The following is a 230686-nucleotide window of genomic DNA, read 5'->3' on the forward strand; positions in this document are numbered from 1 at the left end:
AATCCCGCACGGATCATTTTTTAGATTTCCGGTGATGATGCGCTCAGGGGACACACCCGTTCCCATTCCGAACACGTCGGTTAAGACCTGAGCGGTCGATGATACTTGGTGGGTAGCTGCCTGGGAAAGTAGATGGTTGCCGGAATCTATTATTAAGCCGATGTGGCTCAATTGGCAGAGCAGCTGACTTGTAATCAGCAGGTTATCGGTTCGAGTCCGATCATCGGCTTGTTTTTTAACTGGGCACAAATTTTGGGTCTTTAGCTCAGTTGGTTAGAGCATCCGGCTCATAACCGGACGGTCCCGGGTTCGAGTCCCTGAAGACCCACTTACTTTAATTAAATATGGCTTAGTAGCTCAGTTGGTTAGAGCGCCGGCCTGTCACGCCGGAGGTCGAGGGTTCGAGTCCCTTCTGAGTCGTTTTGGGAGTTTAGCTCAGCTGGGAGAGCATCTGCCTTACAAGCAGAGGGTCACAGGTTCGAGCCCTGTAACTCCCATTTTTTCCGAAAAAAATAATTTAATATAGATATGGCGGAGTAGCTCAGTTGGCTAGAGCATGCGGTTCATACCCGCAGTGTCGGGGGTTCAAATCCCTCCTCCGCTATTTTTGTATTTAAAAACATCTTGTATAGATGTTTTTTTTATTTTTACGGATAACTAAATGAATTTATAAAAACTTCCAAAAATGAACTATGTTTTCGTTGTACTATCATAGTATTGGTTGTTCTACCAAGGGGGCGCGCTAGTAAACGCTTATCAACCATTAAGGTTCAAGGGAAGCATCATCATAACTATGTAGATTTATACTGACAAAAGAGAATATTGTTTAAACTTTAAATTAAAAATGGCATGAATGCAATTTTTCATAGAATACAACTTGTGCTTTAATCAATGGGAAAAGATATGATAACACTTGAAGGACATGAAATTTAAAGTGCAAATTTAGATTTAGTGATTTTTGCTAAAGGCAGTATTCTTTATACATACAGGCCAAAAGGATGGAATAGTGAAGGAAGTTTAACTACAAGAGAGGGCATGAAGTAAAACCTATATCTATAGATGGGTATATAAGTCCATATACAGATAATTAGAATAAATGGGATGACAACAGGAAGCCTCTTGTGGGGCTTCCTGAGAAGGTATTGCAGTTTGCTGAACACTCAAAGGGCGGGTCCATGCCAGTATAAGCCCTTCTAGGGCAAGCGGAAACCACAGGGTTAAGGTGTGGTTTTGATGTTGGGATGGGTGTGAAGGAAAACTTATATTTTAAATATATCCTCTAAGTACCGTGTTTGTGCTCGATACAGATAAGCTTTAATTTAATTCCACAATCACCAATTCTGGACGATTGAAGATTCTTGGAATTCGCGTGGTTTCACGGGCTAATCCCCGACTAACAACCATGTATGTATCACCAAAAGCATATTTACCACCAGCATAAGGAGGAAACCAGCCTTGGTTTGGGGCAAGAAGTCCATTCATAATTCCAGGGATGCGCCATTGCCCACCATGGGCATGGCCGCACATGATTAGGTCAAACCCATATTGACGATATCTGGCATTTAACTCTGGTCGGTGAGCCAGTAAAATAGTGTAAAGTTCATTATCGTTGGCTTTTTTGACGGCTTCTAGCTGCTGGGTAATTACAAAATCCCCTGAATATCTCTCTACCTCTGGGTCATCGATACCGCAAATGTTAATTTTTTCATTCTGGGCTTCGATGGTTTGGAAAGAGCCTTGAAGCACGGTGACGTGATACGTTCGAAACATATCTAGAATAGACTCTACATCATCACTCCAAAATTCATGGTTGCCCGTAACATAAAAACAAGGGTATTTGCTGGAAATACTTTTTAGAAGAGCCTCGGTGTTAACGTGGGGTATTTCATCATCACAAATGTCGCCGCCCAAAAGGATTATATCGGGATTTTTCTTTTCAATTGCCCTGATCAAATGTTTCTGACCTTCACCATAAGCGCAGGAATGGAGGTCTGTAATTAAGGCGATACGTACTTGATTTGATATTTTGTCAGATTCAATGGTATAGGTAACTGTTTTTAACCTTACATCAAATGCTGCAAGGAGGAGGACTAGGATGAGAAAAAGAGCAATGATATATTTTTTTTTACGTTTTTTCATAATAAATCCTCTCTAAAGTTGAGTTTGCTAGAAAAGTAGTAAATTTAAGGGCCTAACATATTTTATAAATTTGGTATTGATAATGATATGAGGTTTTCCTTTTAAAAAATGCGGTTAAGTTAATGATACCACAATAAAAAGTAGATAAAAGTAAGATTATATTGAGGCTATATTACAAAAACCTTAAGGTTGTGAAAAAAGGATAAGGAAAAAAAATTCGCATCTTTACTATATTTTTTTCCTTTGACTATACAAAATTAATTTTGAATTTTATAATGGAATAATACAAGGGTCTTTTATAATAAAAATAAAAGATGAGGTTTTTCATCTTTATTACAATGAAATTAATTAAGTGTGTTAAGGGGTGCAAATGTGTACCAGTAGATACCAGTATGTATTAGTGGGTATTATTAAATAAGAGTTTAGGAGGACATAAAGAATGAAAGTTCTTATGGTTAATGGAAGTGCGAATTTAAGTGGGTGCACCTTTACGGCGCTGACTGAGGTGGGAAAAAGTTTAGAAGCAAAAGGAGTCGAGTACGAAATTTTTCAATTGGGACCAAAACCAATTAGGGATTGCATTGGTTGCAATAAATGTACAAACGGAAAATGTATTTTTGATGATGACGATGTAAATAGGTTTGTGGAGAAGGCGAAAAATGCAGATGGATTTATATTTGGGTCCCCTGTTTACTACGCTCACCCCAGCGGACGGCTACTTTCTTTTCTAGATAGAGCTTTTTACTGTTCATCCAGCACAATTGACAAACATCCATTTCACTTTAAGCCAGCGGCGGCTGTGCTTTCTGCAAGGAGAGGTGGCACAACAGCATCCTTTGATGTGATAAACAAGTACTTTACCATAGCCCTAATGCCCATTGTTTCCTCTAGCTATTGGAACATGGTGCATGGCAATACACCAGATGAGGTAAAGCAAGACTTGGAGGGGTTACAAACTATGAGAAATATTGGTACCAACATGGCATGGATGTTAAAAAGCTTTGCTTGTGCCAAAGATAATGGCATCCAGCTTCCTAAAATTGAAAAAGGAATCAAAACAAATTTTATCCGTTAATGCGAGCGTCATTGTTGTTTTTCTTTTGTTGTTTGTGTAGTATGGGTTCTTTCCTGCTTCTTTCTGAAAGAATTTATTAGCTTGACATAAATTTAGGGTCAGGTTATAGTTGGTTCAAAGAAAATATTTGAAAAGATATGTTTCGGAGGAGAATTTTTGTTGTTGTTGCATATTTTGAAAGCGAGGTAGGAAATATGCGGATTGGTTCCGGATATGATGTTCATAAATTGGTGGAGGGACGCAAGCTCATCATGGGTGGGGTTGAGATACCTTTTGAAAAAGGACTTTTAGGTCATTCTGATGCTGATGTTTTGCTTCATGCAATTATGGATGCCCTGTTGGGAGCAGCAGCCTTGGGAGACATTGGAAAGCATTTTCCAGACACTGGCCAGGAGTATAAAGATGCTGATAGCTTAAAGCTGCTGTCGGAAGTTTTGTACTTGATTTTAGAAAAAGGTTATTGTATAATAAACCTTGACGCTACAATTATTGCTCAACGGCCTAAAGTGGCGCCATATATTCCAAAGATGCGCGAGAATATTGCTAGGGTTTTAGGGATAGAATTAGACCAAGTAAATGTCAAGGCCACAACGGAAGAAGGCTTGGGTTTTACTGGAGCAGGAGAGGGTATTGCTGCCACGGCAGTTTGCCTTATTAACCAAAAGTGAATAGGAAAAAGGTTATGATGGAAAAGAGTAATCCTTTTCTTACCTAACAGAGAATAGCGGCCTTGGTGCAAGGTGATGAGATTTGAGACCATGAAGTACATGGTTTTGACTGTCAATATCTTTATAGACATGGGTGGGAGTCGCTTATAGGTGGGGGAGGACGAAGTGCGTTCCTGAACTGAACAGGTGAAAGATTTGTTTTAGTAGCTTGTGTCCGGTGACAACGTTACAGTCCCAAAGAGAGATGGTGATGGCCATCTAATTAAAGTGGAACCGCGGAGATATTATAGCTTCGTCTTTATGTTGTATAAAGACGAGGCTTTTTTTGTTTCTGTTTAGGAACTTTTTATAGAGTCAAAAGATACTTGAGGGGAATGGATGTAGATAAAAGCAAGGTATAACTTTTATTTATTGGAATTTTTAAAACAGGAGGAATATTTATGTTAAAAGAATCAATTAGGGTAATTAAGGAAAAAGATCCGGCAATTAAAAGTAATATTGAGGTATTTTTGTATCCCAGCTTTTGGGCGGTAATCAATCATAGAATTGCCCACAGGCTATACAAAAAACATATGTTTTTTTTGGCAAGATTGATTTCCCAATTTTCACGCTTTATTACGGGCATTGAGATTCACCCAGGTGCAACCATTGGAAAGAATTTTTTCATTGATCATGGAATGGGGATTGTAATTGGTGAAACAGCGGAAATTGGTGATAATGTTATGCTGTATCATGGGGTGACACTGGGGGGAACAGGAAAAGATAAAAACAAGAGACACCCAACCCTGGAGGACAACGTAATGATCGGTGCAGGTACAATTGTGTTGGGACCTGTTACCATTGGCAAAAATTCAAAAATTGGTGCTGGATCCGTTGTAATTCAGGATATTCCAGAAAACGTAACAGCTGTTGGTTCACCTGTGATGGTAGTGAGAAAAGATGGCGTACGCATTTCACCTGTGGCACCAGAAGAATTGAGAGGTTCCAAAAGAAGAGCGGTATAAAAATTTTCGTTCCTTGGAAAAAATAAGTATTTTTTATAAAAGTATGATATAATTACTCAAGGCAGAGGGGATAATCTAAACTGAGATTATCTCCTCCCAATTAAATTTACAAACAACGAAATGATTGCGGTTTGGTATATGTAATATCTGTTTTTTGTTGTAAATGATTCTTTACTTTTTTAGCAGACTATGAACGCAGAAAGGATGAATTTGATGAAAGTTTATAATACATTGACTAGACAAAAAGAAGAGTTTGTACCCATTGAGGAAGGCAAAGTGAAGATGTACGTTTGCGGCCCTACGGTGTATGACTATATTCATATTGGAAATGCTCGCCCTTACGTTGTGTTTGACACTGTAAGGCGCTATTTGGAGTATAAGGGATATGAGGTGACTTATGTCCAGAACTTTACAGATGTGGATGATAAAATTATCAACCGTGCCAACAAAGAAAATAGCACAATGCAGGAAATTTCCAACAGATACATCCAGGAAGCTTTCCATGATGCGGATGGTTTGAATGTAAAGAGGGCTACCATTCACCCTCGTGTAACAGAGGAAATGGACCTGATTATTGAAATGGTAAAAGACTTGGTGGATAAAGGATTTGCTTATGAAGATAAGGGCACAGTTTATTATGATACTAAGAAATTTCCAGAATACGGAAAGTTATCAAGAAAAAATTTGGACGAATTGATTGCTGGGGGTAGCGAGCGTGTTTCTGTGGATGATGCAAAGAAAAACCCTACGGACTTTGTTCTTTGGAAACCCAAAAAAGAAGGTGAACCCAGTTGGACATCTCCTTGGGGCGAAGGCAGACCAGGATGGCACATTGAATGCTCTGTTATGGCAAAGCATCATTTGGGGGAAAAAATTGATATTCATGCCGGCGGCGAGGATTTGGTATTCCCTCACCATGAAAATGAAATTGCCCAAAGCGAGGCTTGCAATGGTTGCCAGTTTGCAAAATATTGGTTGCACAATGGATTTATTACCGTTGATAACGAAAAAATGTCTAAATCTTTAGGGAACTTCTTCACTGTTAGGGATATTGCGGCCCAATTCCCCTATGAAGTAATTCGTTTCTTCATTTTAAATGGTCATTACAGAAGCCCTATCAACTTTAGCCGTGATTTGATGCAGGCTTGCCAGAATGGCTTAGAGAGAATTAAGAATGCTAGAAAAGAATTAGATTTTTATATACAAAATGCAGTTGATAGCAAAATCACTGATGAGGAAAAGGCACAAACAGCTGACCTTATGAAATATAAAGATCAGTTTGAAGCAGCTATGGATGACGACTTTAACACTGCAGATGCCATTTCTGTAATATATGAATTGGTTCGTTTTAGCAACATTGCTGTGAAAGCTGGCGTTACCAAGGAATATGCTATAAAAATTCAGGATATGTTGGATCATCTGTGTGGTGTATTGGGTGTTGCTGAGGTTTCTGAAGAAAGTATTTCTGACGAAGAAACAGATAAAATAGAAACTTTGATTGCTAAGAGAACAGAAGCCAAAAAGGCAAAGGATTTTGCTGCGGCTGATGCAATCAGAGAAGAATTGTCAGCTATGGGAATCACAATTAAAGACACTCGTCAGGGTGTTCAATGGTTTAGAGGTTAAGTATGAATTTAAAAGAACTTGATTTGATTTTAGGTGGTGGGGGAGAAGTTGACCCTAGGGGTCTTTCTCCTTTGGGACTTGCTTATATAGGCGATGCTGTATACGAGATGTTTGTTAGGCTTACGGTGCTGACTGATGGGAATGCACCTGTGAATCGTCTACACAAAAAGGCAAAGGATTTGGTGAATGCCAAAGCTCAGGCCCAGATGTATTTTCGTATTGCACAAGAGCTGACAGAAGAAGAAGCTGCCGTTTTTCGTCGTGGACGCAACGCAAAATCTTTTACAACCCCGAAAAATGCAGATTTGATGGATTATCGCCATGCCACAGGTCTTGAAGCATTACTTGGATATTTATATCTAAAAGGGGAAAAAGAACGAGCAATTTCCTTGTTTTCTTTGGGAATGGCGGATATAATAAAGTAATAGGAATAAAAATAAAAAAAGCCGAAGGATTGAAAGAAACCTATTCCTTCGGCTTTCTATAACATTATTTTTGCGTTTTTAAGGAAGGTGAATGAGTTTATGCGTTGTTTCAAACACTACTGGTTTTTTGTAATTCGAAGCCAAAACTTTTGTTGAACCGTTGGGCAGGAGGGTGTTTGGAAGGGACAAAGGGGTAACACTTTCTAAGATTCGTAGGTGAAGCCTCTTTGGTTTGGACTTTATTGAAACCTTAAGAACGCAGAGTTTTATTTGAGAAAATTACAGGAGGTTTTTCTGTGGAAAGAAAACAGAGAGAATATAACGAAAAGCAAAGAGAAGTAAATGAGAATCAGGTTGAGGGTAGAAATGCTGTTTTGGAAGTGTTACGAAGCGGTAGGGATATGGAAAAGTTAATGGTTCTAAGGGGCAATTTAGAAGGAACCATTAAAAGAATCGTAGCCGTGGCATCAGAAAAGGGTGTGGTGATTCAGGAGGTTAGCCGTCAAAAATTGGACGAGTTATCTCAGACAAAAAATCACCAGGGCGTGATTGCTTTGGTTTCAGCCCACGAATACGTTGAGGTTGAGGATATTTTGGCCATTGCTAGAAAAAAGGAAGAAGAACCTTTTATCCTTTTATTGGATGGAATCACCGATCCCCACAATTTAGGGGCAATTTTGCGTACTGCTGAGTGTGCAGGCGTGCATGGGGTGATTATTCCCAAGCGTCGTTCAGTGGGGCTAAATGCTACGGTTGGAAAGACATCGGCAGGAGCTATGGAATATATGCCTGTGGCACGGGTTACAAATATTGTCAAGACCATGGAAAAATTGAAAAAAGAAGGCCTTTGGATTGCTTGTGCGGATATGAAGGGTTTAGACCATTTTGACACCGATATGAGGGGTCCTTTGGCATTGATCATAGGCAGTGAAGGGGAAGGTGTAAGCCGTTTGGTGAAAGAAAACTGCGACTTTACTGCATCTATCCCTATGTACGGCCAGATTTCTTCATTAAATGCATCGGTGGCAGCGGGGCTTTTAATGTATGAGGTGGTTAGACAAAGAAAATTCAACAAGGGTTGATTGGAATCTATTGTTTGGCCATGATGTTCAATGGATGCACGGTTATAGAATGTAAATAGTGGTTTTGCAAAATGTGACGAAATATGATACTCTATTGTGTATATCAAATACAGAATGGAGGGGAGCTTTTGCAAAAGGAATTTTTGTTAGTGGACGGATATAATATTATTCATGCCTGGGAAGATTTAAAAGAGTTGGCAATGGATGTAAGCTTGGAAAGCGCAAGGCAAAAGCTTATGGACATTCTCTCCAATTATAAGGGAGTTAAAAATACCACGATTATATTGGTTTTTGACGGATATTTGGTCAAAGGAAATGTTGGGACTGTTTATCCTTATCACAATATTTATGTTGTTTATACAAAAGAGGCAGAAACAGCAGATCATTATATCGAGAGGGTAGTCACTTCTATGCCCAAACATTACAGGGTAAGGGTTGCAACGGGGGATAGCCTGGAGCAGCTTATCATTTATGGCCAGGGTGCAACCAGAATGACGGCGAAAGAGCTACGATTGGAGATTCAAGCAGAATCAAATTATTTAAGGGAACGATTTATTGAGAACAAACCACCGAAGAATAATTTATTGGCAGATCATCTTGATCAGGAGGCGTTGGAATGGATAGAAGCATTGAGGAGAAAAAAATAGACATATGCCAAGGGGCGGTTAAGGCCGCAGAGCATAAAAGAGTAAGTTTTGCGGCATTGAAAGACGAGGAACTGGTATCCCTAGCACAGCAAGGGGACACACAAGCAGAAGAATATTTGATGGATAAATTTAAACCCCTTGTAAAGGCTAGGTCCAGAGCATATTTTTTAATTGGAGCAGATAGTGAAGATATTATCCAAGAGGGGATGATTGGGCTATATAAAGCTGTGCGTGATTATAACAGAGAAAAAAATGCATCCTTTGGGGGGTTTGCAGAGTTATGTGTAAATCGCCAGATGATAACTGCGATTAAAGCTGCAACAAGACACAAGCATCAGCCTCTGAATTCTTATATTTCTTTAAATAAACCTGTTTTTGATGATGATTCTGAGCAAACATATATCGATTTATTGCAGGATGGGGAACTATTAAACCCTGAGGCTTTATTTATTGGGCAGGAAAACAAGAACTTTATTCAAATGCAAATGGTAAAGAGCCTTAGTGGATTTGAAACCAGGGTTCTTTCATTATATTTGCAGGGCAGAAGTTATTTTGAAATCGCTAAGAGCTTGCAGAAAACGGAGAAATCCATTGATAACGCTTTGCAAAGAGTAAAGAAGAAGCTTGAGAGATTTCTGGAGGAAAAAAATCTTGACGAAACAAAAACAATATGATAAAATATACAGGCTGGCAAATTTATATAATTTTGCCACTTTGCTGATATGGCTCAGTAGGTAGAGCGTCACCTTGGTAAGGTGGAGGTCACGGGTTCGAATCCCGTTATCAGCTTTCCAAACTCCCGTTTTTAGGGAGTTATTTTTTTGATTGAAATAAGAGCTTTGGTGTAAAAGTGCAAGTAAGATAAAATGATTTGGTTGAACAAATGGTTAGCGTTTATAAATTTAAATTTGCTGGAGAATAATTGGGATAATCAACTCTTGCATGACTCTTTTAGGAGAAAATAATAAAAAGCCAACGGAGGGGAAAGTCCCTTTCATTGGCTAGAAATGACAGTATTATACTTTTGTATGTTATAGGTTATTCTTCATTTTGCTTACATAGTCAGTAAGGTGCGGTTTTGCATGGGCGCCGTATTGTTCAATGATTTTGACAATGGCACTACCAACAATAATACCATCGGCAAAGGCAGAAATTTCTTTGCCTTGCTGGGGTGTGGAAATGCCAAACCCAACACAAACAGGTATATTGGAATTGCATTTGATGCTTTGGGTCAACAATGATAAATTGGTGGTGATTTCATTTCTAACTCCCGTAACGCCCATGGAAGACACCAAATAAATAAAGCCTTTGCTGTGACTTGTAATCATAGAAATTCTATCTTCCGAAGTTGGTGAAATGAATGAGATGAGGTCTATATTTTGTTCATTGGCAAAAGGGAGAACTTCATTCTTTTCTTCAAAGGGCAAATCAGGGATGATGATACCGTCTATGCCAACAGAGTTGCACTTTTTGAAGAAATTCTCATAAACATAACAAAATACGGGGTTAAGATAGGTGAGGAAAACCAAAGGGATTTTGGTTTTTTGGCGAACCCTCTGCACCATATCAAACACCCTATCTGTGGTAGTTCCAGCATTTAAAGCCCTAATATTGGCACGCTCGATGACTTTGCCCTCAGCAATGGGGTCTGAAAAGGGGATACCAATTTCGATTAGGTCTGCCCCTGCTTCCTCCATTGCTAGGATGAACTGTTCTGTTTTTTCAAGGCTTGGGTCACCTGCTGTTAAAAATCCAATAAAAGCCTTCCCACTTTTGAATGCTTTATCAATATTACTCATGAATATCTACCCCCTTATGTCTGGCTATTGCCGCTACATCTTTATCCCCTCTACCTGAAACACAAAGAATGATAATGCTATTCTTCTCCATGGTTGGCGCAACATTTTTTACATAAGCAATGGCATGGGCGGATTCGATGGCAGGAATAATGCCCTCTGTTTTAGAAAGATATTCAAAGGCATCGATAGCTTCCCCATCGGTGATGGGGATATAGGTTGCCCGTCCTGTGTCATGAAGATTTGCGTGCTCTGGGCCAATTCCTGGATAGTCCAGGCCGGCGGAAATGGAATAGACGGGAGCAATTTGCCCACACTTGTCTTGACAGAAGTAGGATTTCATGCCATGGAAAACACCAAGGCTACCGTTGGCAATGGTTGCCGCATTTTTATCTGTATCTACTCCGTAGCCCGCAGCCTCACAACCCACTAGTTTTACGGTAGAATCGGGGATAAAGTGATAAAACATACCCATTGCATTACTGCCTCCTCCCACACAGGCAACTACCATATCTGGTAGTTTTCCTTCTACATCTAAAATCTGGGTTCTAGCCTCTTGGCTGATGACACTTTGGAAATCTCGAACCATGGTGGGAAAGGGATGGGGACCCATAACAGAGCCTAAAACATAATGGGTATCATGAACCCGAGATGTCCATTCTCGCATGGTCTCGTTGACCGCATCTTTTAAGGTTTGGGTTCCGCTAGTAACAGCATGAACCTTTGCACCTAGAAGCTCCATGCGAAACACATTCAATGCTTGCCTCTCCATATCTTCTTTACCCATAAATACTTCACATTCCAAACCAAGCAAGGCTGCCGCTGTGGCAGTTGCAACTCCATGTTGGCCTGCGCCTGTTTCAGCAATGACTCTGGTTTTGCCCATTTTTTTCGCCAGGAGAACTTGCCCCAATACATTATTGATTTTATGAGATCCCGTATGATTTAAATCTTCTCTTTTCAAATAAATTCTTGCTCCCCCTAAGTCTTTTGTCATTTTTTCGGCAAAATAAAGGTGGGATGGTCGACCTGCATAATTGTTTAAAAGGTATTGCAGTTCTTGCTGAAATGCTTTGTCGTTTTTATAAAATTCGTATTGCTGCTCTAAGTGAATGATTTCATTCATTAGTGTTTCGGGAATATATTGTCCACCGTGAATTCCGAATCTACCTTTTGACATTTCTAACACTCCTAACCATTTCTTTTATTTTAATTTTATCTTTGATCCCATCTGTTTCTACACCACTGGAGATATCAATACCAAAGGGATGTAAAAGTTTTACCTGCTCAACGTTGTAAATATCAATGCCACCAGCGATAAAAAACGGTTTTGCTGTCTTGGGAATTCGTGTCCAATCGAAAGTTTGGCCACTGCCTGCAGTGGCAGAATCGAACAAAAGAAAATCTGCCTGTTCTGAAATCTTATCTCCCACCCGAATAGCCTTTATGACTGGTGCATTGATTTTTTCTATGTAATCATCGGTTTCTTTTCCGTGAAGTTGAACCATGTCTATTATTTTTTCATCCACCGCTTTTTGCACCACAGTCAAATCCTCATCGACAAACACACCAACAGCTTGAATTTGACGATTGAGCTTTGCTTTTAATGCTTTTGCCTGAAGGAGAGATACCTGACGTTTGCTTTTAGCAAAGACAAAGCCGATGTAATCGGGTAAGGATTCATTCACATAAGCAATGTCCTCCTGGCGAGACAGTCCACAAATTTTGATTTTCATAGTAGGCTCCTTAATTTTGACATTATTGCTATTTTATCCCTTGCCCTCATAAAGGTTTCCCCAATCAACACTCCATCCACGCCAGCGTCAGAGAGAAGCTTAATATGATCCGGGGTTTGAATGCCACTTTCGGCAACAAAAAGAACATTTGGCGGAACATACTCCCGAAGGCATAGGGCGGTTTTGATATCCACCTCAAATGTTTCTAAGTTACGATTATTCACCCCGACGATTTTTGCACCACAGCGCAGGGATTTTTTCAATTGAGAAAGACTATGGCTTTCCACTAGGGCTGACATTCCCAGGTTTTCTGATAGCTGGAGAAAGGTTTTTAATGTTTCTTCCTCTAGAATTTCTGCGATCAGCAACACAGCGGATGCACCACAGGCTTTGGCTTCATAGATTTGATAGGGATCAATGATAAAATCTTTACGCAAAGTTGGCACAGTTGTGGATGCACTAATTTCTTTGAGATATTGGATGCAGCCTTTGAAAAATTGGGGCTCGGTGAGGACGGATATCCCAGCGGCCCCTGCTTGTTCATATTCCCTTGCAATGCAGAGATATGGGAATTCTTGGGCAATCAGCCCTTTTGAGGGGGAGGCTTTTTTGATTTCGCAGATAAAGGACATTTCTTTTTTTTCTAGGGCTTTTTGGAAGGGAAAATCAAACTGTGACTTTATGGTAGCTACCCTTTTTTGTGTGGATTCCACTATTTTTTCAAGAATCATGATTTCACCTCATTTGATAATCGAATAAATTTTTCAAGCTGTTCCATGGCTTTGCCACTATCGATCAGATTCTCTACCTGTTGGATGGCATCCTCAAAGGAGATATCCTTTGCCACATATAAGGCTGCGGCGGAATTTAGGACAACGGCATCACGCTTTGCACCTTTTTTCCCTTGGAGAATTTCTTGGATGATTTGGGCATTTTGAGTGGCATTTCCCCCTACTAATTCTGACGTATTGCAGCGGGTGAAGCCAAACTGTTCAGGTGTAATTTGGTAGGATTTTACCCAACCGTTTTTTACTTCACAAATTAAAGTGGGCGAGGAAAGGGAGATCTCATCTAGTCCATCCAGGCCGTAGACTACCATTGCATTTTTAACTCCCAACTGGCAAAGAACTTTTGCAATAGGCTCCACCAATGCCTCATCGTAAACCCCTAAAAGCTGCATGGTGGCTCCTGCTGGGTTACAGAGGGGGCCTAAAATATTGAAGACCGTTCGTATGCTCAATTCTTTGCGGATGGGTGCTACGTATTTCATGGCAATATGATAATTTTGGGCAAACATAAAGCATAGACCAATGTCCTTTAACAGCCGTGCACTTTCCTCGGCAGATATGAAAATATTTACGCCCAAAGCCTCCAAAACATCTGCCGAACCACATTGGCTGGAAGCAGAGCGATTACCGTGCTTTGCTACGGGGATACCTGCTGACGAAACAATGATGGCTGAGGTTGTGGAAATATTGAAGCTGTTTGAATGGTCTCCACCGGTACCCACGATTTCTAGGGCATCTTCCTCATGGAGCAATTTAACACAGTGATTTCTCATGCCTGCGGCGGAGGCGGTGATTTCCTCTATGGTTTCCCCTTTTAGTGACAAGGCCGTTAGGTAGGATGAAATTTGAATATTGCTGGCTTTGCCTAACATAATTTCATCCATGACGGTGATTGCTTCCGTATAGTTTAAATTTTGTTTTTTGGACAATTTGATTATTGCTGCTTCAATCATTGGTGGCTACCTCCAAAAAATTTTTTATAATTGTTTTTCCGTGTTGGGTGAGGATGGATTCGGGGTGAAATTGCACCCCATAAATGGGGTATTCCTTGTGAGATACAGCCATAATTTCTCCATCAATGGTATTGGCAGTGATAGTGAGAGAAGGGGGTAGAGTCTCTTTTTTTCCCGCAAGGGAATGATATCTTGCCACTTGAATGATGCCAGGCATATTTTTGAACAGGGTGCAATTGATATTAAGGAGTGCCTTAGATTGTTTTCCGTGCATGAGCTGTTCTGCATGGGAAACGGTACCACCAAAGGCCTGGAAAATTGCTTGGTGGCCTAAGCAGACACCAAGAATGGGAATTTGGCTTCCCAGTTCTTTTACCACCTGTATACAGATACCTGCATCCGTTGGGGTTCCTGGGCCGGGGGGAAGAACGATGTGCGTGGGTGCCAAAGCTTTGATTTGTGCCACAGTCATTTCATCGTTTCGGATTACTTTGACTTTGGGGGCGATGCTCCCAATGAGCTGATAGAGATTGTAGGTAAAGCTATCATAATTATCGATGAGTAAAGTCATTTAGAATCCTCCTTGTGATTGTTTAAGGGCCACAACAACTGCCGCCGCTTTGTTGATACATTCTTCATATTCTGTTTCTGCCACGCTATCGGCCACAATACCTGCACCAGAGCGCACATATATTTTTCCATTTTTTTGAAAGCACAGGCGAATGGCAATGCAGGTATCCATGTTCCCTTTAAAATCCAAATAACCAACGGCGCCACCATAAATACCTCTTTTGTTATTTTCTAAATCATTGATGATTTGACAAGCACGAATTTTTGGTGCACCGGAAAGGGTGCCTGCCGGTAGTACGGCCTCAATGGCATCTACAGCGCCTAAACCATCTTTGAGTTGGCCTTTTATGGTTGAACCAATATGCATGACGTGGGAAAAGCGTAGCACTGATTGATAATTTTCCACGGTGACACTGCCAAAGTTACTGATTTTACCTAAATCGTTTCGCCCTAGATCTACCAGCATATTGTGTTCAGCCAGTTCTTTTTCATCGGAAAGCAATTCTTTTTCTTGGGCTATGTCCTCCTGGAGGGTGTTCCCTCTTTTTCTTGTGCCAGCCAGGGGGAAAGTATGAAGAATGCCCTGTTCCAGCTTTACTAAGGTTTCGGGGGAGGAACCCGCCATTTCTATTTTATCGCTGCCGAAGTAGAACATATAGGGCGAGGGGTTTGTGGAACGCAGGCTACGATAGGTATTTAAAAGACTACCCTCGAATTCTGCCTCTAGGCGGTTGGAAAGAACTACTTGAAAAGTATCTCCTTCGAAGATATGTTTTTTAGCCTTTTCAACCATCTCACAATACTGCTGGCGATTAAAAAGGGGTTTTAGAGCTGATTTTAAAGTGCCTTCACATTTATCTAAGGTTGGCTTGGAGAGAAGGTAATTTCTGATTTTCTCTAGTTCTGAGATAGCATTTTTATAACCTTCCTCAAGATTTTCGCAGTCGATGTTGACAATTAAACATAGACGTTGCAGGAGGTTATCAAAAACGATAACTTTGTGAAACAGCATAAGATCCATATCGTTGAAATTTTCCTCGTCTTTGGCATCTAGGTTTAAGGATGGCTCGCTATACTTAATGTAATCGTAACTAAAATAACCAACCAAACCTCCAGTAAAAGGAGGCAAATGTTCCATTTGGGGTGATTTATATTGCTTCATAAAGGCTTTTAGGTAGGCATTTGGGTTCCCTTGAACAACCTCTTGTACAGAACCTTTTTTAATACAAATCTCCCCGTGGTTGCAGGTGATTTCCATGAGGGGGTCATAGCCAAGAAAGGTATAACGTCCCCACATTTTTGAGTTTTCTACGCTCTCCAGTAAAAAGCAGTGGGTAGATATGTTTTTTAATGCCTTCAACGCCCAAAGGGGGGAGAACATATCCGAGGGCATTTCATAAGTAATGGGGATGAAGTTGTAGTGGGGTGCTAATTTTGCTGCTTGTTCTAGGGTTGGCATAAACATTTTGCATTCCTCCTGTAAAATAAATAAAAAAATCCCCCACGGCTCACTTGCGTAAACCGAGGGGGATTTAAAGTTTCAATAGAAATCATATTGCGCTTTAAAACACCATGTTTTAAAACCATCTATATTGAAAACCATATTCCTGTAATCCTCTGCACGACAAAGTGACCCTGCTTGTAATAACAGAGTTCCACCAACGCCATGTAAAAGATTTTGTAGAAATATCGTTCATTGAGTATTCACCACCATAGATAAATTTTCCATAATATAACATCTATTTTAGCCCATGTCAAGAAAAAAAATGAAACAATGTCTATATTTTATTTGCAGAAGAATAAAGGAAAGGTATTATTATGGGCTTTGTTAAGAGAATAAATAAAATAAAAGGTTTGTTTTTACTGCTCAAAGAAAAAGACATCTGATGGATGTCTTTTTCTACACAGTAAAAGTAAGATAAAATTTTTAATAAATAAAAATGAGAGTGCGTCAAAACATATCACCATAAAAAAATCATTCATTTTAGATAGATATTATGGGTGTTTAATGCCCTTATTCATGGGTAGTGACTGTGGGTAAATTGGAAAGGTTATTATTTTCTGTGCCATCGGGAATTGATTTTAAATATTCGGTATCACCCCGATGGGCTATTCCGACGCCTAAAATGCCCCCTTGGCGAGCCAAAGCAATGGCTTCTTCTTTTTGTATCATGGTATGGTCAGAAAGTTGATAGCCTGTAACCTTTCCGCCTTGTTTGATTAAACCTGTAATTTTTTTGGCGTTTGAATTAGGCGAAGGAATATCGTCTAACGTATTTTTAGCCAAAGCTTGGGACAGTTCGTTTTTATCAGGGGAAAGCTCCATAACAATTCCTCCTTATTTTTTTATTAGTATACCCTGATGGTTCAAATTTATTGATTCGAATTTTGGAGATTATTGTTTTAACGGCACGGTGTGAAACAGAAACATGGGGAAATGGCTTTGCGAAAGCGGTATAAGATGCTTAAGCTGAGATCGGAAACTTACTTCAGCCCATTTGTTAGGTATTTGCGTATTGGGCAAGAATGAAATGGAACCAAGGTATAAAGATATGCTTCATAGGCAAGAGAGACATAAAAGCGTATGAAAGTGAAAATTCTTGGTTAATTTCATGAATGGTATTAAAATGACTTGTTGAATTTGCTAGCTGTTGCAATTTGTTTGAATTGTTACATTTTACCCAAAGGTACGATTGAAGGAATGATTGAATAAAAATTGTACGGAAGTAAAATCAGGGAAGAAATACAAAAGGTTTACAATAAAAACTATAATAGCACCAAATTAATAAAGAATATGACGATTATAATCATAAATTGTGATGTTTTGGGTGATCTAGAGAAAAACATAAGCATTATAAAAGAATATTTTGCATTTTATCTAAAGTATTTTCTTATGCTATTTTATTCGATCTTAAAACCAAAAAGGCTTTATTGTACAAACTTACTTAAGTTTTACAATGATTTTAAAATTTAGGGGTTTACAGACATATGTCTTTGTGGTAGTATGGTAAAAAATAACCAAATACCAAAATAAATGTGAAAGAGGTTGCGAATATGAATCAGATTAAATTTGCTGCAACTACATACTTTTACTTTTACCGTGTTTTCAGAGATTCAAAGTGAATTTTACTGTGAGAAAAGACGGTTTGTTTTGATGGTTTTTTCTTAAATGAAGGCTTATAGAGACTTCGCAGTGAAATTCGCTGCGGAGTCTTTCTTTTTTTATAGAAAAAGCAAAGATGTATGTATTGATTCAATTTTTTACAAAATATCTTTCAGATGAGAAAATATTTGGGCACAATAAGGAGGATAATAATATGATCGTAGTATTGAAGAACGGCACAAAAGAAGAACAAATTGAGAATTTAAAAGCGTGGTTGAAGAGTATGGGTATTGACACACATATGTCTGTCGGGGTGAACCATACCATCGTTGGTTTGGTTGGGGATACTTCGGGTGTTGACATGGACTTGGTTCGTTCCTTGGATATTGTTGAAAATGTTCAAAGAATTCAGGAGCCTTTCAAAAATGCAAATAGAAAATTCCATCATGAAAGATTAGTGGTCGATGTTAATGGTGTAAAAATTGGTGGTGGCGAATTCCAGATTATTGCTGGGCCTTGCTCAGTTGAGTCTAGGGAACAGGTTTGCTACGTCGCAGAATGCGTAAAGAAATCAGGGGCAGGTATGTTGCGTGGCGGTGCGTTCAAGCCTCGTACTTCTCCTTACGCTTTCCAGGGTTTACACGGTGAAGGCATCGACCTTTTATGTGAGGCAAAAAAAGAAACAGGATTGCCCATTGTTTCTGAAATTATGAATATTACCCACCTGCCATTGTTTGACCCTGTTGATGTCATTCAGGTTGGTGCAAGAAATATGCAGAATTTTGAACTGTTGAAAGAGTTGGGCAAAACAGATAAGGTAATTCTGTTAAAAAGAGGTTTGGCTAACACCATTGATGAGCTGTTGATGAGTGCAGAATACATCATGGCGGGTGGCAATGAAAACGTAATTCTTTGTGAAAGAGGTATTCGTACTTTCGAAACAAGAACAAGAAACACATTAGATCTTTCTATCATTCCTGTTTTGAAGAAGTTGACACATTTGCCCGTTGTAATAGATCCTAGCCATGCTTTGGGATACTCTTACATGGTAAAACCTATGGCAATGGCGGCAACTGCGGCAGGGGCAGATGGCTTGATGATTGAAGTTCACAACGACCCAGCCCACGCACTATGTGACGGAGCACAGTCATTGACACCTGAAGCATTTGATGATGTAGCAAAGGCTGTTTTCCAAATAAAGCCTTTCGCTTGCAAATTTGACAACGAATAAAGCTGAAGAATGAAAATGAAGTTGGGTATTTCCTCGGGAATGAAGGGGAAAACCAACTTTACATAAAATTTGTAGGGGAGAATGAGGTGAGCATATGAAGATTGGAGTTATTGGTTTGGGGCTGATTGGTGGTTCTATGGCCAAGGCAATCAAGCAAAAAACAGAGCATACGGTTTTTGGTTGGGATCAATCAGAAACAATTGGTTTTAGCGCAAAGTTAGCGGAAGCAGTACATGATATTTTGGAGGATGGCGACCCATCAGAGTGTGATATGGTGTTGATTGCATTGTATCCTGGGGCAACTGTGGACTATGTGAAAAAGTTTGCTTCTAAATTTAAAAAGGGAACTATGGTTGTGGATTGTGCGGGTATTAAGCGTGTTGTTTGTCAGCCATTGCAGGCATTGGCAAAGGAAAATGGATTTCTTTTCTGTGGTGCTCATCCCATGGCAGGCATTGAGCGAAGCGGGTTTACATATTCAACGCCCCATTTGTTTGAAGGGGCAACCATGATTTTGACCCCATATACGGGGACAGACATTGCACCAATGAACGAGCTAAGCTTTTTCTTTAAAAGCCTTGGATTTTCCAGAATGCAGGTTGCTACGGATGCAGAACATGACCAGATGATTGCCTACACTTCTCAGCTGGCTCACGTTGTTTCCAGTGCGTACATTAAGAGCGAATTATCCCCCAAATTTAAAGGCTTTTCCGCAGGGAGTTTCCATGACATGACCCGTGTGGCAAAGTTAAATGAGACCATGTGGACCGAACTGTTTTTGGACAATAGCGATTATCTTGCAGATGAAATTGACAGCTTGATTACACGCCTGCAAGGATACAGCCGGGTAATCAGAGAAAAGGATGAAGAAAAGCTAAAGGCAATGTTGAAGGAGGGCAAGGAAAAACGCCTTGCCATTGATGAAGTAAAAGAATTTGAATGAGGTTGCCTATGAGAACAGTAAAGGTCAATACATCAACAGAATATGACATTTTAATTGGCAAGGGATTGCTAAGCCAGGTTGGCAAAGAAGTTGCAAGAAGAGTAACTTGCTGCAAAGCAGCAATCATTACGGACAATAAGGTGGATACGTTATTTTCTGCAACAGTTGCCCATTCCTTGACGCAGGCAGGTTTTTCTATATGCAAATTCGCTTTTCCTCAAGGGGAGGGTTCCAAGCATATCGGCACATTAGGTGATATTTTGGAATTTCTTGCTCAGGAGGAAATGACAAGGCAGGATATTATTATTGCCTTGGGTGGTGGTGTTGTTGGAGATATGGCTGGTTTTGCGGCGGCGGTATACCAAAGGGGAATCAATTTTGTGCAGATCCCTACCACTTTTTTGGCTGCGGTGGACTCATCCGTAGGTGGGAAGACGGCCATCGACTTAAAAGCAGGAAAAAACATGGCAGGGGCATTTTACCAGCCAAAACTGGTGGTTTGCGATACCAATGCAATGTTGTCCCTTCCCAAGGGGACTTTTGCCGATGGCATTGCAGAGACATTAAAATATGGCATTATTGGCAATGAAGCATTATTTGAAAAGGTTGAATCCCTAGAGTTTATACAGGACTTGGAAGAAACGATTGAAATTTGTGTTTCTATGAAGCGGGACATTGTGATGCGTGACGAGTTTGATAATGGGGAGAGGCAATTGCTGAACCTAGGGCATACATTAGGACATTCCATTGAAAAGTTGAGTCAATTTTCCGTCTCCCATGGCCATGCTGTTTCCATTGGTTTATGCCTAATTGCCAATGCGGCAGAAGAAAAAGGCATTGCAGAAATGGGCATTGGCGAAAGAATTCGTAAGGCATTGGTGAAGAATGGGCTGCCCACAAAAACGGAGTATTCCATACAGGATATTGCCCAGGGAACATTGATGGACAAAAAACGTAGAGGGGGCACAATTAGCTTTGTGTTTCCCGAGAAAATTGGCAAATGCCGTATACAGAAGGTTCCCGTTGAGGAAGTAGAACAACTGGTGGCAGAGGCTATGAAAAGCAGGTGAGACGAATGAATATAAAAATAGGAAAAAGTACCCTTAAGGGAAATATAAAGGTGATTTCTTCCAAATCCGACGCCCATCGATTGCTGATTGCAGCGGCATTAGCCGATGTGCCAACGAAAATTTTGGTAGAAGGATGGTCCAACGACATAGAAGCGACCAAGAATTGCCTTGAGGCTTTGGGCTGCAACATCGTTAGGAGTGGCGACACGGTTGAGGTTTCCCCTCTTTGGGAATCCCAGACCAAAGATGTTGTTTTGGATTGTGTGGAGAGTGGTTCTACATTACGGTTTCTGTTACCCATTGTGGCGGCTTTGGGCAAACATGCCATTATAGAAGGGCGAGGCAGACTGCCTGAAAGACCCATTGACGTTTTATTAGATGAACTAAGAAAATATGGCTGTCAAGTGAAGGAAAATGCTGTACCCCTTGAAATGAGTGGTGGCATTACAGGTGGTATTTACACTTTGCCAGGAAATATCAGCTCCCAATATATCACAGGTCTTTTGTTTGCATTACCCCTTGTGCAGGGGAACAGCGAAATACGTCTTTCCACAAAAATTGAGTCCAGGGGTTATATTGATATGACATTGGAAACCTTGGCTACCTATGGCATTGAAATAGAAGAACGAGAGTGGGGATTCTCCATAAAAGGTGGGCAGGTATACCATTCTCCAAAAGAAATTTCATCAGAGGGTGACTGGTCTGGCGCTGCATTTTGGGTTGTTGCCGGTGGCGTTGGTGGAGATATTACTTGCACGGGTTTGCGCAAAGATTCCTGCCAAGGCGACAAGGAAATTGTGAGCCTAATGGAACAATTTGGCGCAAAAGTACATTGGGAAGATGATGGTGTTCATATTTGTGGAGGTGCATTAAAAGGAATTCGTATTGATGCCGCACAGATACCCGACTTGGTACCCATTCTTTGTACCGCTGGAGCATTGGCAAAGGGCGAAACCTTGATTTATAATGCAGGAAGATTGCGCATCAAGGAAAGCGACCGCCTAAAGGCAATGGCTGAGGGGCTGCAAAAATTAGGGGTGAAGGTAACGGAACAGGCAGAGGGCATTTTGATTGAAGGTGGCAATGTGCCACCCATGGGTGAGGTTGTTTTGGATTCCTATGACGACCACAGAATTGTTATGGCCCTTGCTGTTGCAGCGGCGGCTTTGGGGGTGGAGGCTACGATTGAACGAGCTGAGGCTGTTTCCAAATCCTATCCTACATTTTTTGCAGAGTTTATCAGACTGGGAGGTGTGGCGGATGTCTTCTAATTATGGTGATAAAGTGAAAATCAGCATATTTGGGCAATCCCATTCTGATGCAATTGGCGTTGTGATTGACGGGTTACCCGTTGGTGAAGAAATTGACCTGGAGGCTGCCCAGAGATTTTTGGATAGAAGAGCGCCTGGGAAGAATGCCTACTCCACCCCAAGAAAAGAAGAGGATGAGGTTCGGGTTGTTTCTGGATTATTTCAAGGCAGAACTTGTGGCGCACCCATTTGCGCAATGATTGAAAATACCAATACCCATTCCAAAGATTATGATCAGCTGAAGGATATGCCCAGACCTGGCCACGCAGATTTTACGGCTGAGGTTAAGTATGGTGGATTTCAGGATCACCGAGGCGGGGGGCATTTTTCCGGTCGGCTTACGGCACCCCTTTGTTTTGCAGGGGCAGTTTGTCTTCAAATTTTAGAGCGCAGAGGGATTTATATAGGGGCACATATTTTATCCATCCACAAGGAAAAAGATAAGAGCTTTGATGGCGCTGAAATTACAAAAGAAGCATTAGCAGAGGTCATTGCAAAAAATTTTCCTACCATGGATGAACAGGCAGGGGAGAAAATGATAGGCATCATTCAAAAGGCAAGAGAACAAGGGGATTCCGTTGGCGGTGTGATAGAGAGTGTTGCCATTGGGTTGCCTGTGGGCATTGGTGAGCCTATGTTTGATGGTTTGGAAAGCAAGCTTTCATCCATATTATTTGCCATTCCAGCAGTAAAGGGTGTGGAGTTTGGTGAGGGCTTTGGTGTTTGTGAGCTTTTTGGCTCTGAAAACAACGACAGCTTTTATATAGAAGAAACAGGACAAATTAAAACGAAAACAAACCATCATGGTGGTAGCTTGGGGGGGATTTCCAGCGGTATGCCTTTGGTGATCCGCACTGCCTTTAAACCTACCCCCTCTATTAGTAAAAATCAAGATACCGTTAGCCTGAAAAGGGGCGAAAATGCAACGCTAAGGGTGACGGGGCGCCACGATCCTTGCATTGTGCCAAGGGCTGTGCCTTGTGTGGAGGCGGCAGTGGCCATTGCTATTTTGGATTTATTAGAAATAAAGGGAAGATAGGGGTTATTTGACACCATAATGCAGAGGGCGAGGAAGGCTTTCTTTTGAAATAAAAGGAGTCAAAACCTATGGAAAATGATTTTAATAAGAGTATTTATTCATGAAATAATTGATAATGATACAATTAAGGGGAATAGGCAATGATTGAACATGAGGAGGAACGAAAGATGGAATTAGAAGCTTTGAGAAATAGAATTAATGAGGTTGATGACGAGATTGTAAAGCTGTTTGTGGAACGTATGCAGACTTCAGCCCAAATTGCAGGGGAAAAAGCAGAAAAAAATATGCCTGTGTTAGACCAGAAAAGAGAAACCGCAGTATTACAACGTGTGATGGAGCAGGCGGGAGAAGAATTTGAACTTTATGCAAATATCCTTTATCATACCATGTTTGAAGTAAGCAGAAGTTATCAAGCAGGACTGCTAACAAAAGAAACCCCGCTATCCCAGCAGATTCTTGCAAACATCAGTGAGCCAAAAATGGAATTCCCCAGAAAAGCCATTGTTGCTTGCCAGGGGGTTGAGGGCTCTTATGCACAAAGAGCTTGTGGCAAGCTTTTCGCAATGCCTAACGCCATGTTTTTCAACAGCTTTGAAAGTGTGTTCAATGCAGTAGAAATGGGCCTTTGCCAGTACGGCGTGCTGCCCATCGAAAACAGTTCCGCAGGGTCTGTGACAGAAGTTTATGATTTAATGGTTCGCCACAAATTTTATATTGTAAAGAGCTTAAAGTTGCATATCAATCATGCATTGGTGGCGAAGAAAGGTACAAAACTATCTGAGATTACAGAAATTATTTCCCATGATCAGGCATTACAGCAGTGCAGCGAATATTTGAAATCTTTGCCTAACGTGAAGATTACGGTATTTGAAAACACTGCTACAGCGGCAAAATATGTTGCTGAATGTGAACGTACTGACATTGCAGCTTTATCTTCCCCTGAATGTGCAAAGCTGTATGGTTTGGAAATCTTGCAGGAGGATGTACAGAACAATCAGAACAACTACACTCGCTTCATCTGCATCGCAAAAAACATGGAAATTTATGCAGGGGCAAACAAAATCAGCTTGATGCTTTCCTTGGAACACAGACCAGGATCTTTGCATGAGATGATTGGTAAGGTTGCTTGCCATGGTTTAAACCTTTGCAAGCTAGAAAGCCGCCCTATTCCTGGCAAGGATTTCGAATTCCGTTTCTATTTCGACCTAGATGGTTCTGTATTCTCGCCTCATGTATTAACCTTACTTAAAGATATGGAATTATCTGCTGAAAAATTATCCTTCTTGGGATGCTACTCCGAAATGTAAGGGGCGATAAAAAATGAAGATACTGGTTCTGAACGGACCGAATTTGAATATGCTTGGGATTCGGGAGAAAAATATTTACGGCAGTGAGACTTATGAGGATTTGCTGAATTTAATTAAGGAAACTGCAAAGGAAAACAGAATTGAATTAGAGGTTTTTCAATCCAACCACGAGGGGGGATTGGTAGACCGTATTCAACAGGCTTACTTTGATGGCACGGAAGGCATTGTAATTAATCCCGCTGCATATACCCACACAAGCGTGGCAATTTTGGATGCACTGAAAGCGGTAAGTTTACCTGCGGTGGAGGTACATCTTTCTGATGTTAGCAAAAGAGAGGATTTTCGCCAGATTTCCTATGCGGGAATGGCTTGTGTAAAGACCATTATGGGAAAAGGCCTTTTGGGCTACAAAGAAGCCATGGAATTTTTGGTGGAAAAATACCACAGAAAAGGGGAGTGAACCATGATTTCTAAAAACATGAAGGCTCTAGTGGAGCAAAGTGCCGCCATTAGTGCATTATTTACCGAGGGTAAACGGATGCGCCAAATTTTAGGGGATGAGAATGTTTTTGACTTTGGCATTGGAAACCCCAATGTGAAAGCACCCCTATCTGTAAACAAAACAGCAATTGAGATTTTGGAAAACATGGACTCGCTGGCGATACACAGTTATACGGATGGAGCTGGCATTCCATCTGTACGCAGTGCCATTGCAGAAAGCTTAAACCGCCGTTTTCAAGAGAAATACACCCAGGGAAACATTGTGATGACCACTGGAGCGGCAGGTGGGTTAAACGTGATTATGAAGGTTTTGCTGGATGAAGGAGACGAGGTTTTAACCTTTGCCCCTTATTTTGGTGAGTATGATGCCTATGTTGCCAATGCAGGAGGGAAGCTGATTGCCATTGAGCCAAACATCCCCACTTTTTTGCCCAACCCAAAAAAGCTGGAGGAGACAATTACCTCAAAGACAAAGGCCATAATCATTAACAACCCAAACAACCCTACGGGTGTGGTTTATGGAGAGGAAATTCTTCAGGAAGTTGCTGATGTTTTAAGGAAGAAGGAAAAGGAATTGGGTACCTCTATCTATCTAATTTCTGACGAACCCTACAGAGAGTTGGTATTTGATGGTGTGACCGTTCCTTACATACCTAAAATTTATGAAAACACCATAGTGGCGTATTCTTTTTCCAAATCCCTTTCTTTACCTGGGGATCGCATTGGCTACTTGACCATCCCCTCTACAGTTGCAGATTTTCAAGATGTGGTTTATGGGGCAGGGGTTGCCAATCGTGTGTTGGGATTTGTAAATGCGCCGGCATTGCAGCAGTTGGTGGTGGCAAAATGCTGTGATGAAAAATCTGACGTTGCCTTTTATGACAAAAACAGAGAAATTCTATACAACGCACTGACCAGTTATGGATATGAATGTGCCAAGCCTCAAGGTGCCTTTTACTTATTTATAAAGGCTTTGGAAGATGATGATGTTGCATTTGTAAATAAAGCCAAGGAATTTGGTATACTAATGACACCAAGCAGTGGCTTTCGTTGCAATGGATATGCAAGAATCGCCTATTGTGTAGCTAGGGATACCATTGAGGCTTCCTTACCATCTTTTGAAAAGCTTGCACAGGCATATCACAAATAAAAGAGGATGCAAGAATGGCTTTTTAAGGTTGTCAGGTTTGAACAGGATGGGAGATCATAGAAAAAAAGTGGTTACGCTTTACAAAAGGAAGGATATATCCTTTTTCATAATCGTTAGATGAAAGATAGGTTTTGCGAAAGCAAAGCCTATTTTTTTGTGGGGGAGAAAGGCGGGGCGTGTGTTATTTTTGAATAAAATTTCCATGAAGAAGGTATTTTTGGTGTTCCTGTGGAGAAATAAAACAAGTTTGTGGATAAAGCCAAGGAATATTTCAATGGTGGTGGAGAATGGGGGAAATCGTTATTTTTGTCGAATGTTGCTACAAATTGCAATATATAGTATAAAAGCCTTGAAATATCAAGGTTTCTTAATAAAAAAAACAGATATTTTTTGTTCTTTGGGGCTTGTCTTATTGGGTTAAATATATTACAATGTGGATAATAGTGGGGAAAAGTGGTAGGGAATGGTTATAAACGTCCATTTTCTTCTTTGATGGGCGAAAGGTGGTGACTACAAAATGTTTCTGGGAGAATTTCAACATTCCATTGATTCGAAAGGGCGCTTAATTGTTCCTGCGAAATTTCGTGAGGGATTAGGCGAACATTTTGTTGTGACCAAAGGACTGGATAACTGCTTATTTGCGTATCCCCAGAGTGAATGGGCCATTTTTGAGGAAAAACTGAAGCAACTGCCCCTAACCAGTAGTGGTGCAAGAAAATTTGTGCGTTTTTTCTTTGCCGGTGCCATTGAATGTGAACTGGATAATCAGGGAAGAATAAACCTGCCAGCTAACCTTAGAGAATATGCTGGGCTCAAAAAAGATGTTGTTTCCATTGGTGTGAATAATAGGGTGGAAATTTGGAACAAGGATAACTGGAACGAATATAACAATGAGGAAAACTTTATTAGCAATGAATTGGCTTTTGAGATGGAGAATTTGGGAATTTAACAAGGCAAAGGATTTGCCAAGGGCGAGAGAGGTTTACTTGTTTTCTAAACAATAGTAATGAAAAAAGGCAAAGCTCAAGGGCTTTCATCAGAGTAAATAAGAAAGGGAAAGGCGTCGTAAAAACATGGTTTTTATGGACTGCCCAGGGTAACCATTTTGGAGTTTCATCACGTTTCCGTACTTCTTTGGGAGTGCATTGAAAATTTAAATATTAAGCCAGACGGGATTTATGTGGATGGTACGATGGGTGGCGGTGGACATTCCCTTGAAATTACAAAGAAATTGACCACAGGCAGACTTATTGCAATTGACCAGGATTTGAATGCCCATAAGGCGGCGAAGGAAAGACTGAAAGACCATTTGGACAAAATCACCTTTGTGCATGACAATTTTGGGAATATCGGCAGTGTTTTGGATAGCCTGGGCATTGAAAAAATAGATGGTATGCTTCTTGACATTGGTGTTTCTTCCCATCAACTGGATGAGGCGGAGCGTGGATTTTCTTACCAAAATGATGCGCCTTTGGACATGCGTATGGATGCAACCAAGCCATTTTCTGCCTATGAGGTTGTGAATGAATATGATGAAGATGCGCTAAACCGCGTTATTTTTAGGTTTGGTGAGGAGCGTTGGGCGAGAAGAATTGCCCAATTTATTGTTAATGAACGGCAAAACAAACCCATTGAAACAACAGGGGAATTGGTGGAAGTCATTAAAAAAGCAGTGCCAAAAGGGGCAAGAAAAGATGGCCCTCACCCTGCAAAAAGAACTTTTCAAGCAATTCGTATTGAGGTAAATGGTGAGTTAGATGTATTGCAACGTGCCATTGATGACGTTGCCCAAAGATTAAATGAAGGTGGCAGGCTTTGTATTATTACGTTCCATTCCTTAGAGGATAGAATCGTAAAAGAGGCTTTCCGTAAGCAGGAAAATCCTTGTGTATGTCCGCCCCAGTTCCCTGTTTGTGTTTGCAATAAGCAACAAACAGGCAAAGTAATTACAAGAAAGCCAATTATACCAAGGGATGAAGAATTAGATGTGAATCCTCGTTCCAGAAGTGCCAAGTTGCGTGTTTTGGAAGGAGTCAAAAAATAAAGGGAAGGGGCATTGGTATGGCTGCAAAACGATACGACAGAAATGGAAATACGTACAGAGGTTCTTCCTACTATACCTATGGAAACGTAGCATATGACGTACAGCCGGAATATACCCCATATTATACAGAAGAAGATGAAAAAAGGGCGCGCATTGCCCAGGAAAAGGTACACAAAGCCGAAGTCAGAGAAAGTAGAATTACTGCCTTTAAGCTGATTGCCATTGTTGTGGTTCTTTTTGCGGGCAGCATTGCTTTTATGGGAATGCACGTGAGGGTTGCCAATGAAAACGTGGAGTTGAGAAGGGAAAAAAGTCAATTGGCTGATTTAAAATCCAACAATGCAATTCTAGCAGCAGAGTTAACAGAGCAAATTGATTTGGATTACATTAAAGAGCAAGCAACGAACAGACTGGGTATGGCGGAGCCCCAGTCCTATCAGGTGGTTTACATAGATGTACCAAAACATAGCTATACGATTCAATATGCCTCTGACGCCACAGAAGGAGAAAAAAATTCTGGAATTTTAGGCTTTTCAAATCGGTAAAAAGGATTGATGTATGATGAGAAAATCAACAGCAGGAATAAAAGCAAAAAGTAAGTTTGCTTTTATTCTTTTTGTGTTTATGGCAGTATTTGTAATATTTTTAGGGAGAGTTGTATACTTAAAGGTTGTCCATGGCGAGGAATATGAAGCGGCGGCAAAAAACCAGCAAATTAACCGCTATGATTCGGTAATTGCGGCAAACCGTGGTAGTATTCTAGATAGAAATGAGCAGGTTTTGGCTATTTCTACGGCAGTTTATAATGTGGTTTTGGATTCCTTGGTTTTGGCGGAAAACAAGGAGGAGGAGCAGGAAAAAACACTAACAACTTTATGCCAGTATTTTCCTGAGTTGGACTATGCAACTTTAAAAGGCTATATTACTGTGAACCCTGCCACGGGAAAAATAAACCTGCCTAACCATTGGAAATACTTGGTAAAGGGGGTTGACCGTTCTCTTAAGGAAGAGCTGGAGGCGTTGAAGCTAAAGGGGGTATATTACGAACAGACAAGTAAACGGGCGTACCCATTGAACACCTTGGGCTGTCATTTGCTGGGCTTTATCCGAGGGGATAGCCATTGGGGGATAGAAGGACAATATAATGATTATATGGTAGGAACACCAGGGCGATCCTTTATTTTATATGAAGGGGGAAAGGGTGTTACTTATCAAGACTACCCTGCCCAAGACGGTGACACGGTTATCACCACCATTGACTATACCATACAGCAGTATGCCGAGGAGGTTGTGGCGGAGACTGCCACAAAGTGGCCTTCTGAAAATGTTGCCGCAATTGTTATGGATCCCAACACGGGGGAAGTATTGGCTTTGGCGGAGTCTAACAGTTTTGACCTTAACGATCCGGGCACACCCTTGCAGGCTGAATCTAACGCTGAATTTAAAACAGCATGGGAGGCAAAAACCAGCCAAGAACAAATGGAATATTTGAATAATATGTGGAAGTCATTTTCCATTAGCAATACCTATGAACCGGGGTCTATTTACAAGCCTTTGGTGGCTGCGGCTGCGTTGGAAGAAGGGGTAATCACACCCTCAACCACCTTTTATTGCAGTGGCTCTATGGATGTGAGCGGAACCACCATTCGATGCCACTTAAGAAGTGGTCACGGCACCATTAATGTTGAAGAAATTTTAGCCCAATCATGCAATATGGGCATTATTCAAATTGCCCAGAAGCTGGGAGCAGAGAAGTTATATCGCTATCAGATGGAATTTGGTTTTGGACAAAAAACGGGCATTGATCTGCCTGGTGAGGTGGATGCGGCAAACTTATTGCACTCCTTATCTGCCATTGGGCCTACGGAATTAGCTACAATTTCCTTTGGTCAGACCTTTAACTGCACCACCATTCAGATTATTACTGCTTTTTCTGCCTTGATCAACGGGGGGAATGTGGTTCAGCCCCATGTGGTTTCTCAGGTGATTGACCAAAAGGGCGATGTTGTGTTTGAAAACAAACCTCAAGTGATTAGACAGGTTATCTCGACAAAAACGTCTGATTATATGCGTGTTGCGCTAAAAGCAACAGTAGAAAGAGGTACCGGTAAAAAAATTCAGATTCCTGGGTATTCCATCGGATGTAAAACGGGTACTGCGGAGCAGGGTGCCAGAAATAGAGATGACCTCTGGACATTGACCCATATGGCTTATTTTCCCGCCGAAAACCCCAAATATATTGTGTTGACGGTGATCAACTTGCCAGAGGGCTATGCTGATGGGGTACAAAGTACCGCACCAATGACAAAAACGTTGATTGAGAAAATCATCAAATATAAAAATTTGGAACCAACGGAAGGAGCGGAGGAAGTGGCCCCTTTGACTACGAATGAAACCGTAGAGATTCCTGATTATGTGGGCAGTTCAACTTACAATGTTGTGACAGACTTGGATTCAAAGGAACTGAATTATAAGGTGGTTGGAACAGGCAATGCCATTACAAACCAAGTGCCAAAAGGAAACACAAAGGTGGAAAAAGGCAGCGAGATTATTCTATATGTTGAAAAATCCTCAGAGGATTCGGGGAAAATTTCTGTGCCTAATGTGGTGGGCAAATCCTATCATGATGCAACAACGGCCTTGACAGAGGCTGGGTTTGAAGTGGTTTTTGAAGGGGAGACCCAAGGGATTGTTTCCTCACAAGAGCCAAAGTATGGTGTTTCTGTTGAAAAAGGCATCGAAGTGAAAATTATACTATCCCCGAAAACCGAAGAAACGCCAAACGGAGCACAAGGGGAATAAAATTTAGGCCTTTTTTGACATCGCAAAGCAAAAAAATAGCCTTAAGACAGGATGCCCATGAAAAATGAGCCTTCTAAAAAATCAATGGTTGGCTTTATGGGTTTGGTGCAAAAGTCAACTGAAACGAATTATTAAATCAAGAATTTTAGGGGCTTGGTAAGAAGCCGGAAAAAGGGTATTGCTGTTTTAATGCATATCCTACCTAAATGAACGCATACACGCCCTGTTTTTTCCATATATTTTGTTATAAATGGAAAAGACAGGGGTGTTTTTCATGGAACGACCGCCTATAGGGGTTAAAAAAAAGCTGTTGGTCTTTCTGTTGGGGGCCATGTTTGGCTTTACGTTATTGCTTGGCAGAATTATTTATATTGAGCTTTTCCGTTCCCAAGAATGGCAGGAAATGGCCTATGAACAGCAAACAAGGGATAGGTTGATTATGCCCAAAAGAGGAAGTATTTTGGACAGGAATGGTCAGGGGATTGCATTGACTGAAACCGTTAACGCTGTCAGCGTGATACCCGTACAGGTAAAAGACAAAGAGAAAACAGCATCTTATCTGGCGGAAAAGCTAGATCTGGACTATGAATCGGTTTTAAAGAAAGTGCAAGAAAATGTTGCTCTGGTTCGAATCAAAACAAAGGTTGACAGTGAGCTGGCGGCAGAGATTCGAAAGGATGAGGTTCCAGGGGTTATGGTGGATGAGGACGTTAAGCGTGTGTATCCATTTTCAGAGATGGCAGCACAAGTGGTGGGCTTTGTTGGGAAGGATAACCAAGGAATTTTAGGCCTGGAAGCCAAGTATGACGACCTATTGGAGGGCAAACAAGGCAAAATCTTAACCCTAACGGATTCAAGAGGAAATGAAGTTGATAGCAAACAAGATAGAATTCCCCCAGAAGATGGCAAGAACTTGGTAACCACCATTGACGTTGTGTTGCAGCAATATGCAGAGCAGACCATCGCCAAAGCTGTGGAAACCAAGGGGGCGGACCATGGTTTGATTATCGTTTTAAACCCACAAAATGGGGAGATTTATGCCATGGCCAATTATCCGTTTTTTGATTTAAACGACCCATTTACCATTAACGACGAAACCTTGGCTCAAACCTGGGATGCTTTTTCGGAAAAAGAAAAAAATGATTATTTGAATGCCATGTGGCGTAACACTGCCATTAACGATACATATGAACCAGGTAGTACATTTAAAATTGTAACATCGGCGGCAGGCTTGGAAGAAGGTGTAGTGACACCGGAAAGCAGTTTTTATTGCAATGGGTTTCACATTGCCGGTGACAGAAGAATTAAATGTTGGCGTTATCCTCGAACCCACGGGGCAGAAACTTTTGTGCAGGGGGTTCAAAACTCTTGCAACCCTGTATTTATGGAGGTTGGCGAGCGCCTAGGGGCAGAGCGTTTTTTGAACTATATGAAAAAATTCGGATTTGATCAAAAAACTGGAATTGACCTTGCTGGTGAGGCAGTGGGTATTATTCATAAGCTGGATAATGTTGGCCCTGTAGAATTAGCTACTATGAGCTTTGGTCAATCTTTTCAAATTACCCCATTACAGCTGTTGCGAGCCGCTTCCTCTATTGTCAATGGTGGCTATTTGGTAACACCTCACTTTGCAAAGGGGATTGCAGATGAGGAGGGAAATTTAGTTGAGGAGTTCCAGTATGAAAAAGGGGAGCAAGTTATTTCTGAAAAAACTTCGGAAACAATGAAAATGATTTTGGAAAGCGTTGTTTCTCAGGGTACCGGCAGCAAGGCTTATATCCCTGGGTACCGCATTGGGGGAAAAACTGCTACATCTGAAAAATTACCTAGAAGAAGCGGGAAATACATTGCTTCCTTTATGTCTTTTGCTCCCGCGGAGAATCCTCAGGTTTTGGCATTGGTGCTGATTGATGAGCCCAAGGGTGTCTATTATGGTGGCACGGTTGCAGGGCCTGTAATGCAAGAATTGCTGAAAAACACTTTGCCTTATTTAGGCATTGAGCCTGTTTATACGGAAAAGGAAGCAGAGGAAGCAGCAAAAGAGCAGGCAGTTATGCCAGAGGTGATTGGTATGACCTTCCAGGAGGCCAAAAATGTGCTGCAAAAAGAAGGGCTTGCAATGAGCGTGCGTGGTGAGGGGGAAAGGGTGCAAAGGCAATTGCCCCCCATCGGAGAAAAGATAAACAAAGGGACGGAAGTCATTGTTTATATGGAATAAGGAAAGAATGGGTGTTTGAAAAAAAATACAGGGAGATTTTCCTTAGAAAAACGGAAATAAACGCGAGATTTTCAATGTTGTGTTGAAAGAAAAGGCATGAAAGTGGTAAAAATATTTGGTAGTATAGCGTAAATGTGGTATACTTTTCCCATAATAATTCTGGGAAAAGATACTGCATTTGCCAGATGGGGGAGATCCTAAGGCAGAAAACATCAACGTTTCTAAAAACTTGGTTTTGTCTTTTGTCATTGTGAAATGTAGAAGATATACCTTTAACAGGCTAAGGCTTATTCTTTTGCAAAGACAATTTAAGAAAAGGGCTAAAACAGGTTTTTAGAAGCGTTTTATGTGCGATTGAAGGGGATAAACCTGAAGAACCGTGGACATTTTCATGGGGCACAAGGTGGCGGACAAAGCCCAATTTAAAACGGGGATACAAAAATTTGGATTTTCTGTGGTGAATCATGCAGATGTAAAGGAAAGTGTTGTAATTACCAATGAATATGAGTAAAATAGTGAAGTGATTTTTACCAATTTGTTTTACTGACGAGGAAAGGGTCTTCACTCATAGGTGAAGGGTTGTTCATCGTTTTTTAACCAAAGGAGGAAACAGCCATGGAATTGAAAAAGCTGTTAGACGGGATTTCTTATGAAGTTTTGCAAGGAGACCCTGCCATGGAAGTAATGAGTATTGCATATGACTCCCGAAAGGTAACCCCGGGAGCTGTTTTTGTGTGTGTCAGAGGGTTTCAGGCTGATGGACATAAATTTGCACCTATGGCTGAGAAGCAGGGTGCTGTAGCTGTGATTTGCGAGAGAATGCCCCAAGGAATTGGGTCGGAAATTACTGTGATTCAAGTGAAAAATAGCCGCGAGGCATTGGCCCTCATGGCGGTACAATATTATGATGACCCGTCAAAAAAAATGCAGGTGGTGGGTGTGACAGGAACAAACGGCAAAACCACGACCACATACTTGATGAAGTCTGTGCTGGACCGTATGGGTAAGAATGTTGGCGTTGTGGGTACCATTGAAAACCGAATTGGTGATAAGGTACTGCATACTGAAAGAACTACCCCAGAGTCAAAAGAATTACAAGAATTATTAAACACAATGGTGGAGGAGGATGTTACCCATGTGGTGATGGAGGTTTCCTCCCACTCCTTGGATTTGCATAGAGTGGATGGCATTCAATATGAAATTGGGATATTTACAAACTTAACCCAAGATCATTTGGATTATCACAAAACAATGGAAAACTATAAACTTGCCAAAGGAAAATTATTTGAAAGAGCCAAAAAAAGTGTCATCAATTTGGATGATGCTGCTGGCGAATTTATGAAAGACAGAGCAAAGGGGCAGGTTTTGACCTTTGCAGTTGAGAAAGAGGCGGACCTAAAAGCCAACGAAATTACCATAACTGCCCAGGGGACAGAATTTTTCTTGCCTTGGCAGGGGAAGGAATACCATGTGCATTTAACTACACCTGGCAGATTTAGCGTGTATAACGCTTTGGGTGCCATTGGCGCTTGTCTTTTATTAGGGATTCCTATGGAAGAAATCATTGCTGGCTTGGAGGAAAACCACGGCGTTGCCGGCCGTTTTCAAGCGGTTCGCAGCAAAAAAGGATATCAGGCAGTGGTGGATTATGCCCACACCCCTGATGGTTTGGACAATATATTAAAAACTGCCAGAGAATTTGCTACGGGTAGGATTATTACCATTTTTGGCTGTGGTGGCGACAGGGACAAAACCAAACGCCCTATTATGGGAGAAATTGCAGGCAAAGGTTCCGACTATTGCATCATTACCTCTGACAACCCAAGAACAGAAAATCCCCTGACGATTTTGAATGAGGTTGAAGCAGGCGTGGTGAAAACCCATTGTCTTTACGAAAAGATTGCAGATAGGCGTGAGGCAATTTTGCAAGGGGCAAAAATGGCAAAGGCAGGGGATGTGATCATTATCGCTGGGAAGGGCCATGAGAATTATCAGATTTTTAAGGATTGTACCATTCACTTTGACGATATGGAAGAAATACGAAAGGCTTTTGGTGAGGATTGCTTATGAAAAATATGACTATTGGAGAAATTATTCGGGCAACAGGGGCACAGGTAATTGCCGTCGACGGACTGGAAGAAGTTTTGGATCGAACCATTTCCCACATCACCCAAGATTCCAGAGAGGTAACAAGCAACAGCTTATTTTTGGCCATCCAAGGGGAACGATTGGACGGACATGAGTTTATTGGGGACTGCTTTGCAAAAGGCGTTGCCGCTTGTTTATCTTCCCAAGTGATCGTACCAAAAAACGGCAGTGTGCTACTTTTGGTGCCTGATGTAAAGAAAGCGTTGCTAAAGCTAGCGGCTCATTATAGAAATAAATTTAAAATTCCTTTTATTGGAATTACAGGCAGTGTTGGTAAAACAACAACAAAAGACATGGTAGCCTCTGTGTTGGGGCAAAAGTATGATGTACTTTGGACACAGGGCAACTACAACAATGACATTGGAGTACCTTTGACTTTATTTCGTTTGGAGGACCATCATCAGTTAGCCGTTATTGAAATGGGTATGAACCATTTTGGAGAAATCCATGCCTTGGCGGAGGTGGTTCGCCCTCAGCTGGGACTAATTTCTAACATAGGGGTTGCCCACATCGAATACTTAGGCAGCAGAGAAGGCATTATGCAGGCAAAATGCGAAATGTTTGACTTTATGCCAGAGGATGGTGTGGCAGTTTTAAATGCTGACAACGATATGTTGATTACATTGGAGGGGAGACTTCCCCAAAAGTTACGTTGGTTTGGTGTGGAAAATAAAAAGGACGTTTATGCAGATCACCTTGAGCTGTTGGGTATGGAGAAAACAAAATGCAGTGTGCATACACCCCTGGGTTCTTTCGACACAGTGATTCCAATACCGGGTGAGCATATGGTTTTGAATGCCCTTTCCGCAGTTGCTGTGGGCCTTGAAATGGGCTTGAGCCTTGAGGAGATGAAGGCAGGAATTGAAAATTTTGTACCAACAAAAAACAGAATGAATGTAATGAAGCTTGACAACGGAATGACAATTTTGAATGACGTTTATAACGCAAATCCTGTATCCATGAAGGCATCGCTAGATATCCTTTCAAATGCTCAGGGGAGAAAGGTTGCCATTTTAGGCTTTATGGGGGAACTGGGAGAGTTTGCACCCAAAATGCACGAAGAAGTGGGGGCTTATGCGGCTGAAAAAGATATTGATTTATTATTCTGCGTGGGTAAGCTCAGTGATAAAATGGTGCAAGGGGCAAAAGACGGGGGCTTAAAAGAGGTTTACCGTTTTGATAATCAAGAAGAATTTTGGAATGATGGGTTGGCAATGCTAAAAAAGGGAGATGCTATTTTGGTAAAGGCATCCAGAAGTATGGCCTTTGAGAAAACCGTAGAAAAAATACAGGGAGTGAACTAAAGTGGGGTCTTTGGAACAGGCAGTATACGCAATTATCATATCGTTTGTGGTGGGGGTTATCCTTTGTCCAGTTATGATTCCGATGCTGCACAGATTAAAATTTGGACAAAATGTAAGGGATGATGGGCCCCAGAGCCACTTATTAAAACAGGGCACGCCTACTATGGGTGGTATTGCCTTTTTAATCGCTTTTGCCGTTGCTGCCGCCTTTTTTATGAAAGGAAACGCCGATGGCACGGTAATTTTATTGGTTACCGTTTGCTATGGAATTATCGGGTTTTTGGACGATTATATTAAAGTTGTGAAAAAGCGTTCTTTAGGTCTTAGAGCAATGCAGAAAATTTTGCTTCAGCTGATTGTGACAGGTGGCTTTTGTTGGTACATTTACAAAAGCGGCATTGGTACAGCGGTGTATATTCCTTTTGCAAAGGGAGCAACCATAGACTTGGGTATTCTTTTTATTCCATTTTTATTTGTTGCAGTTTTAGGAACGGTAAATGGTGTTAACTTGACGGATGGGCTGGATGGTTTGGCTGGCGGAGTTACATTGATTATTGCTGCCTTTTTTGCCATTGTTGCATGGGCCTCTGGCAGTACGGTTGCCCCTGTTTGTGGTGCAATTATCGGCGGGCTATTGGCATTTTTGATTTTTAACTCCTATCCTGCCAAGGTCTTTATGGGGGATACGGGTTCTCTTGCCTTGGGCGGATTTGTGGCGGCAACAGCCTTTATTTTGAAAATGCCCATCTTTATTTTGATTGTTGGGTTTATTTATCTTTTAGAATCCATCAGCACCATGCTTCAGGTTGGGTATTTTAAACTGACAAAACGGAAATTTGGGGCAGGGAAAAGATTATTTAAAATGGCACCTTTTCACCACCATTTGGAGCAAAGCGGATGGAGAGAGACAAAGGTTGTAACTTTATTTTATGTAGCCACAGCCATGCTTTGTCTGATTGGATTTTTGGGATGCAAAAATATTTTCTAAGATACAGTTTGCTTCATGAAAAGGGAATGTAAAACCTGTTTTTCAAAGGAACATGAGGTTGATCTTCTTGAATGGTAACGCCAGAGTGAGGCTCATTTCCCCAAAATGGGTACACATGGACTTCAGGGTTTGAAATGTCATTTTTCTTCTTGATCAAACAGGGAGATGACTTTCAGAAAGGATGTTTGGTGAAGCGGCCACACATTATGTTTGCATACATTATTTTGTTAGGGTTTTTAGGCGATTTTTTGCCTAGAATCTGGGAGAAAGAGGGAATCTAAGTTGAAATACAGGGACAAAAGGGTTTTGGTTTGCGGTATGGCCAAAAGTGGCATTTCCGCTGCCAAGCTTTTAAATAGAATTGGAGCAAAGGTTACATTGCAGGATATGAAAAAGCGGGAGGAAATCCAAGAGCCTCAGCTATTGGAAAAAGAAGGGATATCCTTGTTTTTAGGGGCAAACCCCGATGAAATTATTTTAGATCAGGATTTGATTGTGTTAAGTCCTGGGATTCCTTGTGACCTTCCTTTTATTTTAAAGGCCGAGGCCCAAGGGGTGCCTGTTATCAGTGAGGTGGAGTTGGCCTATAGCTTAACCCCTTGCCCTGTAACAGCAATCACAGGAACCAATGGGAAAACCACCACAACAACCCTTGTTGGTCAGATCATGCATGCAGTGAAGCCAAACACAGCTGTGGTGGGCAACATTGGGGTTTCTTATAGCGGTGAAGTGGAGCGATTGACAAAAGATGACTGGGTGGTGGCGGAAATTAGCAGTTTCCAGATGGAAAAGGCAAAGAGTTTCAGCCCATATATCAGCGCAGTTTTGAATATCTCCCCTGACCATTTGAACCGACATAAAACCATGGAAAACTATATTGCCATGAAAGAGCGCATATTTGAAAAGCAGGTTGAAGGGGATTTTTGCATCCTAAATTATAGCGACCAGGTATGCCGAAAAATGGCGAATAAAACAAAGGCCAAAATATTTTTCTTTAGCAGTAAGGAACCTTTAGCAGAGGGGATTTTTTTGGATGGGGATATGATCCGAGTTCGTTGGAATGGCATTAATGAGGACTTGGTTTCTATTCATGGGTTACAAGTTTTAGGGGTTCATAATTACGAAAACGTGATGGCAGCGGCGGCTATGGCCATTGCAGCCAAGGTGCCCACGGAAGTGATTCGAGATGTTTTAAAAAAATTTAATGGTGTGGAACACAGAATTGAGTATGTTACTACCGTTGACGGCGTAGATTATTATAATGACTCTAAAGGTACCAACACTGATGCGTCTATTCGTGCTGTTCTAGCAATGAGAAAGCCCATTGTTTTAATTGGCGGGGGTTACGACAAAGGGGTATCTTTTGATGATTGGACGAAGCTTTTTTGCGGCAGGGTAAAGCACCTTGTGTTGATTGGTGTAACAGCCCAACAAATTAAGGAGTCGGCAGAGAAATTTGGCTTTTGGGACATATCGATTTGCCAGACTTTTGAAGAAGCGGTAAACCTTTGCAAAGAAAAGGCTGATGAAGGAGATTGTGTTTTGCTTTCGCCTGCTTGTGCAAGCTGGGGGATGTTTGATAATTATGAGCAGCGAGGAGATATGTTTAAAGAGCAGGTAAGAAGCTTTGAAAAGCAAAAGTGATTGCCCACTTTCTGGCCAATAAATAGCCAAAGTTTTGAGGTTTGTTGCTATTGCCAAAGGGAAAAAGAGATTAGGGGATAAAAAGATTACAGGATAAAAAGGGTTCAAGGATGAAATTCCTTTCGGTGTTTGAGGCAGAGCCTCAAGGTCTTTCAAGAACACAGCCTCAGGGCTTTTAGATTGAAATTAAATGAACGGAGTGAGGAAATGGGAAGAGGTAATAGCCAAAGAAAGGCGACAACTGCAAAAAGAAAACGAATCAAGCCCGATTCCTTCGACTTTACCATTCTGTTTGTGGTATTGACCCTAATGTTGTTTGGTGTGGTAATGATTTTTAGTGCCAGTTATTATACAACAATGACTAGTGCAAAATATAACTACGATATGTTCTATTTTTTAAAGCGCCAGAGCATTTGGGTGGTTTTAGGTACGGTGGCGATGGTGTTTTGCATGAATATTCCCTACAACTTTTGGAGACGATTTGCTTCATTGGCATATTGGCTCTCAAACTTTTTCTTGATTCTGTTGCCCTTTATTGGGATTGAGGCCGGTGGACAGAAACGCTGGCTGGGTATTGGTATGCTCCAGTTTCAGCCATCTGAGTTTACCAAGCTGGCACTGGTACTTTATTTATCTCACTACATTATTAACAATCGGCAGGAGCTGGCCAACTTAAAAGGGTTTTTAAAGGCATTAATGGTTTTAGCACTGCCCGTAGGACTCATTGCAATTTCCAACTTCTCATCGGCATTATTGATTTTGCTGATGGGGCTTACCATGCTTTTTATCGGTAGCCCGAAAATTTGGTATTTCGTTGTTGCTGCTGCGGGCATGATACCAGCGGCGATTCTGGCCATTGTTGTTTTTCCCTATCGACTTAGTCGTATTAAGGTTTGGCTTGACCCTTGGTCTGACCCAACAAATAAAGGGTTCCAAACCATACAGGGTCTTTATGCGGTGGCCTCAGGTGGCATTTTTGGCTTAGGGCTGGGGCAAAGCCGTCAGAAAACTTTCGTGCCTGAATCTCACAATGATATTATTTTTGCTATAATTTGTGAGGAGCTTGGGCTCATTGGTGCGGCACTGGTGATTATCCTTTTTGCAGTTTTGATTTGGCGGGGGGTAAAGGTGGCTATGAATGCCAAAGATACATATGGAACGCTCATGGCTACGGGAATTGTTTCGGTAATTGCCTTTCAAGCTATTATTAATATCGGCGTTGTTACCAACACCATACCCAATACGGGTCAACCGCTGCCCTTTATTAGCTATGGTGGTACGTCACTGCTGTTTTTGACAATTTTGATTGGGTTGCTTTTAAATATATCCAGGTATCAAAAAGAATAGAAAACTGAACGGCACAGAGCATTCTAAAATTAGGGCTTGTGCTGTTTTTTTTGCATCAAAAAAAGTCCCTTTTATGACAGGGACTTTTACTGTTAGATCGCTTTTCCTTTTATGGTTTACAGGCTAAAAATACCGTCCATATCCAACACAAGGAGGGTGGCATCGGAGCCTTGTTTCTCCCCGATATGGGAAAGAACCTGAGGCCCACTAGTATTCATACAGCTTGCAGGCAACTCTTTTAGGGAAAGGGGCTCTACTGACAGAACTTCATCCACAAGCAAGCCCAAAAGGACATTTTGCTTATCCTGCACAATGACACACATGGTTCTGGTGTTATCTCGGAAAACCATTTTGGCTTGATCCAAAAGGCCAACGACGATTTTCATATATGTATGGGCGTCTTCCTTTAGTTCCTCACGCAGACATTTTTCTCTCTCACAGTCATCACATTCCCGTGGGCATTCAAATGCCAAATGAGCGGTATGATGCAATTTTTTGTGGGGTTCATCAATTTTTCTTAGGTGAAAAGCAATGGTTTGATTGTCTGTTTCGTAGGTATCGTACCATTTGCCAAAGGCACATTTATGGGGATCTGTTGCAAGATGAAAGGGTTCTTCGTTTTCAAGGCACCGCTCCATTTCATGTACCCAATGGATATGATCATTCTTCCTTTGCTCTAACATCTCATCAAAGGCCATTTGTTCTGCTTCTAGGGTTTTTAACCCCAAAGCTGCCCGAAGGTTTATGAGTGGGATAACTCTGCCTCTAGAATGAATGATGCCAGGCTTTACCTCATTGCTTTCAGGTAACACGCTGATTTTTTCTTCTAAAACAGAAATAGATTCAACGAAGGTGCTTTCCATAGCATAGAGTTGTGATCCCAGTTTCATTGTGAGCCATAAATTGTTGTTGTCCTTCAAAGCATCTAATTGATTCATCATATGCTTAATTCCTTTCTGATACATACACAGGTCATTATATTAATTTAATACTACACCAAATTTCCAAAATATTCAACTGAAATGATTATTTGAAGCGGAATCAGCAGATTTTATGTATACTGTTTTTGAAAAATGGGATGAAAACGTGAAAATATTTCAAATTGGACAAAAGATAGCTTTTTTTTGGAGGTTTTGAAAAAAATACACTTGACAAAATTAGTAGAATTGACTAAAATCTTGTGATATAGAGACTGCGAAAGACAGTGAAAAAGAGGAGTATGCATCACATCATTGACAGAGAGAAAGGGTCATCGGCTGAAAGCCCTTTTCAAAATAAGATGCAGAAGGTAGCTTTTGAGTTGTTTTGCCGAAGGGATTTTTCTGGGTAGGCAAAAACGGTTAACCCCGTTATCGGTTATTGAGTGTCTGCAGATTTTAAGCAGAAATAAAGGTGGTACCGCGAGCTTTCGTCCTTTTTTGGATGGAAGCTTTTTTTTTGTTTTTGATTTGATTTTCATTTCGGGGGGATTAAAAACACACATTGTGGAGATAAATCCCGTGGGATGAAAAGATAAACGGCAGGTTTATAAGGGGTATTTCTTACCCAATGCCTTGGTGCTTGGCGGAGGGTATTGGGTAGGAAGTATACACCCTATGAAAAAAAATGACCATTGGTGAAAACGCCGCTGTAAGCCTAGAAAAAGGCATAAAGTCATATGGGCTGTGGTTTCAAAATAAAACGAAAGTTTAGGTTGCGTCACAAAATTAGGAAGGTTTGAACCAAGGAAAACCAGATAAAAATTTAGGAGGAGAAAGCTTATGAAAGAATTGGCTAAGAATTTTGATCCGGCTATCGTAGAAGAAAAGCTTTACGAAAGATGGATGGAGAAAAAATATTTTCACACAGAGGTAGACAAGAGCAAAAAGCCTTTCTGTATTGTTATGCCACCCCCCAACATTACAGGACAGTTGCATATGGGGCATGCTCTGGATAACACCATGCAGGATATTTTGATCCGTTGGAAAAGAATGGCGGGCTTTAACGCATTATGGGTTCCAGGTATTGACCATGCAAGTATTTCCACTGAATTAAAAGTAGTTCAGAAAATGGCTTCTGAAGGCCTGACAAAGGAAGATGTTGGTCGTGAGGGCTTCTTAGATCGTGCTTGGGCTTGGAAAGAAGAATACGGCGGTATTATTTTGAACCAGCTACGCAAATTAGGCTGTTCCTGCGACTGGGACAGAGTCCGTTTTACCATGGATGAGGGTTGTTCTGACGCTGTATTGGAAGTGTTTTGCCGTTTGTATGAAAAAGGCTACATCTACCGCGGCGAAAAGATCATCAACTGGTGCCCCCAGTGTCAAACTACAATTTCTGATGCAGAAGTAAACCATGTGGACACAGCAGGCCACTTCTATCATATAGATTACCCTGTTGTTGGTTCAGACGAAAAACTGCGTTTGGCAACCACTAGACCTGAAACAATGATTGGTGATACCGCTGTTGCCGTTCACCCTGAAGATGAAAGATATCAGCATTTAATCGGCAAGATGTGTATATTGCCTTTGATCAACAAAGAAATCCCCATTATTGCAGATGAATATGTTGACCGTGAGTTTGGTACAGGTGTTGTTAAAATTACACCAGCTCATGATCCCAACGACTTTGAAGTTGGTTTACGTCATGATTTGCCCCGCATTTGCGTTATGAATGACGATGGTACAATGAATGAATTGGCTGGGGAATACGCAGGAATGGATCGTTACGAGTGCAGAAAAGCAATTGTTGCCAAGCTGAAAGAAGAAGGCTATTTGGTGCGGATTGAGGACATTACCCATGCCGTTGGCTGCCACGAGCGCTGCAATGTTGCCATCGAACCTATGATTAAATTGCAGTGGTTTGTGAAGATGGAAGAAATGGCAAAGCCTGCTATGCAAGTGTATGAAAATCATAAGGTTCGATTTGTTCCTGATCGTTTTGGTAAAGTTTATATGCACTGGTTGGAAAATATCCGTGACTGGTGTATTTCCCGTCAGCTTTGGTGGGGTCACCGCATTCCTGCCTACTATTGCGCAGATTGCGGCCATATTACCGTAGACAAAAACACGCCTCATAAGTGCGAAAAGTGTGGTTCTGAAAACATCAAGCAGGATGAGGATACATTGGATACATGGTTCAGCTCTGCATTGTGGCCTTTCTCCACATTGGGCTGGCCTGAAAATACGGAAGAAATGCAGCATTTCTACCCTACAAGCACATTGGTAACAGGGTATGACATTATTTTCTTCTGGGTTATCAGAATGGTATTTAGCGGTTTGGAGCAGATTGGCGAAATTCCTTTCCATGACGTTTTGATCCACGGTTTGATTCGTGATGACCAGGGTCGTAAGTTCTCCAAATCATTGGGCAACGGCATTGATCCATTGGAAGTTATTGCAAACTACGGTGCTGACCCCTTACGTTTGATGTTGATTACAGGGAATGCACCTGGTAATGACATGCGTTTCTATTGGGAAAGATTGGACAATTGCAGAAACTTTAGCAATAAAATTTGGAATGCTACCCGCTTCGTAATGATGAACTTGGATGAGAAAGAAGAGACAAAGCTGTTAATGCTGACTTCCGCAGACAAGTGGATCCTTTCTAAGGTTAACACACTGGCCAAAGATGTTACCGAAAACATGGAACACTACGACTTGGGCTTGGCAGCACAGAAGGTTTATGACTTCCTTTGGGATGAATTCTGCGACTGGTATATTGAAATGGTAAAACCTCGTTTATACAACAAGGAAGACCAAACAAGAGAGGCTGCTCTTTGGACATTAAAAACAGTTTTGATTCATGCATTGAAGATGTTGCATCCATTCATGCCTTATATCACAGAGGAATTATTTATGCATATTCAGGATGCGGAAGAAAGCATTATGATTTCCGAATGGCCTGTGTATAAAGAAGAATGGAACTACAAAGAGAATGAAATGGAAATTGACGCAATCAAAGAGGCGGTACGCAATATCCGGAATATCCGTGCAGAGATGAATGTTGCACCTTCCAAGAAGGTTCAGGTTTTCGTTGTTTCTGAAAACGAGGAGGTTCGTCATATTTTTGAACACGCCAAGGTATTCTTTAGAACATTGGCTTATGCCAGCGAAGTAATGGTTCAGAGTGATTGTGATGGCATTGGTGAGGATGCGGTTTCCGTTGTTATTACGAATGCAACCATCTATATGCCTTTGGCTGAGCTGGTGGATATTTCCAAGGAAATTGAGCGTTTGGAAAAAGAACGTGAAAAAATGGTGAGTGAAATTCAGAGAGTTGAAAAGAAACTTGCAAATCAAGGCTTCGTTGCCAAAGCACCTCAATCTTTGATTGATGAAGAAAAGGCAAAGGGAGAAAAATACAAAGCAATTTTGGATCAGGTGGAAGAACGTTTGACACAGATGAAGAAATGATAAATTAAAACAAAGAAGGCGATAACCTTGAACGGGTTATTGCCTTTTTTGTTTGGAAAAGATTGAGGCGTTTGAAATATTAGATTATAAATTATGTAAATCTGTGTTTAAAATTTTCATTAGAAGTAGCAATGAGATACAAAGAGAAAAGTACAGTAAAAGGTATTAAAAGACATTTTTATTGAGAAAAAGTGGTTGATAAGACGTAAAAAATGATGATTGTGCGTGATTATTTCTTTTTTACCATTGTTTGATTTTTGGACAAAATAATGGGTATATAAAAATTATGGTTAAGTTAAAAATAATAAAAACCACGGTCTATGATTCCTAGGAATGGGGATAAAAGGATACAGCAGAAGGGCGGGGAAACCAATTGTTTTGGAAAAAAGAAAAATGAAACACCTTTGGTTTTGAGAAAAGACATAAATCAGAAACCAATGGTTTTTGGAAAAGCGGAATAACAGAAACCAATGGTTTTTGAAAAAGCGAGAGAACAGAAACCAATGGTTTTTGAAAAAACAAAAAGGAAAAACCTATGGTTCTAGAAAAGCAGAGAGAGAAAAAACCTAATGTAAATGTAAATGATAATGTAAATGAAAATGATAATGTAAATGAAAATATAAATGCTAATGGGAATGTAAAGGGGGAGAGAAAAAGAAAAAAAGAAAAAGAACCCCCCCACACATTCCCCTGAGCGTTTTGGGAGGAATAGGGAAGATTTGGACCAAAGGGACCAAGAAGTGTGATACAGTGATGGAGTGAAAGGGTGGAGGAGTGGAAACGGGGAAATGAAATTTTGAAATCAAAAAACACAGGGTTTGGACAAAGGGGACCAAGAGGTGTGATACAGTGATGGAGTGGAGGAGTGGAAACGGGGAAATGAAATTTTGAAAACAAAAAAACAAGGTTTGGACAAAGGGGACCAAGAAGTGTGATACAGTGATGGAGTGGAAACTGTTGGTAATGGAAAGGCTTTGGAAAAATTTTTCTCGTATAGCCAGGGGGATTTACGGAAAACTATTTTTGAGGTGAAAAAAATGGCTAAAGCTGGTATGAGACGGCCAAACCCTGAAGAACCTCATGGAACAGAAAGCAACCACAAAGCTAAGTTCAAAAAGAACGATGCGCCCCCTGTTCCTGAGATTCAGGGAAAGGCAAAGCACGGACACGAAAAAGCGGGAAGAATCAATTAACATTCTCAACGAATTTTTCATTGGCGTAGGAAATAAGACAAAAAAGTTCTGAGGTGATTCTTGTGGACAAAACCCGAAAAAGACAACAAGAACAGAGAAGTAAAAACAAGTTTAACAATGAGACAAACTCTCAAAAAGTACAAAATCAAAACGAAACCCATAATTCCATCAAGGAAGGTATGGGGCCAAACACCAAAAGATAAAGAAAAAGGCATCCACAGAGTGGGTGTCTTTTTTTATGGAATGGGCAGAGGGTTGAACTTTCGACCTTGTGATTTGAAATTTTGAATTCATACCAGTTTTTAGACATGGGATGAAAAGATACAAGGAGGAATAAATTGCAAAGGAAAGGTGGTGGTTTTGATGTCTAAAAGCAGCAGAACGGGTTTGCCCCACTTTGAAAGCAAAGAGCAAGTGGAAAAGCTAGTGCATTGTTATTTTGAGGGGTGCAAGGGCGAAATCCTTAGGGATGAATACGGCAGCGTGGTTTATCAAAAAAGTGGTGAGCCAACTTGGATTGGAGTGCGGCCGCCCACTGTTGCCAACCTTGCTGCAGCCCTTGGATTTTTATCTCGGCAAGACTTTTTAAACTATAACGGGAAGTATGTAGAGCCCATTGCAAAAGCCAGGTTGTTGTTGGAAGGATATGTGGAGCAACGCTTATATGACAAAGATGGATTACAAGGGGCAAAATTCACACTGATTAACAATTTTCAGGGATGGGCAGACAAAACAAAGGAGGATTTTGATTCACAGATTTATGAGAAGTTGGATGGAATTTTGGAGGGGATAAACAATGCAGCTAAGCAGTAAGCAAAAGGAGTACTGGAATAATGCCAACTGCCGCTGGAACATTAAGTCGGGGGCAACACGTTCGGGCAAAACTTTTTTGGATTATTACATGATACCCAGAAGAATTCGGGCGGCAAGGGGCAAGGATGGCCTTGTGGTGATCTTGGGGAACACAAAAGGAACCTTGCAGCGAAACATCATTGAGCCATTACAAAAAATTTTCACACCTGCCCTTGTTTCGGATATACGGACGGATAATACGGCTATGCTTTTTGGCGAGAAGTGTTACTGCTTGGGAGCGGACAAGGAAAATCAGGTGGACAGAATTCGTGGGGCTAGCATCAAATATTGCTATGGGGATGAGGTGGTGACGTGGCACGAGGGGGTTTTTCATATGTTGAAAAGTCGATTGGACAAGGCTTATAGCTGTTTTGATGGAACTTGCAACCCAGAGAGTCCTAACCATTGGTTTTATAAATTTTTGCAAAGTGATGCTGATATTTACTTACAAAACTACACCTTAGAGGATAACCCATTTTTGAGTATGACCTTTGTGGAAAACTTGAAAAAGGAATATAAGGGGACGGTTTTGTATGATCGTTACATCTTAGGGAAGTGGGCCTTGGCTGAAGGGCTTATTTACAGGGAGTTTGCTGATAATCCTGAAAAGTTTATGGTGGATAAAAAGGATTTGCCAAAGGGGTTTGATTATATTGGCATTGGCCATGACTTTGGTGGAAACAAGTCGAACCACGCTTTTGTGGCCACGGGGATTTCCTTTGACAATCATATGTACAAGCTTCGGGCAAAAAGCATTGTTGCCACAGGAATGGGGTTTCTGGCTTTGGAGAGGGAGTTTACAGATTTTGTGGAAGGCGTTATCCGGGATTATGGATACCCCAATGGCGTGTATTGTGACAGTGCAGAGCAAACCATGATCAACAGTTATCGCCAGCATACCCCATACCCCATTTACAACAGCATTAAGCGACCTATAAACGATAGGATCCGTTGCACGCTATTGCTAATGGGAGGGGAGAGATATCACATTGTGCGGGGGGAGTGCGATGACCTTGTGAAGGGTCTTGCGACGGCGGTTTGGGATAGTCAGGTTTTGGTGGACAAGCGATTGGACAACGGAACCAGTGACATAGACATTTTGGATGCCGATGAATATAGCTTTGAATATAACATTTACAGATTGGTGGGGAATTATGATGCTTAGAACGGTTTGGGAATATATTTTACAGATTTTTGGGGTGACAAAGACCAACACCACAGATGAACAACTACAGGAAAACATGGGTTTTACCCAGAAATATGAAGCAAATACAGAAATCAACTTTACAGCCATTTTTGCCAATAAGCTTTCCACCCTTGCCATTAGCCAAAGCACTGCTGATGTGGTGGGAAATAACTGCAGAGTGGTTTTTCTGGATGAATGCCTTGGGGATGTTTGGGGCAGGATGAAGGGGGTAATTTCTAGAATGCTGGGAACAGGGGGCTGTCTGATTGTACCATATGTACGCCACGGCAGAATTCAATTTGACATTCTATCTCAGGAGCGTATGGTTATTCACGAAAAACGGGGGAATTGCATTACTAGAGCTACGGTTTTGGCGGATAGCGTGAAGCATGGGCAAAGGCAGTATTACAGATGGACGGATTATCAGGTGGTGGGGGGCAACCTATACATAACAAACAAGGTCACCGATCAGTGGGGCAACCTTGCCTTTTTAGACCAGTGGGCAGATATTGAAGATAAAGCCATTAGCCAGGTGGATCGGGTGCTTTTTTCCTATTTTCAGTCGCCGGTGGATAATCGTAGGTTTCGTGATGAGTATGGTGTGCCCATTACGTATGGCTGTGATGGATTGATGGAAGAAATTTTTAACTGCTTTGAACAGATTCGAGATGAGTATAGGCTAAAAGAGGTAAAGATTTTTGCTGACGAGAGGATGTTTCAAAAGGATGGCAAAACGGGGAAATATCGTATGCCCAGCAAAGTATTTTTCGCCGCCCATGGCAAAGAAAATGGGGACATGATTGAAGTTTTCAGCCCTGAAATTCGCCACAGCAGTTATTATGAGAGGTTGCAACATTTATTTGGGCTTTTGGAAAAAAGCATTGGGACAAGCAAAGGGATTTTGACTGCACCAGAGACAAGAGGGGCAACGGCCACAGAAATTAAGGCAGGACTTTATGATACCTACGCTATGATTGGGGACATTCGCCTTAGGGTGGAGCAGGGGGTGAGGGATTACCTTTATGCTTGCAATGTGCTTGCCAATTATTATGAATTGGCACCCCTTGGAGCGTATGGTGTTAGCTTTGACTGGTCTTATGAGATGATTGAAAGCAGCAGTGAAAGCTGGGGGCAGCTGAAGGATGCCTTAGAGCTAGGCGTTAAAAGCAAGGTGGAGCTTAGACAATGGCTTAACCCAAACGAAACGGCGGATGAGGCAAAGAAGGTTTTAGAGGAGATTAAAATGTAAACCCTTTCAAAGGGAAGTCATCATGATACAAAGTCAGGGGCTATGGGTTTTTAAGGGGCTTTTTGGGGTGGCTTTTGGAGGAGGAATATCTTCGTCTTTGGGCAATAGACGTAAAACAGGCCTTTTTTTGATTCAAAACTACCCGTACCCAGGGATGAAATGGGTGGCTTGCAACCGGGACTGGCCGGAAAAAAAGGAAAGAGCTTACATCACTAATACAACAAAAGCAAATTTGAAAGGAGACAGGAAGATGGAGTGGTTGAAGGAAGTTTTAAAAGGTTTGCAAAATGCACAGGAATTGGAAAAGAAAATTACCGAGGGGATTGGCAAAAATTTTGTTGCCAGGTCAGATTTTAACGCATTAAACAGCACCCAAAAGAGCCTTGAAGGCCAGGTTTTGCAATTACAAGAGGAAAGTGCAAAAGAAGGGAATTTGAAACAAAGGTTGGAAGATCTGGAGAGAAAAATTGCGCTGGGAAAAGAGGATGCCATGAGAAAAGAAAGGGAGGCGGCACAAGATGCCTACCTAAAAAAGCGTTTTGATGAGGTGGTTGGCGAGAACCAGTGGAGGGATGCTTTGACAGAAAAAGGGGTTTTTGACCAGTTTAAAACGGCTATCTCCTTGGAGGTAAACAGGGGAAAAGAGGATGGGGTGATTTTTGAGGAATTAACCAAGGACAAAAATTACTTTTTGAACCCAAACAGACCCGTGGATATGCTGGGGATGGGACATGTGAGCATGACAAAAATGGAAGAAAACAAAATGAGAGGGTTAATGGGATTGTCTTTGAAGGACTGAGAGGAGAGAGGCATTATGGCAAATAGCATTGCATTGGCAAAAAACTATACAAACTTAATCGACGAAGTTTACAAAACAACTTCGGTTACAGCAGATTTAATCAGCGATAGCAACATGATGAAGGCTGGGGGCAACGGAAATGAAATTTTGTACCCCCAAATCAACGTATCGGGCTTAGGCAACTACGACAGAAACAGTGGTTATACCAACGGCTCCGTGGATGTAGTTTGGAAAACGGCTGTATTTAACTACGACAGGGGCACAAAGCTTTCCATTGATTCCATGGACGATGAGGAAACATTCCAGGTTGCCTTTCATATGGCAGGGGCCACATTACAAAGGGAAAAGGTTGCCCCAGAGGCCGATGCATTTACCTTTGCAACCTTAGCAGGAACCACAGGTATTTCTAAAGCAACGCCAGGTACTTATGGAACCGCCGAGGCTTTTTTGGAGGCGCTGATGGTGGCAAAAAGCAAAATGGATGAGGATGAAGTACCTGAGGAGGGCAGATTTTTGTATGCAACCCACGCTCTTTTAAACAGTGTTATGGCTTTAGATACAACAAAATCAAAGGAGGTTTTAACCAGCTTTGAGGTGGTTCGCAAAGTGCCCCAAAGCCGTTTTTATACTGCCATTGAACTTTTGGATGGCAAAACAAACGGCGAGGAATTGGGACATTACAAAAAAGCTGCCGAGGGCAAGGATATCAACTTTATGATTGTACATAAAGGTGCTGTGATTAAGTTTGATAAGCACGTTGTGGGCAATGTGATTGACCCCGCAGGCAACCCTGACGCCGACAGCTATATTGTAAAATACCGCAAGTATGGCATTGTTGATGTTTATAAAAATAAAGTGGCAGGAATTTACTTGTCTCACAAGGCATAAGGGGGTGTATGATGATGGCAAAAATAGTAGGCATGGGATCAAAGACTGAAAAAGAGGAAGGAGTTACGCTTTTTGAGAAAGAAAAGAAAAACGATAGGGCAGAGATCGATAAGCTGCGAAAAGAAAAGATAAAAATCCTTGAGGAAAACAAAAAGCTGAAAAAAGAATTGGCGATGTGGATAAAACCCCAGGAAGAGCAGAAAGAAACTTTGATACAGGCGGATACGCTTGAATAAGAAAGGGGGTATAGGCAATGGCTTATGCAACCTATGAATTTTACAGGGACAGCTATGGGGGAGATTCGATCTCCCTAGCTGAGTTTTCTCGTTTTGCTAGGAGGGCTTCCGAATATATCGATATGGTGACTTTTGGGCGGGCCGTACAGTATCCCGATGACAATGACGCATTGAAAAGGGCTTGTTGCGCTGTGGCTGAAGCTTACAAAATAAACGAAGAGGGTGGTGGCATTGTGGCAGAAAGTGTGGGAAAAATCACCAGAAACTATGCGGCCAGTGTGACCAATACGCCCACGCAGGAGGAACGTCTTGGCACAGCTGTTTCCATCCATTTGTTGGCCACTGGACTTTTGTATTTGGGGGTGTAGGAATGAAAGGCAATGACGTGTGCACGGTGTTTAACAAAATATACGACCCCATTTACCGCAAATATATTTTTCAGCCTACAGTGGTAGAGGGGGTTTTTTGGCAGGAGAAAGTGGAAGCAAGAAATACCCAGGAGGGGCTTCATGAGGCCAATGAGGTTCATATTTTTATTCCGTTTATGGCGAAGGCTCAGCGCAGCTTTGCAAAATTGGAGAAATTTGGAGAGAATCCAACGGCACACTTTACCCTGCTACCCGAGGATAAAATTATGAATGGGGTTTCTTCGGGGATAAGCCTTACCATTGTATCTGTTAGCACTTTTGATTATGGCAGCAAAGGCTTAAAACACTGGGAGGTGGTGGCAAAGTGAGTTTTTCGGTGGGATTTGACGATTTGAATAAGCTGAAAAAAAAGCATGGACTTGGTATGGATGGCAGAATACAGCGATACATTGACCAAGAGGTTGTACGCCACCTAGCTCCTTTTACCCCCATGGATACGGGGGCACTGGCAAATAGTGTTTACGCCTATCAGGGGGAGGTGGTTTATCGGGTGCCTTATGCCAAGTATTTATATTACGGCAAAGTAATGGTTAGCCCCAAAAATGGTTCACCTTGGGCAAAAAGGGGAGAGGAAAAGGTTTTAACCAAGAGGTCATTGCAATTTCAAGGGGCACCCATGCGTGGCGCATATTGGTTTTTACGGATGAAAGCCCAGTGCGCAGAGAAAATTTTGAAAGGGGCAGGGAAATCCAATGGAAAATAAAAGTTTGACCCAGCAAATACGAGAATATTTATTTTCTTGCCCATTTTTAAAGGATGGGGTAATTCATGTGGATTACCTTGGCATTCGCCCTAGCGAATACAGCATTGACGGTGTTCCCGGTAAGAAAGAGGTGAAGGCATACATTGACGGCAGTGCCTTATGCCAGTTTGTGTTCACCTTTGGTAGTGTGGAGGAGTATGGCTCTGATGTGGAAACCAATCTAGCCAACAGTGGGTTTTATGAAAATTTTGCCCTTTGGCTTCGTGAAAAAACTAGAAAAAAGGAGCTTCCCTGCTTGGGAGCAAAGCGGCAAGCTCTGGCCATAGAGGCGGAGGGCGAGGGCTATGTGATTGACACCAGGGAGAACATGGCAAGGTATCAGATACAATGCCGATTGATTTATTTTGAGAAAGGGGAAGAAGGAATATGATGAATGAAACAGTGATGAGACATCAAATTGCAGACTATTTGAATACAGGCCACAATGGCACCCCGAGCTTTGCTCTTATGGGGGTGGGGTTTAATACATTAGATGAAAATCCAAACGCACAAACCGATGGGAAAACCTATATCCATCAAAAGGCACAAACAAGCCAGATTAAAAACTATCAGGCACAGTTCCCGTTTGATACGGACTTGATCGCTTCCCAGGAGGCCGTGATGGCTCTATACAACATTGGCAGAAACCAAAAAACTGGCTCTGAGGCAGAAATGGAGTATGTGCGGGTGGAATTGTTTCAGCCCCACGAAACACTGGAAAATACCTTCTTGGCAAGAAAATTTAAAGTTGCTGTAGCAGTAACGGGGATTTCCGGGGTGGGCGGTGAAAGTGTAAAAGTGACGGGAACGCTACATGGTGTAGGTGATCCTGTTTATGGTTCATTTAACACCACAACAAAGGCATTTATCATAAACCCATAATGCAACTTCGGACAAAGGGGGATTTTTTTTATGAGCACGTTTCAAAAAAGGGAAACCATGAGAGAGCTAAGGATTTTGGGAAAATGGTATTCTGTGGATTTTGGCAAAGACAGCATCGCCCTTACTTTAAGAAGAGTGCAAGAGAAGCTGGAAGAAATTGAGAAAAAGGAAAGAGGATCTTTGGGGCAGGCACAGCTTTTTACACAGATGATGGAGGAAGAAAAGGCATTGCTGAAAGAAGCTATTGGGGAGATATTGGGTGATGGCCAAGATATTAGCCATATTTTTGAAACAGATGATACTGCCGTTATGCACAGAGATGTGTACACCTTCTTGGTGGAGGAATATATCCAGGTGATGCGAGGATACTCGCCTTACGACTTAGAAAGGATTGAAGGGCTATGAACCTTTTCATTGACCATTTGCCCCAAAAAATAACCATTGAGGATAGGGACTATCCCATTCGGTGGGACTTTCGGGTGGGGATTTTGTATGAATTGTTGATGCTGGATGAGGACGTGAAAGGGGCTGAAAAGCCCCTTCTTGCCTTGCGTCTATTTTATGTGGAGATTCCACAAAATTGGAAAATGGCATTAGAGGCAATTCAATGGTTTTACCGTGGGGGGGAGGATGAGAAATCTTGTTTCAATAAAAGAGGCATCACCAAAAAGCAAGAGCGAATTTATTCCTTTGAGCAGGATGCACCCTATATTTACAGTGCGTTTTTGGAGCAATATCATATGGATTTGACGGAGGTTTGGCAGCTGCATTGGTGGAAATTTCGGGCATTGTTTCAAGGGCTTCGGGACGATACGGTGTTTTCTAGAATTATGGGCTATCGTGCTATGGAAATTTCTGAAAGCATGGGAAAGGAACAAAAGGAATTTTACCGCAGGATGAAAGAGATTTACCGTTTGCCCATGGGAAAAGGGGAGGAAGAAAAACTTGCAGCCATTGAGCAAGCCCTTATGTCTGGAGGGGATTTGACAGGGCTATTATAAGGGTTCAAATGGAAAGGGGAGAAAAAATGGCATACAATTACGACGGATATTTAACATTTGGAACAAAGATTGACGAAAGTGGCTTCGAAAAAGGGATTGCCGACATGAAAAACTTGGCCGAGCTTAGTGCAAAAGCCATTTCCTCGGGAATATTGGGCTCGGGGGGGAGCCTCTATCAATTTACTGAAACCGTTGCCAAGGGATTGGAAAAGATTACAACCCAGGCACTAAGGCTTGGGGAGGGGGTAAAAAATGGTGCAGATAACAGCTTTCAGCAGGCAGAGCGAACCATGAGCCAGCTGGAAAAGGCGATCGTTTCCCTTTCTGAAGCGTCCCTTTTGAAAGCAAAGGGAAGGGCTGGTTCATATAGGGAACTGGGTTCCCTTTATCTGAAATACATGAAGCAGGGTATGGAGGAAGGAACAACGACGGCAATTACCAGTATGGAGTGGCAGGTTGATGCTAGTGTGGATTCCTTTGCCCTTGCAAATAAAAAGGCCGCTCCCCAATATCGTAAGGCAGCCAAGGAATTAATGGCGGTTTATAAGGATGCCTTAAAAAACGGTACTGATGAGGCATATCAACTGGTAGCAATAAGAATTGAGAATATTACAGATCAGGCCCAAAAGCAGTATGATGCCATTATAAAGGAAAAAGAACGTATGGAGAAAAAGCTGGCAGACTTTGGTGAGTTGTTTTCCAGAAACGAGGATGGCCAGGTTGAACTTGAAAAAGTGGATCAACAAATCAAAGGGCTTGAAAAGTATATTGAGACTTTGGAAAAGCTTCGGGAAAAAGGGATTTCTGGGGGATTATTTGATGAAATTTTAGGAATGGATGTGCAGGATGCCACAGATTTTGGTGAGGAGTTACTTGCCAAAAGTGATACATTTTTCAAAAAGTATTCGGAAACCTGGGAAGAAAAGCAAGAGCTAATTCAAGAGATTGCTTCAAGTTTTTATCAGGAAGAATTGGCGACCTTAGATAGTGAATTTACCTCAGAGATGGAAAAGGCCTTAGAGGAAATTCCCACCATCTGCCAGGGAGTAGGGGTGGATGCCATGGATGGGGTAATCAATGGCATGGAAAGCAGGAGAAGTGATGCCGTTGTCACTGCCAAAAGTATTGCTGATGCAATCATTGCAGAATTAAAGCGTGCCACAGAAACGGCCAGTCCATCCAAAAGAGCGGCGAGAGAGGTGGGAGCACCAATTACCCAAGGGGTGGTTAAGGGTATGAAGGATGCCTACGACCCAATGGAGATGGAGCGGTATGCCGAGCGAATGATGGTTGATGTGGGGCAAGCACAGAATAGGGCTGCCCAAGGGGTTTTGCACAAAAACACTTCAAACATTTGGAATAGCTCGGTATACAACGGCGGTGATTTTATTCTGAAAATTGAAAAGATGATAAACGATGGGAAAGGTTCTGTTTCTGGCTTACTGCAGGAGGCTGAATTTTACCGCAGGCAAAAAGTATCGGCCATGGGAGGTGCATAATTCTGGAGGCTTATTTTATTTTTAAAGGAAAAAACAGCAAAGATTATGGCATTCTCATTTCGGCTATGCCGGATATGGTGAAGCCAAAACGCCGTGGGGATGAAGTAACCATCCCTGGGCGAAACGGGGTGCTGACCACTGACGAGGGATGCTATGAGGGATACACCCTTTCTGTGGAGTGTGGCAAACGAGGAACGGAACAGCTGGGGGATATTGTGACTTGGCTGGACGGTAGCGGAGATTTGATTCTTTCCACTGAACCAGATAAGCTATATCGGGCAAGAATAAGCAACGCAATAGCCATTTCCGATGTGATTTATCTTTATAATTCCTTTTTGGTGCAGTTTCAGGTGTTCCCCTTCAAATATTCCGTCAATGCAATCCGTTCCCACGCCGATGACCTAACCCTAACCGCCCCTACTTCCATCAAAAACAAAGGGACTGTCTATGCACAGCCTACCATAACCGTTTACGGCTCAGGTAACATTACCCTAACTATAAATGATAGGAGTTTTGTACTTTTGAGCATTGACAAATCAATCACCATCGACAGCGAAAGGATGGAGGTTTACAAGGGGGCAGTCAACGCAAACAATAAGTATGCCGCTATGGATTTTCCTCGGTTTGAGGTGGGAATGAATACGATTCGTTGGATGGGGAGGGTGGAAAAAGTGGAAATAGTCCCTAATTGGCGATTTTTATAAAGGAGGTGTAACATGGCACAGGTGTTTAACAAAATTTATGTTGATGTGCGGACAAAGAATAACGACATCATTACGGCGGTGCAGAATGACAGTAATAGCCGTTTTCTGGATGTATCCTTATTGGACAACGGTTTGCCCATTAACCTAACAGGACACGAGGTACGTATTTACGGGAAAAAAGCCGATGGGAAAGAAATTTACAACAATGGCACAATCACTGAGGCAACAAATGGGCGTTGTCAGTTTGAATTGACAGACCAAGCCTTGGCCGTAGCCCAGGACTTAACGGTGCAGATTGTACTATATTATAATAACGTGCAGATATTGCAGAGTTTGCCTTTTACAATTCATGTGGTAGAAAGCCTTATTTCAAACGGTTCCATCCCTAGTAGCAATGAATACGGTGCCTTGGTGGTGCTGTATCAAAATTTGTATGAAGCCTATGATTTAATGACTACCATGACGCAGAATCAAGGTAATAAGGGTGAGATTTCAACTGAGAGGAATATCGAAACCTTTTGGCAGATGATAGAGTACATGGCGAAATATCTCGACACAGATATTGCTAATTTGCTGAGCACTGTATTATCAGAGGCAAATATACAGGGTGTTATTGATAGATTGGGTAATGCGGCTGATATAAGCGGAACAACTATTTTTGGGAAACTAAATAATGGAGTTGTAAAAAATATTCAGAGGGGAGTGGCGGCAACGCCACGAACCACAGATAAGGTTATAACAATCAACCTTTCTGCAGTTGATCCTACAAAGTGTTTGGTTATATTGGATAATAATATTGTTGGATACGGGATGAACGGCTCATCAGCTACTGACGTGCCGTTGTATGGTGCTACTATAATTAGTTTTACTACAACCGTTTTAAAGGTAAGTGGGAATTATGCCACTTATAATGACACATATGGAAGTATAGGTTGGCAAGTCATTGAGTTTTATTAAGGAGGGGAGAAAATGTTTTACTATGCACAGTTAGATGCAAACAATATTTGCGTCGGGATTTCTCAGCTTGCGGGGATAATTGATGCAGAAAATATGATTGCTATTGGTAGTATGGATGGGGATTTGATTGGTAAGCGATATTACAAAGGTGTTTGGGAGGATGTGTTACAGCCAGAACCCACACCATTACCCCTTTCTCCAACAGAACAGGCAATCTTGCAAACGGCAATCAATACAGAATACATGATGTCGCTGATGGAAGTGAAGGGGTGAGAATAAATGCTTTTTGATTTGATGAAAACAATGATTACCAGAGGTACATATGCCAAAGAGGATATGATGAAGAAGATGGACGTTTTTCTGTTAAACAATCGTATTACGGAGATAGAATACAATGATTTGGTAGCATTAATGGGGTGATTTGGTGGTTACCATACATGAAAAATACAGCACAGTATTTGACACTTTGGGCTTGGGGGCATTGCTCCCGAGCCTTTGTGTTGTAAAAGAAGAACTGAATGGAATGTATGAACTGGAGATGGAGCATCCCTATGATGCCGATGGCAAATGGAAGCGGATTGAAAAGGAAGGGATTATTTTGGCATCTACTCCTAGGGGGAGACAGCCTTTTCGCATTTATCATGTGAAGCCTGATATGGACGGCATTCGGGTAAACGCAAGGCATATCTTTTACGATTTGTTGAATAACCTCTGCATAAATGTAAACGTAACAGGTACAACCCAAACTGTTTTAAATGCCATCAAAGCAGGATTTGCATACAGCGTACCATTTGCATTTTCAACGGATATGCCAGGGACAGGAACAGCTAAGGCAAGTAAACAAAATCCCATAGCAGTGTTACTCAATACTGACGAAGATGCAACAAGCTTTATTAAGGCTTTTGGTGGGGAAATTTTACGGAATGGTTTTAATGTTTCTATGAAAACTTCTATCGGAATGGATAGAGGTGTTGCAATTCGGTACGGAAAGAACCTGATTGGACTAGAAATCAGCGAGGATATTTCGAGTGTAGCAACAAGAATATTACCCATTGGTAAAGATGGGCTACAAGGCGGTTATGTTGATAGCCAATATATAAACAACTATGTATATCCAAAAATATATGTGTTGGAAGATGGCCAGTTAACGACACAATCCGAACTGCAACAGGCGGCTTTAAACCTACTTAGCAGTGGCGTTGACTTGCCAAAGGTGAATATCAAGGCGGATTTTCAAGAACTCTCCAAGACAGAAGAATACAAAGATTATGCCATTTTGGAAGAAGTTCAGCTGGGGGATGTGGTGACGGTTTCCAATGTGAATATGGGCTTTCATAAAAAGGCGAAGGTAATTTCCTATGAGTGGGATTGCTTGCTGGAGAGATATAACAAAGTGGAATTAGGTGATTTTGTTGCCGATTTGACTACTTCCGTCACCAGTGGCGAAAAGAGTTTTGCAACGGCAGTTAGTGCATCTACTGAGGTAAAGCAAGTATTTGGCTTAATATCAGGCAAGAGCACAATAAACGGGAATGGGCTATATATTTGCGTGGATGGCACGGGTATTTCTGATGCAACCAAGCTATTTCATTTTGGGAACAATGGCCTGAGATACAGTAGCACAGGAGTAAACGGTACATACAAGACGATTATTAATGCAGAGGGGAACTTGGTGACGTAAGGGGTGAGAGGATGAATCAAGATGAAATTTCAGAAAAGCTGGTGGAGGTAGACCAACGAAGCAAGAGCAATAAGCACCGACTTGATTCTGTGGAGAAAAGACAAGGCAACCTTGAACAGCTGACCAACGCCTTCTCTGTCATGCAAAAAGAGCAGGAGTACATCAAGGAGGACGTTGGGGAGATTAAAGTAGATGTAAAGACCTTGGCGGAAAAGCCAGCTAAGAGGTGGGAGAGCATTGTGGAAAAAATAGTGACTGCTGTTGTTGGCGCTATCGTAGGGTACTTGCTTAGTGGGGGGAGGTTATCTTGAGAAGGAGAAAGAGAACATTCTCGAAAAAGGCGGTAAGATGGTTGGTTATCATTGCATTGTTTGATTTGCAGCTTTCTTACCTTCTTGCATTTATGGGGAGGGAACAGATTGCAGAAACCCTATCCATCACCGTGGTAACGGAGATTATTGCGGTCATGTTGGGATATTTTATAAAATCCTTTCAGGAAACAAAGGAGGAGGAAAATGTGCGCTTGATAGAGGAGCAAAGACGGGGAGAGGAAAATCAAGTCTTTATGGAAGTTACGAGAATGGGGGTAGAGGATGAAAACCAGTGAAGGGACAGGCGTGACAATTCAAAATCTTTTGACGGTGAAATCAGTGGTTACAATTTTGTTGACTGTGGTTTTTGCATACCTAGCAGTGGTGGGTAGAATTAGCGGGGAGCAGTTTTTGACCATTTTTAGTGTGGTGATTGCTTTTTATTTTGGTACCCAGTATGAGAAGGGGAAAGGCGGTGGTGAGGAATGACAGGACTGGAATTGGTGGCTTTTGCACGTTCTAAGCTAGGGACACCCTATGTTTATGGCATGAAGGGCAAAGTAATGACACAGGCTAATTTCAATTATCTGCAAGGTCTGTATGGAGCTAGGCTGGTATGGAACAGCGATGAAAAAAAAGTGGGAAGGGTTTGTGTGGATTGTTCGGGGTTGATTTCTTGGGCTACAGGTGTGGTTTTGGGTTCTGCTCAACTATTTGACAAAGCCATTAGAAAAGAGCCAATTGGCACCATTCGGGATGCACCTATTGGGGCTTTGGTTTGGATGCGTGGCCATGTTGGTATCTACACAGGAATAAGGGAGACGGTACCTTATTACATAGCGGCAGATGGCTCGGCTTATGGCGTAAGAGAGATTCCGCTAAGTAAAAATAATTTTACTCATTGGCTTTTAATGGACTATATTGTGTATGAGGAGGCTGGGGAAATGGTGGAGAAGGGAAAAATTCTAGTTGATGGTCAGGAGTTTTCAGTAGATCTGATTTTTCAGGATGGCACAAATTATATCAAAGTGAGAGATTTAGGGCAAGCCCTTGGTTGCAAGGTGAGCAGTAAAGGTAAAATACCTGTAATTGAAACAAGGCAGCCTAAAAATTAGCTATTCTTCATAGAAAAAAAGATAAAGATTTATAGTTTTTAAGGGAAGTCGGTTGGTATTTTCTTCTTACCATAGGGGGATTTTCTTTTCAGGTATCTTATGAAAAAATGTTTATTGGAAAACAAAAAGGAAAAGCTTAAAAATGTAAAAGGGTGGCAAGAGGCCACCCCTTTTTTTAGTTTGGAATTATTTCAATCCAGTAATTATCAGGATCACTGATGAAATAAATGCCCATTTCTGGGTTTTCAAAGCAGATACAACCCATTTCTTTATGTTTTTCGTGAGCCGCATCAAAATCTTCGGCTTCAAAGGCAAGGTGGAACTCATTTTCGCCAAGGCTATAAGGTTCGCAGCGATCCTTTAGCCATGTTAATTCTAAATTAAAATCCGTTACTCCATCTCCTAAGTAAACCAATTTCCAACTTCCATCGGGGGATTCTAATCTACGCACTTCTTTTAGGCCAAGGGCATCTTCGTAGAACTTCATGCTTTTTTCCAAATTTAAGACATTAAAATTATAGTGGTTAAATGTGAACATAAGCTGCCTCCTTTTTCTTCTGTGTTAAATTAGTGATGGTGATCGTGATCATGACCGCAGGTGCAGTCACCATGATGATGGTGATCATGGCCGCAGTTGCAACCATCATGATGATGGTGCTCGTCCTCTGTGTTTGCTATGGATTGGTATCCATTATCGGCAAAAACCATACCAATCTTATCAACGATTAAAACCTTTTGCTCATCTGTGGCTGCATGATCAATGGCTTCCATCAAGCGATCCATAACGTCTTGAACTGTGCAAACTGGGGGCAGAGCACCCATCAGGGTTTGCATTGCAATTTTCCTTGTTTGTACAGGCAAGGTATCAAAGCTATTACGTGTTTTTGAGATGAAGTCATCAAATAAGTTATTTTTTTGCTCCTGGGTTGCAGGAGGTAAATCCTGCTGCAAGTCAAAGCGGAACAATTCATCGTTCAAGCTTCCAAAGAAGCACTCACGAATAAATTCTTCGGTCATAAGAACTTTCTTGGTATCTTGGCTGAAGGCTTCAAAAGAACCAATGGTTTGCAAAAGTTCATATTCCTGACGGCCAATTTCATTTGCCTTATCAATCACAGGTTCCACTGCTTGCTCAAGCTGTTGGGTTAAAGTGTCTAGGTAAGCTGCTTTTTCTGTTAAATTCCATTCGCCACCAACAAAATCGCATACAGCATGATATAAATCCCCATGGGAAACATCTTTTTGCGTTAAGTCGGTGAAAGTATAGGTGAGATAAAGCATAAGAATCAAAGAATTGATGTCATGTAATATGCAGGAAAAATATTCTTCTATTTCTTCTAGACTTTCGAATATTTCATTCATTTCTTCATAAGCTTCGTTAAGGGTCTCATCCGTTAATTTATGGGGCAAAAGCATACGTTTTGTTCCCAAAGCCTCGGCGATTTCCCCAAAGTACTTACCATAAAGAGGATTTGTTTCAGGGCAGCAGAAGCCTTCAAAGGCCTGCAATGATCTTGCAATGAAATCATTGCTTTCCCCAGCAAAGGAAACATTTAAGCACTGTTTCACCTCAGCATAAAATTTATCCCTGGCAACCCAAAGGGGTACACACTTTAAGAGTTGACCCATATAGCTTTTCTGGTCCAACATGGTTTCTGCGCTTTCCAAAAAAGCATGGCAATCGGCGAAGAATAAAGACCACTCTACTTGCTTTTGGCCCACATGATCCTCCGCATATTTTCTCAATGCAATCTGGTCACTGATTAATGTGGAAATCATGTTCCACTGGGAAAAATAGCTATATACGGTTTCATATATAGATAAAAGGCGTTTTTTAAGCTGGACACATTCTTCTAAAGCCTGAATACGCCCTTGGGCATCACCCTCTAACAAATCTTCTAGCTTCAGTAGATAGCCACGGATTTCTTTTCTGATTTCGGCAATATCTGGGGGGATTTCAAAGGGAATTGCAGTAACGCCTTTTTCCTCTTCCTCCATTGCGCTCATGAGAAGCAGCAACAAGCTGCCAACGGCTTGTTGATAGATATAATCTGCCGAAAGGTTTTTAATTTGTTCCTCTGTTGCACGAATAGCCAAAAGAAGATCTCCTTTCTGAATTCAAAATCTCCAAAATAAGTTTCCCATCTATTATAAAAGATTATTAGAAAAAGTACAATGAAACTTTTCGTTAAGAAAAATAAAAAGTGTTACATTTTGTTGCAAAAAATATTATTTTCAATTATTTTTAGCAGCTAAAATTGCATTAAGACAAATAACTTTGAGGCCACGGTAAAAAAATGGTTGGACAATTGTTGTTTTTTTTTATTTACAAAGGCTTGTCTCTTTTTTTAGAATAAAATATGATATAATATAAAAGTTATCTAAATAGTTGATTGAAATTGTGTAGGGCTGAAAAAGGTCAAAAAAATCAAAAGCGGAAGTCTATGCCTTATGAAATCATGGAAGGGTGAGGTAGATTATGAGTTTCATGTTTGTATTTAGCATTTTTATGTTAATTTGTATTTTCGGGAGTTTTATTTTGGCAGGTGTAACGATTTGGGCTTTGGCCACCAAAAAAGATGTTTTGCCACGATGGGGGAAGGTTGTCCTTTGGTTAATGCTGGCATTGTCTGCTTTGATAATTGGTATTGGTGGTATTGGTGTGGCCTTGTTTATGAGCAACTTTGTGATTTGGTAAAGGCTTCCTGGGCAGAAAAAAATCTTGGGACGGGTATGTTCAAAAAGAGGTTTGGGAAAAGATTTACAATTTGTTATGTGAACAGTATTGTCAATGGATGCTTTTGCTTTTTCTGATGAAGGTAGTAGCCAACTTTACAAAAGTATTTTTAATACAATTCTTCCATCTTAGGTATTATTTTCTTGGTTTCGGGAAAACTGAGAGAGAAATATTACTAAGGAGGGGTTTATACATGGAGTTAAAAGGTAGCAAAACAGAGCAAAACTTGATTTCTGCTTTTGAAGGAGAATCAATGGCAACTAACCGTTATAAGTTTTATGCGGAAAAGGCCCATGAAGAGGGTTATGAACAGATTAAAGGTATTTTCTACGAAACTTCAGAAAATGAAGTACAGCATGCCAAGAGAATTTTGAATTTTCTAAATGGCGTGGGTACCACTGAGGAAAACCTAAAAGCAGGTGCTTATGGCGAACACGAAGAATGGTCAGATATTTATAAATCCATGGAAGCAACAGCAAGGGAAGAAGGATTTACCGAGATTGCTGCTTTCTTTAAAAATGTGGCATCTGTAGAAAAAGAACACGAAGAACGCTATCAAACCTTGCTTAAATTATTGCAGGACAAAAAGGTGTTTGAGGGAGATGAAACCACCGTTTGGATTTGTAAAAACTGCGGTTACGTTTCTGTTGGAAAAGAACCCCCTAAAAAATGCCCTGTTTGCTTGTATCCTCAGGCTTACTTTGAAAGAAAGGCTGAAAACTATTAAGCATCACAAAGAAAAAGGATATCTTTCTGACGATGGTTGAAAAAGCCAACTGTTATAGAATCGCCCGACTTTGCAGAGATTTGCCATGGCTATCTTTGTAATACGGGCTTTTCTTATTTATTAGGATGAGTCAGTTGTGAATAAACCGTATTATGAAAGATGAAGAAAAGTTCATACCCCAGAAAAATATGATGGGTGTAAAATGAATTACATAAGGGCTTGACGATTTTAAAAGGAAAGATGCAGGGACAGTTTTCCTTTGTTTTTGTTATTACAACGGGTGGGTAATTGAAAAAAAGGAAGTAGTTTGTGAGGTTGAAAAAATGGAATACGAAGATATGAAGGAAGCTATATTTTTACGTCGGACAAATCGCTTTTCTGCTTTTGTTTCCTTGGAGGGGGAAGAAATCCAGGTTCATGTGAAAAATACGGGACGCTGCAAAGAGCTGTTACAAGAAGGTGCGAAGGTTTTTTTGGAACCGGCCAAAAACCCTAAGCGAAAAACAAAATACTCCCTCATTTCTGTTTATAAAGGGGATGTTTTGGTCAATATGGACTCTCAGGCGCCAAATCAAGTCGTGGCAGAGGCTTTGGCAGAAGGCCGCATTTCGGAAATAGGTGATGTTACCTTTTTGCAACGAGAGGTGACCTTTGGTAATTCTCGCTTTGATCTGTATTTTGAAGGGGGCGGGCGCCGTGGGTTTATTGAGGTAAAGGGAGTAACCCTGGAGGAAAATGGAATTTGCCGATTTCCTGATGCTCCCACCACAAGGGGAACCAAGCACGTACTAGAGCTGATTCAAGCTGTTGAGGCTGGGTATGAAGCCTATGTTTTATTTGTGATCCAGATGGAAGGAACGAAGGCCTTTTGCCCCCATTGGGAAAGGGATGAGAAATTTGCAAAAGCACTGATGGAAGCGGAGGAAGCTGGGGTACACTTTTTGGCTTATGATTGCAAACTGGGGGTTAAGTCGTTACATCTTTCCAAAAAAGTTTTCTCAACCATAGAAAGGATAAGATAGGGTATATCCATACCCCTGAGGACATAGACTATAAAAGAATATAGTTTTTTGGGGAGGAACGTGCATGAAAAAGAGGATATTGGCGGCAGTGACAGCGTTTTTCTGTTTTCTGGCGCCCTTTTCTGTTTGCGGGGAAGAAGGCGATAGTAGCGGGTTGCAACTGCAGTCAAAAAGCGCTGTTTTGATGGATGAGGCTACGGGTACAGTGATCTTTGAAAAGAATAGCCATGAGGCAATGCCCCTTGCCAGTGTAACCAAAGTTATGACCTTATTGCTTATTTATGAGGCACAGGCAGATGGGAAGTTTGCTTGGACTGATTCCGTTCAGGTGAGCGATCATGCGGCAAGCATGGGAGGGTCTCAGGTATTTTTGGAGCCAGGGGAAACCCAGACAGTAGCAGATATGACAAAGTGTATCGCCATTGCATCGGCAAATGACGCGGCGGTTTCCATGGCGGAGTTTGTTGCCGGCAGCGAAGAAGCATTTGTGGAAAAAATGAATGCAAGGGCGAAAGAGTTGGGCATGAACGATTCTAATTTTGTAAATGCTTGTGGGTTGGACGTGGATGGTCATGTTTCCAGTGCCTATGATATTGCAATCATGAGCAAAGAATTGATGAGCCGATTCCCGGAAATTAAAGAGTACACAACAACTTGGATGGACACCATTACCCACAAAACCAGAAAAGGTGAGACAGAGTTTGGCTTAACCAATACCAATAAACTGATTAAATGGTATGAGGGGGCAACAGGGCTAAAAACGGGTTCAACGGGCAAGGCATTATATTGCCTATCCGGCACGGCGGAGCGTAATGGGTTAGGTTTAATTGGCGTTGTTATGGCCGCTCCCGATTTTAAAATTCGTTTCCAGGAGGTTATGAAATTATTAGACTATGGTTTTGCAAACTACACCGTAGAAAAGGGATACCCTGTTGGTCAAGATATGGGTGTGATTCCCGTGGAAAAAGGTATGAAAGAAGGCGTTAATGCCGTTGTAAAAGAGGAGATTTCAGTTTTAATGGGCAAGGGCAGTAATGGACAGTGGGAAACACAAACACAAATCCTTCCTTCTGTTAAGGCACCCATTGCTCAAGGGACAAAGGTGGGGGAAATGGTTTATACCCTAGATGGAAAAGAAGTTGGTAAGACAGATTTGGTGGCTGCCGAAGCTGTGGAAAAAGCAAGTATACATATGATGTTGCAAAGGATGATGAAACGCTGGTGTTAACCAAGAAAAAACCCCTCAAGTATTATTTTGTAATCTAACAAATTAGAATCAAAAAAACACACCCCGACATCGTAATTGGGGTGTTTTTTGATGGTAAACATATGATCAAAATATTCAATTCCCTTTGATGTAGGCTAACAAAGGGAATTTTTCTTTTCTTGCTTATCACAATACATTTTACGGTCTGCTGCCTGTACCAGGCCTTCCAGAGTTGTTGCATCGTCCTGGCCATAGATGGAATACCCTGCACTAAGAGAAAGATGGTAAGGGAGTGCTTTGGAAATATCAATCAAGGAAAGATCAATTTGTTTTAAATAGGATAAGACCTCTTGTTCTTCTTTGGAAAGAATGACGGCAAATTCATCCCCGCCATAACGGGAGAGAAAAGCCTTTGAATCTGAAAAGACTGCCTTTAGAACTTGAGCCACCATAATTAAGGCTTTATCCCCTTCCACATGGCCAAATTTATCATTGATTGTTTTAAAGTTATTAATGTCAAAAAAGATTAAAAATATATTGCCTTGACTTGAAAGTTTTGTATTTTGTGCTAAATGTAACTGAAATTGTCGCCGGTTATATAGCTTTGTAAGGGGGTCTAGAAAAAGTTCGTTTTTCATATTGCTTAGATAAAGCATTACAATGGAGATAACGACGGCAGGGACTGCAATTTGAAGCCTGGGAAAAACAACCTCTACGCATTTGCCAAAAAGAGGAATCATGGAATATATAAATAGATGGAGGCAAAGCTTTTGTTGTTCTAATATTGTTTCTGTATAATATCTTGTGAAAGCTAGAAGCCCGCTTGCAAAAATATAGCCATAAATAAAAATATCTTGCAGGTAAAAAAAGCTACCCGGGGAAAAGGCGTTTTGCACATCAACAACATAAATCCAATGGTTATAGGGGGAGCAAAAAGCAATCAAAATCCATACCAGTAAAGGTAAAGTATATGCCATTCGCACCGTAGGCTGACATTGCATTTCAGGCAGGGTTTCATTATGGGTAAAAATGAGCCAATAATACCCACTGGCAACAGTGGCAACTGCGTGGATAAATAACAAGGTATAATGACTCAATCTTGCCCCTTGTGAGGCTGTTGCTTTTATGAATAAAAGTGCGGTATCAGCTGTTAGGGCAATGATTGTAAAACATAGAACGGAATATAAAAATTTATGATTATTTTGTTTTGGTACTGCTGTTTTGCCATAAAAAAAAAGCAATAGAAACAAAATACTTGCTAAAAGATTCATTTCTGCAATTCCTGTGTTCATAGGTATCCCCCCAATGAGTACTTATTTAGCTTCTGCAATGAATGCAGAGCTTATTAGGATGGCGAATGAAGATTGCATTTTACGGAACAAGGGATAATGTAGTAAAAAGAAAAATTTAACCTTGACACCGTGTATTTCATTTAGTACAATATAAAGAATTTTAGAGTGAAAATCTATTTATCGGGAATAACATTAAAAATAGATTTTTATGTTGCAATTTTTGATGAGAGTTTGCATATTTAAGCCGTATACAAAAGATGAATTTTGGAGGTAGCCTTTGTGTTTCATTGGATGAATTTTTTGACCTATGCAGTAATTACTACAGCAACTCCTGGCCCCAATAATATTATGTCTATGTCTAATGCAGGACGAGTGGGCTTGAAAAAGTCTTACCCCTTCAACCTGGGAATTTGGGTTGGTTTTATGGCTGTTATGATTATATGTACTGTTTTAAGCAGTGTGTTACATGCAGTCATGCCTACTTTAAAAACGCCAATGCTCATTGCTGGGGCGGCGTATATGCTTTATTTAGCGTATAACACCTTTATAAGATCTGGGGATATACAGGAAAAGCAAGTGAAAAATGGATTTCTCTCGGGGTTGCTGTTGCAATTCATCAATCCCAAAATTTATATTTATGGGATGGTATCCATGGAGTCTTACATATTGCCTTATTTTCAAAACAATCCTGTAAAGCTATTTGCCTTTGCCATTTTGTTGGCCACCATTGGTTGCTTTTTCAATCTTTGTTGGGCTGCCTTTGGCTCTATTTTTCGAATCCTATTCTCTCGCTATGCTAGATTGACAAATACAATTATGTCATTCTTATTGGTTTATTGCGCTATTTCTTTATTTTTATAAAGAATTGAATTTGCCGGAGTTTTAATTTTTATAGAAGCGGTCAATTTCATGTACCATTGGTATATGGAATTGGCTGCTTTTTTTAAACTTTTTCTGAGGGAATGCAGGAAGTAAGGTTTTGGCTTTGGGCTTTGTCCATGAAGACCCACTGTCTTATGCTACTTTATTATATGCACAGGTAAAGGGGATGTGTTTGGGAAGGGGCGTAATTATGAAGCTTGGGAGATAGGGAGCTATTGGTAAAACATTTTATTTTAAAAAAAGTAAAAACAATTACATCCTGTTTGTTTGGTTTACAGAGTGATTTTTTTTCTGGGGTAAAAAGACTTTATGTAGTCCATTACGCCATCCGTGGGAAGCCTTTGCATAGAAAAAGAGCCTGAAGCATAACTGCTTCAGACTCTTTTCTGCCTCAAACAGGAGTCCTTAGAGGCAATGTCAAAGCTTATAGCCGAAGAAGGCTAGCTAGCTAAACTCGAGCGTATTGATTAGCCCTGAGTTTTGCCTGCCATTGCTTTTTCCTGAGCTTCGATCATTTTCTTAACCATATAGCCACCAACATAGCCGTTCTGAGCAGATGTTAAGTCGCCATTGTAGCCTTTCTTCAAAGGTACGCCGATTTCGTTAGCTACTTCATATTTGAACTGTTCCATAGCTGCTCTTGCTTCGGGTACGTTTACTTTATTACCTGTGCTGTTAGATGTTCCACTCATTTTAATTACCTCCTTGAAATAACTGTGTTTTTTGTGTTGCAATAATATTATTACACCATCGTTTATTATTATGTAGGAACATATTGGAACGAGTAGCGGTATATTTTAGCAACACTTTTTTTGAAACAAAAAACACCATTTTTTATTGACTAAAAGGCTCTTTTAAGTGGAACAGATTTTTCTCATAAGTTAAATAGTCTTCTTTTTGTAATTTGGATAGTTCTTGTGACATGGCACTGCGGTCAACGGCCAAATATTCGGCTAACTGTTGCCGATTAAATGGAATTTGAAAAGTTGGTGAGCCTGCCTTTACGGATTCTGCAGAAAGATAGGAGAGCAACTTTTCTCGTGTTGTCCTTTTTGTAATATGATCTATTTTTCCTGTTAAAATCAAATTTTTTTCTGCCAAAACAGAAAGCAAGTTTCTGATCAAACGGGTATGAAAAACACAAGCCGACGAGCAAGTATTTAAAATTCTTCTGATATCCAAAAACAAAACCGTTGTTGGTTCAACAGCCAAAACGCTAACAGTTAACTCTTGATTTTTGGCACAAGCGAAGGACTCGGCAAACATTTGTGCAGGTGTAACATCGCTAAGGATGGTTCGGTTGCCCCAGAAATCGTCTTTTACAATATGAACCCGCCCAGACACAACCAAACCCATAGCATCAACCAGTTCTCCTTGGTGAAGAATGAGTTCGTTTTTATCATATTTTTTTTCAACGGCAGCCAGACATCCTAACATAGACTGTATGTCTGTGGTTTCTATGCCTGAAAAAAGGGGAGATTTTTTTAAAATAGCAAAAGAAATCATAATAAAACTCCTTTTTTGTTGTAATTACAACGGAAATGTTAACCTTATTATAGTATTCTATACCCAGAAAGACAAGTAACTTAAAAAATAAATTCAAAATATCGGGGGTAAAGAAAATGATTAGAAGAATTATTGAAATAGATCAAGATAAATGTAACGGATGTGGGTTATGTGCATCAGCTTGCCATGAAGGCGCCATTGCCATGGTAGATGGAAAAGCGCAGCTGATTCGAGATGATTATTGCGACGGATTGGGCGATTGTTTGCCAACTTGTCCTACTGGAGCCATTCAATTTGTGGAGAGAGAAGCGTTACCCTATGATGAGGAAGCAGTTCAAAAAAATATGGCCGCTAAAGCGCATGCTTGCAGTTGCCCTGGAAGCCAATCTCGATCATTACAGCCAAAGGAGGCTCAGGCACAAGCAAGTGAACAGCCTGTAGCAGGGGTGGTGGCAAGCCAACTTCGCCAGTGGCCGGTGCAGATTCAGTTGGCACCTGTTCAGGCACCCTATTTTGACGGGGCGAACCTTTTGATTGCGGCGGACTGTGCTGCGTATGCATACGGTGATTTTCATAACAAATTTATCAAAAACAAGGTGACATTAATTGGTTGCCCTAAGCTGGACATGACTGATTATGCGCAGAAAATTCAGCAGATTATCATGCATAATGATATTAAGAGCGTAACGGTTGTCAGAATGCAGGTGCCTTGCTGTGGCGGCATAGAAATGGCGGTAAAGACAGCACTTCAAAATAGCGGAAAATTCTTGCCTTGGCAGGTTGTAACCATCTCCACTCAGGGCGAAATCATTGAATAACAAATTTAATTTGTTTGCATGATAATGAAGCAAGGGTTCTATGGTTGTATCATTAGATATTGCGATAACTTACGCCAACCCTTTTCAGTTTTCACGATATTCATCAAAAGCCCCATCTCTTTTTGCAAGGTTGCAAAGGGAGGGGTTTTTTTTATGTTGTAAAACAGAGTCTTTTTGTTTCATAAAAAATAGTTTTTGGTTTAAAAATGCGGATCACTACCTATCACTAATTTAATTAGAAAAGTTTTAGAAAGCAAAAATTACCTAAAATAAAAGGAATGGCAGAATAATGATAAAAAGGAAGGAAGTAATAAGATTGCTTATGATATAAACCCGTAAGAAAATAAAAGGAAAAAGCAAATAAAAATGGAAGACCTACATAAACTAAGGCCAATTTGACGATATTCTTTTCTATTTTGAATTTACCAGATGAATTGCCCATTTAAGGGGCCTTTTTCTTGGAAAGGGTGTTTTAGAAAAGGAAGGGAGAGAAAAATAGTTGGAATCATACGATTTTTTATTGGTTTTAGCCTTGATATTGTTATCCACTAAGATGTTTGGCTTGGCAACGGAAAAGGTACATTTACCTCAGGTTGTGGGTGCTTTGATCGCCGGAGTTATCCTTGGACCCAGTGGGTTTGGAATTCTAAGGGAAACGGAATTTTTATTAAAGACTTCGGAAATTGGTGTTATTCTCCTTTTGTTTATCGCCGGTTTGGAGACAGATTTAAACGAACTTAAAAAAACGGGTCTTATGTCCACCCTAATTGCCGTGTTTGGCGTATTGGTTCCCCTTATATTTTGCGGAGGATTATATTACTTTTTCTTTGCAGAAAGCTATACCTATGTAAACTTATTAAAAGCGACTTTTACAGGGGTCATTTTTTCTGCAACATCTGTTAGTATTACAGTAGAAACCTTAGGCGAAATGGGAAAAATCAAAACGAGGGTGGGTACCACTATAATTAGTGCAGCGATTATTGATGATATTATTGGCATTATTATGTTATCTGTTATCTCTGGGCTGGGCAAAGAGAACAGCGGTAGTCCACTTTCTGTATTGGCTAAAATTTTTGGATTCTTTGTTTTTGTTGCTGTTGCAGGCATCATTGTGCATTATCTGTTTAAAAAGTTAAATGTAAACCATGGCAAAAGTAAGCGTGCGGCTGTTTGGGCATTAGCATATTGCTTTTTGATGTCCTTTGGGGCAGAGGAATTTTTTGGCGTGGCGGATATTACGGGGGCATATTTTGCTGGGCTGATTCTTTGCAACATTGCTAAAACAAAGGCCTTTGTAGCGGAAAAAATAACCATAGCTTCGTACCTTATTTTTTCTCCCGTTTTCTTTGCAAGCATTGGCATTAAAACCAATATTACAGGCCTAAGCGCCCAAGCCCTTCTGTTTGCAGGAATTCTTTTTGTAGTTGCCATTGCCACAAAAATTCTGGGGTGCGGTGGTGCTGCAAAGGTGTGTAAAATGACGAATCGCCAAGCCCTCGGCATTGGAATTGGCATGGTATCCCGAGGGGAGGTGGCGTTGATGCTTGCTCAAAAGGGGATGATGTTAAAGCTAGTAGACGAAGGGATTTTTCCTGCTTTAGTCTTGGTTATCATTGCAACGGTTTTGATAACCCCAATTTTATTAAATTTAGCAATGAAAGATTATGTAGAATTGGATGGGGCATAAGAAACAATATGTTTGGTAAATGATATGAAAACGGTAAATTCAACGATTTGAAGTTACCGTTTTTTTGTGGAAAGCACTAAAATACGGAAATTACAATGTTTTTTATGCTGTGTACCAAACAGAACAGGGTGGGTTTGTTCTTGATTGAAGTAATAAAAGATGGGTTTTATTAAATAAAAACAAAAATGATTTGAGAAACATCATCTTAACGGTAATGTTTATACAATATGAACAATTAAAGAAAATATGGTTGGTTTTATCCTAAGGGAAACCTAGAGAAATTGAGATAAATTGTATGTAAAATAATACAGATAAAAAAACTGCTAAAAAAAATAAAAAAAATCTTAATTTTAAATACAAAAAAAGTAATTTATAACAAGTTTCACTTATTTGAAACTGACATTTTCTATATAGATATCTATGTTTTTTACTTGATAATTATAAAATCAAAGCATATAATTCTCTCCATCACCATTAAATTTGTTAAAAACTGTATATTAATTGTGGAAAAGAGATGGGAATATCATGGAATCTTACGAATTTTTGTTAGTGCTGGCTTTGATATTATTTTTCACCAAAATATGTGGGCTCATGACAGAGAAGGTAAATCTGCCCCAGGTTTTAGGTGCACTGGTTGCGGGTATGATCCTTGGCCCCAGTGGTTTTGGGCTTATTCAGGAAACTGACTTTTTGATGACAGCGTCAGAAATAGGCGTAATTATGTTAATGTTTAGTGCCGGCTTAGGGACGGACATTAGAGAATTAAAGACGGCAGGTGGCCCTGCTTGCTTGGTTGCGGCTATGGGTGTTATCTTCCCAATTATTTTCTGTGGGGGGTTATACTTTCTCTTTTTCGAAGATAGCTTTACATATATCAACTTCATAAAAGCAATTTTTGTTGGTGTTGTTTTTTCGGCAACCTCTGTGAGCATTACCGTAGAAACCTTAAGCGAAATGGGAAAAATCAAATCTAAGGTGGGTACGATTATTATCGGTGCAGCCATTATAGATGATGTTATCGGTATCATGGTGTTATCCATCATTTCGGGGTTAAGCGAAGGTGCTTGCGGTAATCCCTTTATGGTGTTGGTAAAAATAGCTGGATTTTTTGTATTTGTAGCAGTTGTGGGAATCATTGTAAATATGCTTTTTCGTAAATTGGATGATTACCATGGCAAAAGTAAGCGAGTTGCTGTTTGGGCTCTAGCCTATTGTTTCCTTATGTCTTATGTAGCAGAAAAATATTTTGGCATTGCGGATATCACAGGGGCATACTTTGCAGGGTTAACACTTTGCAACATTACAAAAACACGGGATTTTGTAGGAGAGAAGATTTCAATTGTTTCCTATCTTTTCTTTTCTCCTGTTTTTTTTGCCGGCATAGGTATTAACACCAACATCACTGGGTTAACCCCCCACTCCTTCTTATTCGCTTGGATACTATTTGGGGTAGCAGTACTGACAAAGGTTATAGGCTGTGGTGGTGGTGCAAAAATTTGTAAGATGTCTAATCAACAGGCTCTTGGCATAGGTATCGGTATGATCTCCCGTGGTGAAGTTGCGCTGATGGTTGCGCAAAAAGGATTGATGCTAAATATGGTGACCCCGGAAGTTTTCCCTGCATTGGTGCTTGCTGTTGTGGGAACGGTATTTATAACGCCGGTTCTTTTAAATAAGGTTATGAAAAATTATAATGATGAGAAACTTTTATGTTGACTTCAGTATTGAAACCCTTCATAAGCATTTGATAAGAATTAGAGTGGTATCCCCAAGCATTTGAGGATACTATTTTTTTGACAAACCCATGCCCCAACGGCGTGAGGAGATTTCATTTTTTACCTGGAAAAAAAGGCTGAAGTTTCTTCTTATTAGCAATTTTTGTTGCAAATTAAAATATGTAGAAAAAAAAAGGAAAAGGCCAATCATATATTTATTACAGTACACAAAAAATAGTAGCAAAAGAGTCTTGTGGTAACAATACAAGGAAAGGTTTCAAATACTTGGTGAAAAAAACAGAATTTACTTTCCCCAAAAATGCAAAATTCAGAACGAATGTTTGCATTTTTAGCTATACTTTTTCACAAAGGTGTGTTATAATTTGTAGGTGTTAAAGCTTTGGCGGTAACCTAAGCCATGGATTCATTTAGAAAAAACTTTTTTAAAAAGGCTTGTCTATTTGGCAAGAGAAGTATGGTTTCCTTGTTTTGCAAAATAGACGAACTTTTTTATTGTTTTTATGGAGGTGAAATTAAATTGAAATTTCAGGTTCATTCTCAATATAGGCCTACCGGCGATCAGCCAGAGGCAATCGAAAAGCTGGCAAAAGGCTTTCAAGAGGGGAAAAAATTTCAAACGCTGTTGGGAGTTACGGGTAGTGGTAAAACCTTTACTATGGCAAATATTATTGAAAAACTACAAAAACCAACCCTAGTTATTGCCCACAATAAAACCCTGGCGGCACAGCTTTACAACGAGCTGAAAGAGTTTTTTCCTGAAAATGCAGTTGAATATTTTGTTTCCTATTATGATTACTATCAGCCAGAAGCTTATGTGCCCAGCACCGATACTTACATCGAAAAAGATTCTTCAGTAAACGATGAAATAGATAAGTTGCGCCACTCGGCTACGGCAGCATTGGTGGAGCGAGAGGATGTTATCGTTGTTGCAAGTGTGTCTTGTATTTACGGCTTGGGTGACCCAGAAGAATATTACGGCATGATGCTCTCTTTGCGTCCTGGTATGGAAAAGGACCGAGATGAGGTACTGCGTAGCTTGATTGAAATGCAATATGACCGAAATGACATGAACTTTGAAAGGGGCTCTTTTCGGGTTCGTGGAGATGTGGTTGAGGTGTTTCCCATAGGATCTTCGGAGCATGCGGTGCGGATTGAATTTTTTGGTGATGAGATTGAAAGAATAACGGAAATTGACGTTTTGACCGGTGAAATTTTAGGAACCAGAGCCCATATTTCCATTTTCCCTGCATCTCACTACGTCACTGCCCCTGAAAAATTGCAAAAATCAATTATAAGGATTGAGGCGGAGTTGAAAGAACGCTTGGAGGAACTTCGTCGGGAGGATAAGCTATTGGAAGCACAACGGCTGGAGCAAAGAACCAATTATGACATCGAAATGATGCGAGAAATGGGCTTTTGCACTGGCATTGAAAACTACTCTCGTCATTTATCTTTGCGAGAAGGGGGAAGCACACCCTTTACCCTCATTGACTTCTTTCCCCAGGATTTTTTGATGATTGCCGATGAATCTCATGTGTCTATTCCTCAAATTCGTGGAATGTATGAAGGGGACAGGTCAAGGAAAACGACCTTGGTTGACTTCGGTTTTCGCTTGCCCTCAGCTTTGGATAACCGCCCATTAAAGTTTTCAGAATTTGAAAATAAAATTAATCAGCTCTTATTTGTTTCTGCCACGCCGTCTGTCTATGAAAAACAGCATTCGGAGCAAACAGCAGAACAGATTATTCGTCCCACAGGGCTTTTGGATCCTGAAATTTCTGTTCGTCCCATTGAAGGGCAGATTGACGATCTGTTGTCCGAAGTGAAGAAAACAACATCCCTTGGTCAAAAAGTTCTTGTGACCACTTTGACCAAAAAGATGGCAGAACGCTTGACAGACTATCTGCGGGAAGCAGGGGTTCGGGTTCGCTATCTTCACTCGGATATTGATACCTTGGAACGGTTGGAGATAATCCGAGATCTACGAATGGATGTTTTCGATGTTCTGGTAGGAATCAACCTTTTGCGTGAAGGGCTGGATATCCCTGAGGTAAGTTTGGTTGCCATTTTGGATGCAGACAAAGAAGGTTTTTTGCGTTCGGAGACGTCGCTGATACAGACGGTGGGCCGTGCTGCAAGAAATTCGGAAGGTCGTGTTATTATGTACGCCAATGTCATGACGGATAGTATGAACAAGGCAATTTCTGAAACAAACCGTCGTCGTGGCATCCAGGAGGCATACAATGATGCCCATGGGATCATACCCCAGACCATTCAAAAAAAAGTTCATGATATTATCCAAATCAGCAAAAATGCAACAGAGAAGCAGAAGTTTGGTTTGGAAAAAGACCCTGAATCCATGAGCCAGGAAGAGTTGAAAAAGCTGGTTGAAAAATTGGATAAAGAAATGAAGCAGGCAGCGGTGGAGTTGCAATTTGAGCGAGCCGCAGAACTTAGAGATAAGGTTTTAGAGTTGAAAAAGCTATTGGAAGAATGATGGACGGTTTTTCCGCCTTTAGGAGGAATTATGAAGGATAAAATTATAGTTCGGGGGGCAAGGGAGCATAATTTAAAAAATGTTGACCTCACAATCCCGAGAGATAAAATGGTTGTTTTTACAGGGGTTAGTGGCTCTGGTAAAAGCTCGTTGGCATTTGATACACTCTATGCTGAGGGTCAGCGACGTTATGTGGAGTCTTTGTCATCCTATGCTCGTCAGTTTTTAGGGCAAATGGAGAAACCTGATGTGGATTTGATTGAGGGTCTTTCTCCTGCCATCTCCATTGACCAAAAGACAACAAGCCATAACCCACGTTCTACTGTGGGAACGGTAACAGAAATTTATGATTATTTGCGTTTGCTCTATGCAAGAATCGGGATTCCTCATTGCCCCAAATGTGGCAAAGAGATTAAGAAACAAACCATAGACCAAATTGTAGACCGTATTTTGGAACTGCCGGAACGCACAAAGCTCCAGCTTCTTGCCCCCGTGGTGCGAGGCAGAAAAGGGGAACATATAAAGCTTTTGGAGGATGCCAAAAAAAGCGGCTACGTTCGGGTGCGAGTGGACGGCATTTTATATGAGCTTTCAGAGAAAATTGAATTAGAAAAAAATAAAAAACACACCATTGAAATTGTGGTGGATCGTTTGGTGGTAAAGGAAGGCATACAAAAGCGTTTGACAGAATCCATAGAAACGGTTTCGGCTTTAACCGGTGGCCTTCTGGTGGTGGACATTAACCAAGGGGAGGATGAACTAATATTCAGCCAAAATTTTTCTTGTCCTGATTGTGGCATCGATTTAATGGAAATTGAGCCTCGCCTGTTCTCTTTCAACAACCCCAGTGGTGCTTGCCCAACCTGCACGGGTTTGGGAATGCAGATGAAGTTCGATGAAAGCTTGATCGTTCCCAACGAAAGCCTAAGCATTTTGGGAGGAGCCATTGTTGCCCCCGGGTACAATTCTATTTCCTCGAAAGATAGCATGAGCCGTGTGCTGTTTGAGGCATTGGCAGAAAAATATGGCTTCGATTTGGATACCCCGTTTCAGGATTTACCAGAAAAAATCAGAAAAGTCATTTTTTATGGCACAGGCGGAGAAAAGCTGCGCATCACCTATTCCAATTATCGTGGAACGGGAACCTACGATTATGATTATGATGGCTTGATACCCAATTTGCAGCGAAGGTATAACGAAACATCAGAGAGTATGCGAGGAGAGTACGAAGAATATATGACAAATATTCAATGTCCCTCTTGCCATGGTCAGCGATTGCGCCCTGAGGTTCTGGCGATTACCGTAGGTGGCAAGAATATTTCAGAGGTAACAGAGCTTTCTATTGAAGAAATTCAAAAATTTTTCCTAAACCTTATTTTAAGTGGGCGGGATGAAATGATTGCCCAAAGAATTTTGAAGGAAATCAACGCTAGGATTGGCTTTTTGGTAGACGTTGGATTAGAATACCTCACACTTTCTCGAGGTGCAGGCACATTATCTGGTGGTGAAGCTCAAAGAATCCGCCTGGCAACCCAAATTGGCTCGGGCTTGGTGGGCGTTGTATATATTTTGGATGAACCAAGCATTGGCTTGCATCAAAGGGATAATGATAAGTTGCTCAAAACATTGCAGCACTTAAGGGATATTGGTAATTCTTTGATTGTGGTGGAGCATGATGAGGACACCATGTATGCCGCCGACTGCATTGTTGATATCGGTCCGGGTGCTGGTAAAGATGGTGGCGAGGTGCTTTGTGTTGGTAGTGTTGAGGAGGTTATGGCTTGCCAGCGTTCAGCCACGGGGGACTATTTGAGTGGTAGAAAGAAAATTGAAGTTCCTAAAGAGCGTAGAACCTTTGAAAAAGAAAATGTCATCAAAATCAAAGGTGCAGTGGAAAACAATCTGAAAAATATTGATGTAGAAATCCCCTTGGGGGTATTTACTTGTGTAACCGGAGTTAGTGGTTCAGGCAAAAGCTCATTGGTAAACGAAATTTTGTATAAGCGTTTAGCCAGGGACTTAAACCGGGCTAAGTGTCGCCCTGGTGGGCATGAGGATATGACTGGACATGAAAAACTGGACAAGGTAATCGATATTGACCAGTCGCCCATTGGGCGTACCCCAAGGAGTAACCCTGCCACATATACCGGGGTGTTTGATATGATTCGTGATGTGTTTACACAGACTACAGAGGCCAAAATGAGGGGCTATCAAAAAGGTCGGTTTAGCTTTAACGTAAAAGGTGGCCGTTGTGAGGCTTGTGCTGGAGATGGTATCATCAAAATTGAAATGCATTTCTTGCCGGACATTTATGTGCCTTGTGAGGTTTGTCAAGGCAAGCGGTATAATCGTGAAACCTTGGAAGTCAAATACAAAGGCAAAACCATTGCCGATGTGTTGGAAATGACCGTGGAGGAAGCCTTGGCTTTTTTTGAAAATATTCCGCGCATCAAGGCAAAACTGCAAACCCTTTATGATGTTGGTCTTTCCTATGTGCAATTGGGGCAATCTTCTACCACCCTTTCCGGTGGAGAAGCCCAGAGGGTAAAGCTGGCAACGGAACTGAGCAAAAAAAGCACGGGAAAAACCATGTATATTTTGGATGAGCCTACAACAGGCTTACACACAGCTGATGTGCACAAGTTGGTGCATATCATACAGCGTTTAGCCGAAGGTGGCAACACCATTGTGGTCATTGAGCATAACCTTGATGTAATCAAAACCGCAGATTATATTATAGATTTAGGACCCGAGGGTGGAAATAAAGGTGGAACCATTATTGCCCAAGGCACACCAGAAGAAATTTGTAATGTGAAAAAGTCCTATACAGGACAGTATCTAAAAGGGGTTATGGAAAAGAAGTAAAATAGCAAATACGGTAGGAAAATCAATTTTTTTGATTTTTCCTGCCTTTTTTGTTAGAATTGGTAAAGAAGGTTTTTGCACAAAAGAAATGTTTATATTGACAAGTCGTTTAGAAATCATTACCATAAGTATATAAGATTTTTATAAAGTGGAGGAAGGTATGGCCAAGGGAAAAGAACCAGTGCAGGATTTTGTACAGGCAGGTAAAAGGGTAGCCGATTTTTTTGGCTGTGAGGCAGATTTCTTTTTAAAGCCTCTGTTGGATTTGGAGTGGACAGTGCGTCAGGATGATGATTTTTACTTCCTCTGTTATTGGTTGGAAAACGGAAAAAAAGTTGAAGCAGTCATAGTGAAGAAAAATGGGGAGCCATTGATATACAAAACAAAAGATTACTCTATGGTCGTAGCGATTGATTGTGTGAAAATAGGGTTTATTTTCCGTAATGGTAAAAGCATTTCGGAACTCAACACAAAAAGCTAAGACAGCAGCGAACGCACCTGAGGAAGTTCTTGAAGAGTTTTTTCCATTCGGACTTCTAAAGGTTTGTTTTTTTGCGTAAACTGAAATACAGAAGGAAGCAATGTCGATGATGAAAATCGGCATAGAAAAGGGGAGAAAGCGATGCATATGGATGGATTGCCGGAAAACAACAATGTTGCCATTGCCGGTAAAATCGTGGAGGAATGCGTATTTAGCCACGAGGTTTATGGAGAAGGCTTCTATACGTTTAAGATAGCATCTGAACGCCTTAGCGATCAGGCTGACATCCTTCCGATCACCGTTTCGGAACGATTAATTGACAAAAATCAACTAAAAAACGGTACTTGTGTAGATGTTTTAGGACAGCTTCGAAGCTACAATAACTACAACAGCAAAAAAAATAGACTAGTACTTACTGTTTTTGCCAGGGAAATCCGCGTTTTAGCGGAGGATGAAAAAAAGAATGAAAATCAAATATTTTTGAATGGATTTATCTGTAAAGAGCCAATTTATAGAAAGACACCTTTTGGCCGTGAAATTTCAGATATTTTAGTTGCGGTAAATCGTGCATATAATAAATCCGATTACATCCCCTGTATTGCATGGGGGCGTAATGCAAGATATATGCTAAACCTTAAGGTAGGAGCAAACATCAAAGTGTGGGGTAGAGTGCAAAGCAGAACGTATCAGAAAAAAATGGGCGACGCCATTGAAGAAAGGGTAGCCTATGAGGTTTCTGTATCTAAAATTGAAATTCCCCATTCAGATGAAAAAACAGATGTTGTTGAAAACACTACCGAAGAATAACAGGAGTTGAATGAAAAGTGAGACAAGGACAGATTTCCATTTATTATGGCGCAGGAAAAGGAAAAACCTGTGTGGCTGTGGGCAGAGGCTTAAGGGCTATCGGGGATGACTTGCGCGTTGTGATGATACAATTTATGGACTATCACAATAATAAAGAAATCGAGCTGTTAAAAAAGCTAGAGCCTGATTTCCGTATTTTTCGATTTGAGAAAAATCGTATAGAGCAGGAGATTGATGATACTGTTCGCCGGGAAATTAGCGGAGAAATCAAAAATGCCTTTAACTTTGCCAGAAAAATCGTAGATACAGGAGAGTGTGAGATGCTTCTTTTGGATGGGGTTTTGGAGTGCATTGAAAAAGGGTTTTTATCGGCGGAACAATTAGATGAATTGTTGAATAAGCGTCCCGACTTTATGGATATTATCCTAACGGGAGATGCTCTGCCGCCAACCATTGCGGAACGCTCCCATTGCATTTATCAAATTAAAGCGGAAAAACAGTAGCCCGATACAGCCTTACTTTGGCCAGAGGTCATTTACCGTATGACCAAGCTAAGCTGATTTGCAGGGGAAACAAATTTCCATAAGGGCTTATTTTGAACCCAGCACCGGTGCAAGCTGCAAAATTGTAAGGTATATAGAACCATCGTAACAATGAATTATTTGTCTCACAAAAATTAGGCAGCCTTAAAGTATATTTTTCATTGGGAAGCCTTTGTTTAAATGGAAAGAGAGATAATTTTAATTCTTTTTTAGAAAGGGTTCAAAGAAGAAAAAGTTGCATTGATGATACTGAAAATCCATCCTTTTTTGGGTGGATTTTTTTATTTGATAAATATAGTATTGATTCAGCAGGTTCAACAAGGGGAGGAAAGCGTTAAGGTTAAAATAACGAATAAGGCAGATAGTGATGTGTTTTTTCTTGAGAAAGAAAATGCCAAAGGGACTTGTAAGAGAAACCATGCTTGGGTTGTGCATCTAACATATGCAAGGGTGGGAATGTTTTGGATTTGTTCATGCCCTGTATAAGGTGTATTTAAAAAATGTAGGGTTACCTAGTGTTTAGTAGGTTTTGGGGGTTTGCCGTGGGGCAAATGGAAGGTGTGAGTGGCAAATATAAATTTTCAATGAGGAAACTATCTTTTCATAAAAAAGCCGCAGGAAATTCCGTTTTCCTACGGCATATTTTTATTAAGATATTTTTTGGCCTAAAAAGAGGGGGAATTATGCCAAAACATCTTTCATGGTATAAAACCCAGCATCTTGTGATGCCAGATATTTTGCTGCTTTTACTGCCCCTACAGCAAAAACCTCACGAGAGGTTGCACGGTGGGTCAATTCAATTACCTCGTCTCTGCCGGCAAAAATAACGTCGTGATCACCAACAATATTTCCCCCCCGTACTGCATGGATACCGATTTCTTTACGCTCTCTTTTTTCTCTGGTTTGAGAACGATCATAAACATAATGAAATTGTTGATCAATAGCCTCATTTATTGCATCTGCCAAAGCCATTGCAGTGCCACTGGGAGCATCAATTTTTTGATTATGGTGCTTTTCCACAATTTCAATATCAAAGTTTGCATCATATAAAATTTCTGTTGCTTTCTGAACCAATTCTAACAGTAAATTAACACCGATTGACATATTTGCGGATTTTAAAACTGCCACACTATTTGATGCTTCATGGATCTTTGCCATGGTTTCATCGGTGAGGGCAGTGGTGCAAACAACAACGGGTATTTTTTTTGCCTTGGAAAACTCCAACAATGCAGGTACAGCCGTTGCTGTGGAAAAATCAATAATGACATCGGCATCAACGGTGCAATCAGCAGGGGTGGGGAATACGGGAAAATTAGCCTTGGGCATACCAGGATCAATGCCAGCCACGATTTGGCAAGCATCATCGCTTTCAACAATTTCAGCCACAACTCGTCCCATTTTACCGCCACAACCATGCATGATAATATTAATCATATTGTACACTCCTTTAAAAATTAAACCTTTTCACAGCTTTTTGCCTTTCGGGATAAACCTAACAGCCCCTTGTATTGGAAAAAGCCTGTTCTTTTCACAGGCACTATGGCGCCAGTTAATCTATTGTAGTCTAAATTTCATAATAAATCCTTACAGAGGCTCGTTTAGCCCTTAAGGAATGAAAACGTACCTAGGAAACATTAGGGCTATTCCTGCCCCGATTTGGCCCCTTAACCAGTATGTGCCAATGAATGGCTTGGGGCTACTGCTAAAATGCGGCAAAGAAAGTTCTTTGCCGCAAGTCAAAATCAAATCAAACCGTAGTGATGCATTGCTTTTTTCAGTGTTTCTAGGTTTTTGTCCTCCATTGCACAAAGGGGCATACGGCAAGGGCCAACTTCATAACCCATTAAATCCAATGCTGTTTTGACAGGGATAGGGTTTACTTCGCAGAACAATGCAGAGATCAATTCGATTGCACCCAACTGCAATGCAATGGCCCCCTTGATATTGCCATCCAAGAATTTAACAACCATATCATGGGTTTGTTTTGGTGCGATATTGGAAAGTACAGAAATAACACCTTTACCCCCCAAAGAAAGGATGGGCAAAATCTGATCATCATTACCACTATATATGTCGAAGTCAGGGCCAACCAACGAGGCGATTTCAGCAACCTGAGATAAGTTTCCGCTTGCTTCTTTCACAGCGACGATGTTTTTCACTTTAGATAGTTCCAATACTGTCTTTGGTGCAATATTGCATCCGGTACGGCCGGGAACATTATAAAGGATGATGGGAATAGAGATACTGTTTGCCACTGCTGTGTAGTGCAGAATCAAGCCTTTTTGTGTTGCTTTGTTATAGTAAGGGGTTACCAACAAAACAGCATCTGCACCAGCTTGTTCACATCCCTGGGCAAGGGCGATGCAATGGGCAGTGTCGTTACTTCCTGCACCGGCAATAACAGGGACACGTCCATTAGTAACCTCGGCGGCAAAACGTACGCATTCAATTTGGACTTCATCAGTTAAAGTGGATGCCTCGCCGGTAGTACCACAAATAATAAGGGCATCTGTGTCGTTGGCAAGCTGGAATTCAATCAATTCTTTCATTTTCTCAAAATTAACGGTACCATCGGGAAATGTAGGTGTAACCAATGCAACACCTGCGCCTGTAAAAATTGACATAATGCAAGCACCTCCAAAATTTTATTAGTTTTATATAGTTATGCGAGACTCTTTGTTATGCGTTCATGTTTTTAATAATTTCTTCTGCAATCTGCACGGCATTGGTAGCAGCACCCTTACGAATGTTGTCTGCAACAACCCAAAGGTTGATGCCGTTGTCCAAGCTTTCATCGCGACGAACACGGCCGATAAAAACTTCATCGTGATCTGTTGCACTAGTAGCCAAAGGATACTCGTTGTTTTCAGAATCATTCATTAGAACAACACCAGGGGCATTTTTCAATGTTTCGATTAATTCCTTTAAGTCGAAGGGATTTTCAAATTCGATGTTGATGGATTCACTGTGAGAGTTGAAAACAGGAACACGTACAGTGGTTGCTGTTACTTTCATGTTGTCATTATGCAGAATTTTTCTTGTTTCAAGGATCATCTTCATTTCTTCTTTGGTATATCCATTGTCCAAAAATACATCAATGTGGGGCAAGCAGTTATTTGCAATGGGGTGGGGAAACTTTTTGGGTTCTTCGCCCTTTAAGCCGTTTTCTAGGTCTTGCCAACCTGCAACACCTGCACCGCTCACTGCCTGATATGTAGAGTAAACGACTCTTTTAATCTTGTATTTTTCATCCAAAGGTTTTAAGGCAACCATAGCCTGGATGGTAGAGCAATTAGGGTTTGCAATGATGTTTTTGTGCCAAGAAATATCTTCGGGGTTGACTTCAGGAACAACCAAAGGAACTTCGGGATCCATACGCCACTGTGAACTGTTGTCGATAACAATGCAACCATGAGCCGCAGCAATGGGGGCAAACTTTTCACTTGTGCTGCCGCCTGCGGAAAACAAAGCAATGTCAATGGGCTTATCAAATGAATTTTCTGTTAATTCTTCAACAACATAATCCTTACCATTAAAGATGATTGTTTTGCCTGCAGAACGGCTAGAAGCCATTACATAGAAATTTTCAATGGGAAGCTGTCTTTCTTCTAAAACCTTTAAAAATGTTCTGCCAACCATACCTGTGGCGCCTACAACTGCAAGATTAATTTTTTTCATTTAAAAACGTCCTTCTTTCTTTATAAATTATATAATGTTTCAATATGTGCGAAGAACAAAAATTTTGATGCAAGTGACACTCACACCTAACAACAGATATATCTTTTTATAAAAATTTATGCCTGTTTCCTCGCAATCAGTGTAATATATGTGTTCCAAAGCTACGGTTTTGCCGGAAACAAAAAAGAGCCGGCAAGCGCCGACTTCCAAATTTTGCATACGACAAAAAGTAGTATTGCTAAAACTTAGTCTTGTAGCGCTCCATTGGGAATACCAATGACAGTTGGACGGCTATTAACCGGACAACCAGAGAAAAAAAGATAAGGCTCTTTCCTCTTCGGCATTTTCCCCTTTCGGCGGACGGCCTTTATCCCTTATGATATTCGCCCGTGTACTCTTGAAAAACGCACCTCTACTTTTAGAACTATTTACTTAATCCATAGTCTACCATCAGTTATCTCATATGTCAAATGATTTTCGTTCACAGACAATAATTTTTTTCACAGGGACAAAATTATGAAAAAAAACTTCACAAAAAGGTAATACTTCTTAAAAGAACAAACACGAAAGGGGATTTACATCATGGGACAAAAAAAAGAATTGACTGAGGCGCAAAAACTGGATTTGGCGATGAAATATGAAATCGCTGAAGAATTGGGATTGTTGGATAAGGTGGAGAAGGTTGGGTGGAAAGGCTTAACCGCAAAGGAAAGCGGCCGTATTGGCGGTATTATGGGGAAGAAGAAAAGAGCTGCAAGAGCAAAGGCAACAGAGAAAAGCCCTTGCAATACACCAGAGGAAAAGATATAATATATGAATGTTGAAGTTGGGAAATAAATGGTATAGGAGAAACGAAAATGGACGCATATGAAGGTTTTGCCTCCGTATATGATGTTTTTATGGATGAAGTAGACTATCCTGCGTGGGTGCAATATATTAAAGACACTTGGAAAAACCTTAACACGATGCCTCAAAGTGTGGTGGATTTGGGATGTGGAACGGGAAACATCACAATTCCTCTGGCAAAAGCCGGTTATGGCGTTGTTGGGGTGGATATTTCTGAGGAAATGCTGGCAGAGGCACAAAGAAAAGCAATGGCAGAAGGGCTTTCTATTCCCTTTTTTTGTCAGGATATGGTGGAGATGGAGCTGCCATATCAGGTGGATTGTGTTTTGAGCTTATGTGATAGTTTAAACTATTTGACGGAGGATGGTGAGCTGTCCGCCGCTTTTTCTGCTGTGAAAGAGCATTTGAACCCGAAGGGTCTGTTTCTGTTTGATATGAACACAAAGTATAAATTTCAAGAGGTTTTTGGGGATAAAACATACGCGGCTATGACTGAGGATGCTGCGTATTTTTGGGAGAACTCCTTTGACGAGGAGGACCAGATTAATGAATATTATGTGAGCTTTTTCATCCGCCAAAAAAATAAGGAAACCTATGAAAGGGTAGAAGAATATCACTATGAAAGGGCTTATAGCTTGGATGAGGTTAAAACCTGTCTCGATGAACATGGGTTTTCTTTATTAAATATCTATGACGGATACAGTTTTGAGCGAGCAAAAGAAGATAGCCATCGCTATTTCTTTGTGGCGCAACTAAAGGAGGAAAATTAAGATGAGTGACTATATTGTTAGAGCAACAGCAGGTGATGGAAGTATCCGCGCTTTTGCGGCTACTACTGGTGAAATGGTACAACACGCCAGAGAGGTACATCACACTTCCCCTGTAGCATCAGCGGCTTTAGGCCGAATGTTGACAGCTGCAGCCATGATGGGCAGTATGCTGAAGGGGGAGAAGGACTTGGTTACCCTGCAAATTCGTGGTATTGGCCCACTAAAGGGTGTTGTTGTTTCCGCTGATAGCCATTGCAGAGTAAAAGGTTATGTATTTAATCCAAATGTAGACATTCCGTCCAAATACCCTGGCAAATTGGATGTAAGTGGTGCCATTGGTCAAGGGTATATGAGTGTTATCAAAGACATTGGTTTAAAAGAGCCATATGCAGGAAGAATTCAGCTTGTTTCCGGGGAAATAGCAGAAGATTTAACATTTTACTATGCTCAGTCTGAACAGACACCCTCTGCGGTAGGTTTGGGTGTTTTGGTTGATACAGATACTTCCATTCGTCGTGCGGGGGGATTCATCATTCAGCTTATGCCTGATGCAACAGAAGAAGTAATTTCTAAGCTGGAACAAAGACTAAATGCAATTCCTTATGTAACAGATTTGTTGGATATGGGAGAAACACCTGAGGGGATTTTGGAAATGATTCTTGAGGGCTTGGACATGAAGATTCTAGATAAGGTACCCACACAGTTCTATTGCAACTGTACAAAGGAACGAGTGGAAAAGGCTTTAATCAGCATCGGAAAAGAAGAACTTGAAAAAATTGTGTTTGAAGATAAAAAGGCAAATTTGCACTGTCACTTCTGTGGCAAGGAATATGCTTTTGCAGAAGAAGAGCTTACAAAGCTGTTGGAAGAGGCAAAATAAGTATCAGACAAGCTGTAATTAAATAGGTAGAAACAGAGAAGGGAGGTGAGCCCGTGAAACGAGATTTTGCTGTTGCAGTAAAAGCTGTAATTGTAAAAAATAAAAAGGTTTTGGTTCTAACTAGATCCCAAGGGGAGATGGAGTGCAGTTACATGAACAGCCACCAAAAGTGGGATTTGCCCGGTGGTGGTCTGCATTTTTACGAACGAAGCAAAGAAGGGTTACAAAGAGAAATCAAAGAGGAAACCCGCCTAGACGTTTTTGTGGGTGAGCCTGTTTCTCTTTTTGATGTCATTAAAAACCATATACACTTATGTATTTTTACATACGCTTGCTGTTGGAAGGACGGTGAGGTGGTTTTAAGCCATGAGCATGAAGGCTATTATTGGATGACCAGGGAAGAAGTATGCACAAGTCAGCTTCCTAATTGGATGAAGAGAGACTTGTTGCGCGCATTGGATAGAGAATCATATATGGAATTTGAGGGGAAAGTGTAGGCTTAGATAGGGTATCTGGGTCTATTTTTTTTAGTGTTTACCCATGAAATGGGCGGCACTGTGGGAAAATCCCATTATTTTGTACTTGGGCTTTGTGAGAATGCTTTATGCACCAATAAATTTGGTGAAAAGAATGATTCATAGAAAAGAGAACAACCGTCCACAATAAGAAAGGGGTATGAAGACGGCAGTTGGTATATGTAATTTTATCACAGATAAATCTTTTCAAAAGGGTTATGATATCAAAAAACAGAAAAGAGGAGATAGCAATGCTTCATTTTGATGGTAAGGATAGTGCAAAAACAACGAAACAAACTGATAAAAACAAATTATTAGACAAAAATTTTTGTGTTCCGTGAATAGAATGAAATTTATTTCATTGACCAACGAAAAAAAGAAGAAAAAAAAAGAAATACACAGAGATAATTGCACAAAAAAAACTGATGTGTTTTGTGCAAAAAGCATAATGAGCAAAATTTGAAAGTGTTTATATTGCCAGTAAAAAGCTTTGGGTACTAATAAATCGCATGCAAACTACCGTTCGCAAAGCCTGTAAAATTCAATATAACTGTGAAATTAGAAAAATGATACTGATTTTAATTTAACAATTTTTAGAAGCGACGATAAAATAGTACTGTTTTACCTACAATGAATGGGTTATTGACAATACAAGGTAAATAACTTATTATTTAAACTGAGGTATGTTTTAGATTTAGTACATACTAGGCGGATTCAAAAAAAACCTATGGTTTTAATAATATTTTCGCCACAGGCAAGTCCTTATTTCCTACTATATATAGGAAGAAAGGCAAAAAAATTAGGTTGGACCTCTTCTTTTTTTAGAAAAAGCAGTGTTATAAGTTTAACAAAAAGAGGTTCGTATCCTAACAGAAATGCATACTATACAATTTGTTTAACAAATTGTAAACAAGAGAGGTGATGGTAATGGCTTATGAGATACTGAGAAGCATCGTAGAGGCTGAAGAACGAGCTGGTCAGATCGTAAAGCAGGCCACAGAAGACGCGGAAGCTTTAAAGAAGGATGCCCAAAAACAGAGAGAAACACAGCTGCAACAGGTACAACAGCAAGGTAAAGAGTTGATGCAACTTGTTGCCAAACAAGCAGACGAAGAGAGTCGCGTCGAAATCCAGAACATCCAAAAGGATACGGAAATTGCTTGTTCAAAGATCAGAGAGCAAGCAGCAAAAAAGAAAGAAGAGGCTGTTCAAGCAGTCATTGGAAGGGTTGTGGGAGCATATGGCAGTCGTTGAGATGCGTAAGCTTACTGTCATTGGTCTAAATAGTGGACGTACCCCTTTCCTTCATGAATTGATGCACCTTGGGGTGGTAGAAATCAACTCCCAAGAGGGCATGGTAAATGACGAAGAATGGATGCCTGATATTTTTAGAACCAGTAACAGTGCGGATGTTTTACGTCTGGAAGCAGACATTGCCCGTGTTAGTACTGCAATTGAGGCGATTAATCGCTATGACACAAAGAAAAAACCCTTATTTCAGGTTCGGGAAGAAATTGTTCGAGAAGATTTTGTTGATCATATGAATCGAACAAAAACCGAAACGGAAATGAATGTGGATACGGCGGTTATGTGCTACAAGCAAATTGCAGAAGGGCAAAACGAAATTAATCGCTTAAAAGGTATTATTGCAGGGTTAAAGCCTTGGGAAAACTTGGACTTACCTTTGCAAATGAAAGAAACAAAGTTTTCTGCAGTCATTCTTGGAACAGTTGCTGTTAAAACGAAGTTTGAGGATTTATTGCAGACAGTGTGGGAAAAAGTTCCTTCGGCGGTTGTACAACAGGTGAGTGCGGATGTACAACAAATGTACATATCCATTATCTGTCTGAAAGAGGAGCGGGATTTGGCCTACGAAGCTCTTAGGGAGTTTGCCTTTAACCCAATTTCTTTCGGCGAGCATAAAGGAACACCTAAGGAAGCAATACAGAACTATGAAATTGAAATTGAAGAACACCAGCAGGTGATTGTTGCTAAGGAAGCAATTTTGGCGGAATTGTCAGTGGCAAGAAAAAATATCGAATATCTTTATGATAGCTTAAATATGCGCCGAGACAGAGCAAAGATTGTTGGAGATATGCTTAGCACAGAGATGGTATTCTACTTTGATGGGTGGATGCCCAAACAAGCACAGCCGGAAGTAGAAGCTCTCTTAAAAAAATATGAATTCTATTACGATTTGAAAGAACCAGAGGCGGATGAAGAGATTCCTGTTTTCCTTCATAACGACGGATTTTCTACTCCTTTTGAGGCGGTAACAAATATGTACAGCTTGCCTTCAAGGCATGACGTTGATCCAACAAAGTTTTTGGCACCCTTTTATTTCATATTCTTTGGTATGATGCTCAGCGATGCCGCTTATGGTATCATTATGGCAGCGGGTTGCTGGTATATTTTGAAAAAATTTAAATTAGAAGGCATGACCTATCGAATGATAAAAATGTTCTTCTACTGTGGTATTTCAACATTTATTTGGGGTGCATTGTTTGGCGGATGGTTCGGTGACTTCTTCACAGTAGCGGCGAAAACCCTATTCGATGTTGACCTTGTGATCAAGCCGATTTGGTTTGACCCAATGGCAGAGCCAATGAAATTATTGATTTTCTCCCTTATTTTAGGTGGCATTCACCTATTTGTGGGAATGGGTATTCAGGCCTATATGTTTATTAGAGATGGCCATCCTCTGGATGCACTCTTTGATATCGGCCTTTGGTACGTATTATTAATCGGACTGGTTCTGTTTGGCATTGGTGGCAGTGTTGCACCGGTAATGGTTACAGTGGGCAAGGTGATGTCTATTGTAGGTGCGGTAGGTATTCTATTGACCGGTGGTAGAAAGAAAAAAGGTATTTTCGGCAAGATTACAGGTGGTCTTGGCAGCCTTTACGGTATTACCAGTTATTTATCGGATGTTCTTTCTTACTCCAGACTTCTTGCGTTAGGCTTAGCAACTGGTGTTGTTGCCAAGGTAATCAATACCTTGGGCTCTTTGGCAGGGGGCGGAGTGAAGGGCGCAATTGTTCTGCTTTTGGCATTTGTAATCGGTACAGTATTTAACATTGCAATCAATGCCCTGGGTGCTTTCGTTCACTCTTGCAGATTGCAATATGTAGAATTCTTCGGAAAATTCTATACCGGTGGAGGCAGACCTTTTGCACCTTTTGAAAGAAAAACGAAATATATCAAGATACTCAAGGAGGAGAAAAATAATGGTTGAGAGTTTATTTAGTGGCGAATTTTTAGCTTTATCTGGTGCAGCAATTGCTGCTCTTGCAGGTATAGGTAGTGCGATTGGTGTTGGTGTTGCCGGTGAGGCAGCGGCAGGGGTTGTTTCTGAAGACCCTAACAAGTTTGGGCAGGTGCTATTGTTGCAGGCTCTTCCAGGTACACAGGGCATTTATGGTTTGTTGATTGCCTTCCTGGTAATGGTTAAGGTAGGCCTTTTGGGCGGCGATGGCATGATCGAATTAACCATGATTCAGGGCGCAGGCATTTTTGCAGCAGCGTTGCCCATTGGTTTGGTTGGTATTTTCTCCGGTATTGCTCAGGGTAAGGCAGCAGCGGCAGGTATCATGTTGGTTGGTAAAAAACCCAGCGAGTTGGCAAAAGGTATGCTTTTCGCAGCGATGGTAGAAACATATGCGGTATTGGCTCTGCTCGTTTCCTTCCTGATGCTCAACAGCATCCAGGTATAATTCACTTGAAAGAAAAGGAGGCGCACTCCTATGAATGACGGTAAAATTATAATCGATAAAATCATAGAGAAGGCAGAAGCAGAAGCAAAGGCAATCATAGATAAAGCCAATTTGGATGTGGAAGCAATTTTAAAGGCAGCTGAAGAAAAGGCAAAGCGTGAAAGCGATGCGATGAAGAAAAAAGCAGAGGCGGAGGCAGAAAAGGTAAAAGCCAAAGCGATTTCAGGTGCCCAGTTGCAAGGCAAAATTGCAATTTTAAGAGAAAAGCAGAGCATATTGGAAGATATTATTGCAGAGGCGAAAAAACGCTTACAAACTTTGCCGGATGCCCAGTATGCACAAACAGTAGGCATTATGCTTACAAAAATAAATAAAGAAAACGGTACAGAGATTATTGTTTCTGAAGTAGATCGGGAGCGTTTGGCAACGGTTATTGAAAATAACGGCTTTACCCTCTCCAAAGAAAGCAGAGAACTTGATGGTGGTTTCATTGTGAAAAATGGGGATATAGAGTATAACTATACTTTCGAATCCATAATCACAGTGGAGCAAGAAGAGATTAGACAAATAGCTGCACAAATTTTGTTTTAAGGAGGGGGATTCTTGATGGCTAAAAATAAGATTTACCCTTTCGCAGTAGCCAGCGTTCGCTCTATGGAAAACTCCTTGATGACAAAGCAAAAGCTGATGCAGATGGCCGATGCAAAATCTCCGGAAGAGGCTTTGCGCATATTGTCTGACAGTGCTTACGGAAAAACCCAAATCAACGGGGTTTATGAATTTGAAAAGATGATTGGCAATCATTTGGAGGAGACTTATCAGGCTGTGGCGGGGTTAATTCCTCAAGAAACATTCATAGATATTTTCCTTTATAAAAATGATTACCATAACATCAAGGTTCTGTTGAAAGAGGAAGTTTCCAAAGTAAGCGGTAAAAAGTTTTTGATACAAGGTGGAACAATTCCCATAGAAACACTGCGCAAGAATTTGCGGGAAAGAAACTATGTTGAGCTACCCAATATCAATGGGGAGGCAGTGGAAGAAGCCGTTAGCATGTATGCAAAAACCCATAACGGAAGATATATCGATACCATATTGGATAAGGCTTGTTTTTCTACTATGGAGAAGGCGGCAAAGAAACTGGATAACCCTTATGTCTCAAAGTATATTCAGATGTTATCAGACATCACAAACCTTAAAACCCTTCTTCGTGTAAAGAAGATGGAAAGAGATTATCAGGTTTTAGAGGAAAGCTTTGTGCCAGGGGGGAGCATGGGACTTGATTTGCTTTCCAGGGCATTTCGCACCGACTCTCCCGTAACAGTCTTAAAGGAAACCCCTTATGGTGCCCTTTGCGAAGAGTATATGGACCAAGGATTTACAGCTTTTGAAAAAGCCTGTGATGATTACCTGATGGAGTATATCAAAGATGCGAAGTATAAAACTTTAACTTCTGAACCGGTTATGGCGTTTATATTGGCGAAAGAAACCGAAGCGAAATGTATTCGCATCATTATGACTTGTAAAATGCATAACATAGATGCAGCCATTATAAAAGAAAGGGTGAGAGAAGCATATGTCTAAAGTTGGCATTATAGGCGATAAAGACAGTATTTTGGGTTTCCTCGCTCTTGGAATTGATATTTTCCCTGCATACAATGCAGACGAGGTAAAAAAGACAATTCATAAACTGGCGGAAAAAGATTATGCGATAATTTATATCACAGAGCAGGCCAGTTTGATGGCAAAGGAAAGCATTGCAAAATACAAGGACTTTGAATTGCCGGCTATTATCGTGATTCCCGGTGTTGGCGGAAGCATGGGTCTGGGTATGAATGAAGTAAGAGAATCGGCAAAACGTGCCATTGGTGCGGATATATTGTTTAGTGAATAAATACGATTGTAGGTGAATGAGCATATGAAAACAGGCACGATAGTAAAGGTGTCGGGTCCGTTGGTAGTAGCGGAAGGCATGAGAGACGCCAATATGTTTGACGTGGTGCGTGTATCAGATAAACACCTTATTGGTGAAATTATCGAAATGCATGGAGATAAAGCATCCATTCAGGTTTATGAAGAAACATCAGGCCTTGGTCCTGGTGAAGAAGTAGTATCCACAGGGATGCCAATGAGCGTTGAGTTGGGACCTGGATTGATTTCAACAATTTATGACGGTATTCAGCGACCTCTGGAAAAGCTGTATGAAGCAAGTGGCACGAATATCCAAAAAGGTGTTGAAGTAACATCTTTGGATCGTGAGAAAAAATGGAAATTTGAACCCACAAAGCAAAATGGTGATGCCGTAGAAGCCGGGGATGTAATCGGTATCGTACAGGAAACAGCTGTTGTTGTATGTAAGATTATGGTTCCTTATGGCTTGAAGGGTACCATTAAAGAAATTTATGTTGGTGAGTTCACAGTTGAAGAAACTGTTTGCATAATTACAGACGAAAAGGGCAAAGACGTATCTGTTTCAATGCTGCAAAAATGGCCAGTACGTCGTGAAAGACCATATAAAATCAAAAAAACACCTGACTCCTTGTTGGTAACAGGTCAGCGTGTTATTGATACCTTCTTCCCTATTACAAAGGGTGGTGTTGCTGCCATTCCTGGGCCTTTCGGTAGCGGTAAAACAGTAACACAGCATCAGTTGGCAAAATGGGCAGATGCAGATATCGTTGTTTACATTGGTTGCGGCGAGCGTGGCAACGAAATGACCGACGTTTTGAATGAGTTCCCTGAATTAAAGGATCCTCGTACAGGTGAGTCTTTGATGCAAAGAACTGTATTGATTGCAAACACCTCTGATATGCCCGTTGCGGCTCGTGAGGCATCAATCTATACAGGTATTACCATTGCGGAATACTTCCGTGACATGGGTTATAGCGTTGCGTTAATGGCTGACTCCACGTCTCGTTGGGCAGAAGCACTTCGTGAAATGAGTGGTCGTTTGGAAGAAATGCCCGGCGAAGAAGGTTATCCTGCTTACTTGGGTTCTCGTTTGGCTCAGTTTTACGAAAGAGCAGGCCGTGTGGTTTGCTTGGGCAATGAAGAAAGATATGGCACACTGACAGCCATCGGTGCAGTATCCCCTCCTGGTGGTGATACATCTGAGCCTGTTTCCCAGGCAACATTGCGTATTGTAAAAGTATTCTGGGGCTTGGATGCATCATTGGCGTATAAACGTCATTTCCCTGCCATCAACTGGCTGACCAGCTACTCTTTGTATCAGGATAAGGTGGATGAATGGGCGGATATTAATGTACACCCTGATTTCTCCGAACACCGTACAGAGGCAATGCGCTTGCTTCAGACAGAGTCTGAATTACAAGAAATTGTACAGTTGGTTGGTGTTGACTCCTTGTCTCACAGTGATAGATTGATTCTGGAAACAGCACGTTCTATTCGTGAAGACTTCTTGCATCAGAACTCTTTCCATGAGGTAGATACTTATACTTCTTTGCACAAACAGTATAGAATGTTAAAATTGATTTTAACTTTCTACCATGTTGCACAGGCTGCCATCAAAGCAGGTGTTCCCATTCAGAAGATTACAAAACTAAATGTAATCGAACGTATTGGTCGTGCCAAGTATGTAGAAGAATCAAATGTAGATAAGAGCTACGATGGAATTGAAACCGATATTAATAAAGAAATCACCGAATTAATTAGTAAGGGGGCAGATGAATTATGATAAAGGAATATAGATCGATTCAGGAAGTTGCCGGCCCTCTTATGGTAGTGACAGGCGTTGACAATGTAAAATATGACGAGTTGGGCGAGATTGAGCTGGCTAGTGGGGAAGTAAGAAGATGTAAGGTATTGGAAGTGAACGGCGATACAGCCTTGGTACAGTTGTTCGAAAGTGCAACAGGTATCAACCTTTCAGACAGTAAAGTTCGTTTTTTAGGAAAAAGCTTGGATTTTGGTGTGTCTCCTGACATCTTAGGTCGTGTTTTTAGTGGTATGGGTAAGCCTATTGACGGCGGCCCTCAAATTATCCCTGAAAAAAGAATGGATATCAATGGTGCACCCATTAACCCTGCGGCTAGAGAATATCCCGCTGAATTCATTCAGACAGGTGTCTCTGCCATTGACGGCTTGAACACGTTGGTTCGTGGTCAGAAGTTACCTATTTTCTCTGGCTCTGGTTTGCCTCATGCAAACTTAGCAGTACAGATTGCTCGTCAGGCAAAGGTACGAGGTACAGATTCCAAGTTCGCCGTTGTTTTTGCGGCCATTGGTATTACTTTTGAAGATGCGGAATTCTTTATCAACGACTTTAAAGCAACAGGAGCCATTGACCGCTCTGTTGTATTCGTAAACCTTGCAAATGACCCTGCAGTAGAACGTGTTTGTACACCTCGTATGGCATTAACTGCAGCTGAATATTTGGCATTTGAACAGGGTATGCACGTTTTGGTTATTTTGACAGATATCACAAATTACGCAGAGGCTCTGCGTGAAGTATCTGCGGCGAAAAAGGAAGTTCCTGGTCGCCGCGGTTACCCTGGCTATCTATATACTGACCTTGCAACCATGTATGAACGTGCTGGGCGTATGAAGGGTAGAGAGGGTTCCATCACAATGATTCCTATATTAACCATGCCAGAAGATGATAAGACCCATCCTATCCCTGACTTAACAGGCTATATCACAGAGGGTCAGATTATTTTGAGTCGTGATCTTTATAAAAAAGGCATTCAGCCTCCCATCAACGTTTTGCCATCCCTTTCCCGTTTGAAAGACAAAGGTATTGGTAAGGGCAAGACAAGAGAGGATCATGCCGATACCATGAATCAGTTGTTTGCCGCCTATTCTCGTGGTAAGGATGCAAAAGAATTGATGGCAATTTTAGGTGAATCTGCATTGTCTGATATTGACTTGATTTATGCTAAGTTTGCAGACGAGTTTGAAAAAGAATATGTTTCCCAGGGTTTTAGAACTGATAGAACCATTGAGCAGACTTTGGAAACAGGCTGGAAGCTCCTTCGTATGTTGCCAAAGAGTGAACTGAAGCGTATTCGAGATGAATATCTGGAAAAATATTTAGCAGACGGGGAGTGATGAGTCGTGGCTAGATTGAATGTCAATCCTACCCGTATGGAAATGACCAGACTAAAACAACAGCTTAAGACAGCAACAAGGGGTCATAAGTTGCTGAAGGATAAGCTGGATGAGCTGATGAAGCAGTTCTTAAATATTGTACGGGAGAACAAACGCTTGCGTGAAGAAGCTGAGGCAGCTTTGGATAATGCGTATAAAGACTTTATCATTGCCAGAGCAGTTTTAAGTGAAAGTGTGTTAGGTGAATCTTTAATGATTCCCCAGCAATCCGTTGCTGTAAAGGTTAAGAAAAAGAACATCATGAGTGTGAATGTGCCTGTTTTTGACTTTCAGACAGAAGAAAGCAGTGGGGATATTTATCCCTATGGTCTTGCTTTCTCTTCCGGAGAGTTGGACAGTGCCATGCTTTCCTTTTCTAATGCCATGGAGCCCTTGCTACGTTTAGCAGAAAGCGAAAAAACCGCCCAGCTTTTGGCCCAAGAGATTGAGCGTACACGTCGCCGTGTAAATGCCTTGGAAAACGTTATGATTCCTAATTATCAGGAAACCATAAAATATATTACCATGAAGCTGGAAGAAAATGAGCGTGCAGGTACAACCAGAATGATGAAAGTCAAAGATTTGGTTTTAAAGAAAGCAATAGAAGAAAAGAAGAAACGTGATGTTGAAAGTGAGAAAGAAAGCGTTTCCTAAAAGTTACCCCATGCATTGCTGCATGGGGTTTTAAAAATTGATAAGAATTGATAAAAATTTTAGTAATACTGAATGGATTAACACATAATAAAGGCAGAAGGAAATACAAAAGTCAGGCGATATTTCTTTTGTGAAAAATTAATTGAAGTGTTTTCTTCATAATTTGTTAAAAAAGACGATAGAAGTGTCATTTTAAGTAAGAAAGCCCGTTAAAATGAAAAATAGTAATGAAAAAACAAAAATCACTATAATTTTATATGCAAAATGGTTTCCGATAATAAAAAATCCTTACTAAAAACAACCAAAAATTTCAAAAATTGTAGAAATTTTCACCATAACTATTGTTTTTATTACGGAAAGTGGTATACTGAAAGTGCAAATAGGTGGGGAAGAAGCAGTTATTGTGGGATTATTGAACAATAAATGAAATTTATTTCATTATTCGCGTTTCAATAAAATAATTGCAGATGAAATACCGCCGATTTTATCACGCATAAATATAACGATGAAAATGATGAAGGAGAAGTGAAGAACAATGAAATTATCTGACAGAGTACAAGCGATGCAGAATTCCCCTATCAGAAAATTTAACCCTATGGCTGCAGAAGCTAAGGCACAGGGGACTAAGATTTATCATCTGAATATCGGTCAGCCTGATATTGTAACACCTTCTGTATTTATGGAAGCAATCAAAGATTTTGATCAGAAGGTTCTTGCATATGCAGAATCTCCAGGTCTTCCTGAATTGCAGGATTCTATCATTGATTACTTTAAAACCTTTAAGATGGACTTAGAGAGAAAAGATATCTTAATTACCAGTGGCGGTTCCGAAGCTTTGACTTTGGTATTCTTGTCCTTGATCAACCCTGGCGACGAAGTAATCGTTGCTGAACCTTACTACACAAACTATTTGACATTCATTCAGGCTGCTGATGGCGTTATTAAGCCTGTTACAACATACGCTGAAGAAGGTTACAAATATGCTATCATGGAAAGATTGGAAGCAGCTGTAACTGACAAAACAAAAATGATCTCTATCGTTAATCCCGGTAACCCTACAGGTTGCATCCTTTCCAGAGAAGACATGAGAGTAATTTGCGATTTCGCTAAGAAACATGACCTTTGGATTTTGGCTGACGAAGTTTACAGAGAATTTGCATATGATGGCAGAGAAATGACATCTTTCGGTCAATACGAAGATGTAGCAGATAGAGTAATCATCATTGACTCCGTTTCTAAGAGATTCTCCGCTTGTGGTGCTCGTATTGGTTGTTTAATCTCCAAAAACCAAGACCTCATGGCAAATGTTATGAAGATTGCTATGGGTAGACTTTGCTGCCCTACATTGGAAATGGTTGGCGCAACTGCTCTTTACAAATTGGATCCTTCTTTCTTCGGCGACGTTAGAGCTGAATATGAAAAGAGAAGAAACGTTTCTTACGAAGCACTCAAAAAAATCCCTGGCGTTGTTTGCGAACAGCCTGGTGGTGCTTTCTACATCACTTGCAAAATGCCCGTTGAAAATACGGAAGACTTGTTAGTATTCTTGTTGAAAGAATTTAGAGAAAACAATGAAACAGTTATGTATGCTCCTGCTGAAGGTTTTTACGCAACACCTGGTTTAGGCAAGAACGAACTTCGTATTGCTTATATCCTGAACGCTGAGGACATGGCAAGAGGTATTGAATTATTAGGCAAAGGTATTGAAGCTTATAAGGCTGCAGGCCACAAATAAGATTTACCTTCATAAAAATGAGAAGACACCCCTAAATGGGGTGTTTTTCTTTGTTTTAAGAACGTAAAATTTTGTCCCTGCATATACTTAAAGGGCAGGGGGTGATGGGATTGAGTTCGATTGGTATATATTTAACGTTGCAAGATGAAAAGGCACTTTCCCAATGCTTGGCATTGATTAAGCCTTTGGCAGATGCAATGATACTCTTGGATCAAAGGGAAGAAGAAACGGAGCAGAGGGCGATGCGCTGTCGGCAACTCATGGGACGATTGCGTGGAGATGAGATAGATGAAGAAGGGTTTCAGTTGATTTTTTCATGTTTGGCAGATGAGTCGCCAACACTAGAGGTATGCACTAGCCTTGGGGAATATTTTTATAAAAAAGAGGCTTGGAAGCAGGCTATATTTTGGTTTGAAAATGCACTTAGGTTAGATGGTGGGGAGAGTAGTTTTGTGTGCTTGAGGTTAGGCGTTAGCTATGCGGAGATTGGTCATTTGGAAGCAGCAGCTACTTATATAAAGCTGGCAGAAATGCTAAAAGGCAGTAAAGGTAAGGGTGAAACTTAAGCTTGCCTGTGTTAACGGGTATATTCATTTTGTTGACATTATAAGTTGCTCCATATGTATTCATTCCTTAATATCATTTTAATTGTAATATCTTTACGAGGGTGAAAATGTACATTACTTCTCATACTTTTATAAAAAAGGCGGCTACCTAGTTCCTTAGGTTGCCACCTTTTTTGTTTTATTTGGTACTCAATTATAGAAGCACAATGCCTGCAGCACTACAAGCATCAATGGTTTCCTGGTCCCAAATGGAGGACTGAACTTCACCAATGTGTGCTTTTCCTAAAAGGAGCATGCATAAGCGAGACTGGCCAATGCCACCACCGATGGTACAAGGCAAGTTGCCCTCCAACAGCATTTTGTGGTAGGTAAGCTGACGTCGCTCATCACAACCAGCTTTACGTAATTGCTGATCCAACGCTGTTGCATCAACACGGATGCCCATAGAGGAAATTTCCAATGCGCTGTCCAAAACAGGGTTGTAGAATAAAAGGTCTCCGTTTAATTTCCAATCGTCATAATCGGGAGATCGGCCATCATGAGGCTTGCCGGATTCCAGTTTATCACCAATCTGCATGATGAATACGGTTTTATGCTCTTTTGTAAAAGCATTTTCCCTTTCTTTTGGTGTTAACTCTGGATATTTGTTTTCTAACTCCTGGGAAGTAATAAAAGTAACTTCTCTGCAAAGCTCAGTTGTGATGCGAGGGTATTTCTTCTTTAATACCTCCAATGTATCGCAAATGCTGATAACAATACCCTGAACTGTAAATTTAAGTTCTTGTAAATTTCTCTTTTCAGGTGTAATTACTTTTTCCCAATCCCACTGATCCACATAAATAGAGTGAAGGTTATCCAACACTTCGTCTCTGCGGATTGCATTCATGTCTGTATAGATACCCTTGCCAGGGCGAAAATCATAACGATATAATGCCATACGTTTCCATTTCGCTAAGGAGTGAACAACCTCAGCCACAACGCCAGTTGCAGGTACTTCAAAGCTAACGGGGCGTTCAACGCCGTTTAAGTTATCGTTCAAACCTGTTGCAGGGTCTACAAATAAGGGTGCAGACACTCTTTTTAAGTTTAAGGTTTGAGTCAAATTTTCCTCGAAAGTATTGTGAATCAAACCAATTGCATTTTGAGTTTCATATAAGGTTAGAGCGGACTGATAGCCCTCCGGGATAAATGTTTTGCCCATAAAATAATCCTCATTTCCTAATTTTTTTACTTAGTTAAGGATAACACAGAAACTATGTTTGTTCAAGTAAAATGATACTTGACAGGAATCTCCTACAATTGTATTATATTATAAAACATACATGTGTAGGAGTTGATAATATGAACCAATTTGGGGATATTCCTCGATTACCTGATACAGAGTTAGAAATTATGAAAGTTATTTGGAATGAAGAAAAAATCCTTTCCACCTCAGAGATTAAAGCAAAGCTGGAAGAAAGGCGGCCATGGAATACGTCCGCCCTTCAAACCCTTTTGAACCGTCTCATAGACCGTGGCTTTCTGGATTCTTACAAAGAAGGGAAAAGTCGTTTTTACCTAGTAAAAGTAGATGAAGGTTCTTATTTGGCTATGGAAAACCGGTTGTTTTTGGATAAGGTGAATAACAATTCCCTGACAAAGCTGATTGCGTCCCTTTATGAAAGCCGGGCAATTTGCCAAAATGATTTGGACGAACTGGCGGCATATATACGACAAAAAACAGGGGGCGAGGAATGATGGATCATTTGTTTCCCAATGTATTAGAAATATCTATCCTTACCTCAGTTGTAATTCTTGTTTTTGGTTTACTCTCCAGTGTATTGGGAAAGCGCTATGGTGTGAAGTGGAAATATATTGTTTGGATGATTTTAGCAATTCGGTTGGTTATGCCTGTACCTATTGTTTTGCAACAGCCAATTGTAAATATTCCTGTGTATCCAGTGAAAGTCCAGTCTGTTGCTTCCCAGCCAGACGTTCTACCAAAGGAAGCATTAGAACGTTTTACATCCTACCCTGCTGAAATGGCAAACCAAGGGCAAAAGGGGGAAACTCAACGAACCCAAAAGGCTGAGAACACCCATTTTTTAGTAATATTATTTGCAAGTATTTATAATCATTTTGAGATTTTATGGATACTGGGTATGTTTCTTTTTTTGGGTTATCAGGGGAAGAAGTATCAATTGTTTTTGAAGGATTTAAGCAGAAATAGTCGCCATATTCGGGATGCACAAATACTTGATATTTATTATAAAGTTTGTAAAGAGCTGAAAATAAAAAAACGTCCGGAAATATTGTTTTGCGGAGTACTACCCAGCCCCCTTTGTGTAGGCTTTTTTCGCCAAAGGATTTACCTTAACTTTGAGGATTATAAGGCAGAACAGCTGATCTATATCTTTAAACATGAGTTAATGCATTGCAAACGACGTGATATTTGGTACAAAGCGTTGCTGATGCTTGCAAGGGGAGTTCATTTTTTCAATCCATTTATCCATTGGATGGCACGGCTGGCTGAGAATGATATGGAGTATTCCTGTGATAGCTTGGTTTTGGAAAGTTGCAACTTATCCCAAAGGCAAGAGTATGGGTTGACTATTCTAAGTGGTATTCGAAAAGGTCAGAAAGTCAGCTTATTTTCTACGGCATTTCATGGTGGAAAGGAGGAGTTAAAAAATCGAATTGACCATATTCTTGATACCCGTAAGAAAAAAAGAGGTTTACCATCATTGTTGGCATTGGCATTGGTGGTTTGGTTAGGAACGGCTTTTGTAGGCTGCTCTCCCAAGGCGGAAATTTTGCCTTATGGCGAAGGTGAGTCAAATGTGGTAAGCACACTCTATGAATGCAAGTTAGACTATATTGGAAACCATGTTGGTGTTGGGAAAATTTTAGGCAATTTGGGTCTACCAAAGGGTATTGGTTATGATGATGAGGGTATGGAACTATTTACAACAGAAGAACCATATGGTGCAAGGCAATATTTAGTGGTGGAAAAAGGAATGGAACTTCCTGATAATGGATGGTTTGCAAAGAATGCTATGATTTTTCTTGCGCTTGTGGAGAATGCATCGTTTTTTGAGTACTTTATAACCGATGCATCCGGTGATGAGCAAATTCTTCATTTTACCCGAGAGGATGGAGCCCAATATTATGGAGACATAGATTTAAGAAGTATGTCTGCCAATGAGGAAACCTTTCATGATTTTATACAGGAATTGGATGCCCTGTTTCCCCAAACAAAGGAAGATTTCACCTTAAAGCAAATTCAAAGCAGCATACTACTGGATGAAATGACTAAGGAGATGGGAAATGCTTTTTCCTATGAAGCTTTGGTTGAAAATCCCAAGTACCAGGAACTCTTGAAGCTTGGTGATGCTGCCTTGTCAGAAATGCTGATTCATTTTGGCTGTGGGCAGACAGATGATACCAAAGGATATATTATGATGTCAGCATGCTTAGAAATACTGCAGGTGCCTGTACCTGTCAATGATGATTTGTTGCAGCAGATGACTCCAACCCAATGGTACAAATCCTATTTAGCCTTGGATTCCATGGTTGTAGAGCCTTTTGTGTATGATGAACAGCGATACACGCAAGATTTAGAAAAAGGCGGACTATTAACTATGAAAAAAACCACTCAACAAGGATTGATAACGAGGCAGAACCATGTGCAGCGGGCTGTGTATGAAGCTTTACATCAGCGTTTTTTCCTTGAAAAGGGGGATCGAGAATTGCAAATATATGCTCCTCTGATTTGCCATATCTCCCAAACAGCAGATAAACTCTCGGTTTATGCTGTTATTGGGAGAGTGAATTATTCTCTTGTGCGAACGCCAAAGGCTGGGTATCAATTGATTGAAGGGGGTGGAAGTCATGTGCCCACCCGCTTGGATTTTGAAAAGAAAAATGGTAATTGGGTGTTAAAAGATTGGGTGGAAGCAAAGGATGGCTCGGAGTACACACCTTCGATAAAAGAAATGTGTAAGGGTGCTTTCGATGTTGCCAATGACTTAATTTCTTATGACACAAGGGAAATGCAGAAGCTATTGATGCAAAACCTGATTTTTTATTTAAACGGAAGAAAAGACATTACTGTTTATGGGGTTACCCATATGGAGGAGGAAGACATCAAGGAAGTTAGCAGATTAATACCCTTTGTGCAGGCATAGGGTTTTGATTGGTATGTGATGCAACTCAGGGAAAGATTGCTCCAGGGTTTTGCAAAAATATTGCTTGAACCCATATAAAAAAGCAGTGACTAAGAAAATATTAGTTACTGCTTTTTATGTGTAATAGATTTATTATCGGCTAGGTTAATCCAAGATGTTTTTTATACAAAGGGCAATATGGAGTTTTGATCTGGTCTCAATGCGAGATAGATTACATCCAAGCATTTCTTCAATTTTTCTAATTTTATAATTCACCGTATTTCGATGTAAAAACAGAGTTTCGGCAGTTTCGTTAATGCTGCCGTTGTTTTCCAGGTATAGCCTCAACACTTCGATATAATTGGTGTTCTTCCTCAAATCATATTCTTCTAAAAGTCCAAGGCAGTCCTCATAATATTCCTCTAAGACTTTGGTGTTTTCCAATGCAAAAAAGAGTTTATATAATCCCAACTCTCTATAAAGACAGAACTCATTTTTTTTGCCTTGTTTTTTGTTAAAGTTCATCATTTTAAGTGCCTGCTTATAGCTTGTTGAAATATGGTCTAAGTTTTGCAAATTATCTCCAATGCCTAAATAAAATGTGTGCCAGTGGGTGCGGAGAGCTGTCATAATACGGTTTAGTATTTTTATGATGGCATCCTCACGATAATTGCAAAACAAGAGGATCAACTCACCCTCACTATTGGTTACGAAAGACTTATCTCCTGTGGACATTAATATACGCTCGATTACTTGGATCATCTGCTCTATGCTATCAGGCTTTGGCCGCAGTGCATTAAAATCTGGTTTGATTATGCCTAGGGTATAAAAACCATTTTCCAGAAAACCATATTGAAAGAGGGTGTGGGTATACAAATCCTTATGGCTGGGAAATGCAATAGCATTTCGAAGAGCAGAACCCAGCTCGCCCTCAGCTTTTTCCACGTTTAACAGTAGATTGCTAAAAAGTTTCATAATATCGGGAATGCGCACATTCCAGGGACAAACCATTAATGGATAGTCATTTTCGTTACAAAGGTCCATCACTTCTTGAGGAACCTGTGGAATATAAGGCCCTAAGTTTAATAGAGAACCGCTGGCTTTTTGTTTGATTTGGGTGTTGATTAGGGTATATAGGTCTAAATTTTCATCAAGAGCGATCCCTGAGGTAAAGACTAGGCTGCCTTCTTCAATAAATTCGGCAAAGGCCATATTTTCTACCATGTGAAACCAGTTCACTCCTCGGTTCAATCCTTTTTCTCCGGCGATAAGGCTGACATGATATACATTAGCTTTTTGTAACAGTTTTTCGACGATGATGGACATTCAATACCTCCAATTCTAATTTATGTTGAAGCGGTTTTTTTCTCTCGAGCTATATCCAATAGGGTAGGCCCAAGGGCACCGGCCACCACAATGCATGCACCGATGCCTTGTAGTACCATCATGTGTTCATGGAAAACCAAAATGCCTACAACAGCGCCAACTACCACTTCCAAGGCGGATAGAATGCTTGTGGTTGTTGAATCAATATATAAGGTGGATTTTACCACAGCAACATTGGCAACCATGGTGCAAAGCACACCAACAACGAAGATGTTGAACATGTTTAAGTGAATGTTTCCTTGGGTAAAGCTTGCTCCAATAACGGCAAAATCGGTGAAGAAAGCGAGGCCAACTGCGGCTCCTAAAAATCCGTAAAGTAGCATGGTGTCCCTTTGATAACGGTCTGAAAAGTATCTAGGAACTAAAATTTGCAGGGCGACACCAAACCCATTAAAGGTGCCGGCAAAGATACCCAAAAGGTCCAGGGATTCACCCTTTGCGCCAACAAGGTTAGATACCATTGCCCCTCCTAGAATACAGATGAAGATAGTAATAACTTTGTCTTTGCGTAACTTTTCTTTGAATATGATTTGCCCAAGGAGGGCAACCCAAATGGGACTCATAAACATAAGTACAGTTGCAACTGCTATGGGAATTCGTTGGACGGAAATGCTGTAGCTGGTAAAGCTTAATCCATAGGCCACCATACCATAAAGGCAACTGATGATAAGCCCTTTCAAATTAATCTTTAGAATGCTAGGGTTTTGAACGGCTTTAAGGATAAAAAAGACGACACCAGCACAAAGACATCGAATGAAGGATGTATCAAAGCTGGAATATCCGATTGCCGAAAGTTCACGCACAAAAATTCCCATGACACCCCATAGGGATGCCCCCAAAACAACCAATATTAGCCCTTTCAATTTATTGCTCATAGGATCCCTTCCTTTTTTTCTGAAAAAGTAGAAAGCTTAGCTTGATAGCATTTTTGTGCTAGTGGACTTGCAAGTAAATGCTTTTTAATTTTGTGTTATAACACATTTGTCTAAATGAACAAAGTTACAGTTTTTTCTTTTAGGGCATAGTAATAATGCTCAGTTTTTTAATTTGTACTTTTGAAAAAATATTTGAAGTATAAGGATTTTATATACAAAAATGCTTAGCATTTTTGTATATAAAATTATTTTCTTACTATTAAAAAATGATACCATATACAATAATTGGTTTCAATGTAATACATACTAATTATTTATGTGCTTCAACACAATAAAAACTTATGGGCACAACCATTAGACACAACAAATTGTTTTTTAATTTTTAGTTTTCGGATGGAGCTTTTTGATGGTATTGCCCAACTTTTCTAGCAACTGAAATAATGTCATGTTGTCTTTTATTTATTTCTTAAGAAGTAAAATCAAATGTAGTAGTACTCAAGTAGTAAAATAAATGTTTATTAGGCAAAGTTCAGGATTAAGTACAGATGGGTTTCCTTTAAGTATGAGAACCAATGATGAATTAAACCTACAACTATTCAATAAAAAGCACTATTCTTCCGTCATATACAAATAAGCTCTGGTTTAGATAATATTGCAAAAACCATAACGATAATTTTTTTGTATTTTAAAAAGGCTACTGACTGTATAGTCAGTAGCCTTTTTATGCGTGTTAGGGTTGGCTTATTTCTTGGTGTATAAGCTGTCTTTACAGCTTTTGTTATGAAACAGCGATGTTTCTGGTTATGTTTGTTTTGTGCTGTGAATCAAATTTGCTTGGTGGTCCACTCTTCGCAATTCCATATGTGGGTAGCAAGACCAGAATAGAATTCAGGTTCATGGCAAATCAAGAGAATACTACCTTTATATGCCTGCAATGCCCTTTTAAGTTCTTCCTTAGCCTCAACATCCAAGTGGTTCGTGGGCTCGTCCAATAGCAATACGTTGGTTTCAATATTAATGAGTTTACATAGGCGAACCTTTGCCTGCTCCCCACCGCTTAATACTTTCACTAAGCTCTCAATATGCTTTGTGGTAAGGCCGCATTTTGCCAAGGCACTTCTTACCTCATACTGGGTATATGAGAGGAACTCTTTCCAGATTTCATCAATACAGCTGATATTTTCTGAATATTGTTTTTCTTGTTCAAAATATCCCGTGTATAAATAATCCCCTAATTCGGTGGAACCACTAAAGGGGGGGATTTCCCCAATAATGCTTTTTAGTAGTGTGGTTTTACCAATACCGTTGGCACCGGTTAAGACAATTTTTTGTCCTCTTTCCATTTGTAGGTTCAAGGGCTTAGAAAGAGGGGTGTCGTAACCAATGACTAAGTCATGAGTTTGGAAAACATATCTGCCCGATGCTCTGGCTTCTTTGAAGTTAAACTCAGGTTTTGGTTTATCCTTTGCCAGCTCAATGACTTCCATTTTATCCAGCTTTTTTTGTCTGGACATAGCCATATTTCTGGTGGAAACCCTAGCCTTATTGCGGGCAACAAAGTCTTTTAGATCATCAATTTCCTGTTGTTGTTTTTTATATGCGGCTTCCATCTGGGCACGCTTCATGGCATAAACTTCTTGAAATTTTTCATAGTTTCCAACGTAGCGGTTTAATTCCCCATTTTCCACATGATAGATTAGGTTGATCACACTATTTAAAAATGGGATGTCGTGGGAAATGAGGATAAATGCATTTTCATAATCTAGTAAATAGCGCTTTAGCCACTCAATATGCACTTCATCCAGATAGTTTGTTGGTTCGTCTAATAGTAAAATGTCGGGTTTTTCTAATAATAGCTTACCCAGTAAAACCTTGGTGCGTTGACCACCACTTAACTCTGTAACATCTTTATCAAAGCCGATGTCTTCAAGACCCAGAGCACGGCCAACTTCATCCACCTTGGCATCAATGATATAAAAGTCATGTGAATCTAGGGTATCCTGAATTTCACCCAACTCCTCCATCATTTTTTCCAATTCTTCAGGGGTTGCTTCCCCCATAGAATCGCAGATGGTGTTCATTTTTTCTTCTAAACTAAAAAGAGGGGCAAAGGCACTTTTCAATACATCTCGAATGGTAATGCCTTTTTCCAAAACTGTGTGCTGATCTAAATATCCAACAACTACGTTTTTGCTCCATTCAATTTTACCCTCGTCAGGCATTAGTTTACCTGTAATAATATTCATAAAGGTTGATTTACCTTCGCCGTTCGCACCGATAAATCCAACGTGTTCTCCTTTTAATAGGCGAAAGGATACATTGTTAAAAATGGCTCTATCGCCAAAGCCATGATTTAAGTTTTGCACATTTAATATACTCATGCCGCTCTCCTATGTTCTTAAAATTTGCATATGGAACTATTTTATAATGGAATGTGGAAGATTTCAAGGAAAACTAATTCTCAAACTGCTTTTTACAGAAAAAAAGTTTTACTTCTAGAAAAAAGGGGATATTGATATATTTATGCTGTATTTATATTTAAAAGAGTTACGCTCAGATCAAAATAACCCACACCTGTGTTGGTATGGGTTAAATTAGTAATAGCATAGGATGCCAGCTGAACGGTACATTTTGCCCCAATCAAAGAAAATGGGGTCGTTTCACTTTTTTGGCAAACGATTTAAAATCCAGGTGGAAATGTCCTCATAAACCTCTTGGCGGTTGAGCTCATTAATAATTTCATGGCGTGCTTGGGGATAAAGTTTTAGTGTTACATCTTCAAAGCCTTCGGATAAGTACATATCATAGAGGCTTTTTGGGGCTTTTCCCCAGTTTCCAACAGGGTCCATATCGCCGGAGGTAAACAAGATTGGCAAGGAACGAGGGATGAGATCAAAGCGAATTTTTTTCGTATCATAGGAGATGATGGAAAATAGGTCTTTAAAGGCTGAAACTGTAAAGAGGAATGAGCAGTACTTATGGGAAACATAAGTTGAAACAATTTCTTCATCTCTGCTAATCCAGTCTTTGACGGTTTTGGGGTTTTCAATATGACGCAAATAACCATAAAAAGAAAGTTTATCCAAAATTCTGCTGCGATAGTGGCTGCCATGCTTTTTTTCTAGCAGGATTGCCAAGTCTTTTCCTATTCTTGTAAGGGAAATGGGAGGATCTCCGGTGCCCACTAAAATTGCTCCTTGAAGTTCATGGCCAAAAAAAGTCAAGTATTTTCTTGTGCAAAAGGAACCCATACTGTGGCCTAAAATAAAATTCGGTACATTGGGAAATCGCCTTTTCACTTCTTTTGTGACTTGATACATATCTTGGATCAGTAGGTTTCGGCCTTGGCTTTCATGGAAAAAGCCTAAGTCCTCATCCCAGGAGGTACTGAGCCCGTGACCAAGGTGATCATGCCCAATAACGGCAATATGATTTTGGCACAAAAAGGTGGCAAATTCGTGATAACGGTCCACAAACTCCACCATTCCATGGACAATCTGCAAGGAGGCAACGATAGGACCGTCACCCTGCCAAGAAATAACGTGAAGCTGGTGTTTCTTATCAGTGGAAGGTATAAAAAATTCCTCTTTTTTCATGATATCCTCCTTGTAAGTTGAATTAGCATTAGCATACCATAATTTGAAAATATTTGCATCATGGGTTTCCCGTTTATAATACTGAAAGAATGGGGACAATAGGGACATCTTAATACAATCTTAATGTAGTGGGTGATATTTTAATTCCATTTTAACTGCGTGTAGAGTATGCTAGGATAAATGTTTTCTCTAAAGGTAACGGGAGGTGTTTCCAATAAAAGATAAGTTAATGAAACATTTATTAGATATATCACCTATGAAGGTCATTTTATATGGATATTGTTTTATTATTTTGCTAGGTACGCTATTGCTTTGTATGCCTTTTGCAAGCCGAAATGGGTCAATGACGGATTTTTTAACTTCTTTTTTTACTGCGACTTCTGCTACGTGTGTAACGGGTTTGGTCGTTGTTAATACATACACCCATTGGTCTTTTCTGGGTCAGATTATCATTCTATCTTTGATCCAAATTGGCGGTATTGGGTTTATGACATTTTGTATTACTGCAATTAGCCTTACAAAGAAAAAAATTGGATATATGTCTCGCTCATTAATGCAAAACTCAATTGCCGCACCTCAGCTAGGCGGTATTGTACGAATGACAAAATTTGTGCTGTGTGGTACACTTGTGGTTGAGGGAACAGGGGCACTATTGCTTTGTTTATTTTATTGTCCCATTTATGGACTGGGAAAAGGTCTGTGGTATTCCGTATTCCATAGTATATCCGCTTTTTGTAATGCTGGGTTCGATATTATGGGAGTGCAGGAGGAATTTGTTTCTTTTACAGCTCAGGTTGGAAATTTTTATGTAAATCTAATTTTAATGTTTTTAATTATTCTTGGGGGGCTTGGCTTTTTTGTTTGGCAAGACTTGCTTGAGTCCAAATTACGATTTTCCCGTATGCATCTGCATACAAAGCTGGTAATCTTTTTAAGTTGCATATTGATCATCGGCGGGGCATTTTTATTATTTGTTTCTGAAACGGGAGGGGTTGAATATGCAAAACTGACAATGTCAGAGCAACTGATTGCGTCGCTTTTTCAGTCTGTCAGCTCAAGAACCGCTGGTTTTAACACTGTGGACATAGGCTCTTTGACCCAAACGGGCCAGTTTTTAATCATTTGTTTGATGATTATTGGTGGCTCGCCTGGATCAACAGCAGGTGGTATCAAAACAACAACCTTCGCTGTGTTGGGCTTAAGTGTCCTTACTACTTTTTGGCATAGAAAATCAATTGAAGTGTTTGGTCGTAGGATGGAAGAAGGCATCACTCGATTGGCTTCTTGTGTGTTTATGATTTATTTGGTTTTGGTATGCTTTGTTGCAATGATTATCTCCAGTGTGGAAGGCTTGCCATTGCTGGATACCCTATTTGAAAGTGTTTCTGCCATAGCTACCGTTGGGTTAACAACGGGAATCACAACGAGTTTGGGGAATGTATCTTTGGTTTTATTGGCTATTTTGATGATTATAGGTAGGGCAGGCTCTTTAACCATGCTTTTGGCATTTTCGTCAAGAAAAAATCCTGTGGTTTCTACCTTACCCTTGGAAAAAATTCAAATAGGCTAGTTTTTAAGGAGGAAGGTAGAAAAATGAAATCGATTTTAATTGTTGGGCTTGGACGTTTTGGTAGACATATGGCGCATAAACTGGTGGAACAGGGCAACTCTGTTTTAGCAGTGGAAAGAAGTGAAGAAAGAGCAGATAATGCCATCAACATTGTGCCAAACATTCAAATTGGCGATGCGGCCAACGAAGTGTTTGCCCAGTCTTTAGGGGTGAGCAACTTTGACCTTTGCGTGATTGCCATTGGTGATGATTTTCAAACTTCCTTGGAAATCACCGTGTTATTTAAAGATTTAGGTGCAAAGTTTATTCTAGCCCGTGCAAGCCGTGACGTTCATCGTAAGCTGTTGCTACGTAATGGCGCAGACCATGTGGTCTATGCAGAACGTGAAATGGCAGAACGCTTGGCTGTGAAATATGGGTCTAAAAATTTATTTGATTATATTGAATTAACACCGGAGGCAGCCATTTATGAAATGAAAGTGCCAGAAAGCTGGTACGGAAAAACAATCTTAGAAAAATCAGTTCGAACCAGATATCATATCAGTATTTTGGCAACAAAGAAAAAGGGCACTATTTCACCTTTGCCTCAGCCTGAACACATTTTTTCACCGGAAGAAACATTAATAGTTTTTGGAGGTAAGGATGCGGCAAGGGATTTGTTGAAATGATTTGCAGTTTAAGGGATAGTTTAGATATACCAAAAACAAAGGTTTTGAAATAGACATCAAAAAAACACAAAAAGTTAAAAAAGCCCATTCAAAGGGCTTTTTGTATACATAAAATTAGACTTATCTAAGCTTTTTAGACAAAGAAACTTGAAGATAAATTGACAAAAAGATTAAAACAAAAGTATTGATTCACCAAAGGAGAGGGGAAAGGTGAATGGGTAAAGCAGAAAAATTGAAATGCCAAAATATTTTATGGACAATAGTAGTGCTAATAGGGACTACTATTTTGGGTGAAGTCTTTCAAATCATGGGGTTTGAAGCATCCAATATTATTATGGTGTACATCCTATGTGTATTACTTACAGCGGTGTTAACGGCTAATAGGATGTACACGGTTATTTCCTCCATATTAAGTGTTTTGACGTTTAATTTTTTCTTCACAGAACCTTTGTTTACTTTTTCTGCCTATGATACGGGAGATACCATTACATTTTTAATTATGTTTGTAGTTGCAATTATTGCTGGCAGCCTTGCTGTAAAAATCAAAATGCAGGCGGAGCAGTCGGCGGCCATGGCCTATAGAACTAAAATTTTGCTGGAAACAAATCAGCTTTTGCAACAGGCGGAAAATGTTGATGGCATTTTGGATGAAACAGCAAAACAGTTGGTAAAGCTCTTGGAAAGAACAGTTGTATGTTATCATGAAAAGGGCTGTGGTCAGTTATCGAAAGGGGAGATCTTTCTAAAGAAGGAAGAAGAAAATGGGCTTTTATATCTTGGGGAGAAAGAGCAAAAGGCGGCTGAATGGGCATATGAAAATAACCAACAGTCGGGGGCGGGGACTGCCCACTTTAGTGATTGTGTTTGTAGATACTTGGCAGTAAGAAGTAAGGGAAGAGCCCTTTGTGTATATGGTATTTCTTTGAAAGGTGGTCCTTTAGAAGCCTTTGATAACAACCTACTACTTTCCATTTTGGGGGAGTGTGCATTGGCTTTGGAAAAAGAACTAATGAGCCGAAAAAGGGAAGAAGCCGCGTCTCAGGCAAAAAACGAACAGTTGCGGGCCAACCTTCTTCGAGGCATTTCCCACGACCTTAGAACCCCACTTACGTGTATTTCTGGCAATGCTGCAGTTCTTTTAAACAATGGGAATGCGCTGGATGAGCAACGCCGAAAAAATCTTTATCTGGATATTTATGACGATTCAATGTGGCTGATCAATTTAATAGAAAATTTGCTGTCGGTAACACGAATTGAAAATGGAACAATGCAATTATATATGCAAGCAGAGTTGATGGATGAAGTAATAACAGAGGCCATGCGCCACATAGATCGCAAAAAGTCGGAGCATATCATTACGGTGGAGGAGTGTGAAGAAATGCTCCTTGCAAAAATGGATGCCAGATTGATTATTCAAGTTATGATAAATTTGTTGAATAACGCAATTAAATATACCGACCCTGGCTCCAAAATCAAAATTGGCATGAAAAGGGTTGGCGATAGAATTCAGGTTTCTGTGGCTGATAATGGTAGAGGCATTCCCGATTCATTGAAAGAGAGTCTTTTTGAAATGTTTTATACTGCCAGTCGCACCATATCCGATTCACGCAGGGGGTTAGGTTTGGGATTACCTCTTTGCAGAAGTATTATTTCGTCCCATGGGGGAACGATTACCGTGACTGACAATGTTCCTCATGGTTCTGTTTTTACCTTTACATTACAAGCGGAGGAGGTACCATTTCATGAATAAGCCATTTATTTTAATTGTCGAAGACGATGGGGCAGTTAGAAACTTAATTTCTACTACGTTGGAAACCCAAGATTATAAATACCATACAGCAGCCACGGGGGCGGAGGCACTGTTAGAGGCCGTTTCTCAAAACCCAGATATTGTTTTGTTGGATTTGGGATTGCCAGATATCGACGGGGTTGAAATTATAAAAAAAATTCGGTCTTGGTCGAACATGCCTATTATCGTGATTAGCGCTAGAGCTGAAGATCGAGATAAAATAGAAGCATTGGATGCCGGGGCAGATGACTATTTAACAAAGCCTTTTTCCGTGGATGAACTTTTGGCTCGCTTGCGAGTAACCCTAAGAAGATTAAGCTATACCCAAGGAATCGGAAAAGAGCAGCTGGAGTTTATAAATGGGGAGTTGCGTGTGGACTATGCCTCAGGTTGTGCCTATTTTTCAGGGGCGGAGCTTCACTTGACACCGATTGAATATAAACTGCTGTGTTTGCTTTGTAAAAATGTAGGGAAAGTATTAACGCATACTTATATTACCAAAGAAATATGGGGTAGCACTTGGGATAATGATATAGCATCTTTGCGTGTATTTATGGCGACCCTTCGCAAAAAAATTGAAGAAAATCCAGCACAACCAAAATTCATTCAAACCCACGTTGGGGTAGGATATCGGATGTTACGTATAGAAGAGTGATTGCAACCTACGAAGAAAAAACTGGAGATATGAACCCTTAAACCACCTTTTGACTTTATATGGTTTTTCATTCAACTGGCCGTTTCTATAAAGACCTCCCTTTGTTTATAAATTCCTAAAAAAAGTGTAAGAAAATTGACAGAGTTTCCTAATAGTTTCAACATAAATTCGTTGTATACTGATTGAGTCAGGAATTGTAAAACGTATAAGGAGGATTTAGAATGAAAAGGAAAATGATGGCTCTTGCTTGTGTAGCTATGATGGGTGCCTCTGCCGTACCTGCTTTTGCAGCTGAGAATATTAAGGTGTTAGTAAACAATTATGAGGTTGTTTTTTCTGGTCAACAGCCTATAATTGTGGATGGATATACGTTGGTTCCTGTTAGGGGAGCTTTAGAAGCAATGGGCGTTCAGGTTGTTTGGAATGAAAAAGATCAGTCTGTGTTGCTGAGTAAAGATGGTAAAGAGGCAAAACTCGTAATTGGTGAGAAGAACTTTGTAGGAAGCAAAGAACAGCTGGAAACACCAGCACAAATGATTGGTGGTTCTACTATGATTCCCCTTAGAGCTGTTGTAGAATGTTTTGAAGGTAAAGTGGCTTGGAACGGTGAAAACAAAACAGTTTCTATTACCATGGATGAAAAAGAAGATGCCTATTCGGCTGTTACATATAAAAAGGATTTAAAAGATGAAAATGGTAAGGTATTGATTACTGGCACCGTAAAATACCCTCAGCTAAGCACCTCTGTTTTGGGGCAAAAGGCAGCTATGATTAATGAGAAGATTGCCGCTGATGCCAAGGGTAGCTTAGAAAATTATCTTAAAGATAATCAAGAAGCAGTAACAAAGAGTGCAAAGGAATTGGGCTCAGATTTCAAAACCTATGATTTTACAATTGGATTTGAAACGCCTTACTATGATGATAACACATTCTCTTTTTATAGCACCCAGTATATTTACACAGGGGGTGCCCATGGAAGCTCTTATGCAAAAGGCAATACCTTTGATTTAAAAACCGGTGGAGAAAAAAAATTAGCAGATTTTATTGCTTTTGAAAACGGCATGACAGAAGAAGTTTATATGAAGAATGCAATCAAAGATGACATAAAAAAAGACTCCTCTAAATATTTTGAGGAGGCAGATAAAATGCTAGATGATAGCAGTGTAACTTTAGGTTTTTTTGTGAAAGAAAAAGATAAATTAGTTGTATTTATTTCTGAAGCCGGTGTGGTTTCTCCTTATTCTTCTGGGATTATTCGTGTTGAAAAACCCATAAAGTAAGGAGAAATTATAAATTTTAATGGTTCACAACTTGCAAAAGAACCCTTTGGGTTGAACAGTAATATCTCACTGAAAAGACAAAGCATATCCCTTTTCTAGGATGTGAATTAGGTTGATTCAAGCTAAGGGAATATGGAAAAGTACCACCGCATGGGACCAGATCCTGTGCGGTTATTTTTTATATAATTCTCTTTTTCAACAGCATAGTCAGAGTTATTTTTGTTGCAAAAGCAGTATTGTTTTGGGTGTCTAGGTCTATGAACGGTCAAAATGAAGAAATGCGTATTTTGGTGGCAGAGAAAAATAGGAGCTTAGACTGGGACATAAATAAATGAAATCAATATATAGGTAGAGTAATAACAAAATACCAGTATCATAACAAAAACATAGGAGAATGGTTTTGTAGATTACAAATAGCCGCAAAATATATCATTGGGGCAATGAAGCACTCTGCTTTCTGCCTTGGGATAGAGGTACTCCTAAATCAACAGAAAAAACAGTAAAACAAAGAAGAATTTTGTAAAATTTGTGTAATATATGAATTAAAAAACTGTCAAAATGGTTCCATTTTTCCTCTTAAAGTGTTATCATCATAATGTAACATATTTCCATTATAAAAAGGAGGAGTACTATGAAATACGGGAAAAAGGTTTTATCTTCTCTGTTGTCTTTGACGATGGTACTGAGTATGTCAGTTCCTGCATTTGCGGGAGAGATGGATGGTAAAGTGGTTGTAATCCATACAAATGATATGCATGGTTATTACCAGACAACAGAAACAAGCATTGGTATTGCAGGCGTTAAGGGCTTAAAAGACTACTATACTGCCCAAGGTGCAGAAGTGATTCTGTTGGATGCAGGTGATTTTTCACAGGGAACAACCTTAGTTAACCATGAAAAGGGCTTAAAGGCGGCTGAGTACATCGTTTCGGCAGGCTATGATGCAGTTTCTTTGGGGAATCACGAATTTGACTTCGGTTTTGAGCCTCTTAAGGATATGTTTGCAGTATTGCAGGCAGGAAAAGTTCCTGTTGTAGATGCCAATATTCTGAAGAAAGGAACAGATGAACCTTATTTCGGCGAATGCGTTGTTTTAGAAAAAGGCGGCATGAAGATTGGTGTGTTTGGCTTAGACACAGCTGAAACACAAACAAAATCCAGCCCTAGCAGTGTAAAAGACTTGACTTTCTTGGATGGCGAAGAAATGATCAAAGCTGCTCAAGATGAGGTTAATGAATTGGAGGCAAAAGGCTGCGATTATATAATTGCTTTGACACACTTGGGTGTTGACGATGAAAGCGTTGGTAGACGCTCCACTGATGTTGCAAAGGCAGTAAAGGGCATTGACCTGATGGTAGATGGTCATAGCCATACAGTAATGGATGGTGGACAAAAGGTTAATGATACTTTAATCGTAAGCACAGGTTCTTACTTAGCAAATGTTGGCACTGTTGTGATTGATAAGGATACAAAGCAGGCAACTGCAAAACTCATTAGTGCGTCGGATTATGCAGCGAACATTGGCAAGTATGACGAAACATTAACTAAAATGGTAGCGGCTGATAAGACAGAGGTTGATGCTTATTATGCAGGCAACTTCGCAAAATCTGAAGTCAGCTTAAATGGTGAAAGAGACCCTGGTGTTCGTACAGAAGAAACAAACCTGGGAGATTTCTCATCGGATGCGTTGTTATACGTTGGCAAGAAGTATGCACAAGATCAGAGCTTAGGTGTTAGCGTAGATGTTGCTATCTCCAATGGAGGTGGTATCCGTGCAAGCATCCCGGCAGGGGATATATCTATGAATACCCTGTATACCGTATTCCCCTACGGAAATACCATAACTTTGGTTACGGTAACTGGCGCACAGCTTCTAGAAATTTTGGAAGCCTCCACATTCTGTACACCTACCGCTTTGGGTGGTTTCCCTCAGATTGCAGGGGCAGAATATACAGTAAACACAGCTGTGGAATATAAAAATGGTGCCCAGTATCCCAATTCAACATACTATGCACCTGCAGACCCAGGTAGCCGTGTAACAATTACAAGCATTGGGGGCAAAGCATTCGACCCTAAGGCGAACTACACAGTAGTTGTAAATAGCTTCCAGGCAGAGGGTGGCGACACATATTATGCATTGACACAGGGCTCCTTTAAACAAGATACAGGCATTGTTGATGCAGAAGCGTTGATTCAGTATGTTGATTCTTTAGGCGGTGTAGTTGGAAAAGAATATGCACAATCTCAGGGCAGAATCAAATTAATTTCTGAGCCTGTTGCTGTACCTGTAAAACCTGAGGTTCAACCTGAAGTTAAACCTGAAGTTAAGCCCGAAGTTAAACCTGAAGTTAAACCCGAACAAGAGCCAGTAAAAGAAGAACCCAAAACAGAGGCTGATCAAATTGTAGCTGATGTTTATAAGGTTGCTAAGGGCGATAGCTTATGGAAAATTGCAAAAAACCTTTTGGGCGATGGTACTCAGTGGAGAACAATTTATGAAAACAATAAAGACCAAATTAAGGACCCTGCAATGATTCAAATTGGTCAGGAATTGGTTATAAAAAGATAATCCAAATATCAACTGGCAAAGCCAAAATATTTTGGGCAAAAAAGGCAGCTGTCGTAATGATTTTACGGCAACTGCCTTGTCTTTTTAGGCCACCTATATGAGCGTTGCATGATGTCTGAAAAGTATTAAAAGATTGGCTACTTCTTTAAGAAAAGTCAGAAACCGTTGTGATGAAAATGAATAAAAATCCTAAAGGTGCAAAAGGGATCAAGCCTACCTAGTAGGTTCATCAACGGTATGTATGCCCTTATTATTTTCCTTTTAAATTAAAAACAACGATGCTGATAATGATGAGTGCGCCCCCAATAAAAGTCCCCATATTGGGTATTTCTTTTAAAATAATAAAGCCCATAATAGTGGAGAGAAGGGGGGTAATAAACATAAAATTGGTTACTTCACTGGTGCGTTGTGCCAAAGACATTGCTTTGCCCCAGAAAAAGTAAGCTGCTGCGCTGGGAAAGGCCCCTAGATAAATAAGGGCGGAAATATGCTTCAAGTCGGAGTGAGCCAATTGTTGAATTCCTTGAATTGACCAAAAACCAAGCAAGATTGCCCCACAAAGCATGCTGTAAGTTACGATTTCCAAAGAGGAATATCCTTTTTGTGACAACCTTCTGCTTAGGATGTTGTAACCGCAAAAAACAAAGGCGGCACAGATGGTCCAAACCAAACCAATATTTATGGAAAAAACGCCTTCCCAAAGCAGTAATATCAAGACTCCTACAAATGCCATTAAAATGGCAAGCCACCCTATGGGTTGGATGATTTCGTTATAAAGTTTTGTTGCCACAATTGCCGTTAAAATAGGCGTAATAGCAATAATAATGCTAGATGTGGCTGAGGTTAAGGTTTGAATACCTGTATTAAAGGTAATCATATAAAGGGTAAAGCCTAGCCCTCCAGAAAGAAAGAACCAAGGAATATCTTCTTTTTTTGGTTTATGTATGTGGCAGAGTTTCCCTATGACCAAAAGCAAAATTGCAGCAATTGAGCATCGCAAAAAGCCTAAAGGGTAAGATGTAAATTGTTCTTGTACAATTTTAGTGAGAGGAAAAGCAGATGCCCATAAAAAAACGGTCAAAAACCCTAGTCCCCATACTTTTTGTTTGTTTGTCATAGCGTATCCTCCTAAAATATTCTTTATCTACTATACCATTTTTTATTCAGAAAACAAGAGGATTTGGAATTATTTTTTATACACGTAGATGAGGATATTTCAATCAACCCACAGATGTAAGGAAAGAGTGAAATAGGGGTTTCTTGTTTTCTCTTTTAAAAATGAACTATTTTTTTTCTGCATATACCAATAATGAGTGGGTCAAAACAAGGTTTAAAGATAAGGGTATCCTCCAATTTCAAGGGATTACGTCTCATAAATTATGGATAGAAACAAGTTGAGATGTTGCATTTTTAAAAATGATATGATATAATGGTAAAGATGCTTTCTGCATCATTTTTCATTTTAGGTTTAATAAAATTTATAAATAAATTTGCTACTGTGGCTCAATGGTAGAGCATCTCACTCGTAATGAGAAGGTTGTGGGTTCGATTCCCACCAGTAGCTTTCTAGTACCCTGATATTTTATGTCAGGGTTTTTTTTGTCCAAAATTTCAGAAGAGTCTAAACAAAAAAGGAAAGGTACGCTATAAAAATGGAGTGAGAAACAATAGAGGAAAAAATGTGCAATGTGGTGGATTTTTCAAATAAGTTATTGACATATGACATTAATAGCCGTACAATTATGTATAAATGGCATATGACGGAAATGACTGCATAGACTTTTCGGGGGACATTTGTATATAGAAGGCTGAATTGCAAAGCAATCTAAAACTTTATATGCCAATTTCATTCCATTACGAATAAAAGCGAGATGAGAGGAGATTTGATTATGAAAATTGCCATCCCTATGAATGACATGAATATGGATGCAGAGGTTTGTGTTTCCTTTGGCAGAGCTCCGTATTTTCTAATTTATGATACGGAAAAAAAGGAAGCCTTATTTTCTGTCAATAAAGCTGCAACGGCTCAAGGTGGTGCGGGAATAAAGGCAGCTCAAGAAATTTTGGATCAAAATGCACAGGCTTTGCTCACTGTGCGCTGTGGGGAGAATGCAGCAGAGGTTTTCAAAGCAGCAGAAATTCAGGTTTACAAAACAACAAAGCTAACTGCAAAAGAGAATATTGAAGCTTTTGAGAAAGGAGAGCTTGCAGTCATGACACACTTTCATGCAGGCTTTCACGGAAGAGTATGAAGGTAGCGGTTTTAAGCGGAAAAGGAGGAACCGGAAAAACCTTCGTTTCGGTTAATCTTGCCGTTACAGCCAAAAAATCAACCTATATTGATTGTGATGTGGAGGAGCCTAATGGTAGGCTGTTTTTTAAGCCTGGGGATAAAAAAACAACAGAAGTATATACACTGTTACCCAAAATTAAAGAAGCTAACTGTGTTGGATGTCGTAAATGCGTAGATGCTTGTCGCTTTAATGCCCTGGGTTTTATAAAAATGAAACCCATTGTCTTTCAGGAGGTTTGCCATTCCTGTGGTGCGTGCAGCATTGTCTGCCCCAATGGGGCAATACAGGAAATGCGGCGGCCTATTGGTGTGATTGAGGAAGGATTTTACCATGAGGTTCAGGTTATAACGGGTGTTTTAAATGTTGGTGAGGCAAGCGGTGTTGCTGTTATCCGTAGTGCATTGGAGGCGGGGCAACGTGAAAAGCAACTAACTGTAATAGATTGCCCCCCGGGAAGTGCTTGCACTGTAATGGAGAGCGTGGAATCTGCGGATTACTGTATCCTTGTGGTGGAAGCCACAGCCTTTGGCCTTCATAATTTCCAGATGGTATTTGAACTGGTGTCTCTGTTGGGTAAACCTTGTGGCGTAGTGATAAATAAGGCGGATGATACTTACACCCAATTGGACAGCTTTTGCAAAGAGAACAAAATTCCCATTCTTTGTTCCATTCCCTTTAAAGAAAAGTTAGCCCAAATTGGGGCAAGAGCTGGTATTGCTGTTGATGAGGATGAAGAAGTGAAAGAGCAGTTTAGCAAGCTTTTAGAGACAATCAAACGGGAGGTGGAAAAATGAAAAAACTCCTGATTTTGAGTGGTAAGGGCGGTACTGGAAAAACCACAACTGCCGCCGCTTTTATTGATTTTGCAAAGGCAAAGGCGTTTGCTGATTGTGATGTGGACGCACCCAATCTGCACCTGGTTGCTGGCGTAACTGCTGAACCAAAAAGAAAGGATTATTATGGCTCGGAAAAAGCAAGAATAGATTTTTCAAAGTGTATAGGTTGCGGTACTTGCATTGATAACTGCCGTTTCCATGCAATTTTTCCCGAGGGAGATGTTTATTCTGTAAATCCTTATGCTTGCGAGGGCTGCGGTGTGTGTATGTATACCTGCCCTGTGGGAGCAGTAAACATGGAAGAGGATATTGCAGGAGAAATGATGCTTTATAAAAATAAAGGGGTATTTTCCACAGCCAAGTTGAAGATGGGGCGTGGAACCTCCGGCAAACTTGTGACAGAAGTAAAAAACGAACTGGATCATTATGGAAAGTCCAATGAATTTGCTATTATTGACGGTTCCCCTGGTATAGGTTGCCCGGTAATTGCCTCTATTAGTGGTGTTGATTTGGTGCTGATTGTGGCAGAGCCCTCCCTTTCAGGCATCAGTGATATGAAAAGAATCATAAAAACAGCTCAAATTTTTCAAACAAAAACTGCAGTATGTGTAAATAAATTTGACACTTGCCTTGAAAATACACAGGCAATAGAGGATTTATGTTCCCAGGGGGGAATTCCATTTGTGGGGCGCATCCCTTATGACAAGCAGGCTTCTATTGCAATTAATGCAGGACATAGTTTAGCAGAAATTGATTGCCCGGCTAGAGATGGATTGTTAGGAGTGTTTGAAAATACTTTTAAAATTTTTTAACTCAAGGATCTATAGAATCTTATTTTTGTGATTTAAAAGAGGTTCAGATCAGGCCGTATTGGCAGATAAGAATAAGAGCGTATAGAAAAATTTTTTTGAATCAAATTATTAGAATAAAAAGGAGAATGAATTATGAGGATTGCAGTAGCATGTATGGGTGAATTGGTAGCACAGCACTTTGGTCATTGCGAGAACTTTTGTATTTTTGAATCAGAAAACGGGAAGATTGGGGATGTGAAAAGCATTGCAAATCCTGGTCATAAGCCGGGCTTTTTGCCTAATTTTTTAGGGGATATGGGCGTGAACGTAATCATTTCCGGCGGAATGGGCGGTGGAGCCGTTGAAATTTTTAATGAAAGAGACATTGAAGTTATCGTAGGTGCATCTGGCGATGCTAAAAAAGCAGTAGAGGCCTATTTAAAGGGAGATTTGGTTTCCACGGGCTCTATTTGCCATGAACATGAACATGCCCACGAGTGTGGCGAACACTAAAAAATAGATAGTCTTAATGGCAAGGTTACTGTTTAATGGAATAGGAAGTAGTAGAAGGGTTTCTCCAAAATGGGAGGAACCCTTTTCCTTTCGAAGATATTGAAGGCCTACAAAGTTTTTTCCGCTGCAACTAAACTTCATAAAGTTTTGCTATCTGCTTTAAAGGAGGATTTTAAATCAAAACGCTTTGAAGGGCTGGTTGATTTTGCAGTGTTACTAAGATAGGAATGTTTTTTAGGGTGCCGTCTGGTTCAGGCGGCGCCCTAAGGCCATTTGTTAGTAATAAAAGTTCCGTGAGTTTGTTTTAGAAGGGCTTTGCAGACTTTACCCCACGGATAACAGCCTGTTCCGTTACCCTAGCCGCCATAATGCCTACCAAGTCTACCGGTGCAGTAGGGAGTTCGATTTCTTCCGTTGAAAGGCAGAATAGGGTGTCTCCATCCAAGGTAGTGTGAATGGGGCAGATGCATCGAGCAAGGCCATCGTGAGCCATTCCTGCTACTTTAGCTGCCTGGGCTTTGGTCAGCTTTACGTTTGTTGCAATAACACCGATGGTGGTGTTTTTGCCGCTGAAGGAAAGGGTTGAGCCTAGGTTGATAACGCCTTGAGCAGTATCCAAAAAATTTCCGTATTCATCCTTAGTGCCTGCAATAATGGTTCCTTTTTCTATCACATCTCCAAAGGCGTTGACAGCAATCAAAGCTGCCACAGTGATGCCGTTTTCTGTGGTTTCAGCCCAAGAACCGATGCCGCTATTGCACCAACCCTGGGTACCTCTCAGTTTTCCAACTGTTGCACCGCAGCCGGCGCCAACATCACCTTCAAGCAAGCCTTCGCTATTTGCATTTTCGCAGGCCTGTCTGCCCATTTCCTTGTCTGGGCGGCAAAAAACATCGCCATTTTCCAAATCATAAAGAACAGCGGCAGGAATAATGGGAACTTTGGTTACGCCAACATCAAATCCCATGCCCTTTTCTTCCATATAATCCATCACACCACAGGCAGACTCTAGTCCGAAGGCAGAGCCCCCAGCTAAAACCACGGCATTTACTCTTTCCATGGCATTTAAAGGGTTTAAAAGGTCGGTTTCTCTTGTTCCTGGGGCAGCACCACGAACATCCACACCACAAACGGCACCATTTTCAGCAATTACCACAGTTACCCCGGTTTTGGCCTCCAAGTTTTGTGCATGTCCAACTTTAATCCCCTTAATATCTAAAATGTTATGATTCATTTCATTGTCCTCCATGGTTTTTGTTACATCTTACAAGGTTTTTGTTTTTTTGTAAACACGATTGCAGGTGGATATGCACCAAAAAAAATGTCCATCTATACAATGTGGGTAAGATGCTTTTTGGAGGGATCAGCATGGGGTATTACTTGGTTGAGGGCGGAAAGCCCATAGGCGGAGAGTTTGCAGTGAGAGGAAGCAAAAACGCTGCCTTACCAATTTTAGCAGCAACACTTCTTGCAGAGGATGAAGTGGTGTTGGAGAACTGTCCGTTGATTCGAGACTTCTATCTAACGTTAGATATCCTTAAGACATTAGGTTGTAAGGTGGAACTTACAGGTAGAACAGCAGTGATCGATACAAGGGTAATTCATGATGTGGAAATTCGGGAGGAAACGGTTCAAAAGATGCGTTCCTCCATCCTTTTTTTAGGTGCTCTTTTGGGCCGAGAAAAAAGGGCGATTTTAGGTCACCCCGGAGGGTGTGCTATTGGGAAACGTCCCATTGATATTCACCTCAGTTCTTTTGAAAAGATGGGAGTGGAGATTCGGGAGGAAGAAGGGCTGTTTTATTGCGCTGCTCCACACATTTTGGGATATCATATATATTTAAACTACCCTAGTGTGGGCGCAACAGAAAACATTTTACTTCTGGCTACAAAGGCGGAAGGAGTAACCGTAATTCATAATGCAGCAAGAGAGCCAGAAATTGTTGCATTGGTTCGTTTTTTACGTGCTTGTGGAGCTGAGATTTATGGTGAGGGAACACCTTCGATTATGATTGAGGGTGTGAAGAAGCTCCATGGGGCATATTTTTCCATACCTTTTGACCGAATAGAGGCAGGTACATTCCTATGTGCATCTGCCATGACAGGTGGGGAACTTAGTTTATTGGGGGTTGAAAAGAATGATATTGAAACAACTGTGGTTGCTTTAGAAAAAACAGGCTGCAATTTTCACTTTACCTCTGATTCCTTGTGGATGAAGCCACCAAAAGAACTTAAGTCTGATTTTTCCTTGGTTACAGGGCCTTTTCCTGGATTTCCCACAGATATGCAACCCTTGGTCATGAGTCTATTGACATTGGCAAAGGGAACTTGTATGATTAGTGAAACGGTATTTGAGGCTCGTTTCCGCCATGCAGAAGAACTATGTCGGATGGGGGCAGATATTGTTGTAGAGGATAGAGTAGCGCGGATAAAAGGCTGTGCAGGGCTACATGGAGCGGAAGTTTTCGGTCACGATTTGCGAGGTGGCGCCGCTCTTTTGATTGCAGCGTTGGCAGCAGAAGGCAAAAGTGTAATTTATGGTTCCCAATATGTTGAACGTGGATACGAAAAAATTGAGGACGCCTTTTCATTATTGGGCGGCAATGTGCGGCTGATGGAGTGAAAAAAATGCCTAAGAAAAAAAAGAAACGCATAGATAATGTGGAATTATTAGAAGAACTAGAATTTTATGAAGGGCCCAAAAGAGGGCGAGGAATCAATTCCAAATATATTATTGGTTTTCTCCTGCTGGTGATCGTGATTGCAGGAATTTTATTTTCTCCACTTTTTGCGGTGAAAGAAATTCGCTCGGAGGGTGCAGAGCATTTTACCACCACGGAGTTAGCAGCAATGATATCCCTATCTCAAGGGGATAATTTAATTTTATTTGGAAAAAGTAAAGCAGAAAAAATTTTAGAACAGGATCCTTACATTGCTCAGGCAAAATTAAAAGCTGAGTTACCTGGTACCATGGTTGTCGAGGTAAAGGAGCGTAAGGTGAGAGGATATGTGCCTTATATGGGCGCATACCTTTACATAGATGAAGAAGGCCGTGTTCTGGAAACACAGAACGTATATCATGACGCTTTACCAGTGGTAAGAGGGCTTAACTTTGACAGCTTTCTTTTAGGGGAAGTATTACCAGTGGAGAATGCAGATGCTCTGCAGATTGTTTTACAAATGTCACAAATGATGAAAAAATATAACCTTCTGGATTTGGTGGTGGAAATTGATGTTACGGATCCAAAAGACATCTATGCATATGTTAATAAAGTTGAAATTCGCTTAGGCGATATGGCAGATTCTGATCAAAAGGTTCGTATTATGGGTGAAATAGTGAAAACAATTCCCAAGGAGGACAGAGGAACACTTGACCTTAGGGATTTGAGAAAACCTATTATCTTTCAATATCTCACATAATCCGTAAAGAAAAAAGGGGACAGGCTATGGGCAAGAATCAGCATTTTGTTGCATTAACATTAATCTGTGTGTTATTAGGTGTCATCATCGGTGTGCAGTATAATACAGTGAAAAAGCAGAATAGCCTTACAGAAAACCAGCGTCTTACAGAGCTGACTGCAACGCTAAAAAAGGTGCAGGAGGAAAACAAAGCACTGGAAAATCGTTTGGAAGAAAAAGAAAAAATCATGAAAGATTATGAAAATGGTCTAAACTATGGTGCCACTCTTACAAACTTGCAAAGCGAGATAGAGCAATTGCGGGCTTTTAGCGGGCTTACAGAAATGTTAGGCCCAGGGGTAATTGTAATTATGAATGATAGCAGCACTAAAAAGGGTGGTGACAGCAATGCTTACTTGGTGCATGCCGAAGATATTTTATCTGTAATCAATGAGTTAAATGTGGCAGGTGCTCAGGCTGTTTCCATTAACGGGCAGCGCATTGTTGCCACAAGCAGTGTTACCTGTGCAGGTTCTATCGTTATGGTCAATGGGGAACGGGTTGCCGCTCCTTTTGAAATAGCTGCAATTGGAGATGGTGATATTTTACAGTCTGCATTAAAATTTCCCGGTGGTGTTGTAGATAACTTAGCGCCCTGGGGCATTGAAATCACTATTCGAAAAGAAGCAAATGTGGTGGTTCCGCCATATACCCAAACTGTGCTTTTTAAAGCACCGGACTTAGAACAGGAGGTAGTCGGATGATTGCGCCTATCGTTGGAGTTTTTTTCGGCGTGTTGATCGGTGTGGCTAGCGGGATAGAAATTCCCTATGGTTATTCAGGTTACGTGGCTATGGCAATTTTGGCTTGTTTGGACTCCGTTTTGGGGGGAATTTATGCCATTTTGCAAAAGCAGTTTGATATTAAAGTTTTTGCCACAGGTTTCTTTTGCAACGGGGTGCTGGCTGTTGGCCTAGTTTGGCTAGGAAACCAGCTGAATATGGATTTATCCATTGCGGCAGTGGTAGTTTTTGGTTCTCGTATTTTCAATAATTTTAGCCAGATTCGTAGATTTTTATTGAATAAAACGGAAAAACAGATTATAGTAGTAACGGAAAAAGAAGAATAATGCGGTAAAAATACCAAATTTTTTCTGAATTGTTTCCTTTTACTATGGCAAGAAAGGTTATTTTCGTGTATAATCATATATTATTATGGATTTCTTGATAATTAGGAGGGGATTTTTTTGCTCGAGTTTGATATCCCAATGAGCAGTATGGCACAGATAAAAGTAATCGGCGTTGGTGGCGGTGGCAACAACGCTGTTGACAGAATGATTGAAGACGGTTTAGATGGCGTAGAGTTTATTTCTATTAATACAGATGGACAAGCTCTGACAAAGGCTAGATCAACAACAAAAATACAAATTGGTGAAAAATTAACCAAAGGTCTTGGTGCAGGGGGTAACCCAGAAATCGGTGAAAAATCTGTTGATGAAACACAGGATGAAATTGCACAGGCTTTACGTGGTTCTGATATGGTATTCATTACCGCTGGTATGGGTGGAGGCACAGGTACGGGTGCAGCCCCTAGAATTGCATCTATCTCAAAGGAGTTAGGTATCTTGACAGTAGGTGTTGTTACAAAGCCTTTCAATTTTGAAGGCAAGAAAAGAATGAGCAACGCTGAAAAAGGTATCCTTGAGCTAAAGAAAAATGTAGATACGTTGGTTATTATTCCCAACCAAAGATTATTAAGCATCATTGACAAAAAAACAACCCTAACAGAAGCTTTCAAAAAAGCTGATGAAATTTTACGTCAAGGTGTACAAGGTATTGCTGACTTAATTTCTAAGCCTGGTGTAATCAACTTGGACTTTGCCGATGTGCGCACAGTTATGGCAAATAAGGGTGTTGCCCATATGGGAATTGGTCATGCAAGTGGTGAAAACAAAGCTGAAATTGCAGCGAAAATGGCAATTCAGAGCCCTCTTTTGGAAACAACCATTGAAGGCGCAAAGAGTGTTTTGATTAACTTTAGTGGTGATATGAACCTTGGTTTGATGGAAACAGAGGAAGCTGCTGACTTGATTCGAGAAGCAATTGATCCTGATGCAGAAATTATCTTCGGTACAACCATAAACGATGAGTTGGACGATGAAGTTATCGTTACTGTTATTGCAACAGGTCTTGATGGTGAAATGCCAGTAACTGAGGCAAAAAAACCTGAACCCACAGTTGCCGCAAAAGAGGAAGAAAAAGGAGAAAGCCAGGAAGAAGAAGTAAGACCTAGAAGGTTTGCTGATTTAGATGATTTTGAATCTGAAATTAAGATTCCTGATTTCTTAACAAGAAAAAAATTCTGATACATACAATTTTAGGCAGATGGAAAAAATCCACCTGCCTTTTTGTATGCCTTTGGGATTAGGAACAATGCAAAGCTGTGAGAACGTAATCCACTTAAAACAATATCACTTCCACTCAAGTAAGAATGGCTAAAAGTTATTTTAAATAAAGCAAAGAACAAAAAGTAGAAGATGTTTTTAAGGGAATAACTGTGACTAGACTACCCTTTATAGCGATTTTTTGGATAGATATCCCTTTGTCTAGAACTCGAGTCCAATCCCTTAAGTTGTGTTTGAATGGGGAAATTTGGATGTTGGAGTTTTTTTGTTAAAAATATATATCTGACCCCCTGCCCATACAGAATTATAATTCCCTTTCATATTCCATCACTGCGCCAAAGAGTCTAGTCCCAGAGAAATCTCCATTTACCATAGGTGGGAAAAAAGCTACAAGCATTCAATAACTCAGAGGTCTTCCACATATGAATGACCCATTTTATTTTAAATGCAATGTTTTCTTCTAAAACCAAGGTATCAAATTGCTGTTTCAAAAAGGTGTTCTTATAAAAAATCTTAATGTGGTATTGAAGGCTGAAAATTGAGATATCACTTGATAATATTGTTTGAATCTATTTGAGAAACTTATAATTTTAAGAATATGGAAAAATGTTAACGCAATGAAATATTGATCGTCATTCATGAAACAATAAGAAAAGGTCGTTTGCTTGATGGTCATAATGAATTTAATAGGTTAACCTCTCATGGGGCATAATTAGCACTAAAAACAAAACTGTGTCTTTTTCTTCTTTTTACCTTTTTAGAGTAGGTTGAAGAAAACTGGGAAAATTATAATGTAACGTGGGTGTTGATGCTTTTAAAAAGTTACAAACAGGGTAAAAAAATTTGTCATAAAATCATATTTTACATAGATTTAACAAAGGAATGATTTTTCTTTTAACATTGTCTATATATACTTTGTTTGTATCCGATAATTGTGTATAAAAAGGAGAGGTAAATAATGAAGAAAAAAATAGGCTTAGGCTTGGTTATGTTAATGTTGACAAGTGCTTTGGTAGGTTGTGGCGGCTCATCTGATGGCGCAGATAATGGCAGTGCAGATGCAAACTCAGGTGCAAACAGAGCAGCAATTTCTGTTGTTTCCAGAGAAGATGGCTCCGGTACTAGAGGTGCATTTATCGAATTGTTTGGTATCGAAGAAAAAGATGCAGAAGGCAATAAAGTGGATCATACAGCTGACACAGCAGAAATTACAAACAGTACAGCAGTAATGATGCAGACAATCGCAGGTAACAAAGATGCAATTGGGTATATTTCCTTAGGCTCTTTGAATGACACAGTAAAAGCTTTAGAAATCGATGGAGCAGAAGCAACTGTTGAAAACATCAAGAGTGGTACTTATAAGATTTCCAGACCTTTTAACATTGCAACAAAGGATGAAGTTTCGGCTGCAGCACAGGATTTTATTAACTTTATCATGAGTGCAGAGGGTCAGGCAGTCGTTGAAAAAAGCGGTTACATCAGCCAAGGAAATGCAGGCGCTTATGCAGCAAGCGATGCAGAAGGTAAAGTAACAGTTGCCGGTTCTTCCTCCGTTTCACCTGTTATGGAAAAATTGAAAGAAGCATATGCACAGGCAAACCCTAACATTACAATTGAAGTACAGCAGAGTGATTCTACAACAGGTATGACATCTACAATCGAAGGTATTTGTGATATCGGTATGGCTTCCAGAGCTTTAAAAGACAGCGAACTTGAAAAAGGCCTTACCCCTTCTGTTATTGCCATGGATGGTATCGCAGTAATCGTAAATATTGATAATGCTGTAAATGGTTTGACTACATCTCTGGTAAAAGATATCTTCACCGGTGTTGCTACAGATTGGAGCATAGCCGAATAATAGGATATAGAGCGAAAGTTGAAAACTTGTAAAAACAAAAGAATAACTCGAAAAAATAGAAGTTATAAACCTGAATCTAAAAGCTTTTTATGAATGGAAGCACCTGGGAAAGCAAAACTCCTTATTCTTTTTCCCTTTATGCTTGAAAAGCCAAAAACAAAAAATTATTTCCTTGTTGCTCTATATCAAATAAAAGCTTTTAGATTTTGTTCCTTATACGACGGGCCTACAAGTAGGAACCGTCATTTTGCAAATATGAAAAACGCTTCAAGGGAGATCAAAAAAGTGATATGAAAAGCAAAAATGATTTCCAGGCGTTTACAAAAAGGTTCAATTCCTTTTATGGTCGAGGAGGACTTATATGAAAGAAAAAGCAATGCAATGGGTTTTCTTGGCAGCGGCCAGTATCTCCATTTTCGCTGTAGCATTAATCTGTATTTTTCTGTTTGCCAATGGTATACCAGCAATTCAGGAAATTGGTTTTTTTGATTTTTTAGCAGGAACAAAGTGGAAACCATCTAATGATTTATACGGCATTTTTCCCATGATTGTGGGCAGTATTTACGTAACTGCAGGTGCCATCATCATTGGTGTACCTTTGGGAATTTTATGTGCCGTTTTTTTGGCTCATTTTTGCCCAAAAAAGCTATACAAAATGATCAAACCAGCCATTGAGCTTTTGGCGGGTATCCCCTCCATCGTTTACGGGTTTTTTGGTTTAGTTGTACTTGTTCCCATCATGCAAAACTTATTTGGTGGCAATGGTAAAGGTGTACTCACAGCATCAATCCTATTAGGAATCATGATTTTACCTACTGTTATTGGTGTAGCTGAGGCTGCTATTCGTGCAGTTCCAAAAACATATTATGAAGGCGCACTGGCCTTAGGCATTACCCACGAAAGAAGTGTTTTTTTCACTGTCATTCCTGCGGCAAAACAGGGGATTTTTGCGGGCGTTGTTTTGGGTATTGGTCGTGCCATCGGTGAAACTATGGCGGTAATTATGGTTGCTGGTAACCAGGCAATTATTCCTTCGGGATTATTTAGTGGTGTTAGAACCCTAACAGCAAACATTGTTATGGAAATGGGTTATGCGGCAGATTTGCATAGAGAGGCACTTTTAGGTACAGCAGTTGTTCTGTTTGTATTCATTTTAATCATCAATCTTAGTTTCTCCTTCTTAAAAAGGAGGGAATCCAAGTGAAAGCAATGAATCATGTTTCATATAGAGAAAAGATAAAGGGATATAAAAAGGACCCATTCTCAGCCCTGCTTTTGGTTTTAGTTGTTTTGGCAGCACTGATCACTGTGGGCGTTTTGATTTCCTTGGTGGCTTATATTATTATAAAAGGAGTACCCAATATTACCCCAGCCCTTTTTGCTTGGGAGTATAACACCGAAAATGTATCTATGATGCCAGCCGTTATTAATACAGTAACGATTACTTTAATCTCTTTGGTTTTTGCAGTGCCTATCGGTATTTTTTCGGCAATTTATTTAGTTGAGTATGCAAAAAGAGGAAATCGGTTTATCCCAATGGTCAGGCTTACAACAGAAACGCTTGCGGGCATTCCTTCTATTGTTTATGGTTTATTTGGATATTTACTGTTTAATATTTACCTTGGATGGGGATATAGTATTTTAGGTGGTGCGTTAACTTTGGCAATTATGATTTTGCCTTTGATTATGCGTACAACAGAAGAAGCTCTGCTTTCTGTTTCTGATATGTACCGCGAGGGCAGCTTTGGGCTTGGCGCTGGGAAGCTACGCACGGTTTTTAAAATTGTATTGCCTTCTGCTGTACCTGGTATCTTATCAGGTGTTATTTTAGCGGTAGGCCGAATTGTTGGTGAAACTGCTGCGTTATTATACCCTGCAGGTACAGCACCCGTAGTACCCGATGGTGTGATGGAGTCAGGCAGAACTTTAGCAGTACACATGTATGCGCTGCTAAACGAAGGGTTGTATACGGAGCAGGCTTATGCAACAGCTGTAATTTTATTAATTTTGGTTATTGGTATTAATGCGCTTTCAGCGTTTATTGCAAAGAGAGTTGGGGTGAAGGGATGAGTAAAATATCCATTTCCAATTTGGAATTATATTATGGAAATTTTAAAGCATTAAAAAATGTAAACTTAGAGATTCCTGAAAATGAAATTACTGCATTTATTGGGCCTTCCGGATGTGGCAAATCTACATTATTAAAGTCCTTAAATCGCATGAATGATTTGATTGAAGGATGCACAATAACAGGAGATGTATTGTTGGATGGGGAAGATATTTATAATGGAATGGATATTAACCTTTTGCGTAAATGGGTAGGGATGGTGTTCCAAAAACCAAACCCCTTTCCCATGAGTATTTATGATAACGTAGCCTTTGGGCCTCGTACCCATGGCATTCGTTCCAAAGTAAAATTAGATGAAATTGTTGAAAAAGCCCTTCGAGATGCAGCAATTTGGGATGAGGTAAAAGATAGATTAAAGAAAAATGCCATGGGCATGAGTGGTGGTCAGCAGCAGAGACTTTGCATTGCTCGTGCTTTGGCAGTTCAACCAGAGGTTTTGCTTATGGATGAGCCTACCAGTGCCTTGGATCCCATTTCCACCTCTCGTATCGAAGACCTTGCCTTGGAACTGAAAAAGGAGTACACTATTGTTATGGTTACGCACAATATGCAGCAAGCGGCACGTATCTCTGATAACACAGCATTCTTCCTCTTGGGCGAAGTTGTTGAATTTGGCAAAACAGAAGAATTATTCTCTATGCCAAAGGATAAACGCACAGAGGATTATATAACAGGGAGGTTTGGCTGATATGGTTAGAAGTCGTTTTGATTCACAGTTAGATCAATTAAATGTGGAAATGATAAAAATGGGCGCTTTGTGCGAAGAAGCGATCACCGCTTCCATGAAAGCTTTTTTGGAAAATGATGATGTTGCCGCATTAATTGTTTTTGAAAAAGATAATGAAATAGACCGCAAAGAAAAGGACATTGAGGCATTATGTATGCGTCTTTTGCTTCAGCAACAGCCTGTTGCAAGGGATTTACGTTTGATTTCTTCTGCATTGAAAATGATTTCCGATATGGAGCGTATTGGTGATCAGGCGGCAGATATAGCGGAGATTACAGCATTTATTAAAGATAATGACACAAAGAGTAAGGTGCATATTCGGGATATGGCTTCCGCAGCGGTAAAAATGGTAACAGAAAGCGTGGATTCTTTTGTGAAGAAGGATTTGGAGTTAGCTAAAAGTGTTATGGCCTATGATGACGTTTTGGATAATCTGTTTACCGAGGTTAAGCAAGAGCTGATTGATTTAATCAGCAAGGACCAAGGGTATGGGGAACTCTGCATTGACCTGTTAATGATTGCAAAATACTTGGAGAGAATTGGCGATCATGCCACAAATATTGCTGAGTGGGTAGAGTATTCCATTACTGGATATCACGTAAAAATGGAATTGGAAGTGGGGAAATATGATAACTTACGAAGAAATTAAACAAAACGACGGGATTCGTACTTACATCAAAAAAGCAGACGAATCCTTGGCAGCCCTTGGATACACAGAGCATTCCTTTGCCCATGTTACCAAGGTTGCTGAGTCGGTAAAATATATTTTAGAAACTTTAGGCTATACGCCCCATGAAGTTGAATTGGGGCAGATAGCCGGATTCTTGCACGATATTGGTAATTTGGTGAACCGTGTGGATCACTCTCAGAGTGGAGCGGTTATGGCTTTTCGCATTCTGGATAATCTGAATATGGAGCCAGAGGATATTGCTACGGTTGTAACTGCAATCGGTAATCATGATGAAGGCACGGGAATCCCCGTAAATGCCATTGCCGCTGCTTTGATTCTGGCAGATAAATCCGATGTTCGCAGAAGTCGTGTGAGAAACCAGGATACAACTACTTTTGATATCCACGATAGAGTTAATTATTCTGTTAAAAAAGCAGTTTTGAAAATCAATGAGGAGCATAGTATCATCAAGCTGAAATTGACGGTTGATACCCACTATGGCTCTGTTATGGATTATTTTGAAATCTTCTTAGGGCGTATGATTTTATGTCGAAAGGCGGCGGAGAAACTGGGCTTGCGCTTCAAGCTAATGATAAACGAACAATCTTTGATTTGAAAGGATGTTATGCTTTGATATATTTGGTTGAGGATGACAACAGCATTCGAGAGTTAGTTGCGTATACATTACATAGTGCAGGTTTATTGGCAGAAGGATTTGAGAAGCCCTCTGCTTTTTGGGATGCTATGGAGAATGAAATTCCATCTCTCATATTGTTAGATGTTATGTTGCCGGAAGAAGATGGAATTAGTATTTTGAAAAAAATTAGAGCTTCCTCTAAAACAAAAAAAGTACCTGTCATATTGCTAACAGCGCGGGGTAGTGAATATGATAAGGTTATGGGGTTAGACAGCGGTGCCGATGATTATGTAGCAAAGCCATTTGGTATGATGGAGTTGCTTGCCAGGGTGAAAGCCCTTCTACGCCGAACGGAAGGGGAGCCAGAGGTGGCCGAGCATGTGCTTGGGGAGTTATGTGTCAGCCAATCTCGCCACGAAGTAACCGTTGGCGGTAATGAAGTAATACTGACTCTGAAGGAATTTGAACTTCTAAACTTGCTTTTGGAGAACAGAGGGAGGGTTATGACCAGAGATCAATTACTCAATAGTATTTGGGGTTATGGCTTTGATGGAGAAAATCGTACCATTGATGTGCATATCCGAACACTTCGCCAAAAACTGGGTTCCTGTGGACAATATATCGAAACTGTGCGAGGTATTGGATATAAGATAGGAGGAAATCAGTGACAAAGCGAATTTTCCGAGCTGTTTTTGGATTGGCTATGGTTATGATTCTTGCTGTTGTAGGGTTGGTCCTTGGGATGATGTACGATTATTTCTCTGCAGAGCAGCGAGATGAATTGCGTAGTCAGGCCATTTATGTGGGAACTGGAATTCAAACAAATGGTTTAGATTACCTTGTTCAAATGGATCACCCAGGAGATCGCATCACTTGGATTGACAAAGATGGGGTTGTGCTTTTTGATTCAAAGGCAGATCCCGCTAAGATGGATAACCACAAGAAACGAGAGGAAGTTATTGCTGCGTTTCAAAATGGAGAAGGCTTTAGTGAAAGATATTCGACTACCCTTTCGGAAAAAACGGTTAATTACGCGTTACGGTTGGAAAATGGAACCATCCTACGCATTTCCACCATAACCAATAGTCCTCTTACCCTGTTTTTTACACTTACACAACCTTTGGCAATTATTTTAGTTGCTGCAATTCTTCTCTCTGTTTTTCTTGCTTTCCAAACTGCAAAAAACATAACAAAACCAATTAATAGTATTGACTTAGAACACCCAGAAATGGCTGTTGTTTATGATGAATTAACGCCCCTTTTGCGTCGAATTGCCGTTCAAAATAAGCAGCTTTATCAGCAGATGCGGGAGTTGAAACGTCAAAAGCTGGAATTTGATACGATTACTTCAAATATGCAAGAAGGTATTTTAGTTTTGGATACTCAGGGCGATGTGCTTTCTTATAATTTAGGGGCCCTTCAGCTTATGGGGATTGAAGCGCCTAAAGACCAAGCCAATGTGTTTCGCTTGAACCGTAGCGAAGGATTTCGACGTTGTGTGGAGTCTGCTTTGGCAGGCACCCATCGGGAAGAAAATATCCAGGTTGGAGGTAAATTTTTTCAGCTTTTTGCTAACCCGGTTCATCAGGATGATACTTTGGCTGGGGCAATTTTGGTTTTGTTTGATGTAACGGAGCGGGAGGAACGGGAAAAACTAAGAAGGGAATTTACCGCAAATGTGTCTCATGAATTAAAAACGCCGTTAACATCAATTTCGGGTTTTGCGGAAATCATGAAAAATGGTATGGTTGGTGCAGATGACGTACCAAGGTTTGCAGGAAAAATATATGATGAGGCACAGCGGCTGATTCAAATGGTGCAAGATATCATTAAATTATCTAAGCTGGATGAAAAACAAACGGGTATGGATAGAGAGACGGTGGATTTGCAGCGATTGATTGAAGATGTGGTAAAACGTTTGGAGCCAATTGCCCAAGCTAAAGGAATTTCTATGACGGTGCGTGTAGAGCCTGCATATTTTATGGGGGTAAGCCAGGTATTACAGGAGATGGTTTACAATCTCTGCGATAATGCAATTCGTTATAACTATGAAAATGGTAAGGTTCACATTTCATTGGAAAACAAGGAGGAGGAAATTGTCATTTCCGTGTCTGATACGGGGATAGGCATTGCCAAGGCCGATCAGTCCCGGGTGTTTGAGCGCTTCTATCGTGTAAACCAAAGCCGCTCAAAGGAAACAGAAGGAACTGGCTTGGGACTTTCCATTGTAAAGCATGGAGCAATGCTGCATAATGCCAAAGTCATCCTGACTAGTGAATTGAATAAGGGAACAAAAATAACACTTTTGTTGCCTAAATGAAAAAAAGTATCGTAAAATACCTTTTGCTTGCATAAGCAAAAGGTATTTTTTGTGCTGTTTTTTTATAATACAGAAGAAAATACCAGTGCAAAAAAAAGGCCATATAATAAGTTATATTCTTGTAAAAAAATTGGCCATTAATGCTAGAACACCTATATTTTAGGTAGCATAAAGCATTAAAAAAAGGATGAATTTTTGTTCATTATTATACGATTTACCAATAACAAATAACTTGCATGCGAAACAAATCTGTGTTAGAATTAGCCCATAAGTAGGGAATTATTATAATAGGAAAAAAAATTTTGAAGCCAAAATTTTAAAAAAAAGTAACGTCGTATACTGTATTCAAGTGCTGCGTTACTTTTTCCGCGATATAAATAAGGGAAACCCGAAACCTTTGAGTTGTTCCGTATTGAGGGGTATGGTCAAAAATTTGATGAGGTTTTATTTTCCCCAAAAATGTGGTTTTTTCGATAGAGGAAACAACGATATTTTTTGATTTTTGACGTATGACACTCTTAAAGGGGGAGCAGGAAAATGAAAGAATTTGAAAGCAACGTACAATATATAAAATATTTAGTAAACAAAGAAGTCGCAAGCCGCTTTTTTTGTGGATCTTTGGACAAATCCATCGATTCCTATAGAGAAATTGCTGAGGCAATTATTCCTGGCCCGAAAGCTATGTTTCGTTGCTGTATTTATAAAGAAAGACACATCATTGAAGAACGGGTTCGCCTAGTTTTAGAACCATCTAAAGACAATCGTGTCATCAATGTTTTAGATTCTGCCTGTGACGAATGTCCTATTGACCGGTTTGTGGTAACGGAAGCTTGCCGTGGCTGCTTGGGGCATAAGTGTCAAGAGGTTTGTCCCAGAAATGCCATCACCATTGTGAATCATAGATCTTACATCAATCAGGCACTTTGCATCGAATGTGGACGCTGTAAGCAGGTGTGTCCTTTTAACGCAATCAGTGAAGTAAAAAGACCATGCATTCGTTCTTGCTCCGTTGGTGCAGTAAAAATAAATGAAGAAAAGAAAGCTTATATTGATCATGATAAATGTATTTCCTGTGGTGCTTGTGTGTATCAGTGCCCATTTGGTGCAATTGTGGATAAATCCTTTGTGCTGAATATCTTAAATCTTATCAAAAATTCATGGAACAATACCAGCTACCATGTGTATGCCATTGTAGCTCCTGCGATTGCAAGTCAGTTCCCAGAGGTAAAAATGGGGCAGGTTTTTGCAGCCATCAAAGAACTAGGGTTCCATGATGTTATAGAGGCTGCCATAGGTGGCGACATGGTTGCCATTGCAGAGGCCAAGGAATTTGAAGAAACCATAGATGAAAAGGGTTGGAAGACAACATCTTGTTGCCCTGCTTTTGTGGAATATATCCGCAGAAACTACCCTGAATATATGGATCACGTTTCAACAACGGTATCCCCTATGATTGCCCTTGCAAGAGCAATTCGAGAGAAGGATAAAAAAGCAAGAATTGTATTTATCGGGCCTTGTATAGCCAAAAAGGTTGAAATCAAACAGGATGATTTGGTGGGAATTGTTGATTATGTTTTAACTTTTGAGGAGCTTAAGGCAACATTTGATGCAAAAGGCCTTGTGTTGGAGGAGTTTGAAGAAAGAAGTGCAGGTGCACCTTCCTACTTTGGCCGAATTTTCGGTAGAACTGGTGGTGTTGCAGAGAGCGTTGTAAAAGTTTCTGAGCTGGAAGGAATAGAAAAAGAAATTAAGCCTATTCGCTGTAATGGTATCGACGAGTGCATTAAAAATATGAAATTGGCCTCTTTTGGCAAGCTAAATGCAAATCTTTTGGAAGGTATGGCTTGCAAAAATGGATGTACTGGTGGGGCCGCTTCTTTATCCCATGATCAAAAGGGAATTGAGCTTTTGAACCGATATGGTAAAGAGGCCACAACGGAAAATCCATTTGAGGGTTTGGCAGGATATAATTTGGATACAATTAATATGGAGAGAGAGTTTGGTTTAGAAGAAAAGTAAGAGGTTCTATCCTCACGGAGGCAATATGAAAACAAAGCAAATGGTTTTAACAGCGTTACTTTTATCAATGTGCATCGTTTTTCAGAGCATGAAGGGTATTTCGGTTTACCTTACTGGGTCTGCGGTAAATGCATTATTGGTTATGGCAACTTTATCAGTAGGAATGTCAAGCGGTATTTTTATTGCAGTTATTACCCCATTGATTGCTTATTTAATGGGGCACACACCGGTAATGCAAATGATACCCCTGATGGTAATTGTAGTTATGGTTGGTAACTTGGCTTTGGTTTTGCTGGCAGGCAAAGGAAGAAAAGGGAACCTCCCCCTATGGTTGGCAGCAGGGGCAGTACTTAAGGCAGTTGTTCTGTGGCTATTGGTTTGGTATGCTGTGCTTCCTTTCTTTGGCGGTGCGGTACCGGAAAAGATGGTTGCCGTTATTAAAACTACATTTTCCCTTACTCAGCTAATCACTGCGGCCATTGGTTGCGTTATCGCCTATGTGATTCATTCAAGAGTACAGCATATGTATTTTGCAGATCAAAAAAAGTAGATACAAAATAGAATAAAGAATTTTATCGTTTATAACAATGTTTATAGAAGTGGTAACCATATACCCAATGGTTGCCACTTTTTTTATATAAAATCATATTGGATTTCAAATAAGGGAATCAAAAAGGCGGTCCAAAATCGAACCGCCTTTTTTAAGAATGAAGATAGGGAGACAAATAGTATGATAAATCTAAAAAGATTATTTGCTTAAGTAACCGCCATCAACGGGAATTACTGCACCACTTAAGTAATCGGAAGCTTGAGATGCTAAGAAAATCGTGATACCTTTCATATCTTCTGCATTTCCCCAACGTTTAGCAGGAATACGACCTAAAATTTCTTTGTTTCTGCCCTCATCATTGATCAAAGCAGTGTTCATTTCTGTTGCCATGTAGCCAGGTGCAATGGCATTAACATTGATACCTTTGGAGGTCCATTCGTTGGACAGGGCTTTTGTAAGCTGAGCTACTGCACCCTTGGAAGCTGCATAGGCAGGCACGGTGAATCCACCAAAAAAGCTGAGCATAGAAGCAACGTTAATGATTTTACCGTAACCCTGAGGAATCATTTCCCTACCAGCCAACTGGCATAACATAAACACAGCATTTAAGTTAACGTCAATGACCGCATCCCAGTCATCCATAGGGAAGTCTTCGCAGAAATGACGTTTTTGAATACCTGCTGCATTTACAAAAATATCCAGGCTGCCACCTAGTTTTTCCATAGCTTCTTGAAAACCATTTACTAAGCTTTCTCTATCGCCTAAGTTTGCGGCAACACCGTGGCAAAGATAGCCTTTTTCTGTATATTCTGCGGCAACCTCCATCGCTTTTGCAGAAGTACCCATTATAACAACTTCTGCACCTGCTTCCATAAGCCCTTCTGCCATACCGCGTCCCAAACCTCTGGTTGAACCTGTTACAATTGCTTTTTTTCCTTTTAAATCAAATGATACCATGTTTAAAGCTCCTCTCTCAGTGTGTAAATACTACAAATAAGGAAATGCATAGGAAATCCAAAACTATGACCCTATTTGTATGTTATAACAAAGGCGAATTGCCGTTTGCTTACAAGGGTTTCCCTATGTAAGACACCCCTAGAGGGAACTTACAATGGGATATTAAATTATTTTATCGACCTTCAAAATTAAGCTAATAGCTGTTTTTGCATTTGTAATGTGAATTGTTAAGGCTTCCTTTAAAGCAGCCTCGTCCCCCGCAAGGATTGCCTGAAGGATGGCTTCATGCTCCTTTACTCCGCTAATATCTTTCACTTTTGACTGTCTGCGGAAAATGAAGTTTGAGTATAAAAAAGGATTGATATAATGAAATATTTCTACAATCTTGTGGTTACCACTACACTTTAAATAAAGCTCATGGAACTTATAGTCCAATTCGTAGTTACGAAGGTAATCTTCGATGGGGGAATCGGGAGTTAAATCGGTGACCAATTGTAAATGCTCATCGATGTTTTTGCGGAACTCTTGTTTTAAAGCATCATTAAAGCTTACAGTTAAAATAATTTGCTTTATATAATACATATCCAACATCAAACGGGTATCAAAAATCTCATCTACCTCTTCGGAGGTAACACTATGCACCTTCATGCCTTGTCTAGGAAAGTTTTCGATTATGTTTTCGGAAATTAGGCGATTCAAAGCAAATTTCACTGGTGTTTCACTAACGCCGTAACGCTTTGCCAGTTCTTTCACATTGATTTTTTCCCCAGGTAAAATGATATGCTGGGTGATGTCTTCTCTAATGTTTGTATATATGGTGTCTGCTAAAGTGAGTTTCGTTGTTTGCTTTCCCATGGCAATCCTCCGTAAAATTTTATTTGTTATTATAATTGCATTATAATTGTATTTTTTAACATTATAACAATAATAAATCCATTTTGGAATAACTAAAACGGAGAAAAATAAATTTTATAAATGTAATAAAAAATTTTTTGAATTAATTTATATATTTAATTTATGATTTAATCTGTTAACTGTCAATATAATTTATACCTAATGTTTTCACGGTATTTTTAGGTAAAAAGCTGTTGGTTATTGGAAATTCAACCAATTTTAATTTACTTTTAGAAGATTTGTACAAAAAGAAATAAGATTTATTGGTATATTAATAATATTGACGATTCCTAAATTAAAATATATACTGATATTAATAAAATATTTAAAACAACTAAAAAAATTTTTTAGGAACATAAAAATATTTTACTTTCGACAAAATAAAAGCAAAAGAACTTAGAAAGAAACCAAATGAAGGAGTGAAAACAAATGAAAGCTTTGGTTTATACTGGCCCGAAAGGTGCACAGGTTTTGGAGGTTGCAGAACCTATGCCAAAGGAAGGTGCAGTAAAAGTAAAGATGAAGTACTGTGGCATTTGCGGTTCGGATATGGGCATCTATTTAGGAACCCATCCTAGGGCAAAGGCACCTTTGATTTTTGGACATGAGTTTTTGGGTACTGTAGAAGAGGATGGCAAGAAGTTTAAAAACGGTGACCGTGTGGTTGCATATCCTTTATTATCCTGTGGGAACTGCTTACCTTGCAGAACTGGCAACCAGCATGTATGTAACACATTGGGTCTAATCGGTATTGATGTAGACGGTGGTGTTTGCCAGTATGCTTATGTAAATGAGGAAGTTATGTTCAAAGTTCCTGATGGTGTTTCCGACAAGGCAGCGGCGGTAATTGAACCTTTAGCGGTAATCGTTAGATCCATCCATCAAGCAAAATTACAGGCATTAGATACCTGTGTAGTAATCGGTGCTGGTCCTATTGGTATGATTACAGGCATGATGTTGGTACATATGGGTGCAGGCAAGGTTTTCATTTCTGATGTGGATGATAAGAAGCTGGAAAAAGCAAAATCCTTTGGCATGATTCCTGAAAATGTAAAAAATGAAAATTTGGAACAAGTTGTTAAAGCACAAACAGACGGGGAAGGTGCAGACGTATTATTCGAATGTTCTGGTGCAGAAATTGCAGCAATGCAAATGACAGATATCACTCGTGTTGGTGGTACTATCTGCATGACATCAGTACATAAGCATCCTCATTTGGTTAATTTAAGAGATTTGAACTTTAAAGAACAAACATTAATTGGTACTCGTGTTTATACAAAAGAAGAGTTTAGACAAGCTGTGGAGTATGCGGCAGTCATTAATGATGACTTAGAAAGCATCGTTTCCCATGTTGTTTCTTTAAAAGATAGCCCTAAGGTATTCGATATGATTGCTGACCCTTTGGCAGGCACTTGTAAAGTATTGGTGGATTGTCAAGATTTCTAAGGGGATGACAGGGTGAAAATTGTAGATTTAAAGCTATACCAAGTTCCTCCTAGATGGCTTTTTTTAAAAGTAGAAACGGATGAGGGGATTTATGGTTGGGGTGAACCAGTAATAGAAGGAAAAGCTGCTACAGTGGCTGCTTGTGTAAAAGAAATGTCTGATTATTTAATAGGAAGAAACCCTTTAGAAATCGAAGACATTTGGCAGACCCTTTACCGTGGCGCATTTTACCGCGGTGGTCCAATCATCACCAGTGCTATCTCCGGAATCGAACAAGCTCTTTGGGATATTAAAGGGAAATATTATAATGCACCAGTTTACGAATTGTTAGGCGGTGCTTGCCGAAAGAATATTGACGTTTATTGCTGGATTGGTGGCGACAGACCCGACGATGTGGGGGAAGCGGCATTACAGCAGAAGAACTTGGGCTTTCAAGCGGTCAAGATGAATGCAACAGAAGAAATGCATTATATTGACAGTTTTTCAAAAGTAGAAGGTGTTATCGAAAGAGTAGCAGCAATCAGGGAGACTTGTGGCAAAGATTTTGGGATTGCCACAGACTTTCATGGTAGAGTGCATAAAAGTATGGCTAAGGTGCTAGCCAAGGAATTAGAGCCATACCACTTGATGTTCATCGAGGAGCCTGTTTTAAGTGAGGACTATGAGGCATTGGCAGAGGTTGCTAAATACACCTCTACGCCCATTGCAACAGGCGAAAGATTGTTTACTCGTTGGGATTTTAAAAAGATTTTTGAACAAGGGGTTGTGGATATTATTCAGCCCGATCTATCTCACGCAGGTGGCATTTTGGAATGTAGAAAGATTTCAGCAATGGCAGAGGCTTATGACATGGCTGTTGCACCCCATTGTCCGTTAGGCCCCATCGCGTTGGCAGCTTGCCTACAAATGGATGCCTGCACGCCAAATGCCATCATTCAAGAACAGAGCTTGGGTATTCATTATAATCAAGGCAGTGACCTTTTGGATTACTTGGTTGATCCCACAGTCTTCGATTATGGCAACGGTGTTGTGAAAATTCCCAATAAGCCTGGTCTGGGTATAGAAATTAACGAAGCGTTTGTAAAGAAGCAGGCAGAGATTGGCCATAACTGGAAAAATCCTGTCTGGAGAAACAGTGACGGAACCGTTGCTGAATGGTAAGAAAATGTTGGGGGTAAGGAAAAATGAAGATTTTAGCATTAGAGTCCAGTACTACCTCTGCAAAAGCTATGGTATATGATACAGATACCGGCAATTTCCAAGTGGAATCGGTACCATACATTTCAAGCCATACCGATGTGACAATGCACGAGGCAAAGGAAGTGTTTGAGCAAACGGTATATTTAGGTAGAAAAATGTGTGAAGGTCAAACAATTGATATGGTTTCTTTAAGTGGCACTTGGCATAGCCTTATGCTCTGTGATAATAATATGGAGCCACAGACACCAATTTATTTGTGGTCCTATACGGGTGCCGCTGACATTTGTAAGGAATTAAGAAAAGACGAAGCGTATGTAAATCGTTTTTATCAGAAAACCGGTTGTATGGTAAATGCCATATACCCTGTGTTTAAAATCAAGCTTTTAAAGCAGTTGGGTTATAAGCTGGAAGATTATCGTTTTGTAGGTCAGGGCACATACAATACCTACCGATTGACAGGGCAGTGGGTTGTTACGGATAGTGTTGCCTCGGGTACAGGGTTATTAAATATTCATACCAAAGCCTATGATGAAGATATTCTAAATGAAAATGGGATTCGATTGGATCAAGTACCAAAAATTATTACATATAAAGACACATTAAAGCTGGATGAGCAAGGGGCAGAACTTTTAGGGCTTCCTGTGGGAACCCCTGTGATTGCCACGAACCCTGACGGTGGCTTGAACCAAGTTGGAGCGGGTGCAGTTGAAAGAGGTGTCATGAGCTTTTCAGTTGGCACTAGTGGTGCTTTAAGATTAAGTACCTCTGCCCCAGTTTTACCCGATAAACCTAGTACATGGTGCTACTTGTCACCAAAGTCTTGGTTAAGCGGAGCGGCAACCAGTGGTTGTTGCAACTGCATTGACTGGTTTAAAGGTAAGTATTTCCAAGGAGGAACTTCCTATAGCCAAATGGAAGCAGGATGTAAGAACATCGGGGATGTTCCTGTGTTTTTGCCCTTCCTCTTTGGTGAAAGATGTCCCGGATGGAATGACGAACGGGATGGCGGTTTCTATGGTTTAAAGCCAGGGCACACTGTCTACGATTCCTATCGTGCAATCCAAGAGGGAATTTTGTTTAACCTCTATCAGTGTTATGAAGAATTGGTAGTATTGAATGGAAAGCCAAAGAAAGTAATGCTTTCCGGAGGGATTATTCGTTCTAAGGTTTGGACACAGATGTGTGCAGATATATTCCAGATTGAAATGACCATTGACGAAGTAGAGCATAGCTCTCTTATAGGGTCTGTGGCGTTGGCAATGGAACTTTTGGGAATCATTCCCGATGCAAAGGATTTCAAAAGCAACTATTCACAGGTGATTACACCCAATCCGGAAATGAAAGATTTCTACCAGACAAAATACCAAAAATATTTGTATTGGTATAAGGTTACTAAAGATCAAAGTTAATTAGGAAAATTCCAATAAATTAATGAAACAAAAGGCTTAATTATTCCAAGGAGGGAAAAAACTATGTTAAAGATGAAAAAAGGTTTAGCAATGGCATTGGCTTCTGTAATGACAGTGGCAATGGTAACAGGTTGTGGGGGAGGTTCTTCCTCTAGCAGCAGTAGCGCAGGTAGCTCCGAAGGTGGCGAAGAAGTAGTTGAATTGGTATTCTCCAATGTTACTTCCGTTTCCGGTAAGGATGCTGGTGAAGTGTTCAAGAGAGTGGCAGAAGAAGAATCCGAGGGTTCTGTTGTAGTTAACTTGTTCCCTGACAATATGTTGGGCGATGACCGTGTAGTTATCGAAACAACAGCAATGGGCAACATTGATATCGGTGTTTCCTCTACTAGCCCATTGGCTACAATGTACGCAGATTTCTATCTGTTTGATGCGCCTTACCTGTTCTTAAGCCCAGAAGATGCATATGCAAAATTGGATGGCGAAGTAGGTCAGAAAATCCTTGATGGTATGGAAAGCATGGGCTTGAAAGGCTTAGCATTCTGGGAAAATGGTTTCCGTAACTTCACAAACAACAAAGTTGCTGTAAAGACTCCTGCTGACGTAAGAGGCTTTAAAGTTAGAACAATGGAAAACGAAGTACATATTGCAGCATGGACAGCATTTGGTGCGAACCCTACACCTATGGCATTTACAGAATTGTTCACAGCTTTACAGCAGGGTACAGTAGATGCTCAGGAAAATCCTTTGGGTATCATTGATGCAAACAAATTCGTTGAAGTTCAGAAGTATGTATCTTTGACACAGCACGTTTATACACCTTACATCGTTTGTATGAACTTGGATAAATTCAACTCTCTTTCCGAAAAACAGCAGAATGCAATCTTAAAAGCGGCGGAAGAATCCACATCTTACCAGAGAGAACGTTCTCAGGAATTGGAAAAAGAAATTCTTGAAGGCTTCGAAGCTGGCGGCACAACTGTAATCCAATTGACAGATGAAGAAAAAGCTGCATGGCAGCAGGTTGTAACAGATAACAACATCTTCGATTTGGTTAAGAAGAAAATGGAACATCCTGAATACTTGGATGAAATGATTGCTGAATAAGATAATTTTGAAAAACAAGTAGACACTTCATTTATTGGAATTCGAAGATATAGTAAACAAAAGAAAGGGCTTTGGTTAAGCAGTTTAGACTTATCAAAGCCCTATTTAACAACATACAAATTTTTAGAGAAAAAGTAGGTGGAACGATGAACTTTTTAAAGTGGCTGGATGAAAAATTTGAATTGACCGTTTGCTCAATTCTGATGGTTGCTATGACCGTATTGATTTTCGTTCAGGTAATTATGAGATACGTTTTTGGCAGCTCTTTGGTTTGGTCTGAAGAATTGGCGAGATATATTTTTATCTGGTTAATTTATCTTGGTATCAGCTATGGTGCCCGCATTATGAAGCACATTAAGATTGAAGCAGCTATGGGCCTATTCCCACAGAAGCTTAGACCTTTTGTTGTAATTTTAGGCGACGTATTATTCCTCGCATTTTCCGTTATCATTGTTTATTTAGCATACGGCGTTGTTATGTCCCAGGTTAGATTAGGTCAGAACTCTCCAGCAATGCAGATTCCTATGTGGTTTATGTATTCTGCACCAATGGTAGGTTTTGGGTTGACAGCAGTTCGCCAGATTCAGGTAATTATTTTCAGAATGAAAGACCTTAAGAAAGGAGGGGTTCAATAATGGTAATCGCAGCGTTATTTGGCGGTCTTGCCTTATTCCTAATTTTGAATGTTCCCGTTGGTATTTCCATTGGTTTGGCATCCCTTTTAGCCATCCCTTTTACAACAGGCCTCTCCGCAGGATATGTACCTCAGGCATTATTTACGGGTTGTGACTCCTTCCCTATTATGGCGATTCCTTTGTTCATCTTAGCAGGTGAATTAATGGGCGCTGGTGGTGTATCCAAGCGTATTTTGAACGTTTGTAACGTTTTCTTTGGCAAAGTCACAGGTGGTCTTGCCATTGTAACTGTAATTGTATGTATGTTCTTTGCAGCGGTATCCGGTTCTGGCCCTGCAACAGTAGCAGCGGTAGGTTCAATGGTTGTGCCTACAATGCTAGAAAAAGGCTATAGCAAGAAGTTTACTTTGGCGTTGATTGCTTGTGCCGGCTCCATCGGTGTTATCATTCCTCCTAGCATTCCAATGGTAATCTATGGCGTTTCCACCAGTACATCTATTTCCAACCTGTTCTTGGCAGGTTTCTTGCCCGGTATTTTGATCGGTTTAGCATTGATTTTCTTCTGTTATGTTTATGCAAAAAAGCAGGGATGGAAAGGGGATGAAAAAGTTTACACAACAAAAGAAAAATTGGCAGCTGTATGGGATGCTAAATGGGCGTTAATCAACCCTGTTATCATCTTGGGCGGTATCTACGCAGGTATCTTTACACCAACAGAAGCCGCTGCAGTAGCAGCAGTTTATGCTTTCATCTGTGGTGTGTTCATTCACAAAGAATTGGACTTCAAAAACCTGTTTGCAACAGTAGGTAATGCTTGCTCCACAACAGCTACAACAATGGTTATTCTGGGTTGTGCAACTGCATTTACCAAAATTCTCACAATTCAGCAGATTCCAAACATGATTACGAATGCAATCATCAGTGCAACAGATAATGCTTTCTTAATTCTGATGTTAATCAATATCTTGTTATTGGTAGTTGGTTGTTTCATGGATACCACACCTGCAATCATGGTACTTGCACCAATTTTGCTCCCTGTGGCAACATCCATTGGTATCGATCCTGTACACTTCGGTATCATCATGGTGGTAAACTTGGCAATTGGCTTCATCACACCTCCACTGGGTATCAACCTCTTTGTTGCTTCCCGTGTAGGTTCAGAGCCGCTGGAAACGGTGACGAAGGGCATTATTCCGTTCATATTAGTAATGATCGCGTGCCTCCTCCTGATTACATATATCGCACCAATTTCTATGATTCTTCCTAATCTTTTTTCATAATTAATTTGTGTGATGTATTCCGCAGTCCCTTTGACTGCGGAATACAAATTAAAAGGGGTGTGAGTAATGTATCATATTTATATAGACTCTGGCACGTCAAACTCCAAGCTTTACTTGGTAAAGCAAATGCAGTCTGTGGATACCATCATTGCAAATGTGGGTACCAAGGATTCTGCAATTTCTGGGAGCAATGACGTGCTTTTAAGCGGTTTAAAAGAAATTTACCATCAGGTTTTAGAAAAAAATGCGTTAAAAGATAGTGATATTAAAAGTATTTGGTTGTCTGGAATGGTAACAAACCCTTTTGGTATTGTTGAGGTAGAGCATATCAGCACACCGGTAGATGGAAAGAAACTGTTGGATCAGCGCTATATCCATTTAGAAGAAAAATATTTTCATAGAGAATTAAACCTCATTCGAGGGGTAAAGACTGCCCAGCCCGGACAGTTAGTAACAATGGAAAATATCGAGAAAATGAATAATGTGAGAGGGGAAGAAATTGAGGTTGTTGGCATGGTTGCCAGCGGCGTAATCCCCAAAGATCAAGACTGCGTTATGATTTCTCCCGGTTCCCATACCCATATGCTTTATGTAAAAAATGGCACAATTACCGATATTGTTTCCAATTTTACAGGTGAGTTGAACTATGCTATTCAAAAAGACACGATTCTTGGTGGTGAGTTAACCAACGAGGATATTATTTTGTCTAAAGAATATGTAATTCAAGGCTACGACATGGTAAAAACCTATGGTATAGCAAGAGCATTATATATCATTCATGCAACAAAGGTTTTTGATGTTTGTGAAAATGAAATTAGAAATTGCCTTCTTTCCGGGGTAGTTGCAGGCGGCGTAATCGATATGCTTAAGTTTAAGCTGGATAGAGATTGGAACGGCGTAAAAAAGGTTGTAATTATCGGCGGTAAGAATTATATAGAAGCATATAAAATGATCAGTCAATACCTGCTACCAGAAGTTGATGTGGAAGTTGTGTCAAGCAAAGCGGGAGAAAGTTATGGTTTATATGGTTACTTGGAGTTAGCCAGAATTTTAGAAGCCCAAGGCTAACCCATATGCAAAAGAGAAAAGGAGTTGGAGTTCATGGCAGATACATTGCAAAGAATTTTAGATGGTAAGGTGGTTGCAATTGTTAGGGGTATTTCTTCTAAATACATGATTCAAACAGTGCAGGCGTTAAAAGACGGTGGCATTACCTGTGTTGAAGTAACTTTCAGCTTGAAAAGCGAAGAAAAAAGCTTAGATACATTGAAGTCTATTCGTATGATTAAAGAACACTTTGGAGATTCTGTTGCAGTTGGAGCGGGTACAGTTTTGACTCCCGAAAATGTATATCGTGCAAAGGAAGCTGGTGCAGAATACATTATCTCCCCTAATGTGGATGAAGCCGTAATTAAAGCAACAAAAAGACTGGGTATGGTTTCCATTCCTGGCGCAGTAACCCCAACGGAAGTAATTGCTGCATATAACTGGGGTGCAGATATTGTAAAATTGTTTCCCGCAGCAACATTAGGTCTTTCCTATATTAAGGCGTTGATGGGCCCCATTGATGGAATTCCTTTGACTGCTGTTGGTGGTGTGGATGCTTCCAATTATCGTGATTTTATTGATGCTGGTTGTGTTGGTGTTGGCGTTGGTGGCAACTTGGTAAACAAGAAGCTCATCGAAGCCGGAGATTTTGAGGCTATCAAAAACTTGGCATTGGAGTATGGCTTAAAGTAAAACAGGGGGCGAAAAAATGAAGAAGGTATTAGTTACATCCAGATCTTTTGGAAAAACAAGCCCGAAGCCTTTTGAAGTTTTAGAAGCGGCGGGGATTGAATACACCCTTATGGGTGGGGATTTCGATGAGGAAAAATTTAAAGAAGTAATCCAAGAATATGATGGTTTGATCATTGGCGCCCATCCTTTTTATCCTGAGGATATGGAGAAATGTAAAAAGTTGAAAATCATCGCGAAGCATGGCGCAGGCTTGGATAATATCTACCTGGAAGATGCCAAAAGATTGGGAATTCGTGTGACCAATGTGCCTGCTATGAATGCAAATGCCGTTGCCGATTTGGCGTTTGCCCATATTTTAAATATTTCCCGAGGAATATCTATCACCAATCAAAGAGTACATAATGGTGAGTGGAAAACCTTTATTGGAAAAGATGTTTTTGAAAAAACATTGGGTCTGATTGGCTTTGGCGCAATTGCAAAAAATGTGGCCAGAAGATCAAAAGGCTTTTCCATGCAGGTGTTGGTTTATGATCCCTTCGTGACAGAGGTGCCCGAGGAGTTCAAAGACTTTGTAACACTGGCGGATTTGGACACTGTTACAGAAAAGAGTGACATTATTTCTATCCATGTGCCTTTGACAGATAGCACAAAATATCTGTTTAACAAAGAACGCATCATGAGAATGAAAAAAGAGGCTTATCTGGTGAATACAGGCAGAGGTGGTATCATCCATGAGCAAGATTTATACGAATGTATGAAAAATGGCCATTTGGGTGGCTGTGCTGTGGATGTAACAGAGCATGAGCCCATTGAAAAGGATAGCCCTTTGTTGGAATTGGAAAATTTCGTGGTAACTGCTCATATCGGTATGTACTCCATTGAAGCAATTAGTGCTGTTAGCGTTGTTTGTGCCGAAAACGTCGCAAAAGTACTAAATGGGGAAGAGCCACGTTTTATTATTGTTTAATGAACATTAGCAAGTCCATCCCTTTTTGGGACAGAGGATGTTAGCAAAGTAAAACCAGTGGAGCATCAAGCTCCGCAAATAAAAGGCTTCGGTAGAAGCCATTTGGTATAAATAGTCTTTGACAAGAGAGAGGTAATTAGATTATGGATATTAATCAGAGAATTGAAGAACTGAAAATAGTACCCGTTGTGAAAATTGATCATATAGAAGATGCAAAGCCCTTGGCAGAAGCGTTAATCGCAGGGGGCTTACCCATTGCTGAGGTAACTTTTCGTACAGAGGCTGCATTTGAAGCAATTAAGGCTATGGCTGGAATTCCTGAAATGTTGGTAGGTGCTGGCACTGTTATCAACGTTGCTCAGGCAAAGTTGGCGAAAGAAGCAGGTGCGAAATTCATCGTTTCTCCCGGCTTAAATGCAGAGGTTGTAAAGTTTGCGAAGGAAAATAATATTCCTGTTTTCCCTGGTGTTTGCACACCTACGGAAGTTATGGCAGCCATTGAGTTGGAATTGCCAGTTGTAAAATTTTTTCCGGCAGAAGCCTATGGCGGCTTGAACACCATTAAAGCTTTGGCAGGACCTTTTGGCAACATTCGTTTTATGCCAACAGGTGGTATCAGCGAGAAAAACATTAAAGAGTACTTGGCAAATCCTAAAATCATCGCTTGTGGTGGTAGCTGGATGGTAAAAGACTCTTTGATTCAAGAAAAGAAGTTTGATGAAATTCAGACCTTAACTGAATCCGCTGTAAAATTAGTGCGTGAATAATAATTGAAACAACCTAGTTGATTGAAAATGACAACGGTCGGTAGCGGGGAACCAGCCCGTGCCGACCGTTTTGATTTAGGATACTCCCTAATCCCAACGCCTATGGGGTGATAGCTCTTACGAAATGCAAGGCATTGTTAAATATCGTAAGTAATCATTATTTTGAAAAGTAAAAACATAAATGGCTTTGTTAAAACTAGGGTCAAGTCTTTTAAAAGTGCTTCCATAGTTTAAGGCAAAGCCTCAAGGATTTATCAAAAGGAGAGTATGGAATGAAAGATTTTGAAATTGCCGTTTATGGTCTTGGTGTAATGGGAAGTAGCTTGGCTAAAAATCTAATCTCTAAAGGCTTCCGTACAGCCCTTTTTGGAAAAACCCAAGGAGAGAGAGAGAGATTTCAGTCCCAGGGGGATTATGCAGTTTTTTCAACGGAGGAGGATCTGGTGAAAAGCCTGAAAAGCCCCAAAATTATTTTTATGATGGTAACGGCAGGAAATGCCGTTGATAGCGTTATTGATGGATTACTACCCCTTTTAGATGAGGGCGATATTCTAATTGAAGGGGGCAATTCTTACTTCAAAGATAGCCAAAGGAGATATCGTTTCCTTTCGGAAAAAGGCATTCATTTCTTGGGTGTAGGGGTTTCTGGTGGGGAAAAAGGTGCGCTAACAGGCCCCAGTATGATGGTGGGCGGTAGTAAAGAAGCATGGGACTCTTGCGGCCATATACTAAAAAGAATGGCAGCAAAAGTGGGTGATGAATACTGTTGTAGCTTTTTAGGCAAAGAGGGGGCTGGGCACTATGTGAAAATGGTGCATAACGGTATCGAATATGCCATGATTCAGGTGATTGCAGATGTGTATTCTGTCATGAGAGACGGCCTCCATTTAAGCCATCAGGAAATCACAGAAATTTTTCACCGTTGGAAAGATACGGAGCTAAGCTCCTATTTGATTGACATTACCGCAGCGGTTCTTGGGAAAAACGATGTGGATGGACAGCCCCTGGTAGAAAAAATACTGGATGTGGCAAAACAAAAAGGTACAGGTAGCTGGACTTTGGAGGAAGCCATTGCCCGTGGGGTATACATTCCCACTATTTGCGAGTCTGTCTTTGCCAGATATTTTTCCGCAGACCGACAGTTGCGTTTTGATGGTAGCCAAGCCTTGAAGGCAACCACAATTCCCATGACAATGGAAAACCATGAAGAAAAGCTAAAAGATGCCCTATATCTGGCTATGATTGTTAGCTATGCCCAGGGCATTGCATTAATCAAAAAGGCATCTGACGATTATGGGTGGGAGATCGATTTACCCTTGGCAGTTTCTCTTTGGAGAGAGGGCTGTATTATCCGAAGTGATCTTTTAAAGGATATTACAAAGGCATTGACGCAAAGCAATAAAAATATCCTACTTTCCCGAAATTTTGGTGACTTAGAAAAAAATCAGCAGGCGTTGCGTGAGATTTCTGCCAAAGTGGTTGAGACAGGGGTTGCAGTGCCTACTTTGATGTCGGTTATTTCATATTATGATAGATGTCGCACAGAAAAAATGAATGTAAACATTGTACAAGGCTTGAGGGACTGCTTTGGTGCCCATACCTATGAAAGAAGGGATATGGAAGGTAGTTTTCACACAGCTTGGTTGGAAGGAGAAGAATAAAATGAGTTATAAAGTATTGGTTACAGCAAGATCTTTCGGTAGTGCCGATGATAAAGCACAGAAGTTATTGGAGGCAAACGGCTTTGAATTGAAAAAGCTGGTGGCAGCGGATGGTCCTATTGCAAAGCAGTTGAAAACAGAGATTATAGATGCGGACGCCATTATTGCCGGCTTGGAAGATTACACAGCAGAATTGATTGAATCTGCAAAAAAATTGAAAGTAATTAGCCGTTATGGTGTTGGCTATGACAAGGTGGACTTGACAGCAGCAAAAGCAAAAGGAATTGCCGTTACTATCACCCCAGGTGCCAATGGTGATTCTGTGGCAGATATGGCAATGGCATTGATGCTCTCAGCAGCAAGAAATGTGAGCTATATGGATTGTTGCATCAAAGATGGAAACCAGCAAAGGCCAACAGGAGTTGAAATGTTTGAAAAAACTCTGGGTGTAATCGGTGCAGGCAGAATTGGCAAGGGCGTAGCAAGAAGATGTAAAGGTTTTTCTATGGATATTCTTTGCTACGATACATATCAAGATGAAGCATTTCAGCAGGAAACCGGCGCAAAGTATGTTGACTTTGAAACCATTATTAAACAAGCCGATTTTATAACAATTCATTCCCCTTTGAATGAGGAAACAAAAAATATGTTTAATGCTGAAACTTTCAAGATGATGAAAAATAAGGCGGTTATCGTAAACACTGCCCGTGGCGGTATCATTGATGAAGAAGCGCTATTTGAAGCTTTGAAGAATGGTGAAATCGGTGCTGCAGGCCTTGATGCAACAGTGGAGGAGCCTCCTTATCACAGCCCTTTGTTGGAACTGCCTAATTGTACAGTAACCCCTCACGCAGGTGCGGCAACTTATGAAGCAAGCAGCAAAATGGGCTTGATGGCAGCACAAAATATTGTGGATATTTTCAAATTGGGAAAATGTAGCTTTACAGTAAATTAATAGTAGTATAAAATTGAATACAAAATACGTGTTAGGGGAAGGTCGATGGCATGGAGGCTGTATTTACGGTACTAAATAAATTAATGATTATATTTTTTCTAATTTTGATTGGTTATGGCTGCCGAAAGAAGAAAATAGTGGATGATAGCTTTATGGAAGGCATTGCAGGATTTTTAACCCGAATTATTATTCCTTGCTTTGTCATTTCCTCCCTGCAAATCGACTATACCCCTGAGCTGTTTCGGGATGGGGCAACAGTATTCATTGTTTGCGTGATCATGCACATTTGGGGGCTCATTGTTGGCTGGCTGTCGTTTCGGTTTCTAAAGGTACCGCAAAGGGCTAAGGGAATTTGGATTTTTAGTTGCATGTTTGCAAATATCGGTTTTATGGGTGTGCCCGTTATCTCAATGATTTTTGGTGGGAGCAGTGTTTTTTACTGTGCATTCGCCAGCTTTGCTTTTAACATCACAGCCTATACCCTTGGTGTAATGGTGTTAGATAAGTGTACGGAGAATTCTGATAGCAGCAAGGTGAACATGAAGCAACTATTAAAGGCTCCCGTTAATGTGGCAACGGTAGTGGGTATTTTGTTATTTGTCATGAATGTTCGTTTGCCTGAGCCTATGAAGGATACGGTGGATATGGTAGGGGGGATGCTTTCTCCCCTTGCAATGATTTATATCGGTGGTATTTTAGGGAAGTTTGACTTTAAAGAAACAGTTACGGAAAAGTGGGCTTATGCAGTTTCCTTTTTTCGCCTGATTTTTATGCCCCTATCTTCTTATTTTATATTGAAGCCCTTTATTCATGATAAACTAATTCTAGGGGTTATCGTTGTGGGACTGTCCACGCCAATTGGAGCATTTTGTGCTATATTGGCGGCGGAATTTGGTGCTGATGAGGAGCTTGCCAGCAAATATATTTTTGTAACCACATTGCTTTGTATTTTTACAATGCCTGTGTTCTTTATGCTATTTCTATAAAAGAAAGGGCTTTGGGAATTCTTTTTGCAAGCTTGGCAAAAGTGTAGTCCTTCTTAAGGAATTTTCAAGCTACTTTGTTGAGGGATAAAGAGTTACTACATAATAACTGAATGATGAAATTCGCCCCTGTTTTGTTGGTGTTGAAATAGAATATAAGTAGAATGCTTTGGCACAACAAATTGAGTTAAGGGGATTAGGAGGTAAAAATGTTTATTAGAAGCAAGGATATTTTGAGCGGTCCTGAATGGGCAAATGTACGCGCTTTATATAAAAGTAGTGGTTTTACCGATGATGAAATGAAAAAGCCGATTATTGCAGTGGTCAATGCCTATAATTCTGTTTGTCCTGGTCATTTTTTGTTGCAGCAGGTTTCCCAGAGGGTAAAAGAAGGAGTTAGTGCCGCTGGTGGCATGGCAGTGGAGTTTGGCGTGATTGGTGCTTGTGATGGTGTTGCTATGGGTCATAAGGGTATGAAACACATCCTTCCTGGCAGAGAAATTCTTGCCAACGAAATTGAAACAATGATGGAGGCCCATCGTCTGGATGGTATGGTTTTGATTGGCTCTTGCGATAAAATCGTACCTGGTATGCTTATGGGGGCAGTTCGTGTAAACTTGCCCACGGTTTTCATCAATGGAGGCCCCACGTTACCGGGCAGAATGAAAGCAAACAATCCCTATGGTGGTGAATATATAGATCACTCTATTATTCAGCAGTCTGAAGGGGCATTAAAGGCCGGGCTGATTTCTCAGGAGCAGTTTGATTGGATCGAAAACAATGCGGTGCCTACCCCTGGCTCTTGCGCAATGTTGGGGACGGCAAACACCATGTGTTGCTTAGCCGAGGCATTGGGTATGGCTTTGCCTGGTGCAGCGGCGATTCCTGCTGTTTATAGCAAGCGTTTGGCCATGGCATACGATAGTGGTAGGGCGGTAATGGCATTGGTGGAAAAAGACATTAAGCCAAGGAATATTATCACCAAATCCTCCATCATCAACGCAGTGAAGGTTAACTCGGCCATTGGCGGCTCTACCAATGCAGTGTTGCATTTGCTTGCCATTGCATATGAGGCAGAAATTGACTTTAATATTTTTGAGTTTGGTGACGAAGCAAAGAATATTCCTCATTTGGTGCCCATGATTCCAGCGGGACAGTATACTTTATTGGATTTTTATGAGGCTGGGGGCGTTCAGGCAATCATGGCTGAACTTCAATCTGTACTTGATTTAAAGGGAATGACCTGTACCACAAAATCTTTAGAAGAAAATCTGAAAGATGCCAAGAATTATAATTTCGATGTTATAAGGTCTTTAGCAAACCCTGTACATAGGCGGGGCGGTATTGGCATTTTAACAGGAAACATTGCCCCCCATGGATCCGTTACAAAGCCATCGGCAATCCCAGAGGATGCATTATATTTCAAAGGGAAGGCAAAGATTTTTGAAAGTGAGCAGGACGCTTTAAGAGGTGTTCGTCATCATGAGGTTCAGGCAGGGCAGGTGGTAGTAATTCGCAATGAGGGTCCTAAGGGTGGCCCTGGTATGCCTGAGATGTATAAGGCCATGAAGCTTTTGGTAGGCATGGATCTAGGAAGTAGGGTTTGTGTCATTACTGATGGCAGATTTTCTGGTTCCAACAATGGTTGCTTTGTCGGGCATATTTGTCCAGAGGCGGCCGACGATGGAAATATTGCTTACTTGGAAGATGGAGATACCGTTGTTGTAGATGTGAAGAATGGGATCATCTCTGCCGAGGTGGATTTTGAAGCAAGACGTAGCCAAGGCAAACGAAGCAAGGCACCCCAAGCAACGGGGTATTTATATCAGTATTATAAAAATGTTAGGTCTGCATCTGAAGGGGCGATTATTCCTGTAAGAGATTAGAATAGGGTTTATTTGAACAAAATCAAAGGTTTTTTACAAAACCTGTTGTGGCTTTCGTAAAAGCTGGTTCCTTTTCCAAAATAAGAGCCGGCTTTTTTGATTGATTTAAAGGGGGATAAGGTGCCAATGTTTACTTGTATTTAAGTGAATTTTATCTATGTTGATTTGAGGATGTTGGGAGAGCCCTTTTGTATTCGATCATAGAATATTATGAATATGCCTTGGCGTGCCTTGGTAATGGAAATGATCTTTCCGTGGGTCAAAGCTAAGGCAGAAGCCTGGGCTAGAACTTATATTTTTTTCAGCAGCCACTTTTGGCTATCACAATTACAGGTTAATTCGTATATTTTTTCTGTGTTAGAAATCACACTGCTGCAAAGAAAAGAAAGGGTAGAGCTACCGCCAAATTTTGTTTTATCTGTCTGAATGATGCGCCCCACTTTCACAACAAGGGTTTCTCCGTTATCTTCAAAACGAAAGCGTACAGGGGTGACAGAACCATCTTTTGATGTCCAAGAAATCATGTCAATGTTTTTGTTTACCAGCTTCATGCTAGGCTCCTCCTCAATAGAACTTACTCTTACTATATCAGAACTTATGTTCTTTATCAAGAGTAAATTTATACTAAAATACGAATGTGCGTTTTTTAATTTTGCTAATATAAAAAAATGTATATATAAGAACGAAAAGGCATAAAAGATATTTGTATGATATAGAAGAAAAATAATCTAAACAGGGGTAGGATTTCTCCAAAGCACCAGGGGCAAAATCGTTGCAAAACCTTTCTTGCGTCTGTATAATAAAACGTATGGTAAAATTCAGTAGAAGGATGGAAGTTGACCCAGAAAGGACTAGTGTATGTACGAAAAAATTTCTATACCCGAAATTTTCGGCATGAATGTTTTCAATGACGCAATGATGCGGGAACATTTGCCAAAGCATGTGTACAAAGAGTTAAAGAACACCATTGAAAAAGGGGAAATGCTAAATTCCTCTATTGCAGATATTATTGCCAATGCTATGAAAGACTGGGCAGTGGAAAGAGGTGCAACCCACTATACCCACTGGTTTCAGCCCATGACAGGTATCACTGCTGAAAAGCATGATTCCTTTTTAGCACCACCCAGTAATGGTAAGGCAATTATGGAGTTTTCAGGCAAGGAGTTAATTAAGGGAGAGTCTGATGCGTCCTCTTTCCCTTCCGGCGGATTGCGTGCAACTTTTGAGGCAAGAGGCTATACTGCTTGGGATTGTACATCACCTGCATTTTTAAGAGAAGATGCGGCAGGTATCACTTTGTATATTCCTACGGCATTTTGCTCCTATACAGGGGAAGCTCTGGATAAAAAGACACCTTTGTTGCGTTCTGTAGAAGCCATTTCTAAGCAGTCCTTGCGTATTTTACACCTGTTTGGCAACACAACTGCCAAGAAAATTAACGTATATTCTGGGGCAGAGCAGGAGTATTTCCTCATTGACCGTAATTTATATAATCAGAGAAAAGACTTGATTTTTACTGGTAGAACTCTTTTTGGTGCGGCACCTCCAAAAGGCCAGGAGTTAGATGACCATTATTTTGGTAGCATCAAAGAAAGAGTTGCTTGCTTTATGCGTGAATTAAATATAGAGCTATGGAAGCTTGGCGTATCTGCCAAAACGCAGCATAACGAAGTAGCACCTGCCCAGCATGAACTGGCACCAATTTATGACGATTGTAACCGCGCAGCCGACCATAACCAGTTGGTGATGGAAGCCATGAAGCGTATTGCGGGACATCATAATTTAGCTTGCCTGCTTCATGAAAAACCCTTTGCTGGAGTAAATGGTAGTGGCAAGCACAACAACTGGTCTTTAGGGACCGACGATGGCCAGAATCTTTTGGATCCAGGTAAAACTCCCCATGAAAATGCACAGTTCTTGGTATTCCTTACAGCAATTATCAAGGGTGTGGATAAGTATGCTGAGTTATTGCGTTTGGCAGCTGCGAACCCAGGCAACGACCACCGTTTGGGCAAGCAAGAGGCACCACCTGCCATTATTTCAATTTTCCTTGGGGATCAGCTTTTGGATATTTTCGACCAGATTGAGCATGGTGGAGCAACAAGTTGTATTCAAGGTGGAAAAATGCGTGTAGGTGTAAATACACTGCCTTACTTGAAAAGAGATGCAACGGATAGAAACAGAACTTCTCCTTTTGCTTTTACGGGAAATAAGTTTGAGTTCCGTATGCCCCCTTCTTCGGGCTCTATTTCAGGCCCCAACTTTGTATTGAACACCATTGTTGCCGATGTTTTGGAGGAATTTGCGGATGAACTGGAAAAGGCAGATGACTTTAATACGGCTGTGCATGAATTAATTTGCAAAACTTATGCTGCCCATAAGCGTATTATTTTTGATGGTAATGGTTATTCCGATGATTGGGTAAAAGAAGCGGAGAGAAGAGGCCTTAGCAACATCACAAATATGGTGGATTCTATCCCTAGTTTGGTTGATGAAAAATCCGTTGCGCTCTTTGAACGGCACAAGGTATTAAATCGTGTGGAACTGCAATCTCGTTCTGAGATTTTGTACGAAACATATATTAAGCAGATTAACATTGAGGCAAGGGCAATGATTGATATTGCATCTAAGCAGATTCGACCGGCCATTGTAAAGTATGCAGGAGAGGTAGCAAATTCCTTGGCGGCAATGAAAGCGGTGGGCTTTGATGCATCCGTAGAAGAAGAGTTGCTACAAGAAATCAATGAAAATATTAAGGCTTTCCATGAAGCATTAAAACAATTGACAGAGGTGACGCAGGAAGCCCTTAAACTTAAGGGGAGTACTCGCGCGCAGGCAGTTTATTATCGTGATTCTGTTTTTGTAGCTATGGAACAATTGCGTAAACCTGCAGATAGATTAGAATTTTTGGTGGATGAAAAGGCATGGCCATTCCCTACCTATGGAGAATTATTGTACAATGTATAATTTTCTTGTAAGACAACAATAGCAAAAAGTTAAAAAGCCCTGTTTATCTCTCAAATTTTAAAAGAGATAGACAGGGCTTTTTTTGCATAGTAGCAAGTGTTAAAGGAATTGTAATTTTGGCTTACATCTTGTAGGACAAGTATAAATAACTCTAAAAAAATGGTGACATTACAAAGTGAAATATCTAAAATAGACAAATGTTTTGAAGATGAAAATTTTTTTTAAAGTGAAAATGAAGATATACAATGTTTTTTTTTACAAACTTGATAAAAAAATAACTGATAATATTGCAAAAGGAATGTGGATGCGCTATAATGTATACAAATAACAAAGCGTTGTTGTTTATTTATGAATTAAGATAAAAATATCTATGGGTTAATTTTTGTTTAATATAAACAAAAAAATACCCAATTTATACAGATTGCACATTTTTTAATACAAAAATCGGTGCGTATTTGAAAAATAGAGGTGAATGCGTTGATCACTGATGACAAAAGAGTTCGTATTATTACAGGTCACTACGGCAGTGGCAAAACGGAGTTTGCAGTAAATTATACGATGCAGCTCAGTCAGCAAGACCGAAAGGTTGCGATTGCCGATTTGGATATCGTAAATGTTTATTTCCGCTCTAGGGAAAGAAAGCAAGAAATGGAAAAGGCGGGTATTATGGTCATTTCATCCTCCATTGAGGGGGACGGGCTGGATGTACCTGCAGTTTCTGCGGCCATGACAATGCCAGTGCGCGAGCGTAGTTTTGACTATGTCGTGGATTTGGGGGGCAATGACGTTGGGACCATGGTGCTTGGTCGTCTAAAACCAATTTTGGACCCTGCGGAAGTGGATTTTTTTATGGTAGTCAATACATATCGTCCCAGTACGGCTACACCTGAGGGTGTAATTGAGCAGATGGAGAAGCTTGAGTGTTCGTCGGGACTGAAGGTGACTGGCTTCATTAACAACACAAACCTGATTCGGGAGACCAATGCGCAGTGCCTTTTGGATGGGGACGCCGTTTTGCAAGAAGTAACAAAGCGTACGGGCGTTCCTGTAAGGTATGTTTCTTATGTTGAGGAATTGATGACAGAGAAAGTGCCACTTGGGCTTGCCGGGGAGTTGTTCCCTATGAAGTTTTATATGAGGAAAACCTGGATGTAAATTTAAATATTTATGGAGGTGTATTTGAATGGCAAAAGGTAAAGTAACGATCAATGAATTGATCTGTAAGGGCTGCGAACTTTGTGTGTCTGTTTGTCCCAAGCATGTACTGAAGCTTTCTGAGACAAAAATCAATGCGGCGGGCTACAACCCTGCAGAACCAGTGAATGACGACTGTATCGCATGCACTGCTTGTGCGAAGATGTGTCCAGATTGTGCAATCACAGTAGAAAAGCTCGACTAAGAGAGGAGGAAAATTCAATGGCAAAGATTTTAATGAAAGGCAACGAAGCAGTTGGTAAAGCGGCGATTGAGGCAGGTTGCAGATATTTCTTCGGCTATCCTATTACTCCTCAGAGCGAAGTACCAGAATATTTATCAAGTGAATTACCTAAGGTTGGTGGCGTGTTTGTTCAGGCTGAGTCTGAAGTTGCCGCAATCAACATGGTTTATGGTGCAGCAGGTGCAGGTGCACGTGTATTAACAAGTTCTTCTTCCCCTGGTATTGCCTTGAAACAAGAAGGTATCGGCTATATTTCCAATGCAGGTTTGCCTGCTGTTATCATCAACATGATGCGTGGCGGCCCTGGCTTGGGTACAATTCAGCCCGGTCAGGCTGACTATAACATGACAGTAAAAGGTGGCTCCAACGGTGACTATCATGATATCGTTTTGGCTCCTGCATCCGTTCAGGAAGCCGTTGACATGGTAATGGAAGCTTTCGACTTAGCTGACTACTATGGCACACCTGTTATCATTTTAGCTGATGGTTTGATTGGTCAGATGATGGAACCTGTTGAATTCAACTATGTATGTAAAAAAGATTTGCCTCCTAAAACTTGGGCATTAACAGGTAAGGGTGAAGGCGAAAAGCATATGGTAGAAAACTTGGTTATCGAGGCTGCTGAATGTGAAGCTTGGAATAAGAGACATTTCGAAAAATATGCTAAAATCGAAGCAAACGAGCAGGCTTGGGAAGAATACTTAATGGACGATGCAGAATACGCTTTTGTTTCCTACGGTACATCCTCCAGAATTGTTAGAACAGCAATCGGCTATTTAAGAGAAGCTGGTTATAAAGTAGGTATGATTAGACCTAAAACATTATGGCCATTCCCTGTAAATGCTTTTGATAAATGGGATAAGAACATCAAAAAATACCTGGACGTAGAAATGAGTATGGGTCAGATGGTGCAGGATGTTGCTTATGCATGTAACGACAAAAACAAAATCGAATTCTATGGCAGAACAGGTGGTATCGTTCCTGCAGTAGATGAAATCGTTGAATTTGGTAAGAAAGTTATGGGAGGTGACAAATAATGGCAGTTGTATTTCAAAAAACAAAAGCTTTAACTGATGTAAAATTGCATTATTGTCCTGGTTGTGCACACGGTATTGTTCACAGACTTGTAGCAGAAGTTTTGGAAGAAATGGGCGACGACAAAAATGCAATCGCAGCTGTTCCAGTTGGTTGTGCAGTTTTCGCAAATAAATACTTTAACTTTGACGCTATTCAGTGTGCCCACGGTCGTGCTCCCGCCACTGCAACAGGTATCAAAAGAGTACACCCTGACAAATTAGTTCTTACGTATCAGGGTGATGGTGACCTTGCTTCCATCGGTACTGCAGAAATCGTTCATGCCGCTGCAAGAGGTGAAAAAATCACAACAGTTTTCATCAACAATGGTATTTATGGTATGACTGGTGGCCAGATGGCTCCTACAACATTGCCTGGCATGAAAGCGACAACAGCAAAAGCTGGTCGTGATCCTAAAATTAACGGTAATCCTATTCGTGTAAGCGAAATGTTGGCAACTTTAGATGGCCCTGCTTACATCGAAAGAGTAAGTGTTTCCACACCTGCTCAGGTGACTCAGGCAAAAAAAGCAATCAGAAAAGCTTTTGAAATCCAGAAACAGGGCCTTGGCTTCACATTTGTTGAAGTTGTTTCCACTTGCCCTACAAACTGGGGTCTGACACCCGTTAAAGCTATGGAATTTGTAAGAGAAAAAATGATCCCTTACTATCCTCTTGGCGTTTTTAAAGATATCACTGCAGAGGAGGGCAAATAATATGAATACACAGAGAATTTGTTGTGCAGGCTTTGGTGGCCAGGGTACTCTTTCTATGGGTAAAATTTTGGCTTATGCAGGTATGTTGGAAGGTCATGAAGTTTCATGGTGCCCATCCTACGGCCCTGAAATGCGTGGTGGTACAGCGAACTGCCATGTAATCGTATCTGACGAACCTATTGGCTCTCCTGTAATTACCAGTGATGCAAATTGTGTAATTGCGATGAACCAGCCCTCTTTAGATAAATTTATTGACATTCTTGCAAAAGGTGGCGCATTGGTTTTGAATTCTGATTTGGCAGCAGTGAAAGAGCCAAAGGAAGATATTCGTGTATTAAGCGTTCCTGCAAACACAATGGCAACACAGGAATTTGGCAGTGCAAAATTGGCTAACATTATCCTTTTGGGTGCTGTTATTCAGGCAACCGGCTCTGTCAAAGTAGAAAGTATTGATGATGCTTTTAACCATGTATTTGGTGGTGCTAAAGCAAAATTCATCCCCGATAACAAAAAAGCTTTTGAAATGGGCTATGAATTTGCAAAAAACAACAAATAATTTCATTATTTGCTAGAGATTGACGGCCTTTTGGTAGGGCAAACCTTGCCAAGAGGCTTTTTTTATTGTAAAAAAACATTTCTTACCGAGAGCAGATATGGTATAATCATGAAAGCTATATGTTCCCATAAATTAAGTGTTTTTTAATCTTGGTGTAAGCTTTTGTGAAGATAAAAATAAGAGGAAAGAAAATAGCATAAAAACTTACAGATAACAGATAGAGGTGAATTTTTGAAGGAGTTTACCTTCTGAATAGCATTTAGAAGAATGGTTCAATATGATCTGAACCTTCTAACAATAGGTAATTGTCTTTATTAAAGTAGACGTTATTTTTTTTGTAAGTTATATTTGAGTATCGTGTTTTTTCAGTCATATTTTGTAAAGGGCAGAGAGGAGTGCAAGTTCTTTGAAAAATAGAATAAAGATTTCCGTGGATGGAAAGTCCTTTACGTTAGTGGGAGAGGAATCAGAAGTACATATGAAAGCAGTGGCGGCATACATAGACGAGAAAATCCATCAAATTCGAAGAAGTGCTGTAGCAGTAAAAATGGACACAAGCCTAGCGTATGTGTTAACCGCTTTAAATGTAGCGGATGACTATTTTAAAGAAAAAGAAAAAAATGCAGAATTAGAAGGCCGAAATTTGGGCTTAAGCACAAGGCTTGAGCAACTAATTCCCCAGGTGGATCATACAAAGGCAGAGTTAGATGAGGCAAAACAGGAACTGACCCAATTAAGGGCAAAACTTGAGCAGATAGAAAAAGCAACTTCCCAAGGGAAGGATGCTGAGGAAATACCTCAAACGAATTCAAATCAGGGGCTATCCGTAGAGCATAACAAAGGAAACAATCCCATGGAACATAACCAGGAGATGCAACCTCAACATTATCCCATGGGTTTAAAGGGTGGACAGACTGAAAAAGAAATGATTCGGAAAGTCATTCGAGAAAAATATTGTAAAAAATAAAGAAATACCTTTCGTTTTCAAAGAAACGAAAGGTGATTTGCTTTTTTTTGGCAATAATAAAAATAAACAGTGAATGAAAGAATCTATCTTTGTTTATAGTTAGATTTTTAGTGGAAACAATCTCTATTTATACCAAGATATTTTATAAAAAGGATTGTTCAAAGAGAGAGGAGAATGAATATGTCTGCAAGGAATAAGCCTGAATTATTGGCTCCGGCAGGCTCCATGGAGAGTTTGAAGGCGGCGGTTAACAATGGTTGCGACGCCGTATACTTAGGTGGAAAGCTTTTTAGCGCAAGACAGTTTGCGGGAAATTTTTCGTTGGAGGAATTGGAAGAAGCTTGCAATTACTGCCATCTAAGGGGAGTGAAAGTATATGTAACGGTAAATACATTATACAAAGATGAAGAACTGAAGGCGTTTATTGCTTTTATTGGCAAGCTATACAAAATGGGAGTAGATGCCCTTATACTTCAAGATAGTGGTGCGGCCAAGCTAGTGAGGGAAACCTACCCTGATTTTCCTCTACATGCAAGCACACAGATGACAGCAAACTCCTTGGAGGATGTTCGCTATTGGGAAAGCTTAGGCTTTTCTAAGATTGTGTTAAGCAGAGAGCTTTCTTTGGATGAAATCGAAGAAATTACATCCCAAAGCCAATCAGAAATTGAAACCTTTGTTCATGGTGCTTTATGTGTATGCTATTCTGGCCAGTGTATTATGAGCAGTGTGTTGGGGGGAAGAAGTGGTAACCGTGGACGGTGTGCCCAAACTTGCCGCTTACCATATACGCTATACAAAGGGCAGGATAAGCTGCAAGAGGGATATTTGCTTTCCCCCAAAGATATTCAAACAGTAAGTATTTTACCTCAATTAATTGAAGCAGGAATTGCCTCCTTAAAGATTGAGGGTCGAATGAAAAACCCCGAATATGTGGCGGGTGTAACAGGGATTTATCGAAAATATATTGATTTATATTTTGATGACCCTGAGCATTATGAAGTTTCCTTAGAGGATATGAAAACGCTGACACAGCTTTTCAATCGTGGTGGTTTTAGCCAGGGCTACTATACCTCTGCCGGCGGAAAAGATATGATGAGCGTTGAACGTCCCAAAACTTGGGGGTTAAAGATAGGATTTGTAGATAGCTATATTCCTAAATATAACCGTGTTACCATTCGTACCCGTGAGCCATTGGTACCTGGCGATGGTATAGAGATTTGGACTTCCCAGGGCCCTCATGTGGGTACAAGCATTTCCAAGGCTTCTAAGGCTGGGGAAGTAATTTCCCTGACACTAGAAGGTGATATTGAGAAAAATGATGTTGTATATCGTACCTATGGAAAATCCTTAAATGATACCCTTCGGAAAACTTGGGAAAAAGATAATCGCAAAAAATCTATTTGGGGTCTACTAAAAGCCAAAAAAGATCAGCCTTTAGCCCTTCAACTTTGGGATATGGGTGGCAATAGTGTTTATGTTACTGGGGATGCTGTTGAAGGGGCAGAAAACCAACCAACTTCACCGGAAAAAATGAAGCAGCAAATAGAAAAAATGGGAACAACTTCTTTCGTTTTGGAAAGCTTGGATTTAGAGGCGGATGATGATGTTTATGTTAGCATCAGTGCCCTAAATCAGCTTAGAAGAAATGGTGTTGAGGCCTTGGAAGAAGGGATTTTGAAAAAATCAAAACGTCCTGATTTTGGCGATTCTGAAACAAGGGATGAGGAGAAAAAGCCCTATATACTGCATAAAAAACTCCACGCTTTGGTGGCAGATTTTATGCAGCTTGAAGCAATTGTTCGCACCAAAGACTTAAAGGTTATTTACTATGAAGCTTCGGCAGAAATGGAAAGGAACCTGGATACAGCCATAGGGCTTTGTCGTCGTTTTGGGATAAGCCTTTATGCTGCTTTACCTAAAGTGAGCAGACAATGGCGTAAGGATATTGATAATGCCATGATTGAACGTTTGAAAGAAAAAGATATTGATGGGTTCTTGGTGCGTTCAGCTGGGCAATTTGGTATGGTGAAGGATAGTGGGAAGAAAATTACTGTAGATTATACTTTAAATGTAATCAATGGTGAGGGTGTGGCCTTCTGGAAGCAACAAGGAGCAAATGAAGTATGCCTTTCTGTTGAAGCAAACCTAAAAGAAATTAACACCATGGGTGATTCTAGCTGTGAAATGGTTGTTTATGGATATTTGCCACTGATGAAAACGCAGCAGTGCCCCATTGGCAATTATGTAGGAGGCAAAGAGGGACACTTCTATTGTTCTGAAAGAGACAATACAGAGTTATACTTCTTAAGAGATAGAAAAGGATTGAAATTCCCTTTGATGACAGACTGCGAAAGCTGTGTATGTACTATTTTAAACAGCAAACCCCTGTTTACACTGAAATTCTATGATGAAATTTTAGAAAGTGTAACGGGGAGTGTTCGTTTAGATTTTACAAAAGAGGGACCGGGGCGTGCGGCAAGAATTACAAAGGCGTATGCGGAAATGACCCAAGACCCTAAAAAAATTAGTACAGAAACAAGGAACCTTTTGGAGGAAATGAAGGAAAAGGGTAATACGAAAGGGCATTTCTTCCGCGGAGTGGAGTGAGGTTATGTTTGATCTGTTGATAATTTTGAGCAGATACCTATTTATCTTTTATATTGGTTTTTTTTTATGGCAAGGCATTGTTTATATTGCGTACGAACAGGGGGGCTTCTTAGGTAGCCCCTACCGTGCGGTTTCAATTCAACGACGCCTTATTATTTTGATGCACATAACGGCTTTTCTCATTTTAGCCTACAATCGGGATACATTAATATATGATTGGAAAACTGTATTATTTGGAGGGGCAGGCTGTTTATTCTTGTTGGCAGCCATTCATTTTTTAGATCGTTTTTATTATGAAGGATGCCCCCTTATCTGGACGGGAATGCTATTTTTAATGGACTTAAGCTTGATTATGCTTCAAAGGCTCGCACCAGGTTTGGCCTATAAGCAATTGGTGTGGATGGTCATTGGTCTGATTGGTATGCTTATGCTTCCTCTTTTTTTTAGATTGATTCCCCGTTTTGAGGTTTTTGAATGGGCGTATATAATCATTTGTTACGGCTTATTGCTTTGCACAAAAATTTTCGGTGTAGAGAGAAATGGGTCTTTGAACTGGTTGAGCATTGGGGGCTTCACATTCCAGCCATCGGAATTAATTAAGTTTCTGTTTATTTTCTATCTGGCAAGCGTTTTTCGAAAGCGCATAGAATGGAAAGAATTTATAATCACTGGTGTTCTGAGTGCTGGGGTTGTGGCTCTTTTGGTGTTGCAAAAAGATCTGGGTAGTGCATTGCTTTTCTTCATGACCTATATGGTAATGCTGTATATTGCCACTGCTAACGAGTTTTTGTTTTTGCTGGGTATAGGTGCCGCAGGCTTTGCGGCTACCTTAGCCTACAAAATTTTCTCTCATGTTCGGGTGCGCGTTGCCGCTTGGCAAAACCCATGGGCAGATATTGATCGTGGTGGTTACCAAATAGTCAATTCTTTGTTTGCCATCACCACCTGGGGTCTTTTGGGTAGTGGTCTTACAAAAGGTATGCCAAAAAGCATCCCTGTTGTGGAAAGTGACTTTATTTTTGCCGCCATCTGCGAAGAATTTGGGACTCTATTTGGCGCAGGCGTTATTTGTATCTTTATTATGCTATTATACCGAGGGGTAAGAATTGCATTGGATTGTAGACGAAGATATTATAGTATATTAGCTATTGGCGTTACAACGATGATGTGTTTCCAGGCTTTTGTCATCATAGGTGGTGTTATTAAGCTCATTCCCTTAACGGGAGTAACCCTTCCTTTTGTTAGTTATGGTGGCACGTCTGTTTTGGTTAGTTTGATGATGATGGGGCTTTTGCAATGGGTTTGCGTTTATTGCGAACAGCATGGGATAGATGAAGAAGCACCTCCAATCATGGGAATGGAGGGCGGTCAAGACTATGAATAATATGAAACGAAGCATAAGACGAGTTTTTTGGCTTTTGGCGCTCTGTTTTTTCTTATTACTTGGCTATTTGGGCAAACTGGTATTGGTGGATAGACAAGGAATTTCCAGTAATGCCTATAACTCTCGCTTGCGCTATGTAGATAACACAATTCGCCGAGGCGACATTATGGATTTGGATGGTGAAGTCCTGGCCACCAGCGAGTTGCAAAGTGATGGAACTTATATTAGAAAATATCCTCGTGGGCGTATGGCAGCTCATATCACTGGGTATAGCAGTGTTGGCAAAACCGGCGTAGAAGCCGCCGAAAATTTTGAAATGATGGCGTTGCATAATGAATTTTTCCAGCGAGTTATAGGGATTGCAACTGGAAAGGAATTGATGGGAAACAGTGTTGTAGTAACAGTTGATATGGATATACAAAGTACAGCGGGTAACTTGTTGGGCAACGCAAAAGGTGCCATTGTGGTAATGGAGCCCTCAACAGGCAGAATTCTTGCATTACAGGCCTACCCCGATTTTGATCCGAATAAAGTTGCAGCCAATTGGGACTCGCTAAAAGATGATGAGGATAGCCCTTTGGTGAACCGAGGGACTCAGGGTGTATACCCACCTGGTTCTACTTTTAAGTTAGTAACGGCACTTTCCATTATGGAGAATGTAAAGGATTGGCAAACAAGAACGTATGAATGCAAAGGTGAAGCTTCTTTTGAAAATAAGGTGATTCACTGCTACAAGAATAAGGTTCATGGAACGGTAGATATGAAACAAGCGCTGACGGTTTCCTGCAATTGCTATTTTGCACAAATGGCAACAGAAATTGGCCGTGGGAAGCTACGCGAGGTGATGGCACGGGTTGGAATGGAAACACCGGCTAAGTTTGAGTTGGCTTATAGTCAAAGTAAAATTGGGCTGGAGTCGGAGGCAAGCCAGAGCGAGCTGGTTGAGACAGCCATTGGCCAGGGTAGAACGGCGGTAACGCCCTTATACATGGCAATGCTAGCATCCGCTATAGCCAATGAGGGGATTATGATGCAACCTTATATTATAGACCACATTCAGTATAACAATGGAAAAGCTGGTAAGCAGACGGTGCCAAAGAAGCTTACAGAAATCTGTACAACTGAAGAAGCTGCACTTCTGCGAGATATGATGGTTTCTGTTGTGGATAACGGAACAGGTACAGCTGCAGCAATCAATGGAGTTAAAGTAGCGGGAAAAACTGGTACCGCTGAGAATGCAACGGGCAATGATCATTCGTGGTTTGTAGGCTTTGCGCCAGCGGAGGATCCAAAGGTTGCGGTTGCTGTTGTCGTTGAAAATTCCAATGCTTATGGCAGTGCAACGCCAATCGCCGGGAAAGTAATCCGAGAGGCACTCAACCAATTCGAAGCCCAATAATGGTTTCATTTTAAAAGTTTCTACCAGAAACAGGTGGGTTAAAGTTTGATTTTTATGTAGACTTTTCCTACATGGATAGTCCATGAAATAACATTTTGTATTAACAGAGAAACAAAAGCCCTTTCCTGGGGGCGTTTCTCAGACAAAGCGGTCTCTCGGGAAGAAAGACCGCTAAATTTATGTATAATTTCATGTAAAACCGTGAAATATGAACACATGATATGCACACTTAACATGGCTTTTTTGCGTAATTTTTAACAAAAAAGTGGGAGAGATCAAAACCTACACGAAACTATGGGAGGGTTTATCCTGCTTTTAGCCTATATGCAAAATGGGGTGGGAGACAATTATTTTTAAGCAAAATTTCCTGTAAGAAAGACGAATTGCTATAATTCAAAAAATTTTTAGCTAGAAATAAGTTTTTTTAAACAAAAAATTAGGTTTTACTGCCGAGTTTTTTATAAAAATGAAGATTGATATTTATTTCAATTTTTTTTTGCAGTGAAAATACTCAAAAAAATTCAAATCATAATAAATTTTTAACAATATAGGTTGCAATAAAAATACAAAGGTGTTATAATCAAAACAGTAACAGGAAGATTCATGCAATACCTTCTATGTTACCTTTGATAAATGAAAAAGTGGCTTATATTCCTAAACTAACGTCGAATATAGGTTTTTTCTATTGTCATTGTACTTACCCTCTTATAATTAAGGTAAGTTCTCCAAGTTTTAAGGCGTAAACACGGGGTGCCTATAAACTTAAAAAATTGATATCCAACGAGTTTTTTCGCGTGGTTAATACAGAAGGTAATTTGGAGGAGGACAAAAGATGTATACAATGGGCATTGATGTCGGCTCCGCTTCTTCAAAAGTTGTTATTTTGAAGGACGGAAAAGATATTGTAGCTGCAGAGGTAGTTCAGGTGGGAACAGGCTCTACGGGTCCTCAAAGGGCTCTGGAACAGGCCTATAAGGCAAGCGGACTCACTAGAGAAGATATCTCTTATGTAGTTGCAACAGGTTATGGTAGATTTGCATTTACTGATGCTGACAAACAAATCAGCGAAATCAGCTGCCATGCAAAAGGTATTTATTATTTGGTACCCACTGCACGCACCATCATTGATATCGGTGGACAGGATGCAAAAGCAATCCGTCTGGATGACAAGGGTGGTATCAAGCAGTTTTTTATGAATGATAAATGTGCGGCAGGTACAGGGCGTTTCCTTGAAGTAATGTCAAGAGTATTGGAAACGACTCTGGATGAAATGGCCGAGTTGGATGCACAGGCTACGGATACTGCACCTATTAGCAGTACTTGTACAGTATTCGCTGAATCTGAGGTAATCTCTCAGTTATCCAACGGCGAAAGTAGAAATAACATCATTAAAGGTGTTCACCTTTCAGTTGCCAGCAGAGCTTGCGGCTTGGCTTATAGAGGCGGCGTCGAAAAAGACGTTGTCATGACAGGCGGCGTAGCACAAAACGCAGGTGTAGTTAGAGCGGTAGCTGGTGTATTGAAAACAGATGTAATTGTGGCACCAAATCCACAAACGACAGGCGCGCTGGGTGCGGCATTGTTCGCATATGAAGCGGCACAAAAAAAATAAGAAAGAGGGATTAGAATGAGTTTAACACAAGGCATGAAAGCAAAACAGTTGTTAGCCTACTACCAGAGCAAGGCTGATCAGGATGCAAGAGAAGCAAAAGCAAGAGGCGATCTTGTTTGTTGGTCCGCTTCCGTAGCTCCCCCTGAATTCTGCGTAACAATGGGCATTGCAATGATTTATCCTGAAACCCACTCCGCAGGTATTGGTGCTAGAAAAGGCGCTATGGATATGTTAGAAGTTGCAGACAGAAAAGGCTATAACATTGACTGCTGCTCTTACGGCAGAGTAAACATGGGTTACATGGAATGCCTGAAAGAAGCAGCAATCACAGGTGTAAAACCTGAGGTTTTGGTTAACTCCCCTGCAGCAGACGTTCCTCTGCCTGACTTAGTTATCACATGTAATAACATTTGTAATACATTGTTGAAATGGTATGAAAACCTTGCAGCGGAACTGGACATCCCTTGCATCGTTATCGACGTTCCTTTCAACCACACAATGCCTATTCCTGAATATGCAAAGGCTTACATTGCAGACCAGTTCAGAAATGCTATTTCTCAGTTGGAAGTAATCTGTGGTAGACCTTTCGATTGGAAGAAGTTTAAAGAAGTAAGAGATCAGACTCAGCGTTCCGTATACCATTGGAACAGAATCGCTGCTATGGCTCAGTACAAACCATCTCCTTTGAATGGTTTCGACCTGTTCAACTACATGGCTCTGATCGTTGCTTGCCGTTCCTTAGATTATGCAGAAATCACATTCAAAGCATTTGCTGATGAATTGGAAGAAAACCTCAAGGCTGGTATCTACGCATTCAAGGGCGCAGAAAAAACACGTTTCCAGTGGGAAGGTATTGCTGTATGGCCTCACTTAGGTCACACTTTCAAAGCAATGAAGGGTCTTGGCTCTATCATGACAGGTACAGCTTATCCTGCACTTTGGGATTTGCACTATGATGCAAACGACGAATCTTTGCACTCCATGGCAGAAGCTTACACAAGAATCTACATCAATACATGCTTGGATAACAAGGTTGAAGTATTGTTAAACATCATGGAAAAAGGTAAAGTAGACGGTACAGTTTACCACCTGAACAGAAGTTGCAAGCTTATGAGTTTCTTGAACGTAGAAACAGCTGAAATCATCAAAGAAAAGAACGGCTTGCCTTACGTAAGTTTCGACGGCGATCAGACAGATCCTCGCGTATTCTCTCCCGCTCAGTTCGATACACGTGTTCAGGCTCTGGTTGAAATGATGGAAGCCAACATGGCAGCAGCAGAATAAGAGGAGGAGAAAACGATGAGTAAAGTAGAAGCTATTTTATCCCAATTAAAAGACATTGCAGCAAATCCTAAAAAAGCAATGGATGATTATAAAGCTGAAACAGGTAAAGGCGCAGTAGGTATTATGCCTATTTATGCTCCCGAAGAATTGATTCATGCAACAGGTTATTTGCCTATGGGCATCTGGGGCGCACAGGGTAAAACAATCTCTAAAGCTCGTACATACCTTCCTGCATTTGCTTGTTCTATTATGCAGCAGGTTATGGAGTTACAGTGCGAAGGCGCTTACGACGATCTTTCTGCAGTATTGTTCTCCGTACCTTGTGACACATTGAAGTGCTTAAGCCAGAAATGGAAAGGCACATCTCCAGTAATCGTGTTTACACACCCTCAGAACAGAGGCTTGGAAGCTGCTAACCAGTTCTTAGTAACAGAATACGAATTGGTTAAAAAACAGTTGGAAGCTATCTTAGATGTTCAGATTACAAACGTTGCTTTGGAAAACTCCATTGCAATTTACAATGAAAATAGAGCAGTTATGCGTGAATTCGTAAAAGTTGCAGCTGATTACCCTCAGGTAATTGATGCTGTAAGCCGTCACGCAGTGTTTAAAGCAAGACAGTTCATGTTGAAAGAAAAACACACAGAACTTGTAAAAGAACTCATCGCTGAAGTTAAGGCTATGCCTGTTCAGCCTTGGGATGGCAAGAAAGTTGTTGTTACAGGTATCTTACTTGAGCCCAACGAATTGCTTGACATCTTCAATGAATTCAAAATTGCTATCGTTGATGACGACTTGGCTCAGGAATCCAGACAGATCCGTGTTGACGTGGTAAATGGCGAAGATGGCCCTCTTTATAGAATGGCAAGAGCTTGGCAGCAGATGTACGGTTGCTCCGTTGCAACTGATACAAAGAAAGGCCGCGGCAAGATGCTGATTAACAAAACAATTCAGACAGGTGCAGATGCTATCATCGTTGCAATGATGAAATTCTGTGATCCTGAAGAATGGGATTACCCTGTAATGTACAGAGAATTTGAAGAAAAGGGCATCAAGAACCTTTTGATTGAAGTTGACCAGGAAGTTTCTTCTTTCGAACAGGTTAAGACAAGATTGCAGTCCTTCGTAGAAATGCTGTAATTTAATTAAACATTGATACGATAACTCTACACTGGGGTGGGTGACTACCCCAGTGTATTGTAATAAGCAAAAGCAAAAGAATGGACTAAGATTTAGGAGGATTTTCGACGATGAGAAAAGTTCCCATTATTACCGCTGATGAAGCTGCAAAGCTGATTAAGAATGGTGATACCGTCACAACAAGTGGTTTCGTAGCAAGTGCAATTCCTGAAGCTCTTGATAAAGCAGTAGAAAAAAGATTCCTTGAAACAGGCGAACCCAACAACATTACATATGTTTATTGTGGTTCTCAGGGTAACAAAGACGGTCGTGGTGCTGAACATTTTGCACACGAAGGTCTGTTAAAAAGATTTATTGCAGGTCATTGGGCAACAGTTCCTGCTATGGCGAAAATGGCTTTGGAAAACAAAATGGAAGCTTACAACGTATCTCAGGGTGCATTGTGCCATTTGTTTAGAGACATTGCAGGTCACAAACCTGGTTGCTTTACAAAAGTAGGTTTGGGTACTTTCATTGACCCCAGAAATGGTGGCGGTAAGGTAAATGACATCACTACTGAAGATATTGTTGAATTGGTGAATATTAAAGGTCAGGACTACTTGTTCTACCCTGCATTCCCTATTGACATCGCTTTGATCAGAGGCACATATGCCGATGAATCCGGTAATATCACATTTGAAAAAGAAGTAGCTCCTTTGGAAGGCACTTCCGTGTGCCAGGCTGTTAAAAACAGTGGAGGTATCGTTGTTGTTCAGGTAGAAAGAGTAGTAAAAGCTGGTACATTAGACCCTAGACTTGTTAAAGTTCCTGGCATCTATGTTGACTATGTTGTTGTTGCTGATCCTGCTGATCATCAGCAGACATTGGATTGTGACTATGATCCTACATTGTCTGGTGAAAAACGTGCTCCTGACACATTGCCTGAACCTTTGCCTTTGAGTGCAAAGAAAATCATCGGCCGTCGTGGTGCTGTTGAATTGGAAAAAGACGTTGCTGTTAACTTGGGCGTAGGTGCACCTGAATATGTTGCATCTGTTGCTTGTGAAGAAGGCATTGGCGATTTCATGACTTTAACAGTAGAAGGTGGTCCTGTTGGTGGAGTACCTCAGGGTGGTATCAGATTTGGTTCTGCGCAGAATCCTGATGCAGTTATCGATCAAGGATATCAGTTTGACTTCTACGATGGTGGCGGTTTGGATCTTTGCTACCTTGGTCTTGCTGAATGTGATGAAAAAGGTAACATCAACGTTTCTAGATTTGGCCCTCGTATCGCTGGTTGTGGCGGCTTTATCAACATTACTCAGAACACACCTAAGGTGTTCTTCTGTGGTACTTTCACAGCTGGTGGCTTGAAGGTTAAAGTGGAAGATGGTAAAGTAAACATCATCCAGGAAGGTAAACAGAAAAAGTTTATCAAGGCTGTTGAACAAATTACTTTTAACGGTGACGTTTCCCTTGCTAATAAGCAGCAGGTAATGTACCTTACAGAAAGATGTGTATTCGTTCTCAAAGAAGACGGTATGCACTTAACTGAGATTGCACCTGGTATCGACCTTCAGACACAGATTCTTGATATGATGGAATTCGAACCTATCATTGATAGAGATGCCAATGGCGAAATCAAGTTGATGGATGCTGCATTGTTCGGCGAAGGGTTGATGGGTCTGAAAGAAATGAAGGCTTGATTCTTCTGTTTGTTGGATTGTAATTATGCTTTAAAACCCCCTGTTTTTCGAAAGAATACAGGGGGTTTTTTGCATCAATTAATTGACATCCTGGTTTATAGTAAAAGAAGTTTTTTTATGTTATACTGATTTTACAATCATTGGAACAAAAATCTATTGCATACTCATCATAAAAAAATGGATACTTTTCAAAGAAACGGAGGAGTTTTATGCTGTATTCTTCATTTAAAATAGGAAGTTTGGAATTGAAAAATCGTTGGATTATGCTGGCCATGCATACGGGTTATGCAGTTGATAGTGCCATTGGGAAAAGAGAGATTGCCTTTTATGAAGAGCGGGCAAAAGGCGGAGCTGCTGCCGTAACCATGGTGCTAGCTGTGAATGAGGCAGGAAGCCTAAAGGGCATGCACCAAGCACCAACCTTAGAAAATGAAAGTTTAAAAGCGTTGGCAGACAGAATGCATCAGCATGATTGCAAACTTATTGTGCAACTTTTTCACTGTGGGCGAAACGAAAATGAAAAAAACCATGGGATGAAACGGCTTTTTGCGCCTTCGGTTGTGGCATCGCCTATTTTTAAGGCAGAACCCCTAGAAATGGACGAGGCTGAGTTAATCAAAACAAAGGCAGACTTTGCGTTAGCAGGCGCTTTGTGTAAAAGGGCAGGGGTTGATGCGGTGGAAATTAGTGCTTCAGCAGGATATTTATTGTCAGAGTTTCTTTCTCCCATTACAAATTTGCGGCAAGATGATTATGGATATTCCACAAATAGAGGAATGAACTATCCCCTTGAGGTAATCCAAGCTGTGCGTGAACAGGTTGGGGATTATCCCATATTGTTAAAGGTTTCCGGTGCCCAGATGGTAGACGGTGGTTATGGTTTGGAGGATACCATATCTCTTTGTCGTTTGGCATCAGAGCATATTAATGGAGTTACAGTAACAGGTGGGTGGCATGAATCTCCCGTTGAACAGATTTCCTACCATGTGGCAAAAGGAGCATATGCACCCCTTGCAGGTGTTTTAAAGAAATATATACCACTGCCAGTCATAGCTTGTAATCGAATCCATGATGGAGAAACTGCAAAGAAGCTGCTTGCTGAAGGTATGTGTGATTTTGTTGGCACCGCAAGGGCATTTTTAGCTGACCCTTCCTTTGCAAATCGTGTAGAAAAAAAAGAACCTTTTTTACCCTGCCAAGGTTGCAACCGATGTATTAGTGGTGTATTAAAAGGGAAGGAATTAAGCTGTGGCTTTAACCCGGAAGCAGGCCAAGAGTACTTTGAAAACCAGCGTAGAAAGGTGGCAACGCGCAAGGAGGTTATCGTAATTGGTAGTGGCCCAGGGGGGCTTGAAGCAGCGAAAAAATCAGCAGAGCGAGGGTTTATGACAACGGTGATTTCAGAAGATACTTCTATTGGTGGGCAACTGAACTTAGCAGCAAAGCCCCCAAAAAAAGAAGCTCTTAGTGCTTATATTTCTTATATGGAGGAAACTTTAATAAATTTAGGGGTTAAGTTTATTTTAGGAGAAAAGTGCAGTGAAAAATTTTTACTAGACAAGAAACCGTACTTTACAGTGATTGCAACGGGAAGTAGACCCCAAAGCCCCCAAATTGAAGGAGCCGAAAAAGGTATATTTGCCAATGATGTGCTTTCTGGCCAGGTTGCTTTGCCAGACCAATCGGAGGAAGGGCAAATTGTAATTATTGGTGGTGGCTCTGTTGGCCTTGAAACAGCCGCCTATATAAAAGAATTGGACGCAGAGAGAAAAATAAAAATAATAGAAAGCCTGTCTTCCTTTGGAAAGGATCTAGATCAATTAGTCAGGCCTCTTATTTCTAATTTGCAGGCAAAAGGGGTTCAGTTTATGGCAGATACCAATGCAGATGCTTTGGAAGATCATAAAGTGTTTATTTCCATTGGAGAAAAAAAATTCTTCTTACAGGCCGATACAATTATACTAGCCACTGGATCCCAGCCTAATGAGTATGGGTATTTAACCCTGCCATTGATGGATGAGAGATTGTCCTATGCATTGGTTGGCGACGCAGACAAAATAGGGGATGGTGCCGAAGCCATTCATTCGGCCTATGAATTGTTCACCAGGCTGTATCTGGCATAAATTTGGCAAAGTTAAACAAAAATAGTGGAAAATATTGAAAATTATCGTCACTTGTACTATAATATATAAGGTTGTGAAGATGCTACCAATTTAGGTATAAAAGGCAATTTTAATTATTAGGAGAAGTGCAAAGGGGGAAATGAGATGGATTTTATCAGAAGAACTTGGGCTGAAATTGATATGGATGCATTGGCATATAATATCAACAGTATTAAGTCGAAATTGGCAGAAGGCGAAAAAGTGATGGGCATTGTAAAGGCCGATGCTTATGGCCATGGTGATGGTTTTGTATCTCGTGCTTTACAGGAAGCTGGCTTCCATTGGTTCGGTGTTTCCAATATTGAAGAAGGTATGAGTTTACGCAATGAGGGCATTGATAAGCCAATCTTGATTTTAGGCTATACCCCTGTTGAGACTGCAAAATTAATGGATGAATATAAACTAACACAGGCTTTGGTTGGTATGGACTATGCAAAGGCCTTGCAGGCTGAGGCAAAAAAGGCAGGGGTAGTGATTGATGCCCATGTAAAACTGGATACGGGCATGACCCGTGTTGGCTTCCAGAGTGATGAAGAAAACTTCCAGGAATCTTTCAAAGAATTGATTGAAGTTAGTAAAATGCCTAATATTCACATTACTGGAATTTTTACCCATCATGCCGTTGCGGATGCTTATCAAGGTGACAACCCTAACTTCACTGAAATGCAGTTTGCACGTTTTAATAAGATGGTAAATGCATTGAAAGATGCAGGCGTAGACGTTGGCATTTGCCATTGTGCTAATAGTGCAACAACCATCGCATACCCCGAAAAACACCTCGGTATGTGTCGCTCCGGTATTATTACATATGGTATGCTTCCCTCGGGAGAATGTAGTGGTATGATTGATATAAAGCCTTTAATGACATTAAAAACAACCATCGGTTTGATTAAGCATGTAAAAGCGGGTTCCCAGCTTTCGTATGGCAGAACATATACAGCTGAAACAGACCGCGTGATAGCAACTATCCCCATTGGTTATGCAGATGGATATAGCCGTGCTTTATCCAATAAAGCTAGGATGCTTGTAAATGGCCACTATGCACCTGTGGTGGGTCGTGTTTGTATGGATCAAATTATGTTGGATGTAACTGGAATTCCTGATGTAAAAATGGGGGACGAGGTTGTTGTATTCGGTCGTCAAAAAGACCAGATTCTACCCATTGAGGAGTTGGCAGAAATTTTGGGAACCATTAACTATGAACTTACATGTGTTATTACAAAAAGAGTTCCTCGTGTTTTCATAAAAGATGGTAGAGCAATTGGTGTTGTTGATCACGTTTTACATCAATATAAATAAAACAAAAACAGCAGGTGTTTGCATCTGCTGTTTTTTTATTTTAATAGTAAAAAGTGAATAGAGGTGAATTTCAGATTTTTCTAACATGCTAATGTGAGGATAGCAGAAAATTAACAAATTCTATGGAAGCTGTTTTTTTCTTGTAAAAGCTTGCAAGAAACCAACATCTTTATGTTTAGCTAAAAAAGCGATAACCAAAAATCTTGATTACCGCTTAATAATTTTTTAAAACTAGATATGATATGCTTCATATTTCTTGGCAAAACAAACACCAATTGTTCCAGGACCAGTGTGGGAAGCCACCGTGGCACCAATTTGAAAAGATGGAATAAACTCCATGTCTGGCAGTGCTTTTTTTAAGTCATCCTCAAACTCGGGAACATCTTCCCAAACATTTGTCGTGCCAACAAGAGAAATATAATCCTTAGGGTTTTCACCCGTTGTTTTAAAGTGCTCTAGGGTGATTTCAACTAATTTTGCAAGGCCTTTTTTTCTGCTTCGTACGGCTCCACCCACGTTTATTTCACCCCCCTTAAGGATGATGAGAGGTTTGATTTTTAGGATACTACCAGATAAGGCAGCGATCTTTCCGATTCGTCCGCCAATTTCTAAATAACTCAAATCCCCAACCATAAAGTGGATTCGGGCATCTGATTTTGCCATTTCTACATACGCAAGAACTTCGTCAATGGTCTTGCCATCTTTTTTCATTCTAGCCATTTCCATGAGCAATAAAGTTTGAGAACCTGTGATGTTCCAAGAATTCACCACATAAATCTTTGCATTTGGAAATTCCTCTTCCAGCATCTGCTTTGCAGTGGTTGCAGATTGAATGGAGCTACTTAAAGAGGGAGTAATGGTAAGGCAAATAATGTCTTTCCCTTCTTGCAACACAGGACGAAAAGCATCTATAAAATCCTGGACAGAGGGCAGGGATGTTTTTGGATAGCCTTTCTGTTCTGTCATGTATTTATAATACTCATCTAAAGAAATTTCCTCAATTTCCTTATAATATTTTTCATGGTCTAAAGAAACATAAAAAGGAATTAGAGAAATACCAAGTTCTTGTTCTCGTTTTTTACCAATATCACAAGCGCCGTCGCTGAAAATTTCGTAATCTGTCATAGCGTCCTCCTTCGGTACAATATTTCGTTATACATAATATACCAAACAAACGAATGGATTGCAATATCAAAACGCAATACGTAGTTTAAATAACTATGTTTTACGTATTATGTGTATTTCTTATAAAAGCATAAATAAATAAAGGTTGTTAGTTCTGTGATGTAAAAATTAAAAATGCATTTTGCATTAAAACAAATTTTCTCAAATGCCTATTTTATTCTATACAGATTTCCCAAATTTAATAGTCCTTTTTTTATTTATCTTCTTTAAAGAATTCCTCAATTAGCGGCAAAGAATACATAAATCATTATGTGAAAATAATAGTATTGTCTAAAAATGTTTACAACTGGCAACAGTGAATAAAATTTAGACTCTAGCTGAAAAATGTAAAGAAATTGACAGAAAAACTTAAAGACTTTAGGCAAAAAATGATTTAATATAATAAAGTCTTAAAATTGGCATAAGAATCCCCTTTTTCGGAAAAAATTAGGGAAAAGGAGGGATTCATCATGTTTCAAACAGGGCAAAAAATCGTATATCCAATGCATGGGGCTGGCTATATCGAAGATATCGAAGGAACAGAAGAGGGTGAATACTATATTATTCGTATTCCCACAGGTAATGTAAGAATCCGAATTCCGAAAGATCGTGCTGCAGATACTGGCATTCGCGTTTTAGAAGAAAAGATAACTGTCGAGGAGACTATTGTGCGTGTTGGCAAAAGTAAGCCTGCATTGTCAGAAAATTGGAATCAAAGGTATAAGGAAAACTTTAGTCGACTGAAAACAGGGAAACTTGAGCAAGCAACAGAAGTTATAAAATTACTTTGTGAGCAAGAAAGAAAGAAAAAATTATCTTCAGTAGAATGCAGATTGTTAGGCATAGCAAGGCAAATTGTACTAAGTGAAATCATATCTGTATACGAAATTAACAGTGAAAAAGCTGAAGAACTTCTTGCAAATTGGCTAGAAAATTGATAATATTATTTTATGGTAAAGTATGGGTACTATACCCTTTTGCCAAAAACCTGGGGAAGGAGGTGGAAAGGTGAAAAGACTTGTTGAGATTCTTATGAGTTTAATCGTTATGGCGGTGACCTATGCAATAATGCATATTTTATTTGTAGCAAACTTGTTCCAATGGAATGTCGCTATTCCAATTTATGTTCCCGCAGGCTTAGCAGTATTTACCGGACTTATATTTTATCTTATCTTATCTTCGCACATAACGGAAATGATTTTAAAAAGGCTTTCTCAAACGGAAGACAAATTAACCAAAATGAATGTGAAAGAATTGGCGCTGACTGTATTGGGTTGTGTTATCGGTTTAGTAATTGCAAATCTAATAGGCGTTGCTTTTAACGGATTTGGTGCGATTGGTACTTTTATTGTGGTATTATTAAATGTCATGTTTGGTCTTTTAGGTATTCGTGTTGCGAGAAGAAAAAAGGACGAATTTGATGTTAAGAATTTTCAGAAAATTTTAATTCCAGCATTAACGCCACAAGAAAAAGTTTCTGTTTATGGGCAACCGAAGATTTTAGATACTAGTGTAATTATTGACGGTAGAATTCTGGACTTATTGCAAACAGGGTTCATAGAAGGTAAAATTATTATTCCTGATTTTGTTTTGGAAGAGTTACGCCATATTGCGGATTCAGCAGATGGTTTAAAACGAAACCGTGGTCGCAGGGGTTTAGACATCCTTAATGAAATCCAAAAGCAATTGGCTGTTCCAGTTGAAATCAAAGAGTTTACAACAAAGCAACCTATGGAAGTTGACTCTATGCTGTTAAAAATGGCAGAAAGCATGGATGCCTTTGTAGTTACAAATGATTATAACTTAAATAAAGTTGCTGAGTTTCAAGGCGTACGGGTATTAAACATTAATGAGTTGGCAAATGCAATCAAACCTGTGGTTCTTCCTGGGGAAGAAATGCAGGTAACCATTATTAAAGTGGGGAAAGAGGCAGGCCAGGGTATTGCTTATTTAAACGACGGTACGATGATCGTTGTGGATGGTGGCAATAAGTTTATTGGTGAAACCAAAAACGTAGTTGTAACTAGCGTATTGCAAACAGCAGCGGGCAGAATGATTTTTACAAAAATGGTAGCAGCTGCCTCATAGTTGAAATTTATAAAAGCCCTGAAGCAGAATTAGCCCTTTGTAAAGGATTGCAAAGGGCTTTTATTTTATAAAAGGGAGAGAAGTTGCATGAGCAGTGAAACAAATGCAGCTGCAATCATTGTGGCAGCGGGAAAAGGAAAGCGGATGGGTGCGCCAGTGAGCAAGCAGTTTTTAAAGCTAGGGGGGAAAGAAATCCTAGCCCATACCGTAGGGCGGTTTGAGCATTTCTCTATGATTCAAGAAATTATTTTAGTAACAGGCCAGGATTATGTTGAGGACGTAAAGGCCATGGTGAGGCACTATGGCTGGAAAAAGGTAATGGCTGTTGTAGTTGGAGGTAAAGAGCGACAAGATTCAGTAAGGAGTGGACTTGATGCTCTATCAAAGACGATGGACACAGTTTTAATTCACGATGGGGTACGTCCTTTTGTGACAGAAGATATGATAGAACGCTCCGTAGAGGCGGCGCAAAGGTATGGTGGTTGTGTCCTTGGGGTAGCTGCGAAGGATACAATGAAGGTATGTGATGAGAAGGGTATTGTTTTGCAAACACCAAATCGAAGCACCTTATGGCATATCCAAACACCTCAAACCTTTCGTAGGGAGATTATTCAACAGGCTTATGAAAAAGCTCAGCGTGAAGGATTTCTGGGCACAGATGATGCTTCTGTTGCAGAGTTTGCAGGCGTACAAATTAAAGTCATTCAAGGAAGCTATCAAAATATCAAGATTACCACAAAGGAAGATTTGTTGGTGGGAGCTTGTTTTTTGGAGGAGGAGAAGGAATGAAAACGGTAACGATTTATACCGATGGGGCTTGTTCTGGAAATCCGGGACCAGGGGGATATGGCGTAGTAATGCTTTATGGTTCTGCTCGAAAAGAGTTATCAGGAGGTTTTCGTAAAACCACAAATAACCGAATGGAGGCTTTGGCTGTAATCAAAGGCCTAGAGGCATTAAAAGAACCCTGCAACGTAAAGCTCTATAGTGACTCCAAATATGTGGTTGATGCCATAGAAAAAGGTTGGCTTAAAAAGTGGCGAAGCCAAGGTTGGATGCGTAACAATAAGGAAAAAGCATCTAACATAGATTTGTGGGAACGCATGCTTGAATTGTTACAAATTCACGAAGTTTCCTTTATTTGGGTAAAGGGACATGCTGATAATCCGGAAAATGAGCGATGTGACCAATTAGCTAGGGCTGCAATACAGCAAAATACGTTAGAAAATGACGAAAATTACGAATCTTTGTAAACGAGAACAGTGATTTAGTGGGAAATTTGCGTTGACACTTTATGAAATATATGGTAGTATTGACTTGTAACAGTTCTTATTTATCTATGTAGGAGGATTTATTCAATGAAAAAGGGTACAGTAAAATGGTTCAACGCAGAAAAAGGTTTCGGTTTCATCTCCGTTCCTGGTGAAGACGACGTATTTGTGCACTTCTCTGCTATTCAGGCTGACGGCTACAAAACACTTGAAGAAGGCCAGGAAGTAGAATTTGAAGTTGTTCAGGGAGCAAAAGGCCCTCAGGCTGCTAACGTATCACGTGCTTAATCGATTTTGATTCTGTATTGAAAATGCCTAGGCATTGATAATATAAATTATTTTTTGGTTATGCAAGAAACAGCTCTTCATATCGTTGGGCAATGAAGGAAGCTAGACTTCCTTATGAAAAGCGCAGGATTTTTCCTGTGCTTTTTTTTGTATAATTCTTCTGTATTTTCATTTACGGACTTAAGAATTTGTGGTAATATTTTACTGTAAGTGTAATCTCGGCGTGTTGTTTTCACCGGTTTCTAATCATATCAATCAAAGAAAGGGTGTTTATTATGTCGTACTCTCCAACGTTAACCTCCGGTTTTACATCGGGTAGAAATTCTAGCAAGTTTATTTCACCGCCTTCGGGGATGTGTTCCCTTTGCACGGAGGATTGTAATGGAACTTGCGAAATAGCACTGGCAGCGGTACTTGGTGCAAGAACAGTTTACCCAATTACAACTGGTACTAACCAGATCGCAAGTGAAAAAAATTACCCCTTGGATTTTTCCCATTTCAACATAAACGGACGGGCGTTTGGCGCTTTGGGAACGGAAAAAACTTTGGAAGAAATAACTGTTTTTGATGTAAATTTAAAAACAGAATATGGCATAAAAAATAGAATTAAAATGGATTTGCCCCTAATATTACCCGCCTTGATCAAATTGAATTGGCGGGATTATTTTGGCGGAGCGGCAATGGCGGGTGTCAGCTGCGTTGTTGGTGAGGATGCAAGAAATAATGATCCAAACCTAGTTATTGAAAATGGAAAGATAACCGGGTTCCCGTATTTAAAGGAAATTATGGATAGCTATGCACCCTATTATCGTGGGTACGGGCAGCTTATTTTACAGTGCAATGCCGATGATAACTTAATGGGGGTACCTGAAATTGCAATAGAGAAATACGGCTACAAGGCAATTGAAATAAAGTTTGGACAGGCGGCAAAGGGTGTTCAACCCTTAAAACGATTGAAAAACTACGAAATGGCTTTGGAGAAACAACGGATGGGCTGCATTGTGCATCCTGATCCTTTGGATCCAGGGGTAAGGGAAGCCAATGAGAGGGGCGAATGTCCAAGCTTTTATTCTTGTGGTAGATTCCCTGTGTGGACTGAGGAAAACATCAAAATACATATTGATCATTTGCGGGAGTTAGGCGCTGAGAATATTTACTTTAAAATGGCAGGTTTTGATGTAGCAGATTTGGAGCGGGTACTTAGGATGGCCTGTGTTAATGAAATAGACATGGTTACCTTTGATGGTGCCGGTGGTGGCTCGGGTTATAGCCCATCAAAAATGATGAATGAATGGTCATATCCCACTGTTGTACTTGAAAAGAAAATTGTTGAAATTTGTAAAAAAATAGAAATAGAGGGACTGCAATTGCCTGCTATTACTATAACGGGAGGCTTTGCCAGTGAAGACCAGGTCTTTAAAGCTTTGGCTTTGGGTGAGGGATATATCACTTCTGTTGGGTTGTGTAGGGCAGCTATGGCAGCTGCCATGACTGGGAAAAAAATCGGCGATCAGATAAAGGCTGGAAACATTCCCGAATTGTTTGAAGGGTTTGGATCAACGGTTGAGGAAATTTATAGCGACTTACCAGATTTATGTTCCATTTATGGAAAATGTGCAAAAGAGTTCTCCACGGGTGCCATTGGTGTGTTCTCTTATTTAAATAAAATTGGTTTTGGTATACAGCATTTTGCAGCATTGAATAGAAAATTTGATCTATCATTGTTAAATTGTGAAGATTTAATTCCCTTAACGCCAGAGGGAGAAAATTTGTTGCAACTTTGATTTTGGAAGCTAGATCCTTTTTTCTTAACCCCAGTAAAGGAATAAAAAAGAGGTTTGCATGACGCAAGCCTCTTTTTTGTATTCACACCTGTGTCAATATTCAAAATATAAATAATTGGAACCAATACATGCAAAAGCAATCCTCAATTCCATAGGAAAAAACGTTGCAAATGATATATGGTAAAAAGTTCGTTATTTGTCTTTGCACAGCAGGAAATATAAATCGTTTACATTGGTTCCTGTAGGGCCTGTGATTACCAATGCGTCCGCAGCGGCCAATGCCCGATTAGAATCATTTTCCCGTAGAATGTCATTGATAGACATACCTAAATTCAACAGTTTCTCTTTTGTTTTACCATCAACCAAACCACCAGCTGCATCTGTAGGCCCATCTGTGCCATCAGAGCCAACAGCTCCAATCATTATATTTTCCATTCCAGCTATAGATGCAGCGGCGGATAAAGCCAATTCTTGGTTTCTGCCACCCTTTCCTTTGCCTGTAATGCGTACAACAGTCTCTCCGCCACAAATAATGGCGCAAGGGGGCTTTAGTGGGAAGCCATCTTTTTGGATTGTTTTGGCAATAGATGCAAGGAAATGTCCTGCTTCTTTGGCTTCACAATCAACAAAAGTGGATAAAATTATGGGGGTATATCCTAGAGCTTTTGCTTCCTTTGCTGCTGCTAAGCAAAGTTCGTTTACACTGCCGGTAATTTGCATTGTGTTATTATGAATTACCTTTGGTGTTTCTATGGAAAGTTGTTTTTTCATCTCTTCGGACAAAGAAAGCTGATACTTTTCAGCTATGGCAAAAGCATCCTGACAGGTGGAAGAATCTGGGCAGGTAGGACCGGATGCAATAGAATCGGGTCTATCCCCCAAAATATCACTAAGCGCAATAGTGAATACATGGGCTGGAGCGCACATAGTTGCAAATTTTCCGCCCTTTACCGCTGATAGATGTTTCCGGATTGTATTGATCTCAACAATGTCAGCTCCGCATTTTAATAGCTGATCTGTAATTTCTAAAAAATCAGCTAAGTTCAAATTTCCTGCAGGTTTTTCAAATAAGGCCGATCCACCACCAGAAACCAAAAATATGACAGTGTCCTCAGGGGCAAGATTAGCGACAGCTTTGATAATTTCCTGTGTGCCCAAAATGGTATTTTCGTCAGGAAGGGGATGAGAAGCTTCTAATATAGTAAAATTTTTGATATCGCCTTGGCTGTGTTGATATTTGGTAAGGACAATACCTTTTTGTATGCGGTTGCCAAGAAATTCGCTGGCGGCATTTGCCATGTTCCATGCTGCTTTTCCAATGGCGACAACGATAACTTTCCCCCTAAAAGATAGGCCTTCTAAGGCTCGCTTAACGGCAATATCTGGCAATACACTTTCAATGGAACTATGGATTATTTTTTGCGCATCTTCTCTGATTGTTCTCATCATAACACCTCTTTGGTGGAAATTTTCTTCTTATTATACCATAATTAACTTGATACCAGTAAAAATTACAGATTACTTTTTGAAAAGTTTTTTAATTTTTAGAAAGCAAAAGAAAAAAAGAGCCGTTTGGGCTCTTTTAAAAAGGGGAGGGTATGTATTACTATGTTATTTGCTTTATCCTTGCTTCTCTTAAGGATGATTCTATGATAAGATAGGTTTATGAATTGGGTGTGTAGGGTTTATGAACATTTTGTAAACAATTTATTTTATTTCAAAGTGTTAATTTTTAACTTGGTATTTCAATGTAAATTAGTATAATACGTTTTAAAAATTGGGCTAGAATTCCTTAAATTTTTAGGTTTTGGGCTAAAATCAAGGTTAAATCAAATGAGTTGGTATGCAAAGTGAAGTACTCATTTTATTTCCTTTTTTGTCCAATTTAGGTTTTTATGATATAATGCCTACAGTTACAATAGAAAGAGGGAAAACAAATGTACAACAAAGAAGCGGTCAGAAAATTATTGGATGCAAAAGATATTGCCTATGAGTGGGTTGACCATGAAGCTGCATATACCATTGAGGATATGGTACGCTTAGGATTAGATACAGATAAGGATGTTGCCAAGAACCTTTTTTTGCGTGATGGAAAAGGAGAGAATCATTACCTAATTGTTGTTTGTGCAGATAAAAAAGTGGACTTAAAATCTTTTGGCAAAACATTTGGGTTAAGCAGACTTTCCTTTGCTTCCGAAGAACGATTGGAAAAATACTTAGGGCTTAAAAAGGGCGCAGTTACCCCTTTAGGAGTGCTAAATGATACAGAAAAAAAAGTAAAGGTTTTCTTTGACAAAGACTTTTTTGGAATGCAACGAATTGGTATTCATCCGAATGATAATACTGCCACAATTTTCCTATCGGTAAAAGATGTTTTCGATATGATCAAAGAGTATGGCAATGAATTGGAAATCGTGGAAATTCCTCGTTAGAGCAGAAAAAGCTGTAGGGACTCCCTTTGGTGAGTATCAATGTAAGTGGGGAAAGTTTTTGGATGGAGGGTGTTTTGTTAAGGTTTGATCAGGTTTAGCCTTTTAAAACTATCTTTGTTTTAAGAAAAAATTCGTTGAGCCCATGGCGTTTGTATGGTATACTGAAACATGGCAGTTTTGCCAAAAATAGCGATGAGAGGGTAGAGCTATGAGTGATACAAGAAAAGAAATGGCTGTGGATACATCTGAGTTAACAAGACAGCTGGAATATATGCACCATATTCGTCAATTGAATGATGAGTATACAATGAAAACAGGGAATAAGAAAAAGTATTATAGTTTAGCTATGGGATGCCAAATGAACGCCCATGATTCTGAAAAGCTGGAAGGTATGCTTGATGAGATGGGTTATGTAAAAACAGATGTAGAAACAGAAGCAGACTTTGTTATCTACAACACTTGCTGTGTGCGTGAAAACGCAGAGCAGAAGGTTTATGGTAAATTAGGCTGGTTAAAGCACTATAAGAAAGACAAACCCGATACTGTTATTGCCCTTTGTGGTTGTATGATGCAGCAAGATACTGTATTAAAGACTTTGCGGGAAAAGTATCGTCATGTAGATATTGTTTTTGGCACGTTTAATCTCTATAAATTGCCAGAACTGATGAAAACACGCATGGAAAGCGGAGAAACGGTTTATGATATTTGGCAGGAGCACGAAGAAATTGTGGAAGACTTGCCGAGCATCCGCCATTTTCCTTATAAGGCATCGGTTAATATTATGTTCGGTTGCAACAATTTCTGCTCTTACTGCATCGTGCCCTATGTGCGTGGCAGGGAAAGAAGCCGTACCCCTGAGGACATTTTGGCAGAAGTGAAAAAATTAGCAGCAGATGGCGTTAAAGAAATTATGTTGCTAGGTCAAAATGTAAATTCCTATGGAAAAAGCTTGGACGAGCCTGTAAGCTTTGCAAAACTTTTGCGCTTGCTTAACGAAATTGAAGGGATTGAAAGAATTCGCTTTATGACTTCTCATCCCAAGGATTTGTCCGATGAATTAATTGAGGCAATGAAAGATTGCCATAAAATTTGTAAACACCTGCATCTTCCTGTGCAAGCAGGTAGCAGTGAAATATTACGTCGAATGAACCGTCACTATACCAAGGAATCCTATTTGGAAACAGTGGAAAAAGTAAAAGAGGCAATGCCGGAGATCACATTAAGCACAGATATTATTGTAGGTTTCCCCGGTGAAACAGAAGAAGATTTTCAAGAAACTTTAGATGTAATTCGTAAAGTTGGCTATTCAACGGCATACACTTTTATCTATTCCAAAAGGACGGGTACCCCTGCTGCAACCATGGAAAATCAGGTCAGCGAAGATGTGATCAAAGATCGATTCGACCGTTTGCTGAATGTGTTGAATCCAATCATACATGAATTAAACGAAAAAATGGTGGGTAAGGTTGTGATGGTTTTGGCAGAAGAAACCAGTAAAAACAACGAAGCTGTGCTTACAGGCAGAGCCGATAATAATGCATTGGTGCATTTTGAAGGCAATAAAGATTTAATCGGGCAGTTGGTTCCCGTTAGGATCATTGAAAATAAAACATTCTATCTTATTGCAGAAAGGGTTTAAGGTGAAAAACATGGCTACAGTTTATGAATTAGCAAGAAACTTAGGCGAAGAATTAATGAAAACTCCTCAGGTTGAGGCTTTGTTGGAAGCAAAGAAGGCTTATGAAGAAAGCCCCGAAATTGCTACAGCAGTGGAGGAATATACAAGATTGCATCAGGAGTTTGAGGCAAAGATGCAAAGAGGTGGTATTTCTGCTGAAGAACAGAAATCATTTTCTGAAGATATGGCAAAAAGAGGCGAAGAAATCAGAAACAACAAAATTGCATCTGATTTGTTTGCAGCAGAAACCAATTTTAATAATTTTATGAACTCTATCTTTACTATTGTTACTTCTACATTAACAGGTGAAGAACCTGCTCAGGGTGGTTGTAGCTCAGGCTCTTGCTCATCTTGCGGCGGTGGCTGCCACTAATCTTTTGAACGGATAAAGCGTTGAATAAATGCCCGAGCTCCCTTGCGGGGTTCGGGTTTTTCATAATGAGAGCAAGTTTAATCATAAGAGATATGGTGTTTATTTATAGCTGAAAGAAGTTTTTTAGAAAAAAGATAGTAGCAATCTTTCAAACTGAATTTTCTTGGTATTCATAAGGGGAATCAGCTTATTTGCTACATATTTTATACGGTATGGTGAAGAGGGGGGAAGCGATCATGGCAAAAATCACGCCTATGATGCAGCAATACTTTGAAATAAAAGAAAATTATAAGCATTGCTTGCTTTTTTTTCGTTTAGGGGATTTTTATGAAATGTTTTTTGAAGATGCAGTGATCGCCTCAAGAGAGCTGGAAATTACCCTTACGGGAAAAGATTGGGGACAAGAAGAGCGTGCACCAATGTGCGGAGTACCCTTTCACTCCGCTGATGGCTATATTGCAAGGTTAGTGGAAAAGGGATACAAAGTAGCAATCTGTGAGCAGGTGGAAGACCCTAAATTGGCCAAAGGCATTGTAAAGCGAGATGTTGTTCGTGTCATTACACCAGGAACTGTATTAGATAATGCCGTTTTGGATGAAAGAAAAAATAATTATATCTTGGCGGTATATGGCAGTGGGGCAGGATTTGGTATCTCTGCTTGCGATGTTAGTACAGGGGAGTTTCAGACCACAGAGTTTGCCACAATACAAGCGGCAAATAAAATTTTAGATGAGATCGCTCGCTTTTCGCCAGCCGAGGTGATTTGCAATGAGGCTTTTTTGAACAATCCTTTGGCGAACCAAATTCAAGAGAAATTTTATCTATATTTAAACGATATTGACAACCGTATGTTTGATTTTGCATCAGCAAAAGAAACAATTTTAAAGCATTTTCAAGTAAAAAGTTTAGATGGCTATGGCTTAAATAAAAAGCCTATGGCAGTGGCAGCTGCAGGGGCGTTGCTCTGGTATCTATTGGAAACCCAAAAAAACCAATTAAACCATATTTCTTCCGTGAAATATTATGCAACGGCGGATTTTATGTTGCTGGATGTTTCTAGCCGTAGAAATTTGGAGCTTACAGAGACTATGCGAGAAAAAAGTCGAAAAGGCTCTTTGTTATGGGTTTTGGATAAAACCCAAACTGCTATGGGCGCAAGGCTTCTGAGAAAATGGGTAGAACAACCATTGTTGTCGGCAATGGAGATACAAAAAAGATTAGACGGGGTGGAGGAACTCTGTAGGGATTTGTTTTTGAGAGAGGAAATAAAAGATATCCTACACGCTATGTATGATTTTGAGCGTATTATGAGCCGGGTTATTTATCAAAGTGCCAATGCAAGGGATCTGGTGGCACTGAAAAATTCCATCCAAAATTTACCTATGTTAAAAAACATTTTGGCTAGATGCAAAAGTTCTTATTTGGTTGAGCTTTGCCAAAATCTTGACCCGTTAGAAAATATATACACCTTAATTGAGCAAGCGATTGTGGAGGATCCTCCTTTTTCTGTAAGAGAAGGTGGCATGATAAAGGCTGGTTTTCATGGAGAGTTAGACACATATGCCCAGGCCAAAGAAAAGGGAACAACCTGGATACAGCAGATGGAGGAAGAAGAAAGAGAAAAAACAAACATAAAAAACCTAAAAGTTCGTTTTAACAAGGTTTTTGGTTATTATATAGAGGTTACAAAGTCTAATATCAAAGAGGTGCCAGAGCGTTATATTCGTAAACAAACCCTGGCCAACTGCGAAAGATATATCACCCCAGAGTTAAATGACCTAGCGGAAGTAATTCTGGGTGCGGAAGAAAAAATTGTAGCCATGGAGTATCAGTTGTTTACGGAAATTAGAAATGCTGTTGCTGCTGAGGTAGAACGAATCCAGTATTGTGCATATATCGTATCTGTGGTGGACGTTTTGCAATCTTTGGCTGATGTGGCACAAAGTATGAACTATATTAAGCCAACTGTGGATGAAGGAGATGTTATTTCTGTCAAGGATGGTCGTCACCCAGTGGTAGAAAAGATGATACAAAATCAGTTTATTCCCAATGATGTTTATTTGGATCAGGATGAAACACGACTGGCAATCATTACTGGTCCTAATATGGCGGGAAAGTCCACGTATATGCGCCAAACAGCTTTGATTGTTTTGATGGCTCAGATCGGTAGTTTCGTTCCTGCAAAAGACGCACATATTGGTATTGTAGATAGGATTTTTACAAGGGTTGGCGCTTCTGATGATTTGAGTGCTGGACAAAGTACCTTTATGGTGGAAATGACAGAAGTGGCTAACATACTGAATAATGCCACGGCAAAAAGTCTTTTGATTTTGGATGAAATCGGACGGGGAACCAGTACTTTCGATGGTTTAAGTATTGCTTGGGCGGTTTTGGAGCATATTGCTGATGCCAAGCAGATTGGGGCAAAAACATTGTTTGCAACCCATTATCACGAGCTTTCCGAACTGGAAGGGAAACTTCCCGGTGTGAAAAACTATTGTATTGCCGTTCAAGAGGTGGGGGAAGATATTATCTTCCTTCGCAAAATCAAGCGTGGAGGGGCCGATCATAGCTATGGGGTACAGGTAGCTAAATTGGCTGGGTTACCACCAAAGGTCATTCGTCGTAGTGGACAAATTTTAAAGCAGCTCAATGCCGCTGATATTACAAAAAAGGCAAAGAAAATAGCTGTGGAGTCTAGGGAAAATTCGGAAGAAGCGGCCAAACAGATTGATATGTTTTCCATTGCCGAAAATATTATGATAGATGAAATCTGCAAATTGGATGTCATGTCTATGACTCCCATTGAAGCATTGCAGACCCTCTTTGAGCTACAACAGAAAGCAAGAGGGCTGTGAAAGGAAGGAGGATTTCCTTGCAAAACATTAAATTGTTAGACACAAAAACGATCAACAAAATTGCTGCGGGTGAAGTGGTGGAATCCCCTAAATCTGTGGTCAAAGAGTTGGTGGAAAATGCCATTGATGCAGGGGCAACCTCAGTAACTGTTGAAATTAAGGAAGGGGGTATTTCTTATATCCGTATTTCCGACAATGGCATTGGTATCCCAAAGGATGAAGTAAAAACTGCTTTTTTACGCCATGCTACTAGCAAGATGAGCCAGATTGAAGATTTGGAGCAAATTTTCACCCTTGGTTTTCGTGGAGAGGCTTTGGCCAGCATTGCCGCTGTTGCCCAGGTTGAAATGACAACAAAAACCCAGAATGAAGAAGTGGGAACTTATATTGAGATAAGTGGCGGTGAGCTTAAATCTATTCAGGATGCTCCTTGTATGGTTGGAACAAGCATTACTGTGAAAAATTTGTTTTACAATGTTCCTGCCAGAAGAAAGTTCTTGAAAAAACCAGCCACCGAAAGTGGTTTTGTTTCTGATTTGATGAATAAGTTGGCTTTGGGACATCCAGAGGTTTCTTTTCGCTACATAAACAACGATACAACAATGCTCCATACTGCGGGAAATGGAGATCTAAAGGCGTCTGTTTTTTATGTTTATGGAAAAGAGGCATCAAATAGTATGATTTCCGTTACTTATCAGAAAGGGGAATATGGTCTTTCTGGCTTAATAGGTAAGCCTGAGCTTTCCCGAGGAAACAGAAATTATGAAAACCTATTTATCAACGGCCGCTTTATTAAAAATAAGGTTGTGTCCTCTGCGGTGGAGGATGCCTATAAAACGCGCTTGCTGATTGGTAAATTTCCTGTTTTTGTTTTGAACATGCAGGTTGATCCCAGCCAAGTGGATGTCAATGTGCATCCTGCAAAATTAGAAGTTCGGTTTAAAAATGATAATGAGGTTTATGATTTTTTCTATGATGCCGTTTCCAAAGCACTAGAGGAGTTGGTGTTGATTCCTCAGGTGACATGGGATAAAAAAAGCACAGAAAAAATAATGCCTAAGGTTAACGTTGAACAGCAAAAAATTGAAGATATACCTGCTTATAAAGTGAACACACTCCCCTTGACAGAAAAAACTGCTACGAATTTAGGTATGGGGAAAACCGTGGATCAGCTTTTGCATAGACAGACAAAAGTGCAAACCCAGGTTCGTCAAGGCACCGAGACTTTTTTTGTTGATCCAGAAATCACTGAGAAAAGAGAAGCTTTGGGCCAAAAGCCACAATTAGAACCCCAACAAGTGGGTAAGCCAATAGAAACACCAAAGGTAGAGCCATTTTTCAAACAATATAAAATCATAGGGCAAATCTTTCAGACATATTGGATGATTGAGCAAGGGGAATGCTTATATTTGATTGATCAGCATGCAGCTCATGAACGAATTTTGTATGAGGAATTGATGAATGGCTTTAAAGGGGAAAGTGTGGTTTCTCAGAGGCTTCTGGAGCCCCAAATGCTAAACTTAACCCCATCTGAAATGGAAATTCTAAAAGAAAACAGAGCCCTTTTAGAAGGCTTTGGTTTCGAATTTGAAGGGTTTATTGGTGATCAATATGCATTAAAGGCCGTTCCTTATTTATTAGAACAGCCTAGTGGAGTAGAATTTTTCACTGAAATATTGGATAGCCTTGCAGAGCAAAAGATTCGAACAGTTTATGATATGAAGTTGCTAACTGTGGCAACTATGGCTTGTAAAGCGGCCGTAAAAGGCCATGATCGTATGAGTTTTCAGGAGGCAGAGGCAATGGTGGGACGGTTGTTAAAGCTGGAAAATCCATTTTCATGCCCTCATGGAAGGCCAACCATTATTGAAATGACCAAATACGAGTTGGAAAAGAAATTTAAAAGAATCCAAAATTAAAGGGTGATAAAATGAAAAAACCTTTCGTAATTATTGGAGGACCCACTGCCTGTGGAAAAACTTCCTTGTCCATTGAATTGGCAAAAAAGATAAATGGTGAAATCATTTCTGCCGATTCTATGCAGGTTTATCGTTATATGGATATCGGTACGGCAAAAGTGACGGAGGAAGAAAAACAGGGCGTGCCCCACTATTTGGTGGATGAGTTATATCCTGATGAGGAATATAATGTTATGGTCTTTCAGCAAAAAGCAAAGGCGTATATGCGTGACATTTGGGAAAAAGGCAAAATTCCGATTTTGGTTGGTGGAACTGGGTTTTATATCAATGCGTTGCTTTTTGACAATGACTTTACAGAAACGGAAAACGATACATCATTTCGAGAAGCTTGCTACGCCCAGGCTGAAAAAGAAGGCGTCGAAGCTTTATTTGCAAGGTTGAAAGAGGTTGACCCTGAATATGCTCAGACCATCCATGCGAATAATGTAAAGCGTGTGAGCCGAGCATTGGAATATCATTATTTAACGGGAGAGAAGTTTTCTGTCCACAATGCGGAACAAAAGGTAAAATCCAGTCCTTATAATGCTGCTGTCATTATATTAACGATGGAGCGTGAAAAGCTTTATGAGCGTATCAATCATAGGGTTGACCTGATGATGGAGCAAGGGCTGCTTCAGGAAGTGAAGGGACTTTTGGATCATGGATACCATGCTGGTCTGGTGTCCATGCAGGGGCTTGGATATAAGGAGTTTATACCTTATTTTCAAGGAGAATGCACCTTGAAAGAAGCAGTAGAGCAGTTGAAAAAAGGCACTCGCCACTTCGCCAAAAGGCAGCTGACTTGGTTTCGCCGCCAAATAGATGGCCTTTGGGTAGACTTATCTAAGGCGGATTTTGATATGGCCATGACAGATGTTTTGGAATATTTGCGAGAAAAAGATATTACACATTAATTATTAAAAAAAAGAAGTGATACATGAATGTGGTCAATAGAAATAGGGGGATTTCCTTTTTTTCAGTTGTACGGCTTTTTTATCATTTACAGTTTTCTAGGTTGGCTTATGGAGTCTATATTTGTTTCTGTTTCCAATGGAAGGTGGATAAACCGTGGATTCATAAGTGGTCCTTTTTGCCCCATTTATGGTACGGGAGCTGTCTTGGTGATTGTTTTATTGGCTCCTTTTCAGCATAATAGGATGGGATTATTCCTTGGTGGTATAGTTGTTGCTACGGTTTTAGAATATTTGATTTCATTTCTGTTGGAAAAAATTTTTCACGCAACTTGGTGGGATTATAGTAATATGCCCTTTAATCTAAGAGGTAGAATTTGCTTAATTCGTTCTCTGGAATGGGGTGTATTAACGGTAATTATGATTCGAGTAATTCAACCTCCCATTCAGCACTTTGTAGAATGGATACCCCAAACATTGGGAGAATTCCTGGGGGTAATAATATTAGCATACCTCATCTTAGATACCTGCATCACTGTAATGAATATTTTCCAGTTTAAAGAAAAAATGGCAAGGCTAGGGGAAACAAGGCTTGCTTTGCGTGAAAAAATGGAAAATATCAAGCTGTTTGAGGCTAGAAAAGATGTTTTGGATTATTTAGAAAGCTTGCCAATAGCTGAAGTAGTGGGGAATATAAAGGTAAAGATAGAAGAATGTACAGGTCAATTAGTAAATTTAAAAGAAGAAGAACAATTGAGGTTGGATTTACTTATGTCAGAGTTCAAAGAGAAGCTGGATCGGCATGAGAGAATATTGAGGAAAAGCAATATTACCGAGCGTCGTTTGATGAAAGCCTTCCCAGGCTTAACGTTTAAAAAGTATAACGATGAGTTTAGAGCATTTAAAAAGGAGATCTTACAAAAAAATAAATTGGATGAAAAGAAAGGACATAGGCAATGAAAAAGCTACTGAGGAAAAAAATGACGCTGTTGTTAGCCCTAACCATATTTTTAGGTGTGGCTGGGTGCAGTAAAGAGGATGAACCATTACCAGAAAATGCGGTTAATACAGAGAACACAGAGAACACAGAAAAGACCCCACAAGAGGAAGCACAGGATGCCTCCACTGGTGATAAACCCGTGCTTCAGACTGCATTTGTTCAAGCAAAGGGCGAGCCAAGTATTGCAGCGGCGTCAGCAATTCTGGTGGAGCAGACCACAGGGACAATTTTGTTTGATAAAAATGCAAAAGAAAAGATGTACCCTGCCAGTATGACAAAGATGGTAACTGCCCTTGTGGTTATGGATCATTTTAATGCGGATGAATTGATAACCGTAGGAACAGAGATTAATGAAGTTTCTCTGGACTCCAGTAAGGCTGGACATATTTTGGGTGAAACACTAACAGTAAAGAACTTAATCCGTGGATTAATCATTCCTTCAGGAAATGACTCTGCCAATGTTTTGGCTGCTGCTGTTGCTAAAAAAGTAGAAAATGACCCCAACCTGTCTTTTATAGAAAGCCAGAATGTTTTTGCAAAGCTGATGAATGAAAAAGCAAAGGAATTGGGGGCAGTGAATACTCATTTTACCAATGCCCATGGTTATCATGATGAAAATCATTATAGCTGTGCATATGATATGGCTCTTTTTGCTCGTGCGTATTTGGACAATAGCACTCTAACAGAAATAGCAAATGAAAAAAGTTTTGCAGGTAATGGTGCAGATAATATGTTTGTGCAGAGCGAAGGTATGAAAACCCAAGATTATGCTTGGAGAAGCCATAACCTACTGATTACAGACAATGAATATAATTATAGTTATGCTTCAGGCATCAAAACAGGCTTTACAAATGAGGCTGGTCACTGTGTGTCAGCAGCAGCAGAAAAAGATGGGAACATCTTTATTGCAATTATCTTTAACTCTCCCGATCCCGGGCGTTGGGTTGATGCCAAGAGCCTGTTTGAGTTTGGTTTTAATTCCTACGAAAAAGTGCATCTTGGTAAGGTTGCAACCCCAGTGGAGGAAGTACCTCTAACCAAGCATAATCGTTTGGAAGGGGATACTTTGGGTGTAGTATTTAACCGGGATGTGATAACATATTTACCAACTGGAGCGGGAAGCAAGATTACAACAAACACCGTATATGAGGAAAAATATTTGGACGAGAATAAAGATGGAACCTTTAAGTTAAAAGCGCCCATTGCCAAAGATGAAAAGATAGGAACAGTTTCTTTTCAGGTTGACGGTAAAACTGTCATGACGGAGGATGTCTATGCTGGACGCGGGGTAACAAAGGGAACCATTTGGAGCAATATCAAATATTTCTTTAAGAATTTTACATCCATTATTTTCTCAAAAAATGGATTGATTGGTCTGGGGGTAATCGTAGGTATATGTGTTCTGCTCTTTGTTGGTTTCCGTATTTTGGGAGGTAGACGAAGAAAAAGATACTCCGGCGGATATTCATTGCGCCAGCCATCTTCCCTTCGAAGAGGACGCAAAAGCCGTAGAAGGTTTAAATAAATTTATGTTTTAGAATAGATTTTTAATATGATAGGAATGCAACATACGAATCTAAAAAAGGCTGGTATCGGTTCAACCCAATACTAGCCTTTTTTGATTGACATGATTTAAATGATTAAGCATATTCATGTTTTTTGACATAGCAAATGCCAATTGCAGTGGGACCCGCATGGGTACCGATTGTAATACCAACTTGTGTGATTGCTGGCGTTATTACATCAAATCCCTCTTGCTTTAGTTCTTCTGACAATTCAACGGCAATCTCTTTGCGCTCTTTTTCTGCGTATAGTAAAATTAGGCGATACTGATCTTTTTGGTTTCCTATTTCATTGCGGGTCATATCCATAATTGTGCGAAGAGCCTTCTTATGACCTCTTACCTTATTTTCGGGGAATAACTCTCCGTGTTGCGCAATAATAATAGGTTTAATATTTAGAATTGTGCCTGCCAAAGCAGCAGCTTTACCAATACGACCACCTTTTTGCAGATGTTCCAAAGAATCAACGGTAAAATTAATTTTTGTTGTCCCTTTGATTGCTTCAATTTTTTCTAATTGTTGATCCAGGTTGTATCCCTCATCACGCATACGGAGGATTTCCCAAACCAATAAGCATTGTGAGCCTGTTACATTTCTAGAATCTAGAACCTCAATGCGTGATTCGGGGTAGGATTCATTCAAGATATTTTTTGCATTTACTGCACTCTGAAATGACCCACTAAAGTTTGAGGTTAAACATAGGCATAGGATATCTTTGCCTTCTTTTAGGTTGGGTTCAAAAACATCCATATAATCCTGAATTGTGGGTTGGGATGTTTTTGGGAAAATAGAAGTTTCATTTATTTTATCGTAAAAATCATCGGGTGATAATTCGTAAACTTCTTTATAATATTTCTGTCCATCGAAGGAAACAAAAAAAGGAACAATCCCTAATCCTGTTTTTTCAATGTATTCTGGCGCTATATCACATGAGCTGTCAGAAATTACTTGATATGGTCGCATAAAGTACCTCCATCAAAATTTAATTGCTCCTAGAGTTATTCCATTCTAAATCAATTTTCAATTTATGTCAATAAAGCAAAGGAGTGTTTGCCTTTCTACAATAAGGGTGGTATACTTTGGAAAGGTGAAAAAGGAGGTAGGTAAATGGGCAGAATTTTAGTGGTGGCCGAGAAACCATCCGTAGCCCGGGACATCGCAAAAACACTGGGTTCTACGCAAAAAGGCGATGGCTGTTTGCTGGGAGAAAAGTATGTGGTTTCTTGGGCTATTGGGCATCTGGTTACCCTTGCTGAGCCAGAGGATTATAATCAAAATTTTAGAAAGTGGAGCTTTGCTTCTTTACCTATCATACCGGAAAAAATGGAATTAAAGGCAATTAGCAATACCCGTTCTCAGCTGAAGATACTGCATAAATGGATGAATGATAAAGAAATTGATTCCATCATCTGTGCTACGGATAGTGGGCGAGAGGGTGAGTTAATCTTTCGATATATTTATGAAATAACAAAATCAAAGAAACCATTTCAGAGGCTTTGGATTTCCAGCATGACGGAGCAAGCCATCAAAGAGGGTTTTGCAAATTTAAAAGATGGCACGGAGTACGATTTACTATATCGTTCTGCCAAGTGTCGTTCTGAGGCGGATTGGTTGGTTGGTATGAATGCTACCAGGGCTTATACGCTGCGCTATAATGTACTTCTAAGCATCGGTCGCGTTCAAACCCCCACCTTAGCACTCATAGTGGAAAAACAAAAAGAGATAGATGCTTTTGTTTCTAAGGATTATTATGAGGTACAAGCAGACTTTGGCGGTTTTCAAGGGTTTTGGATTGATCAGGAAGAGCAAACCAAGATAGAGGATGGGAGCAAAGCAAAAGAGATATCCCAAAAGGTGAAAGGGGAAGATTCTCAGGTTGTAAAGGTAGAAAAAGAAGAAAAAAGAATGCCTGCACCGTTGCTTTACGATTTGACAGAGCTCCAAAGAGAATGTAATAGAAAATTCGGCTACTCAGCAAAGAAAACATTAGATATCGCCCAAGGATTATACGAAAAAAGAAAAATGATTACTTATCCCAGAACGGATAGTCGGTATTTAAGCGATGATATGAAGGGCAAAGTGCAAAATACCATGAAGCGCTTAGGCGAGTTGGAATTGTTTCAGGAATTTGTATCGCCCTTAGGCGGGGAAAAGGGGTTACCCTTTTCTAAGCGAATAATTGATAACACAAAGGTGACAGATCACCATGCCATTATTCCAACGGATGTGCGGCACCGCTTAGATATCTTGACTGAGGAGGAAAAAAATGTTTTTCTCTTAGTTGCCGTAAGGTTTGTTAGCGTGTTTTATCCTTTCTACCGTTATGAGGTAACAAAGGCATATTTTGTCTCTCAGGAAGAACGTTTTTTATCTAAGGGGACAGTGATTTTGGATGAAGGCTGGCAAGCTCTTGAGAAAAAAATAATTCCTGCAAAGGGAAAAAAAGAAAAAAACAATGATGAGCAAAAGATTCCTCCCCTTTCAGAGGGAGAAACTTATAAGATGATTGAGGCAAAGGTCCTAAAGAAAAAAACAACACCGCCCAGACCATTTACAGAGAGTAGTTTGCTTTCAGCCATGGAAAATGCAGGCCGTTTTGTTGAAGATGAAGTCTTAAAAGAACAGTTGAAGGACAGTGGCTTAGGAACTCCTGCCACAAGGGCGGCTATCATAGAGCGTTTGCTTGCAGTTGGCTATATCACCAGAAAAGGTAAAAATTTGATCCCAACGGAAAAGGGAATGCAGTTGATTCAGGTTGTTCCTGATGAGTTATGCTCACCCCAAACCACGGGCAAGTGGGAAAAAGGTTTGGCCTCCATTGCCAAGGGTAAAATGGAGGAACAAAGGTTTATGGATAGCATCAAAAGATATGTTTCGTTTTTGGTGGGAGATGCTGCTCGTAGGAAAACTGATGTTATTTTCCCTGAGGAAGTGAAAAAAGGAAAGTTAAAAGGTCAAAAGCCATTGGGGAAATGCCCTGTTTGTAAAGAGGGCGATGTTTTGGAGAATAGTAAAGCGTATTTTTGTGGCAGGTGGAAATCAGGTTGCAAGTTTACCGTTTGGAAGGACAGCCTTGCACCCTATGGAATTAGCCTTACGAATAAAACAATACAGACTCTATTAAAAGATGGAAGAATACCCGATGTGATGGTTACATTACCACAAACAGGGGAAAAAGGAAAGGCTATCATGATTTTGTCTGCTGATGGCAGAGGGCGCATTGAATTAATGGATTTTACAAGGGCTGTAAAGAAACGAGGGGATACTTCCCCACAAGAAAATGAAGGAGAGACAGAATAAATGAAAAGTATGTACCAAGAGTTAGGAATTGCCCCAGAGGTAGAGGCATTTTGTGAAAAGGTTTTAGTTGATTTAAAGGAGCGTTTTCAAAGCATTGACTCCATTGCGGAGTATAATCAGTGCAAGGTAATTGCAGCAATGCAAAAAGAGCGAGTAGATGCGACTTGCTTTGCAGGAAGTACAGGCTATGGATATAACGATGCAGGCCGTGATACCTTGGAGAAGGTTTACGCTGCCTGTTTTCAAACAGAGGCGGCGTTGGTACGTCCCCAAATTACTTGCGGAACCCATGCCCTTGCCATTGCACTTTCTGCAAATCTCTTACCGGGGGACGAATTACTTGCTGCCGCTGGCAAACCTTATGATACATTAGAATCTGTGATTGGTATCCGTCAGGCACCTTGTTCCTTAAAGGAATACGGCGTAAGCTACCGCCAGGTGGATTTATTGGAAGACGGCACTTTTGATTTTGAAAATATTCGTAAAGCAATCAATGAAAAAACAAAGGTGGTTACCATTCAGCGTTCCAAAGGGTACCAAATGCGTCCAACTTTTTCTGTGGAGAAAATTGGAGAGTTGATTTCCTTTGTGAAGGAGATTAAACCGGAAGTTATTTGTATGGTAGACAATTGCTATGGCGAATTTGTAGAAATCATTGAGCCTTCTAATGTGGGAGCAGATATGATTGTTGGCTCACTGATCAAAAACCCAGGTGGTGGTTTGGCACCCATTGGTGGCTATATTTGTGGCACACAAGCTTGTATTGACCGTTGTGCTTATCGTTTAAGTGCACCTGGGTTAGGCCAGGAAGTAGGGGCTAGCTTAGACGTTATGCGTTCTTTATATCAAGGGTTCTTCCTTGCTCCCAATGTAGTTGCTGGGGCTTTAAAGGGTTCCATTTTTGCTGCAAATGTGTATGAAAAGCTGGGATTTGCAGTTGTCCCTAATGGCACAGAATCACGCCACGATATTATTCAGGCCGTAGAATTGGGAACTGCTGAGGGCGTAATTGCTTTTTGTGAGGGCATTCAGGCGGCTGCTCCGGTGGATAGTTATGTAAGACCAGAGCCTTATGCAATGCCAGGTTATCAGTGTGATGTAATTATGGCGGCGGGTGCATTTGTTCAAGGTTCTTCCATTGAGCTTAGTGCTGATGCACCCATTAGACCACCTTATTCTGTTTATTTCCAAGGCGGTTTGACCTGGTACCATGCAAAGTTTGGCATCATGATGTCATTACAAAAATTGTATGAAAGAGGCTTAGTAAAGCTAGTATAATAAATAATTTAAGTCTTACAAAGGCACCATCGGTTTAAAACGATGGTGTCATTTTTTTTGTTCAATATCAAAAATTTGTAGTTATAACTTCATTCCTATCTTTGAAATATGAGTGACACCAATTCTATATCCTTGTTCTCCTGGTTTTCATGGACATATATCCACAATAATCCCACCCTTGTTCAATCCGTTTTTGAATCACCTCTTCAACATTATGAAAGGTATCCTTTAATCCTTTACCAAGTCCCAGCCACAAAGGTCAGATGTTAGTCTAACGAACTCAACTTTTTTCAATTTATAAGCCCCCTTACTACTATGCCTAGGTACCCTTGAAACGAATTGTCTTTTTAGAGGTATCATAGCCCCCTGGAGGATAGGTAATCAACTAGGCAACTCTTTTTTAGATGGTCTTGAATAAAATCACATATTGTTTTAGATGTAGCGATTCCTAGTCCTTTGGTTAAGCCTTCTTTTTCTTTCCCAAAAAGGTTGCCATGTTATCTTTTGAAAAACAGCCCAACATCAAAAGGAAGACCAGATATAGCAGTCCCATGGCTGTTAAAGAGAGTAAGAAAAGCAGTTTTGATGGTGTGGAAATCCGTATGATATAGCGAATAATTAGGCCCGATGCTGCCCCTGCCAAAAGGGGTTTAATAAAACAGTCACCTAAATCGGGAAATACACCTGTGCGCTTAAACAACTTATGTAAACATGAACCAACTGAGTATGCCATACCAGCCGCCCATGAAATCAAAAATGCAGGGATTCCATAAAGGGGCATAAAAAACCAAATTCCTGCAATGGTAATTGCAGAAGTAATGAGATTGTTTCTAAATAAAAATAGTTGTTCACCCATGCCGTTTAAGAGTCCGTGGAGGGTGGTTTGGGCATATAAAAAGGGGCATAAAAATGCCAAAGGGAACAATAGCTCTCCTAGGTTTTGGCGATTATAAACGATGTAACAAATTTCTCTGGGGAATACGGCAAAAAGAGCGGCGGCACCAATCCCCACGATGAAAGTAAACAAAAATGTAACCGAAACTGTCCGGCTGATTCTCGCCTGTTGTCTGACAGCACAAGCCTCAGAAATTTCCGGTACCAAAGAAACAGAGGCAGCCATTAAGCAAGCCGAAGGTAACATAATTAAGGGCATTGCCATACCTGTTAGTTCACCATAAGAGCTTAAAGCTTGTGTGGCATTCTGTCCATAAAGTTGTAATTGACGAGGTATTAAAATATTTTCTGTTGTAGAAAGTAAGGATGCTGCAATTTTTGTTGCAGAAAGAGGCAGTGCCATGGTCAAAATCATATTACAAGTTGCAGTAGGTGAAAGTGTGGGTTTTTTAATCATTTTCTTTCTTCTCTTAAAGTGTAGATAGCTAATTGCAACGAAACCAAATGATAAAAATTCCCCCAGAACCACGCCCGCAACTGCGGCACAGCAAGCGTAGGTTAACCCCATAGGAACAAAAACACCTGCTAAAAGGTATATGGTAAGAATACGAATTGCTTGCTCAAAAACTTGAGAAAATGCTGGAACAAAGGCATTTTGAAGGCCTAAAAAGAAACCTCGAAAGCAAGAACCGGCGGCCATGAAGGGTATTGCAAAGGAAAGCAGTCGTAAGGAAAGGGCGGCTCGACCATCCTTTAAAACCACCATAGCAATTTGGTCGGCGAAAACAAACAAACAGCCAGAAACAATGAGGCTGACTAGGAGAGAAAGTAGAATTGATTGCTTTACAATGCGTCCGATATTTCCAGATTGTCCCAAAACATTCTCCTGTGCCGTAAGACGAGAAATCGTCGTGGTGAAGCCAGCGGAGGTAATACTCCAAGTTAGAATATAAATGGGTAAAATCAATTGGTATAAACCAATGCCTTCAGCACCAATGGCGTTAGACATAAACACACGGTAAAAGAACCCCATGAATTTTGTGATTAAATTGGCCGCTGTTAAAATCAACGTCCCTGTAATAATTGTTTTTCTGCTCATTCCATCACCTTATGTACGGGTATTGGTACATATTATGAGGAATTATGGAAATAAAGTAATACTTTTTTGCAAACATGATGAACAATAAAAAAAATTATCGTTACAAAAAAAAATACTAGTTAAGTATTGACAACTTTAATCTGAAATTGTATACTAACTCTACAAATTACATAAGGCCAGTTGATATGCAAGGGAGATCTTATAAGGAGTAATATAAGAACCGATGGAGCAATCCAAAAGAGCCGTTTTTGGAGAAACTTTCAGGTACAAAGAACCTTGGATTGATGGAACTCTGGAGAGAGTCTCATTTAGAGACCGCCGTCGAAGTAAAGCTTTCAGGTGAAGATACAGAGGATATATAGGCAAAATACTGTCTGTGTATCCTTTTTTCTTTGCAAAAAAACAGGCGGATTTGGCAATATTAATCAGTGTATAAACTTATTGGAGGGCGACAACATGGAAAAGAAACAAGAATTGAAAAAAAATCTTGGTATGTCCACAGCTATGGCCACAGTAGTAGGTTGCGTTATTGGCTCCGGGGTATTCTTTAAACCCCAGGCGATTTACACCGCAACCGGAGGTGCTCCTGGTTTAGGTATGCTGGCTTGGTTGATCACTGGTTTAGTTTGTATTGCAGCAGCAATGACTTTTGCTGAAGTTGCAATTATGATTCCTAAAACTGGTGGTATGGTTGTATACTTGGAAGAAGCATTTGGCAAAAAAGTAGGATTTTTAGCAGGTTGGATGCAAAGTATTTTATTTTATCCAGCGATGATTGCAGCCTTGGCTGTTATCTTTGCAGAACAAGCAACACTTTTTGTAGGCCAGGGATTGCAATTGCCTATAGCAATCGGCGCAATTATTGTAGTTATTATTTTGAATAATCTAGGTTCTGCTGTTGGTGGTGCGGTTCAGATTCTTTTTACAATCTGTAAGTTAATACCTTTGATTCTACTGATGATTTTTGGCTTTATCCGTGGATCAGGTACCAACCCTATTTTTACACCTATGGTAGGTGAAGGATTAAACCCAGCGGTGATCTTGGGCCAATTGATGATTGCAATTTTATTCGCCTTTGAAGGCTGGACTAACGTTGGGGCCATTGCCGGCGAAATGAAAAACCCCGGTAAAGACTTACCCATTGCGATTGTTGGTGGTGTTTCTGCTATTATGGCCGTTTACTTTGTGATCAACTTAGCATATTTGTGGGTAATACCAGCTGACCAGCTGATGAATTTATCTGCGCCTGCATCGGCTGTAGCAATTGCAATTTTTGGTGACGTAGGTGGTAAAATTATTTCCGTAGGTATTATGATTTCCGTATTAGGAGCGGCGAATGGTTTTATTCTCTCTGGTTCTCGTGTAACTTACTCTTTGGCGGAAGATGGAACATTACCTTTTAGTAAAACACTTTCCAGTATTAATAAAGCACAGGTACCTACAAATTCTATTTTCTTGATTGGTGGCCTGGCTTGCCTTTACGCAATTAGTGGTCAGTTCAATAGATTAACAGACTTAGCGGTATTTGCTTCCTGGATTTTTTATACGTTAACTTTCTTTGCTGTAATTCGTTTAAGGAAGACAATGCCCGATGCAGAAAGAAGCTATAAGGTTCCTTTGTATCCTGTTATTCCAGCAATTGCAATCTTTAGTGGTTTATATGTCATTTTGAACCAGTTATTTATGGCAGGTACCACAACCAGAATGTTAGCCATTGGCAGTATTGTTTTAACCTTAATCGGTTTGCCTATTTATAATTTGACAACAAGAAAGAAAGCACAATAATAACTAAAATTATGTTGCTTTCCATAATTCCCTTTAAAGACATATGGCTCCCTCCATATGTCTTTTTTTATGGTAAAAAAAGATATATGATAAAAAGAAATATATCACTAGGGGAGAGGGCAATCGTATTTTTTGACAATAGAATTCAGAGATATCTATGATAAGTTTGTTATATTCCAAATAAAATCAAAATTTACAGTCTTTTAGTTTCGAAAAATTATATTACCAAAGTTAAGACAAGATATAAAAAACTACAAAAAGTTTTCATTAAGAAAATGCATTTTAAAGTATGCTACTAGCATTATGCACAAAATAAGATTATTGGAATGAATTCAAAAAAGGTTTGACCATGGTGAGGTGATAGTTATTCATAAAATATTTGTTATCTATTCAATATTTGCAGTATTCTTGTCAGATAAGAAGATGGATTTTTGAAATTGCATTTCTGCCCGAATTCTAAGGAATCTTAAAAAAGATTTTTATTTTAAGTTTATAAAATAATCCTATAAATTATGAAAAATATACAATTAAATAATGATATTAAAGTATTTTATATATCATTTTAACGTAATAGGGGTTGTGGAAAATAAATATAGTGAAATTGAGTTGTCACTTATTATGTGTGCTTGACAACTACACCAGGATAGACCATAATATAATGGTTGGATATTGACATAAATTTTTATATTTTGGCATTTGTGCAATTATTGTGTTAAGATTTCGTAAAAATTTGCAATTAAAATTCTTGTGAAAAGAATGTTATTTGCTAGAGAATCAATTCAATTTTTTTGACAGGGGGAAAGGATGAGAGTATGTTTATACTGCTTTTTTTGTTGTGGATTATATTTAATGGGAAAATAACCGTTGAAATTGTTGTGTTTGGCCTAGCGATCTGTACGTGGTTATATTGGTTTATGTGTAAATACATGGACTATCATATGTCTAAAGAAAAAACCATTCTTAAAAATATGCCTTTATACATAAAATACTTTTTCATCCTCGTTTGGGAAATCATAAAGGCAAATATTTCCGTTATGCGTATCATTTTATCCCCAAAGAAACAAATTGAACCTACCATAGTAAAGTATAAAACAAGCTTAAAGTCCGACTTGGCCAGGGTGGTTTTAGCAAATTCCATTACGCTTACCTCGGGAACGTATACAGTTCAACTTGAAGATGATGAATATATCATTCAAACCATAGATAGGCCTTTTACTGACGATTTGGATCAGTCTGTTTTTGTGAAGGAATTAGAAAAGTTGGAGGCTAGGTCATGAGTGAAGGATTGAAATTGGTATTGGAAAGTTCGTTAGTTTTTTTTGCAATAGGAATTTGTATTGCTTTTATTAGAGCCGTTAGAGGCCCAAGGTTTACCGACCGAATTATGGCAATCAATATGATTGGTACCATGACTACAGTTGTCATCTGCATTCTTTCCATCTACTTAGATGAGGTGTGGCTAATCGATGTTGCATTAGTTTATACCTTATTAAGTTTTTTGTCAGTTGTAATTATTTGTCATGTTGTTACACTACATCATAATGGTAGGATGCTATTTCTTAGTAGAAAAGAGAAGGAGGAAAAGGAAAAATGAGGGAGGTTATGGGAGCAATATTTATCGTTGCTGGACTTATTGTTTTTTTGATTTCTATAATTGGAATTTTCCGCTTCAAATATGTTTTGAACCGAATGCATGCAGTAGCATTGGGGGATACCATGGGGTTGGGTCTAATCGTAATTGGTTTAATCATTTTAGGTGGGAATTTGTTTGCTGGCACCAAGTTATTTTTAATCATCCTATTTTTTTGGATGTCCGGGCCAATTGCTACCCATAGTATAGCAAAGGTTGAGGTATTGACGAATAAAAACTATGAAGAGAGGGTGCATGATAAATGAGTACAGCAGTTCAAATCATATTACTATTGTTTTTAATCGCCTGTGCCATAGGTGTTTCATTTGCAAAGAATTTATTTATTGCAGTCATTATTTTTATGGGATATAGCTCTATCATGGCAGTTATATGGTTGTTTTTGGAATCTCCTGACCTTGCCATTACCCAGGCTGCAGTAGGTGCAGGTGTTGACAGTGTTTTATTCTTCCTCACACTGAAAAAAGTTCATGTTTTGAAAGGTACAAGAGAGGGTTAATATGACTGATAAAAAATCACTATGGAAGCATATTCAAGCATGGGTGGATGGTGAGGAAGTCATCCTGGATGCTGACAAATACATTGTTTCTAGGCCAAAAAGGCAAAAAGGCAGCTGGCGTAGCCACTTCACAATGGCATATGTAAAAGAAAACAAAAAGCTGTATATGTTTTTAAGCATTGCTATTTCTGTATTGTTTATAGGTATTATGTTGGCGGTTGTCAATAGTTTACCTGAGTTTGGAAATGCTTCAAATCCAGCTAACAATGAAGTAATGGAGCGTTATTTGGAAAGGGGTATAGAAGAAACGGGAGCCGTCAACTTTGTTGCAGGTATGATTTTGGATTACCGAGCTTTCGATACCTTTGCGGAGGCAAATGTTTTGTTCTTAGCTGTAATGTGCGCAGTGTTACTATTGAAAAAGGATAAGAAGAATTATAATGCCAGGGAAGAACAGGAAATTAAAGAGGATGATGCATTTGACGAAGCAGACCAAAAGTCCATATTAAAAATTGGCGGCAAAGTCTTGGCACCATTGGTAATCCTTTACGGGATTTATGTAATTTTAAATGGGCATCTTTCCCCAGGTGGTGGGTTTTCTGGAGGTTCTATTATTGGTGCGGGCTTAATTCTCTATGCTACGGCGTATGGTCAGAAAAAAATGCAAACATTTTTTAGGTTTCGTACCTTTACCGCAATCAGTGTTGGCGGACTTTTGACCTATTGTGCTTGTAAAAGCTACTCCTTTTTTACAGGTGCAAACCATGTGGGGTATTCCATTCCTAAAGGCGTACCCGGAGATATTTTAAGTGGCGGTTTCATTTTGCCATTGAATATTTGCGTAGGTTTAATCGTTGCGTGTACCATGTATGGCTTTTATGCATTGTTTACTAAAGGAGATATCTAACTATGAATCATCTGGGAACAAATTTTTACGAGGCAGCTTCGGTTATCCTTTTTGGGATTGGCTTTATGAACCTGCTGTTGCAAAATAACCTAATCAAAAAATTCATTGGTCTGAATATCATGGATACAGCTGTATATCTGTTTTTAGCGGCAAAGGGATATATATTGGGTAGAGGTGCACCCATCTTATCCGATGGGATTATAGATGCATCCCATTATATTAACCCCATTCCTGCTGGGTTGGTTTTGACCGGTATTGTTGTATCTGTTAGCATTACAGCCTTTTCTCTGGCTTTGGTTCAACGGCTTTATAAACATTATGGCACGTTGAATATGGACGAAATAATGAGATTATCCAGAGAGGAGGAAGGGGAATAATGGAGCATATAAATTGGATACATAATATACCCTTTTTCAGTATTTTCCTAGCTATGATATGTGGCATTGTGACTGCACTGGTGAAAAATGGAAAGGTTGCACATATCATTCATTCTGTAATGCTTATAATTGTGTGTATCATGTCGGGCATCCTGTTGTTTAATGTTGTCACAAAGCAAGAAACATTTAGCTATATGATGGGGCATTTTCCAGCACCATGGGGCAATGAACTTCGGGCGGGTCCCATGGAAGCATTGATGGCAGTTATTTTTAGTGTAGTTATGCTACTTACAGTTAGCGGTGGTGTAGACTTTATTTTCAAAGATGTTGTGGAGGAAAAGCAACCGCTGTATTTCATAATGCTAAATGCTATTTTTGGGTCTATGCTTGCGTTAATTTATACAAATGATATTTTTACGGCGTACGTGTTTATTGAAATTAATACCATTGCATCTTGCGCATTGATTATGGCAAAGGGAACGCCTCAGTCTATGGTTGGAACAACCCACTACTTAGTCATTAGCCTTTTGGGATCTGGTTTGTTCTTATTAGGTGTGTGTATTTTGTACAGCATCACAGGGCATCTGCTGTTTCCACAAATGCAAGAGGCAATATTAGAAATCATAAAAACTGATCAATACCGAACCCCTTTGATGGTTGTAACGGGCTTTATGTTTATTGGAATTGCCATTAAAAGCGCATTATTCCCTTTCCACTCGATGTTGCCTGGTGCGTATCTTTCAGCAATACCCACCTCCAGTGCAATTTTGTCTGGTTTGGTTTTGAAAAGCTACATCATTCTAGGGATAAAACTTATTTACTGTGTGTTCTCTGAATTGGTAATGCATACTTTAAAAATTACGGAAGTGCTCTTTTTCTTTGGTTTAGCCGGTATGGTTATGGGGTCTGTTTATGCCATGCGCGAACGTAAGATGAAGCGTATGCTTGCATATTCATCTGTTGCTCAAATTGGATACATCTATATGGGTATTGGTATGGGTACTCGAGTTGGTATGACGGCGGCTTGCTTCCATATCATTGCCCACGCAATTACAAAAACGTTGCTTTTCCTTTGTTGTGGTAGTTTCGTTGAAGATAATGGGGGAAAAGAAAAGATTTATCATATGCGGGGTGCAGCGTTGCGAAATCCTTTGGCGGGGATGGGTTATACTGTTGGCGCATTGTCTATGGTTGGTATTCCTCTTTTTGCAGGCTTTATATCAAAAATTTATTTTGCTACGGCATCCGTATATTCGTCAGGTAAAATGGCTGCAGTTTTAATTGTTTTGGGGGTTAGTATGGTGCTAAATGCATTGTATTTCCTTCCCTCTGTGATTGCGATTTGGACTCCTGTGAAAGGAGCTGAGAAAAAATCCTTTTCTTCGGTTTCACCAATGTTTGCCGTTTCTATTGTTAGTTTTATTATATTAAATATTGTTTTGGGTATTTATTACCGACCAATAACTCGTATAATTCAAATGAGTCTTGGTCTACTAGTACAGTAGGTGTAATAACGGTGAAAGATTGAGGTGAGATAATGTCTGGGAATATATTACTGTTGCTACCCATAATTTTGCCATTTATTGTTGGCATAGTGATTGGCTTTATGAAAAATGAAAAGCAACGGAATACAATGGTGATTACGACAATAGCCGTCGAACTGGCGTTGGTAGCTTATTTTGCAATGGGTAACACAGCATTGACGGTATGGAATATTACAGATAGGCTTTCCATTGCCTATCATACGGATGGCATTGCAAAGTTTTTTGGGTGTTTGATTTGCTTTATATGGCTTTTGGCTGCCATTTACTCATTGGAATATATGAAGCATGAGCATAAGCCAGCAAGATATTTTATGTACTATGTAATGTCTTTGGGGACATTGGTAAGCTTATGTTTTTCTTCAAACCTAATGACTTTATATCTATCCTACGAATTTATGACCATTTTGACCATACCTTTGGTAATTCATACTCAGGAGCCTCAGGCTGTTCGGGCAGGCATGAAATATTTGGGGTATTCCATTTTTGGCGCAGGTTTAGGTCTTTTTGGGTTTTTCTTCTTAAATACTTATTGTTTTACCACAGAGTTTGCACCTGGTGGTACACTGAATATGGCCCTTGTAGGCGGACAAGAAAATCTCTTGTTGTGGGTTTATTTCTTAATGGCCATTGGCTTTGGGTGTAAGGCAGGTATGTTTCCCCTGCATGCGTGGCTACCAACTGCCCACCCTGTGGCACCGTCACCAGCGTCAGCGGTGCTTTCGGGCATCATCACAAAGGGCGGTGTGATTTGTATTATCCGTGTAACTTTCTTTTTGTTCGGTGCGGATTTTATCAGGGGCTCTTGGGTACAGATAACCTTGCTTATTCTAGCAATGGCAACTATCTTTATGGGGTCAATGCTGGCCTATAAGGAAAAGGTACTTAAAAAGAGGCTGGCTTATTCCACTGTCAGCCAGGTTTCTTATGTTTTGTTTGGTTTAATGCTATTGACACCCATTGGATTTTCAGGTGCATTGCTTCAGGTTGTTTACCATGCCATAGCAAAAAATCTACTCTTCCTTTGTGCAGGTGCCATCATTTATAAAAAGGGAACTATCTATGTAAACCAGTTAAAAGGCGTGGGAAAAGAGATGCCAGTTGTCATGGGGTGCTTTACAATTGGTGCGTTATCCTTAGTGGGTATCCCGCCAACAGCAGGGTTTATCAGCAAATGGTTTTTAGCCCAGGGAGCTTTAGGCTCACCTCTGGGGACTTTAGCCGTTGTAGGTGTTGCAATACTTATGGTGAGTGCATTGTTAACTGCTGGTTACTTAATTTCTATCGTATCAAATGCCTTTTTCCCGGGAAATAATTTCGATTATGAAGCTGTTTCAAAGAAAGAGCCCAATGGGCTTATGACTGTTCCACTGATGGTTTTGGCAGTTGCCATAGTGTTGTTGGGTGTTTACCCCAATGGTTTAGAAGCTTTAATCAGTAGCATTAGCGGCGTGATTTTTTAGGAAAGGGTGGGAACGTTTTGAGTGAATTTGCAACGATCTTACCGGTGATTTTTCCGATCATAGCAGGTGTTGCGCTGCTGCCGGTAAAGTTTAGTCATAGAAAGCAACGTGAAAGTTGGATATTATCCATTACTATCATTAACTCGATTTTTGCATTATACGCAATGTACTTCGTTGATGCTGAAATTATAACCTTGTTCCAGTTTAGTGAAAAGTTATCTCTAACCATACATATTGACGGGATGTCAAGAGTATTTGGCACAATGGTTTCCTTATTATGGGGAATCACAACGGTTTATGCTTTTGAATATATGACCCATGAGGGTCGAGAAGATAAGTTTTTCGCATTTTTTACCATGACATATGGTGTTGTTTTGGGCGTTGCTTTTTCTGGCAACTTCTTGACAATGTACCTATTTTATGAATTCTTAACCTTGGCAACACTTCCTTTAGTTATGCACGCTATGGATAACAAAGCTCGTCACGCAGGAAAAACATATATTTTCTATATGATGTTTGGTGCGGCCTTAGCGTTTATTGGATTTGTATTCCTATATTGCTATGGCGATGGAATGGAGTTTGTTTATGGTGGTGTATTAAATCCAGACCTGGTAAAGGGAAATGAGCTGACATTACAAATCATTTTTATTACTGCATTTTTTGGTTTCGGTGTAAAAGCGGCGGTCTTTCCATTTTACCGTTGGTTGCCAAAGGCATCGGTTGCACCTACACCTGTTACGGCGTTGTTGCATGCCGTCGCCGTTGTAAAGTCAGGTGTGTTTGCAATTATCCGTTTGATTTATTTTAGCTTTGGAACGGAGTATTTAGTAGGTACTTGGGCACAAAATGTCATTCTTATTGCTGCGGCAGTAACCATCATTTTTGGCTCAACTGTGGCATTACGTACGCCTCATATAAAAAGAAGATTTGCATACTCCACGGTGTCTAATCTTTCTTATATCGTTTTTGGTGTGGCATTAATGAGCCCTGCAGGCCTTACGGCTGGGCTTTTACATATGATTTATCATGCTTTAATAAAGATCACACTATTTTTTACAGCTGGCGCAATCTTGTATAAAACCCATAAAGAATATTTGTATGAGGTGGAGGGCTTTGGAAAACTTATGCCCATTACTTTCCTAAGCATGGCTTTAACAGGTGCCAGTCTTGTTGGGGTTCCTCCTTTTGCCGGCTTCCATAGTAAGTGGGCATTGGCAACTGCGGCAGTACAATCGGGTAATATGGCTGCATACATTGGGATAATCGCATTGATTATTTCCGCAGTATTAACAGCATTATATATATTCTACATCATAATCCGTGCTTACTTCCCAAGGAAAAAGGAGTATGCGGTAGGATATTATGATCATGTTGAAGACCCTAATAAATACATGACAATTCCATTGGTGATTTTGACTGTAGTTACAATGATTATCGGACTTTTCCCTTCCAACCTTCTTCGAATACTAGAGTTGGTAGCAACAGGGATTATTTAGAAAGGAGGAAAACGAATATGGACTTTAGCATCATTTTACCGTTATTGGTTTTCTTCCCCATGGTTGCAGCTGCTTTGGGCTATGTAATCGGGCGTAAAAATAAAAATGCCAGGAGTCTATGGGCAAACTTTGCAACTTGCTTGGTCTTCATTGGGGCAATTTTATTGTATGGGAAGCATGCAAGCTTTGAAATCCCTGGATTTTGTGGGTTAGGACTGAGCTTTGATGGTGACGGGTTAAGAGTTGTTATGGCAATATTAACATCATTTATCTGGTTAATGACCACTGTCTTTTCCAAGGAATATTTTGCCCATTATCATAATCGAAATAGATATTATTTCTTTATGTTAATGACCCTTGGTGCAACTTTAGGGGTTTTCCTTTCAGCGGATTTATATACGACTTTTATTTTCTTTGAAATTATGTCCTTTACTTCTTTTGTAGTGGTTATTCATGATGAAAGCGAGGTTGCCATACGGGCAGCTCACACTTATTTGGGTGTTGCGGTCATTGGTGGTTTGGTAATGTTGATGGGCTTGTTTATGATGTATAGTATGGCAGGGACACTCAACATTGATACTTTGGCTGAGTTTGTGGCTTCGCAAAAGGATAAAGGGAGAATTTATGCTGTTGGTGTTTTAATTTTGTTTGGTTTTGGTGCAAAAGCTGGTCTTTTTCCACTGCATATTTGGTTGCCTGAGGCTCATCCTGTGGCACCCGCACCAGCTAGTGCTTTATTATCCTGTATTTTAACCAAAACGGGTGTATATGGCATGTTGGTACTTGGCTGTAAGTTATTCTTATATGATGCAAATTGGGGTAATTTAGTATTAATCCTTGGTGTAATTACCATGGTTTTGGGTGCTGTGTTGGCTGTTTTTTCCGTCAATCTGAAGCGGACTTTGGCATGTTCTTCTTTGTCTCAAATTGGGTTCGTGGCAATCGCCATTGGTATGCAGGGGTTATTAGGCTCTCACAATGCTTTGGCAGCAGGGGGAACGATTCTCCATGTGGCTAACCACTCATTATTAAAACTGGTTCTGTTCATGTCTGCTGGCGTGGTTTATATGAACCTACATAGGTTAAATCTGAATGAAATCAGAGGTTGGGGGAAAGACAAACCTTTGTTGAAGTTTATTTTCCTCATGGGTGTATTGGGTATTACTGGTATTCCTCTTTGGAATGGATATATCAGTAAAACTTTAATCCATGAGAGCATTGTTGAATATATTGTTATTTTACAAGAGGCAGGACTATCAACAGGATATATGCAAACTGTAGAGTGGTTGTTCTTGTTCTCAGGTGGCTTAACTTTGGCTTATATGACAAAAATTTTCGTTGCATTATTTGTGGAAACAAATCCCCACCCAGAAAAACTTCACGCGCATAATCATGGACCTTATATGAATAAGGTTACGGCAACAGTGTTAACCATTAGTGCATTGATTCTGCCAATTCTAGGTATGTTCCCCCATGTAACAGCAGATAAAATTGCAGATGCAAGCTATCATTTTATGGGCGCCCATGCGCCGGATCATGCAGTGCATTATTTTGCATGGGTGAATTTAAAAGGGGCAGTGATTACCATTGTGATTGGAGCTTTGGTGTACTTCTTGTTTATACGGAAGGTTTTGATGTCAAAAGACCAAAATGGAAATTTGGTGTATGTTGATCGTTGGCCAAAGGGTCTAAACCTGGAAAACAAAATATATCGTCCGGCTCTGCTAAGTTGGATGCCTTTTATTGGTGGTTTTTTTGCCAGAATGATGGGTTCTTTTTCAGATGGCATAGTGGCAATTTTGCGTATGATTATTTTCAATGACGATAGTGGTAGGGTTGTACCCCCTGAAGATCAGTATTTCTCCGCATATAAAGATGAGGAAACGGAGGAAGTTGTTTATGGAGAAGGCTTTGCCAAGAGTTTATTGATGATTGGTGTTGGCCTTGCAATTGCCATGTTATATATTTTGGTTTAATCATAAGGTCGTATCATTTATTGATACGGCCTTGCTTTATTTGACAGGATGCTTTCAAACAGTTAATATATAATAAGACAAGATATTCTTAAGGAGAACCTTATGATGAAAAGAAACAAATTAATGGCTATTTTACTCTGTTGTGTGTTTGTTTTTGGCGGATGTTCAGAAAAAAGGGAAGCGGCACAGCAGATGCTTTCAAAATATTCAGAGAAAGACTTGCATGAGATGACAACCTTTGCAATGGATACAGTTATGCAGTTTACCATCTATAATGAAGATGGTGAACAACTCTTGATAGATGCTGAGCAAGAAATTCGTAGGTTGGAGAGGTTGTTTTCTGTGACGATGGAAGATAGCGAGATTTCACAGCTAAATCAGCAGGCAGGGGAAGGAGCAGTCTCTCTTTCAAAAGATACATTTCAGGTGTTAAAAAGAGGAAAAGAAATTGGAGAACTTACAAATCAGGCATTTGATATTGCAATTTCACCTGTTGTAAAAGCTTGGGGGTTCACCACAGGTGGTGAGAAGCATGTTCCCAGTCTAAAAACATTAGAAAGTCTTTTGCCGTTAACAAATGCCAAAGATCTGCAATTGAATGAAATAGATGCAACAGCACAATTGTTAAAAAAAGGTATGGCCGTTGATTTAGGGGGGATTGCAAAGGGGTACACTTCTGATGCAGTTACCGCCTTGTTAAAAGAAAAAGGTGTAGTTAGTGGCTTGTTTTCACTGGGTGGAAATATTTCTGCAATCGGAAGAAAACCAGATGGAAAAAAATGGAAAATTGCAGTTGAAAATCCATTGGATGCTAACGATTATGTTGGATTGTTAGAGGTGGAGGATTGTTCCGTCATCACCTCTGGGGGTTATCAGAGATTTTTCGAAGAAAATGGAAAGCGATATCATCACATAATTGATTCAAAGACGGGGTATCCTGCAGATAAAGGCTTATTGTCTGTTACCATAATTAGTAAAGATGGAACCAAAGCAGATGGTTTGTCCACCGCATTGTTTGTAATGGGGTTGGAAGATGCTGTAAGGTTGTGGCGTAACAGCCACGATTTTGAAGCGATTTTTGTAACGACGGAAGGGAAAGTCATCGCCACAGAGGGTGCGGCGACCTTTTTTACCTTTGAAGGTAGAGATAATGACTTTAAATTTGAAACAGTAAAAAGAGAAGGAGGGGTATCATGAAAAAAATAAGAGAGTTTTTAGACAGTTACATTGTAGAATTTGATTGGAAAGACATTGCTATTTTTAAACTTTGCCTTGCGGCTTTTGGTGTCATGATTGGTATTTCTATGCCCAAAGATAAGAAAAAACCAGTTCTGGCAATTAGCTGCGCTGTTTTTGCAGTGACAACAGTGGTTTTATTCGCCAGATTATTTGGGATGGAATGTCCATTTTGCAAAGATGATGATGAATACCAAGATTGGGACGATGAATCAGATGAAAAGGGCTTTGTAATGAAAATTACTGCTGAAGAATAAAGAAAACTTGTGAATACAATTTGAGAGGGTAAATTTTAGCTTTTCAAAAATAAGTAGAAATAAAAAAGGCTTTTCCCAATGGGAAAGGCCTTTTTTATTTCTATTTGAACGGTAAGGAGAAAGTATGAATGATTAAGGAATTAAGATAGTTTTACAGCATTCACCGCTTTTCATTAAGCGTAGGCCCTCTGCAAAGTCTTCTAAGGGCAGTGTATGTGTCACAATAGGGGAAAGATCTAAACCACCGGCAATTAGCCCTTTTGCATCCTCCCAGGTTTTATACATTAGTCTGCCGGCAATTCCCTTAATAACCTTTCCACTATAAACAAATTCGGAAAAATCAAAATCTACGGAGCCGTTAGGCAAGCCCGCAGCTGCCATTTTGCCCTCGGGTGCCATACATTCAATGGCAGTTTTGATTGCCTTTGCATTCCCTGTAAATTCAATTACAACTTCCACACCATGAGGTGTCTTTTCTTTTATTGCTTGTACTACGTCAACTTCCATGGGATTTAAGATTTCATCTGCACCCATTTTAAGGGCCAACTCACCACGGTGTTTATTGATTTCTACTGCAAATACTTTTGCTGCACCACACTTTTTGGCTACTGCCACAGCCATAACTCCAATAGGGCCACAACCATTTACCATTACAATCTTACCTGCAACAGGGAATTCCATGGCTGCATGCACAGCTACGCCAAAGGGCTCCATAATGGAAACAATTTCTACAGGAGTAGAGGGATCATACACAATAGCATTTTCGGCGGGAATTGCAATGTATTCAGCAAAGCACCCATCCCTTGCCACACCAATGGTTTTAGTGTTTGCACAAACATGCTCATATCCGTTGTGGCAAAGGATACAAGAATTGCATACAATGTGAGTTTCGGCAGAAATCAAATCTCCAATTTTAATTGTTGTTACGTTCGCTCCAACAGCAATAACTTCCCCTGCAAATTCATGCCCGATAATGGTAGGGGGGGTAATGCGTTTTTGAGACCAGTCGTTCCATTCCATAATATGTACGTCTGTTCCGCAAACCGCTGCTGCTTTTACTCTTACAAGAATATCGTTGGCACCATATGTGGGAATAGGTCTTTCTGTAAAAACCAATGCGCCAACCTCAGGTCTTTCTTTTACAACACATTTCATCATTTGGGCCATAATGTCTCCTCCTATGTATAAAAAATTTAGCAATTTTAACGCATAACTTTACTATTATTTTAGAAGAAGTATGTATATTTGTACAATACATAAATTTTGTTGTAACATAAAAAAAAGTTATTATTGAACTCTAAATACTTCAATGATATACAAAAGAACCTCCAAAAAAATATGATGATTGGAGGTTTTCACTTTCTGCTCTATGGGGAGTGCTTGGCACTGTCTTGAATAAATTCAAGGATTTTTTTGGTTAGGGGCTCCATGTGTCCATCTTTTCGATACAAAATTCCAATATCGAGAAACATTGGATCCTGAAATGGCCTTGTTACTAAAGTTTTATGGGCATAAAGGGCACGAGGAACATGGTTATGGTCTACGTTAATAATCCCTGTGCTACCGCCCAAAAGAATTTCTTCGATGTAACTTGTTTGATGGAGATGCTTTGAGGCTACTTTTAGGTGGATGTTACGTTTTGCAGCCTCCAGCTCTAACCGTTTTGGGAGATAGGAGGACGCACCTAGGCTAGTAATACGGGTGGAGCTGAGCATCTGCATTGGTATTTTATCAAATTTTGCAAGCTCACTATCTTCACGTAATAAGAGGCAAATTTCTTGCTTAAAAAGGGGAATTGATGCAACAGGAAATTCCGAAATATTCTCGGGAATAACATTAATTGCAACATCAACTTCTCCGTTTGTGATTTTTGAAATATGATAGTATGCACCGCCCTCATCAAAGTAAACCTCTTCATTGTCTGATAGAGAGGGCAGGAAACATTGGTAAATGCCATGGACAATATCTGGTGGAGCGGTGGGAGACAGACCTAGTCGCAATGTTTTAACTTGTGTTCGGCTTTTGGTCAGCATATCTGCCTCAATGGAGCGCAACTCATCCAAAATAGGGATGAGTTTTAATACAAAGGCCTCGCCCTCGGGGGTGAATAAAACTTTTTTTGGCGTTCTAATGATAAGCTTTATATCAAACTCATCTTCCAGTTTGCGAATTGCTGCGGAAATAGCAGGCTGGGAAACAAAAAGAGCTTCTGCTGCCTTTGTAAAATTTTTATATTTGTAAATTGCTTCTAAGTATTCTAATGCTTTTAATTGCATAATGAATCCCCTTTATCTTTCGTAATACAGCTTTCATAAATATGTTAATTATAGCATACTCAAACATAAAAAACCAGTAACAAGAGGGGGACAATCTGTTATAGAAATGCTAGAAAAAAAGGTTCTCATTTTGGGGTTTTTTGATGTTAGGTCGGTGTTCACTGCAAAACCTAGAAAAAATAATTCAATGATTGATGAAACCTATTAAAATTATATATGAAAAAAGGAGCATAACTCGTTAAAAAATTATAATTCATCGAAAAAAATTGAGCATATCTAACAAAATAAAGAAATAGCAATTTCACCAAAAAAGAGATTGGGAATGAAATGCGAACCTTTTCATCTGCACGGTTATATATATACAGTCGTCAAGTAAATGGAAGAAATTATATATATTTCCTACAAATTACACATATTTTTTGTGGGAGGAAAAAATGTTTCTTTGTAGACTGAATTCCCCTTTTTTCTTGGTTTTTGCCTCCTGTTGATAGAAAATAAATGGTAGTTAATTTGAATGAAGATTAAAAATTTTAAAAAAACCCTTGACAAAAGTGTTTTTTTTGTTTTAAAATAACCCTGTTTTCAATCGCATATAGCGAGAATACTTTTGACCAGTTTCTTTTTTGAAACTCAAGGCCATACGGACAGCCGGGTCAACTGCCGATTGTGAAGTTTATCTTCACATTATTGATTGCGTTAAGAGCGCAACTTTTATAAGTTGGCAACTCAATTGCCAGTTGGTTACTTCATAACCAAGTGTACTAGGGTACACACTTGTGAAACGGTCAATAATAAGGAGTAGTAAAAGTAGTTCTTACTATATAGACTCTGAAAACATTTAGGTAACAGGCGAAAACCGCTCTATCTTAAGGATAAAGGTTTAGCGTCTTGGTCTGTACCCAAATTTATTTGAACGATTTATAAGATGTGCCATAGTATTGTGTGGCACATCTTTTTTTATTGCTTGGGGGGATTTAAAGAGTGGAAAAAATGAAATTATATGGTTTTAATAACCTCACAAAATCGTTGAGTTTTAATATTTATGATATCTGCTACGCCAAAACAGCTAGAGAACAACAAGATTATATAAAATATATTAATGAGCAGTATAATTCGGAGCGTTTGACTGCAATTTTATCAAAGCTAACAGAAATGATTGGCGCAACGGTTCTTAACATATCAAAGCAAGATTATGAACCCCAAGGTGCAAGTGTAACGTTTTTGATTGCAGAGGAAAGCATGGTGAAGACCCGCAGCGGTGAAACAGTTGTGGCTCATCTTGATAAAAGCCACGTAACGGTGCATACCTATCCTGAGTATCATCCAGATACCTCCATAGCCACCTTTCGTGTGGATATAGATGTTGCAACTTGTGGTGAAATCACGCCATTGTCAACTTTGGATTTTTTGATTGGGAGTTTTGACTCAGACATTATTACCATGGATTATCGGGTTAGGGGCTTCACCAGAGATATGGAGGGACAAAAGCTGTTTATTGACCATAATATTACCTCCATTCAGGATTATATTCATAGTGATATTTTGAAAAAATATGATGCCATCGATGTAAATATTTATCAGTCCAATATCTTTCATACAAAGATGCTGATCAAAGATTTAGAATTGCAGAACTATCTGTTTAACTCGGATGTCTACGAAATTCCGCCCAAAATCCGTCTGGATATTACAAATTCCTTACGTCGTGAAATGATCGAAATTTTTAGTGGGTTTAACATTTATCAGGAGGTAAAGCGGTGAAAGATCAAAATAAAGCGCCTTTGTTGGAGGCGTTGGAGCAGATGCGCCATGAGCGATTGGTACCTTTTGATGTTCCAGGGCATAAACACGGAAAAGGAAACCCACAACTAACAGAGTTTTTGGGAGAAAAGTGTTTGTCAGTGGATGTAAATTCCATGAAACCATTGGACAATCTTTGTCATCCTGTCAGTGTAATTAAGGAGGCCGAGGAGCTAGCAGCAGAGGCTTTTGGTGCTTCTCATGCATTTTTTATGGTTGGAGGTACCACCTCTGCTGTGCAGGCCATGATTTTATCCAGTGTTAAGGGGGGAGATGAAATCATTCTTCCCAGAAACGTGCATCAAAGTGTGATTAACGCTCTAGTGCTCTGTGGGGCAGTTCCTGTTTATATCAATCCTCAGACAGATAAAAAACTGGGCATATCCCTGGGCATGTCTGTTCAGGATGTGAAGGGTGCCATTGACATGCATCCCAATGCTAAGGCAATCTTGGTCAATAATCCAACGTATTACGGCATTTGTTCTGACCTAAAACAGATAACGAAAATTGCCCATGAAAAAGGTTTGCGTGTTCTTGCGGATGAGGCCCATGGCACACATTTTTACTTTGGTAAGGATATGCCTATTTCTGCCATGGCAGCAGGTGCAGATATGGCGGCAGTGAGCATGCATAAATCAGGTGGGTCCTTAACGCAAAGCTCTATATTGCTTTGTGGCAAAGAGGTAAATGCGAACTACGTAAGAAAAATCATAAACCTTACGCAAACCACCAGTGGTTCCTACCTACTGCTTTCAAGCTTAGATGTTTCCAGGCGAAACTTGGCATTGTGGGGAAAAGAAACTTTTGAAAAGGTGAAGAAATTTTCTCAATATGCACGGGATGAAATCAATGCCATTGGTGATTATTATGCCTATTCCAAAGAGTTGGTAAATGGAGATAGTATGTTTGATTTTGATACTACCAAGCTGTCTGTGAATACATTGCAACTTGGCCTTGCTGGAATAGAGGTATACGATTTACTTCGTGATGAATATGGCATCCAAATTGAATTTGGAGATTTGGGGAATATATTGGCTTATATTTCTGTGGGAGATAAAAATAAAAATATAGAGCGGCTCATTAGCGCCTTGTCAGAAATACGAAGAAAATATAGAAAAGACAATATGGATTTGTTGGAAAGTGAATATATCAGCCCAAGGGTGATGACATCTCCCCAAGAAGCATTTTATGCAGAAAAAACAAGCCTTCCCCTTGCGGCATGCGATGGAAGGGTTTGTTCTGAATTTGTAATGTGCTACCCACCGGGAATACCAATTCTGGCGCCAGGAGAACTGATCACCAGGGAAATTATTGCCTATATTCAATATGCAAAGGAAAAAGGCTGTTCTCTAACAGGCCCTGAAAGCATGGATATTAGCCATCTTAATGTATTGAAAGGAGATTGATATGGACGATTTATGGTACAGCGAATACCATACCCCAAATGTGAAGTTTTCACTGAAGCTAACCCAACAGCTACACCATGAAAAAAGTGAGTATCAGCTGATTTCTGTGTTTGATTCCCCTGAGTTTGGCCGATTTTTGACCCTCGATGGTATCATGATGCTCACAGAAAGAGATGAGTTTATTTATCACGAGATGATAACCCATCCTGCGATGGCAGTAAATCCTGAGATAAAAAACGTACTGGTCATTGGTGCAGGTGATGGGGGTGTAGTACGAGAACTTGGAAAATATAGTGGGATTAAAAAAATTGATGTAGTGGAAATTGACCAGCGTGTTGTTGCAGTATGCAAAAAATATTTGCCCAAAACAGCCTGTGGTTTTAATGATCCAAGGGTACACCTGCATTTTCAAGATGGGTTGAAATTTGTTCGTCGTGTGATGAATCAATATGATTTGATTATTGTGGATTCGACAGATCCTTTTGGGCCTGGCGAGGTTCTCTTTACCAAAGAGTTTTATGGCAATTGTTTGAATGCGCTCACAGAGGATGGGATACTAATCAATCAGCATGAAAGTCCTTTTTACAAAGAGGACGCACAGGCAATGACATCTGCTCATCGGTGTATTGCTCATGCCTTTCCTATTAGCTGTGTATACCAGGCGCATATTCCCACCTATCCTTCTGGTCATTGGCTGTTTGGATTTGCATCAAAAAAACTTCATCCCATAGATGGGGTGAAAGAGGAACAGTGGAAGGGGATGGGAATCAAAACCCGTTATTATAACAGCCAGTTGCATAAAGGTGCCTTTGGTCTACCCACATATGTAAAGGAGATGTTGGAAGATGAATAAAAATATACAGACTTTTTTAGCTTGTGAGTCTGACTATCAAACTGCGGAAGTAGTATTGTTTGGGGCACCCTTTGACGGAACCACTTCTTTTCGTCCAGGCACTCGGTTTGGTCCGTCAGCAATCCGCAATGAGTCTTTTGGGATTGAGACATACTCCCCCTACTGTGACCGAGATCTAATTGAGTATCAAATTTTTGACGGTGGGGATTTGGAGCTGCCCTTTGGCAATACAGAAAGGGTCCTTGGACAGATAGAAAACTATACTAGGCGAGTACTTGAGGATGGCAAAGCTTTTGTGATGCTAGGTGGTGAGCATCTTATTACTTTGGGTGCAATGCGTGCTGTGCTTCAGAGTTATCCAGATGTACATATCATTCACTTAGATGCCCATACAGATTTACGAACGGAATACTTGGGAGAAGCCCTTTCCCACTCAACAGTCATGAAGCAGGTATGGAATTTGGTGGGGGATGGAAGAATTCATCAATTTGGCATCAGAAGTGGTGAAAAATATGAGTTCGACTTCGCCCAGGAGCATACCTGCCTCCATAAATTCGACTTAACAGGGTTTTCTAAAACAGTTGCTCAGTTAAAAGGGAAACCAGTATATGTTTCATTAGATTTGGATGTTTTAGACCCTTCCATTTTTTGTGGAACAGGTACGCCAGAAGCAGGGGGAGTGACTTTTAAGGAACTTTTGGAAGCTATTTTGCAGTTGCATCAGCTAGATATTGTTGGCTGCGATATTAATGAGCTTTCACCTCACTATGATCCAAGCGGAAGTTCTACTGCCGTTGCTTGTAAAATAACAAGGGAAATATTATTACAAATCACGAAATAAAGGAGATAATGAAAAATGGGAAAATGTATGATTATTGGTTGCGGTGGGGTTGCTAGTGTTGCAATCCACAAGTGTTGTCAAAACAGCGAAATTTTTGAAGAAATTATGATTGCAAGTCGTACAAAGGCTAAATGTGATGCTTTGAAAGAAAAGCTAGAGGGAACAACAAAAACGGTTATTCACACTGCACAGGTAGATGCGGATAATGTGGATGAATTGGTGGCATTGATTCATGAGTTTAAACCCGATGTAGTGTTAAACCTTGCTTTGCCTTATCAGGATCTAACCATCATGGATGCTTGCCTGATTACCAAAACGCATTACGTTGATACTGCCAACTATGAGCCCTTTGATACTGCCAAGTTTGAATATAAATGGCAATGGGCATATCGTGAAAAGTTCAAAGAAGCGGGTATTTGCGCTCTGTTGGGCAGTGGCTTTGACCCTGGCGTAACTGGTGTTTTCTCAGCTTATGCACAAAAACATCATTTTGACGAAATTAATTATATTGATATTCTTGATTGTAATGGTGGAGATCATGGCTATCCCTTTGCCACAAATTTCAACTCTGAAATTAATATTAGAGAAGTAACTGCAAATGGTAGCTATTGGCAAAATGGTCAATGGGTGGAAACAGAGCCTATGGAAATTAAAAGAGAATATGACTTTGATCAAGTTGGAAGAAAAGAGATGTATTTGTTGCACCATGAAGAGTTAGAAAGCTTAGGTTTAAACATCAAAGGCATTAAGCGTATTCGCTTCTTTATGACTTTTGGGCAGAGCTATTTGACCCACTTAAAGTGCTTAGAAAATGTGGGGATGACATCCATTGAACCTATCGAGTTTGAAGGAAAACAAATTGTGCCTTTGCAGTTTTTAAAGGCAGTGTTGCCAGATCCTGCAAGCTTGGGTCCTCGTACCGTTGGAAAAACAAATATTGGTTGTATTTTCCAAGGCCTAAAGGATGGCAAAGAAAAGACTTATTATCTCTACAATGTTTGTGACCATCAAGAATGCTACAAGGAAGTAGGTAGCCAAGCAGTCTCTTATACCACAGGCGTGCCAGCAATGATTGGGGCAATGCTTGTGATGAAGGGCACATGGAATAAACCTGGTGTATGGAACATGGAGGAGTTTGATCCAGATCCTTTTATGGAAGCATTGAATGAATGGGGCTTACCTTGGGACGAAAGCTTTAATCCCGAATTGGTGGACTGATGGAAAAGGCGTTGTATTCAGTAGAGACACCATGTTATGTTGTGGATGAAAAACGATTGCTTCAAAACCTTTCTATTCTAAAGGATGTTGCAAAGCGAGCTGATTGCAAAATTTTACTGGCTCAAAAAGCATTTTCCATGTTTGCCGTTTATCCTTTGATTGGGCAATACCTAGCAGGAACCACGGCTAGTGGTCTTTTTGAGGCAAAACTTGGGTTTGAGGAAATGGGCAAAGAGAACCATATTTTTTCGGCGGCATATATAGAAAAAGAATTTGATGAGATTGTGAAAATTTGCGATCATATTAGCTTTAATTCGATAGCACAATGGCAGAAATTGAAAGATAAGGCTTTGGGTGCAGGAAAAAGCTGTGGCATTCGGGTGAACCCACAGCACTCCACACAGGATCATGGAATTTATGACCCCTGTGCGGAGAGTTCCCGTTTGGGGGTAACTAGGGACAATTTTTTTCCAGAGCAGTTGGAGGGCATAGAAGGCTTACACTTTCATACCCTATGCGAACAAAATAGTGATGCGTTGCTTGAAACCCTTGAAGCAGTGGAAGAAAAGTTTGGTGAATTTTTGCATCGAATGAAGTGGGTTAATTTCGGCGGTGGACATCACATCACTCGTGAAGATTATGATAGGGATTTATTAATAAATTGCATTCGTAATTTCAAAGAAAAATATGACGTTGAGGTTTACTTGGAACCAGGAGAGGCAGTGGCTCTTCATGCGGGATATTTGGTAACTTCGGTGTTGGATATTGTTCATAATGGCATAGATATTGCACTCTTAGATGCATCAGCTGCTTGCCATATGCCTGATGTTATAGAAATGCCTTACCGACCACCCCTTTGGCAAAGTGGTAAACCCAAACAGAGGCAGTATACGTTTCGTTTGGCTGGGGCCACCTGCTTAGCTGGGGATGTGATCGGCGACTATTCCTTTGATCACCCCCTTTCTATAGGCGATAAGCTGATTTTTGAGGATATGGCAATTTACTCTATGGTTAAGAATAACACCTTTAATGGCATGTGTTTGCCGTCGATTGCCTTGCTGGATGAAGGAAGGACCATAAAAATGATCCGTAAGTTTGGCTATGAAGATTTTAAAATGCGACTTTCGTAAAAGCTATTGTCGTTATACTGATCAGGGATTTTCTTACCATTGAAAAAAAGAATGGTCATTCTATGATGGCGATTCAGTCTACCTGATATAGAAGTTATTGATTTACACAGCGGCCAGAGATTTCTGAACGTTCTGTGGTTTTGGTGAGGGGGGATTATACGGTGATTGTAGCAAAATTTGGGGGGAGTTCCCTGGCAAATGCCACACAATTTCAAAAGGTAAGGGATATTATTTTGGCAGACAGCGGCAGAACACTCATCGTTCCCAGTGCACCAGGAAAGCGCTATGACAAAGATGAAAAAGTGACTGATCTTTTGTTTCGTTGCCATAGGGAGCAAAAAGAGGGAATTTCTTTTGAACCAACTTTTGAACGTATTTGTCAAAGGTATTTGGATATTGCATATGGGCTTCAGTTAACCTTAAATTTGCAGCCCCACTTTGACCAAATCAGACAGCAAATTACTTCGGGTGCATCGGCTGATTATTGCGCAAGCCGTGGGGAGTACTTAAATGGCATATTATTGGCAGAGTACTTGGATTTTGATTTTTTGGATGCAGCTGAAGTGATTTTATTTGATGAGAAGGGTGTTTTTGACCCAGAGAAAACAAATATAGTGTTGGAGAAAGCCTTGAAAAATTATAAAAAAGTTGTAATTCCTGGTTTTTATGGCGGTAGCCATGATGGAAATATTCGGGTATTTTCCCGTGGGGGAAGCGATATCACAGGGGCAATCGTTGCTCGTGCCGCTCAGGCAGATTTATATGAAAATTGGACAGATGTATCGGGTTTTTTGATGGCAGATCCCCGTATAGTTCATAACCCAAAACCAATCAGCCATATTACATATCATGAAATGCATGAGCTTTGTAGCGCAGGGGCAACAGTTCTTCACGAAGACTGTGTTTTTCCTGTGCGCTATGCTGGCATCCCCACAAATATACGCAATACAAATTTTCCTGTGCATCCTGGCACGATGATTACTTGCACGGCAATACAGCGAGAGGATTTTGCAATCTTTGCCGGGGTTGCTGGAAAGAAGGGCTTCAGTTTACTTGTTTTGGAGAAAGAGGCGCCTGATCGTTCTTGGTCATTCGTACAGGGGGTATTGGAAGGGGCAAAAAATTGTGGTTTAGCCTTTCAGTACCTTCCATCGGGAGTAAATTGTGCCTGCCTTTTGGTAGAAACAAAACAGCTTTACAGCTATATTGATGGCTTCAAGGCGGAAATGGAAAAACTGGAAATGCCTCATTTTCTTGCAATTCAAAACGAAATTGCAGGAATTGTTCTTGTTGGATACGGCATCGTGCAAAACCGTGAAACAGTAAACCGCATTTATGAAATTTTGCAACGACAGGGAATTGATGTTGTAGTGATTAATCAGGGGTGTGGCGAATTGAGTACATGGGTAGGTGTTCCAGAGGATAAGATGGAGGAGGCAATTCGAGCCATTTATAGTGAATTTGTTTAACTGAGTTAAACTGAATATACATATTAAAAGACTCCTTTGCGGGTGTGAGGATCTATGGGTCATCACCAGCAAAGGAGATAGTTTTATTGTTGCCATTTTAGACATTTCTTTTCGAGGAAGGCGATGCCTTCATACATGAGGGCTGCCATGATTGCAAGAATGATGACACTAAGCATTACCCAATCAAGTTTGAATATTTGACTTCCGTAAACGATTAAGAAACCTAGTCCGGACTGAGCAACCAAGAACTCACCAACAATTACGCCAACGAAGGACAAACCAACGTTAATCTTTAATGCATTTAAAATGCAAGGGATATTTGCGGGGAACACAACTTTTGTTAGAACTTGTGCTTTGGAGCCGCCAAAGATTTGGATCAACTTTATTTTTTCTGTATCTACCTGTAAAAAGCCGTTTAGCACACTCATTACTGTTACGATAACAGAAGTTAACAGTGCAACGGCAATAATTGATGTTTGATTATTACCCAACCAAACAATGATGATTGGGGCCAATGCAGTTTTTGGCAGAGAGTTTAAAACAACTAAATATGGCTCCGCCACCTCAGAGATAAAACGATTCCACCATAATAAAATCGCCGTTAACGTACCAATTATGGTGCCTAAAACAAATCCTGCAACCGTTTCACCAAGGGTAGTTCCAATATGGGTCCAA

Annotated in this window: 209 protein-coding genes, 7 tRNA genes, 1 rRNA gene, 2 riboswitches and 2 other annotated features (1 of these 221 cut by a window edge); of the genes, 182 read left to right on the forward strand and 35 right to left on the reverse strand. The window is 40.2% G+C overall.

Annotated elements, in window-relative coordinates:
* The first annotated feature begins 27 nt into the window (after positions 1 to 27).
* The 6 genes from rrf (at position 28) to ABVZ64_RS10075 (ending at position 604) form a co-directional block, all read left to right on the forward strand.
* A 5S ribosomal RNA gene (gene rrf / locus ABVZ64_RS10050) occupies positions 28 to 145 on the forward strand.
* 11 nt (positions 146 to 156) lie between these two features.
* Positions 157 to 229: transfer RNA gene (locus ABVZ64_RS10055), tRNA-Thr, on the forward strand.
* A 25-nt stretch (positions 230 to 254) separates the two neighbouring features.
* Positions 255 to 328 (forward strand) — tRNA-Ile (locus ABVZ64_RS10060).
* An 18-nt stretch (positions 329 to 346) separates the two neighbouring features.
* A tRNA-Asp gene (locus ABVZ64_RS10065) sits at positions 347 to 420 on the forward strand.
* A gap of 4 nt (positions 421 to 424) precedes the next feature.
* Positions 425 to 497: transfer RNA gene (locus ABVZ64_RS10070), tRNA-Val, on the forward strand.
* Positions 498 to 530: 33 nt separating this feature from the next.
* Positions 531 to 604 (forward strand) — tRNA-Met (locus tag ABVZ64_RS10075).
* 710 nt (positions 605 to 1314) lie between these two features.
* On the opposite strand, the gene ABVZ64_RS10080 is transcribed toward ABVZ64_RS10075, so the two are convergent.
* A complete protein-coding gene (locus ABVZ64_RS10080) occupies positions 1315 to 2139 on the reverse strand; it encodes a metallophosphoesterase (protein ID WP_352400884.1) in 825 nt (274 codons plus the stop codon).
* Between the two features lie 439 nt (positions 2140 to 2578).
* Here ABVZ64_RS10080 and ABVZ64_RS10085 point away from each other — a divergent pair, with 439 nt between their 5' ends.
* The 9 genes from ABVZ64_RS10085 to ABVZ64_RS10125 all read left to right on the forward strand — a co-directional run bounded on the left by ABVZ64_RS10085 (position 2579) and on the right by ABVZ64_RS10125 (position 9455).
* The gene (locus ABVZ64_RS10085; RefSeq protein ID WP_352400885.1) at positions 2579 to 3214 is read left to right on the forward strand and encodes a flavodoxin family protein; all 636 of its coding nucleotides are present in this window, start codon (positions 2579 to 2581) and stop codon (positions 3212 to 3214) included.
* Between the two features lie 194 nt (positions 3215 to 3408).
* Entirely contained in the window at positions 3409 to 3882 is a 474-nt protein-coding gene (gene ispF, locus ABVZ64_RS10090) for a 2-C-methyl-D-erythritol 2,4-cyclodiphosphate synthase (RefSeq protein ID WP_352400886.1), read from the forward strand.
* Positions 3883 to 3887: 5 nt separating this feature from the next.
* Positions 3888 to 4185: a binding site (T-box leader), on the forward strand.
* Positions 4186 to 4322: 137 nt separating this feature from the next.
* Positions 4323 to 4886 (forward strand): serine O-acetyltransferase EpsC, encoded by a 564-nt coding sequence (gene epsC, locus ABVZ64_RS10095; protein WP_352400887.1) that lies wholly within the window; start codon positions 4323 to 4325, stop codon positions 4884 to 4886.
* 213 nt (positions 4887 to 5099) lie between these two features.
* Entirely contained in the window at positions 5100 to 6512 is a 1413-nt protein-coding gene (cysS, locus tag ABVZ64_RS10100; protein WP_352400888.1) for a cysteine--tRNA ligase, read from the forward strand.
* Between the two features lie 2 nt (positions 6513 to 6514).
* Complete coding sequence (locus tag ABVZ64_RS10105; RefSeq protein WP_352400889.1) at positions 6515 to 6937, forward strand: Mini-ribonuclease 3; 423 nt, start codon at positions 6515 to 6517, stop codon at positions 6935 to 6937.
* A gap of 296 nt (positions 6938 to 7233) precedes the next feature.
* Positions 7234 to 8019 carry a 23S rRNA (guanosine(2251)-2'-O)-methyltransferase RlmB gene (rlmB, locus tag ABVZ64_RS10110; RefSeq protein WP_352400890.1) on the forward strand — a complete coding sequence of 262 codons (786 nt, stop codon included), beginning with the start codon at positions 7234 to 7236 and terminating at the stop codon, positions 8017 to 8019.
* Between the two features lie 128 nt (positions 8020 to 8147).
* Complete coding sequence (locus ABVZ64_RS10115) at positions 8148 to 8666, forward strand: NYN domain-containing protein (RefSeq protein WP_352400891.1); 519 nt, start codon at positions 8148 to 8150, stop codon at positions 8664 to 8666.
* Complete coding sequence (gene sigH, locus ABVZ64_RS10120) at positions 8636 to 9340, forward strand: RNA polymerase sporulation sigma factor SigH (RefSeq protein ID WP_352400892.1); 705 nt, start codon at positions 8636 to 8638, stop codon at positions 9338 to 9340. The genes ABVZ64_RS10115 and sigH overlap by 31 nt, the downstream gene beginning before the upstream one ends.
* Positions 9341 to 9382: 42 nt before the next feature.
* Positions 9383 to 9455: transfer RNA gene (locus ABVZ64_RS10125), tRNA-Thr, on the forward strand.
* A gap of 242 nt (positions 9456 to 9697) precedes the next feature.
* On the opposite strand, the gene trpA is transcribed toward ABVZ64_RS10125, so the two are convergent.
* The 8 genes from trpA to ABVZ64_RS10165 all read right to left on the reverse strand — a co-directional run bounded on the left by trpA (position 9698) and on the right by ABVZ64_RS10165 (position 16835).
* Positions 9698 to 10465, reverse strand: a complete 768-nt coding sequence (gene trpA / locus ABVZ64_RS10130; protein ID WP_352400893.1) for a tryptophan synthase subunit alpha — start codon at positions 10463 to 10465, stop codon at positions 9698 to 9700.
* Positions 10458 to 11642, reverse strand: coding sequence for a tryptophan synthase subunit beta (gene trpB / locus ABVZ64_RS10135; RefSeq protein ID WP_352400894.1), 1185 nt, complete (start codon positions 11640 to 11642; stop codon positions 10458 to 10460). Before trpB ends, trpA begins: the two co-directional genes overlap by 8 nt.
* Positions 11629 to 12198, reverse strand: a complete 570-nt coding sequence (locus ABVZ64_RS10140) for a phosphoribosylanthranilate isomerase (RefSeq protein WP_352400895.1) — start codon at positions 12196 to 12198, stop codon at positions 11629 to 11631. Before ABVZ64_RS10140 ends, trpB begins: the two co-directional genes overlap by 14 nt.
* Complete coding sequence (gene trpC, locus ABVZ64_RS10145) at positions 12195 to 12929, reverse strand: indole-3-glycerol phosphate synthase TrpC (RefSeq protein ID WP_352400896.1); 735 nt, start codon at positions 12927 to 12929, stop codon at positions 12195 to 12197. Before trpC ends, ABVZ64_RS10140 begins: the two co-directional genes overlap by 4 nt.
* The gene (gene trpD, locus ABVZ64_RS10150; RefSeq protein ID WP_352400897.1) at positions 12926 to 13939 is read right to left on the reverse strand and encodes an anthranilate phosphoribosyltransferase; all 1014 of its coding nucleotides are present in this window, start codon (positions 13937 to 13939) and stop codon (positions 12926 to 12928) included. Before trpD ends, trpC begins: the two co-directional genes overlap by 4 nt.
* The gene (locus ABVZ64_RS10155) at positions 13932 to 14510 is read right to left on the reverse strand and encodes an anthranilate synthase component II (protein WP_352400898.1); all 579 of its coding nucleotides are present in this window, start codon (positions 14508 to 14510) and stop codon (positions 13932 to 13934) included. The genes trpD and ABVZ64_RS10155 overlap by 8 nt, the downstream gene beginning before the upstream one ends.
* Entirely contained in the window at positions 14511 to 15974 is a 1464-nt protein-coding gene (locus ABVZ64_RS10160) for an anthranilate synthase component I family protein (RefSeq protein WP_352400899.1), read from the reverse strand.
* Positions 15975 to 16523: 549 nt separating this feature from the next.
* Complete coding sequence (locus ABVZ64_RS10165; protein ID WP_352400900.1) at positions 16524 to 16835, reverse strand: DUF3892 domain-containing protein; 312 nt, start codon at positions 16833 to 16835, stop codon at positions 16524 to 16526.
* A 991-nt stretch (positions 16836 to 17826) separates the two neighbouring features.
* On the opposite strand from ABVZ64_RS10165, the gene aroF reads away from it, so the two are divergent.
* The 18 genes from aroF (at position 17827) to ftsW (ending at position 40658) form a co-directional block, all read left to right on the forward strand.
* Entirely contained in the window at positions 17827 to 18843 is a 1017-nt protein-coding gene (gene aroF, locus ABVZ64_RS10170; RefSeq protein WP_352400901.1) for a 3-deoxy-7-phosphoheptulonate synthase, read from the forward strand.
* Between the two features lie 94 nt (positions 18844 to 18937).
* Entirely contained in the window at positions 18938 to 19786 is an 849-nt protein-coding gene (locus ABVZ64_RS10175; RefSeq protein WP_352400902.1) for a prephenate dehydrogenase, read from the forward strand.
* Positions 19787 to 19794: 8 nt separating this feature from the next.
* Positions 19795 to 20856, forward strand: coding sequence for a 3-dehydroquinate synthase (gene aroB, locus ABVZ64_RS10180; protein ID WP_352400903.1), 1062 nt, complete (start codon positions 19795 to 19797; stop codon positions 20854 to 20856).
* A gap of 5 nt (positions 20857 to 20861) precedes the next feature.
* Positions 20862 to 22127 (forward strand): 3-phosphoshikimate 1-carboxyvinyltransferase, encoded by a 1266-nt coding sequence (gene aroA / locus ABVZ64_RS10185; protein WP_352400904.1) that lies wholly within the window; start codon positions 20862 to 20864, stop codon positions 22125 to 22127.
* A complete protein-coding gene (gene aroC / locus ABVZ64_RS10190) occupies positions 22117 to 23205 on the forward strand; it encodes a chorismate synthase (protein ID WP_352400905.1) in 1089 nt (362 codons plus the stop codon). Before aroA ends, aroC begins: the two co-directional genes overlap by 11 nt.
* 140 nt (positions 23206 to 23345) lie before the next feature.
* Positions 23346 to 24512, forward strand: a complete 1167-nt coding sequence (locus tag ABVZ64_RS10195) for a bifunctional chorismate mutase/prephenate dehydratase (protein WP_352400906.1) — start codon at positions 23346 to 23348, stop codon at positions 24510 to 24512.
* Between the two features lie 13 nt (positions 24513 to 24525).
* Complete coding sequence (aroQ, locus tag ABVZ64_RS10200) at positions 24526 to 24972, forward strand: type II 3-dehydroquinate dehydratase (protein ID WP_352400907.1); 447 nt, start codon at positions 24526 to 24528, stop codon at positions 24970 to 24972.
* 3 nt (positions 24973 to 24975) lie between these two features.
* The gene (locus ABVZ64_RS10205) at positions 24976 to 26163 is read left to right on the forward strand and encodes a pyridoxal phosphate-dependent aminotransferase (RefSeq protein WP_352400908.1); all 1188 of its coding nucleotides are present in this window, start codon (positions 24976 to 24978) and stop codon (positions 26161 to 26163) included.
* 517 nt (positions 26164 to 26680) lie between these two features.
* Positions 26681 to 27112 (forward strand): division/cell wall cluster transcriptional repressor MraZ, encoded by a 432-nt coding sequence (gene mraZ / locus ABVZ64_RS10210; RefSeq protein WP_352400909.1) that lies wholly within the window; start codon positions 26681 to 26683, stop codon positions 27110 to 27112.
* A gap of 156 nt (positions 27113 to 27268) precedes the next feature.
* A complete protein-coding gene (gene rsmH, locus ABVZ64_RS10215; RefSeq protein ID WP_352400910.1) occupies positions 27269 to 28207 on the forward strand; it encodes a 16S rRNA (cytosine(1402)-N(4))-methyltransferase RsmH in 939 nt (312 codons plus the stop codon).
* A gap of 17 nt (positions 28208 to 28224) precedes the next feature.
* Positions 28225 to 28752 carry an FtsB family cell division protein gene (locus ABVZ64_RS10220; protein ID WP_352400911.1) on the forward strand — a complete coding sequence of 176 codons (528 nt, stop codon included), beginning with the start codon at positions 28225 to 28227 and terminating at the stop codon, positions 28750 to 28752.
* Between the two features lie 13 nt (positions 28753 to 28765).
* Complete coding sequence (locus tag ABVZ64_RS10225; RefSeq protein WP_352400912.1) at positions 28766 to 31009, forward strand: penicillin-binding transpeptidase domain-containing protein; 2244 nt, start codon at positions 28766 to 28768, stop codon at positions 31007 to 31009.
* A 274-nt stretch (positions 31010 to 31283) separates the two neighbouring features.
* Positions 31284 to 33227 carry a penicillin-binding transpeptidase domain-containing protein gene (locus ABVZ64_RS10230; protein ID WP_352400913.1) on the forward strand — a complete coding sequence of 648 codons (1944 nt, stop codon included), beginning with the start codon at positions 31284 to 31286 and terminating at the stop codon, positions 33225 to 33227.
* Positions 33228 to 33842: 615 nt separating this feature from the next.
* On the forward strand, positions 33843 to 35297 hold the full coding sequence (locus ABVZ64_RS10235) for a UDP-N-acetylmuramoyl-L-alanyl-D-glutamate--2,6-diaminopimelate ligase (protein ID WP_352400914.1): 1455 nt from the start codon (positions 33843 to 33845) through the stop codon (positions 35295 to 35297).
* Positions 35294 to 36679: a UDP-N-acetylmuramoyl-tripeptide--D-alanyl-D-alanine ligase gene (locus ABVZ64_RS10240; RefSeq protein WP_352400915.1), complete on the forward strand. Its 1386-nt coding sequence runs from the start codon at positions 35294 to 35296 to the stop codon at positions 36677 to 36679. The genes ABVZ64_RS10235 and ABVZ64_RS10240 overlap by 4 nt, the downstream gene beginning before the upstream one ends.
* A gap of 1 nt (position 36680) precedes the next feature.
* Positions 36681 to 37667 carry a phospho-N-acetylmuramoyl-pentapeptide-transferase gene (gene mraY / locus ABVZ64_RS10245; RefSeq protein ID WP_502892595.1) on the forward strand — a complete coding sequence of 329 codons (987 nt, stop codon included), beginning with the start codon at positions 36681 to 36683 and terminating at the stop codon, positions 37665 to 37667.
* A 282-nt stretch (positions 37668 to 37949) separates the two neighbouring features.
* Positions 37950 to 39311, forward strand: coding sequence for a UDP-N-acetylmuramoyl-L-alanine--D-glutamate ligase (murD, locus tag ABVZ64_RS10250; RefSeq protein WP_352400916.1), 1362 nt, complete (start codon positions 37950 to 37952; stop codon positions 39309 to 39311).
* A gap of 207 nt (positions 39312 to 39518) precedes the next feature.
* The gene (ftsW, locus tag ABVZ64_RS10255) at positions 39519 to 40658 is read left to right on the forward strand and encodes a putative lipid II flippase FtsW (RefSeq protein ID WP_352400917.1); all 1140 of its coding nucleotides are present in this window, start codon (positions 39519 to 39521) and stop codon (positions 40656 to 40658) included.
* 116 nt (positions 40659 to 40774) lie between these two features.
* Here the strand turns inward: ftsW and ABVZ64_RS10260 are convergent, their stop codons facing one another.
* Positions 40775 to 41599 (reverse strand): chemotaxis protein CheW, encoded by an 825-nt coding sequence (locus tag ABVZ64_RS10260; RefSeq protein ID WP_352400918.1) that lies wholly within the window; start codon positions 41597 to 41599, stop codon positions 40775 to 40777.
* 254 nt (positions 41600 to 41853) lie between these two features.
* Positions 41854 to 42077 (forward strand) — a binding site (T-box leader).
* A gap of 341 nt (positions 42078 to 42418) precedes the next feature.
* Between ABVZ64_RS10260 and ABVZ64_RS10265 the strand changes: the two genes are divergently transcribed.
* From ABVZ64_RS10265 to ABVZ64_RS10390, 26 genes are all read left to right on the forward strand, one after another.
* Positions 42419 to 45052 carry a valine--tRNA ligase gene (locus tag ABVZ64_RS10265; RefSeq protein ID WP_352400919.1) on the forward strand — a complete coding sequence of 878 codons (2634 nt, stop codon included), beginning with the start codon at positions 42419 to 42421 and terminating at the stop codon, positions 45050 to 45052.
* 535 nt (positions 45053 to 45587) lie between these two features.
* On the forward strand, positions 45588 to 45746 hold the full coding sequence (locus tag ABVZ64_RS10270) for a hypothetical protein (RefSeq protein ID WP_352400920.1): 159 nt from the start codon (positions 45588 to 45590) through the stop codon (positions 45744 to 45746).
* A 343-nt stretch (positions 45747 to 46089) separates the two neighbouring features.
* Positions 46090 to 46245, forward strand: coding sequence for a hypothetical protein (locus ABVZ64_RS10275; protein WP_313525221.1), 156 nt, complete (start codon positions 46090 to 46092; stop codon positions 46243 to 46245).
* Positions 46246 to 46608: 363 nt separating this feature from the next.
* Entirely contained in the window at positions 46609 to 47058 is a 450-nt protein-coding gene (locus ABVZ64_RS10280; protein ID WP_352400921.1) for a terminase small subunit, read from the forward strand.
* On the forward strand, positions 47042 to 48262 hold the full coding sequence (locus ABVZ64_RS10285) for a terminase large subunit domain-containing protein (RefSeq protein ID WP_352400922.1): 1221 nt from the start codon (positions 47042 to 47044) through the stop codon (positions 48260 to 48262). The genes ABVZ64_RS10280 and ABVZ64_RS10285 overlap by 17 nt, the downstream gene beginning before the upstream one ends.
* The gene (locus ABVZ64_RS10290) at positions 48252 to 49532 is read left to right on the forward strand and encodes a phage portal protein (protein WP_352400923.1); all 1281 of its coding nucleotides are present in this window, start codon (positions 48252 to 48254) and stop codon (positions 49530 to 49532) included. Before ABVZ64_RS10285 ends, ABVZ64_RS10290 begins: the two co-directional genes overlap by 11 nt.
* A gap of 250 nt (positions 49533 to 49782) precedes the next feature.
* Positions 49783 to 50331, forward strand: coding sequence for a hypothetical protein (locus ABVZ64_RS10295; protein WP_352400924.1), 549 nt, complete (start codon positions 49783 to 49785; stop codon positions 50329 to 50331).
* A 15-nt stretch (positions 50332 to 50346) separates the two neighbouring features.
* A complete protein-coding gene (locus tag ABVZ64_RS10300; protein ID WP_352400925.1) occupies positions 50347 to 51219 on the forward strand; it encodes a hypothetical protein in 873 nt (290 codons plus the stop codon).
* 8 nt (positions 51220 to 51227) lie between these two features.
* Positions 51228 to 51455, forward strand: a complete 228-nt coding sequence (locus tag ABVZ64_RS10305) for a hypothetical protein (protein WP_352400926.1) — start codon at positions 51228 to 51230, stop codon at positions 51453 to 51455.
* A 17-nt stretch (positions 51456 to 51472) separates the two neighbouring features.
* Entirely contained in the window at positions 51473 to 51823 is a 351-nt protein-coding gene (locus ABVZ64_RS10310) for a head-tail connector protein (protein ID WP_352400927.1), read from the forward strand.
* A gap of 2 nt (positions 51824 to 51825) precedes the next feature.
* Positions 51826 to 52191, forward strand: coding sequence for a DUF6751 family protein (locus ABVZ64_RS10315; RefSeq protein ID WP_352400928.1), 366 nt, complete (start codon positions 51826 to 51828; stop codon positions 52189 to 52191).
* A complete protein-coding gene (locus ABVZ64_RS10320) occupies positions 52188 to 52586 on the forward strand; it encodes a minor capsid protein (RefSeq protein WP_352400929.1) in 399 nt (132 codons plus the stop codon). The genes ABVZ64_RS10315 and ABVZ64_RS10320 overlap by 4 nt, the downstream gene beginning before the upstream one ends.
* A complete protein-coding gene (locus tag ABVZ64_RS10325; protein WP_352400930.1) occupies positions 52576 to 53016 on the forward strand; it encodes a hypothetical protein in 441 nt (146 codons plus the stop codon). Before ABVZ64_RS10320 ends, ABVZ64_RS10325 begins: the two co-directional genes overlap by 11 nt.
* On the forward strand, positions 53013 to 53507 hold the full coding sequence (locus ABVZ64_RS10330) for a hypothetical protein (protein ID WP_352400931.1): 495 nt from the start codon (positions 53013 to 53015) through the stop codon (positions 53505 to 53507). The genes ABVZ64_RS10325 and ABVZ64_RS10330 overlap by 4 nt, the downstream gene beginning before the upstream one ends.
* A gap of 30 nt (positions 53508 to 53537) precedes the next feature.
* The gene (locus ABVZ64_RS10335; RefSeq protein ID WP_352400932.1) at positions 53538 to 53912 is read left to right on the forward strand and encodes a hypothetical protein; all 375 of its coding nucleotides are present in this window, start codon (positions 53538 to 53540) and stop codon (positions 53910 to 53912) included.
* Positions 53909 to 54508, forward strand: a complete 600-nt coding sequence (locus ABVZ64_RS10340) for a bacteriophage Gp15 family protein (RefSeq protein ID WP_352400933.1) — start codon at positions 53909 to 53911, stop codon at positions 54506 to 54508. Before ABVZ64_RS10335 ends, ABVZ64_RS10340 begins: the two co-directional genes overlap by 4 nt.
* 26 nt (positions 54509 to 54534) lie before the next feature.
* Complete coding sequence (locus ABVZ64_RS10345) at positions 54535 to 56007, forward strand: hypothetical protein (RefSeq protein WP_352400934.1); 1473 nt, start codon at positions 54535 to 54537, stop codon at positions 56005 to 56007.
* A 17-nt stretch (positions 56008 to 56024) separates the two neighbouring features.
* Positions 56025 to 56711, forward strand: a complete 687-nt coding sequence (locus tag ABVZ64_RS10350) for a distal tail protein Dit (RefSeq protein ID WP_352401233.1) — start codon at positions 56025 to 56027, stop codon at positions 56709 to 56711.
* Positions 56712 to 56723: 12 nt separating this feature from the next.
* Positions 56724 to 57668 carry a BppU family phage baseplate upper protein gene (locus ABVZ64_RS10355; RefSeq protein WP_352400935.1) on the forward strand — a complete coding sequence of 315 codons (945 nt, stop codon included), beginning with the start codon at positions 56724 to 56726 and terminating at the stop codon, positions 57666 to 57668.
* 12 nt (positions 57669 to 57680) lie between these two features.
* Complete coding sequence (locus tag ABVZ64_RS10360; RefSeq protein WP_352400936.1) at positions 57681 to 57941, forward strand: hypothetical protein; 261 nt, start codon at positions 57681 to 57683, stop codon at positions 57939 to 57941.
* A 6-nt stretch (positions 57942 to 57947) separates the two neighbouring features.
* Entirely contained in the window at positions 57948 to 58088 is a 141-nt protein-coding gene (locus ABVZ64_RS10365; protein ID WP_352400937.1) for a hypothetical protein, read from the forward strand.
* A 4-nt stretch (positions 58089 to 58092) separates the two neighbouring features.
* On the forward strand, positions 58093 to 59349 hold the full coding sequence (locus ABVZ64_RS10370) for a phage tail spike protein (protein ID WP_352400938.1): 1257 nt from the start codon (positions 58093 to 58095) through the stop codon (positions 59347 to 59349).
* Positions 59350 to 59360: 11 nt separating this feature from the next.
* The gene (locus ABVZ64_RS10375) at positions 59361 to 59660 is read left to right on the forward strand and encodes a hypothetical protein (protein ID WP_352400939.1); all 300 of its coding nucleotides are present in this window, start codon (positions 59361 to 59363) and stop codon (positions 59658 to 59660) included.
* Entirely contained in the window at positions 59657 to 59956 is a 300-nt protein-coding gene (locus ABVZ64_RS10380; RefSeq protein ID WP_352400940.1) for a hypothetical protein, read from the forward strand. The genes ABVZ64_RS10375 and ABVZ64_RS10380 overlap by 4 nt, the downstream gene beginning before the upstream one ends.
* The gene (locus ABVZ64_RS10385) at positions 59943 to 60149 is read left to right on the forward strand and encodes a hypothetical protein (protein WP_352400941.1); all 207 of its coding nucleotides are present in this window, start codon (positions 59943 to 59945) and stop codon (positions 60147 to 60149) included. The genes ABVZ64_RS10380 and ABVZ64_RS10385 overlap by 14 nt, the downstream gene beginning before the upstream one ends.
* Entirely contained in the window at positions 60146 to 60775 is a 630-nt protein-coding gene (locus tag ABVZ64_RS10390; RefSeq protein WP_352400942.1) for an NlpC/P60 family protein, read from the forward strand. Before ABVZ64_RS10385 ends, ABVZ64_RS10390 begins: the two co-directional genes overlap by 4 nt.
* Before the next feature lie 175 nt (positions 60776 to 60950).
* Here the strand turns inward: ABVZ64_RS10390 and ABVZ64_RS10395 are convergent, their stop codons facing one another.
* The gene (locus tag ABVZ64_RS10395) at positions 60951 to 61313 is read right to left on the reverse strand and encodes a VOC family protein (RefSeq protein ID WP_352400943.1); all 363 of its coding nucleotides are present in this window, start codon (positions 61311 to 61313) and stop codon (positions 60951 to 60953) included.
* A 29-nt stretch (positions 61314 to 61342) separates the two neighbouring features.
* Positions 61343 to 62872, reverse strand: coding sequence for a hypothetical protein (locus ABVZ64_RS10400; RefSeq protein WP_352400944.1), 1530 nt, complete (start codon positions 62870 to 62872; stop codon positions 61343 to 61345).
* Between the two features lie 382 nt (positions 62873 to 63254).
* On the opposite strand from ABVZ64_RS10400, the gene ABVZ64_RS10405 reads away from it, so the two are divergent.
* From ABVZ64_RS10405 to ABVZ64_RS10420, 4 genes are all read left to right on the forward strand, one after another.
* On the forward strand, positions 63255 to 63473 hold the full coding sequence (locus ABVZ64_RS10405) for a hypothetical protein (RefSeq protein ID WP_352400945.1): 219 nt from the start codon (positions 63255 to 63257) through the stop codon (positions 63471 to 63473).
* 232 nt (positions 63474 to 63705) lie between these two features.
* Positions 63706 to 64239, forward strand: a complete 534-nt coding sequence (gene rbr, locus ABVZ64_RS10410; protein WP_352400946.1) for a rubrerythrin — start codon at positions 63706 to 63708, stop codon at positions 64237 to 64239.
* A 323-nt stretch (positions 64240 to 64562) separates the two neighbouring features.
* Entirely contained in the window at positions 64563 to 65261 is a 699-nt protein-coding gene (gene sfsA / locus ABVZ64_RS10415; RefSeq protein ID WP_352400947.1) for a DNA/RNA nuclease SfsA, read from the forward strand.
* Between the two features lie 64 nt (positions 65262 to 65325).
* A complete protein-coding gene (locus tag ABVZ64_RS10420) occupies positions 65326 to 66489 on the forward strand; it encodes a D-alanyl-D-alanine carboxypeptidase family protein (protein WP_352400948.1) in 1164 nt (387 codons plus the stop codon).
* Between the two features lie 134 nt (positions 66490 to 66623).
* Here the strand turns inward: ABVZ64_RS10420 and ABVZ64_RS10425 are convergent, their stop codons facing one another.
* Complete coding sequence (locus tag ABVZ64_RS10425; RefSeq protein WP_352400949.1) at positions 66624 to 67760, reverse strand: GGDEF domain-containing protein; 1137 nt, start codon at positions 67758 to 67760, stop codon at positions 66624 to 66626.
* A 279-nt stretch (positions 67761 to 68039) separates the two neighbouring features.
* Here ABVZ64_RS10425 and ABVZ64_RS10430 point away from each other — a divergent pair, with 279 nt between their 5' ends.
* The gene (locus ABVZ64_RS10430) at positions 68040 to 68621 is read left to right on the forward strand and encodes a LysE family transporter (RefSeq protein ID WP_352400950.1); all 582 of its coding nucleotides are present in this window, start codon (positions 68040 to 68042) and stop codon (positions 68619 to 68621) included.
* Between the two features lie 488 nt (positions 68622 to 69109).
* Here ABVZ64_RS10430 and ABVZ64_RS10435 read toward each other — a convergent pair whose 3' ends face one another.
* Both ABVZ64_RS10435 and ABVZ64_RS10440 read right to left on the reverse strand, forming a co-directional pair.
* Entirely contained in the window at positions 69110 to 69334 is a 225-nt protein-coding gene (locus ABVZ64_RS10435) for an alpha/beta-type small acid-soluble spore protein (RefSeq protein ID WP_313525318.1), read from the reverse strand.
* 142 nt (positions 69335 to 69476) lie between these two features.
* Positions 69477 to 70148, reverse strand: coding sequence for a Crp/Fnr family transcriptional regulator (locus tag ABVZ64_RS10440; protein WP_352400951.1), 672 nt, complete (start codon positions 70146 to 70148; stop codon positions 69477 to 69479).
* Between the two features lie 116 nt (positions 70149 to 70264).
* Between ABVZ64_RS10440 and ABVZ64_RS10445 the strand changes: the two genes are divergently transcribed.
* The 9 genes from ABVZ64_RS10445 to ABVZ64_RS10485 all read left to right on the forward strand — a co-directional run bounded on the left by ABVZ64_RS10445 (position 70265) and on the right by ABVZ64_RS10485 (position 82067).
* Positions 70265 to 70966: a 4Fe-4S binding protein gene (locus ABVZ64_RS10445; RefSeq protein ID WP_352400952.1), complete on the forward strand. Its 702-nt coding sequence runs from the start codon at positions 70265 to 70267 to the stop codon at positions 70964 to 70966.
* 499 nt (positions 70967 to 71465) lie between these two features.
* A complete protein-coding gene (locus tag ABVZ64_RS10450; protein ID WP_352400953.1) occupies positions 71466 to 72653 on the forward strand; it encodes a cation:proton antiporter in 1188 nt (395 codons plus the stop codon).
* 525 nt (positions 72654 to 73178) lie between these two features.
* Entirely contained in the window at positions 73179 to 74369 is a 1191-nt protein-coding gene (locus ABVZ64_RS10455; protein ID WP_352400954.1) for a cation:proton antiporter, read from the forward strand.
* Between the two features lie 537 nt (positions 74370 to 74906).
* Positions 74907 to 76886: an excinuclease ABC subunit UvrB gene (uvrB, locus tag ABVZ64_RS10460; protein ID WP_352400955.1), complete on the forward strand. Its 1980-nt coding sequence runs from the start codon at positions 74907 to 74909 to the stop codon at positions 76884 to 76886.
* Between the two features lie 27 nt (positions 76887 to 76913).
* Complete coding sequence (gene uvrA, locus ABVZ64_RS10465; RefSeq protein WP_502892597.1) at positions 76914 to 79751, forward strand: excinuclease ABC subunit UvrA; 2838 nt, start codon at positions 76914 to 76916, stop codon at positions 79749 to 79751.
* A gap of 160 nt (positions 79752 to 79911) precedes the next feature.
* On the forward strand, positions 79912 to 80232 hold the full coding sequence (locus ABVZ64_RS10470) for a hypothetical protein (RefSeq protein ID WP_352400957.1): 321 nt from the start codon (positions 79912 to 79914) through the stop codon (positions 80230 to 80232).
* A 141-nt stretch (positions 80233 to 80373) separates the two neighbouring features.
* Entirely contained in the window at positions 80374 to 81039 is a 666-nt protein-coding gene (locus ABVZ64_RS10475) for a single-stranded DNA-binding protein (RefSeq protein WP_352400958.1), read from the forward strand.
* 17 nt (positions 81040 to 81056) lie between these two features.
* On the forward strand, positions 81057 to 81542 hold the full coding sequence (locus tag ABVZ64_RS10480) for a cob(I)yrinic acid a,c-diamide adenosyltransferase (protein ID WP_352400959.1): 486 nt from the start codon (positions 81057 to 81059) through the stop codon (positions 81540 to 81542).
* 324 nt (positions 81543 to 81866) lie between these two features.
* Entirely contained in the window at positions 81867 to 82067 is a 201-nt protein-coding gene (locus ABVZ64_RS10485) for a hypothetical protein (RefSeq protein WP_352400960.1), read from the forward strand.
* A gap of 195 nt (positions 82068 to 82262) precedes the next feature.
* On the opposite strand, the gene dapB is transcribed toward ABVZ64_RS10485, so the two are convergent.
* From dapB to ABVZ64_RS10500, 3 genes are all read right to left on the reverse strand, one after another.
* On the reverse strand, positions 82263 to 83015 hold the full coding sequence (dapB, locus tag ABVZ64_RS10490; RefSeq protein ID WP_352400961.1) for a 4-hydroxy-tetrahydrodipicolinate reductase: 753 nt from the start codon (positions 83013 to 83015) through the stop codon (positions 82263 to 82265).
* Between the two features lie 308 nt (positions 83016 to 83323).
* A complete protein-coding gene (gene dapA, locus ABVZ64_RS10495) occupies positions 83324 to 84205 on the reverse strand; it encodes a 4-hydroxy-tetrahydrodipicolinate synthase (RefSeq protein ID WP_352400962.1) in 882 nt (293 codons plus the stop codon).
* Positions 84206 to 84260: 55 nt separating this feature from the next.
* Complete coding sequence (locus ABVZ64_RS10500) at positions 84261 to 85259, reverse strand: aspartate-semialdehyde dehydrogenase (RefSeq protein WP_352400963.1); 999 nt, start codon at positions 85257 to 85259, stop codon at positions 84261 to 84263.
* A gap of 246 nt (positions 85260 to 85505) precedes the next feature.
* Positions 85506 to 85682, reverse strand: a riboswitch (Lysine riboswitch).
* Between the two features lie 159 nt (positions 85683 to 85841).
* Between ABVZ64_RS10500 and ABVZ64_RS10505 the strand changes: the two genes are divergently transcribed.
* The 15 genes from ABVZ64_RS10505 (at position 85842) to ABVZ64_RS10575 (ending at position 100044) form a co-directional block, all read left to right on the forward strand.
* Positions 85842 to 86069 carry an alpha/beta-type small acid-soluble spore protein gene (locus ABVZ64_RS10505; RefSeq protein WP_352400964.1) on the forward strand — a complete coding sequence of 76 codons (228 nt, stop codon included), beginning with the start codon at positions 85842 to 85844 and terminating at the stop codon, positions 86067 to 86069.
* 47 nt (positions 86070 to 86116) lie between these two features.
* On the forward strand, positions 86117 to 86875 hold the full coding sequence (locus ABVZ64_RS10510; protein WP_352400965.1) for a class I SAM-dependent DNA methyltransferase: 759 nt from the start codon (positions 86117 to 86119) through the stop codon (positions 86873 to 86875).
* A gap of 1 nt (position 86876) precedes the next feature.
* Entirely contained in the window at positions 86877 to 87755 is an 879-nt protein-coding gene (hslO, locus tag ABVZ64_RS10515; protein ID WP_352400966.1) for an Hsp33 family molecular chaperone HslO, read from the forward strand.
* A 53-nt stretch (positions 87756 to 87808) separates the two neighbouring features.
* A complete protein-coding gene (locus tag ABVZ64_RS10520) occupies positions 87809 to 88252 on the forward strand; it encodes an NUDIX domain-containing protein (protein WP_352400967.1) in 444 nt (147 codons plus the stop codon).
* A gap of 945 nt (positions 88253 to 89197) precedes the next feature.
* A complete protein-coding gene (locus tag ABVZ64_RS10525; protein WP_352400968.1) occupies positions 89198 to 89524 on the forward strand; it encodes a hypothetical protein in 327 nt (108 codons plus the stop codon).
* Positions 89511 to 91505 carry a V-type ATP synthase subunit I gene (locus tag ABVZ64_RS10530; protein ID WP_352400969.1) on the forward strand — a complete coding sequence of 665 codons (1995 nt, stop codon included), beginning with the start codon at positions 89511 to 89513 and terminating at the stop codon, positions 91503 to 91505. The genes ABVZ64_RS10525 and ABVZ64_RS10530 overlap by 14 nt, the downstream gene beginning before the upstream one ends.
* A complete protein-coding gene (locus ABVZ64_RS10535) occupies positions 91498 to 91983 on the forward strand; it encodes a V-type ATP synthase subunit K (RefSeq protein WP_352400970.1) in 486 nt (161 codons plus the stop codon). Before ABVZ64_RS10530 ends, ABVZ64_RS10535 begins: the two co-directional genes overlap by 8 nt.
* A gap of 30 nt (positions 91984 to 92013) precedes the next feature.
* Positions 92014 to 92574 carry a V-type ATP synthase subunit E gene (locus tag ABVZ64_RS10540; RefSeq protein ID WP_352400971.1) on the forward strand — a complete coding sequence of 187 codons (561 nt, stop codon included), beginning with the start codon at positions 92014 to 92016 and terminating at the stop codon, positions 92572 to 92574.
* Between the two features lie 15 nt (positions 92575 to 92589).
* Positions 92590 to 93567 carry a V-type ATP synthase subunit C gene (locus ABVZ64_RS10545; RefSeq protein WP_352400972.1) on the forward strand — a complete coding sequence of 326 codons (978 nt, stop codon included), beginning with the start codon at positions 92590 to 92592 and terminating at the stop codon, positions 93565 to 93567.
* Positions 93560 to 93877: a V-type ATP synthase subunit F gene (locus tag ABVZ64_RS10550; protein ID WP_312044988.1), complete on the forward strand. Its 318-nt coding sequence runs from the start codon at positions 93560 to 93562 to the stop codon at positions 93875 to 93877. The genes ABVZ64_RS10545 and ABVZ64_RS10550 overlap by 8 nt, the downstream gene beginning before the upstream one ends.
* Before the next feature lie 24 nt (positions 93878 to 93901).
* Entirely contained in the window at positions 93902 to 95677 is a 1776-nt protein-coding gene (locus ABVZ64_RS10555) for a V-type ATP synthase subunit A (RefSeq protein WP_352400973.1), read from the forward strand.
* A complete protein-coding gene (locus tag ABVZ64_RS10560) occupies positions 95674 to 97050 on the forward strand; it encodes a V-type ATP synthase subunit B (RefSeq protein ID WP_352400974.1) in 1377 nt (458 codons plus the stop codon). Before ABVZ64_RS10555 ends, ABVZ64_RS10560 begins: the two co-directional genes overlap by 4 nt.
* Positions 97051 to 97056: 6 nt before the next feature.
* Positions 97057 to 97743, forward strand: coding sequence for a V-type ATP synthase subunit D (locus ABVZ64_RS10565; RefSeq protein WP_352400975.1), 687 nt, complete (start codon positions 97057 to 97059; stop codon positions 97741 to 97743).
* A 535-nt stretch (positions 97744 to 98278) separates the two neighbouring features.
* A complete protein-coding gene (locus tag ABVZ64_RS10570) occupies positions 98279 to 99478 on the forward strand; it encodes a pyridoxal phosphate-dependent aminotransferase (protein ID WP_352400976.1) in 1200 nt (399 codons plus the stop codon).
* Positions 99479 to 99588: 110 nt separating this feature from the next.
* Positions 99589 to 100044, forward strand: coding sequence for a hypothetical protein (locus ABVZ64_RS10575; protein WP_352400977.1), 456 nt, complete (start codon positions 99589 to 99591; stop codon positions 100042 to 100044).
* A gap of 193 nt (positions 100045 to 100237) precedes the next feature.
* Here ABVZ64_RS10575 and asnA read toward each other — a convergent pair whose 3' ends face one another.
* Complete coding sequence (gene asnA / locus ABVZ64_RS10580; protein ID WP_352400978.1) at positions 100238 to 101245, reverse strand: aspartate--ammonia ligase; 1008 nt, start codon at positions 101243 to 101245, stop codon at positions 100238 to 100240.
* Between the two features lie 140 nt (positions 101246 to 101385).
* On the opposite strand from asnA, the gene ABVZ64_RS10585 reads away from it, so the two are divergent.
* Both ABVZ64_RS10585 and ABVZ64_RS10590 read left to right on the forward strand, forming a co-directional pair.
* Positions 101386 to 101781, forward strand: a complete 396-nt coding sequence (locus ABVZ64_RS10585) for a BlaI/MecI/CopY family transcriptional regulator (protein WP_352400979.1) — start codon at positions 101386 to 101388, stop codon at positions 101779 to 101781.
* Complete coding sequence (locus ABVZ64_RS10590) at positions 101778 to 104210, forward strand: M56 family metallopeptidase (RefSeq protein WP_352400980.1); 2433 nt, start codon at positions 101778 to 101780, stop codon at positions 104208 to 104210. The genes ABVZ64_RS10585 and ABVZ64_RS10590 overlap by 4 nt, the downstream gene beginning before the upstream one ends.
* Before the next feature lie 144 nt (positions 104211 to 104354).
* Here the strand turns inward: ABVZ64_RS10590 and ABVZ64_RS10595 are convergent, their stop codons facing one another.
* The 4 genes from ABVZ64_RS10595 to ABVZ64_RS10610 form a co-directional block, all read right to left on the reverse strand.
* Entirely contained in the window at positions 104355 to 105515 is a 1161-nt protein-coding gene (locus ABVZ64_RS10595; protein WP_352400981.1) for a PucR family transcriptional regulator, read from the reverse strand.
* A gap of 20 nt (positions 105516 to 105535) precedes the next feature.
* On the reverse strand, positions 105536 to 106450 hold the full coding sequence (locus tag ABVZ64_RS10600) for a DMT family transporter (protein WP_352400982.1): 915 nt from the start codon (positions 106448 to 106450) through the stop codon (positions 105536 to 105538).
* 824 nt (positions 106451 to 107274) lie between these two features.
* Entirely contained in the window at positions 107275 to 108831 is a 1557-nt protein-coding gene (locus ABVZ64_RS10605; RefSeq protein ID WP_352400983.1) for an ABC-F family ATP-binding cassette domain-containing protein, read from the reverse strand.
* A 279-nt stretch (positions 108832 to 109110) separates the two neighbouring features.
* Positions 109111 to 110046, reverse strand: a complete 936-nt coding sequence (locus tag ABVZ64_RS10610; RefSeq protein WP_352400984.1) for an alpha/beta fold hydrolase — start codon at positions 110044 to 110046, stop codon at positions 109111 to 109113.
* Between the two features lie 229 nt (positions 110047 to 110275).
* On the opposite strand from ABVZ64_RS10610, the gene ABVZ64_RS10615 reads away from it, so the two are divergent.
* The 6 genes from ABVZ64_RS10615 (at position 110276) to ABVZ64_RS10640 (ending at position 118577) form a co-directional block, all read left to right on the forward strand.
* Complete coding sequence (locus ABVZ64_RS10615; protein ID WP_352400985.1) at positions 110276 to 111616, forward strand: TrkH family potassium uptake protein; 1341 nt, start codon at positions 110276 to 110278, stop codon at positions 111614 to 111616.
* A gap of 23 nt (positions 111617 to 111639) precedes the next feature.
* Positions 111640 to 112284, forward strand: a complete 645-nt coding sequence (locus tag ABVZ64_RS10620; RefSeq protein WP_352400986.1) for a potassium channel family protein — start codon at positions 111640 to 111642, stop codon at positions 112282 to 112284.
* Positions 112285 to 112498: 214 nt separating this feature from the next.
* On the forward strand, positions 112499 to 114034 hold the full coding sequence (locus tag ABVZ64_RS10625) for an ATP-binding protein (protein WP_352400987.1): 1536 nt from the start codon (positions 112499 to 112501) through the stop codon (positions 114032 to 114034).
* Positions 114027 to 114728, forward strand: a complete 702-nt coding sequence (locus tag ABVZ64_RS10630) for a response regulator (protein WP_352400988.1) — start codon at positions 114027 to 114029, stop codon at positions 114726 to 114728. The genes ABVZ64_RS10625 and ABVZ64_RS10630 overlap by 8 nt, the downstream gene beginning before the upstream one ends.
* A 221-nt stretch (positions 114729 to 114949) precedes the next feature.
* Positions 114950 to 116008 (forward strand): GNAT family N-acetyltransferase, encoded by a 1059-nt coding sequence (locus ABVZ64_RS10635; RefSeq protein WP_352400989.1) that lies wholly within the window; start codon positions 114950 to 114952, stop codon positions 116006 to 116008.
* 631 nt (positions 116009 to 116639) lie between these two features.
* Positions 116640 to 118577, forward strand: a complete 1938-nt coding sequence (locus ABVZ64_RS10640) for a 5'-nucleotidase C-terminal domain-containing protein (protein ID WP_352400990.1) — start codon at positions 116640 to 116642, stop codon at positions 118575 to 118577.
* 250 nt (positions 118578 to 118827) lie between these two features.
* Here the strand turns inward: ABVZ64_RS10640 and ABVZ64_RS10645 are convergent, their stop codons facing one another.
* Positions 118828 to 119694 (reverse strand): DMT family transporter, encoded by an 867-nt coding sequence (locus ABVZ64_RS10645; protein WP_352400991.1) that lies wholly within the window; start codon positions 119692 to 119694, stop codon positions 118828 to 118830.
* A gap of 375 nt (positions 119695 to 120069) precedes the next feature.
* Here ABVZ64_RS10645 and ABVZ64_RS10650 point away from each other — a divergent pair.
* The 5 genes from ABVZ64_RS10650 to ABVZ64_RS10670 all read left to right on the forward strand — a co-directional run bounded on the left by ABVZ64_RS10650 (position 120070) and on the right by ABVZ64_RS10670 (position 123011).
* A tRNA-Thr gene (locus ABVZ64_RS10650) sits at positions 120070 to 120141 on the forward strand.
* Positions 120142 to 120466: 325 nt separating this feature from the next.
* Positions 120467 to 120829 carry a NifB/NifX family molybdenum-iron cluster-binding protein gene (locus ABVZ64_RS10655; RefSeq protein ID WP_352400992.1) on the forward strand — a complete coding sequence of 121 codons (363 nt, stop codon included), beginning with the start codon at positions 120467 to 120469 and terminating at the stop codon, positions 120827 to 120829.
* On the forward strand, positions 120826 to 121665 hold the full coding sequence (locus ABVZ64_RS10660; RefSeq protein ID WP_352400993.1) for a nucleotide-binding protein: 840 nt from the start codon (positions 120826 to 120828) through the stop codon (positions 121663 to 121665). Before ABVZ64_RS10655 ends, ABVZ64_RS10660 begins: the two co-directional genes overlap by 4 nt.
* Entirely contained in the window at positions 121662 to 122519 is an 858-nt protein-coding gene (locus ABVZ64_RS10665) for a nucleotide-binding protein (RefSeq protein WP_352400994.1), read from the forward strand. Before ABVZ64_RS10660 ends, ABVZ64_RS10665 begins: the two co-directional genes overlap by 4 nt.
* A gap of 132 nt (positions 122520 to 122651) precedes the next feature.
* Positions 122652 to 123011, forward strand: coding sequence for a NifB/NifX family molybdenum-iron cluster-binding protein (locus ABVZ64_RS10670; RefSeq protein WP_352400995.1), 360 nt, complete (start codon positions 122652 to 122654; stop codon positions 123009 to 123011).
* A 304-nt stretch (positions 123012 to 123315) separates the two neighbouring features.
* On the opposite strand, the gene ABVZ64_RS10675 is transcribed toward ABVZ64_RS10670, so the two are convergent.
* Positions 123316 to 124245 carry a P1 family peptidase gene (locus ABVZ64_RS10675; RefSeq protein WP_352400996.1) on the reverse strand — a complete coding sequence of 310 codons (930 nt, stop codon included), beginning with the start codon at positions 124243 to 124245 and terminating at the stop codon, positions 123316 to 123318.
* A gap of 134 nt (positions 124246 to 124379) precedes the next feature.
* On the opposite strand from ABVZ64_RS10675, the gene murA reads away from it, so the two are divergent.
* The 15 genes from murA to ABVZ64_RS10750 all read left to right on the forward strand — a co-directional run bounded on the left by murA (position 124380) and on the right by ABVZ64_RS10750 (position 139722).
* The gene (gene murA / locus ABVZ64_RS10680; protein ID WP_352400997.1) at positions 124380 to 125633 is read left to right on the forward strand and encodes a UDP-N-acetylglucosamine 1-carboxyvinyltransferase; all 1254 of its coding nucleotides are present in this window, start codon (positions 124380 to 124382) and stop codon (positions 125631 to 125633) included.
* A gap of 5 nt (positions 125634 to 125638) precedes the next feature.
* Entirely contained in the window at positions 125639 to 126430 is a 792-nt protein-coding gene (locus ABVZ64_RS10685) for a cell division protein FtsQ/DivIB (protein WP_352400998.1), read from the forward strand.
* A gap of 26 nt (positions 126431 to 126456) precedes the next feature.
* Positions 126457 to 127173 carry a DUF881 domain-containing protein gene (locus ABVZ64_RS10690; RefSeq protein ID WP_352400999.1) on the forward strand — a complete coding sequence of 239 codons (717 nt, stop codon included), beginning with the start codon at positions 126457 to 126459 and terminating at the stop codon, positions 127171 to 127173.
* Positions 127170 to 127538 (forward strand): small basic family protein, encoded by a 369-nt coding sequence (locus ABVZ64_RS10695; protein WP_352401000.1) that lies wholly within the window; start codon positions 127170 to 127172, stop codon positions 127536 to 127538. The genes ABVZ64_RS10690 and ABVZ64_RS10695 overlap by 4 nt, the downstream gene beginning before the upstream one ends.
* Positions 127539 to 127655: 117 nt before the next feature.
* Entirely contained in the window at positions 127656 to 128774 is a 1119-nt protein-coding gene (gene ftsZ, locus ABVZ64_RS10700) for a cell division protein FtsZ (protein ID WP_352401001.1), read from the forward strand.
* 997 nt (positions 128775 to 129771) lie between these two features.
* The gene (locus ABVZ64_RS10705) at positions 129772 to 130671 is read left to right on the forward strand and encodes a substrate-binding domain-containing protein (protein WP_352401002.1); all 900 of its coding nucleotides are present in this window, start codon (positions 129772 to 129774) and stop codon (positions 130669 to 130671) included.
* Positions 130672 to 131032: 361 nt separating this feature from the next.
* Positions 131033 to 131875 carry a phosphate ABC transporter permease subunit PstC gene (pstC, locus tag ABVZ64_RS10710; RefSeq protein WP_352401003.1) on the forward strand — a complete coding sequence of 281 codons (843 nt, stop codon included), beginning with the start codon at positions 131033 to 131035 and terminating at the stop codon, positions 131873 to 131875.
* 5 nt (positions 131876 to 131880) lie between these two features.
* On the forward strand, positions 131881 to 132741 hold the full coding sequence (gene pstA / locus ABVZ64_RS10715; RefSeq protein WP_352401234.1) for a phosphate ABC transporter permease PstA: 861 nt from the start codon (positions 131881 to 131883) through the stop codon (positions 132739 to 132741).
* Entirely contained in the window at positions 132738 to 133487 is a 750-nt protein-coding gene (pstB, locus tag ABVZ64_RS10720; RefSeq protein ID WP_352401004.1) for a phosphate ABC transporter ATP-binding protein PstB, read from the forward strand. The genes pstA and pstB overlap by 4 nt, the downstream gene beginning before the upstream one ends.
* Before the next feature lies 1 nt (position 133488).
* Positions 133489 to 134175, forward strand: a complete 687-nt coding sequence (phoU, locus tag ABVZ64_RS10725; RefSeq protein WP_352401005.1) for a phosphate signaling complex protein PhoU — start codon at positions 133489 to 133491, stop codon at positions 134173 to 134175.
* Positions 134153 to 134812 carry an HD domain-containing protein gene (locus ABVZ64_RS10730; protein ID WP_313525641.1) on the forward strand — a complete coding sequence of 220 codons (660 nt, stop codon included), beginning with the start codon at positions 134153 to 134155 and terminating at the stop codon, positions 134810 to 134812. The genes phoU and ABVZ64_RS10730 overlap by 23 nt, the downstream gene beginning before the upstream one ends.
* A 14-nt stretch (positions 134813 to 134826) precedes the next feature.
* Entirely contained in the window at positions 134827 to 135501 is a 675-nt protein-coding gene (locus tag ABVZ64_RS10735; RefSeq protein WP_352401006.1) for a response regulator transcription factor, read from the forward strand.
* Positions 135498 to 137153 (forward strand): sensor histidine kinase, encoded by a 1656-nt coding sequence (locus tag ABVZ64_RS10740; RefSeq protein WP_352401007.1) that lies wholly within the window; start codon positions 135498 to 135500, stop codon positions 137151 to 137153. Before ABVZ64_RS10735 ends, ABVZ64_RS10740 begins: the two co-directional genes overlap by 4 nt.
* A 537-nt stretch (positions 137154 to 137690) precedes the next feature.
* Complete coding sequence (locus tag ABVZ64_RS10745; protein WP_352401008.1) at positions 137691 to 139172, forward strand: 4Fe-4S dicluster domain-containing protein; 1482 nt, start codon at positions 137691 to 137693, stop codon at positions 139170 to 139172.
* A gap of 25 nt (positions 139173 to 139197) precedes the next feature.
* Entirely contained in the window at positions 139198 to 139722 is a 525-nt protein-coding gene (locus ABVZ64_RS10750; RefSeq protein ID WP_352401009.1) for an ECF transporter S component, read from the forward strand.
* A 198-nt stretch (positions 139723 to 139920) separates the two neighbouring features.
* Here ABVZ64_RS10750 and ABVZ64_RS10755 read toward each other — a convergent pair whose 3' ends face one another.
* Together ABVZ64_RS10755 and ABVZ64_RS10760 are read right to left on the reverse strand one after the other, a co-directional pair.
* Entirely contained in the window at positions 139921 to 140679 is a 759-nt protein-coding gene (locus ABVZ64_RS10755; RefSeq protein ID WP_352401010.1) for an SDR family NAD(P)-dependent oxidoreductase, read from the reverse strand.
* Between the two features lie 162 nt (positions 140680 to 140841).
* Positions 140842 to 141534, reverse strand: a complete 693-nt coding sequence (locus ABVZ64_RS10760) for a GntR family transcriptional regulator (protein WP_352401011.1) — start codon at positions 141532 to 141534, stop codon at positions 140842 to 140844.
* Between the two features lie 468 nt (positions 141535 to 142002).
* On the opposite strand from ABVZ64_RS10760, the gene ABVZ64_RS10765 reads away from it, so the two are divergent.
* From ABVZ64_RS10765 to ilvD, 14 genes are all read left to right on the forward strand, one after another.
* The gene (locus ABVZ64_RS10765) at positions 142003 to 143019 is read left to right on the forward strand and encodes a zinc-dependent alcohol dehydrogenase (RefSeq protein ID WP_352401012.1); all 1017 of its coding nucleotides are present in this window, start codon (positions 142003 to 142005) and stop codon (positions 143017 to 143019) included.
* Positions 143020 to 143031: 12 nt separating this feature from the next.
* On the forward strand, positions 143032 to 144180 hold the full coding sequence (dgoD, locus tag ABVZ64_RS10770; RefSeq protein WP_352401013.1) for a galactonate dehydratase: 1149 nt from the start codon (positions 143032 to 143034) through the stop codon (positions 144178 to 144180).
* 23 nt (positions 144181 to 144203) lie between these two features.
* Positions 144204 to 145628, forward strand: coding sequence for a gluconokinase (locus tag ABVZ64_RS10775; RefSeq protein WP_352401014.1), 1425 nt, complete (start codon positions 144204 to 144206; stop codon positions 145626 to 145628).
* A gap of 63 nt (positions 145629 to 145691) precedes the next feature.
* Positions 145692 to 146732, forward strand: coding sequence for a DctP family TRAP transporter solute-binding subunit (locus ABVZ64_RS10780; protein WP_352401015.1), 1041 nt, complete (start codon positions 145692 to 145694; stop codon positions 146730 to 146732).
* Between the two features lie 146 nt (positions 146733 to 146878).
* On the forward strand, positions 146879 to 147367 hold the full coding sequence (locus ABVZ64_RS10785; RefSeq protein ID WP_352401016.1) for a TRAP transporter small permease: 489 nt from the start codon (positions 146879 to 146881) through the stop codon (positions 147365 to 147367).
* Positions 147367 to 148647, forward strand: coding sequence for a TRAP transporter large permease (locus ABVZ64_RS10790; protein ID WP_352401017.1), 1281 nt, complete (start codon positions 147367 to 147369; stop codon positions 148645 to 148647). Before ABVZ64_RS10785 ends, ABVZ64_RS10790 begins: the two co-directional genes overlap by 1 nt.
* 66 nt (positions 148648 to 148713) lie before the next feature.
* Positions 148714 to 149715 (forward strand): 2-dehydro-3-deoxygalactonokinase, encoded by a 1002-nt coding sequence (locus ABVZ64_RS10795; protein WP_352401018.1) that lies wholly within the window; start codon positions 148714 to 148716, stop codon positions 149713 to 149715.
* A 33-nt stretch (positions 149716 to 149748) separates the two neighbouring features.
* The gene (locus ABVZ64_RS10800; RefSeq protein ID WP_352401019.1) at positions 149749 to 150387 is read left to right on the forward strand and encodes a bifunctional 4-hydroxy-2-oxoglutarate aldolase/2-dehydro-3-deoxy-phosphogluconate aldolase; all 639 of its coding nucleotides are present in this window, start codon (positions 149749 to 149751) and stop codon (positions 150385 to 150387) included.
* A 16-nt stretch (positions 150388 to 150403) separates the two neighbouring features.
* The gene (locus tag ABVZ64_RS10805) at positions 150404 to 151354 is read left to right on the forward strand and encodes a phosphoglycerate dehydrogenase (protein ID WP_352401020.1); all 951 of its coding nucleotides are present in this window, start codon (positions 150404 to 150406) and stop codon (positions 151352 to 151354) included.
* Between the two features lie 143 nt (positions 151355 to 151497).
* Positions 151498 to 152121 (forward strand): bifunctional 4-hydroxy-2-oxoglutarate aldolase/2-dehydro-3-deoxy-phosphogluconate aldolase, encoded by a 624-nt coding sequence (locus ABVZ64_RS10810; protein WP_352401021.1) that lies wholly within the window; start codon positions 151498 to 151500, stop codon positions 152119 to 152121.
* Positions 152122 to 152393: 272 nt separating this feature from the next.
* Positions 152394 to 153782, forward strand: a complete 1389-nt coding sequence (gnd, locus tag ABVZ64_RS10815) for a decarboxylating NADP(+)-dependent phosphogluconate dehydrogenase (RefSeq protein ID WP_352401022.1) — start codon at positions 152394 to 152396, stop codon at positions 153780 to 153782.
* A 1-nt stretch (position 153783) separates the two neighbouring features.
* Entirely contained in the window at positions 153784 to 154737 is a 954-nt protein-coding gene (locus ABVZ64_RS10820; RefSeq protein WP_352401023.1) for a phosphoglycerate dehydrogenase, read from the forward strand.
* A 50-nt stretch (positions 154738 to 154787) separates the two neighbouring features.
* The gene (locus tag ABVZ64_RS10825; RefSeq protein ID WP_352401024.1) at positions 154788 to 155723 is read left to right on the forward strand and encodes an AEC family transporter; all 936 of its coding nucleotides are present in this window, start codon (positions 154788 to 154790) and stop codon (positions 155721 to 155723) included.
* Positions 155724 to 155929: 206 nt separating this feature from the next.
* Positions 155930 to 157606: a dihydroxy-acid dehydratase gene (ilvD, locus tag ABVZ64_RS10830; RefSeq protein WP_352401025.1), complete on the forward strand. Its 1677-nt coding sequence runs from the start codon at positions 155930 to 155932 to the stop codon at positions 157604 to 157606.
* Between the two features lie 290 nt (positions 157607 to 157896).
* Here the strand turns inward: ilvD and ABVZ64_RS10835 are convergent, their stop codons facing one another.
* Positions 157897 to 158157 carry a hypothetical protein gene (locus tag ABVZ64_RS10835; protein WP_352401026.1) on the reverse strand — a complete coding sequence of 87 codons (261 nt, stop codon included), beginning with the start codon at positions 158155 to 158157 and terminating at the stop codon, positions 157897 to 157899.
* A 307-nt stretch (positions 158158 to 158464) separates the two neighbouring features.
* Here ABVZ64_RS10835 and ABVZ64_RS10840 point away from each other — a divergent pair, with 307 nt between their 5' ends.
* The 16 genes from ABVZ64_RS10840 to alr all read left to right on the forward strand — a co-directional run bounded on the left by ABVZ64_RS10840 (position 158465) and on the right by alr (position 179898).
* On the forward strand, positions 158465 to 160573 hold the full coding sequence (locus ABVZ64_RS10840) for a glutamine synthetase III family protein (protein ID WP_352401027.1): 2109 nt from the start codon (positions 158465 to 158467) through the stop codon (positions 160571 to 160573).
* A gap of 477 nt (positions 160574 to 161050) precedes the next feature.
* A complete protein-coding gene (locus ABVZ64_RS10845; RefSeq protein ID WP_352401028.1) occupies positions 161051 to 161728 on the forward strand; it encodes a hypothetical protein in 678 nt (225 codons plus the stop codon).
* A gap of 28 nt (positions 161729 to 161756) precedes the next feature.
* Positions 161757 to 161972, forward strand: a complete 216-nt coding sequence (locus ABVZ64_RS10850) for a 4Fe-4S dicluster domain-containing protein (RefSeq protein ID WP_352401029.1) — start codon at positions 161757 to 161759, stop codon at positions 161970 to 161972.
* Positions 161973 to 161989: 17 nt separating this feature from the next.
* Complete coding sequence (locus tag ABVZ64_RS10855) at positions 161990 to 163048, forward strand: 3-methyl-2-oxobutanoate dehydrogenase subunit VorB (RefSeq protein WP_352401030.1); 1059 nt, start codon at positions 161990 to 161992, stop codon at positions 163046 to 163048.
* Complete coding sequence (locus ABVZ64_RS10860) at positions 163048 to 163800, forward strand: thiamine pyrophosphate-dependent enzyme (RefSeq protein ID WP_352401031.1); 753 nt, start codon at positions 163048 to 163050, stop codon at positions 163798 to 163800. Before ABVZ64_RS10855 ends, ABVZ64_RS10860 begins: the two co-directional genes overlap by 1 nt.
* 1 nt (position 163801) lies before the next feature.
* Positions 163802 to 164356, forward strand: a complete 555-nt coding sequence (locus ABVZ64_RS10865; protein ID WP_352401032.1) for a 2-oxoacid:ferredoxin oxidoreductase subunit gamma family protein — start codon at positions 163802 to 163804, stop codon at positions 164354 to 164356.
* Positions 164357 to 164762: 406 nt separating this feature from the next.
* Positions 164763 to 165323 carry a cell division protein ZapA gene (locus ABVZ64_RS10870; protein ID WP_352401033.1) on the forward strand — a complete coding sequence of 187 codons (561 nt, stop codon included), beginning with the start codon at positions 164763 to 164765 and terminating at the stop codon, positions 165321 to 165323.
* Between the two features lie 180 nt (positions 165324 to 165503).
* A complete protein-coding gene (locus ABVZ64_RS10875) occupies positions 165504 to 167933 on the forward strand; it encodes a U32 family peptidase (protein WP_352401034.1) in 2430 nt (809 codons plus the stop codon).
* 4 nt (positions 167934 to 167937) lie between these two features.
* On the forward strand, positions 167938 to 169317 hold the full coding sequence (locus tag ABVZ64_RS10880) for an FtsW/RodA/SpoVE family cell cycle protein (RefSeq protein WP_352401035.1): 1380 nt from the start codon (positions 167938 to 167940) through the stop codon (positions 169315 to 169317).
* Complete coding sequence (locus ABVZ64_RS10885) at positions 169310 to 170716, forward strand: peptidoglycan D,D-transpeptidase FtsI family protein (RefSeq protein WP_352401036.1); 1407 nt, start codon at positions 169310 to 169312, stop codon at positions 170714 to 170716. The genes ABVZ64_RS10880 and ABVZ64_RS10885 overlap by 8 nt, the downstream gene beginning before the upstream one ends.
* Positions 170717 to 171548: 832 nt before the next feature.
* Positions 171549 to 172328, forward strand: coding sequence for an acyl-CoA dehydratase activase (locus ABVZ64_RS10890; protein WP_352401037.1), 780 nt, complete (start codon positions 171549 to 171551; stop codon positions 172326 to 172328).
* A 15-nt stretch (positions 172329 to 172343) separates the two neighbouring features.
* On the forward strand, positions 172344 to 173612 hold the full coding sequence (lcdA, locus tag ABVZ64_RS10895) for a lactoyl-CoA dehydratase subunit alpha (protein ID WP_352401038.1): 1269 nt from the start codon (positions 172344 to 172346) through the stop codon (positions 173610 to 173612).
* A 15-nt stretch (positions 173613 to 173627) separates the two neighbouring features.
* Entirely contained in the window at positions 173628 to 174752 is a 1125-nt protein-coding gene (locus ABVZ64_RS10900; RefSeq protein ID WP_352401039.1) for a 2-hydroxyacyl-CoA dehydratase subunit D, read from the forward strand.
* Between the two features lie 110 nt (positions 174753 to 174862).
* Positions 174863 to 176437: an acyl CoA:acetate/3-ketoacid CoA transferase gene (locus tag ABVZ64_RS10905; protein WP_352401040.1), complete on the forward strand. Its 1575-nt coding sequence runs from the start codon at positions 174863 to 174865 to the stop codon at positions 176435 to 176437.
* Positions 176438 to 176646: 209 nt separating this feature from the next.
* Positions 176647 to 178560, forward strand: a complete 1914-nt coding sequence (locus ABVZ64_RS10910; protein ID WP_352401041.1) for an oxidoreductase — start codon at positions 176647 to 176649, stop codon at positions 178558 to 178560.
* A 144-nt stretch (positions 178561 to 178704) separates the two neighbouring features.
* Entirely contained in the window at positions 178705 to 179898 is a 1194-nt protein-coding gene (gene alr, locus ABVZ64_RS10915; RefSeq protein WP_352401042.1) for an alanine racemase, read from the forward strand.
* A 231-nt stretch (positions 179899 to 180129) separates the two neighbouring features.
* Here the strand turns inward: alr and ABVZ64_RS10920 are convergent, their stop codons facing one another.
* Entirely contained in the window at positions 180130 to 181023 is an 894-nt protein-coding gene (locus ABVZ64_RS10920) for a DegV family protein (RefSeq protein ID WP_352401043.1), read from the reverse strand.
* A 509-nt stretch (positions 181024 to 181532) separates the two neighbouring features.
* Here ABVZ64_RS10920 and ABVZ64_RS10925 point away from each other — a divergent pair.
* The 6 genes from ABVZ64_RS10925 (at position 181533) to ABVZ64_RS10950 (ending at position 186493) form a co-directional block, all read left to right on the forward strand.
* Positions 181533 to 182000 (forward strand): CarD family transcriptional regulator, encoded by a 468-nt coding sequence (locus tag ABVZ64_RS10925; protein WP_352401044.1) that lies wholly within the window; start codon positions 181533 to 181535, stop codon positions 181998 to 182000.
* Between the two features lie 70 nt (positions 182001 to 182070).
* Positions 182071 to 183150: a PIN/TRAM domain-containing protein gene (locus ABVZ64_RS10930; RefSeq protein ID WP_352401045.1), complete on the forward strand. Its 1080-nt coding sequence runs from the start codon at positions 182071 to 182073 to the stop codon at positions 183148 to 183150.
* A gap of 87 nt (positions 183151 to 183237) precedes the next feature.
* Positions 183238 to 183939 (forward strand): 2-C-methyl-D-erythritol 4-phosphate cytidylyltransferase, encoded by a 702-nt coding sequence (gene ispD, locus ABVZ64_RS10935; RefSeq protein ID WP_352401046.1) that lies wholly within the window; start codon positions 183238 to 183240, stop codon positions 183937 to 183939.
* Positions 183936 to 184403 (forward strand): ribonuclease HI, encoded by a 468-nt coding sequence (gene rnhA / locus ABVZ64_RS10940; protein WP_352401047.1) that lies wholly within the window; start codon positions 183936 to 183938, stop codon positions 184401 to 184403. Before ispD ends, rnhA begins: the two co-directional genes overlap by 4 nt.
* A 105-nt stretch (positions 184404 to 184508) precedes the next feature.
* Positions 184509 to 184709, forward strand: a complete 201-nt coding sequence (locus tag ABVZ64_RS10945) for a cold-shock protein (protein WP_352401048.1) — start codon at positions 184509 to 184511, stop codon at positions 184707 to 184709.
* A gap of 275 nt (positions 184710 to 184984) precedes the next feature.
* A complete protein-coding gene (locus ABVZ64_RS10950) occupies positions 184985 to 186493 on the forward strand; it encodes a glutamate synthase-related protein (RefSeq protein ID WP_352401049.1) in 1509 nt (502 codons plus the stop codon).
* A 192-nt stretch (positions 186494 to 186685) separates the two neighbouring features.
* Here ABVZ64_RS10950 and ABVZ64_RS10955 read toward each other — a convergent pair whose 3' ends face one another.
* Complete coding sequence (locus ABVZ64_RS10955) at positions 186686 to 187939, reverse strand: glycerate kinase type-2 family protein (protein WP_352401050.1); 1254 nt, start codon at positions 187937 to 187939, stop codon at positions 186686 to 186688.
* Positions 187940 to 188430: 491 nt separating this feature from the next.
* Here ABVZ64_RS10955 and ABVZ64_RS10960 point away from each other — a divergent pair, with 491 nt between their 5' ends.
* The 8 genes from ABVZ64_RS10960 (at position 188431) to ABVZ64_RS10995 (ending at position 199228) form a co-directional block, all read left to right on the forward strand.
* Entirely contained in the window at positions 188431 to 188925 is a 495-nt protein-coding gene (locus tag ABVZ64_RS10960) for a prolyl-tRNA synthetase associated domain-containing protein (RefSeq protein ID WP_352401051.1), read from the forward strand.
* 208 nt (positions 188926 to 189133) lie between these two features.
* The gene (miaB, locus tag ABVZ64_RS10965) at positions 189134 to 190564 is read left to right on the forward strand and encodes a tRNA (N6-isopentenyl adenosine(37)-C2)-methylthiotransferase MiaB (protein ID WP_352401052.1); all 1431 of its coding nucleotides are present in this window, start codon (positions 189134 to 189136) and stop codon (positions 190562 to 190564) included.
* Between the two features lie 10 nt (positions 190565 to 190574).
* The gene (locus ABVZ64_RS10970; RefSeq protein ID WP_352401053.1) at positions 190575 to 190976 is read left to right on the forward strand and encodes a YlbF/YmcA family competence regulator; all 402 of its coding nucleotides are present in this window, start codon (positions 190575 to 190577) and stop codon (positions 190974 to 190976) included.
* A gap of 236 nt (positions 190977 to 191212) precedes the next feature.
* Positions 191213 to 193834 (forward strand): DNA mismatch repair protein MutS, encoded by a 2622-nt coding sequence (mutS, locus tag ABVZ64_RS10975; protein ID WP_352401054.1) that lies wholly within the window; start codon positions 191213 to 191215, stop codon positions 193832 to 193834.
* Between the two features lie 17 nt (positions 193835 to 193851).
* Positions 193852 to 195753 (forward strand): DNA mismatch repair endonuclease MutL, encoded by a 1902-nt coding sequence (mutL, locus tag ABVZ64_RS10980; protein ID WP_352401055.1) that lies wholly within the window; start codon positions 193852 to 193854, stop codon positions 195751 to 195753.
* 11 nt (positions 195754 to 195764) lie between these two features.
* Positions 195765 to 196706 (forward strand): tRNA (adenosine(37)-N6)-dimethylallyltransferase MiaA, encoded by a 942-nt coding sequence (gene miaA / locus ABVZ64_RS10985; RefSeq protein WP_352401056.1) that lies wholly within the window; start codon positions 195765 to 195767, stop codon positions 196704 to 196706.
* A 27-nt stretch (positions 196707 to 196733) separates the two neighbouring features.
* The gene (locus ABVZ64_RS10990; RefSeq protein WP_352401057.1) at positions 196734 to 197663 is read left to right on the forward strand and encodes a putative ABC transporter permease; all 930 of its coding nucleotides are present in this window, start codon (positions 196734 to 196736) and stop codon (positions 197661 to 197663) included.
* Positions 197664 to 197683: 20 nt separating this feature from the next.
* On the forward strand, positions 197684 to 199228 hold the full coding sequence (locus ABVZ64_RS10995) for a D-alanyl-D-alanine carboxypeptidase family protein (RefSeq protein ID WP_352401058.1): 1545 nt from the start codon (positions 197684 to 197686) through the stop codon (positions 199226 to 199228).
* Positions 199229 to 199343: 115 nt separating this feature from the next.
* On the opposite strand, the gene ABVZ64_RS11000 is transcribed toward ABVZ64_RS10995, so the two are convergent.
* Positions 199344 to 200228, reverse strand: coding sequence for a DegV family protein (locus ABVZ64_RS11000; RefSeq protein WP_352401059.1), 885 nt, complete (start codon positions 200226 to 200228; stop codon positions 199344 to 199346).
* Between the two features lie 144 nt (positions 200229 to 200372).
* On the opposite strand from ABVZ64_RS11000, the gene ABVZ64_RS11005 reads away from it, so the two are divergent.
* Complete coding sequence (locus tag ABVZ64_RS11005; RefSeq protein ID WP_352401060.1) at positions 200373 to 202565, forward strand: DNA topoisomerase III; 2193 nt, start codon at positions 200373 to 200375, stop codon at positions 202563 to 202565.
* Positions 202566 to 203843, forward strand: a complete 1278-nt coding sequence (locus ABVZ64_RS11010; RefSeq protein WP_352401061.1) for a methionine gamma-lyase family protein — start codon at positions 202566 to 202568, stop codon at positions 203841 to 203843.
* Between the two features lie 460 nt (positions 203844 to 204303).
* Here ABVZ64_RS11010 and ABVZ64_RS11015 read toward each other — a convergent pair whose 3' ends face one another.
* Positions 204304 to 205836, reverse strand: coding sequence for a putative polysaccharide biosynthesis protein (locus ABVZ64_RS11015; protein ID WP_352401062.1), 1533 nt, complete (start codon positions 205834 to 205836; stop codon positions 204304 to 204306).
* Between the two features lie 180 nt (positions 205837 to 206016).
* Positions 206017 to 206123: riboswitch (glycine riboswitch) on the forward strand.
* 169 nt (positions 206124 to 206292) lie between these two features.
* Between ABVZ64_RS11015 and ABVZ64_RS11020 the strand changes: the two genes are divergently transcribed.
* From ABVZ64_RS11020 to ABVZ64_RS11080, 13 genes are all read left to right on the forward strand, one after another.
* The gene (locus tag ABVZ64_RS11020; protein WP_352401063.1) at positions 206293 to 207621 is read left to right on the forward strand and encodes an APC family permease; all 1329 of its coding nucleotides are present in this window, start codon (positions 206293 to 206295) and stop codon (positions 207619 to 207621) included.
* Positions 207622 to 208433: 812 nt separating this feature from the next.
* On the forward strand, positions 208434 to 208898 hold the full coding sequence (locus tag ABVZ64_RS11025) for a Na+/H+ antiporter subunit E (RefSeq protein ID WP_352401064.1): 465 nt from the start codon (positions 208434 to 208436) through the stop codon (positions 208896 to 208898).
* Positions 208895 to 209215, forward strand: coding sequence for an MrpF/PhaF family protein (locus ABVZ64_RS11030; protein ID WP_352401065.1), 321 nt, complete (start codon positions 208895 to 208897; stop codon positions 209213 to 209215). Before ABVZ64_RS11025 ends, ABVZ64_RS11030 begins: the two co-directional genes overlap by 4 nt.
* Positions 209212 to 209517 carry a cation:proton antiporter gene (locus tag ABVZ64_RS11035; RefSeq protein ID WP_352401066.1) on the forward strand — a complete coding sequence of 102 codons (306 nt, stop codon included), beginning with the start codon at positions 209212 to 209214 and terminating at the stop codon, positions 209515 to 209517. The genes ABVZ64_RS11030 and ABVZ64_RS11035 overlap by 4 nt, the downstream gene beginning before the upstream one ends.
* Entirely contained in the window at positions 209514 to 209768 is a 255-nt protein-coding gene (locus tag ABVZ64_RS11040) for a hydrogenase subunit MbhD domain-containing protein (RefSeq protein ID WP_352401067.1), read from the forward strand. The genes ABVZ64_RS11035 and ABVZ64_RS11040 overlap by 4 nt, the downstream gene beginning before the upstream one ends.
* Position 209769: 1 nt before the next feature.
* The gene (gene mbhE, locus ABVZ64_RS11045; RefSeq protein WP_352401068.1) at positions 209770 to 210675 is read left to right on the forward strand and encodes a hydrogen gas-evolving membrane-bound hydrogenase subunit E; all 906 of its coding nucleotides are present in this window, start codon (positions 209770 to 209772) and stop codon (positions 210673 to 210675) included.
* Positions 210676 to 210677: 2 nt separating this feature from the next.
* Complete coding sequence (locus ABVZ64_RS11050; RefSeq protein WP_352401069.1) at positions 210678 to 211052, forward strand: sodium:proton antiporter; 375 nt, start codon at positions 210678 to 210680, stop codon at positions 211050 to 211052.
* Positions 211052 to 212557 carry a complex I subunit 5 family protein gene (locus ABVZ64_RS11055; protein WP_352401070.1) on the forward strand — a complete coding sequence of 502 codons (1506 nt, stop codon included), beginning with the start codon at positions 211052 to 211054 and terminating at the stop codon, positions 212555 to 212557. Before ABVZ64_RS11050 ends, ABVZ64_RS11055 begins: the two co-directional genes overlap by 1 nt.
* 32 nt (positions 212558 to 212589) lie before the next feature.
* Positions 212590 to 214056: a complex I subunit 5 family protein gene (locus tag ABVZ64_RS11060; protein ID WP_352401071.1), complete on the forward strand. Its 1467-nt coding sequence runs from the start codon at positions 212590 to 212592 to the stop codon at positions 214054 to 214056.
* A 17-nt stretch (positions 214057 to 214073) separates the two neighbouring features.
* Positions 214074 to 215552: a complex I subunit 5 family protein gene (locus ABVZ64_RS11065; protein ID WP_352401072.1), complete on the forward strand. Its 1479-nt coding sequence runs from the start codon at positions 214074 to 214076 to the stop codon at positions 215550 to 215552.
* Between the two features lie 17 nt (positions 215553 to 215569).
* Complete coding sequence (locus tag ABVZ64_RS11070; RefSeq protein ID WP_352401073.1) at positions 215570 to 217528, forward strand: complex I subunit 5 family protein; 1959 nt, start codon at positions 215570 to 215572, stop codon at positions 217526 to 217528.
* Positions 217529 to 217630: 102 nt separating this feature from the next.
* On the forward strand, positions 217631 to 218725 hold the full coding sequence (locus tag ABVZ64_RS11075) for an FAD:protein FMN transferase (protein ID WP_352401074.1): 1095 nt from the start codon (positions 217631 to 217633) through the stop codon (positions 218723 to 218725).
* Positions 218722 to 219021 (forward strand): permease of phosphate ABC transporter, encoded by a 300-nt coding sequence (locus tag ABVZ64_RS11080; protein ID WP_352401075.1) that lies wholly within the window; start codon positions 218722 to 218724, stop codon positions 219019 to 219021. Before ABVZ64_RS11075 ends, ABVZ64_RS11080 begins: the two co-directional genes overlap by 4 nt.
* A gap of 132 nt (positions 219022 to 219153) precedes the next feature.
* Here the strand turns inward: ABVZ64_RS11080 and tdh are convergent, their stop codons facing one another.
* Together tdh and ABVZ64_RS11090 are read right to left on the reverse strand one after the other, a co-directional pair.
* On the reverse strand, positions 219154 to 220188 hold the full coding sequence (gene tdh / locus ABVZ64_RS11085; RefSeq protein WP_352401076.1) for an L-threonine 3-dehydrogenase: 1035 nt from the start codon (positions 220186 to 220188) through the stop codon (positions 219154 to 219156).
* A gap of 200 nt (positions 220189 to 220388) precedes the next feature.
* On the reverse strand, positions 220389 to 221297 hold the full coding sequence (locus tag ABVZ64_RS11090) for a LysR family transcriptional regulator (RefSeq protein WP_352401077.1): 909 nt from the start codon (positions 221295 to 221297) through the stop codon (positions 220389 to 220391).
* A 990-nt stretch (positions 221298 to 222287) separates the two neighbouring features.
* Between ABVZ64_RS11090 and speD the strand changes: the two genes are divergently transcribed.
* The 7 genes from speD (at position 222288) to ABVZ64_RS11125 (ending at position 230011) form a co-directional block, all read left to right on the forward strand.
* Positions 222288 to 223055, forward strand: a complete 768-nt coding sequence (gene speD / locus ABVZ64_RS11095; protein WP_352401235.1) for an adenosylmethionine decarboxylase — start codon at positions 222288 to 222290, stop codon at positions 223053 to 223055.
* Complete coding sequence (locus tag ABVZ64_RS11100) at positions 223052 to 224500, forward strand: aminotransferase class I/II-fold pyridoxal phosphate-dependent enzyme (RefSeq protein ID WP_352401078.1); 1449 nt, start codon at positions 223052 to 223054, stop codon at positions 224498 to 224500. Before speD ends, ABVZ64_RS11100 begins: the two co-directional genes overlap by 4 nt.
* Position 224501: 1 nt before the next feature.
* Positions 224502 to 225353 carry a polyamine aminopropyltransferase gene (gene speE / locus ABVZ64_RS11105; protein WP_352401079.1) on the forward strand — a complete coding sequence of 284 codons (852 nt, stop codon included), beginning with the start codon at positions 224502 to 224504 and terminating at the stop codon, positions 225351 to 225353.
* On the forward strand, positions 225346 to 226194 hold the full coding sequence (gene speB, locus ABVZ64_RS11110) for an agmatinase (RefSeq protein WP_352401080.1): 849 nt from the start codon (positions 225346 to 225348) through the stop codon (positions 226192 to 226194). Before speE ends, speB begins: the two co-directional genes overlap by 8 nt.
* Positions 226195 to 226209: 15 nt before the next feature.
* Positions 226210 to 227412, forward strand: coding sequence for a saccharopine dehydrogenase family protein (locus tag ABVZ64_RS11115; protein WP_352401081.1), 1203 nt, complete (start codon positions 226210 to 226212; stop codon positions 227410 to 227412).
* Complete coding sequence (nspC, locus tag ABVZ64_RS11120; protein ID WP_352401082.1) at positions 227412 to 228542, forward strand: carboxynorspermidine decarboxylase; 1131 nt, start codon at positions 227412 to 227414, stop codon at positions 228540 to 228542. Before ABVZ64_RS11115 ends, nspC begins: the two co-directional genes overlap by 1 nt.
* 161 nt (positions 228543 to 228703) lie before the next feature.
* Positions 228704 to 230011, forward strand: coding sequence for an amino acid kinase family protein (locus tag ABVZ64_RS11125; RefSeq protein WP_352401083.1), 1308 nt, complete (start codon positions 228704 to 228706; stop codon positions 230009 to 230011).
* Between the two features lie 83 nt (positions 230012 to 230094).
* On the opposite strand, the gene ABVZ64_RS11130 is transcribed toward ABVZ64_RS11125, so the two are convergent.
* Positions 230095 to 230686 carry the 3' portion of an ABC transporter permease gene (locus ABVZ64_RS11130; protein WP_352401084.1) on the reverse strand. The gene runs 227 nt beyond the window's last position, so the window shows 592 of its 819 coding nt (coding positions 228-819); the start codon falls outside the window, past its right edge; the stop codon is at positions 230095 to 230097.

The sequence above is a fragment of the Anaerotignum sp. genome, from assembly GCF_040307045.1.
In the GTDB taxonomy this organism is placed as follows: Bacteria; Bacillota; Clostridia; order Lachnospirales; family Anaerotignaceae; genus Chakrabartyella.

Excerpts from the sequence above, each read along its gene's own strand:
- ABVZ64_RS10730 (WP_313525641.1), top strand. The coding sequence starts at position 134,153 with ATGATAACTTACGAAGAAATTAAACAAAACGACGGGATTCGTACTTAC.
- ABVZ64_RS10455 (WP_352400954.1), top strand. The coding sequence starts at position 73,179 with ATGGAATCTTACGAATTTTTGTTAGTGCTGGCTTTGATATTATTTTTC.
- ABVZ64_RS10775 (WP_352401014.1), top strand. The coding sequence starts at position 144,204 with ATGAAGATTTTAGCATTAGAGTCCAGTACTACCTCTGCAAAAGCTATG.
- ABVZ64_RS10765 (WP_352401012.1), top strand. The coding sequence starts at position 142,003 with ATGAAAGCTTTGGTTTATACTGGCCCGAAAGGTGCACAGGTTTTGGAG.
- trpC (WP_352400896.1), bottom strand. The coding sequence starts at position 12,929 with ATGATTCTTGAAAAAATAGTGGAATCCACACAAAAAAGGGTAGCTACC.
- ABVZ64_RS10645 (WP_352400991.1), bottom strand. The coding sequence starts at position 119,694 with ATGACAAACAAACAAAAAGTATGGGGACTAGGGTTTTTGACCGTTTTT.
- ABVZ64_RS10880 (WP_352401035.1), top strand. The coding sequence starts at position 167,938 with ATGTTTGATCTGTTGATAATTTTGAGCAGATACCTATTTATCTTTTAT.
- ABVZ64_RS10695 (WP_352401000.1), top strand. The coding sequence starts at position 127,170 with ATGATTGCGCCTATCGTTGGAGTTTTTTTCGGCGTGTTGATCGGTGTG.
- ABVZ64_RS10750 (WP_352401009.1), top strand. The coding sequence starts at position 139,198 with ATGAAAACAAAGCAAATGGTTTTAACAGCGTTACTTTTATCAATGTGC.
- miaA (WP_352401056.1), top strand. The coding sequence starts at position 195,765 with ATGAAAAAACCTTTCGTAATTATTGGAGGACCCACTGCCTGTGGAAAA.
- ABVZ64_RS10345 (WP_352400934.1), top strand. The coding sequence starts at position 54,535 with ATGGCATACAATTACGACGGATATTTAACATTTGGAACAAAGATTGAC.
- ABVZ64_RS10280 (WP_352400921.1), top strand. The coding sequence starts at position 46,609 with ATGTCTAAAAGCAGCAGAACGGGTTTGCCCCACTTTGAAAGCAAAGAG.
- ABVZ64_RS10315 (WP_352400928.1), top strand. The coding sequence starts at position 51,826 with ATGAAAGGCAATGACGTGTGCACGGTGTTTAACAAAATATACGACCCC.
- ABVZ64_RS10310 (WP_352400927.1), top strand. The coding sequence starts at position 51,473 with ATGGCTTATGCAACCTATGAATTTTACAGGGACAGCTATGGGGGAGAT.
- ABVZ64_RS10955 (WP_352401050.1), bottom strand. The coding sequence starts at position 187,939 with ATGAGAACAATCAGAGAAGATGCGCAAAAAATAATCCATAGTTCCATT.
- ABVZ64_RS11090 (WP_352401077.1), bottom strand. The coding sequence starts at position 221,297 with ATGCAATTAAAAGCATTAGAATACTTAGAAGCAATTTACAAATATAAA.
- ABVZ64_RS10605 (WP_352400983.1), bottom strand. The coding sequence starts at position 108,831 with ATGAGTATATTAAATGTGCAAAACTTAAATCATGGCTTTGGCGATAGA.
- ABVZ64_RS10705 (WP_352401002.1), top strand. The coding sequence starts at position 129,772 with ATGAAGAAAAAAATAGGCTTAGGCTTGGTTATGTTAATGTTGACAAGT.
- ABVZ64_RS10475 (WP_352400958.1), top strand. The coding sequence starts at position 80,374 with ATGCATATGGATGGATTGCCGGAAAACAACAATGTTGCCATTGCCGGT.
- ABVZ64_RS10810 (WP_352401021.1), top strand. The coding sequence starts at position 151,498 with ATGGATATTAATCAGAGAATTGAAGAACTGAAAATAGTACCCGTTGTG.
- ABVZ64_RS10290 (WP_352400923.1), top strand. The coding sequence starts at position 48,252 with ATGATGCTTAGAACGGTTTGGGAATATATTTTACAGATTTTTGGGGTG.
- ABVZ64_RS11000 (WP_352401059.1), bottom strand. The coding sequence starts at position 200,228 with ATGCGACCATATCAAGTAATTTCTGACAGCTCATGTGATATAGCGCCA.
- murA (WP_352400997.1), top strand. The coding sequence starts at position 124,380 with ATGGGGTATTACTTGGTTGAGGGCGGAAAGCCCATAGGCGGAGAGTTT.
- ABVZ64_RS10140 (WP_352400895.1), bottom strand. The coding sequence starts at position 12,198 with ATGAAAATCAAAATTTGTGGACTGTCTCGCCAGGAGGACATTGCTTAT.
- ABVZ64_RS10745 (WP_352401008.1), top strand. The coding sequence starts at position 137,691 with ATGAAAGAATTTGAAAGCAACGTACAATATATAAAATATTTAGTAAAC.
- speD (WP_352401235.1), top strand. The coding sequence starts at position 222,288 with ATGAAATTATATGGTTTTAATAACCTCACAAAATCGTTGAGTTTTAAT.
- ABVZ64_RS10660 (WP_352400993.1), top strand. The coding sequence starts at position 120,826 with ATGAAGGTAGCGGTTTTAAGCGGAAAAGGAGGAACCGGAAAAACCTTC.
- ABVZ64_RS10225 (WP_352400912.1), top strand. The coding sequence starts at position 28,766 with ATGATGAGAAAATCAACAGCAGGAATAAAAGCAAAAAGTAAGTTTGCT.
- ABVZ64_RS10795 (WP_352401018.1), top strand. The coding sequence starts at position 148,714 with ATGTATCATATTTATATAGACTCTGGCACGTCAAACTCCAAGCTTTAC.
- ABVZ64_RS10805 (WP_352401020.1), top strand. The coding sequence starts at position 150,404 with ATGAAGAAGGTATTAGTTACATCCAGATCTTTTGGAAAAACAAGCCCG.
- ABVZ64_RS10890 (WP_352401037.1), top strand. The coding sequence starts at position 171,549 with ATGTATACAATGGGCATTGATGTCGGCTCCGCTTCTTCAAAAGTTGTT.
- phoU (WP_352401005.1), top strand. The coding sequence starts at position 133,489 with ATGGTTAGAAGTCGTTTTGATTCACAGTTAGATCAATTAAATGTGGAA.
- ABVZ64_RS11080 (WP_352401075.1), top strand. The coding sequence starts at position 218,722 with ATGAAAAAAATAAGAGAGTTTTTAGACAGTTACATTGTAGAATTTGAT.
- ABVZ64_RS10375 (WP_352400939.1), top strand. The coding sequence starts at position 59,361 with ATGAATCAAGATGAAATTTCAGAAAAGCTGGTGGAGGTAGACCAACGA.
- alr (WP_352401042.1), top strand. The coding sequence starts at position 178,705 with ATGGATTTTATCAGAAGAACTTGGGCTGAAATTGATATGGATGCATTG.
- ABVZ64_RS10675 (WP_352400996.1), bottom strand. The coding sequence starts at position 124,245 with ATGAATCATAACATTTTAGATATTAAGGGGATTAAAGTTGGACATGCA.
- ABVZ64_RS10780 (WP_352401015.1), top strand. The coding sequence starts at position 145,692 with ATGTTAAAGATGAAAAAAGGTTTAGCAATGGCATTGGCTTCTGTAATG.
- ABVZ64_RS10550 (WP_312044988.1), top strand. The coding sequence starts at position 93,560 with ATGTCTAAAGTTGGCATTATAGGCGATAAAGACAGTATTTTGGGTTTC.
- ABVZ64_RS10235 (WP_352400914.1), top strand. The coding sequence starts at position 33,843 with ATGGAATTGAAAAAGCTGTTAGACGGGATTTCTTATGAAGTTTTGCAA.
- sigH (WP_352400892.1), top strand. The coding sequence starts at position 8,636 with ATGGATAGAAGCATTGAGGAGAAAAAAATAGACATATGCCAAGGGGCG.
- ispF (WP_352400886.1), top strand. The coding sequence starts at position 3,409 with ATGCGGATTGGTTCCGGATATGATGTTCATAAATTGGTGGAGGGACGC.
- asnA (WP_352400978.1), bottom strand. The coding sequence starts at position 101,245 with ATGGGCAAAACATTTATCCCGGAGGGCTATCAGTCCGCTCTAACCTTA.
- ABVZ64_RS10670 (WP_352400995.1), top strand. The coding sequence starts at position 122,652 with ATGAGGATTGCAGTAGCATGTATGGGTGAATTGGTAGCACAGCACTTT.
- ABVZ64_RS11050 (WP_352401069.1), top strand. The coding sequence starts at position 210,678 with ATGAATCATCTGGGAACAAATTTTTACGAGGCAGCTTCGGTTATCCTT.
- ABVZ64_RS10820 (WP_352401023.1), top strand. The coding sequence starts at position 153,784 with ATGAGTTATAAAGTATTGGTTACAGCAAGATCTTTCGGTAGTGCCGAT.
- dapB (WP_352400961.1), bottom strand. The coding sequence starts at position 83,015 with ATGATTAATATTATCATGCATGGTTGTGGCGGTAAAATGGGACGAGTT.
- trpA (WP_352400893.1), bottom strand. The coding sequence starts at position 10,465 with ATGAGTAATATTGATAAAGCATTCAAAAGTGGGAAGGCTTTTATTGGA.
- ABVZ64_RS10635 (WP_352400989.1), top strand. The coding sequence starts at position 114,950 with ATGAAAAGGAAAATGATGGCTCTTGCTTGTGTAGCTATGATGGGTGCC.
- ftsW (WP_352400917.1), top strand. The coding sequence starts at position 39,519 with ATGGGAAGAGGTAATAGCCAAAGAAAGGCGACAACTGCAAAAAGAAAA.
- ABVZ64_RS10555 (WP_352400973.1), top strand. The coding sequence starts at position 93,902 with ATGAAAACAGGCACGATAGTAAAGGTGTCGGGTCCGTTGGTAGTAGCG.
- ABVZ64_RS10205 (WP_352400908.1), top strand. The coding sequence starts at position 24,976 with ATGATTTCTAAAAACATGAAGGCTCTAGTGGAGCAAAGTGCCGCCATT.
- nspC (WP_352401082.1), top strand. The coding sequence starts at position 227,412 with ATGGAAAAGGCGTTGTATTCAGTAGAGACACCATGTTATGTTGTGGAT.
- ABVZ64_RS10835 (WP_352401026.1), bottom strand. The coding sequence starts at position 158,157 with ATGAAGCTGGTAAACAAAAACATTGACATGATTTCTTGGACATCAAAA.
- ABVZ64_RS10825 (WP_352401024.1), top strand. The coding sequence starts at position 154,788 with ATGGAGGCTGTATTTACGGTACTAAATAAATTAATGATTATATTTTTT.
- ABVZ64_RS10330 (WP_352400931.1), top strand. The coding sequence starts at position 53,013 with ATGATGAATGAAACAGTGATGAGACATCAAATTGCAGACTATTTGAAT.
- ABVZ64_RS10500 (WP_352400963.1), bottom strand. The coding sequence starts at position 85,259 with ATGAAAAAAATTAATCTTGCAGTTGTAGGCGCCACAGGTATGGTTGGC.
- ABVZ64_RS11025 (WP_352401064.1), top strand. The coding sequence starts at position 208,434 with ATGTTTATACTGCTTTTTTTGTTGTGGATTATATTTAATGGGAAAATA.
- ABVZ64_RS10910 (WP_352401041.1), top strand. The coding sequence starts at position 176,647 with ATGCTGTATTCTTCATTTAAAATAGGAAGTTTGGAATTGAAAAATCGT.
- ABVZ64_RS10630 (WP_352400988.1), top strand. The coding sequence starts at position 114,027 with ATGAATAAGCCATTTATTTTAATTGTCGAAGACGATGGGGCAGTTAGA.
- ABVZ64_RS10165 (WP_352400900.1), bottom strand. The coding sequence starts at position 16,835 with ATGGAGCTTTCCCCTGATAAAAACGAACTGTCCCAAGCTTTGGCTAAA.
- ABVZ64_RS10590 (WP_352400980.1), top strand. The coding sequence starts at position 101,778 with ATGATGGATCATTTGTTTCCCAATGTATTAGAAATATCTATCCTTACC.
- ABVZ64_RS10265 (WP_352400919.1), top strand. The coding sequence starts at position 42,419 with ATGAAAGAATTGGCTAAGAATTTTGATCCGGCTATCGTAGAAGAAAAG.
- ABVZ64_RS10300 (WP_352400925.1), top strand. The coding sequence starts at position 50,347 with ATGGCAAATAGCATTGCATTGGCAAAAAACTATACAAACTTAATCGAC.
- ABVZ64_RS10685 (WP_352400998.1), top strand. The coding sequence starts at position 125,639 with ATGCCTAAGAAAAAAAAGAAACGCATAGATAATGTGGAATTATTAGAA.
- ABVZ64_RS10800 (WP_352401019.1), top strand. The coding sequence starts at position 149,749 with ATGGCAGATACATTGCAAAGAATTTTAGATGGTAAGGTGGTTGCAATT.
- ABVZ64_RS10340 (WP_352400933.1), top strand. The coding sequence starts at position 53,909 with ATGAACCTTTTCATTGACCATTTGCCCCAAAAAATAACCATTGAGGAT.
- ABVZ64_RS10655 (WP_352400992.1), top strand. The coding sequence starts at position 120,467 with ATGAAAATTGCCATCCCTATGAATGACATGAATATGGATGCAGAGGTT.
- ABVZ64_RS10995 (WP_352401058.1), top strand. The coding sequence starts at position 197,684 with ATGACGCTGTTGTTAGCCCTAACCATATTTTTAGGTGTGGCTGGGTGC.
- ABVZ64_RS10960 (WP_352401051.1), top strand. The coding sequence starts at position 188,431 with ATGTACAACAAAGAAGCGGTCAGAAAATTATTGGATGCAAAAGATATT.
- ABVZ64_RS11070 (WP_352401073.1), top strand. The coding sequence starts at position 215,570 with ATGGACTTTAGCATCATTTTACCGTTATTGGTTTTCTTCCCCATGGTT.
- tdh (WP_352401076.1), bottom strand. The coding sequence starts at position 220,188 with ATGGCCCAAATGATGAAATGTGTTGTAAAAGAAAGACCTGAGGTTGGC.
- ABVZ64_RS10690 (WP_352400999.1), top strand. The coding sequence starts at position 126,457 with ATGGGCAAGAATCAGCATTTTGTTGCATTAACATTAATCTGTGTGTTA.
- epsC (WP_352400887.1), top strand. The coding sequence starts at position 4,323 with ATGTTAAAAGAATCAATTAGGGTAATTAAGGAAAAAGATCCGGCAATT.
- ABVZ64_RS10790 (WP_352401017.1), top strand. The coding sequence starts at position 147,367 with ATGGTAATCGCAGCGTTATTTGGCGGTCTTGCCTTATTCCTAATTTTG.
- ABVZ64_RS10905 (WP_352401040.1), top strand. The coding sequence starts at position 174,863 with ATGAGAAAAGTTCCCATTATTACCGCTGATGAAGCTGCAAAGCTGATT.
- ABVZ64_RS10160 (WP_352400899.1), bottom strand. The coding sequence starts at position 15,974 with ATGTTTATGCCAACCCTAGAACAAGCAGCAAAATTAGCACCCCACTAC.
- lcdA (WP_352401038.1), top strand. The coding sequence starts at position 172,344 with ATGAGTTTAACACAAGGCATGAAAGCAAAACAGTTGTTAGCCTACTAC.
- ABVZ64_RS10240 (WP_352400915.1), top strand. The coding sequence starts at position 35,294 with ATGAAAAATATGACTATTGGAGAAATTATTCGGGCAACAGGGGCACAG.
- ABVZ64_RS10510 (WP_352400965.1), top strand. The coding sequence starts at position 86,117 with ATGGACGCATATGAAGGTTTTGCCTCCGTATATGATGTTTTTATGGAT.
- ABVZ64_RS11040 (WP_352401067.1), top strand. The coding sequence starts at position 209,514 with ATGAGTACAGCAGTTCAAATCATATTACTATTGTTTTTAATCGCCTGT.
- ABVZ64_RS10535 (WP_352400970.1), top strand. The coding sequence starts at position 91,498 with ATGGTTGAGAGTTTATTTAGTGGCGAATTTTTAGCTTTATCTGGTGCA.
- ABVZ64_RS10440 (WP_352400951.1), bottom strand. The coding sequence starts at position 70,148 with ATGATTTCTTTTGCTATTTTAAAAAAATCTCCCCTTTTTTCAGGCATA.
- ABVZ64_RS10525 (WP_352400968.1), top strand. The coding sequence starts at position 89,198 with ATGGCTTATGAGATACTGAGAAGCATCGTAGAGGCTGAAGAACGAGCT.
- ABVZ64_RS10570 (WP_352400976.1), top strand. The coding sequence starts at position 98,279 with ATGAAATTATCTGACAGAGTACAAGCGATGCAGAATTCCCCTATCAGA.
- ABVZ64_RS10285 (WP_352400922.1), top strand. The coding sequence starts at position 47,042 with ATGCAGCTAAGCAGTAAGCAAAAGGAGTACTGGAATAATGCCAACTGC.
- ABVZ64_RS10085 (WP_352400885.1), top strand. The coding sequence starts at position 2,579 with ATGAAAGTTCTTATGGTTAATGGAAGTGCGAATTTAAGTGGGTGCACC.
- ABVZ64_RS10595 (WP_352400981.1), bottom strand. The coding sequence starts at position 105,515 with ATGTCCATCATCGTCGAAAAACTGTTACAAAAAGCTAATGTATATCAT.
- aroQ (WP_352400907.1), top strand. The coding sequence starts at position 24,526 with ATGAAGATACTGGTTCTGAACGGACCGAATTTGAATATGCTTGGGATT.
- ABVZ64_RS10970 (WP_352401053.1), top strand. The coding sequence starts at position 190,575 with ATGGCTACAGTTTATGAATTAGCAAGAAACTTAGGCGAAGAATTAATG.
- ABVZ64_RS10875 (WP_352401034.1), top strand. The coding sequence starts at position 165,504 with ATGTCTGCAAGGAATAAGCCTGAATTATTGGCTCCGGCAGGCTCCATG.
- sfsA (WP_352400947.1), top strand. The coding sequence starts at position 64,563 with ATGGAATACGAAGATATGAAGGAAGCTATATTTTTACGTCGGACAAAT.
- ilvD (WP_352401025.1), top strand. The coding sequence starts at position 155,930 with ATGTTTATTAGAAGCAAGGATATTTTGAGCGGTCCTGAATGGGCAAAT.
- ABVZ64_RS10080 (WP_352400884.1), bottom strand. The coding sequence starts at position 2,139 with ATGAAAAAACGTAAAAAAAAATATATCATTGCTCTTTTTCTCATCCTA.
- ABVZ64_RS10610 (WP_352400984.1), bottom strand. The coding sequence starts at position 110,046 with ATGAAAAAAGAGGAATTTTTTATACCTTCCACTGATAAGAAACACCAG.
- ABVZ64_RS10325 (WP_352400930.1), top strand. The coding sequence starts at position 52,576 with ATGGAAAATAAAAGTTTGACCCAGCAAATACGAGAATATTTATTTTCT.
- speB (WP_352401080.1), top strand. The coding sequence starts at position 225,346 with ATGAATAAAAATATACAGACTTTTTTAGCTTGTGAGTCTGACTATCAA.
- ABVZ64_RS10385 (WP_352400941.1), top strand. The coding sequence starts at position 59,943 with ATGAAAACCAGTGAAGGGACAGGCGTGACAATTCAAAATCTTTTGACG.
- ABVZ64_RS11010 (WP_352401061.1), top strand. The coding sequence starts at position 202,566 with ATGAAAAGTATGTACCAAGAGTTAGGAATTGCCCCAGAGGTAGAGGCA.
- ABVZ64_RS10360 (WP_352400936.1), top strand. The coding sequence starts at position 57,681 with ATGTTTTACTATGCACAGTTAGATGCAAACAATATTTGCGTCGGGATT.
- aroC (WP_352400905.1), top strand. The coding sequence starts at position 22,117 with ATGTCTTCTAATTATGGTGATAAAGTGAAAATCAGCATATTTGGGCAA.
- ABVZ64_RS10365 (WP_352400937.1), top strand. The coding sequence starts at position 57,948 with ATGCTTTTTGATTTGATGAAAACAATGATTACCAGAGGTACATATGCC.
- ABVZ64_RS10625 (WP_352400987.1), top strand. The coding sequence starts at position 112,499 with ATGGGTAAAGCAGAAAAATTGAAATGCCAAAATATTTTATGGACAATA.
- ABVZ64_RS10755 (WP_352401010.1), bottom strand. The coding sequence starts at position 140,679 with ATGGTATCATTTGATTTAAAAGGAAAAAAAGCAATTGTAACAGGTTCA.
- miaB (WP_352401052.1), top strand. The coding sequence starts at position 189,134 with ATGAGTGATACAAGAAAAGAAATGGCTGTGGATACATCTGAGTTAACA.
- ABVZ64_RS10295 (WP_352400924.1), top strand. The coding sequence starts at position 49,783 with ATGGAGTGGTTGAAGGAAGTTTTAAAAGGTTTGCAAAATGCACAGGAA.
- gnd (WP_352401022.1), top strand. The coding sequence starts at position 152,394 with ATGAAAGATTTTGAAATTGCCGTTTATGGTCTTGGTGTAATGGGAAGT.
- pstA (WP_352401234.1), top strand. The coding sequence starts at position 131,881 with ATGAATCATGTTTCATATAGAGAAAAGATAAAGGGATATAAAAAGGAC.
- rnhA (WP_352401047.1), top strand. The coding sequence starts at position 183,936 with ATGAAAACGGTAACGATTTATACCGATGGGGCTTGTTCTGGAAATCCG.
- ABVZ64_RS10435 (WP_313525318.1), bottom strand. The coding sequence starts at position 69,334 with ATGAGTGGAACATCTAACAGCACAGGTAATAAAGTAAACGTACCCGAA.
- ABVZ64_RS10600 (WP_352400982.1), bottom strand. The coding sequence starts at position 106,450 with ATGAGCAATAAATTGAAAGGGCTAATATTGGTTGTTTTGGGGGCATCC.
- ABVZ64_RS10620 (WP_352400986.1), top strand. The coding sequence starts at position 111,640 with ATGAAATCGATTTTAATTGTTGGGCTTGGACGTTTTGGTAGACATATG.
- cysS (WP_352400888.1), top strand. The coding sequence starts at position 5,100 with ATGAAAGTTTATAATACATTGACTAGACAAAAAGAAGAGTTTGTACCC.
- ABVZ64_RS11015 (WP_352401062.1), bottom strand. The coding sequence starts at position 205,836 with ATGAGCAGAAAAACAATTATTACAGGGACGTTGATTTTAACAGCGGCC.
- ABVZ64_RS10855 (WP_352401030.1), top strand. The coding sequence starts at position 161,990 with ATGGCAAAGATTTTAATGAAAGGCAACGAAGCAGTTGGTAAAGCGGCG.
- ABVZ64_RS10900 (WP_352401039.1), top strand. The coding sequence starts at position 173,628 with ATGAGTAAAGTAGAAGCTATTTTATCCCAATTAAAAGACATTGCAGCA.
- ABVZ64_RS10540 (WP_352400971.1), top strand. The coding sequence starts at position 92,014 with ATGAATGACGGTAAAATTATAATCGATAAAATCATAGAGAAGGCAGAA.
- mutS (WP_352401054.1), top strand. The coding sequence starts at position 191,213 with ATGGCAAAAATCACGCCTATGATGCAGCAATACTTTGAAATAAAAGAA.
- ABVZ64_RS10220 (WP_352400911.1), top strand. The coding sequence starts at position 28,225 with ATGGCTGCAAAACGATACGACAGAAATGGAAATACGTACAGAGGTTCT.
- trpD (WP_352400897.1), bottom strand. The coding sequence starts at position 13,939 with ATGATTGAAGCAGCAATAATCAAATTGTCCAAAAAACAAAATTTAAAC.
- aroF (WP_352400901.1), top strand. The coding sequence starts at position 17,827 with ATGATCGTAGTATTGAAGAACGGCACAAAAGAAGAACAAATTGAGAAT.
- ABVZ64_RS10270 (WP_352400920.1), top strand. The coding sequence starts at position 45,588 with ATGGTTCTAGAAAAGCAGAGAGAGAAAAAACCTAATGTAAATGTAAAT.
- ABVZ64_RS10420 (WP_352400948.1), top strand. The coding sequence starts at position 65,326 with ATGAAAAAGAGGATATTGGCGGCAGTGACAGCGTTTTTCTGTTTTCTG.
- ABVZ64_RS10505 (WP_352400964.1), top strand. The coding sequence starts at position 85,842 with ATGGGACAAAAAAAAGAATTGACTGAGGCGCAAAAACTGGATTTGGCG.
- ABVZ64_RS10925 (WP_352401044.1), top strand. The coding sequence starts at position 181,533 with ATGTTTCAAACAGGGCAAAAAATCGTATATCCAATGCATGGGGCTGGC.
- ABVZ64_RS11115 (WP_352401081.1), top strand. The coding sequence starts at position 226,210 with ATGGGAAAATGTATGATTATTGGTTGCGGTGGGGTTGCTAGTGTTGCA.
- ABVZ64_RS10945 (WP_352401048.1), top strand. The coding sequence starts at position 184,509 with ATGAAAAAGGGTACAGTAAAATGGTTCAACGCAGAAAAAGGTTTCGGT.
- ABVZ64_RS10305 (WP_352400926.1), top strand. The coding sequence starts at position 51,228 with ATGATGATGGCAAAAATAGTAGGCATGGGATCAAAGACTGAAAAAGAG.
- ABVZ64_RS10175 (WP_352400902.1), top strand. The coding sequence starts at position 18,938 with ATGAAGATTGGAGTTATTGGTTTGGGGCTGATTGGTGGTTCTATGGCC.
- ABVZ64_RS10850 (WP_352401029.1), top strand. The coding sequence starts at position 161,757 with ATGGCAAAAGGTAAAGTAACGATCAATGAATTGATCTGTAAGGGCTGC.
- pstB (WP_352401004.1), top strand. The coding sequence starts at position 132,738 with ATGAGTAAAATATCCATTTCCAATTTGGAATTATATTATGGAAATTTT.
- ABVZ64_RS10585 (WP_352400979.1), top strand. The coding sequence starts at position 101,386 with ATGAACCAATTTGGGGATATTCCTCGATTACCTGATACAGAGTTAGAA.
- ABVZ64_RS10155 (WP_352400898.1), bottom strand. The coding sequence starts at position 14,510 with ATGACTTTACTCATCGATAATTATGATAGCTTTACCTACAATCTCTAT.
- ABVZ64_RS10275 (WP_313525221.1), top strand. The coding sequence starts at position 46,090 with ATGGCTAAAGCTGGTATGAGACGGCCAAACCCTGAAGAACCTCATGGA.
- dapA (WP_352400962.1), bottom strand. The coding sequence starts at position 84,205 with ATGTCAATTTTTACAGGCGCAGGTGTTGCATTGGTTACACCTACATTT.
- ABVZ64_RS11030 (WP_352401065.1), top strand. The coding sequence starts at position 208,895 with ATGAGTGAAGGATTGAAATTGGTATTGGAAAGTTCGTTAGTTTTTTTT.
- ABVZ64_RS10395 (WP_352400943.1), bottom strand. The coding sequence starts at position 61,313 with ATGTTCACATTTAACCACTATAATTTTAATGTCTTAAATTTGGAAAAA.
- rbr (WP_352400946.1), top strand. The coding sequence starts at position 63,706 with ATGGAGTTAAAAGGTAGCAAAACAGAGCAAAACTTGATTTCTGCTTTT.
- ABVZ64_RS10990 (WP_352401057.1), top strand. The coding sequence starts at position 196,734 with ATGTGGTCAATAGAAATAGGGGGATTTCCTTTTTTTCAGTTGTACGGC.
- ABVZ64_RS10260 (WP_352400918.1), bottom strand. The coding sequence starts at position 41,599 with ATGATGAATCAATTAGATGCTTTGAAGGACAACAACAATTTATGGCTC.
- ABVZ64_RS10530 (WP_352400969.1), top strand. The coding sequence starts at position 89,511 with ATGGCAGTCGTTGAGATGCGTAAGCTTACTGTCATTGGTCTAAATAGT.
- ABVZ64_RS11060 (WP_352401071.1), top strand. The coding sequence starts at position 212,590 with ATGTCTGGGAATATATTACTGTTGCTACCCATAATTTTGCCATTTATT.
- speE (WP_352401079.1), top strand. The coding sequence starts at position 224,502 with ATGGACGATTTATGGTACAGCGAATACCATACCCCAAATGTGAAGTTT.
- ABVZ64_RS10840 (WP_352401027.1), top strand. The coding sequence starts at position 158,465 with ATGTACGAAAAAATTTCTATACCCGAAATTTTCGGCATGAATGTTTTC.
- ABVZ64_RS10615 (WP_352400985.1), top strand. The coding sequence starts at position 110,276 with ATGAAACATTTATTAGATATATCACCTATGAAGGTCATTTTATATGGA.
- pstC (WP_352401003.1), top strand. The coding sequence starts at position 131,033 with ATGAAAGAAAAAGCAATGCAATGGGTTTTCTTGGCAGCGGCCAGTATC.
- ABVZ64_RS11005 (WP_352401060.1), top strand. The coding sequence starts at position 200,373 with ATGGGCAGAATTTTAGTGGTGGCCGAGAAACCATCCGTAGCCCGGGAC.
- ABVZ64_RS10665 (WP_352400994.1), top strand. The coding sequence starts at position 121,662 with ATGAAAAAACTCCTGATTTTGAGTGGTAAGGGCGGTACTGGAAAAACC.
- ABVZ64_RS11055 (WP_352401070.1), top strand. The coding sequence starts at position 211,052 with ATGGAGCATATAAATTGGATACATAATATACCCTTTTTCAGTATTTTC.
- mraZ (WP_352400909.1), top strand. The coding sequence starts at position 26,681 with ATGTTTCTGGGAGAATTTCAACATTCCATTGATTCGAAAGGGCGCTTA.
- aroA (WP_352400904.1), top strand. The coding sequence starts at position 20,862 with ATGAATATAAAAATAGGAAAAAGTACCCTTAAGGGAAATATAAAGGTG.
- ABVZ64_RS10230 (WP_352400913.1), top strand. The coding sequence starts at position 31,284 with ATGGAACGACCGCCTATAGGGGTTAAAAAAAAGCTGTTGGTCTTTCTG.
- ABVZ64_RS10640 (WP_352400990.1), top strand. The coding sequence starts at position 116,640 with ATGAAATACGGGAAAAAGGTTTTATCTTCTCTGTTGTCTTTGACGATG.
- ABVZ64_RS10390 (WP_352400942.1), top strand. The coding sequence starts at position 60,146 with ATGACAGGACTGGAATTGGTGGCTTTTGCACGTTCTAAGCTAGGGACA.
- ispD (WP_352401046.1), top strand. The coding sequence starts at position 183,238 with ATGAGCAGTGAAACAAATGCAGCTGCAATCATTGTGGCAGCGGGAAAA.
- ABVZ64_RS10920 (WP_352401043.1), bottom strand. The coding sequence starts at position 181,023 with ATGACAGATTACGAAATTTTCAGCGACGGCGCTTGTGATATTGGTAAA.
- ABVZ64_RS10860 (WP_352401031.1), top strand. The coding sequence starts at position 163,048 with ATGGCAGTTGTATTTCAAAAAACAAAAGCTTTAACTGATGTAAAATTG.
- ABVZ64_RS10425 (WP_352400949.1), bottom strand. The coding sequence starts at position 67,760 with ATGAACACAGGAATTGCAGAAATGAATCTTTTAGCAAGTATTTTGTTT.
- aroB (WP_352400903.1), top strand. The coding sequence starts at position 19,795 with ATGAGAACAGTAAAGGTCAATACATCAACAGAATATGACATTTTAATT.
- ABVZ64_RS10545 (WP_352400972.1), top strand. The coding sequence starts at position 92,590 with ATGGCTAAAAATAAGATTTACCCTTTCGCAGTAGCCAGCGTTCGCTCT.
- ABVZ64_RS10885 (WP_352401036.1), top strand. The coding sequence starts at position 169,310 with ATGAATAATATGAAACGAAGCATAAGACGAGTTTTTTGGCTTTTGGCG.
- ABVZ64_RS10355 (WP_352400935.1), top strand. The coding sequence starts at position 56,724 with ATGGCACAGGTGTTTAACAAAATTTATGTTGATGTGCGGACAAAGAAT.
- mbhE (WP_352401068.1), top strand. The coding sequence starts at position 209,770 with ATGACTGATAAAAAATCACTATGGAAGCATATTCAAGCATGGGTGGAT.
- ABVZ64_RS10865 (WP_352401032.1), top strand. The coding sequence starts at position 163,802 with ATGAATACACAGAGAATTTGTTGTGCAGGCTTTGGTGGCCAGGGTACT.
- ABVZ64_RS11075 (WP_352401074.1), top strand. The coding sequence starts at position 217,631 with ATGATGAAAAGAAACAAATTAATGGCTATTTTACTCTGTTGTGTGTTT.
- ABVZ64_RS10560 (WP_352400974.1), top strand. The coding sequence starts at position 95,674 with ATGATAAAGGAATATAGATCGATTCAGGAAGTTGCCGGCCCTCTTATG.
- ABVZ64_RS10105 (WP_352400889.1), top strand. The coding sequence starts at position 6,515 with ATGAATTTAAAAGAACTTGATTTGATTTTAGGTGGTGGGGGAGAAGTT.
- hslO (WP_352400966.1), top strand. The coding sequence starts at position 86,877 with ATGAGTGACTATATTGTTAGAGCAACAGCAGGTGATGGAAGTATCCGC.
- ABVZ64_RS10470 (WP_352400957.1), top strand. The coding sequence starts at position 79,912 with ATGGCCAAGGGAAAAGAACCAGTGCAGGATTTTGTACAGGCAGGTAAA.
- ABVZ64_RS10785 (WP_352401016.1), top strand. The coding sequence starts at position 146,879 with ATGAACTTTTTAAAGTGGCTGGATGAAAAATTTGAATTGACCGTTTGC.
- ABVZ64_RS10950 (WP_352401049.1), top strand. The coding sequence starts at position 184,985 with ATGTCGTACTCTCCAACGTTAACCTCCGGTTTTACATCGGGTAGAAAT.
- ABVZ64_RS10195 (WP_352400906.1), top strand. The coding sequence starts at position 23,346 with ATGATTGAACATGAGGAGGAACGAAAGATGGAATTAGAAGCTTTGAGA.
- ABVZ64_RS10335 (WP_352400932.1), top strand. The coding sequence starts at position 53,538 with ATGAGCACGTTTCAAAAAAGGGAAACCATGAGAGAGCTAAGGATTTTG.
- ABVZ64_RS11035 (WP_352401066.1), top strand. The coding sequence starts at position 209,212 with ATGAGGGAGGTTATGGGAGCAATATTTATCGTTGCTGGACTTATTGTT.
- ABVZ64_RS10445 (WP_352400952.1), top strand. The coding sequence starts at position 70,265 with ATGATTAGAAGAATTATTGAAATAGATCAAGATAAATGTAACGGATGT.
- ABVZ64_RS11020 (WP_352401063.1), top strand. The coding sequence starts at position 206,293 with ATGGAAAAGAAACAAGAATTGAAAAAAAATCTTGGTATGTCCACAGCT.
- ABVZ64_RS10760 (WP_352401011.1), bottom strand. The coding sequence starts at position 141,534 with ATGGGAAAGCAAACAACGAAACTCACTTTAGCAGACACCATATATACA.
- ABVZ64_RS10405 (WP_352400945.1), top strand. The coding sequence starts at position 63,255 with ATGAGTTTCATGTTTGTATTTAGCATTTTTATGTTAATTTGTATTTTC.
- trpB (WP_352400894.1), bottom strand. The coding sequence starts at position 11,642 with ATGTCAAAAGGTAGATTCGGAATTCACGGTGGACAATATATTCCCGAA.